Here is a 225,667-nt window from a genome sequence, read left to right on the forward strand (position 1 = left end):
GGGCGTGATGTTGAGCGACAGAAGCACTGCCAGCAGCACCGCCGTCGTCCCCGAGCCCGGCACGCCGAGCGCCAGCATCGGCACAAGCGCACCGCCGGCTGCCGCGTTGTTGCCCGCCTCGGGGGCCGCGACACCGCGCGGGTCGCCCGTGCCGAAGGTGTTCTTGCGGTCCACCAGCTTCTTCTCCATCGAGTAGGAGATGAAGGAGCCCAGCGACGCCCCTGCCCCCGGCAGCACGCCCGCGACGAAGCCCAAGAGCGACGAGCGCAGCATGGTCGGCGTCGTCTCTTTCACCATCTTCCACGGGGGTGTGATGCGCCCGACCGAGACCTTGTGACCCGCGCCGGTGGCCGAACCGTGGCGGTGCTCGAGGAAGATGAACACTTCCGACAGCGCGAAAAGACCGACGATGGCGACGAGGAAATCGAGCCCGTCATAGAGGTGCACCTCGCCGAAGGTCAGACGCGGCACGCCGGTCTGGGTGTCCACCCCGATCACCGACAGGCCGAGGCCCAGCATCGCGGCGAAGGCCGATTTCGCCTGATTGGTCGAGGAGACGCCGCCCAGCGTGGCAAAGGCCAGCGCGAACAGCGCGAAATATTCCGCCGGACCGAACAGCAGCGCGAATTTCACCAGCTGCGGTGCCAGCAGGATCAGGCCCCAGGTGGCGATGAAAGCGCCGACGAAGCTTGCGATACCCGAGAGCGACAGCGCCTCGCCCGCAAGCCCCTTCTTGGCCATCGGGTAGCCGTCGAGACAGGTCATCATCGCGGGCTCGTCGCCCGGAATATTCAGCAGGATCGAACTGATCCGCCCGCCATACATCGCCCCGTAATAGACGCTCGTGAGCAAGATCAGCGAAGGCGTTGCCCCCAGTCCCAGAGTGAAGGCAAGCGGGATCAGGATCGCGACGCCGTTGGACGGGCCGAGGCCGGGCAGCGCGCCCATCATGGTGCCGAGGAACGTGCCCAAAAGCGCGAGCAGCAGGTTTTCGAAGGTCAGAGCGGTGTGAAAACCGTCTGCGAGTGACATCAGGGTGTCCATCATTTCACCTCAGAAACCGAAGGGGCCGCTGGCGAGCGACAGCCCCAGCACCAGCTTGAAGATTACGTAGATACCGATCGAGGTGGCGACGCCGACGACGACGGATTGCAGCGGCCGCGTGCCCAGCCGCCATGTCAGGTAGGCGCTGGCAAAAGCGGTCGCGATCAGGAAGCCCGCGATGGGCAGGAATTCCGCATAGAGGATCATCACCACGACGGCGGCGAGGATTTCAGCGAGCCGCGAGAGGCTCGGCCAGACCGGGTCGGGATCGGGCTTGAGCAGGATCGCGAGCGAAGCCAGCCCGAGGATCACCGCGATCACCAGCGGAAAGGTTTTCGGCCCCACCGCATCCGACAGGAAACTTTCTTGGATTTGCAGCGTCGCCCAGCCGTAGAACAGCGCGAGGCACAGGCCGACGGCGCCGAAGATGCGATCACTCATGATCCCCTCCCTTGAAATGAAGGCGCGGCGGCGCCCTTGGGCCCGCCGCGCGCATGGGTGTCTCGCTTACTTGATGATGCCGATCTGGCGCGAGATGTCCTGGATCTGCTGGACCGACTTCTCGACGAAGGCCTCGAATTCGGCGCCCTGCAGGTCGAGCGGGGCCAGACCGTTGGCCGCCATCACCTGCTTCCACTCGTCCGAAGCGTAGAGCTTGCCGACCTTGTCGACCCAAGCCTGATAGGCTTCGTCGGACATGCCGCCCGGTGCGTAGAAGCCGCGCCAGTTGGCGCCGATCGCATCGATGCCCTGCTCTTTCGCGGTCGGGAATTTCGAGAATTCACCGTCCAGACGCTCGGGTGCCAGCACCGCGATCACACGGATATCGCCGGAATCGACGAAGCCCTTGGCTTCCGACAGATCGCCGGTAAAGGCTTGGACCGAACCCGCGAGAAGCTGGGTCACCGCTTCGCCGCCGCCGTCGAAGGCGATGTACTTGACCTTGCGCACATCGTCGATGCCGTAAGCGTCAGCCGCGATCAGAACCTTGAGGTGGTCCCAGCCACCCACGGCCGAGCCGCCCGCGATGGAGACCGAGTTCGGGTCGGCCTTGATCTTGTCGAGCAGTTCCGGAAGCGTCTGGATGTCGCTGTCGGCAGCCACGGCGATCACGCCGTAATCCGCGCCGATCGATCCGACCCAGCGGACCTGATCCATCGAGTTGCCCGGATAGGCGCCCTGCGCCAGACGGGTCGCGGTGGCCGAGGAGGCCGCGACGATCAGGTTATCGTCGTCGTTGCGCTTATTCACCACTTCGGCGAAGGCCACGCCACCGCCGCCGCCGGCGAGGTTCACGACCTGCATGGTCGAGTCGATCAGACCCAGATCCTGCATGGTCTTGCCGACCTGACGGCAAGTGAAGTCCCAGCCGCCGCCGGGGTTCGCCGGTGCGATGCATTCCTGTGCCGACGCGCCGGTCGCGACGGTGAGCGCCGCGGCAGCAATCGCCGCGCGCATGAGTTTAAAAGCCATGGTATATCCTCCACTGTCCGCCCGTTGCCTCCCGCAGCGGGCTATGGGACGGGTTTTACCGCTTGAACCTGTCACGAACCTGTCACAGGTTCGGAGCCGAAACGGGGAGGATGGATGCGGCTTCTGCTAGTGGAGGATGCCGAGGAACTGGCCGAGGCCACGCAGCGTCGGCTTGCGCGGTCCGGCATGGCCTGCGATCTCGCCGCCACCGTAGAGGAGGCGCGCGATTTTCTGGCGGTGCAGGCCTATGACGCGGTGATCCTCGACATCAACCTCCCCGATGGCAGCGGCACCGACCTCTTGCGCGAGATGCGCGCGCAGGCCGCGATGATGCCGGTGCTGATGCTGACCGCGCAATTCTCGGTCGACGACAAGATCTCCGCCTTCCAGCTCGGGGCGGACGACTACCTCGTAAAACCCTTTGATCACCGTGAGTTGGAAGCAAGACTTCATGCGATCGGGCGACGTCAGGCGACCGACCGCTCCGCCGATCTCGAACTCGGACATCTGCGCTACAACGCAACGGCGGGCAGCGCCTCGGTCGGAGATCAGGCGCTGAAACTGACGGGCCGCGAATTCGCGCTGCTGGGAATTCTGATGCGCAATGCGGGGCAAGTGATGTCGAAGGACCGGCTGCACGAGGGGCTTTACGCCTTCGACGACGCCGTGCCGGGCGACAACGCGATCGAGCTTTATATAGCTCGGCTGCGCAAGAAGCTTACCGGCAGCGGGGTCGAGATCGAGACCCTGCGCGGACGCGGCTACCGTCTGGCGGCGCGCGGCGGCGATGTCTGACGGCGCCCGCTCCCACGACACCGGCCTCGCCGCTACGCGATCCCTGACCGCGCGGCTGGTGACCGGACTGTCGGGGCTGATGATCGTCGGCGGGCTGATCCTCGCGCTCGCAGCCTTCGCCTATGGGCGCACGGCGGCCCGCGACGCCTTCGACCGGTTGCTGGTGGGGGCCGCCAATGACATCGCCGCTTCGATCTCGATCCGCGACGGCGCGCCGGTGGTCGATCTTCCGGTCTCTGCCTTCGAACTCTTGGCCCTCGCCCCCGACGACCGCATCGCCTATCAGGTCAGCGGGCCTAAAGGCGCGGTGCTCACAGGCTACAAGGACCTTCCCCGCCCGAACACGACGGCACAGGACTCGGAGCTTTACGATGCGCGCTTCAAGGGAGAGCCCGCGCGCTACATCCGGGTCACGCGCCGTTTCGCGGAACGCCAGTTCTCCGGCACGGTGGAGGTGATCGTGGGGCAAACCCTGCGGGCGCGCACCCAGCTTGCGCTCAGCATCACTCGCAACGCGCTTGGCGGGCTGGCGGTCGGCGGCATCGCCATGCTCGCTTTCGCGATCATCATCGTGCATAGCGCGCTGCGCCCGCTGGAGCGGCTGGCTCATGGCATCTCGGAACGCGATCCGCAGGACCTGACCCCGATCCGCGCCGCCGTCCCGCGCGAGGTCGATGTGCTGGTGCAGGCCACGAACGGGTTCATGGGGCGGCTCGACCGGCAGTTCGCCACGATGAAAAGCCTGATCTCGGACACCGCGCATCAGTTGCGGACACCCGTCGCCGCCCTGCGCGCGCAATCCGACCTCGCCGCCGAGGAAGACGACCCGGCGCGGCGCGACCAGATAGTCGCGAAGATGCATTCCGGAACGGTGCGGCTGAGCCGCCTGCTCGACCAGATGCTGTCGCGCGCGCTTGTGATCCACCGCGCCGACAGTGCGCGGCGCGAGCGGGTCGATCTGCGCGACATCGCCTTGGATATCTTCGAGGAAGGCGATCATGCGGCTCTCGCGCCGGGCAGCGACATCCGGCTGGAGATCGCCGAGGCGGAGGTGCCCGTGCTGGCCGATGAGCTCTCGCTGTCAGAGGCAGCCAAGAACCTGCTGGGTAACGCGCTGGCGCATGGCGAGGCCCCGGTCACCATCGGCGCGGAGCTGCGCGACGGGCGCGCCCGTCTCTGGGTGCGCGATGCGGGGCCCGGCCCCTCCCCCGAACTGCGCGCGCGCCTGGGCGAGCGTTTCGCGCCTGGGCGCACGGACACGCGGCGGCGCGGCGCGAGCAGCGGGCTGGGTCTCGCCATTGCGCAATCGGTGGCCGAGACCTATGGCGGCACGCTGGAGATGGAAAGCAATGCGGCAGGCTTCACCATCGCGATCACCCTGCCCCGAGCCGAGGAGGCACCATGATCCGCACGCTCCTGTCCCTGTCGCTCTGGCTGTGCCTGAGCGTCCCCCTTTTGGCCGCAGAGCCCGAGGCCGTCCGCACCTTCGGCCCAGATCAGCCCGCCCGCGAGATCACCCTGCGTACCACGACCGACGTCAATATCCTCGCCCCCGCGATCAAGGCGTTTCTCGACACCCAGCCCGGCCTCGCGATCCGGTTCGAGCAATGGGGCTCGAACGACCTCTACGATATCTCCGAGGCCGACTGCGCGAAGGGCAAGCCCGGCGCCGAACTGGTGATCAGCTCGGGCGTGCAACATGTGGTCAAGCTGGTGAACGACAATTGCGCCGCCACATGGATCTCGCCCGAGACTACGGCACTGCCGAAGGATCTGCGCTGGCGCGATCAGGTCTGGGGCATCTCGCGCGAACCCGCGGTGATGATCTACAACCGCGCGCTGGTTCCGCCCGAGGACGTGCCGCGCACGCGTTTCGATCTGGTCGACCTGCTGCGGCCCGCGCAATCGCCCTATACCGGCAAGATCGCGACCTATGACATAGCGGATTCCGGGCTGGGGTTCCTCTTCGCTTTTCTCGACAGTCAGGAGGCCAGCACCTTCGGCGGCCTGATGGAAGCCTTTGCGCGCTCCGGCGCGGTCGCGACCTGCTGCTCGGCCGAGATCATCGACGGTGTCGCGGGCGGCCGCTACCTGATCGCCTACAACATCCTCGGCTCCTACGCGGCGCAGGCGGCGCGCGACAATCCCGATCTGGGGATCATCGCGCCCGCCGATTACACGCTGGTGCTCTCGCGCGCGGCCTACCTCCCGGGGCCCGAGCCCGATCCGACCGCCGCCAAACTGCTGGATTTCCTGCTCTCACCCGCGGGCCAACGGGCGCTGGCGCAGACCAAGCTGATCGACCCGATCGCGAATGACGGGGGCGGCAGCGACAGCGACGAGACGCTGACCTTGCAACGCCTCATCGCACTGGGCCCGCCGCTGCTGGTCGCGACCGACACGATGAAAGCCGCGCGGTTTCTGGAGCGCTGGCGCGATACCTTTGCGCAATGAGTGGCGGAGGGGCGGCTCAAGCGGAGACGCGCTCCATCTGAAAAGGGTGTGCGCCGGTCCGTGGGATGGCGCACGCGACCCTGGGGCTGGGCGGTCAATCCCCGCCCCGCCCCTCCATTCGCCGAGCGGCGCGCGAATGGCAGATGCGCCAGCCCGCCGGGACGGACTGGCGCACGCCCTGCGCCTTCGGCACGTAGCGGGCGCAGTCTCGGTTACACCGCCTCCAGCGCCACGGCGATGCCCTGACCCACGCCGATGCACATCGTGGCCAGCGCCCGTTGGCCCTTGCGGCGCACCAGTTCCAGCGCCGCGGTGCCGGTGATCCGCGCGCCCGACATGCCCAGAGGATGCCCCAGAGCGATCGCGCCGCCATTGGGGTTCACGCGCGCATCGTCATCCGCAATGCCGAGATCGCGCAGCGTGGCCAGACCTTGGCTGGCAAAGGCTTCGTTCAGCTCGATAACATCGAAGGCGTCCTGAGCGAGTCCCAGCCGCGCCATCAGCTTCTTGCTGGCAGGCGCAGGCCCGAAGCCCATGATCCGGGGCGGCACGCCAGCCGCGGCCCCGCCCGAGATCTTCACCAGCGGCGTCAGCCCATGTTTGCGCACGGCCTCCTCGGAGGCGATGATCAGCGCCGCCGCGCCATCGTTCACGCCGGACGCATTGCCCGCCGTGACCGTGCCGTCGGGGCGCACGATGGGCCGCAGCTTGGCCAGCGCCTCAAGCGTCGTGCCGGGGCGCGGGTGCTCGTCAGTGTCGACCACGACCGGATCGCCCTTGCGCTGCGGGATCGTGACCGGGGTGATCTCCTCGGCCAGACGGCCCGCCTCCATCGCCTTGGCCGCAGCCTCCTGCGAGCGGACCGCGAAGGCGTCCTGATCTTCGCGGCTCACGCCGAAATCGTCGGCCACGTTCTCCGCCGTCTCGGGCATCGAGTCGACACCATGGGCTTCTTTCATCAGCTTGTTCACGAAGCGCCAGCCGATGGTCGTGTCATAGACCGCATTGGCGCGGCTAAAGGCGGCCTCGGCTTTCGGCATCACGAAGGGCGCGCGCGACATGCTCTCGACACCGCCCGCGATCATCAGATCGGCCTCGCCCGCCTTGATCGCGCGGGCGGCTGTGATGACCGCATCCATCCCCGAGCCGCAAAGCCGGTTGATCGTGGTCCCCGGCACGTTCACCGGCAGACCCGCGAGCAGCGCCGACATCCGCGCCACGTTGCGGTTGTCTTCGCCCGCCTGATTGGCGCAGCCGAAGATCACGTCTTCGACCGCTTCCCAATCGACGCCCGTGTTGCGCGCCATCAGAGTTTTCAGCGGGATCGCCCCCAGATCGTCGGCGCGGACAGGTGCCAGAGCGCCGCCGAAACGGCCGATCGGGGTTCGGATATAGTCGCAGATATAAGCGTCACGCATCGGCCAACTCCTCGGGACAGATCAGGTCACCCACTTCGCCCTCGACATGGAGGGTGGCGCCGGTGACGGATTGCAGCTCCTCCATCGAAATCGCGGGGAGCTTTTCGCGCAGGACGAAGCGGCCATCCACGACGTCCACCACGGCCAGCGAGGTGTAGACACGGGTCACACAGCCCACGCCGGTCAGCGGGAAGGTGCAGGCCTCCACCAGCTTCGGCTGGCCCTTCTTGGTGACGTGATCGGTGATGACAGCCACGCGTTTCGCGCCATGCACGAGGTCCATTGCCCCACCCACGGCCGGCACGCCTTTCGGCCCGGTCGACCAGTTCGCCAGATCGCCCGTTTCGGCCACCTGGTAAGCGCCGAGGATCGCCACGTCGAGATGCCCGCCCCGCACCATTGCGAAGCTGTCGGCATGGTGGAAAAACGCGGTGCCGGGCTTCAGCGTGATCGCCTTTTTCCCGGCATTGATGAGGTCCCAGTCTTCCTGACCGGGCTCGGGCGCGCGACCGAAGCCCAGCACGCCGTTTTCGGTATGAAAGATCGCCTCGCGGCCCTCAGGCTGGAAGCGCGCGACCATCTCGGGAAAGCCGATCCCGAGGTTCACATAGGCGCCGTCCTCGATGTCCTGCGCGGCGCGCCAGGCGATCTGTGCATTGCTCAGTTTCTGGGTCATGGGTGATGGGCTCCGGCGCGGTTCAACTCTTCTTCCTGGGCGGGATTGGCGACCTCGACGATCGCATCCACGAAGATGCCCGGGGTGACGATGACTTCCGGGTCGATCTCGCCCGGCTCGACCGCCTTGCTCACCTGCACGATGACCTTTGCCGCCGCCGTCGCCATCAGCGGCGAGAAGTTGCGCGCGGCCATCCGGTAGGTCAGGTTGCCAAGCGCGTCGCCCTGCTCGGCCTTGATCAGCGCGTGATCGGCCTTGAGCCAGCGCTCCATCACGTAGTCGCGGCCGTCGAATTGCTGCACCGGCTTGCCCTCGGCCAGATCGGTGCCCACGGAGGTCGGCGTGAAGAAGGCCGGAATGCCCGCGCCGCCTGCGCGGATACGTTCGGCGAGCGTGCCCTGGGGCACCAGTTCCAGCTCGATCTCGCCCGCCAGATAGCGTTCGGTAAACACCGTCGGATCGGCCGAGCGCGGGAAAGAGCAGATCATCTTCTTGACCATACCCTGCTCGATCATCGCGGCGATGCCGACATGGCCGTTGCCTGCGTTGTTGTTGATCACGGTCAGCCCCTTGGGCGATCCGGTCTCCAGATAGCGGTCGATCAGGGCGTGGATCAGTTCGATCGGCGCCCCCGAGCCGCCGAAACCGCCGACCATCACCGTGGCGCCGTCTTGAATATCGGCCACGGCCTCGGTCAGCGAGGAAAGTCTCTTGTCCATTTGCGGTCCTCCTGAGGGCTTGGATTTAGACCTGCGTGGGACGGCTTTCCACGGATTTCGTGCGCATCTTGACATTTGTTCGCATCGCGCGAAAACCTGTTCGCATGTTGAACAAACCGACCGATTTCATCGCCTCTTTCGCCAAGGGGCTACGCGTCATCGAATGTTTCGGGGCCGAGACGCCGCGGCTGTCGATTGCCGAGGTGGCGCAGGCGACGGGCTTCGACCGGGCCACGGCGCGGCGCTGCCTGCTGACGCTGAATACGGAGGGCTACGCGGACTACGACGGCAAGTTCTTCACGCTGACGCCGAAGGTTCTGCGGCTCGGCATGGGGGCGCTGGCCTCGCTGCCGCTGCCGCAGATCGTGCAGCCCTGGCTCGATCAGCTGACCGATCGGATCGGGCAGAGCTGTTCGGTCTCGATCCTCGACGGGACGGAGATCGTCTATCTCGCGCGGGCGGCGCAGAGGCGGGTGATGTCGATCGGGTTGATGCCGGGCTCGCGCCTTCCGGCGCATTGCACCTCGATGGGGCGCGTGCTGCTGGCCGCCCTGCCCCCGGAGGACGCCCGCGCAGCCGTGGAGGCCTCGGACCTGACGCCGCGCACGGCCTATAGCCTCACCGATCCGGGCGAAATCCTCGCGCGCATCGATCAGGTGCGCCGTGACGGCTATGCGGTGATCGATCAGGAGGTGGAGATTGGGCTGCGCTCCATCGCGGTGCCGCTTCACGACATCCATGGGCGGGTCGTGGCCGCGCTCAATACCGGGATGGCGGCGAGCGCCGATCCGGCGGAAACGCTGATCGAGACCTATCTGCCGGAACTCACGCGGGTGCAGACGGGGCTGCGGCGCGTGCTGCGCTGAGCCTCACCCCGCCACGGTGATCTCGGTGTCCCATTGCGCGCAAAGCGCCATGAGCGCATCCGGCAAGGGCTTGTCGATGAAAACCCGGTCGATGTCGGAGAGCGAGGCGAGCCGCACCGGCGCGGACCGTTCCAGCTTCGACGCGTCGGTCACCAGAAAGCTCTGCCGCGCCTGCCGCAAGATCCGGCGGCTGACGCGCACTTCGGCGAGATCGTAATCGAGCATGTCGCCGTCGGAATCGAGCGCGGAGGTCCCGATCACCGCGAAATCGGCTTTGAATTCGCCCATGAAATCCGCCGTCAGGTCACCCACCAGCCCGCCATCCGAGCGGCGCAGATTGCCGCCCGCGACGAGGATATCGCAGCTCTCATTGGCCAGCAGGATATTGGCGACATTGATGTTATTCGTGACCACGGTGATGTTGCGGTGATGCAGAAGCTCTCGCGCCACCGCCTCGGTCGTGGTGCCCAGCGTCAGCACGATAGAGCTGTTGTCGGGGATCGCCTGCGCACAGGCCCGCCCGATCGCCGCCTTCGCCGCCTCGTTCATCCGGCGGCGCTCTTCATAGGCGAAATTCACCACGCCGGTGCGGATCACCGCCCCGCCATGCACGCGTTCCAGATGCCCCGCTTCGGAGAGCTCCGTCAGGTCGCGCCGGATCGTCTGGACCGAGACATTGAAGCGTTCGGCCAAGGCTTCGACCACCACACGGCCCTCATCGCGCGCGATCTCGAGAATTTCGGACTGTCGGAAATTGAGCGCCATCCTGCCCCCCTTTTGGGTCTTGCTGCCACAGGTTACCGACAAAGTCATGTCTTGGCAGTGTTTTTGTGTGAAATCACCGGAGGCCGTGTGGCGCGGTCAGTTCAGCTTCAGCCCCGAGATCCGGGCACGGATCGCGCTGTCAGTGTCGTCGCTGTCCCCTGACAGCGCCAGCCCCACGAGCTGCGTCGGCTGGCCCCCGAAGGCGCGCTGGTAGTCGCGCGCCAGATCGACGCTCTCGGAATGCGCTCCGGTGCCCGCCGGGCGCAGCACCACCGTTTTGCCGCGCGCCCCCAGATAGGGCGACGGCAAGAGCGCCCCGCGCCCATGCGCGCCACCCCAGACATACATCAGCACCCGCGCTTCCTTCACCGCCAGAAGCTTGCGGATGCCCGCCCCCTGATTGGCCCGGGCGACCGCCTCTGGCATGAAGACGAAATAGAGCGAGAGGTCGCGATCGTCGCCGCCCTTTCGGTCGAGCTTCGTCGGCGGGACGCTTTGGCTGACCGACCATTGCCACGCGGCCTTGCGCGCGCCCCAATCTGCCTGAGGCAGCGCACGCCAGATCAACGACACCGCCCCGTCCGAGCGCATCTCCACGCCGTTTGGCGATTGTTCCCAGTCATTCGAGGAAAACAGCGAGAACCGCTGCTCGGTCCAGCCACCGAAGATGGAGGCCGGGGCTAGGCCCGGCATCAGCCCCACGCAGAAGCTTGATGCGAGAAAGGCGATCGACAGGCGGCGCATGACACTCTCCTCTTGCTTGGCTGACAGGGCTACGCAGGCAATCGGCGCGCCGGATCACTTGGCCCGGATGATGCCCGCAGGTCGCAGACCGTCAAGACAGGGCGCGCGCGATGCGCTGCAGTTTCGCGACCTGTTCGGCTTGGAGAAAAACTCACCCAACTCGCGAAATGAAAAACCCGGCCACCGGGGCCGGGTTCTTTCAAATCGCTTCTGGCGCGCTCAGCTCAGGCCGAGCTTCTTCAGCCGGTTCTCGCGCAGCCGCGCAAAGTCGTCGCCCGCGTGATAGCTCGAGCGGGTCAGCGGCGTCGCGGATACCATCAGGAAGCCCTTGCCGTAGGCCGCTTTCTCATAGTCGCGGAACTCTTCCGGCGTGACAAAACGCATCACCGCGTGGTGCTTCGGCGTCGGCTGCAGATACTGCCCGATGGTCAGGAAATCGACATCGGCCGAGCGCATGTCATCCATCACCTGACGGACCTGCGGCGCCTCTTCACCCAGACCCACCATGATGCCCGATTTGGTGAACATCGACGGGTCCAGCTCTTTCACGCGCTGCAACAGGCGCAGCGAGTGGAAGTAGCGCGCGCCGGGGCGCACGCCGGGATAGAGGCCCGGCACGGTTTCGAGATTGTGGTTGAACACGTCGGGGCGCGCCTCGACAACCTTCTCCAGCGCGGCGGGCTCGCATTTGAGGAAGTCCGGCGTCAGGATCTCGATCGTGGTGTCAGGCGAGCGGTGACGGATCGCGCGGATCGTCTGGGCGAAATGCTCCGCCCCACCATCGTCCAGATCGTCGCGGTCGACCGAGGTGATCACGACGTGGTTCAGGCCCAGCGTCTCGACCGCGTGGGCGACGCGGCCCGGCTCGAACACGTCGAGCGCGTCGGGGCGACCGGTGGCCACGTTGCAGAAGGAACAGCCACGGGTACAGATTTCACCCATGATCATCATGGTGGCGTGGCCCTGGCTCCAGCATTCGCCGACATTCGGGCAGCCCGCCTCTTCGCAGACGGTGACCAGCTTGTTGGTCTTCAGAATGTCGCGCGTCTTCTTGTAGCCTTCCGAGACCGGCGCTTTCACGCGGATCCAGTCGGGTTTCTTGGGCTGAGCATTGTCGGCGCGATGCGCCTTTTCGGGGTGGCGTTCACCGGGCATCTTGAGATCGCGCATGATCCATCCTTTCGGAGTGCGGTTGATCGTCACATAAGCCGATTGCGTGCAGGATGCAAATGCGCAGGCCCAAAGGCAGTATTGCACACCGCGCGAGGCTGCGCGATCTGCCTGAGGCCGTGGCAAGCGGACAGAGCGGGGACGAACATTCGCAACGCCGAACTCCGCCAACGGCCCTTGTGAAGGTCGCGCGGCGAATGCTGCATCTGCAAAGTCAGCGATTGCGACCGAAAGCGACATCCGTTAGTCAGGCCTCTCTCCAAAACGCAACCTTCCCAACCGATCAAGGAGACCTCCCTATGCTTCCCGGTTCGAAACTGCCCGACGTCACCTTCCACACCCGCGTGCGCGACGAAAGCATCGAGGGGCCGAACCCGTTCCGCTGGCAGGACAAGACCACCGCGGATTTCTTCGCTGGCAAGCGCGTGGTGCTGTTTGCGCTGCCCGGCGCCTTCACGCCGACCTGCTCGACCTACCAGCTGCCCGGTTTCGAGAAGGGCTTCGACGATTTCGCCGAACAGGGCATCGACGCGATCTATTGCCTGTCGGTCAATGACAGCTTCGTCATGAACCAGTGGGCCAAGGCGCAGGGCCTCGAGAACGTGCAGGTGATCCCCGATGGTTCGGGCGAGTTCACCCGCCGTGTCGGCATGCTGGTGCGCAAGGACAATCTCGGCTTCGGTCTGCGGTCGTGGCGCTATGCGGCCGTCGTCAATGACGGCGTGATCGAAGCCTGGTTCGAGGAGCCCGGCCTCGAAGACAACCACGGCGAAGATCCCTATGGCGTGTCCTCGCCCGAGACCGTCTTGAACTGGCTGGTCGACGCCAACGCCGAAGCGGCGGCGTGACCAACTGCTGGCCCGGTTTCGGGCCGGCGCTCTAAGCCACGGGGCGCGCGGCGGGTATCAGAACCGTCTGCGCGCCTGCGCGACCAGCCCCTCGCCCGCCTTTCGCAATACGCGCACAAGCGGATCGAACCATGCCTCGGCATCGGAGACCTCGCGGGCCCGGACCAGCCGGACCATCCGCGCGGGCTCCTCGTCGAAACGGCTGAGCGCGAGCGTCGGGACGGCCCGCGTATCCTGCAGGCTCGCGATCTCGGGCACCAGCGTCAGCCCCATCGCCTGCCCCGCCAGCGCACAGAGCGTGCTCAGCGACGACGCACCAAGGTCGATGCGTTGCGCCGCCCGCGTCAGCCCGCACAGCGCGAGCGCCTGATCGGCAAGGCAGTGCCCCTCATCCAGAAGCAGCAACTGATCCGGGTCGATCGCCTGCGGGCTGAGGCCGCGCACCATCGTCAGCTGGTCCGGCGTGCCCGCCAGCAGGAAGCGATCCTCGAACAGCGGGACCTCGAACAGTTCCGGTGCCGGGGTGGCGATGATCGCAGCATCGAGGCGGCCCTCGGCTATCTCGGTCAGCAGCGTCTCGGTCGTGGCCTCGCGCAGCCGCAGCGCCCCTTGCGCGCGCAGCCCGGGCAAGGCGGCGGGCAGCAGATAGGGCGCGATGGTCGGGATCACGCCGAGATTGATCTGCCCCAGCCCGCGCCGCGCCTCGGACTGCAGATCGCGCAACTCGCCCGCGACCCGCTCGGCGGTCTCCAGCACCCGGCGACCCGCTCGCGTCAGCCGCACGTCGCGCGGGCGGCGCTCGACCAGCGGCTGACCGACCTGCTCCTCCAGCTCGCGGATTTGGACCGAGAGCGCGGGTTGGCTGACATGGACCAGTTCGGCGGCGCGCGAGAACGAGCGCGCCTGGGCGAGCGCACGCAGATAGGTGAGTTGGCGAAGCGTTATATTCATAGTCATTAATTATCGATACTTGGATATTTTTACAATTTCTCTTTATGCGAATGTTGATGGAGGACGCATGCGAAGAGGCCACTCTCCAATTAAAATTCTCGCAGCGAGGAAGACGTTGGCCCGCGAACATTGAAAACGGCGCAAAGGTTTTTCGCGCCTTTTCTTATATTGTTTAGGCACCTACGGGTCTTAATTGAAGTGATACCTTAACTTTAGCGACCCGTTAGGTTTGAGCATTGGGTGGCGCATTGCGCGTTCACGGCCTCACCGCTCATCCAATCATCGGACTGGCCCCGCCATAGGTCTCGTCGTAGTGCCGCTTGAGGCGTTGCAGGGCGATCCGCAGGACGATCTTGCCCGACCGCGCCGACCAGCCCAGCCGCTTCTCCGCCGTTTCCAGCCCTTCGAGGAAACAGCAGCAGCGCAGCGCCATGTCGCCCAGGCCCGGCCCCATCGCGCAGTGCCAGCGCCACCCGCTCCCGCGCGGTGTCGGAGCCGCCGCCCATCGCAAGTTCGGGGCGATACTGCCCGCGACCGCCACCGCCGGTCAGGAAGCGTTCCCAGTTCTGCCCGACCCGCGGACCCATCTGCGCCAATTCGAAATCCTCGCGGAGCCGCTCGCCTGCGGCGACCAGATCGGCGCTCAGGAACGGCCGTCCCTGCTTGTCGCGCCGCCGCGCCAGCACTGCGAGCGGGCTCTCGGCGAGATTGGCGCGCACACGGCGCTGGTGCCCGTCCGTGTCGGCGCGCGTCTCCTGGACGAACTCGCCATGTTGCGCAGCGAAGGGATTGGCGGCGGTCTCCCCGCGCGCGGCGGCCTCTTCTTCGAGCACACGCTTCAGCGCTGCGCGCGCCCCGCATGCGTGATCTTGTAGCTGGTGACGCCCCTCATGGGCCACCTCGATCCAGTCCTTCAGTGCGAAGGCCTGCGCCACCGCCCGCTCCAGCACCGCCGTGCGCACCGTGCCACGCAGCACCACGGCCTTGTCCATCTCGCGCCCCACGATCAACAGCGCGCCCGGCTCGGACAGGCGGCGCAGGATGCGGCGCGTCTCGCGGCGCAGTTGCTCTTCGTTGGCGGGAGTTTCACTAGGGCGGAAAGCTGCAGTCATGGGCGTGTCCTTCTGGAGCACGGTCGGTCCCGGAGCGATGGAGGGATTGGCAGCGCCCGATCCGGCCGCACGGCCGAGACGTTCCAGCGCCTCATCGACCAGCGGATCATCCCGCCGCGCCTCGATCCGGCGCACGCGGCGCAGGATTGTCGAGGCCGCACAGCCTTCGGCCCGTGCCAACTCCCTGATCGGAATGCCGTCTTCGACATGGCGCAGATAGAGTTGGGCATGTTTGGGCAGCCAGGCGGGAAGTTCCGCCGGGGCCGGTGCGATCGAATTCATACTGTCCCCCAGATTACGCCGGGCAAAGCTCGGCGAGTCCGTCCGGTAACAACCGTGAGTTGCTTTGGTTACCCGTTCGTTAACAAACGGGACGCCAGCAAGAATTCCTTAAACTTCCTAAACAAAGCTTTGCCGGGCGCGCGCTGACGCCGAAATTTGCGCAACACCGTGCGAAGCTGCGTCACGCTCGGGATCTCACCTCAAGGGAGTTTCCGATGACCGCCGCATTTCGCCAGAAAAACACGCCCGCTCTCCGCCCTTCCGCTCAACTGTATCTCGTCGACACCACGGCACCCGCTAGCGTCGCGTCCGAACCCGTCGCCGGGGTCGCGAGAATGCGTCGCCCGCGCCTGCTGATCCGCGCCGCGCGCTTCGGACTGAGCGATTACAGCCGCAAACGCGACCTCAGGCGGGTGATGCGGATGAGCGAGCTGCCGCGCCCCGGCGCGGCGCTGCGCGCATTGATGGCGGAGGAAATGGCGCTCGATCAGGCGCGGCGCGCGGGCGAGGCCACCTACTCGGTCGCCCGCCATCTTGAACTGCTGATCGCCCTGCTCGCCGAAGCCCGGCTGGCCCGAAAATCGATGTCAGCCTCAGCGTGACTTGAAGAGCGAGCCGAGAACCCCGCGCACGATCGTCTGGCCCGTCTTGGTGCCCAGCTGACGCGCGAGGCTCTTGCCAAAGGTCTCGAGTATCGTATCGGATCGGCTCGAGGATCTGCGCGTCGGCTTCGACTTCGCCGTCGGATCGTAGCGCCGCGCGTTGTTGAAATTCTCGAACCCCGCATCGAGCTCGGAGCGGCCCGCGGCGGTCTTGGCGGCCTTCTCGCGCGCTTCCGCCTCCGCCGCCTCGCGCGCGGCCAGTTCGGCGCGCTTGGCAAGGATTTCCTGCGCCGACTCGCGATCCACCGGCGTGTCATACTTGTCGCCCAAACCGCTTTCCGCAATTACCGCGGCGCGCTCGGTATCGCTAAGCGGGCCGAGGCGCGATTGCGGCGGGCGGATCAGCGTGCGCTCGACCATCCCCGGCACGCCCTTCTTTTCGAGGAAAGAGGTGACAGCCTCGCCGGTGCCGACCTCCTTTATCGCGATCTCGGTGTCGAAGCTCGGATTGGCGCGGTAGTTCTCGGCCGCGCGGTGCAGGTCGCGCTGATCCTTCGCGGTGAAGGCCCGCAGCGCATGCTGCACCCGGTTGCCGAGTTGGCTGAGAATGCCGTCGGGCACGTCACCGGGATTCTGGGTGATGAAGAACACGCCCACCCCCTTAGAGCGGATCAGCCGCGCCACTTGCTCTACCTTGTCGACCAGCGCCTTGGGCGCGTCGTCGAACAGCAGGTGCGCCTCGTCGAAGAAGAACACGAGCTTCGGCTTGTCCGGGTTGCCGACCTCGGGCAGTTCCTCGAACAGTTCCGAAAGCAGCCACAAAAGGAAGGTGGCGTAGAGCTGCGGATTTCCCATCAGCTTGTCGGCCGCAAGGATGTTGATCTGGCCCATCCCGTTCTCATCGGTCCGGATCAGGTCGGTCAGGTCAAGCGCCGGCTCGCCGAAGAATTGCCCGCCGCCCTGGTTCTCCAGCACCAGCAGGTCGCGCTGGATCGCCCCGATCGTCGCGGTGCCGACATTGCCGTATTCCAGCGCGATCTCGTCCGCGCGCTCGCCGATATGGCGTAGCATCGCGCGCAGATCATCGAGATCGAGCAACGCCAGCCCCTCCTTGTCGGCGATATGGAAGGCGATGTTAAGCGCGCCTTCCTGCGCCTCGGACAACCCCAGCAGCCGGCTCAGCAGCAGCGGCCCCATCTCGGAGACGGTCGTGCGCACCGGGTGGCCCTTCTCGCCGAACATGTCCCAGAAGACCGTCGGATAGGCGCGGTAGTCCAGATCGAAGCCGATCGTCTGCGCGCGCTCCATGAAGGCGTCATGCAGCTTGGCCTCGGTCGAGCCGGAGGCCGCGATACCCGAAAGATCGCCCTTCACATCGGCCATGAAGACCGGCACGCCCGCCTGCGAAAATCCCTCGGCGAGGATCTGCAGCGTCACCGTCTTTCCGGTGCCCGTCGCGCCCGCCACGAGCCCGTGACGGTTGCCGTATTGGAGCTTCAATTCCTGCGGGGTCGCGTAGCCTTCGCCGCCGCCACCAACGAACACGCCCTCTTCGGTCAGAACACCTGTCATTTCGCCCTCGCCAAACAAATCCCGGCTCAGACAATACTATCTTAACCCCTTTGCGCCAGTGTGATCCTGCCCTCGGGTTACGCTTTTGCGCAGACGGGGGCACTTCCTCCCTGTCAGACTGGCCGCGCCCTCCTCGGCGCGGTCTTTTTCTTGCATGCCAAGGGATTGCGCCGCGCGCCTCATCCCCTCACCGCGCGTAACACTTCCTCAACTTTGCCTGTTGACCTGTGAAAAATTACAGCCTAGCGTGGCGTCAATGACGAAGTCGGCCAGTCCGACAGGGGGAAAAGGAAGGGGTCCTGAACGGGCCCCTTTCGCTTGGAAAGCCCCGCTATCGTGGCCCCGAAACGCCCCGTCACACCCGCGCCCGTCGCGGATGAATCGCCCCTCTGAGCCTCTCGGCATTTCCCGCTCACAGCCAGCCCGACGCGCGCGTCCCGGCACCTCACGAAACTGTGGCAGCATGCCGCCTATCCGTGAGCGCGGCTGCCGAATTCATCACTGACAGCGCCGCGGACCCGTGTTAAGCCTTCGCCCAATACGTTTCAGGAGAAGAGTAATATGTCTCAACTGACGAAACCGCTCGCCCTCGCTCTGGCCCTCGGCCTTGCAAGCGGGGCTTGGGCACAAGACACCACGTCGAGCGACACCTCCACGACCCCGTCGGCGGATGTGACCGCAGGCGCAAGCGCCGATGGCACGACGGCCCCGGCCGCGGATGCGACCAACACCGATCAGGCGACCGACGGCCAGACCGCGCCCGATGCGGCTGCGGACGCCCCGACCATGCCCGGCGCCGACCAGCAGGCCCAGAAGCCGCAGGAGCCGCAGACCTACGTCAAGGCGACCTACGAAGACTGGGAGCTGCAATGCGCCAAGTCGCCCGACGGCAAGGATCCCTGCCAGATGTACCAGGTGATCAAGGACCAGAATGGCGGCAACGTGGCCGACATCTCGGTGATCGGCCTGCCCGATGGCAGCCAGGCCGCAGCCGGCCTCACCATCATGGTGCCGATCCAGACGCTCCTGTCGCAGAACCTCGTGATGCAGGTCGATGGCGGCAAGCCGATGGTCTACCCCTATTCCTTCTGCGACCCGCGGATGATGGGCTGCTTCGCCCGTTTCGGTGTCAGCAAGGCCGAACTGGACTCGCTCAAGAAAGGCAGCAAGGCGACGATCACGATCACGCCGCTGTCCAACCCGCAGCAGAAGGTGAAAGCGGATATCTCGCTCAAGGGCTTCACCAAGGCCTTCGAGGAAACCGTGAAAACCAACAAGGAAAATGGCATTCAGCAGTAAGCTGGAGGGATGAGCTTTGGCTCATAACCATTTGAGTTCAAAGACGCCGCGCCCGATCCGGGCGCGGCGTTTTCATATCGCACGCAGCGCGAGAACCGCGTTGAGCCCACCGAAGGCGAAAGCATTGGACAGCGCCGCGCCGACCTGTGCCTTGCGGGCGGTATTGGGCACGTAATCGAGATCGCAGTCGGGATCGGGTGTGGTGTAATTCGCCGTGGGCGCGATCACCCCGTCGCCAAGCGCCATCAGGCAGGCGATCAGCTCCACCGCCCCCGTGCCGCCGATGCAGTGGCCGTGCAGCGCCTTGGTCGAGGAAACCGCAACCTGATCGGCCGTCGGGCCTAGCGCCGCGCGGATCGCGGCTGTCTCGATCCGGTCATTGGCCGCCGTGCCGGTACCGTGGGCGTTGATATAGCCGACCTCTTCAGGCGCCATAGCCGCATCGCGCAGCGCGCCTGAGATCGCCGCGCTCGCCCCCTCGCGCGAGGGCATTACGACGTCACGCGCATCGGAATTCATCGCGAAGCCCGCGATCTCGGCCAAGGGCCGCGCGCCGCGCGCCTCGGCGCTTTCCAGCGTTTCGATCACGAAAACGCCCGCGCCCTCGCCCTGCACCATGCCGTTGCGATCCGCCGAAAACGGGCGGCAGCCATCGGGCGACATCACCCGCAGCCCTTCCCACGCTTTCAGCCCACCGAAATTGAGCATCGCTTCCGAGCCGCCCGCGAGCATCCCCTCGGCCATGCCGGAACGCACCATCTGGAAGGCGAGGCCGATCGCGTGGTTCGAACTGGCGCAGGCGGTGGCGACGGCGAAGCTCGGCCCCTGCAGCCCGTAGCGGATCGAGAGATGCGAAGGCGCGGAATTGCCCATCAGCTTGGGCACCGTCAGCGGGTGAACGCGGTTCTTTTGGTCGGCAAAAACAGCGCGATAGGCGTTGTTCGCGGTGGTGTGTCCCCCGCCCGCCGTGCCGATGATGCAGCCCCAGGACGCGGGATCGGGGGCGCGCTCCAGCCCGGCTTGAGCCATCGCCTCCGCCCCCGCGACCAGCGCGTATTGGGTGAAAGGATCGTATTGCGCGAGCTGCGCCGAGGTGAAGCGGCTGGTGGCATCGAAGCCGTGGATCTGGCCGCCGATGCGAATGCTCAACCGCTCCACATCAGCGAAGGAGAGCGGCCCGATACCGCTGCGCCCCTCCGCCATGGCCGTCTTGGTTGCCGCAACGCCCTCTCCAAGCGCGTTGATCGTGCCCGCGCCCGTGATGACGACGCGCCGCATCAGGCGACGGCGGTCGAGGGTTTGCCACCCGAGACGAGACGCTCCACCGCGCCGACGATCGCCCCGATCGAGGACATGTCGAATTGCGAGGCGGCGGGCTCGTTGGCGTTGAAAGGCACCGAAACGTCGAACGTCTCTTCGATGGCGAAGATCACCTCCACCAGACCGAGACTGTCGAGCCCCAATTCCTCGAGGGTCATTTCGGGCGAAAGCTCGGAGGGCTCACGAAGGGCTTCGCGGGCGATGATCGAGAAAACCTGGTCTTGCACGTCTGGCCTCATATCTGGCGTTACTCCGTGCCGCCTTTTTGCGTGAGTTTCGTAACAGTTTCTCGAAGCTCGGCCATTTGCGCAAACAATCTCGGCAGTCTGCGCAGAGATTTGTTGATCTCGAGCTGCGTTTCCATCTTCACCGCCGGGCTGCCCCAGATCGTGCGGCCCTTCGGCACGTTGGTGTAGATATTGGTCCCGCCCGCCGCGATCACGTCGTCGCCCACGGTAATATTGTCCGACACGCCGCATTGGCCTGCGAGCACCACGCGGTGCCCGATCCGGGTGGAGCCCGCGACACCGACCTGCCCGCAGAGCAGACAATCCTCGCCGACCTGCACGTTGTGACCGATATGGACGAGGTTATCGAGCTTGCTGCCCGAGCCGATGGCCGTCGCGCGCACGGTGCCACGGTCGATGCAGGTATTGGCGCCGATCTCGACATCGTCGCCGATCTCGACCGTTCCCAGAGAATGGATGCGGGTCCATTTCTGCTCGGTGATCTCTTCGCGCTGCTCGAGCGTTTGGCGGATTTCCTCGACGCCGGAGGGATCGGGCGTGACGAAGGAAAACCCGTCCGAGCCGATCACCGCGCCGGGCTGGCAGACGAACCGGTCGCCGATCACCACCTGCGCGCCGATGCGCACGCCGGCATGGATCAGCGCCTCGGCCCCGATCCGGGCGCCCTCACCGATCGTGACCTGCCCGACGATGCGCGCGCCCGGGCCGATCCGCACGTCCGGCCCGACGATGGTGAACGGACCGATGGCCGCGTCCGCGCCGATCACGGCGGTCGGGTCGATCACGCAGGAGGGGTGAACGCCGGAGGCGATCGAGGGGCCCGGGTCGAAGGCTTTCGACAGCCCCGCCATCGCGAGCCGGGGCCGGGTCACGAAAACCGCGGCCTCCAGCCCGTAGGCGCGCCAATCCGCGCCTTCCCATACCAGCGCGGCGCGGGCCTTCCCGGCTTGCAGACCTTCGGCGTATTTCTCGCTCATCGCCAGCGCGATCTGGTCGGGCCCCGCAGCGGCGGGCTCGGAAGCTCCCGTCACCTCGATCGTCAGGTCGCCTTCGGCGCGGGCCTCCAGCGCCTTCGCGATTTGCTCGATTGTCTGGGACATTGCCGATCCTCTCATGGTCGCTTGGGGGCGGGAGTACCGCCCCCGTTGCCAGAGATTTAGCTGTCCTGCGTACCCAATTCCACCCCGGCCTTTTGCAGCGCGTCGAAGAGGATCGCGTCACGCCCGTAGACGTCGCGGCGATACTCGACATGGCCGGTCGCGGTCGGCCAGGCGGTGAAGTAGGTCAGGTGCACGGGAACGTGCTTTTCCAGCGGTACCACAGTTTCGCGCCCCGAATTGAGGATGCGCTTGAACTCCGCCTCGGGATTGTCGCTTTGCGCGCTCAGAAGGGTATACGCCAGATCGAAGGGGTCGCCGACGCGCACGCAGCCGTGGCTGAACGCCCGCGTCTCTTTCTGGAAGAGCGATTTCGACGGCGTGTCGTGCAGGTAGATATTCCAGCGGTTCGGGAACAGGAATTTCACCAGCCCGAGCGCGTTGCGGCTCGATGGCGGCTCTTTCATCGCGAAGGGGAAGTTGCTCGCATTATAAGCCGCGAAATTCACCGCCGAGCGTGGCACGACCCGGCCTTGGCTGTCGATCAATTGAAGCTGGCTCGCCGCGTTCGGATTGCGCTGCATCTTCGGCAGATATTCCTTGGTCACGATCGAGCGCGGCACATGCCATGCCGGGTTGATGACCATCCGCTCCATTTCGTCGGAGAACTCCGGCGTGCGGCGATCCGAGCTATTCTGCCCGACCACCGTGACCGAGCGGAAAATGGTCTTTCCATGATCGACCACGCGAACCGAAAAATCGGTGATGTTGACCCAGACGTAGCGTTGCGAGAAATCGATGCCGTTCATCCAGCGCAGACGCTCCATCGCGACGAGGATGGATTTCATCCGCGCTTCCGGGCTCTTGTTCAACTCGCCCAGCGTGCTCGGCCCGGCGATGCCGTCGGTCGCGAGCCCCTGATCGGCCTGGTAGGCCTGCACCGCCTTCTGCATATCGGCGTCGTAACTCGCGCTGGCGGTGCGGCCCAGATAGCCCATCTTCTGCAGCCGGTTCCGAAGCGCGATCACGTCCGGCCCGCTGTCGCCGGGCTCGAGCTTGGAGCCGGGCACCGTCGGCCCCCAGCCACCCGCTTCTATCTGATGCTCCAGATCGAGACGCGCTTTCACGAGCTGCGCATATTGCGGCATCTGCGGAGCGAGTTCGCGCAGGAACAGCGCGGGGTTCGTCGAGGCCGCGAAGGCAGTGATCCGGGCCTCGGGATCGGCGCGCTTGGGTTCGCGCTTGATATCGGAAATCACGCTGTGCGGATCGAGCACGCCATGCGACAGGTCATGCGCGTAATCGAGGAAGATCTGGCTCATCTTCACTTCGAGCAGACCGCGCTGGCGCTCGGACTGGACGGCGGCGAAGGCGACACGCAGACCCGCGGGATCGTAATGCGCGGTCGGAAGTCCCTGCAGGCTCGACAGGTCGAGCGCACGCATGAAGGCCGCGCGGCGATCGGCATCCCCGGCGGCGGTCCAGATCGGTCGGTAATCGCGCGCGGCGTAGAAGGCGGCGAGGGCGGGAGTCTTGGCGGCGGCTTCGGCGACAGCTTGGGTGAATCCCGAGAGTTCGACCCCTGCCAATGGCGACATGGCCCCTTGGGCGGCGATCTGGGCAGTGCCTTGCGCCTGGGCGCCGGCGGCGAGCGTAGCCAGCGCGAAGGCCAGCCCTATCTTACGGAAATTGCGCGTCATGGCGTCTAAACCCCTGCCCGGACCCTTCGTTCCAGATGTTCCAAACTTACCCGCAACTGTCCAGCGAAGCGTTGCCTGCGCGCAACGAATTGAGCCGAGGCCCGAGGAAAGATGCAGGCGCGCAACAGCGCCTTTCCTCCACCCGGGGCCGCGGCCTCGCGCCGCTCCCACATGGCTGGGAGGAGAATTTTACTACCGGCAGGCGAATTTTTGCCGACCCGCCTCGTTATGGCAAAGATGCATCAGTTCCGTTCTTTATCGATTAATCGGTCTATGCCATAAGAAGTGAGAAGTTTGGGTCTACCATCCCTCAACCGCCCGAAACAGGGCGGGTAAATCGAGAGACAGGCGAACACAGGAACTTGCTATGACGACGATTTCCCGGCGCGGCCTTCTGGGCGCATTTGCTGCGACCATGGTGACGGCAGCCCCCACCATGAGTAACGCTTTCGGTCTACTCAAGGGCGCTGGGGATATCCGACGGATCAAGATGTATAACGGTCGTACCGGCGAGACGCTCGACACCGTTTACTGGATCGAAGGCGAGTATATCCCGGACGCGCTGAAGGAAATCACCTACTTCGCCCGCGACTGGCGCACCAACCAGCTGAAAAACATCGACGCGCGCACCGTGGACATCGCGGCGGCCGCACACAACCTGATGGAATCGAACGAACCTTACATGCTGCTCTCGGGCTACCGCTCGCCCAAGACCAACGCGATGCTGCGCGCCCGCTCGAAAGGCGTCGCGAAGAACTCGCTGCACATGAAGGGGCTGGCGATGGACCTGCGGCTGAAGTCGCGCTCGGTCAGCCAGATGTACAAGGCAGCGACCGCCTGCCATGCCGGCGGCGTGGGCAAGTACTCGCGCTCGAACTTCGTGCATATGGATTGCGGTCCGGTGCGGCACTGGGGCTCCTGAGCCCCGCCTCCACCGTCTAGGCCACCCTGAACGCCGCTTATTCGAGCGGCGTTTTTCTTTGCGTTCTCGCGCCCGAACCTGCGCTCACAAAAACTGGATCGCGCGTGAGAAATCGTAGAGGAACGTGCGCCCCCGTCTCCGGATTGTCCCTGAGCTGCGATTTCGCAGCCCGAAGGCACCTGCAATCCGAGGAGTTTCCCGATGCGCTATCCCGCCCGCCTCGTCATCCCCTATTTCGCCGCGATCGCGCTTGGCAGCACCATGGCCTATGCCGCCTCGGACGATCCCGGAACCGGCTCCGGTCAGACCGAATGGATCAACCCGGTCGTGAAGGATTACGGCAAGATGCATCCCGTGCCCGATGGCGCGCTGACCCCTGACCCGAAAAAGGACTGGAAGATCGTCTTCGACGTCGGCGGCGACAAGACGATGGAAGACGGCGTGAACGCGGCGCTCTGGCATGTCGCGCGCGCGGTCAACGTCTACGGCAATGCGGGCGTCGACAAGGAGCATCGCAAGTTCGCGGTGGTGCTGCACGGCGCGGCGACCAAGCTCGCCCTCTCGCCGGAAGCGTATAAGAAGAAATTCGGTAACGATGATCCAGACACGAAGCTCAAGAAGGAGCTCGCGGAGGCAGGCGTCACGCTCTACGTCTGCGGGCAGGCGCTGGCCGATCACGGCTTCAGCGAGGATCAGGTCGGGCCGAATGTGGATGTGGCGCTCTCCGCGCTGGCGGCGGTTCCGGTGCTCGAGAGCCAAGGCTACCAGCTTTTCCCGATGTAACCGCGCAGCAAAGGCGGACATGAAAAAACGCGGGCAGTTTTCGCTGCCCGCGTCTCTTTTTGTCTTGGCGGCGCGGGACCGAAGGCCCCGGCCCCTCGGCTCACATGCTGCCGGCGCCCATACCCATCCGGCTTGCCAGATCGGCCAGCACCCAGACGGTGCCCGCGGCCATAAGGATGATGAGCAGGAAGGTGAACAGCACCAGATACAGGTCCGGCCGCGCCTCTTTCGAGAAATCGAGGTGCATGAAGGCCCAGAACTGGATCACCAGCTGCGCGATGCCGAGCAGCCCCACGAGGGACCATGCGACACCGACCGAGAACATGCCGCCCGCGACGATCACGACGCCTGCGAGCGTCAGGACCACCGAGAGGGCGAAGCCCCAGACATAGCGCGCCATGTCGTGCTTGTACTCAGCCGAGTCCATGCCGACGTCGGAGTTGATATAGTCCATCACAGCACCCCCATCAGGTAGACTTTCGTGAACAGCGCGATCCAGACGATGTCCAGCATGTGCCAGAACAGGCCCAGACGCACGAGACGCGACTTGATCAGGTCGTTCATCCCGAAGGTCTTCATCTGAACCATCAGCAGGATGCCCCAGATGATACCCGAGGTGACGTGCAGACCGTGCAGCCCCACCAGCGAGTAATAGGCGGTCAGGAAGCCCGACACTTGCGGCGTGTTGCCCTCGGTCCAGAACTCGTGGAATTCGTAGAGTTCGATCCCGAGGAAGATCGCGCCGAGTGCCAGCGTCAGGACGAGCCAACCCACGGTGCGCTTCATCGACGCGCCGTATTTCATCCCCAGCGTGCAGATGCCGAAGGTGAAGGTCGAGATCAGCAGCGCCATCGTCTCGATCGTGGGCAGGCCGAGGCTGAACAGCTCATGCGGGCTCGGCCCGTTCGCGATGCCGTGCCATTCGGCATCGGCGTAGTTGGCGATCATCAGCGAGAAGGCGATGAGATCCGACATCAGGAAGATCCAGAAGCCGAAGATCACCGTGCCCGTCTTGTCGTGATGGCCGTGATCGTGGGAGGCAGCGTGCGCTGCCCCCGTGTTGCTCATAGTTGCACTCATACCTGCGTCTCCATGATCAGGCCGCGGTTCTTGGTGGTGAACTCATCGTCGAGCCGGATTTGCGGCGTGGTTTCGACGAGGCGCTTATGGGCTTCATAGCCCTCGCGCAGTTCTTCCGCAGTGATGGTTTCTTCCCAATCGGTGTCGTAGGAGCGGATCAGCACCAGCACCCACATGGCCACGAAGCCCACTGCCGCGATCAGCCACATCTGGAAGATCATGGCGAACGCGAAGAGCGTCGCGACCAGGCCCACGAGGAAGGGCATACCGGTCGGCTTCGGCAGATGGATGTCGACGAACTCGGTCGGATCCATGATCCGCTTGCCCGCTTCCTTCGCATCGACCCACGGCTCGCGCGAGGTCATCGCGGGAATGGTGGTGAAGTCGTATTCCGGCACCGGGCAGCCCAGCGACCATTCGATACCACGACCGTCCCACGGATCGCCCGCCGGCACCATCAGGCTCTCACGGTTCTTGACCGAGACCCAGATCTGGATGACCTGCGCGGTCAGCCCGGCCAGCACGCAGAGCGCGCCGAGCATCGCGATCACCAGCCACGGGAAGTAGGCCGGCTCGGTGAAGAAGGCCATGCGGCGCGGCGCGCCCATCAGGCCGATCGCGTAGAGCGGCATGAAGGCCCCGTAGAAGCCGATCATCCACAGCCAGAAGCTGCGACGGCCCCATTTCTCGTCCAGGCGGAAGCCGAAGCAGAGCGGGAACCAGAAGTTCACGGCCGCGAACATACCGAACAGCAGGCCCGGGATGAGCATGTTGTGGAAGTGCGCCACCAGGAACAGCGAGTTGTGGGTTGCGAAGTCGATCGTCGGGTTGGCGAGCATGACGCCCGTGATCCCGCCGATCACGAAGGTGAAGATGAAGCCGGTGGAGAACAGCATCGCGGTCGAGAACCGCAGCTTGCCGCGCCACATCGTCAGCATCCAGTTGAAGACCTTCACGCCCGTCGGCACGCCGATCGTCATCGTGGCGATCCCGAAGATCGCGTTCAGGTTGGCCGTCTGGCCCATGGTGAAGAAGTGGTGCACCCAGACGGTGAAGGACAGCACTGCGATGGCAATGGTGGCCCAGACCAGCGAGGTGTAGCCGTAGATCTTCTTGCCCGAGAAGGTCGGGATGACTTCCGAAAACACGCCGAAGGCCGGCAGGATCAGGATGTAGACTTCCGGGTGACCGAACAGCCAGAACATGTTGGCGAAGTTCATCATGTTCCCGCCTTGGGTGGCGGTGAAGAAGTGGAAGCCCGCCTGACGGTCAAGCGCCAGCATCAGCGAGGCCACCGTCAGCGGCATCATCGCGAAGATCATCAGGATCGCAGTGCACAGCGTCGCCCAGGCGAAGATCGACATGTCGAACAGTTTCATGCCGGGGGCACGCTGCTTGTAGATCGTCACGAGGAAGTTGATGCCGGAAAGCGTCGAGCCCACAGATGTCAGGCCCAGCGACCAGATCCAGTAATCCACGCCCTCGTTCGGCGACAGCTTGATGCCCGTGTAGGGCGGGTAAGCGGTCCAACCGCCGGTCTCGAAGTGACCGACGACGAGCGAGGCCATCACGAGCGCCGCACCGCCGATCGACAGCCAGAGCGAAACCGCGTTCATGAAGGGGAACTCCATGTCGCGCGCACCGATCTGGAGCGGCATGACGACGTTGATGACGCCGGTCAGGAAGGGCATCGCCACGAAGAAGATCATGATCGTGCCGTGGGTCGAGAACAGCTCTGCATGGTGTTCGACCGACAGGAAGCCCGGTGCGGGCGAGACCTGCTGGGCGCGCATCACGACCGCCTCAAGCACGCCGCGGATCAGCATGATCAGGGCAAGAACGATGTAGATGACGCCGATCTTCTTGTGATCGAGCGTAGTGATCCAGTTGGACCAGAGCGGTTTCCACCAGCCTTTGACGGTCAGCAGAACCATGACCGCGAGCGCGCCGAGCACGACGACGCCGCCGGCGCCGGCCGCGATCCCGGTGGACAGAGACGGCTCCGTAAAGAAGGGAACGATGAAGATATCGTTCCAGTCGAGACTACCAAGAATACTCATTGCGCGTCCCCTTGAGGTTGAATTTGCGAGACATGCAGCTCGTCGCGGATCGCGTCATCGATCTGTTTCTGCTCGGGCGCGTTGTCGGGAAGGATGGCGGCGCCACCATCGGTCAGCATGTCGGGGTTCATAGCCACCTTGTCCCAGAAACCGGTCTCCGGCGGCTCGAAGAGTTCAGGCCCCGACCAGGTCGCGGTTTTCTTGAACTGCTTCTCGAGCTGGGCGAAGGGGTGCTTGGGCTCTTGCAGGAAGGCGTTGAACTGATCCTGGCTCACCACGTCCACTTCGAACTTGTTGAGCGGGAAAGCCGCGCCGTTGAACTGGCTGTTGAAGCCATAGGTCTGCGACGGGTTCTCCGAGGTGGTCAGGTTCATCTTCGTCTTCATGCCGGGCATCGCGTAGATCTGGCCCGCGAGACGCGGAATCCAGAAGCTCTGCATCGCGCCGGTCGCGGTCAGGTCGAACTCGACCGGGGTGTTCTCGGGAAGAACCAGCCGGTTCACGGCGGCGACCTTGCCGGGATAGATGAACATCCATTTCCACTCGGAACCGATGACCTTCACATGCATCGGGTCCTTACCCGTCGGCTTGTAGGGGTCTTCGCCCTGCACGTGGCCCCAGGTGAGCCAGCCGACGATGAGGAAGGTGAGCGTGGCACCGCCCCAGATCACGACTTCGGCCCCAACCGAGTGTGCCCAGTTCGGGTCGTACTTGCCCTTGCCGCCATGGCGGCGATAGCGCATCGCGATCCACGGCGTACCGATCAGGATCGGCAACGTGATGGGCAGCATCCAGAGAAAGAAGCTGATCAAGTGCGCGCGTTCTCCGGCCGCGACCGGCCCGAGCGGGGTCATCACCCCGTTCTCCGCGCAACCTGACAGCCATGCAGCCGCGACGGTCAACAGGACCGGGGCAGCGAGGCGGCTGGGCCGCTTGTAGATTTTTTCAAACAACACGGAAATACCTTTCCTATTCCCTCTTCTTGGCGCGGGGGCATAGGGGTCTCTCGGGGGAGGCCGCGAGGGCTCCCATCCCGCGCGTTGCCTTCCACTCTAGGGCAGCGCCCTTGAGGTCAATCGGTCTTGACAAATTGTCGCAGGAACAGCCGCAAACATATGAAATATATGCACAATTTCCATCACAGTCCTGCGACACACGAAAAAATTCCCAATAAATAAAGGGGGTTGGGCTTGAACGCGCGCATCGAAACACAGGGGCAAACGGGCCAATCTCTCGCGCTTGTGATGCAGCGGTGAGCGATCCGTGAGCAAAATGAGCAACTTAGCCGATCACGCGCGCTTGAGGTCACGCCGGATGTGAGGGGCGTCGCCGGATGCGGGACTCGCTTTGGAGGCCTGATCTGGCCCTCCTGGGCGCTGTGTCGGACCGGCGCCAAACAAGGTCGCAGCGCGTCGTTTGGGCGACAGGGAAGAGCTTAGAGAGCGGCCGCCCGACGCAGCGCCGGAAGCGAGGAAATCCGTACGCGCCCGCCGGAGATGCGGAAGAGACCCTGATCGCGCAGACGGCGGATCGTCTTGTTGGTATGCACCAGCGAGAGCCCGAGCGAGTCTGCCACGACCTGCTGGGCAAAGGGGAACGGGGCGCTGTCCTTCTCGATCAGACCGACCGCCTCGGCGCGCTCCCATGCGTGCATCACGAACCAGGCGATGCCCTCGTTGGCGTTGCGCTGCCCGACGGAGGCCAGCCAGCCCGAAAGCCGCGTCAGTTCGCGCGTCATCAGCCAAAGAAGCGCAGTGTCGCGATCTGGGCCGTTGATCGCGGGTTGGCGCAGATCGGCCGGATCGAAGCTCGACAGTATCACCGGCGTGAGCGCCTCGTAGTAACTCGCCCCGGGGCCGTGCAGCACGCTCGTGAGGCCGCAGAGATCGCCGGGATAAACCAGCGCCTCGACCTGCCGACGCCCGTCTTCGATCAGAGTATAGCGCATGGCGATGCCGCGCTCGATCCGCGCGATCAGCGGCGTGGACTCGGGCAGAAGCGCCGCGCCCACGGGCACCGCGCGTTGCGAATGGGAAACGTCCGCCAGATTGGCGAAGTCAGATTTTCGAGACAGGTCTTCCAAGCTTGCTCGGTTCCGTTTTGTTAACTTATTCGAGGAAAGCCAGCATCTGCCGCGAAACCGATGAACGCGCTACGTCATAGGACATCGCTGCAGGTCTTTTCCGGTATTCCTCTGCGTCACCCTGCGAAAAATCGCTTTTCGCCTATGTGAAAAGCTTCGAGAATCGGTGTGCGGCTGCGGTCGGGCTGGGGAATTACGCCACTACAAATAGTAGCGTGGCTTCCCGGATCCGAGCTCGACGACTCCTATGTCGGCGAGCTTTTCCAGATCTGGCAGTTGGAGAATCCCCTGCGCCCACTGAACCAACCCTTCGCTGCGCAGGCGGGCGAGGGTCTTGTTGGTGTGAACCAGTGACAGCCCAAGCGCATCCGCAAGATCCTGCTGGCGGACGGGGAACGGCATCTTTCCATCGCGCACCAGCCCGGTCTGCATGCCGCGCTCGTAGAGCGTCACGAAGGCCCAAGCGAGCGCCTCGCGCGCCGAGCGCTGGCCAACCGTCACCAGCGCGTCGCCGAGGAAATGCTCCTCGCGCGCGACCTGCCATGTCAGCATCATCGCGCGCTGCGGCATTTTCGAGAACAGTTCCCAGACCTGTCTGCGGTCGAATACGCTGAGCTTCACCGGCGTCAGCGCCTCGGTCGTATGCGAGGCCACGCCCATCATGATCGCGTCGAGACCGATCAGATCGCCGGGAAAGAGGAAATTGAGCACCTGCCGCCGTCCGTCTTCCAGCATCCGGTAGCGCATCGCCTGACCCTCGAGCAGAGTGAAAAAGCGCTGCGGCTCGTTCCCTTCCATCACCACGGCCTGGCCCGAGGGCATCCGCAGCTCGCCCGCCCGGGCGGCTTCAGTGATCGCTTCTTCACACGGATCCGGCGCCATGAAGGCGGGATTATCGACGAAGGGGCAATTTCTACAGTTACTTGTCATGCCTTGGCTCACTTTTGCGTCATAAGGCAACGCGGATGGCCTTGGCGGGTTCCTTTCGATCTTCGGGAGGAAGCGAGTGTTTCCCGTTATTTGCCTCACGTTTCCGCCGACAGGCGTTCACGATGCTTTGTAGAGCCGGAAACAAGCGGCTAGACGAATTGCGAAGGTATGTCATAGTTAAATGACCCCGAAGATTATGACGTGCATTAAGGTTCACGAGGCCTCTCAGCGCACCGTCGACCGGGACTGACGCCTAAATTTCAGATGCGACGCCGGATCAACTACGATCCCTTCCCCCTTCGAACGCAGTTATCTGCAAGGACAGGATGCTGATGCCCCGGAATATCCAGCACGAACGAAGCGAGAATAGCGCAAGCGATGCCCGCCGCGCGGCTAGGCGGTCCTCGTGACTCTTTGTGCGCCACCTCGGATCGACGGCACCGCGCTGGTTCTCGAAGACGCAATGATCGTGGCCTATGACGCGGCCGCGATGCTAAGCGAATTCGGTGCGCGCGACGTGGTCATCTTCGGCACCGTCGATGAAGCGTTGCAGCACATCGCTGGCGGCAACGATATCTCGATGGCGCTGCTCGACATCAATCTCGGCGACGAAACCTCGCTGGAAGCTGCCAAGGCGCTGCGCGAACGCGCGGTGCCAATCCTCTATTCGACCGGCTATGATGAAAAATCCATGATGATGGATGGTTTCCCTGAAGGCAAAATACTGATCAAGCCCTTCACCGACGACGATTTCGCCCAAGCCCTGATTTCGATGGGGTTTGTCGAAGCCTGATCTCAACGCTCCCGGCGCCGCAAACTCTACGCCATGCGCCCAGCGACATCAGTCATGCGTCCATCGCATACCGGCCAAACATGGACATCCCGCGCAACCTCGCGTTCCTCGTCAGCGGAACACGAGGTCGCGCGGCGATGCGAGGCAGAGAGGAGCCCCGCTCCGCGCCATCGCGACCGAACCATCGCGAAGGAGGCGCTTGCTCATGAACCACACGATCCGCAAAGCCCATGCAGGGCTCGCCGCCAAGGTGATGTCCGCCGAAGACGCCGCCGCCCTGATCGACAATGGCGCGACGATCGGCATGTCGGGCTTCACCGGCTCGGGCTATCCCAAGGCGGTGCCGATGGCGCTCGCTTCCCGGATCGAGGCCGAGCACGCGGCGGGCCGCCCGTTCAAAGTGAAGATCTGGTCGGGCGCTTCGACGGGCCCCGAGCTGGACGGCGCTCTGGCCAAGGCCGACGGAATCGAATTCCGCCTACCCTACAATTCCGACCCGATCGCGCGCGAGCGGATCAATGCGGGTCAGATGAAATATTTCGACATGCACCTGAGCCAGGTCGCCCCGATGGCGTGGATGGGGTTCATGGGCAAGCTCGACACGGCGGTGATCGAGATTTCCGGCTTCACCGAGGATGGCAAGCTGATCCCGTCGAGCTCGGTCGGCAATAACAAGACGTGGCTCGACTGCGCTGACAAGATCATCCTCGAAGTGAACCGCTGGCAGTCACCGATGCTGGAGGGGATGCATGACATCTATTACGGCACCGCCCTGCCCCCGAACCGCGTGCCGATCCAGCTGGTGAAGCCTGACGACCGCATCGGCCAGACCTATTTCGAGGTCGATCCCGAGAAAGTCGTGGCCGTGGTCGAGACCGACGCGCCCGACCGCAACGCGCCCTTCAGCCCGCCCGATGCGGTGGCCGAGGCGATTGCGGGCCATATCCTCGACTTTCTCGGCAACGAGGTGAAACAGGGCCGCCTGCCCCGCGGGCTGCTGCCGCTGCAATCCGGCGTGGGCAACGTGCCGAACGCGGTGATGGCCGGGCTGATCGAGGCCCCCTTCGACCAGATGACCGCCTTCACCGAGGTCATTCAAGACGGGATGCTCGACATGATCGAGGCGGGCAAGCTGCGCATGGCCTCGGCTACCGCCTTTTCGCTCTCGCCCGAGAAGGCGCAGTATTTCAACTACAACGCCGCCTATTTCCGCGACAAGCTGATCCTGCGCCCGCAGGAAATCTCGAACCATCCAGAGCTGGTGCGCCGATTGGGCTGCATCGCGATGAACGGGCTGATCGAAGCGGATATCTATGGCAACGTGAACTCGACACATGTGATGGGCTCAAAGATCCAGAACGGCATCGGCGGTTCGGGCGATTTCGCGCGCAACGGCTATGTCTCGATCTTCATGACTCCGTCGGTCGCCAAAGGTGGTAAGATTTCGGCGATCGTGCCGATGGCCGCCCATGTCGATCACATCGCGCAGGACGTGCAGGTAATTGTGACCGAGCAGGGTCTGGCCGATCTGCGCGGGCTGTCTCCGAAGCAGCGTGCCGAGACGATCATCGAGACCTGCGCCCATCCCGCCTATCGCCCGATGCTGCGGGACTATTTCGAGCGCGCCAAGAAGGGCAGCTTCGCCAATCATGCCCCGAACCTGCTGGGCGAGGCGCTGAGATGGCACCAGCGCTTCGTGGAAACGGGGACGATGGAAGAGTGAGGCAATGAGTGGCGGGCCTGAGCCTCGGGTGGGCGCTTCGATCGGCGGGTGGCTTGGCGGTTTATCTCGCAAGCCCGAATGACGTTCGAGCCCGCGCTGACATCGCCAATGCGCCCTCCCGGGGGGAGGGTCGGGCGCGGCCCCGGGCTGGTCGCCCCGCGCCGGAGCAAAATGCTCCCGCTTCGCGATTGCGCCCGAACTGGGCGACCAAATCAGAAAAAGGGGCGCCCGACCGGACGCCCCTTCCCTATCTCAAATCTCGAAAAGCTCAGACCTTGAGCGACGGGATGATCTGCTTCTTGCGGCTCATCACGCCGGGCAGCACCACCGTGTCGCCCTCGACCGTGGCGTCGAAGCTCTTCTCGGCCACGCCCTTCACCAGATCGTTCGGCACCAGCAGCGTCGCCTCTTCCTTCAGGATGTCGATCACGAACAGGAGCACCTGATCGACGCCGTCTTCCTTCGCGACCTCTTCCATCGAGGTCATCAGCGAGGCCTTCCGGTCCAGCACCATCTTCGGCGCGGTGGTCTCCAGCACGGAAACGCGGAAGGTCGTGCCGTCGACCGGGTATTCCTTGGAATCCATCCGCAGCAGTTCTGCATCGGTGAAGGCGGAGACGTCCGATTTCGCTTCGAACATCTTCTCGGCCAGCTCGTGCATGTCGATGCCCAGATCGCTCGCCAGCGCGTCGCAGACGGCGCGGTCGTGATCGGTCGTGGTGGGCGAGCGGAATTCCAGCGTATCCGACAGGATGCAGCTGAGCATCGCGCCCTTGATGCCGCGCGGCGCTTTCGCCACGTCGTCGCCCATCAGATCGTAGAGGATGGTCGCGGTGCAGGCGAGCGGGCGCATCGTGATGTCGATCGGTCCCTTGGTCTCGATCCCGCCGGTCAGCTTGTGGTGATCGATGATCTGGATGACGTTGGCAGCGTTGATACCGCTCGGCAGCTCGGCGGGGTTGTTGGTGTCGACGACGACCACGTCCTCGCCTTCTTCCACGTCAGAGATGATCTCGGGCTTGTCGAGGCCCCAATGCTCGATGACGAAAGCCGCCTCGGTATTGGGCTCGCCCAGCAGGCAGGGCTTGGCCGGGGTGCCTTTGACTTCGTTGAGATACCACGCCCAGGCAATGGGCGAGCCGGTCGAGTCGGTGTCGGGGGCCTTGTGGCCGAAAACCTTAATCGTCATGGGGAGATCCTCTCGGATAATCAACTGTCGGCGCAGGTTATAGGCGCTGTGTCTGGGCTTGTCACCTAGGGGTCTGGCGATGCGGAAAGAGCCGCAAGCGAGCAACCGGACAGGCGCGGACCGGGGCGGGTCACCCCGGGGCAAACTGCATTTCGACGTCTCAGCTATCGAGCCGCTCGATGCTCCAGCCGTCCTTCTCGAGCAACCGCAACAACCCCTCTTTACCCGAAAGGTGCAGCGCGCCCACCGCGACCACGACCGGCCCCTGCTTCGCCGCGGCTTCGATCTTGGGCAGCCAGTTGCGGTTGCGGGCGACCATCAGCAGATCCTCGGAGAGCTTCATCTGGCGCTCGACCTCATCGGCATTCATGCCTGCCGTGACGGCCTGTTCGCGCGCCAGTTCCCAGATCAGGCGCGGTTCGCCCCGGAAATAGAGATCGCCCATCGTCACGCCCATATCGTCAGCCAAGGGCGCGCCGATCACTGCCGCGCGGAGCATTTCCAGCGCCTCGGTCTCGGTGATGCCGTTGAACAGCTTGAAGACAGTGTCCCACGGCTCCAGCGCCTCGACCGGCACGCCGTCGGCCTCGGCCTGCGTCATTACCTGCAGGTCCAGACCGCCCTCTCCCTTGGCGAGCTCGGCCGTGGCACAGGGCGGCAGCGACAGCGTCATCGCGACGAAAGCGGGGCGCATCTTGGCGGCGAGGAAAGCGGGCATCCCATGGGCCGCGAGCGCCGCCTTGGTCATGTTCCAGTCCTGCTCGGACATTATCTGTGGCAGGGTCTTGCCGGTCGAGAACATCAGCGTCGGGTCGGTCTGGATCGCGTGCTCCAGCCGCGCCTGCTCGTCCGGGCCCGCCTCCACCAGCAGCCGCGACGCTTTCTCGAGTGCCTTCGAGAGCGCCCCGACCAGCTTGTCATGACGCGGATCGGGCAGATGGTAGGTGCCGGCCAGCGTGATCTTTTCCGTGCCCTTGGTTGCAGAGAACAGCAACCCGCGAGAGAAGGGCGCGGAATCGGCGGCGGCTGTCAGCGCCTCCTGTTCGGCCTTGGGCAGCGCGTCAAAGATATTCGTGCCGCGGCACTCCGCCCATGCGGGCAGTGCGAGGCAGAGAGAAAGCGCGGGGGCCAGCAAAGGCCGAAGGAGCTTGGCGAATTTCATGAGGGCGAGAGTGCCACGCGATATGCGTTCCGCATAGAGGCGAAATCGCCGCGCCCCGATCGTTCGAATTGACGCAAAAAATTCGCTTTTCGGTTATTGACAGCCGCCCGCCTCAGTGACTAACTCCGCCATCGTTAGCACTCACCAATAACGAGTGCTAAAAGTTTTCGAACCTGGAACCTTTAGGGAGTGACCCAGATGGCATTCAAACCGCTTCATGACCGTGTGCTGGTCAAGCGCGTGGAGAGCGAAGAAAAAACCAAGGGTGGCCTGATCATCCCCGACAGCGCGAAAGAAAAGCCCGCAGAGGGTGAAGTCGTCGCAGTGGGTGACGGCGCACGCAAGGAATCGGGCGAGCTGATCGCACCGGGCGTCAAAGCTGGCGACCGCGTTCTCTTCGGCAAGTGGTCGGGCACGGAAGTGACCCTCGACGGCGAAGAGCTGCTCATCATGAAAGAAAGCGACATCATGGGCATCATCTCGTAAGGCGCCCTGCCCTTACCGAGATCCCCTGATATCCCAAGAACAACTCAGTCAAGGAGCCAACAAACATGGCAGCCAAGGACGTGAAATTCTCCACCGACGCCCGCGATCGTATGCTCGACGGCGTCAACATCCTCGCCGACGCGGTGAAGGTCACGCTGGGCCCGAAAGGCCGCAACGTCGTCATCGAAAAGTCGTTCGGTTCGCCGCGCATCACCAAAGACGGTGTGTCGGTCGCCAAAGAGATCGAACTTTCGGACAAGTTCGAGAACATGGGCGCGCAAATGGTGAAAGAAGTCGCCTCGCGCACCAATGACGAGGCTGGCGACGGCACCACCACCGCCACTGTGCTCGCTCAGGCGATCGTCAAGGACGGCCTGAAAGCCGTGGCCGCTGGCATGAACCCGATGGACCTCAAGCGCGGCATCGATCTCGCGACCTCGAAAGTCGTCGACGCGATCAAGAGCGCGGCCCGCCCGGTCAAGGACTCGGACGAAGTCGCTCAGGTCGGCACCATCTCGGCGAACGGCGAAGAAGCCATCGGCAAGATGATCGCCAACGCGATGCAGAAAGTCGGCAATGACGGCGTCATCACGGTGGAAGAAGCCCGCGGCATGGAGACCGAAGTCGAAGTCGTCGAAGGCATGCAGTTCGACCGCGGCTACCTGTCGCCCTACTTCGTGACCAACCCCGACAAGATGGTCGCGGAACTCGAAGACTGCTACATCCTGCTCCACGAGAAGAAGCTCTCGTCGCTGCAGCCGATGGTCCCGCTGCTCGAGCAGGTCATCCAGTCGCAAAAGCCGCTCCTCATCATCGCTGAAGACGTCGAAGGCGAAGCGCTCGCGACCCTCGTGGTCAACAAGCTGCGCGGCGGCCTTAAGATCGCAGCCGTGAAAGCACCGGGCTTCGGCGACCGCCGCAAGGCCATGCTGCAGGACATCGCGATCCTGACCGGCGGCCAGGTGATCTCGGAAGACCTCGGCATGAAGCTCGAGAACGTCGGCATGGACATGCTGGGCACCGCCAAGAAGGTGAGCATCACCAAGGACGACACCACCATCGTCGAAGGCGCTGGTGACAAGGCCGAGATCGAAGCGCGCGTCAGCCAGATCCGCACCCAGATCGAGGAAACCACCTCGGACTACGACCGCGAGAAGCTGCAAGAGCGCGTCGCGAAACTGGCCGGTGGCGTGGCTGTCATCCGCGTCGGCGGCATGACCGAAGTCGAAGTGAAAGAGCGCAAGGACCGTGTGGACGACGCTCTGAACGCGACCCGTGCGGCCGTTCAGGAAGGCATCGTTGTCGGCGGTGGCGTCAGCCTCGTTCAGGGCGCGAAAGTGCTCGCCGGTCTCTCCGGTGCGAACTCCGACCAGGAAGCCGGTATCGCGATCGTCAAGCGCGCCCTCGAAGCGCCGCTGCGTCAGATCGCAGAAAACGCCGGTGTGGACGGTGCTGTCGTGGCCGGCAAGGTCCGCGAGAGCGACGACCTGAACTTCGGCTTCAACGCGCAGACCGAAGAGTACGGCAACATGTTCGAGTTCGGCGTGATCGACCCGGCGAAAGTGACCCGCACCGCGCTCGAAGACGCGGCCTCGGTTGCTGGCCTGCTGATCACCACCGAAGCGATGATCGCCGAGAAGCCGGAGCCGAAAGGCGCTGGCGGTGCCCCCGACATGGGCGGCATGGGCGGCATGGGCGGCATGATGTAATCAGCCGTTCCCGCTTCAGGGATCTATGGGAAGGGGCGCTCCGGAAGGGGCGCCCCTTTTCACATGCGCAAATCGCAGGTTTTTATGCCCGTATTGAGCTATGTCACGTGGCCGTGAACGATTGGTGTTACACTTCCCCATCGTCAATTTCGCTGGAAGGCCCCGGTTATGTCGCGCAATTTCCTCGTCAAATCCCTCGCCTGCCTCGCTGTCGCTCTGGCCGCCTCGGTCGCGGCGGCCGAGGAAACTCAAGACTGGCGCTTCGGCGGCGACGCCTATCTCGCGGGCCGCACCGTGAGTGCCACGGGTGAGAACATCCACGATCTTTTCGCCGCTGGTCAGCACGTCACTATGGGTAGCCCGATCACGGGCGCGGCGCATCTCGCGGGCCAGAATATCGTGATCGGCGCACGGGTGGGCGGCGACCTTTATGCGGCGGGTCAGGATATCGACCTCGCGGCCCCGGTCGCGGGTGCGGCGACGCTCGCGGGTCAGGCGCTTACCGTCAAGGGGACGATCTCGGGCAACCTGCGCGCGATGGGGCAGCAGGTTCGGCTCGAGGCTCCTGTCGCGGGCAGCGCGGTCATCGGCGCCGACGAGGCGCTGATCGACGCCGAAATTTCGGGCGATCTCGTGCTGGGAACAAAGACCGTCACCTGGGGCGATGGCGCGACGGTCACAGGCAAGGTTCAGGTCTATACCGACACGCCCGGTGAGGTGACCGTCCCCTCCAGCGTCGCCCCGACCGAACGGGTAAGCATTCATCAGGCGAAGGAATTCGAAGAGGCGAAGGCACGCCCTGCCCCGGCGCGCAATTACCTGATCGAGATCCGCGACTGGCTGGGCGGCGTGCTCGTGGTCGGGATCGTGGCCACGCTTCTCGCGGTCTTCGCGCCGAGCTTGATGGACCGCATGCGCCGGCGCAGCCTCGCCCATCCCTTGCGCGCGGGCCTTGCGGGGTTCGTCGGGCTCTCGGCGCTCGTGGGGTCGATCTTGCTGCTTGCGATGACCGTGATCGGGCTGGTGCTGGTGCCGTTCTCGCTGCTCGGAGTGCTGGTGCTGGGCTTCGGCGGCTATATCGTGGGGATCTGGGTCATCGGCGCGTGGTTGCATGATCTGATCGGGCGCGGCCAGCCGGTCACGCCGGGCGAATGCGCCCTCGCGGCGTTCGGTGGCGCGGCGATCGGCGCGCTGATCTGGATCATCCCGTGGGTCGGTTGGCTCGGCGTGATGGCGATCTTCCTGTTCGGCGCGGGCGCGATCGTGCTTCGGGTGACCGGGATCGGTGCGCAGGAGGCCATGGTCTGACAGACCGTTCCCGCCTCTGGCCATCCCCGGTTTCGCACGCTATCGCTGCGCGAATGACAGGGGGGGAGGAACCATGACCGATCTGGTGATTTTCGACTGCGACGGGGTGCTGATCGATTCCGAGATCATTTCGGCGCAGATGCTGATCGACGAGCTGGCCACGCTGCAGGTGAATATCGACCTCGATTACGTCGCGCGCCATTTCCTCGGCCGGTCCTATCCCACGGTGATGAAGCAGATCCGCTCCGAGTTCGGGCTTGATCTTCCGGAGGAGTTCGAGGCGCAGTATCGCGCGCGTCTGCTCGACGCGTTCGAACGGGACCTGCGAGTGACTCAGGGCGTGGCCGATGTGCTGGAGGCACTCGACGTGCCATGGTGCGTGGCCACGTCGTCGAGCCTGCCGCGCGCCGAACGCTCGCTGGAAATCGCAGGCCTGCGCGACCGGGTGGGCGATCGGCTGTTCACCGCGAGCGAGGTCGCCCATGGAAAGCCCGCACCCGACCTGTTCCTGCACGCGGCGGAGAAGATGGGCGCGGCCCCTGCCCGCACGCTGGTGATCGAGGACAGCCTCAACGGCATTCGCGCAGGGCTTGCGGCGGGGATGGAAGTCTGGCGTTTCACCGGCGGCAGCCATCTGGCCGGGCGCGACCTGACGCCGCCCGAGGATGCCCGTCCGCATCGCGAATTTGCGCATTTCACCGAGTTCTTCCAGAATGGACTCATCAGGGAGAAAGAGTCGTGAGCCGTATGAATGAGGCCGAAACTTCGCGCGATGACGAGGCGGCACGGGCCGGATGGCTCTATTACGTCGGCGGCATGACGCAGGACCAGATCGCCGCCGAGCTTGGCGTGTCGCGCCAGCGCGCGCAGCGGCTGGTGAGCCGCGCGGTTTCAGAAGGACTGGTGCGGGTGCGGATCGAGCACAAGATCGGCGCCTGTCTGGAACTGGAAGCGGCGCTGATGCGTCGCTTTGGGCTGCAGACGGTGCGCGTCGCGCCGTCGCTGGGTGAACGCGGCGACCCGGCCACGGCCACCGCCGCTTTCGCCGCCACGCTTCTCGAACGGATCCTCGCACGGTCCGAGCCGCAGGTGATCGCCTTCGGGACGGGCCGCTCGCTCTCTGCGATGGTGAACGAGGTGATGCAGCGCCCCGCGACCGAGCACAAGATCGTCTCGCTGATCGGCAACATCGCCCCGGACGGTTCTGCCTCGTTCTATGACGTCATCATGCGGATGGCCGACAAGCTGCGCCTGCCGCATTATCCGATGCTGGTTCCGGTGATCTCGGAAACGGTGGAGGAACGTGCGATGTTCGACCGGCTCAAGCCGGTGCAGGCCGTAAAGCGGCTCGCGGCGGAGGCGGATGCGACCTTCGTCGGCGTCGGCCAGCTGGGCGAGGACGCGCCGGTGCACAAGGACGGCTTCGTCACCCTCGCCGAACTCGAGGAGCTGCGCGCGGCTGGCGGCGTGGGCGAGCTCGTGGGCTCGTTCTACGATGCGCAGGGCAACTACATCACCACTCCCACCACGACGCGTTTCGGCTCGTTCCGGATCGAACCCAAGCGTGACGCCCCGGTGATCGGCATCGCCGCTGGCAGCTCGAAACTGGTCGCGATTCGTGCCGCTCTGGCAGGCGGGCTTCTCAACGGGCTCGTGACCGACGAGCCGACGGCTCAGGCCCTGTTGGAAGACTGACGCCGAAACAAGGCGTTAGAGACGGCGTTCATAATAAATCAAGACATCGCAGTAATTCTTGATTGACAGCTTGGGTTCTGTTTGTGAATATTTTCTCACAGTTTGGGCATATGCTCAGACCGCAAGGGAGGAAATCTATGACTTATACGATCCGGGCGCTCATGGGCGCCTGTGCTCTCGGCGCGCTTGCGACTGCTGCGGCAGCCGAGACCACCATCACCGTCGCAACCGTGAACAACGGCGATATGGTCCGCATGCAGGGCCTGATGGACGACTTCTATGCCGAGCATCCCGACATCAAGGTGGAATGGGTCACGCTGGAAGAGAACGTCCTGCGCCAGAAGGTCACCACCGACATCGCCACCAAGGGCGGCCAGTTCGACGTGCTGACCATCGGCACCTACGAGGTTCCGATCTGGGGCAAGCAGGGCTGGCTTGTGCCGCTCGACGGCATGCCCGACAGCTATGACGTGAACGACCTGCTGCCGCAGATCCGCAAAGGCCTCACCGTGGATGGCAAGCTCTATGCAGCGCCCTTCTACGGCGAAAGCTCCTTCGTGATGTATCGCAAGGACCTGATGGAAAAGGCCGGGATGGAAATGCCCGAGAAGCCGACCTGGTCCGACATCGAAAAAGCCGCTGCCGCGATGACCGACAAGGACAATGAAGTCTACGGCATCTGTCTGCGCGGCAAGGCCGGTTGGGGCGAGAACGCCGCCTTCCTGACCACGATGGACAACTCGATGGGCGGACGTTGGTTCGACGAGAACTGGCAGCCGCAATTCAACACGGCCCCGTGGAAAGAGACCATGTCGCGTTACCTCGACATGATGAACAAATATGGCCCGCCCGGCGCGTCGGCCAACGGCTTCAACGAGAACCTCGCACTGTTCCAGCAGGGCAAATGCGGCATGTGGATCGACGCCACGGTGGCTGCGTCCTTCGTGACCAACCCCAAGGACTCGACCGTGGCCGACAAGGTCGGCTTCGCGCTCGCGCCGAACAAGGAAGGCGTCGACAAGCGCGCGAACTGGCTCTGGGCCTGGTCGCTGGCGATCCCGGCGGGCACCCAGAAGGAAGACGCCGCGAAGACCTTCATCGAATGGGCGACCTCGAAGCACTATACCGAGCTCGTGGCCGAGAAAGAGGGCTGGGCGAACGTGCCCCCGGGCACCCGCACCTCGCTCTACGAGAACCCGAAATATCTCGAAGCGGCCCCCTTCGCGAAGCTGACGCTGGACTCGATCAACGCGGCTGATCCGACCAATCCGACGGTCGATCCGGTTCCCTATACCGGCGTCCAGTTCGTCGCGATCCCCGAGTTCCAGGCGATCGGCACCGCCGTCGGCCAGCAGTTCTCGGCTGCGCTCGCAGGGCAAATCTCCGGCGATCAGGCACTGCAAAACGCACAGAGCCTGACCGAGCGCGAGATGAAGAAGGCCGGTTACATCAAGTAACCAGGCCCCTCCCCGGCCGGGGCGGTCATTTTTGGGTCTGACCGCCCCGTGCCTCTTTTTTCAACTTCCGATAACCGGAGCCGGACCGATGTCCACGCAAGCCTCGCGCTCTGCCGCGCGTCTCATGATTTCGCCATCCGTCATCCTGCTGTTCATGTGGATGGCCGTGCCGCTGGGCATGACGATCTGGTTCTCGTTCCAGCGCTACAACCTGCTGATGCCCGGTCAGGGCGGCTTCGTGGGCTGGGACAATTACTATTACTTCCTCACCGATCCCGCCTTCTTCACTGCGCTCAAGAACACTTTGGTGCTGGTGGGGGGCGTGCTGCTGATCACCGTGATCGGGGGCATCCTGCTGGCGCTGCTCCTCGATCAGCCGATCTTCGGCCAGGGCATCGTGCGGGTTCTCGTGATCGCGCCCTTCTTCGTCATGCCGACCGTGTCCGCACTGGTCTGGAAGAACATGCTCTACAATCCGGTGAACGGCATTTTCGCCTATATCGCCAAGGCGATAGGGCTACAGCCATATGACTTTCTCGCCCATGCGCCGATGCTTTCGATCACCATAATCGTGGCATGGCAGTGGCTGCCCTTCGCGACGCTGATCCTGTTGACCGCGCTGCAATCGCTGGATTCCGAGCAGCTGGAAGCCGCCGAGATGGACGGCGCGGGCGCGCTGTCGCGGTTCTTCTACATCATGCTGCCGCACCTCGCGCGGGCCGCGACCGTGGTGATCCTCATCCAGACGATCTTCCTGCTCTCGACCTTCGCGGAAATCCTCGTGACCACGAATGGCGGGCCGGGCAACGCGTCCACCACGCTCACCTACCTCGTCTATGTCCAGTCGCTGTTGCAATTCGACGTGGGCGGAGGCGCCGCGGGCGGTGTGATCGCCGTGATCCTCGCAAATATCGTCGCGATCTTCCTGATGCGGATGATCGGCAAGAACCTGGAGGCGTAATCCAATGGCGCGCAAAATCTCCAACCGCCGCCGCACGATCATGTCCGTGATCGCATGGGCGCTGGCCTTCGTGATCTTCTTCCCGATCCTCTGGACGATCATCCTGTCGTTCAAGACCGAGGGCGACGCGATCAAGGCGCCGTGGGACGTGCTGACCTCGGCCTGGACCGTCGATAGCTACCATCTCGTTCAGGAGCGCTCGAACTACTTCCGCCACTTCATGAATTCGGTGGTGATCTCGTTCGGCTCCACCCTGCTGGCGTTAATCGTCGCGATCCCCTCGGCCTGGGCCATGGCTTTCGTGCCGGGCAAGCGCACCAAGGACGTGCTGATGTGGATGCTGTCCACCAAGATGATGCCCGCCGTGGGGGTGCTCGTCCCGATCTACCTGATGTTCCGCGACTGGGGCCTGCTGGATACCCGGACCGGTCTGGTCATCGTGCTGTGCCTGATGAACCTGCCGATCGTGATCTGGATGCTCTTCACCTATTTCAAGGAAATTCCGAAGGACATCCTCGAGGCCGCCCGTATGGATGGCGCGACCTTGAGCGGCGAGATCCTCTACGTGCTGACCCCGATGGCCGTGCCCGGCATCGCCTCGACGCTTCTGCTGAACGTGATCCTCGCCTGGAACGAAGCCTTCTGGACGCTGAACCTGACGGCGGCGAATGCCGCCCCCCTCACCGCTTTCATTGCCGCCTATTCCAGCCCCGAAGGGCTGTTCTACGCGAAACTCTCTGCCGCCTCGACGCTGGCTATCGCACCGATCCTGATCCTCGGCTGGTTCAGCCAGAAACAGCTGGTGCGTGGCCTGACCTTCGGCGCCGTGAAATAAGGAGCTAAACCCATGGGACAGATTACCCTCAAGGGCGTCCGCAAGGCCTTCGGCGATGTCGAGGTCATCCCGCCGCTCGATCTGGAAATCAACGAAGGCGAGTTCGTCGTCTTCGTCGGCCCCTCGGGCTGCGGCAAATCCACCCTTCTGCGCCTGATCGCGGGTCTGGAAGACGTCTCGGGCGGCGAAATCGAGATCAACGGTCAACCTTCGAGCGACCTGCCCCCCGCCAAGCGCGGTCTGGCGATGGTGTTCCAGAGCTACGCGCTCTACCCGCATATGTCGGTGCGCAAGAACATCGCCTTCCCGCTGAAGATGGCAAAGCTGGACGCGGCGGCGGCCAAGGAGAAGGTCGACAATGCCGCGCGCATCCTCAACCTGACCGACTATCTCGACCGTCGCCCCGGCCAGCTTTCGGGCGGTCAGCGCCAGCGCGTCGCGATCGGTCGGGCCATCGTGCGCGAACCGGCGGCGTTCCTTTTCGACGAACCGCTGTCGAACCTCGATGCGGCGCTGCGGGTGAACATGCGGCTGGAGATCTCGGAACTGCACCAGAAGCTCAAGACCACGATGATCTACGTCACCCACGATCAGGTCGAGGCGATGACCATGGCCGACAAGATCGTCGTGCTGCACGCCGGCCGGATCGAACAGGTTGGCTCGCCGCTGGAACTGTATCGCTCACCGCGCAACAAGTTCGTCGCGGGCTTCATCGGCTCGCCGAAGATGAACTTCATCGAGGGCGACGAAGCTGCGAAATACGGCGCCGACAGCATCGGCATCCGCCCGGAGCATATCGAGGTCTCGACGACCGAAGGCGCGTGGGAGGGCACGGTCGGCGTGTCCGAGCACTTGGGCTCCGACACGTTCCTGCATGTCGAAACGAAGCATGGCGTGATCAACGTGCGCGGCGGCGGCGAGATCGGGCTGCATTCGGGCGACAAGGTCTACCTGACCCCCGACCTCAATCAACTCCACAAATTCGACGCGCAAGGACAGGCAATCTGATGCGACTGAATGGCAAACGCGCCCTGATCACCGGGGCAGCCCGTGGGATCGGCCGCGCTTTCGCGGAGAAATACATCGCGGAAGGCGCGGAGGTCGTGATCGGCGATATCGACATCGCGCGGGCCGAGGACACCGCGGCCGAGATCGGCGCGGTCGCGCTCAAGCTCGACGTGACCGACGCGGCGAGCATCGACGCCGCGATGGAGAAGATGCGCGCCTCGGGCGGGATCGACATCCTGATCAACAACGCCGCGATCTTCACCGCCGCGCCGCTCGTGGAAATCACCCGCGAGGATTACGCCCGCGTCTTCAAGATCAACGTCGAAGGCACGCTCTTCATGATGCAGGCGGCGGCGAAGGAGATGATCGCGCAGGCCCGTGGCGGCAAGATCATCAACATGGCGTCTCAGGCCGGACGTCGGGGCGAGGCATTGGTCGCGGTATATTGCGCCTCCAAGGCCGCCGTCATCAGCCTTACGCAATCCGCGGGGCTGAACCTGATCGAACATGGCATCAACGTGAACGCGATCGCGCCCGGCGTAGTCGATGGCGAGCATTGGGACGGCGTCGATGCCTTCTTCGCGAAATACGAGAACAAACCCCTGGGCCAGAAGAAAAAAGAGGTCGGCGAGTCCGTCCCCTATGGCCGCATGGGGACCGCCGCCGACCTGACCGGCATGGCCGTTTTCCTCGCCTCGGACGAGGCCGAATACATCGTCGCCCAGACCTACAATGTCGACGGCGGAAACTGGATGAGCTGACATGACACTTTCCAACGACACCCTCTCCGAGCTTCCCGCAGACGTGGCGCGCCCCGGTTACGACCGCGCAGCGCTCACCCCCGGCATCGTTCACATCGGCTGCGGCAATTTCCACCGGGCGCATCAGGCGGTCTATCTCGACGATCTGTTCAATTTGGGCGAAGGCCATGACTGGGCGCTCATGGGCGCGGGCGTTCGACCGGGCGATGCGAAGATGCGCGATGCGGTTCTAGCACAGGACGGGCTCTATAGCGTGATCGAGCTGGACCCGGCGGCGAAATCGGCCCGCGTGATAGGCTCGATGGTTGGTTTTGCCGGAGTGGCCTCCGGAAATGCGCCGCTGATCGCCGCCATGTCGCAGCCCAGCGTTCGGATCGTGTCGCTTACCGTGACCGAGGGCGGCTATTACATCGACCCGAAGACCGGCACGTTCAGCCCGACCCATCCCGACATTCAGGCCGATGCGGCCAATCCGGACCATCCCGAGACCGCGTTCGGCGCGATCATCGCCGCGCTGAAGGCGCGCCGAGCCTCGGGCGTGCCGCCCTTCACCGTGATGTGTTGCGATAACGTCCCCCATAACGGCCATGTCACACGTGACGCGGTTTGCGGACTGGCGGAACTGTCGGACCCGGAACTGGCCGCCTGGATCAAGACCAATGTCGCCTTTCCGAACTCGATGGTGGACCGTATCACCCCCGCCACCGGCCCGCGCGAGCGCGCGCTGGCCCAAAGCTTCGGGATCGAGGACGCCGCCCCCGTCACCTGCGAGCCCTTCCGGCAATGGGTGATGGAGGACAATTTCCCGGCAGGCCGCCCCGCGCTGGAGAAAGTCGGCGTGACCTTCACCGATGCGGTCGACCGGTTCGAGACGATGAAGATCCGTATCCTCAATGGCGGGCACGCGATCATCGCCTATGCCGCAGGCCTGCGGGACATCGAATACGCGCATGAGGCGATGGCCGACGATCAGATCCGCGCCTATCTCGACAAGATCGAGACGACCGAGATCCTGCCCATCGTGCCGCCGGTGCCCGACACCGACCTGAACGATTACAAGCAGCTGATCTTGAGCCGCTTCTCGAACCCGGAAGTGGCCGACACGATCCGCCGCCTGTGCCATGACGGCTCGAACCGGCAACCGAAGTTCATCATCACCTCGATCAGCGATTGCCTCGCTCAGGGCCGGGATTGCACCGGGCTGATCCTCGAGAGCGCGCTCTGGTGCCGCTATTGCTACGGCACCAGCGAGACCGGCGCCGAGATCGCGCCGAACGATCCGAATTGGGATCGCCTCGTCGCGCAGTCGAAGCTGGCGAAGGAGCGTCCCGCCGCGTGGCTGGAGATGTCCGAGATCTACGGCGATCTGGCCGAGAATGCCGAGGTCGTGGCGAAATTCACCGCGCTTCTCAATGACGTCTGGGCGCGCGGGTCGCACTCGGTGATCGCGGATTATTTGACGGGCTGACGGCACGCTTGCACTTGCACAAGCTCCCCCTTGCAAAACTCTCGCAAGGATTCGAAATTAAACGGGTGTTCAATTCATCCGGTTGAGGTCGAGCCTTTACCGAAAGTGAGCTCGGGGAGGAGTTTCATGGATTACGCGCTCAGCGAGGAACAGCAGGCCATTTTCGACATGGCTTATGCCTTCGGGCAGGACGAGATCGCCCCCCATGCGGACGCGTGGGAAGAGGCTGGCACGATCCCGAAAGAGCTCTGGCCGAAAGTGGCCGAGCTGGGTCTGGGCGGCATCTACGTCTCCGAAGACTATGGCGGATCGGGCCTGTCGCGCCTCGATGCCACGCTCGTCTTCGAGGCGCTCGCGATGTCCTGCCCCGCCGTGGGCTCGTTCCTGTCGATCCACAACATGTGCGGCGGCATGATCGACAAGTTCGGCTCGGACGAGGACAAGGCGCGCTGGCTGCCCGATCTGGTCAGCATGAAAAAGGTCTTCTCCTACTGCCTGACCGAGCCGGGTTCAGGCTCGGACGCAGCGGCGCTGCGGACCAAGGCCGAGCGCTCGAACGAAGGCTGGGTCCTGAACGGTACCAAGGCGTTCATCTCGGGCGGCGGCTATTCGGATGCCTATGTGACGATGGTACGCACCGGCGATCCGGGGCCCAAGGGCATCTCCACCGTGGTCGTCGAGGACGGCGCGAAGGGGCTCAGCTTCGGCGGGCTGGAGCGCAAGATGGGCTGGAAGGCTCAGCCGACCGCGCAGGTGCAATTCGACGATTGCCACATTCCGGCGGAGAACTTGCTGGGCGAAGAGGGCAAAGGCTTTACTTACGCGATGGCGGGTCTCGATGGCGGGCGTCTGAATATCGCGGCCTCCGCCCTGGGCGGCGCGCAGGCCGCGCTCAACAAGACGCTGGCCTATATGGGCGAGCGCAAGGCCTTCGGTAAATCGCTCGACCAGTTCCAGGCGCTGCAATTCCGCCTCGCCGATATGGAGGTGAAGCTGGAATCCGCGCGCACCTTCCTGCGTCAGGCGGCATGGAAGCTCGACAACAAGACCCATGATGCGACGAAGTTCTGCGCCATGGCTAAACTCTATGTGACGGATGCCTCATTCGATGTGGCAAACCAATGCCTGCAATTGCATGGTGGTTACGGCTATCTTGCCGATTACGGGATCGAGAAGATCGTGCGCGACCTGCGCGTGCACCAGATCCTTGAAGGCACGAATGAAATCATGCGGCTGATCGTCAGCCGCGCGATGCTGGCGGAGCGTGGATGACCGAAGAAACGATGATCGCGAGAAAGGAAGGCCACGCCGGACGGCTGACCTTCAATCGACCCAAGGCGCTCAACGCGCTCGATCACGAGATGGCCATGGCGATCGAGGCGGCGCTCGACGCATGGCGCGACGACCCGGAGGTCGATCTTGTCGTGATCGACGCAGCGGGTGATCGCGCCTTCTGCTCGGGCGGCGACATCGCCGCCGTCTACCGGGCCGGGATCGCTGGCGATTATGCACCGGGACGCGACTTCTGGCGCGACGAATACCGGATGAACGCAAAGATCGCGGAATATCCCAAGCCCATCGTCGCCTTCATGCAGGGCTTTGTCATGGGCGGCGGTGTCGGCGTCGGCGGCCATGCCAGCCACCGGATCGTGGGCGAAAGCACGCAGGTCGCGATGCCGGAAAGCGGGATCGGGCTGATCCCGGACGTGGGCGGCACGCTCTTGCTGGCGCGCGCGCCGGGCCACGTGGGCGAATATCTCGGCCTCACGGGGGCGCGAATGAACGCAACCGACGCGCTCTATGCCGGGTTCGCCGATATGTTCGTGCCCGAGGCCGATTGGGAGGAGTTGAAGACCCGGCTCATCGAGACCGGCAATATCGACACCCTGCCCCATCCGCGCACCCCGCCCGAACCCGGCAAGCTCGAGGGCCTGCGCCCCGAGATCGACCGCATCTTCTGGGCCGAGAACCTCAGCGCGATCGTCGCCAAGCTCGAGACTTCGGGCAGCGAGTTCGCCGAGAAGACCTACAAGACGGTGCTGCGCAACTCCGCGCTGTCGATGGAGGCGACGCTGCGCCTGATCCGCATGACCCGCGCCGAGAACACGATCCGCGCCGCCCTCACCCATGAGTTCCGCTTTACCTGGCGTGCGGCGGAGCTAGGTGATTTTCTTGAGGGCGTGCGGGCGCAGATCATCGACAAGGATCGCAATCCGCAATGGAAATATGCTCTGGATGCGCTGCCGGAAGAGGCGGTCGCGCAGATGCTGGAGCCGCTCGGCCCCGAATGGGCCATCTGGGAGGAGACGACATGAAAATCGCATTCATCGGGCTTGGAAACATGGGTGGGCCGATGGCGGCCAATCTGGTCGCCGCGGGTCACAAAGTGATCGGCTTCGACCTCACCGCCCCGCCGCCCGAGGGCGTGGGTCGGGCGACGACCGCAGCGGCGGCGGCGCAGGAGGCCGAGGTCGTCATCACCATGCTCCCCAACGGCCAGATCCTGCGCGACGTCGCGAAGGAAGTGATCCCGGCGATGCAGGAAGATGCGGTGCTGTGCGATTGCTCGACCGTCGATGTCGACAGCGCGAAAGCGGTCGCGGCGATGGCGGCAGAGCGCGGCCGCGGTTCGCTCGACGCGCCTGTCTCCGGTGGCGTGGGCGGCGCGACCAACGGCACGCTGACCTTCATGGTGGGTGGTGACGCGAAAAGCTTCGAGATCGTGAAGCCCCTCTTCGACGTGATGGGCCAGAAGGCCGTGCATTGTGGCGAAGCGGGCGCGGGTCAGGCGGCCAAGATCTGCAACAACATGATCCTCGGCGTGACGATGATCGCGACGTGCGAAGCCTTCGCGTTGGCCGACAAGCTGGGCCTCGACCGCGAGAAGATGTTCGACGTGGTCTCGACCTCCTCGGGTCAGAGTTGGTCGATGAACACCTATTGCCCGGCGCCGGGCGTCGGCCCGCAATCGCCCGCCGACAACGATTACAAGCCGGGCTTCGCCGCCGAGCTGATGCTCAAGGACCTGCGGCTGAGCCAGCAGGCCGCCGAGAGCGCCGATGCCGACACGCCGATGGGCAAGCTGGCCGCCGCGCTCTATTCGGCCTTCGTGGAAACCGAAGGCGGCAAGGGCCGCGACTTCTCGGCCATGCTGCCGCGTTTCGAAAAGCGCAGCCGCACCTGAATTCCGAGCGGAGGCGCGTCACCGCGCCTCCCGCAGTTAATCCTTGCCGCCTGAGTTCGCGTAACAGTATCAAGTTGCAAGGAAGCTGCGCCACGGAAAGGGCTTTGAATGTTCAAGAACAATGTCGGCGGCATCGACCGCACTCTGCGCATCGTGGTCGGGCTGGCCCTGATCATCGCCTTCTTCATGACCCCGCCCGGCCCCTATCGCTGGCTTTTCTGGGTGGGGCTGATTCCGCTCGGGACCGGGTTGCTGGGCACCTGCCCGCTCTACTCGATGCTCGGCGTCAATACCTGTAAGAAGTAACCCCAGAAGCCTGATTTCGCCCCGCGGGCGAGCCGGACCCCGCCGAATGACCGCGCGTCTTCGGCGGGGTCTTGCTTGTGAGAGGGTTGCGCGTGGATAAAGCCCGATTTCGCGATGGAACGGCTGGCCAGCTACGTTCATTTATATCCCAACACGCGCATGAGCGCGTCAGGAAAGGAGAGGTCACATGAAACACCTGACCCAGCTTACCCTCGCCGCTGCCCTCGGGGCGAGCCTTCTGCCCGGGGCCGCCCTTGCTGACGGCCATGGCCACGGCAAATGGAAGAACGACCGCGGCCACGCAGAGCGCGATTACAGGGGCTGCCCGCCCGGACTGGCCAAGAAGAACAATGGCTGCCGTCCGCCCGGTCTCGCCAAGAAAAGCTATCGCCACGACGACGAGCGCGACGACGAATGGCGGGACGCGGAGCGCCGTTGGCGCCGCGGTGACCGGATCACCGGCGACTACGTCCTGATCCGCGACCCGAACCGCTACGGCCTGAACGACAATCGCACCTATTGGCGCTCCAACGGCTACGTCTATCAGGTCGATCGCCAGACCGGCGAAGTGCTCGCTCTGATCGGACTCGCGCGTTCGATCCTCGGCTATTGACTTCGCAGACGCAGCGTCAACCGCGACATAGCGCCGCATCTGAACACGAGGCCTTCACGTAAAGTGGAGGCCTTTGTGATTTGACACGGAAATATCGTAATTTTTTATTAAGCAATAACAGCAACTTACAGCGCGCAACAGCTTTCGCTTCTACGCATGGCGGCAATGCGGAATCTGCAATGGACCTTTTCGCCGCAATGCGGCATTTGGTCCCTCAAGACGAAAGGAAAACGCGCATGACTTATCTCCCCCGTGTCGCGCTGATCGCGGTGATCGGCGCAGCTTTTACCCCGATGGCAGCTCTCGCAGATGGTCCGATGAGCGCCGCAGGTTCGAAAATGGCAGCAAGCGTCTCGGTCGCGAACCAGTCGCATGACCAGAAGCCCTCGGTTCGCAACGACCTGCTGTGGCAAGTTGGCCAGCAGATCACCGAGAACCACGTTCGCCTCCGCCAGCCCGCCGCGTTCGGCCTGAAGGCTGACGCGACCTACTGGCGCTCGTTCGGCTACATCTACGAAGTCAGCCCCGAGAGCGGCGAAGTGCTCGCCCAGGTCGGCAAGGCCACGGACATTGTCGGCTTCTGAGCCACAGTCCAGACGGAAATTGAAAAACGGGCGGAACCACTCCGCCCGTTTTTTATTGTCCTCGAAAGGTTGGAGGACAGAAAGATGTATCGATTCTCAATTTCGTTGCCCGATGACACGCGCGTGGATAGGCTTTCAAGATGAGGATCGTGATGCGCCCACTCGCCCTAATTGCGCTGACCTGCGCCCTGCCCGCCCTCGCCTCTGCCGAAGGATCGGCGCAAGGGGTTCAGGTAATGCGCGGTGGAAAGATCGACATGGGTAGCCCCGCAGCGCAGGAAGCCAAAGCTTCCGCAAAGGCCGCGCCGGAGTGCAAGACGCTCACGACGGGCGACACGTTCTGCAAGGTCGCCACGACGAATGGCACGTCACGCTGGGTACTGCAGGGTCAGATGGAGCCCGAGTTCAGCGTCGGCGATGTGTTTCCGGTCTATCAGCACTCGATGATCCTGAACCTGCGCCGCTACGATCTGCCGATCGTGACCGGCGCCTGGCGCTACTACAACGTGCGCGGCGTGATCTACAAAGTCGGCGCGGAAGACCACAAGGTCATGGAAGTCATCGGCCGCACCGCGCGGCGCTGAGCCCGCGCGCCCGCGCCCAGAGCGCGGCGGATCACTCCGCCGCGACCTTCACTCCCAGCATCTGCGCAAGGTAATGGCCGGTATGGCTGCGCGGGTTGGTGGCCACTTCTTCCGGCGTGCCGACCGCCACGATCTCGCCGCCGCCATCGCCGCCCTCGGGGCCGATATCGATGATATGATCGGCCGTCTTGATGACGTCGAGATTGTGCTCGATCACCACGACGGTGTTGCCCTGCTCCACGAGGCTGTGCAGCACCTCCAGCAGTTTTCGAACATCTTCGAAGTGCAGACCGGTCGTCGGCTCGTCGAGAATGTACAAAGTGCGACCTGTGGCGCGTTTCGACAGTTCCTTGGACAGCTTCACCCGCTGCGCTTCGCCGCCTGACAGCGTCGTTGCCTGCTGGCCGACCTTGATATAGCCAAGGCCCACCTCCATCAACGCGTCCATCTTCTCGCGGATCGAGGGCACTGCCTTGAAGAACTCCTGCGCGTCCTCGACCGTCATATCGAGCACATCCGCGATGGACTTGCCCTTATACTGGATTTCAAGCGTCTCGCGGTTGTAGCGCTTGCCCTTGCAGGTCTCGCATTCGACATAGACGTCGGGCAGGAAGTGCATCTCGATCTTGATCACGCCGTCGCCCTGGCAGGCCTCGCAGCGCCCGCCCTTCACGTTGAAGGAGAACCGCCCCGGCTTGTAGCCGCGCGCCTTCGCCTCCGGCAGACCGGCGAACCAGTCGCGGATCGGGGTGAAGGCGCCGGTATAGGTCGCCGGGTTCGAGCGCGGCGTGCGCCCGATCGGGCGCTGGTCGATGTCGATGACCTTGTCGAGATGCTCCAACCCCTTGATCGTATCGCAGGGCGCGGGCGTCTGACGCGCACCATTGAGCCGCATCGAGGCGGTCTTGAACAGGGTCTCGATGGTGAGCGTGGACTTGCCCCCGCCCGAAACGCCGGTGACGCAGACGAACTTGCCGAGCGGGAACTCGGCCGTGACGTTCTTGAGGTTGTTGCCGGTCGCACCCACGACCTTGAGCTTCTTCTTGTTGCCCTTGCGCCGCTCGGTCGGGACCGCGATCTCGCGCGTGCCGGACAGGTATTGCCCGGTCAACGACGCCGGATCGGCGGCAATCTCTTCGGGCGTGCCGCGCGAAACGACCTGACCGCCATGCACGCCGGCGCCCGGGCCGATATCGAAGACGTAATCGGCATGGCGGATCGCATCCTCGTCATGCTCCACCACGATCACCGTATTGCCCTGATCGCGCAGGTTTTTCAGCGTCTGGAGGAGGCGGTCGTTGTCGCGCTGGTGCAGGCCGATCGACGGCTCGTCGAGCACGTAGAGCACGCCCGTCAGGCCCGAACCGATCTGCGAGGCCAGCCGGATCCGCTGGCTCTCGCCGCCCGACAGAGTGCCCGCCGCGCGGCTCATGGTCAGGTAATCGAGACCCACATTCACGAGGAAGCCGAGGCGTTCGCGGATTTCCTTGAGGATCGCCGTCGCGATTTCGTTCTTCTGGTGCGAGAGGCTGCCCGGCACGGTGACGACCCACTCATGGGCCTCCTTGATCGACATCTCGACCACGTGGCCCACATGCTTGCCGCCGATCTTCACGGCGAGCGCTTCGGGCCGCAGGCGGTAGCCGCCGCAGGCGTGGCAGGGACGGTTGTTCTGATAGCGCTCCATCTCCTCGCGCGACCAGGCAGAGTCGGTCTCGCGGTAGCGGCGCTCCATGTTCGGGATGATCCCCTCGAAGGTGCGGCTGACCTCGTAGACGCGGCCGCCCTCGTCGAAGCGGAACTTGATCTCTTCATCGCCCGAGCCGCGCAGGAACAGCTCCTGCACGTTTTCCGGCAGATCCTTCCACGGCTTTTTCGGATCGAAGCCGTAATGTTTCGACAGCGCCTCGATCGTCTGGGTGTAATAGGGCGATTTCGTCCGCGCCCAGGGGGCCAGCGCCCCGCCCTGCACCGAGAGCGTCACGTCGGGCACCATCAGGCGCTCGTCGAAGAACAGTTCGACGCCGAGGCCGTCACAGACCGGACAGGCCCCGAACGGCGCGTTGAACGAGAACAGGCGCGGTTCGATCTCGGGGATCGTGAAGCCCGACACCGGACAGGCGAAGTTTTCCGAGAAGGTCGTGCGTTCGGGCTCCCCCTCGCCTTCGCGCGGCGCGCTCTCGAAGATCGCGATGCCGTCGGCGAGGTCGAGCGCGGTGCGGAAACTGTCGGCCAGCCGCGTCTCCATCCCCTCGCGCACGACGACGCGATCCACGACCACGTCGATGTTGTGGCGGAATTTCTTGTCGAGCGTCGGCGGTTCTTCCAGCTCGTAGAACTCGCCATTCACCTTCACGCGCTGAAAACCTTGCTTGCGCAGCTCGATGAATTCCTTGCGATATTCGCCTTTGCGGTCGCGCACGATCGGGGCGAGCAGATAGCCGCGCGTGCCCTCCTCCATCTGCATCACGATATCGACCATATCCTGCACCTGCTGCGCCTCGATCGGCTCGCCGGTGGCGGGCGAATAGGGCGTGCCCGCGCGGGCGTAGAGCAGACGCAGGTAGTCGTAGATTTCGGTCACGGTGCCGACGGTGGAGCGCGGGTTCTTCGATGTCGTCTTCTGCTCGATCGAGATCGCAGGCGACAGACCCGAGATGTGATCGACGTCGGGTTTGCCCATCATGTCGAGGAACTGGCGCGCATAGGCGCTCAGACTTTCGACATAGCGGCGCTGCCCTTCGGCATAGATCGTGTCGAAGGCCAGCGAGGATTTCCCGGAGCCCGACAGCCCCGTGATCACCACGAACTGGTCGCGCGGAATATCGACATCCACGCCCTTGAGATTGTGCTCGCGCGCGCCGCGCACTTCGATGAACTTCAGTTCAGCCATCCACGCCCCCTTTATCACCAGCCCTAGATAGGTGTTTCCCCGCGAGTCTCCAATCCAAATCTGCGAACGAAATGTGAACTTTCTGCATGGCGGCAATGTCGCGCGTATCCGTCGCGCCGCTTGCACGCCTCGCAGCCCGATCAAAATTGCGGCAATTAGGCATTAAATTCCATTTCTTGAATGTATTTTCAACGGGTTTCGCGCTATCACTCTTGAAAGCGGTCCGGTATTTGCCACATGAACCGGGAAACGGGCCTGCGGGTCACGCGAATACAAGAGGTAACGACATGCTGAATTTTCTTCGCCCTTCCGGTGGCAACCGGGTCGAGCGCATTGCCCCGCAGGACGCCGTCGCCAAGGCGAAAGCCGGTGAGCTGACCGTGGTCGACGTGCGTGAGGGCATGGAAGTGAAAAGCTCGGGCAAGGCCAAGGGCGCGCTTCATATCCCGCTCGCGACGATCCGCATGAAGGCCGACCCGTCGAGCCCGGAGAAGCATCCCGACCTCGACCCCGCGAAGCCGGTCGCGCTCTATTGCGCCTCGGGCGGGCGCTCGGCAGGTGCGGCGCAGATGCTCGTCCAGATGGGCTACGCCGAAGTCTACAATATCGGCGGTCTGGGCGACTGGCACGCAGGTGGCGGCGAGATCGAGCGCTGATCGCGCACTGTGTCGCATGATTTTGAAGGGGTCCCGCCGGGGCCCCTTTTGTTTTGCGCAGCCGATGGAATTGCGTGGGCGTGGCGCGTGCCTATATCGGATGCGTAACGATCAAAGGGTGAGACCGACAATGGGTTATGCCAAGACTGCGATGCTGATGGCGGCGATGACGGCGCTGTTCATGGGGCTGGGCTACCTGATGGGTGGTGCGACCGGCATGGTGATCGCGCTGATCTTCGCCGCCGGGATGAATGTCTATTCCTGGTGGAATTCGGATAAAATGGTGCTGCGGATGCATAACGCGCATCTGGTGGCGCCGGGCGACCGCGCGGGGCTGAACGCGCTGGTCGGGCAACTGGCCAAGAATGCCGACCTGCCGATGCCCGCCGTCTACCTGATCGACACGCCGCAGCCCAATGCCTTCGCCACTGGCCGCAACCCCGAGAACGCCGCCGTGGCGGTAACCGCCGGGCTGATGCAGAGCCTGTCGCGCGAGGAGTTGTCTGGCGTGATCGCTCACGAGTTGGCCCATATCAAACACCGCGACACCGCGATCATGACCGTGACGGCGAGCTTCGCCGGTGCGATTTCGATGCTGGCAAATTTCGCCCTGTTCTTCGGCGGCTCGCGCGAGCGGATGGGGATCATGGGCACGCTGGCGATGATGTTCCTCGCCCCGATGGCGGCGGCGCTGGTCCAGATGGCGATCTCGCGCACACGCGAATATGCGGCCGACAAGGAAGGGGCTGCGATCTGCGGCAACCCTCTCTGGCTGGCCTCGGCGCTGCAGCGGATCGAGGCTGGCGCGCGTCGGGTCGAGAATGTCGCCGCCGAGCGCAATCCTGCGACCGCGCATATGTTCATCATCAACCCGCTGAGCGGGCACGGCGCGGATAACCTGTTCGCCACCCACCCCTCTACCGAGAACCGCGTTGCAGCGCTGCGCCAGCTTGCGGGCGGTACGGGTGCGCGTCGTGAGCGCGCGGCCCCCGCGCCGGCTACGGGCGATTGGAGCGGCGCGCGCTCGATGCCGAAAGTGCGGCGGAAGGGCAAAGACGGACCTTGGTCATGACCAGCACGGGGCGACCAGCCCCGAGCCGCGCCCGACCCTCCCCCCGGGAGGGCGCATTGACGATGTCAGCGCAGGCGCATCCGACTTGCGGACTTGCAGGATAAACCGCCCGGCCACGGGCGACGCGCAGCGCCCACCCGAGGCTCGGGCGCGCCCCTTATCACCAAAACAAAAAGGCCGGGGTTCCCCCCGGCCTTTCGCACTTCCCGGCACATCCGATCAGAAGTGGATCGCGCGCCCGTAAGCGTCGAGCACCGACTCGTGCATCATCTCCGACAGGGTCGGGTGAGGGAAGACGGTGTTCATCAGGTCTTCCTCGGTGGTCTCCAGCTGGCGCCCCACGACATAACCCTGGATCAGTTCGGTCACTTCCGCGCCGACCATGTGCGCGCCCAGCAATTCGCCGGTCTTCGCGTCAAACACGGTCTTCACCAGCCCCTCGCTCTCACCCAAGGCGATCGCCTTGCCGTTGCCGATGAAGGGGAAGCGGCCAACCTTGATGTCGTAGCCCGCCTCTTTCGCCTTCGCTTCCGTCATGCCGACCGAGGCGACCTGAGGCTGGCAATAGGTGCAGCCCGCGATCGAGCCCGGCTTGACCGGATGGGCGTGCTTGCCCGCGATCAGCTCGGCCACCATCACGCCCTCATGGCTCGCCTTGTGCGCGAGCCACGGTGCGCCCGCGATATCGCCGATGGCATAGAGCCCGTCGACGCCGGTGCGGCAGTATTCATCGGTCACGACATGGGTGCGGTCGATCTTCACGCCCGCCTCTTCAAGGCCCAGATCCTCGACATTGCCGACGATACCGACCGCGGAGATCACGGTGTCGACTTCCAGCGTCTCGGTCTTGCCGCCCTTGTCGAGCGTTGCGATCACCTTGTCGGCCTTGCGGTCGAGCTTGGTTACCGTGGTCTTCTCGCGGATCGTCATGCCCTGTTTTTCGAACTGCTTCTTGGCGAATTTCGAGATTTCCTCGTCCTCGACGGGCAGCACGCGATCCATCACCTCGACGACCGTCGTCTCGGCGCCGAGCGTATTGAAGAAGCTGGCGAATTCGATACCGATCGCGCCCGAGCCGATGACCAGCAGTTTCTTCGGCTCATGCGGCGGATTGAGCGCGTGCTTGTAGGACCAGACGCGTTTGCCGTCGGCCTCGAGCCCCGGCAGGTTGCGCGCCCGCGCGCCGGTGGCCAGCACGATATTCTTGGCGGTCAACTCTTCGCTACCCTTGTCGGTTTTCACCGAAACCTTGCCCTTGCCGGCAAGTTTCGCGGTGCCCATCACGACATCGACCTTGTTCTTCTTGAGCAAGTGGCCGACGCCCGAAGCGAGCTGCTTGGCCACCCCGCGCGAGCGTTTCACCACCGCGTCGAGATCGTAGCCGAACTTCTCGGCGCTGAGGCCGAAATCCTTCGCGCGCTCCATCAGGTGGAACACCTCGGCCGAGCGCAGAAGCGCCTTCGTGGGAATACAGCCCCAGTTCAGGCAGATGCCGCCCAGATGCTCGCGCTCCACGATCGCGACCTTGAGGCCCAGCTGTGCGCCCCGGATGGCGCTGACATAGCCCCCCGGCCCTGCCCCGATCACGATCATGTCGTAGGTTTTCGATGCCATGTCTTCCCTCCGGTCAGAAACTGGTTTGGCATTAAACTATTTTGCGGACAGCTTCAACTCATCCGCATCCGCAAGCGCCTTGCGGTAGCCGCCCTGCTCCATGAATGCCTGTTCCTCGGGCGTTGTCTCGCGATCTAGCGCGGAATTGCGCCAAGGGAAGCGCCCGAACCGTTCGATCACTGAACGATGTGCGAGCGCGTGGCGCAGGTTATCTTCCGAGCGCCAGCGTTCGGAGAACAGGGTCACCGCCCGGTCCTGATCGGCAAGCTCTTCGGAATGCATGAAAGGAAGGTAGAAGAATTGCTGCAGCGGCGGCCCGATCTGCAGGTCGAACCCTTCGGCGATGGCGCGATCGGCATGGCGCCGTGCCATCGGGTCGGTCTGGAAGGCGCGCGGATCGTCTCGGAACATGTTGCGCGGGAACTGGTCGAGTAGCAGCAGAAGCGCCAGCGCGCCCTGCGCGTTGCGCTCCCATTCGGTCAGCGCGCCTTGCGCGCCTACCTGCCAGAGCGGCGCGTATCGACGCCGGATCGCGGCGTCGATCTGCTCGCTCGACTGGTACCAGTATTTCTCGCCGACCTCGATACGCCAGAAGCGTATAATCTCGTTGATGCGATCCATGGTGACGGCCCTCCCCTGCCGTGCCTGCCCCGCTGTCATCAGATCATGGTAGGGCAAGCGCAGAGGCAGGCAAAGGGCCTTGCATCAGGCGGCGGCATCCTCGTTCTTCGCAGCCTCGGTCTCGGCTTCCTCTTCGCTGGCCGCTTCGGCCTCCTCCTGCGCGACTTCCAGACGCGCCTCGACCGCCACCGCGGTCGCCGTCGGCGAGAGCAGCGTGTAGGAGCCGGTCTCGTCCACCGAAGGCGCTTCGCGGCGCGTCATCCGCCACACTGCATAGCCAGCGATCGCGGCGCAGAGCACACCGATATAGAGGAAGAACCCGCCCGGACCCATGACGCTCATCAGCCAGCCCGTCACCAGCGGCCCCGCCACCGCGCCAAGCCCGTTTACGAACATCAGCCCCGCAGATGCGGCCGCCATGTCAGAGGAATCGAGATAGTCGTTGGTATAGGCGATCAAGAGCGAATAGAGCGGATTGGCCACACCGCCGATCAGCGTTGCACCGATCAGCAGCACCCAGAAGGGTGGGTTGAGCGCGAAGATCGTGAACGTCACCACCGCGCCCGCGAGTGCCGCCCCCATGATCACGCGGCGCCGGTCCATTCGATCCGAAGCCCAGCCGATCGGATATTGCAGCACGAGGCCGCCAACGTAGATCGCCGCCACGAAGGCCGAAATCTGCTTCACGTCGAGCCCTTCGGCGGTACCCCAGACCGAGGCCATGCCGAACATCGCCGAGATGATTCCACCCAGCAGGAAGAGCCCCACCATGCCCAGCGGCGAGGCTTCCCAGAGCCGCTTGAAGGTCATGCGCTGGATCGTCTCGAAGCTGGGCGCGGGCGAGGCGGCGAGCAGAATCGGCGTGAAGGACAGCGACACCAGAACCGAGGGGATCACGAAGAGGAGATACCCCGCCGGGTCGCCCACGTTCAGCAGCGCCTGCGCCGTGACGATGCCGAACATCTGCATGATCATGTAGAGCGACAGCGCCTGGCCGCGCGTCTCGTTGGTCGAGCCCGCGTTCAGCCAGCTTTCCGCCGTGATATACACGCCCGAGAAGGAGAAGCCGATCAGCACGCGCATAGCGACCCAGGCAGGCCAGTTCGGGAAAGCCGCGTAGAGGATCAGTACCGCCGAGATCAGCGAGCCGAGCGCCGCGAAGACGCGGACGTGACCGACGCGCGCGATCATCTCGGGCACCATGCGCGACCCGAACAGGAAGCCCGCGAAATAGGCCGACATCACGAGCGACATGTAGAAGGTGTTGATGCCCTCGATCTTGCCGCGGATACCGAGCAGCGTGCCCTGCATCCCGTTGCCGACCATCAAGAGCATGATGCCCAGCAAAAGCGGCCATGTCTGGCGCAGCACTAACAGCATATCGGTCTCCCGGGGGCCTGAATTGGATTGCGTCGTCCCGCGGCATCTAGTCCGCGGCGACAACATTTCCAAGCCCTGAAAGCGACTCTAGGGAATTAGAAGCGACGCATCGCCGTAAGAGAAAAAACGGTAGCCCGTCTTAACCGCATGATCGTAAATTTTGCGTATGCGATCTTGCCCCATCAAGGCCGAGACGAGCATCAGCAGCGTCGATTTCGGCAGGTGGAAATTCGTCATCAGCGCGTCGGTGATGCGAAACTCGAAGCCGGGATAGATGAAGATGTCTGTGGCATCGCGGAAGGGCACGATATGGCCTTTCGCGCCGCCCTCGGCGCGTGCGGCGCTCTCGATCAGGCGCAGCGCGGTGGTGCCGACGGGAATGACGCGGCCGCCTGCGGCCTTGGTCGCGTTGATCTCGGCCGCTGCCTGCTCGCTCACTTCGCCCCATTCGGAATGCATCTTGTGCGTGGTGACGTCCTCGACCTTCACCGGCAGGAAGGTGCCCGCGCCGACATGCAGCGTCACTTCGGTGAACTCCACGCCCTTGGCGGCCAGCGCCTCCAGCAACTCGCGGGTGAAATGGAGGCTGGCCGTGGGCGCCGCGACCGCGCCGGAATGGCGGGCGAAGACGGTCTGATAGTCGCGCTTGTCCTCGTCATCGGGGGCGCGCAGCGCCGCGATATAGGGCGGCAGCGGCATCGCTCCGGCCTCGGCCAGAGCCGCGTCGAAATCCTCGCCCGTGAGGTTGAAGCTGAGCCGCAGCTGGCCGTCCTCGATCGCCTCGACCTTGGCCGAAAGCGCGTCGGAGAAGACGATCTCCTCGCCCTCCTTCACCTTGCGCAAAGGCTTCGCCAGCGCGGACCATTCGCCGCCCGGTGCGGGCTCCAGAAGCGTCACCTCGACCTTCGCGACCACCTCGCCCTGTGCGCTCTGCCGGGTCCGTGTGCCCGCCAGCCGCGCCGGGATCACCTTGGTATTGTTGAGCACCAGCCGGTCGCCGGGGCGGAAGATGTCGACCAGATCACGCACGTGGCGATCATGAATTGTATCACCTTCGGCTAACAACAATCGTGCCGCATCGCGCGGGCGCGCAGGTCGCGTCGCAATCAGCCCCTCGGGGAGCTCGAAATCAAAATCGTCTAGCTTCATCTTCAGCCTTATTCGCTCAGCACCTTGGGCGGCGCCGCCCGGAACAGCTCACGCAATCCGCCGGGCGCCAGAACCGACAGCGGGTTGATCGAGACCTTCGGCGCGTCGGCGCTTCCGCGCAGAGAGTAGTTGAAGCCGAAGAGCCCTTCCCCCGCCTTCGAGATGACCTGACCGATCCCGTTCACGAGATAGAAAGGCGAGATCACGCCCTTCATGTTCAGCGTCTTCGATTGCGGGTAGTAGTTGCCCGTCATCGTCACCCCCATGGAGGCCCCTACGGCGGCGCCCCGTGTGACACTCACCCCGTTGGGCGTCAAGCGGAAGGCGCCATCGACGGAACTGAACAGGATGCCCTCGCCGCTCAGCTGTTCCAGCAGCCCCACGCCCGAGGCCGCCGACAGCAGTGAGGCCAGAACCGGCGCGTCCTTCACCCGCAGGTTCGCGACGGTGAGCTTGCCGTCATAGCTTTTCTGCCCAACCGGCGTCAGCACCAGCGTGCCCTGCCCGCCGCGCGCCTTGGTGAATATTCCGGTTGCCGCCAGCGCCTGTCCCGCATCTTGCGTTTGCGCCCGGACTGCGACGCGCCCGCCCGCGGCGGGGATCACCGTGCCGTCGATCGGCGCGCTGCCGTTCAACTGTCCCTGGAACCGGCCCGACAGACCGCCCCGCGTACTGAAATCGCCGCGAAACCCGGTGAGCGCGATGCCGTCCGTTATCTGCACCCGGTCGAGGGCTGCATTAATCGACGTGCTGCCCCCACCGCCTGCGCCGGCCCCGCCGCTGCCGCCCAGATCCGCCTGTGCGAGGTTCAGATCGCCGGAGGTGACATTCACCTTCGGCGGGCGCGCCTTGCCCTGGCCTATCAGATCGACGCTACCGTCGAACCAGTTGCCGACGCTGAGGCGCGAGAACCGCGCCCGGTTCAGCCCGCCGCCCTTGTTCAGCGTGATCCCGCCCTGTGCCTTCAGCCCCGCCGCGCTCAGCGACAAGCTGTCGATATTGGGTGGCGCGCCGAGCGTGCCGGAAATCTTCAGATCGCCCGCGCTGCCCGCAGGTTTGCTCCACCCGATTTCCGGGATCGACAACCGCACCCCCTGCAGCGCACTGGTGAAGGTGAAGGCGGTCGGCTGATCCTTGCGCAGATCGAGCGCGATACGGCCTTTGCCCGCGCCACCCACCATACCGTTCGGCAAGGCAATCCCAAGACGATCCAGCCCGTCGGCGCTTACATCGACCGTGCCCGCAACCTCCGAGCGGCCCTTGTGCTCCGGCCCGAATTTCTGCGTCCAGGCTGCATCGAACCCGACACCGGACAGTGTCCCCTTGCCGGAAATCGTCATCCCCTTGGGATCGGCGTTCAGCGTCAGCAAATCGGCCCGCAGCGTCCGGTTGGGCACCAGCGTGTCGGTCTTCACCTCGGTCAGCCGGGCGGTGACATCGAAACCGATCTCGTCCTGCGGCACCTTGGGTTTAAGCGGTAGCCGGATTACCGAACGCGCCTCGGCCCAACCCTGCGCGATATCGGTGCTCATGCCTGCCTTGCTGAGAAACTCGAAAGGCGGCTGATCGAGCAGCGACAGCGCCGCCGGGATCGGCGAGCGGGTCATCAGCGTGACCTCCGCCGGGGCTGGTTTGATGCGGATATCGGGCACGATGAGCGACGAGCCCGTCACCTCGATCCGGCCGCCCGACGGCGCGGTCACATGCCCCTCCTCGACCTTGAGCGCCTGACGCGTGTCGATGATCGTGGCAAAGCCACGGCCCTGCTGAACGGGCGGCAAGGTGTTGATGATCCGCACATCCGCGCCGCGGAACTCGTAGCCAAGCGCCAGTTTCGGCTGCGCCCCCGGCACCAGCCGCAGCGCGACGCGGGCATTGCGCAGTTGGCCGGTGGTCACGTTCTTCTCGAGCCATTCGCGGGTCTTCGGCACCACCGCCGGCGGCCAGAGCGCGAGCAGCTTGGTCTGGTCGATCTGGTCGATCCCGGCATCGAGCGCGACTTTCCAACCGTCCTTCTCGGCGCTGACCTTGCCGCGCGCCGAAATCGTTGTGTCGCCCTGATCGTTCAGCTCCAGCTGCCCGATATCGACGCGGAACGGATCAAGGTTGAGCCGGAAGTCGACCGCGCCTTGCGCGAATTGCACAGGGCTCTCGAACAGACCCGCTGGGTCGAGCTGCAGATCGGAAATCGCGATCTGGCCGAGGATCTCCTTCGGCACGCCGCCCTCGAGATCGCGCAGATAGGTGTGGCCTGCCGCCCGCAGCCGCAATGCCCTGCTGTTGAGCGAAAGCGTCGAGACCTCGACGCGCTGCCGCTTCGGATCATAGCTGAGATAGAGCTTGCCGTTCTCGATCGGGATCGGCTTCACGCCCTCGTTGGGCCGGATCGCGCCGCGCCCGATCTCGAGCATCGCGTTCATCCCGGTCAGTTCGCCCTTGTCGTTCAGCCCGGAGCGCAGCGCCCCCGAGATCGGCGCATCGAGCACGCCGAGCGCCGCGAGCGCCGGCGCCTGCACCGCGAGATCGCGCGCCGGAAGCGCGGTCACGGCAGCCCCGAAACTCGCTTCGCGGCTGGCCTTCTGCGTGGTCATCGACAGCGCGACCTGCGCCGGCTTCGCCCGACCACTACCCAGATCGAAGCCAAGCGCAACAGAGATTTCGCTATCGCTCTGCGTCAGTTTGAACCTGCCGTCGCTGACCTTCCAGAGCCGGTCGAGACGTTCGTCCATCAGCCGGAGTTGCAGGTCTTCGGCGCTGATCTGCTGCAGCTTGGACAGCGCTGGAACCTCGAGCGTTTTTTCAAAGGTCTCAATGAGATCGGAGGCATTGTTCAGGTCGATATTGGCGAAGCGATTGCCGCCGCCGAAATCGAGATCGAGCTTGCCATCGGGCAGGCGATGCAGCGAAAGGCTCGCCCCGCGCAGCCGGAACGAACGCGGCTCCACCCGCCCGCGCAGCAGCGGCTCCGCCCAGAGCGTCATGCGCAGCTCGGGCAACACCGCGATCGGCAGGCCCGAAGGCCGCTCGAGCCGCACCGTGTTCAGCCGGATTCGCGGCCGGATCCCGTCATCGATATAGAGATCGATCCCGCCGGATAGCCGAACCCGCATCTGCCCCTGCAACGCGTCATTGGCGCGTGTCTCGATGCGGGAAACAACCCATTGCGGTACGGCGACCGCGCGATGCGTGATGACGAGAAAGGCCCCGGCGGCCACGATTCCGAGAAACAGGAAGCTGAGAACCAGCAAGAGCCCGGTGCGCGCCCTGCGGCCGCGACCTGCCGACGTTTCCGCCCCGGTGGCGACCGTCTCGGCATCGCCCGTCGACGCTTTGCCCGCCCTATCGGGCGTGCCAGACGTTTCGCGGCTATCGGGACGCTCTCTCTCCATACCGTTCGTCTTGCGCCCGTTGGCTCGGGGCCGTTTCTCCCTCGGAAGCGGCGCGTGCCGACCCCGTCTCATCTGCCGGGCCCACCGCGCGCGGTCTTGCCCGGGTCTCCTGCCTCGTGGTTAAGTCTCGCGCAAGCGGGCGTGGAAAGTAAGCCCCGAACTTGCAAGGAGGTTCCCCAATGATCGAGACAGGCGAAAAAGCGCCGGACTTCACTCTGCCCGCCACGGGTGGCAAAAGCTTCGAAACACTCGGAAATCCGATCACGGAGGAGGGCAACCTGACGCTGTCGGCCTTCGCCGGCCGTCCGGTCGCGCTGTATTTCTACCCCAAGGACAACACGCCCGGCTGCACCACCGAGGCGCTCGATTTCACCCGGCTCGCCCCGGATTTCGCCGCCGCAGGCGCGGTCGTTGTCGGCATTTCCAAGGACAGCCTGAAGAAGCACGAGAATTTCTGCGCCAAGCATGACCTGGGGATATATCTGGCCTCCGACGATGATGCGGAAACCTGCGAAGCTTACGGTGTCTGGGCCGAAAAATCGATGTATGGCAAGACCTTCTGGGGCATTGTTCGCGCGACCTTCCTGATCGACGCAGACGGCAAGGTGGCGAAGGTCTGGCCGAAGGTGAAGGTCAAAGGCCACGCAGAAGAGGTGCTCGGCGCCGTCCGAGACCTCTGCTGAGCGAAACCCCGAAAAGGCGCTTTCCCGGGCGTCCGCCCTCGCGACGCGGCGCCCGTCGCACGGCGACCGCCAGCGGCAAGCGCGGATCACACCAACGTGACGCCCGCATGACCGGCAGGACCTAAACCGCCGGGAAGTCCCGTCGTTTGGGCAAGAAACCGCTCATACCGCGCGCGCGAGGGAACCGTGACCGAATGTGCCCGGGAAAGAGGTTGCCCGGACCTGCCCCCCTTGGTAATCCCTTTGGCCAAGGGCGGAGGACTTATCCACAAGCAGGACGGGTGCACCGCCGCGAGCGACGCGCGGCCCCTTCGTGGTCGCCCTTGATCCGAAACAAACACAGGACCGACCGGCTTGCCTAGACGCATTCTCGACCGCCTGAACACCCGTCTCGAGCGCATCCTGCCCGAACAGCGGCTGTTTCTGAAATCAGACAGCGCCACGCGGTTCGTCCGACTGCGCCCCCTCACGCAGGCGAGCGTCTTGGCGATTGGCGCTGGCGTATTCGTGTGGTCGATGGTCGCGACCTCGATGCTCTTCATCGACGGGATTTCCTCTGGCGGGGCCGCGCAGAACGACAAGGTTGCGAAAATCGCTTTCGAGCGACGCCTCGACGCGCTCTCGCAAGAGCGCGACGCCCGCGCGGCCGAGGCTCTCGCCGCTCAAGACCGCTTCCAGACCGCCCTCGAGCAGGTCTCGAAGATGCAATCCACGCTGCTCGCCTCGGAAGAGCGCAAGCGCGAGCTGGAAACCGGGATCGGTGTGATTCAGGCGACCCTGCGCCGTACCATGGAGGAGCGCGACAACGCCCGCCTCGCACTCGCCAAGGCCGAGGGCAAAGGCCCCGATGCCGGCCCCACCCCGGCAGCCCGCGCGGAGGACATGGCGAAAACGGTCGACATGCTGACCAGCGCACTCGGAGAGACAGCCAAGGAACGCGACACAGCGAATGCCGACGCCAAGACCGCGCAGCTGCAGATGGACAAGATCGCGCTGCAGAAGCGGCTTCTCGAACAGCGCAACGACGAGATCTTCACCACGCTCGAAGGCGCCGTGAAAATCTCGATGGAGCCGCTCGACAAGGTGTTCAAGCAGGCCGGCATGGACCCCGATCACGTCCTCAAGGAGATCAAGCGCGGCTATTCGGGCACCGGCGGGCCGCTCTCGCCGATCTCGCTCTCGACCAAGGGCACAGCCGATCTCGACGGCGATACCGCCCGCGCCGAGAACATCCTGCGCAAGCTCGACGAGATGAACATGTATCGCATCGCCGTCGACAAGCTGCCGCTCTCGATGCCCGTGAAGGCGCATTTCCGGTTCTCCTCGCCCTTCGGTTGGCGCTGGGGCCGGATGCATGAGGGCGTCGATATGGCGGCTCCGATCGGCACCAAGGTCTACGCGCCCGCCGATGGCGTCGTGATCGCAGCCGAGCACGAGCGCGGCTACGGCAACATCATCAAGATCCGCCACGACTTCGGCATCACCACCCGCTACGGTCACCTGAACAAATTCCACGTGAAAGTCGGGCAAAAGGTGTCGCAAGGCGAGTGGATTGCTGATATGGGCAATACCGGACACTCCACGGGACCGCATCTGCACTACGAGGTCCGGCTCGGAGGCAAGCCAATTAACCCGATGACCTTCATCAAGGCTGGTAAGAATGTTTTCTAAATCGAAAATCCATGAACCGGGCCCCAAGGCCGACGGCGACAAGCCCAAATCCGCTGAAAGCGCGACCGCTCCGAGCCGCCCCACGTCCAGCTCGAGCGACTACACGCCGAGCTCCGCGCCGCGCTCCAAGCCCGCGCCCTCGGTTCTCTCCTCGGACCTGACCATCACCGGCAACGTCAAGACGACCGGCGACATCCAGATCGAAGGCACCGTCGAAGGCGACATCCGCGCCCACCTGCTGACCGTCGGCGAAAGCGCCACGATCAAGGGTGAGATCATGGCAGACGACGTCGTGGTCAATGGCCGCGTCGTGGGCCGTGTGCGCGGCCTGAAGGTGCGCCTGACCTCGACCGCACGCGTCGAAGGCGACATCATTCACAAAACCATCGCGATCGAGAGCGGTGCGCATTTCGAAGGCTCGGTGCAGCGTCAGGACGACCCGCTGCAGACCGGTCAGGGCACGCCGAAGCTCGCGCCGCCGGCCTCCGAGGCTGCTGCGGCCGCTGCGGCTCCGACGGGTTCGGAACAGAAATAAAATCAGGCGATAGCCAGAGCAGGAGGGGCGGCCGATCGGGTCGCCCTTTTATTTTGCGCCGGTGCCATTTCCGAGCGGGCAGCAGGGGCGCTGCCCCTCTTCGCATTCGCGAATTCACGCCGGGATATTTGCGCCAAGCCGAAAGAATATCCAGTTTTCTCGCCCTAGCGGAAATATCCCGGGGCGCGCGCGCAGCGCGGGGCGGAGCACCCTAGACCGACCCCACAGAAAAGCGCGCCGCGTGGGGATGCCACGGGCGCGCCTAGTTGGAATGGCGGGACATCGGGCCGGAAGCAGCCCCTGCCCCGCTCGGGTTATTTCACGACCGTCTCCGGTCCCATCGCCATCGTCGGCAGCCATGTCGACAGGAACGGCACGTAGGTGACCAGGATCAGGAAGACGAAGAGCACGGCGAGGAAGGGCGCGGCCGCCTTCACGACCCGCATGATCGGCATTCCTGCCACGCCTGAGGTTACGAAAAGGTTCAGACCCACCGGCGGCGTGATCATCCCGATCTCCATGTTCACAACCATGATGATGCCGAGATGGATCGGATCGACGCCCAGCTCCATCGCGATCGGGAAGACCAGCGGGGCGACGATCAGGATGAGGCCAGAGGGCTCCATGAACTGACCGCCGATCAGCAGGATGACGTTGACGATCACGAGGAACATGATCTTGCCGAGACCTGCGCCGAGGAGCGCCTCGGTGATCTTCTGCGGAATTTGCTCGTCGGTCAGGACGTGCTTGAGGATCAACGCGTTGGCGATGATGAACATCAGCGTGATCGTCAGCTTGCCCGCCTCGAACAGCGTATCGCGCGTGCCCTTGTGCCAAATGGCGGTGATCAGTGCCTGCGGCTTCTTCAGAAGTGAGGTTTTTCGCTCGCCCTCGTCGAGCGGGCCCATGTCGCGATAGATGAAGTTCGCGACGAACCACGCATAGACGGCGGCGACGGCAGCGGCCTCGGTCGGGGTAAAGATACCACCCGTGATGCCGGGGATACCGTAGAGGCCCACCATGATGATCGCGATCAGCATCAGGCCCCAGAACGCGTCGACGAAGCTTGCAGCGACTTCGCCCCAGCCCTGCCACTCGCCTTTCGGCAGGTTGCGCTTGATCGCGAAGAACAGGATCGTGGCCATCAGCATCACGCCCGCAAGAAGGCCCGGAATGACGCCCGCAAGGAACATCCGCCCCACCGACACGTCGGTCGCCGAAGCATAGACGACCATCACGATCGACGGCGGGATCAGGATGCCGAGCGTGCCGGCGTTACAGATAACGCCAGCGGCGAAATCCTTGGAGTAGCCCACCTGACGCATCGCCGCGATGACGATGGAGCCGATGGCGACCACGGTTGCGGGCGACGAGCCCGAGAGCGCCGCGAACAGCATACAGGCGAATACGCCCGCGATGGCCAGTCCGCCCGGCAGGTGCCCTACCACGGCGATGGCGAAGCGGATGATCCGTTGCGCCACCCCCCCGGTCGACATGAAGCTTGAGGCGAGGATGAAGAACGGGATCGCCAGCAGCGTCGCGTGGTTGTCCATCGCGTCGTAGAGCGACTGCGCGATGGAGGCGAGCGAGGCGTCCGAAAAGATCAGCAGGAACAGCGTCGAGGCCAGGCCAAGAGAGACCGCGATCGGCACGCCGATCAGCATGAAGCCGATCACCATCACGAAAAGGAACAGGATATCCATGCCTCAGTCACCCTTGTTGAAATGGGCCACGTCGGCCACTTGGTCTTCGGCTTCGTGGCTCACGATCAGCGCCGCACGCGTGCCCGTGGCGACCCCGATCGCCGCCTGCACGAAGCGGATCAGCAAAAGCGTCACGCCGATCGGCAGGATCAGATAGGGGATGAAACGCGGCAACTTGTCATAGGCCTCGCCCATGTTGAACCGGTCGCCGAGCCAGACGGCGAGCCAATCCGCGATCGGTACCTGGTCGGTCTCGTAGAAGGCGCGGTCGCGCGTCTCCTGGAAGCCGGTCGGGAACCAGCGCCCCGAGGTCTGCTCGAACCCGGCGAACGGCGCCCAGTAATCCCAAGCCCCTTTCAGCAGCAGGACCGCGTAGAGAATGCACAGGCCCGCCGCGACGAGGCTCATGGCCTTGCGCGGTCCGGGGCGCAGCATGTTGATAATTGCATCGACGCCCAGATGCGCGGTCACTTTCACCGCGTAGCTCATGCCCAGAAGTACCAGCCAGGCAAACAGGATCAGCGTCGTCTCCAGCCCCCAGATCAGCGAGGAGTTGAAGACGTAGCGCAGTACGACATTGACGAAGGTGATCACCGTCATGACGCCGAGGATCAACGCGATCAGCGTCTCCTCGAGGTTGTGGATCGCCCGCGAAAACCCGTTACGCGGCTCATAGCGCTGGCTCATGGCTCACTCCGGTCTGAGGTCGAGAGGTGAAAGTGGCGCGCGCGGGTGATGTGGGGGCCGCGCGCGCCGTGAGATCGGGCGACGGGTGGGGTCCGTCGCCCGTCCGTTCCGGATCAGTGCTTGGCGTTGATCGCCTGCGCTGCGTCGATGTTTTCCTGACCGACGTCATCCTTGAACTGGTCCCAGACCGGTTTCATCGCATCGACCCATTGCTGGCGCTGCTCGGGCGTCAGTTCGCGGATCGTCGCACCGGCATCGAGGATCGCCTGACGGTTCTCTTCGTTGACCTGGTTCACGGCGGCGTTGCGCTCCTGCGTGACCTCGTCGAGGATCGACTTGATCTGGTCACGCATCGCCGGATCGAGGCTGTCCCACCAGTCGACCGAGGTCACGACCATGTAGTCGAGCAGGCCGTGGTTGGTTTCGGTGATGCCGTCCTGCACTTCGTAGAACTTCTGCCCGTAGATGTTCGACCAGGTGTTCTCCTGCCCGTCAACCACGCCGGTCTGCAGCGCGCCATAGACTTCCGAGAAGGCCATCGGCTGCGGCGACGCCCCCAGCGCTTCCATCTGCGCGATCAGCACGTCGGAGGGCTGCACGCGGAACTTCAGACCCTTGGCGTCGCCCGGCACCAGCAGCGGCTTGTTGGCCGAGAACTGCTTGAGGCCGTTATGCCAGAAATCGAGGCCCAGCAGACCGCGACGCACCATCGCCTCTTTCATCGACTGGCCGACTTCGGAATTCTGGAATTCGTCCACGGCTTCCATGTTCTTGAACATGAAGGGCAGATCGAAGATGCGGTATTTCTTTGTGAAGGTCTCGAATTTCGACAGCGAGGGCGCAGCCATCTGCACGTCGCCCTGCAGCATCGCTTCCAGCACCTGATCATCGTTGTAGAGGGTGGAGTTCGGGTAGACTTCGACGCAGGCCTTGCCGTCCATCTCTTCGTTCACGCGCTTGGCGAACAGCGCCGCCGCGATCCCTTTCGGGTGCTTGTCGGTATTGGTGACGTGGCTGAACTTGATGACCATTTCGCCTTCGTCGCAGCCCGTCGGATCGGCCATTGCGACCGAGGCCGAAGCCATGAGGGCGAGCGCCGAAACGGCGGCGGTAAATTTCTTCATAATGTCCTCCCGGTATTCATGTCACGCCGGTCCTCCCCGGCATCGGGGCAAGCAGAAAGGCGCCGAGAGATCCGATCAACTGTTTCGTGAAGCTCTTGTGACAAGTCCGATTAACCTATTTATATCCATGCCTTACGAGAAATCCCCAACCCCGCGTCGACGAGAGGTGTGCGAAATCCCGCACAGATACAGGCGGCTCCGTGCGAATCCTCGCCCGCCCCTAGTCGCGGTAATCGTCGGGCCGCAGCCCATGGCGTGCGAGCTTGTCGTAGAAGGTCTTGCGCGGCAGCTTCAGCGCGGCCGCCGCCTCGGTCGCGTTGCCGCCCGCGCGGGTCAGCGCCTCGGCCAGCAGCGACTTCTCGACCGCCGCCATCCGCTCGGACAGGCCCAGCTCCGCCGGCGGCTCGCCCGCCTCCAGCCCCATCGCGAAGCGCATCGCCTCCGACATAAGCGCGCGGGCATTGCCGGGCCAGTCGCGGGCCATCAGCTGTGCGGTCATCTCGGCCGGGATTTCGGGCGCGCGCAGGTTGGCCTGTTCGCAGGCGGTGGCGACATAGTGGCGAAACAGCGCGGGAATGTCCTCGGGGCGTTCCGAGAGCGAGGGGATACGCACCTTCAACGCCTCCAGCCGCCAGTAGAGATCGGGGTGGAAGCGCCCTGCCCGCGCCTCGCCTGGCAGGTCGCGATAGGTGCCCGCGATAAGGCGCGTGGCAGGCCGGGTCTCCAAGAGCTCGATCAGCGCGAATTGCGCCGGGCGCGGCAGGTCGGCCACCTCGTCTAGGTAAAGCGTGCCGCCCTCGGCCTGCGCGAAACCGGCCTCCAGCGCCTCCACGTCGAGGCCCGCCGCGGCGAGTTTAACGAAGGGACGGCGCGCATTGGTCGAGAGTAGATGGATCACCTCGGCGAGCTTGGAATTGCCCGCACCCGGCGCGCCGGTGATCAGCACCTCGGCGCCCGAGCGCGCCGCGCGACGGGCCGCTTCGCGCAGGCCCTCCGCCACCGGAGAGTCGCCAACCAGCATCCGTGCCGCGGCATCGCCACGCTTGCCGGCGGCCCGCGAGAACCGCGCTTCCATCACGCGCGCGCGCGTCTCCAGCGCCTTCTCGACAACGGCCAGCAAGTCCTTCCCTGCGCAAGGCTTTTCCAGAAAGTCGAACGCGCCCGCTGCCATCGCGCGCACTGCCATCGGCACATCGGCCTCGCCGGTCAGCAGGACGACGGGCAGCTCCGCATCGGCCTTCTGCACGAGGTCCAGCAGCGCGAACCCGTCCTTCCCGGGCATCCGGATATCGGTGACCACGATTCCCTCGAACTCGGTCGAGATATGGTCCTTCGCTTCGATATAGCTGCCTGCGAGCGTCGGCTTCAGCCCAGCCAGTTCCAGCGTCTGGCCTAGCGCCTCGCGCACCGCGCGGTCGTCATCGACAAAGAGAACCCGGCGCATCATGTCTCCACCTCGGTTGGTCTGGGTTGGCTCGCAGCTTCGCGCAGATCGATGGTGAAACGCGCGCCGCCGCCGGGCACATTCTCGCCGCGCAGGTTGCCGCCGAACCCTTGCACAAGCCCGTAAGAGATCGAAAGGCCGAGGCCAAGCCCCTCTGCCGATCCGGCTTCCTTGGTCGAGTAGAACGGATCGAAGATACGCTCGGGGTCGCGGATGCCCGGTCCGGTGTCGCGCAGGCTGAGGCGGATCATGCCATCCGTGCGCGCCATGCGGATCGTCAGGCGGCGCTCGGGCTGGCCCTCCATCGCCTCGATCGCGTTCGAGATCAGGTTGATGACGACCTGACTGAGCCGCACCTCGCCGCCCATAACGATGGCGGGGAAGTCGGGGCGCTGCCAGTCGACGGTGACGCCCGCGCGCTTCAGCCGTTCGTCGAGCATCTCGAGCGCGCTTTCCACCACCGCCGCGAGACCGACGCGGGTCGCGGGTTCGCTTTCTTGCCGCGCAAAGGCGCGCAGGTTGCGGATGATGCGCGCCATACGGTGCGCCATCGCGCCGATCTTACCCAGCGTTTCGCCCGCCTCTTCTGTCCGACCGCGATCGAGCAGCAATTCGGCATTCTCTGCATAAGACGAGATCGCCATCAGCGGCTGGTTCAGTTCGTGACTGATCCCCGCCGACATCTGCCCCAGCGCCGAAAGCTTGCCCGCCTGCACCAACTCGGCCTGCGTGCGGCGCAATTCCTCGTTCGCGGTCGACAGCTCCGCCGTGCGCTCCGCCACGCGAACCTCAAGCGCGGCATTTGCCTCTGCCAACGCGCGCCTGCGCTCCCACAATGCGAAGATCACCGCCCCCACGGCCAGAAACCCGGCCGCCGTCGAGAGCGCGGCAAGCCGCGCCGCGCGCAGCACCGGATCGGCGGCGGCGAGCGCGTGACCCTCCATCTGGATCACCGGCAATTCGCGCGACACATCCAGCGCGGGACCGGCGAGCGAGCCATCCCCCGACACCAGACGATGGCCCGCCAGATTGCGTTCGCGCAAGTGAAGCACCCCGGCGAGCGAGCCCGCCGGATAGGTCGCGGGATCGGGGCGTGCGCCCGGTTCGGACAACAGCACCAGATCGGTCCGATTGGTCAGGAAGCTCACCCCGTCGGCATCGGTAAACCAGACGGGCACCGGGTTGCCGCGCCCCTCGGCCTCGACATCCTCGGCATTCAGCCGCAGCAGCACGATCCCCGAGACGCGGCCGCCAGAGGCGAAGACAGGTGCGGCGAAGACGAACAGCCGGTCGCCGGTATCGGGATCGACGAAATGTTCTGACCCAGTCGCGCCTTGCGCGGCGCGGGCCAGCGCCCGGTTCATCGTGACCCGATCGGGACTGTCCGCAGGGCCCGCGAGCACCGTGCCTCCCGGCGCGATCAGCCAGATGTCGCGCGCGCCCGCGTGATCGGCCAAGCGCTGCAAGGTCAGGCTCACCGCGTCATCGCGCCACGTGCCGACCGCCTTGCCTCCTTCGGCAAAACGCCCCGCCAGCGCGACCACGTCGGGATGATCGGCGGCCAGAACGGCCACTTCGCGAAACTGCAGAAGGGCCGCCACCAGACGATCCGAGGCCAGCCGCAGGTCGGACTGTCCCTGCGCCTCGATCCGCGCCAGACCCTCGCGCGCCGAGACCCGCCACACCCCGATCGAGGCGGCGAGCGTCAGCGCGATCCAGATGAGCAATATGGCGACACGGCCCAGCATCAGCACTCTCCCGCCCTTTCCTTGCGACCAACCGCGCGGCAATGCAAGGCGGCGTGTTCGCTTGGTCTTGCATCCCGCGGCGCCTTCTGCCCAATCTGGCCTCCGACCAAACGGAGCGCCGATGCAGACCCTTTCCCAATCCCCGCTCGACCCAGATTTCGTGCAGAACCCTTACCCGTTCTATGACCGCGTGCGTCAAGGCGCGCCTCTCGTTCAATGGCCCGAATACGGGTTTCACGTGACTGCGCGCGCCGCGATCGTCGGCGCGGCGCTGCGGGACCGGCGGTTGGGGCGCGAAGCCCCGCCAGAACACGCGGTGGAGGTTCCGAAGCATCTCGAGCCCTTCTATGCGATCGAACGTCATTCGATGCTGGAGTTGGAGGCGCCGACCCACACCCGCCTGCGCAAGCTGGTGACGAAGGCCTTCACCCCGCGCCGGATCGCAGGCATGGAGGACGAGATCGCGACACTCTGCCACCGGCTGGTCGACGAACTGCCCGAGGGCGGCTGCGACCTGCTGGAGCATTTCGCGAAACCCCTTCCGGTGATCGTGATTGCGCGGCTTCTGGGCGTGCCGGAGAAGGATGCCGACAAGCTTCTCGCGTGGTCGAACGCGATGGTGCAGATGTATCAGGCCCGCCGCGACATCAGCCTCGAAGAAGACGCGGCGCGGGCCTCAGCGGAATTCGCGGAGTATCTCGGGGACCTGATCGAGACCCGCCGCAAAACGCCCGACGACGATCTGATCTCGGAACTGATCGCGGTCGAGGAGGAAGGCGTTCACCTGAGCCGCGACGAGCTGATTTCCACCGTGATCCTGCTCCTGAACGCGGGTCACGAGGCGACCGTCCACCAGATCGGCAACAGCGTGAAGACCCTCGTCGAGCAGACCGTCGCGCCGCATTGGCTGGAGCCAGAGCGGATCGACGGCACGGTAGAGGAACTTCTGCGCTTCGATCCGCCGCTGCACTTGTTCACGCGATGGCTCTACGAGGACATGGAGTTTCAGGGGCAAATGCTGCGGAAAGGCGAACGGATCGGGCTGCTACTCGCCGGTGCGAACCGCGACCCGTCGGCTTGGGACGATCCGAGCGCCTTCGACCCGTCCCGCCCGGTGCGCATCAATTTCAGTTTCGGCGCAGGGGCGCATTTCTGCATCGGCGCGCCGCTGGCCCGGCTGGAGTTGAAACTCGCCCTGCCGATTCTGATGGAGCGGCTACAGGGGCTCGATCTGCCGCGCCGCCCCTATTACGCCGATCTCTACCATTTCCACGGGCTGGAGAAGCTGGAGACCACCTACACCAAGCGCTGATCGCTCACAGCGGCAGTGCGGTGGTGGATTTCAGCTCTTCCATCGACAGAAGCGCCGTGACGTTGTGAATTTTCACTTCCGAGATCAGCGCCTGATAGAAGCGGTCATAGGCGCGCGCATTCTCGACCCGCACTTTCAGGATGTAGTCGATATCGCCGGCAAGGCGGTGCGCTTCCATCACCTCGGGGCGCGCGCGCAGGGTGGCGAGGAACTTGTCCTGCCATTCGGCCTCGTGCTCGGACGTTCGGATCAGCACGAAGAAACAGGCATCGAACCCAAGCGCCTCGGGATCGAGGATCGCGGTCTGCTTTCCGATCACCCCCGCCGTGCGCAATTTGCGAATCCGGTTCCAGACCGGGGTCTTGGAAGAGCCTGTTTTCCGCGCGATTTCGTCGAGCGACTGGCTCGCATCGTCCTGTAGCTCCGCGAGGATTTTCCGATCCAGCTCGTCGATCTGCACCGCCATTCCGATTTCCCTCCGATAGAAAGGAGATTGTTACTCCCACCAAACCCATAATGAACGCACGTCCTTATTGGCAAGGGCGTATAGCCAAAAACGAGAACATTTTCCTATATTAGCGCTCAAGACGCAGACGAGGAGCGTGACATGGAAACTCTCGAAACTCAGACCCAGGTGACCCTTGCCGGCGCAGGTCCGGGCGACCCGGACCTGCTGACCGTGGCGGTGCTGCGCGAGATGACGTGCGCCGATGTCATCCTGCACGACACGCTGGTGAGCGCCGAGGTGCTCGCACTTGCAGGTCCGCAGGCGAAGTTGATCGAGACCGGCAAGACCGGTTTCGGCCCCTCGATGAAGCAAAGCGACATCTCGGACCTGATCGTCCGCCTCGCGCGCGAGGGGCAGCGGGTGCTCCGCCTGAAATCCGGCGATCCAGGTGTGTTCGGGCGGCTGGGCGAAGAGTTGGACGCGCTCGACGCGGCCGGGATCGCCTATCGCGTGCTGCCGGGCATCACCGCTGCTTCCGCCGCCGCCGCATCGCTCGGCCAGAGCCTGACCGAACGCGGCCGCAATCGCGAGCTGCGCCTGCTCACCGGCCATGACGCCGACGGGCTCGCCGAACAGGATTGGACGGCGCTCGCTCGTCCCGGCGCGGTCGCGGCGATCTACATGGGCAAGCGCGCGGCCCGCTACGTGCAAGGGCGCCTGATGATGCATGGCGCCTCCCCCGCGACCCCGGCCTGCGTGGTCGAGAACGCCTCGCGCGCCGATCAGGTGATCCGCCCCGCGACGCTCGCCACCCTTCCCACCGTTACCGCCGAGGCCAAGGGCCCCGCCGTGATCCTGCTGGGCCTCGCCCCGCGCGACGCCCGCATCGCCCTGAAGGAGGTCGCGCTATGAGCAAGAAATTCATCCCCGGCGTGATCAGCGCCAACGATCTGCGCGAAGGCCATGTCGTCTACATGAACGACGCGGGCCAATGGGTTCTGCGCCTGAGCGACGCCGCTTTCCTCGACGATCCGGTGATTGCCGAGATGTGGCTCGATCTGGCCAATGCGCAGCCCGACAAAGTCGTCGGCGCCTATCTCGCGCCCGCCACGCTTGGCCCGAATGGCCCCGAGCCCGCGCATTTCCGCGAGGCCTTCCGCGCCTCCGGCCCTTCCATCGAGCTACCCGGGAGCTGATCCATGTTCCAACCCAGCGATTTCGACCGCGCCGCCGTCCGCGCGCGCGCCGAGCAGTTTCGCCATCAGGTCGCGCGCCGCCTCGACGGCAGCCTGACCGAAGACGAGTTCAAGCCGCTGCGCCTGATGAACGGGCTCTATCTGCAGCTGCACGCCTACATGCTGCGGGTGGCGATCCCCTATGGCACGATCAACGCGCGGCAAATGCGCCAGCTCGCCAAGATCGCAGATGTCTGGGATCGCGGCTATGGGCATTTCACGACGCGCCAGAACATCCAGTTCAACTGGCCGAAGCTGGTCGATGTGCCGGACATGATCGACGCGCTGGCCGATGTCGGCATGCACGCGATCCAGACCTCGGGCAACGCGATCCGCAACACGACGACGGACGCCTTCGCGGGCGCCGCCGCCGACGAGATCGCCGATCCGCGCCCCTATGCGGAGTTGATCCGTCAATGGTCCACCGACCATCCGGAATTCCAGTTCCTGCCGCGCAAGTTCAAGATCGCGATCAATGGCGCGCGCGCCGACCGCGCCGCGATCCGCGGCCACGATGTCGGCCTGCAACTGGTCGAGCGCGATGGCGAGATCGGTTTCCAGGTCTTCGTGGGCGGCGGTCTGGGCCGCACCCCGATGATCGCGAAGGAACTGCGCAGCTTCCTGCCAGTGGCCGATCTGCTGCCCTATCTGGAGTCGATCGTAGCGGCCTGGAACCTCGCAGGCCGGCGCGACAACAAATACAAGGCACGCATCAAGATCACCGTGCACGAGCTTGGAATCGAGACGTTTTCCGAGATGGTCGAGGCCGAATTCCCGGCCCGCCGCGCGGCCTTCAAAGGTGCCGATCAGGCGATCCTCGCCGATCTCAAGGCGCAATTCGCCCCGCCCGCGCTGCCTGCGCGGGAGAGCGAAAGCTATGACACCGCGCTCAATGTCGATGCGCTGCTGCGCGACTGGGCCGCGCGCTCGGTCTCGCCCCATCACAACCCCGATTACGGGGTCGTCACGGTCAGCCTGAAGGATCACGGCGCGCCTCCGGGCGATGCCACCTCGGACCAGATGCGCCTGTTGGCGGAGCTTGCCGAACGCTACGGCCAGTCGGAGCTGCGCATCAGCCACGAGCAGAACGTGATCCTGCCGCATATCGCGAAGGCCGATCTGCCCGCGCTGTTCGAGGCCCTGCGCAAGGGCGGCCTCGCGACTGCGAATATCGGCCTGACCTCGGATATCATCGCCTGCCCCGGCATGGATTACTGCGCGCTGGCCACGGCCCGCTCGATCCCGCTGGCACAGCAGATCGCGACCCATTTCCGCGACCTCGGGCTGGAGCAGGAGATCGGTGCGCTCAAGATCAAGATTTCGGGCTGCATCAACGCCTGCGGCCACCACCATCTGGGCCATATCGGCATCCTCGGTCTCGACCGCGCGGGCGTGGAGAACTACCAGATCACGCTCGGCGGCGATGCGACCGAGACGATGGCGCTTGGCGAACGCGCTGGCCCCGGCTTTGCCTATACGGAGGTGATCCCCGCGCTGGAGCGTCTGCTGCGTGCCTATCTCGAACTGCGCGAAAACGCGACCGAGAGCTTCCTCGAAGCGCTGCGTCGCCTTGGCCCGGCCCCGTTCAAAGAGGCGCTCTATGCAGAGGCTCAACGCCATGCCGCTCAGTGATGGAACGGATATCGCCCCCCGCGTCGCCGGGCTGAACGAACGCTACCGCCACCACGCCGCAACCGCGGTGATGGAGCGGGCGTTGCGGGACCCCGATGTGGGCAATGTCGCGCTGGTTTCGTCCTTCGGGGCGGAGTCGGTGGTGCTCTTGCATATGGTCTCGGTGATCGCGCCCGGCACGCCGGTGCTGTTCATCGACACGCAAATGCTGTTTCCTGAGACGCTCGCCTATCAGCGCGACGTCGCGCACAAGCTGGGCCTGACGAATGTCCAGGTGATCCAGGCCGATCGGGCCGCGATCGCCCGCGACGATCCGGATGGCACTTTGCACCAGTACAGCACCGATGCCTGCTGCACCCTGCGCAAGACGGTGCCGCTGGAAAATGCGCTGTCGGGCTATGATGCGTGGATCACCGGGCGCAAACGCTTTCAGGGCGGGCAGCGCGCGGCGCTCGACTTCTTTGAGGTCGAGACCGAGGCGCGGATGAAGATCAACCCGCTCGCCCATTGGGACAAGCAGGATGTGCAGGATTACATGGTCGAGAACCGCCTGCCGCGCCACCCGCTCGTGGCGCAAGGCTATCCCTCGATCGGCTGCGCGCCCTGCACCTCGCCTGTGAAACCGGGCGAGGACGAACGCGCGGGCCGCTGGCGCGGCGCCGCCAAGACCGAATGCGGCATCCACTTCATCGGCGGCAAGGCCGTACGTGTGAACAGTGAGGGCCAAGTGATTGAGAACAAGGAGAATGTGGCATGAGCGTGATCGTTCGCGACGACGGCTTCCACGAGGATGACTTCACCGGGGCGAGCCTCGATATCGCGCCGGAGACCGATGCGGGATATCTGCCCGCGCTGATCGACGGCGCCGAGATGATCCGCGTCCTGTTCCCGACCTTCTCGGACGGGCGTGGCTTCTCGCTGGCGCGCCGCATCCGTGCGCTCGGCTATTCCGGCCGGCTGCGCGCGGCGGGCCCGCTGATCGCGGATCAATACGCGATGGCGCGGCGCGTCGGCTTTGACGAGGTCGAAATCCCACCGGAGCTGGCCGAGCGCCAACCGCAGGCGCAATGGCTCTTCCGCGCCGACTGGGCCGCGCATGACTACCGCGCGCGGCTTGCCGGCTGAGGCTTTCGCCTGCAGCCGATATCCGATAAACCCCACCCGTGACCGGCAATTGAGCCAGATCAAGGGCCAGCGCTGACGCAAGCTGTATCCGATCTGCATATTTGCCAGACCGAGGCGCCTGCCCCGGCCCGAGAGAGATATGACAATGAACGAGAGCGCCGTGACCGAGATCCCCAAGGTGAAAACCCTGCCCGACGCGCAGACTGTGACCGAAGTGACCCACTGGACGGACCGGCTGTTTTCCTTCCGCGTGACGCGGCCGCAATCCCTGCGCTTCCGCTCGGGTGAATTCGTGATGATCGGACTGATGGGCGACAATGGCAAACCGCTGCTGCGCGCCTATTCCATCGCCTCGCCGAACTGGGACGAGGAGCTGGAATTCTACTCGATCAAGGTGCCCGATGGCCCGCTGACCTCGAAGCTGCAGCATATCAATGTGGGCGACCAGATCATCCTGCGTCCGAAGCCCGTGGGCACGCTGGTCCATGACGCGCTGCTGCCCGGCAAGCGCGTTTGGTTCCTCGCCACCGGCACCGGCATCGCGCCCTTCGCCTCGCTGATGCGCGACCCCGAGACCTACGAGAAGTTCGACGAGGTCATCATGATGCATACCTGCCGGACCGTCGCCGAACTGGAATATGGCCGGCAGCTGGTCGAGAACCTGATCAACGATCCGCTGATCGGCGAGATGGTCGAGGGCAAGCTGAAATATTACCCGACCACGACCCGCGAGGAATCCCCCCATATGGGCCGGATCACCGACAATCTCGAGAACGGCAAGGTGTTCAAGGATCTCGGCCTCGAGCCGATGAACCCCGAGACCGACCGCGCGATGGTCTGCGGCTCGCTCGCCTTCAACAAGGACGTGATGGCGGTGCTCGAAGGATTCGGCCTGCGCGAAGGCGCGAATTCCGAGCCCCGCGAATATGTGGTAGAGAAGGCCTTCGTCGGCGACGGCATCTGAGCATATCTGGGGGCGCTGCCCTCGCCGGCGCCGGACCGCGGCAAACGTCAGAGAATGAGGGGGCTCTGCCCCCTCGGGCTTCGCCCTCACCCCCGGGATATTTGAACAAGCCCGATGGGAACACCCGACGCGCGGCCGAACCGGTCGCGCCGGGTGCCGTCGGTCTTGACGGTCATCGGCGTCCCCGCCTGTACCGTGCTTCGTTTATCGCCGCGAATTAGTTGAATTCTCGTTAATGCCTTCGGGTTTGCGCATATATCCTCATGGGGGGCACGCCAGCGCGCGGGCGCAGCGCCCCTTCGTGACCCAGCGTTTTTTCCGTCACGGCTTGGGAGATCGCCTCATCGTTGCTATCTTGAAAGGATGACCGAGGGGATCACCACGATGACGCGCCACCAATTGAGCCACAGCTTTCGCGAACATGTCGCCGATGGCGTCGTCCATGTGCTGGGCGTCGTTTTCGCCGTGGCAGGCGTCAGCGCGCTGATCGTCTGGGCCTCGCTCGCAGCACCTGCGGGGCGCGTCTGGCCGCTTGCGGTCTATTCGGTGGGGCTGATCGCCTCTTTCTCGCTCTCGGCCGCCTATAACCTGACGCTGCATGCACCGACGCGTGCGGTGTTGCGGCGCTTCGACCACGCGGCGATTTATCTACTGATTGCAGGCACTTACACGCCGATGGCGCTGATCGGCCTCGGCGGGGTCGCCGGCTGGGCGCTGACCGCGACGGTCTGGGCGCTCGCGACCTTCGGCATCGTGATGAAGCTCGGCTTCTTCCACCGCGCGGAGCGCACGGGGTTCTGGCTCTATCTGGCGATGGGCTGGCTCGGGATGATCGCGATGTGGCCGTTGATCGTGGCCCTGCCCTTGCCCGCGCTGATCCTGCTGGTCGTGGGCGGGCTGACCTATACGGTCGGGGTGATCTTCTACCAGACCGACCGCATCCCCTTCTCGCGCGCGATCTGGCACGGCCATGTGCTGGCCGCCGCCGCGACGCATTACGCCGCGGTGATCGTGATCTCGCACTGAGCGGGGTTCAGAGCGGCTCGATATCGCCCATCGCGCGGGTCTCGTGGAATTCCGAGACGAAGCGCGCCAGCGCCCCCTCGTCGATCGCCGCGCGCAGGCCTGCCATCAGTTCCTGATAGTAATGCAGGTTGTGCCAAGTGAGCAGCATCCCCGAGATCATCTCGCCGGAGCGGAAGACGTGGTGCAGATAGGCGCGCGAATAGTTCGAGCAGGCGGGGCATGTGCAAGCCTCGTCCAAGGGGCGCGGGTCGTCGGCATGGCGGGCGTTCTTGATGTTCACCTGACCGCGGCGGGTCCAGGCCTGACCCGTGCGCCCCGAGCGCGACGGCAGCACGCAATCCATCATGTCGATGCCGCGCTCGACCGCGCCCACGATATCATCGGGTTTGCCGACGCCCATCAGGTAGCGGGGTTTGTCTTGCGGCAGCATGCCGGGCGCATAGTCGAGCACGCCGAACATCGCCTCCTGCCCCTCGCCCACGGCGAGGCCGCCGACCGCGTAGCCCTCGAAGCCGATCTCCTTGAGTTTCTCGGCACTTTCCTCGCGAAGCTCACGCGTCACGCCGCCCTGCTGGATGCCGAACAGCGCATGACCCGGACGGTCACCGAAGGCGTCACGTGAGCGCTGCGCCCACCGCATCGAGAGGCGCATGGATTTGGCCACTTCTTCCTCGGTCGCAGGCAGCGCAGGACACTCGTCGAAGCACATCACGATGTCCGAGCCCAAGAGCTTCTGAATCTCCATCGAGCGTTCGGGCGAGAGCATATGTTTCGAGCCATCGACATGGGAGGCAAAGGTCACGCCTTCCTCGGTCAGCTTGCGCAAGCTCGCGAGGCTCATCACTTGGAACCCGCCGGAGTCGGTCAGGATCGGCTTGTCCCAGTTCATGAACTTATGCAGCCCGCCCAGACGCGCCACGCGCTCTGCACCGGGGCGCAGCATCAGATGGTAGGTATTGCCCAGCAGAATATCCGCGCCGGTCGCGGCCACGCTTTCGGGCATCATCGCCTTCACGGTGGCGGCGGTACCCACGGGCATGAAAGCCGGCGTACGGATCTCGCCGCGCGGCGTCGAAATCGTCCCGGTGCGCGCCGCGCCGTCGGTGGCCTTGAGGGTGAAGCTGAACTTGGTCATCTGGGGCTCTCCTTCGGCCCCGGCTGATAGACCCAAAGCGGCGCAAAGGGAAGGCCGCGCGCGGCAGCAGAGCGAAGAGCGATCAGAAGGGCAGCAGGCTCTTTTTCGGGCGGAACTTCACCCCGCAGCTTTCGAAAAAGGCGCGCACCTCCGGAGTGAGCATGCCGCGACCATTGGAATATTGCGGAAGATCGAACCCGCCGCCTGCGTTGATCTCTACCACAACGGGGCCATCCGCAGTGATGGCGATATCGGTGGATTGATACCGGACGGGGGCGAAGCTGCGCGCGGCCCGCTCGTTGATTTCGAGGAGTTCTTTCCAGAAAGGCAGTTCCATCCCCATCAGGCCAGGCCGGTCGTCGTAAAGCCCGAAGCGCACATATTCGACGAGGTTGATCCGCGTCTCCGACCTCGCAAGTTGGCGATAGTCGCGCAGCACCTGCAACACCGAACGGCCCGACTTCTTGGCCGCGTAAACCAGAAGATTCTGGAAGGAACTGTCGCGCGCGCTCTGATAAGCGGTTTGGTCGAGTGTGGCGAGGGACATGGCGGCTCCAAGTGAAACAATCATCGATCTTTCGTTGAATTTGATCCTATGGAGAAACGCTGCAAAACTTGGGCAAAGCGACGATCTTTTCGCGGTCAGCCCTTTGAAATCGTCGGGGGGCGCACGGCATCTTACGTAGGGGCATAGACCGGAATCAGCTTTTCGCTTTACGCTAAGGCAAAAGGAGGCTTGCCATGTTCCGCGCCCTACTTCTCGCCCTCTTCACCACGCTTGCGCCGGTCGTCGCGGCCGCGCAGAACCAGCGGATCAGCCACTGCATCGCGATCGCCGATGCAGCGCCCGGGATCGAATATCTGCACAAGGCCAGTTGGTCCGACCCGGTGCCGGAGCAATCGGTTCGGCTGCATTACATCGACCATTCGATGGTGCTGTTGCAGACCGAGGGCGGGCTGTCGGTCATTACCGATTTCAACGGCTGGACCGGCGGGGCCCGGTTTGCGCCCGATTACGTCACGATGAACCATGCCCATTCGAGCCATATGACCGATATGATCCCGGACGGGACGGTGGCGCTGAAGGGCTGGTCGGATCAGTTCGGCATCGCTGCCGAGCATCATCTCGATCTGGGCGAGATGCTGATTCGCAATGTGCCCACTGATATCCGCAGTTGGGGCGGGGTCGAGGAGAACGGCAACTCGATCTTCGTTTTCGAGGTGGCGGGGCTGTGTATCGGCCATCTGGGACATCTGCATCACGAGCCCGATCCCGCGCAATATGCGGCGCTCGGGCGGCTCGACGTCGTGATGGCAGCGGTGGACGGGTCCTACACGGTCGATCAGCCGACGATGATCCGCATCCTGAACCGGTTGCGCTCACGCATCGTGATCCCGGTCCATTGGTTCGGCGAGCCGACCCTGCAGAGCTTTCTCGACGGGATGAAGGGTGTCTTCGCGGTGGAGCGGCCCGGCGTGAGCGAGGTGATCGTCTCGCTCAGAACCTTGCCGCGCGAGCCGACCGTGATGGTGCTGGAGCCCGACCGGCTGCGGTAGCGCTCACCAGATCTCAGGTCTCTGGAAGGCTGCCACGCAATGCGGCCCCCCCGCGAAGGTGCCGAGCGGCGTCGGCGTCAGGGATTGGCCGAGCCAGCCCTGCGGGATCGTCAGCGGATAGGGCGCAGCAATGGCGACCTCGGCAATCGGAGCAAATCCCACCCGCCCGTAATAGGCCGGATCGCCATAGGTCAGCACGGCCTCGACACCCACCGATGAAAGCTTCGCGAGGGCACGACGGATCAGCCTCTGCCCGACGCCCTTGCGTTGCTGCGTCGGGGCGACTGCCATCGGCGAAAGCAGAAAGACGCGGCGTGGATCTTCGACATAGCGCAGGCGGGTGAAGCAGACTGCGCCGATGAGGGTCTCTCCGTCGCGCGCGACGAAACAGTACAGATCGCCGGGGTCGGTTCGAGCGAGGATGTCGCGCACGAGCGACCCGATCAGCGTACCTTCGTCGGGGCCTTCAGAGACTGCGAAGCTATCCGCGAAGAGACCGGCGAAGCGCTCCGCATCTCCGGCATATCCTGCGCTGATCTCCACCCGGCTCAACTCTCCGCCTTTTTCTCCCAGCGGCCGCCCTCTTCCGACCAGTAGATCGCTTTCGCGCCCGCGCCGGTGAGTGTCTTCCACTGGCCGCGCGCATGTTGCACCGCCTGCGGGTCGTTGCCGTCGAACAGGATCCAGACGCGTTTATGGGCGTCGGTCTCCTCCGCCGCGACCTCGGCACCGTCCACGGCCATCATCGCCTCGCGCCCGTCGCCTGCGGGCGCGGTGCCCAGCAAGATCGGCTGCAAAGCGTCATGTGGCCCGCCTGCGAGCCCGTGCGGCAGAAAGCTCGCCTCGCTTCCCATCAGCCAGAGTCTCTGGTCGAGCCAGTCGAGGCGCGCGGAATCGGTACCGCGCAACTCCACCTTCCAACCCTGCTCCACCGCCCGGGAGGCGAGGTTCAGCACCACCTCCTCGAGACTGGAGCGGGTCAGATGGTAGAAATTGACCTGCCCCATCTCAGGCTTCGAACTTGTCGCGGATAAGCCGGTCGAGCATGCGCACGCCCCAGCCGGTCGGCCCTTTCGGGGCCAGCGTGGTCTCGTTCGGCGGAAGCGCGACGCCCGCGATGTCGATATGGCACCACGGCACCTCGTCCTTGACGAAGCGCTTCAGGAAAGCGGCCGCGGTGATCGCGCCGCCCCAGCGGTTTCCGACATTGCGCATATCCGCGAGCCGCGATTTCAGCGCCTTGTCATAGGCGGGCTGCAGCGGCATGTGCCACGCGCCCTCGCCCTCGGTCTTCGCCGCTTTAAGAATGTCGGCTACAAACTTGTCATCATTGGCGAAAAGGCCCGCATTCTCGTGACCGAGCGCGACGATCACCGCGCCGGTCAGCGTGGCGAGATTGACCATCGCCTTGGGCTTGAACCGGTCCTGCGCATACCAGAGCACATCGGCCAGAACGAGGCGGCCTTCGGCATCGGTGTTGATGACTTCGATCGTGTCGCCCTTCATCGAGGTCACGATATCGCCGGGGCGTTGCGCGCGCCCGTCAGGCATGTTCTCGACGAGACCCACGAGGCCCACGACATTCGCCTTGGCCTTGCGCAGCGCCAGCGTGCGCATCACGCCCGAGACGACGCCTGCGCCTCCCATATCCATCGTCATCTCTTCCATGCCCGCGCCGGGCTTGAGCGAGATGCCGCCCGCATCGAAGACGACGCCCTTGCCGACGAGCGCGAAGGGCGCCTCACCTTCCTCGCCGCCCTTCCACTGCATGACGACGAGTTTGGAGGGCATTTCCGAGCCCATGCCGACACCCAGAAGCGCGCCCATGCCGAGCTTCTTCATGTCCTCTTCGTCGAGGATTTCGACATCGAGGCCCAGCTCCTGCATCGCGGCGAGGCGTGCGGCGAAATCGTCGGTGGTGAGGATGTTTGCGGGCTCGTTTACCAGATCGCGGGTGAAGAACACCCCCTCGGCGAGTGCTGCATGCGGGGCGGCGGCAGCGGCGACTTCTTCGGGCTTGTCGACCATGATCGTCACCGGGCCGAAACCCTTTTTGCCCTCGCCGGTGTGATAGTCGAAGCGATAGGCGCGCAGCGCTAGCCCCAGCGACAGATCAGCCGCGCGCGGATGGCCTTGCGCCACCACGAGAACCCCGGCTTCGCCGAGCTTGGCCCCGATCGCGGCCCCCGCCTTGCGGGCCTCGTCGGCACTGGATTTCCGGTCGAGCCGCACCAGCTGCACCGCTTCGGCGGCGATCGCGGCGGGCCAGCTCAGATCCATCGCCTCGCCCGCGCCCAAACCCGCGAAGGCTTCCGAATCCACCGCGCGCTTGATCGCGCCCTTCATCGCGCGGTCCAGCTTGCGCCCGGCCTGGCCCAGCTTGCCGTCCCCACCCACGATCAGAGCGATCCGCCCGCTTTGGGTGGCGAAACCCTCCGGATCGGTTTCCTTGAAGGCGATGGCGACGGGTTGGGTCATGTGGGGCTCTCCGCAGATGGGACCGTCGCGCGGATCGGCGGCGCGCGGTCGCGATTGGCATCATTTCGCGCGAGAGCCTAGCCCTGCCTCCGGAAAATGAAAAGCACCCCCGCTGCGCCCTTCCCTCACTTCGCCCGACAGGCTAGAGAAAGGGAAATATTCGGGGGTATTGAAGGGTCGTGACGCGACTGGACAGATATGTTTTGTCCAAATTGATGGCGCTGTTCGGGTTTTTCGCGCTCGTGCTGGTCTCCGTCTATTGGGTCAACCGGGCTGTGATCATGTTCGACAGCCTGATTTCGGATGGCCAGACCGCAACGGTGGTGCTGGAATTCACCGCACTGACCTTGCCTTACGTCATCCGCATCGTGCTGCCGGTCGCGGCCTTCGCCGCCACGATCTACGCGTTCAACCGGCTCGATCAGGACAGCGAACTGGTGGTGATGCGCGCCACCGGAACCTCGAACTGGCGGCTGGCGCGTCCGGTACTGGTCTTCGGGCTGATCGCCTCGGTGATGATGGCGTTGCTGGTGAACTTCCTCGTCCCCGCCGCGAAGGCCCGTCTGGCCGAGCGCCAGCAGGAGGTCGCGCAGAACCTGACCGCGAAATTCCTCACCGAAGGCACGTTCCAGCATCCCGCGCCGGGCATCTCGATCTATATACGGCGCATTTCTGATCTGGGGGAGTTGCAGGATATCTTCGTCTCCGACAGCCGCTCGGCACAGACGAGCACGATTTATACCGCCGACAAGGGGGTGATCGTGAAGACCGAGACGGGGCCGAAACTGATCATGTTCTCGGGTATGGCCCAGACCCTGCGCAAACCCTCCGATCACCTGTCTGTCACCCGCTTTGCCAATTTCACCTACGACATCGGCTCCTTCCTCAAGTCCGGGAAAGCGCGGGCGCTGAAGATCGACGAGATGATGACCCCGCGCCTCGCCGCGATGATGGCGGGGAGCGGACTCGACGCGACTCCGGGCGCCGACAGCGCCAAGGCCGCCCGCGACGCGCTACGACTGGAGCTTGCTCGGCGGATCACGCAACCGCTATTGGCCCCGATCGCGGCGCTGATCGGATTCTCGGCGCTGATGATGGGCACCTTCTCGCGCTTCGGCATGTGGCGGCAGATGACGCTCGCGATCGGCGGGCTGATCGTGATGCAGGTACTTCAGAACGCCGCCGAAACCAGTTCCGGGCGCGACCCCTCGCTCTGGCCGAGCCTGATTGCGCCGACGCTGGGCGGGGTCGTGATGGTGCTGTTCATGCTGTGGTGGTCCGGTCGTCCGCGCCGCATCCGGCCCAAGCGGGAGGCTGCCGCGTGACACTTGCTCTCTATCTTGCGAAACGGTTTCTCCGCAGCTTCCTGATCGTCGCAGCAAGCTTCTGGAGCATCCTGTTTCTGATCGACGTGGTCGAGGAAATCCGCCGCTTCTCCGATCAGGGGCTGAGCCTTTTGCAGGTCTCGTTGCTCTCCGCGCTAAACATCCCGGAGACGCTTTACACGATCCTGCCGCTGATCGTGATGCTGTCCTCGGTGGCGCTGTTCATCTCTCTCGCGCGCAGTTCGGAACTGGTCGTGATCCGGGCCGCGGGCCGGTCTGCACTGCGTATGCTGGCCGCACCGATCGCGGCGGCGCTGGTGCTCGGGCTGCTGACGCTGCTGGTGGGCAACCCGCTCGTCTCGGCCACGTCGAAGCGCTATGAGACCCTCCTGGATCACTACACCTCCAATGGGGGCTCGACCGTGTCGATCGGGCGCGAAGGCGTCTGGATGCGACAAAGCGCTGGGCTTTCCTCGGACGGCAAAACGCTCGCGCAGGCGGTGATTCATGCCGATCGCGCGAATGGCGATGCAACGACGCTGCATGGAGTGACCTTCCTGATTTTCGACCCTCAACGCGGCCCGGTGCGCCGGATCGACGCGAAAACCGCGACGCTGGTGCCGGGCGCGTGGCAGTTGCAGGACGTGAAAGACTGGCCGTTGGGCGACTCCACCAACCCCGAGCGCGACGCTACGATCGAAGACAGCCTCTCGCTGCCCTCCGACCTGACGGTGGCGAGCATCCGCGACAGTTTCGGCAAGCCCTCCGCAGTGCCGATCTGGCAATTGCCGGGCTTCATCGCCTCGCTGGAGGCCGCAGGCTTCTCCGCGCGCCGCCATATCGTGTGGCTGCAGATGGAGCTCGCGCTGCCGGTGCTCTTCGTTGCGATGGTCCTGATTGCGGCGAGCTTCACGATGGACCATGTGCGCTTCGGCGGCATCGGCGCGAAGGTTCTTTTCGCCTTGGCCGCCGGTCTGGGCTTGTTCTTCCTGCGCAATATCGCGCAAGTTCTGGGCGATAACGGACAGATTCCCGTTCTACTCGCGGCCTGGGCGCCGCCGGTGATCGGGTTGATGCTGCCGCTGGCGCGGCTTCTGCACCGGGAGGATGGGTGATGCGGCGGCAATTCGGCGCTTTGGCAGGACGGGCAAGCGCTCTGGCGCTGATCGTCGCGCTTGGCGTGGCAGGGCCGCAGCCCGGGCGCGCGCAAGACCAAACAGCGACCGATACGGCCCCCGCAACGCAGGGTGCGGCGATCCCCTCCTCGGACGAATTGGCGACGCTGCTGGCCGATCGGGTCGCGATCCGCAACCAGAACGAGTTGGTCGCGGAAGGGAATGTCGAGGTCTTCTACAAGTCGAACCGACTGTCTGCAAAACGCGTGGTCTATGACCAGAAGGCCGACAAGCTTTACCTCGAAGGTCCGATCCGGCTGGTTCAGCCCGGCCAGTCGCAGGCGGTGATCCTCGCCTCGCAGGCAGAACTGTCCTCCGACCTGCAAAACGGCATCCTGCTGAGCGCGCGCATGGTGATGGCGCGCGAATTGCAGCTCGCCGCCGCCCGGATCGAGCGGCGCGAGGGCGCGATCACCATCATGGACAAGGTCGTGGCGTCGTCTTGCGAGGTATGCCGGACCAATCCGACGCCGCTTTGGGAAATCCGTGCGAGCCGCGTCGTGCATAACGCGACGACGCGCCAGATCGTATTCGAGGACGCCCAGTTCCGCGCGGCGGGCGTGCCGATCGCCTACCTGCCTCGGCTGCGGCTGCCCGCGCCAGGCGTGAAGCGGATGACGGGCTTCCTCGCTCCGCGTTTCCGCACCACGAGCGGTCTCGGCCCGGGGCTTCTGGTACCCTATTTCATCGCGCTCGGACCCAGCCGAGATCTGACGGTGACGCCCTATTTCGCCACTTCGCGCACCGAGACGCTGAACCTGCGCTATCGGCAGGCCTTCAACTGGGGCAAGATGGAATGGTCCGGCGCGCTGAGCAATGACGACATTCGCAGCGGCACGCGCGGCTATCTCTTCGGCGATCTCGAGGCGCAGCTTCCGCGCGAGTTTCGCCTGACCGCGCAGCTTCGGCTGGTCAGCGACGACAGCTACCTGCTCAATTACGGGCTCAGCGACGATGACCGCCTGTGGTCGGGCGTCACGCTCGAACGGGTACGCAGCGACGAATTGATATGGGCCCGCGTCGGCAATGTCCACTCGCTGCGCGCGGGTGAGAGCAACGCCACCGAGCCAATGCTGAGCGGCACCGGAGAATGGCTCCGCACCTTCCGCCCCGCCGGGATCGGCGGACAGGCCAGCGTGCGGTTTTCCACCCTCGCCACGCGGCGCGCTTCGAATGCGACGGTCGATCTGAACGGCGACGGTCGCCCCGACGGGCGCGACATGGTGCGTGGCTCGCTCACCGCCGATTGGCGGCGCAACTGGCTGTTCGGGCCGGGCATGCTTGGGTCGATCGAGACCCAATTCGCGGGCGACATCATCGAGACCAACCAGGACCCCGCCTTCAGCGAAACGATCCTGCGTGGCCAGCCAACCGTCGCCGCGGAGATCCGCTGGCCCTGGGTCAAGACGAGCGGTCGCGCGGCCTATGTGATCGAGCCGGTTGCGCAGGTCGTCTGGGCGCCGGATCACCTGAAGGACGCTCCCAACGAGGACAGCCAGCTGCCTGAATTCGACGGCGGCAACCTGTTCTCGCTGACCCGATTTCCGGGCGAGGATGCCCGCGAGACGGGTTTGCGCGCCAATGTCGGGCTCGGCTGGACGCGTTATGACAGCTCCGGCTGGTCGCTTGGCGTCGCGGCGGGCCGTGTGTTCCGCCAGCGCGACCTGAACCAGTTCTCGCAGGGCACCGGGCTGTCGGGCACGAAATCCGACTGGCTTCTCGCGACCCATCTCGCAACCGCGAACGGGCTGACGCTGTCGAACCGCGCGCTGTTCGACGATAACTTCTCCGTGTCGCGCGACGAGGTGCGGCTATCGCGGGTCGGAACTGACTTCGACATCTCGGCGGGCTATCTCTGGCTCGAGAAGAACCCCGCCGAAGGACGCGACGACAACATGTCCGAGCTGATGCTGGACACGGCGTGGCGCTGGGGCGCCGGCTGGTCGGGCACGATGAGCACACGTTACGATTTCACCGCCGAGCGCGCTGCGCGCGCCAAGCTCGGCCTGCGCTACCAGACCGAATGCATCGCGGTTGATCTTTCCCTCTCGCGCCGCTTCACGTCATCCACTAGTGTAGCCCCTGAGACCGATTTCGGCCTATCCGTCCAACTCGTCGGCTTCGGCGCGAGCGACGGTGCGCCCGCGCGGCGAATGTGCGGAAGTTGAGGCCGGGGATCGCAAAGCGGCCCAGCGGGCCCAGAGGATCAACGAGGCCCCAAGGGCCAGGACTGAACGAGACGAAACGGACAGGCACGCTCATGACGATGATGACCCGACTGCTCACCCTTCTGGCGCTGATGCTCGCCCTGCCCTTCGCCGCAGGAACGGCGCAGGCGCAATCGGGCGGTAGCTTCGCGCCCGTCGTCACCGTCAACGGCATGGGCGTGACCGACTACGAAATCAACCAGCGGCAGCGCTTCATGCAGCTGCTGAACGCCGGCGCGAACACGCGCGAGGACGCCGAGAAGGCGCTGATCGAGGACCGTCTGCGGATCTGGGCCGGCAAGCGCATCGGCATCAAGCTCGACGAAGCCGCGATCCAGAAGGGCATGGATGAATTCGCTGGCCGCGCGAACATGACCGGCGACGAATTCGTGCAGGCACTGCAGAAGGAAGGCGTCGATCCGAACACGTTCCGCAACTTCACCGAAGCCGGCCTTGTCTGGCGCCAGGTGATCCGCGCACGCTTCGGGCCGCAGGTGAACATCACGAAATCCGACGTCGACCGCGCGATGATGCCCGAGAGCCAGACCGGCAAGGGCGTGAAGGTGCTGATATCGGAGGCGATCATCCCCGCACCGCAGGGCCGCGCCCGGGCCGCGATGGGGCAAGCGCGTCAGCTGTCGGCCGCGCAGGGCGAAGGCGCTTTCGCCGCGCTCGCGCGTCAATATTCGGCCGCGCCGTCGCGTGCACGCGGTGGGCGTCTGGACTGGATGCCGATCGACAAGCTGCCGCCGCAACTGCGCGGCGTGGTGCTCAAGCTCAAGCCCGGCACCGCGACCCAGCCGATCGAGCTGCAGGGCGCGGTCGCGGTCTTCATGCTGCGCGCGATCGGCGACGGCGATGCGCCGTCGGGCCCGCAGACGCTCAGCTACATGACCTTCGCGATCGGCCCGACCGGCTCGCAGCAATCGGCCAAGATCCAGAGCCAGGTGGCCGCGGCGCGCGAATGCAACCAGCTCTACACGATCGGCAAGGGCTTCCCGCCGAGCGCGCTCACCAAGCATGAGGACGTGGCGCAGGCGCAGGTTCCGACCAATATCGGTCTCGCGCTGGCGCATCTCGATGTGGGCGAGACCGAAGTGATCCCGCAAGGCGCCAACGACGTGCTCGTGATGCTCTGCGATCGCAAGGTTGCGCCCCAAGGTGACCAATCGGCTCCCGACCGCGATCAGGTCCGCGCGGATCTGGAGAACAAGGCGCTGGAATCCTACGCCAATGGCTACATGGCCGATCTGGAAGCCGAAGCGGTCATCGTGCGCAAATGAGCGCCCAGCCGACCGATCGCACCGCGGCCCGTGCGCCCGACCGCCCCGTGATCCTCAGCTGCGGCGACCCCTCGGGGATTGGCCCCGAGATCGCCGCCCGCGCCTGGGAACATTGCGGCGCGAAACTGCCCTTCGTCTGGATCGGTGACCCCGCGCATCTGCCGCGCGGCACAAAGATCCGTGAGATCGACCGACCCGCCGACGCGCTGCGCCACGCCAGCGCCGGGCTGCCGGTGCTGCCCCATGAATTTCCCGCCGCCGCCCTTCCGGGCGAGCCCGATCCCGCAAATGCGAAAGCCGTGATCGACGTGATCGCGCGCGGCGTCGATCTGGTGATGCGCGGCGAAGGAGCTGCGCTCACCACCGCGCCGATCAACAAGAAAGCGCTGAGAGACGGGGCAAAGTTCACCTTCCCCGGCCATACCGAATATCTGGCCCATCTCGCGGGCGTCGAGCGGGTGGTGATGATGCTCGCCTCGTCGCGTGTCGACCCGCCGCTGCGCGTAGTGCCCGCCACGATCCATGTCGCGCTCTCCGAAGTACCGAAACTTCTGACCCCGCAGCTTCTGCGCGAGACGGTGCGGATCACCTATGAAGGGTTGCGGCGCGATTTCGGCTTCTCGGCCCCACGGATCGCGGTCGCGGGGCTGAACCCGCATGCAGGCGAAGGCGGGGCGATCGGCATCGAGGAAGGCGACTGGATCGCCGACACGCTCGACGGTCTGCGCGAAGAGGGCTACGCGGTTGCGGGCCCGATGCCCGCCGACACGATGTTCCACGCGCGCGCCCGGCAGAATTACGACGCGGCGATCTGCGCCTATCACGATCAGGCGCTGATCCCGATCAAGACGCTCGATTTCGACGGCGGGGTGAATATCACGCTCGGCCTGCCCTTCGTGCGCACCTCACCCGATCATGGCACCGCCTATGACATCGCGGGTCAGGGCCGCGCCAACCCCGCCTCGTTGATCGCGGCGCTGGAGATGGCGGCCCGGATGGGAGCGGCCCGGCATGACTGAGGCTGCGTGATGGCCACGATCGACGGGCTGCCCCCGCTGCGCGAGGTTCTGCAGACGCATGACCTGGTGGCAAAGAAGAGCCTCGGGCAGAACTTCCTGCTGGACCTGAACCTGACCGCGAAGATCGCGCGCTCGGCGGGCGATCTGACGGGTGCCGACGTGCTGGAGGTCGGTCCCGGCCCCGGCGGCCTCACGCGCGGACTGCTGGCCGAGGGCGCGCGCAAGGTGCTCGCGATCGAGAAGGACACACGCTGTCTGCCCGCCTTGGCCGAGATCGCCGAGGCCTATCCGGGCCGTCTCGAAGTGATCAATGGCGATGCGCTGCAGGTCGATCCGCTCGCGCATCTCACGCCCCCGATCAAGATCGCCGCGAACCTGCCCTATAACGTGGGCACCGAGTTGCTGGTGCGCTGGCTGACGCCGAAAGACTGGCCGCCCTTCTGGGAAAGCCTGACGCTGATGTTCCAGCGCGAGGTGGCTGAGCGGATCGTGGCGAAGCCGGGCTCTAAGCATTACAGCCGCCTCGCGATCCTCGCGCAATGGCGCGCCGAGGCGAAGATCGTAATGAGCCTGCCGCCCGAGGCATTCACGCCCGCACCCAAGGTGCATTCGGCGGTGGTGCATCTGCGCGCCCTGCCCGAGCCACGCTATCCGGCCGATGCGGCAACGCTCAGCCGGGTCGTGGCTGCGGGCTTCAACCAGCGCCGCAAGATGCTGCGGGCTTCGCTCAAGGGTGTCGCCCCTGATATCGAGGCGAAGCTGGAGCAGGCTGGGATCGCGCCCACCGAACGCGCCGAACGGGTCACGCTGGAGCAGTTCTGCCGCCTCGCGCGCATCGTCGCGGGACAGGAATGAACTGCGCCGCGCGCGAGGACGACTTGCCTCGCGGTGCCGAGATCGTCTTCGCTTCCCTCATTTCCGGGATTGGCCAGTTGCCCACGTCGATGCTGACCGGTCACACCGCTGAACTGCCGCGATAGAGAGAGCTGCGCGGTTCGCGCGTGTCGGCTTGCACGTGGCACATCTGATGGATGGCAGCTGCGGCCGGGTGTATCCGCACGCTAACCAGACGGGCGAAGCGTCCGCCCCGCTCCCAAGATGCAAAAAGGCCCGCCAACTTGGCGGGCCTCGCGCTATCTCTTGGGAGGCTTTACTCGCCTGAAGCCTTCGGCAGCTCGGCACTCGCCTCGGCTTTTTCGGCCTTTTCGGCTTTCGGAGCGCGCGGCTTGCGCGGGGCGCGCGGACGCTTGGGCTTCTCGGCCTTTTCAGCTTTCTCGGCCTTCTCCGGCTTTTCGGAGGGCTCTTCCGCCTTCGGCGCGTCGTCGCCGCGGCTACGGCTTTCGGGCGTATCGACGAGGGTGGAATCGTCATCGGAGTCCAGCTGCGGCATCGGCGGCATCATCTCGGAGCTTTCGCTCCGCTTACGCCCGGACGACTTGCCCTCAGGGCGCTCGTCGCGGCGCTCGGACGCATTGTCCTGAGCCTCCCCTTTCGAGCCGGTCTCGTTTTGACCGTCATTCTGCTGACCGTCGTTCTGACCGCTGTTCTGGCCGCCGCTTTGCCCGTGGCCGCCGTGGCTCTGACCACCATTATTCTGGCCACCATTGTTCTGGTTGCCGTTATTCTGGTTGTTCTGCTGGCGCTGCTGGTTGCGGGCTTCCTGCTCGCGGGCCTGTTCTTTCTGCGCCTCGCCCAGCATTCGCGTGTAATGCTCTGCGTGCTGCAGGAAGTTCTGTTCGGCCACGCGGTCGTTGCCGAGCTGCGCGTCGCGCGCGAGCTGCAGATATTTGTCGATGATCTGTTGCGGCGTACCGCGCACCTTGCCTTCGGGGCCGGAGCTGTCGAAGACGCGGTTGACGATATTGCCCATCGACCGTTGACGGTTCGACTTGTTACGCGAACGGGATTTCGAAGATCTCATGGCTTTCGTTTTCTTGGCCCGTTGTCACGGGCTTTTCGGAAATGGCCGCTAATGCAGGGCCTGCGGGCTGAACTGTCACGCTGGGCATACCTGCCCGGTTTCGTTCCAAACACCCGCGCTGTGAAGCTGAGCCGTGCGGGGGATCAATATCCGGCCTGCACAGGCTTGACTAAACATGCGAGGGGCGACCTTTCAAGTCAGAAAATCGGTCAAATCCGCGATTTCGATGGATTCGCGGGGTTTTCCCCAAGTTTTTGCGCGATTTCGTGCTCAGGACGTGCCGCAATCCGCCGGATCACCGGGTTTATGCGCCAAAATGACGCGGTCGCGGCCGTCGAGATCACGGCGGGTCTCGATGTTCTCAAGGCCCTGCGCTGCGAAGAGATCGCTCACCGCCTGCGCCTGCGTCGGACCGATCTCGACGGCGAGGCGTCCGCCCGCCATCAGCCGCGCCCCTGCGCCGCGGGCAATGGCGCGATAGGCGTCGAGCCCGTCCCCGCCCGGCGTCAGCGCCGAGAGCGGCTCCCAGTCACGCACGTCCTGAGAGAGCCCCGCCATCTCGTCTTCCGCAATATAAGGAGGATTCGAGACGATGAGGTCATAACGCCCCGGCACATTGGCAAACCAGTCTGAAATCAGGAACTTGGCGCGTTTGGCCACACCGAGCGCCTCGGCATTGGATTTCGCGACCTCCAGCGCGGCCTCCGACAGATCGGTCCCCGTCCCCGCCGCGAAGGGCATGGATTTCAGCAGCGAAATCAGGATGCAGCCGGTGCCCGTGCCAAGGTCGAGCGCGTGGACGAAGGGTCGCTCCAGCGCCACCTCGACCAGCAATTCCGTCTCCGGGCGTGGGTCGAGCGTGTCGCGGGTGACGCGGAATTCGTGCCCCCAGAAGAGGCGCTTGCCCGTGATCTGGGCGACGGGCTGGCGTGCCTCGCGGGCAGTCAGCGCAGCCTCGAACCGGTCGGCCGCTTCGTCTGGCAGCGGGTCTTGCAAGGCGAGCGTCAGCCGGTCGGGTGCGATCTGCAGCGCATGGGCCAGCAGCCTGCGCGCGTCGGTCTGCGCGCCCTCGATCCCGGCCTCGCGCAGACGCCGCGTCGCGGCGACCAACGCATCCTGCGCCCTCACGCCTCCATCTCCGCCAGTTTCGCCGCCTGATCGTCGGCGATCAGCGCGTCGACCACCTCGTCGATCTCGCCTTCCATAACCTTATCAAGGGAATAGAGCGTGACGTTGATGCGGTGATCGGTCAGCCGCCCTTGCGGGAAATTATAGGTGCGGATGCGCTCCGAGCGGTCGCCGGAACCCACCTGGGATTTCCGCGTCTCGGCACGTTCCGAAGCCGCGCGGTCGCGTTCGGCCTCGAACAGCCGCGCGCGCAGAACGGCCATCGCATTGGCGCGGTTCTGGTGCTGGGATTTCTCAGACGAGGTCACGACGATCCCGGTCGGGATATGGGTGATGCGCACCGCGGAATCCGTCGTGTTGACGTGCTGGCCGCCTGCCCCGGAGGCCCGCATCGTGTCGATCCGGATATCATTGGCGGGGATATCGATATCGACCGCCTCGACCTCGGGCAGAACGGCCACGGTCGCGGCAGACGTGTGGATGCGTCCGCCGGCCTCGGTTTCCGGCACGCGCTGCACGCGGTGAACGCCGGATTCGTATTTCAGCCGGGCGAAGACGCCCTCACCTTCGATGCGCGCCACCGCTTCCTTGACGCCGCCCAGCTCGGTCTCGGTCAACTCCATCATCTCGAAACGCCAGCCATGTTTCTCGGCGTATTTCTGATACATACGCAACAGGTTACCCGCGAACAGCGCCGCTTCCTCGCCGCCCGTGCCGGGGCGGATCTCCAGGATCGCGGGGCGCGCGTCGGCGGCATCCTTGGGCAGAAGCGCCACGCGCAAGGCCTGCTCCATCTCGGGGATACGGGCTTTGAGACGCGGCAATTCCTCTTCGGCCAGATCGCGCATTTCCGGATCGGCCATCCAGCCTTCCGCCTCGGCCAGATCGGCGCGGGCCTGACGCCATGCCTCGATCTGGGTGACGACCGGCTTCAATTCGGAATATTCGCGGCTGATCTCGGCGATCTTGGCGGGTTCCGCGCCAGCGTTGAGCAGCGCCTCGAGGTACTCGAAGCGCGCGAGGATCTGGTCGAGTTTCTCTTCGGGCAACATGGGATCGGTTTGGCGCGAAGCGTGCGGGGCGTCAAGCGGCGAGCGTTGTGAAGAGAGCGCCGCTTCCTCCCGTTGGTCCGGGGCGACCAGCCCCGGGCCGCGCCCAACCTTCCCCGGATTCAGCGCCCGGCCCCACACAAAGCCACGCGCCTACCCGAGGCTCGGACGCGTCCCTTACAAACAACGTTCCGTCATTGCCGCTTCGCAGCGCTGCGACATCACATATCAGCAGACTGCCCACAGCTCCCTTTACGGCTCGGGTCCTATCACCTAGATAAACAGTCGAGTAATTCGATAGGCGCCCTGCCGGCGCCCCTGCCGATGGAAGAAGCCGCCATGACCGCCACGCCCGAAGAGCCGCTTGAAGGCACGCCGCTGATCAAGCCCTCGACGACCGACCATCCGCTCTACGAAAATGTCGTGGAAGCGTGCCGCACCGTCTATGACCCGGAAATTCCGGTGAACATCTATGATCTCGGCCTCGTCTACACGATCGAGATCAGCCCTGAGAATGACGCGAAGGTGATCATGACGCTCACCGCTCCGGGCTGCCCCGTCGCGGGCGAGATGCCGGGTTGGGTTCACGATGCCGTGGCCTGCGTCGGTGGTCTGCGCGATGTCGATGTCGAGATGACCTTCGACCCGCAATGGGGCATGGACATGATGTCCGACGAGGCGCGGCTGGAACTAGGCTTCATGTGAGGCTTGGAGGGGCTCTGCCCCGCACCCTGCGGGTGCTTCCGGGATATTTCCGACCAAGAGGAAGGGAGCCGCGCGGCTCCCTTTTTGTTTCCTTGCATTTGCGCACACAACCTTCGCACTGCGATGGACTTGCCGCCCGCCCGCGCAGCCCCATGTCATCTGGCCGAACGTCAAACCCGATGAGAGGACTGACATGGCTGATACGCTATTCTCCCCCACGAAGCTCGGCGCGATCGAGATCGCCAACCGCTTCGTGATGGCGCCACTGACCCGCAACCGTGCCCCCGATCTGCACCCGACCGATATGACGGTCGAGTATTATCGCCAGCGTGCAGCCGCCGGGCTGATCGTCACCGAAGGCACGCAGATTTCGCCGATGGGTCAGGGCTACGCCTGGACGCCAGGCATCTACAGCGAGGAGCAGGTCGCGGGCTGGAAGAAAGTCACCGACGCGGTGCATGAGGCTGGCGGCAAGATCGTCGCGCAAATCTGGCATGTCGGCCGGATCTCGGTGCCGCAGCTGCTGAACGGGCGTGACCCGGTCGGGCCGTCTGCGATCTCGGCCGAGGCCAAGACCTTCGACGGCGAAGGCTTCGTGGCGACTACCACACCGCATGCGCTGACGGTCGAGGAAATCGCAGCGACGGTCGAAGATTACCGCAAAGCCGCGCGCAATGCGCAGGCCGCGGGCTTCGATGGCGTCGAGATTCACGCCGCGAATGGCTATCTGATCGATCAGTTCCTGCGCGACACCTCGAACAAACGAGAAGACGAGTACGGCGGCTCGATCGAGAACCGCACCCGCTTCCTGCGCGAAGTGGTCGATGCGGTCACCGAGGTGCTGGGCGCCGAGCGTGTGGGCATCCGTCTCTCGCCGTGGTCGAACGCGAATAACGTGGGCATCGACAGCAACACGGCCGAGCTGTTCGGCGCGGTGGTCGATTTCCTCAACACCAAGCCTATGGCCTATGTCCACTTCGTGGAAGGTCAGACCGGCGGTCCGCGCGAGTGGCCCGAGGACGGGATAGAGACGCTGCGCGCGAAGTCGAAAGCGCCCTATATTGCGAATAACGGCTACGACAAGGCGATGGCCGAAGCGGCGCTAAAAGAGGGTGCGGCGGCGGTGGCCTTCGGCAAGCTCTTCATCGCGAATCCGGACCTGCCCAAGCGTTTCGCGAAGGACGCTCCGCTGAACGAGCCGAACTCGGAAACGTTCTACGGCGGCGGTGCTCAGGGCTACACGGATTATCCGTTCCTCGACGAGTGACGCGAGCGCTAGAAAACGACCATGGAAGGGCTTAATAGCCCTTCCATGAAGGATCTTATTGTTTTCACCGGCGATATCGTCGGCTCAAGCCGACTAACGGCGTCGGAGCTGAGCGCGGCGCTCAATGCGATCGAGGGGGCGGCGGCAGTACTGCGGCCCGCACTGGGCGAAACGGCTTTCGCCCGCAATCGCGGGGATGGCTGGCAGATCGCGATCACCGAGCCGCGTCTTCAGGCCCGGCTTGCGCTGCTGATCCGGTCCAAGTTGCGCGCTCTGGGCGAGGCGTTCTCGACCCGGATCGCGATGGCCGAGGGCGACGGCACGCTGCCTGCCGATGGCAACCTGAACGGGGCATCGGGGGCGGTCTTCACCGCCTCGGGCCAACTTCTCGACAGTCTCGAGGGTCCGCGCATCGCCCATGCGGCGCGCGGACCGCTTGGCGCGGCTCTGCGACTTTTCGATCATCTCTCGGAGGGCTGGACCCCGCCGCAGGCACGCGCGATCATGCCGATGCTGCGCCCTGATCCTCCAACCCAGACCGCCGCCGCCAGTGAAATCGGGATTACCCGACAATCGCTTGCACAAGCCTTGGCAAGTGCGGCCTATCCCGCCATCGTGGAAGCGCTGAGATTAATCGAGAACACCAGATGATCGAAACTTTCACCGCTTTGCTTTTTACACATACATTGACCGATTTCGCATTCCAAAGCGACCGGATGGCTCACCGCAAGGCCAAGCGAGAAATAACAGCATTCGCATCGCATCTTGCGATCCTTCTCGGTCTCAGCGCAGTTGCGCTCTTACAATTTTCGACCGGCTTTCTGATCGCACTCGCGCTCGTCTTCGCGAGTCATCTCTTGATCGACTTCGCGAAGAGCTTTGCCCCGCCGACCTTGAAATCATTCGTTTTCGACCAAGCTGCGCATCTGATCGCATATGCCTTTATTGCAGCTTGGTTTTCTGACCTCTGGGCTCAAGCGCTATGGTCAGACCATAAGTGGATTCCAGGAGTATACGCCTTGATCGCTGGCTCATTTATTACCGTGCGAGCCGGTGGCTTTGCTATCGAAAGGCTATTGACGAACTCAGGTTTTGGCCAAGAAAGCGCAAGCGCCCCAGCGGGTGGAGAGCTGATCGGCCTCCTTGAGCGAAGCTTAATATTCATTTTGATACTGGCAAACCAACCTAGCGCGATTGGATTTCTAATAGTCGCGAAGGTTTGGCGCTTCGATGCTCTTTCGAAGAGCGACACGCAGCTTAAATCCGAATATGTGATCATCGGCACGCTGGCCTCCTTCGGCTGGGCGCTCGCCGCCTCTTACGCCACGCTCGCGCTTTTGGGACATTTGCCGCCCCTTGGAATCCTGCCCGTGCCCGACTAAATTACTCGGTGAAGGAGAGCCCCCATGTTCAACGTTCCCGGACAAGACCCCGTAACCCTGACCGACGCCGCCGTCGCGCAGATCGCCAAGCTGATGTCGCGCGAAGACGCGGCTGGCTTCCGCATCGGCGTGAAGAAAGGGGGCTGCGCGGGCATGGAATACACGATGGAGGTCGCGGCCGAGGCCGGACCGATGGATATCGTCGTGGAAAAGGGCCCCGCCCGGGTTCTGATCGCACCGATGGCGCAGATGTTCATGCTGGGCACCGAGATCGACTACGAGACCGGTCTTCTCGAAAGCGGCTTCAAGTTCCGCAATCCGAACGTCGTCGATGAATGCGGCTGCGGCGAGTCGATCAAATTCGCCGATATGGAAGCCTCCCAGACCAACGGCTGAGCCCCGCTCCCGCGCCAATTTGCCCTTTGCGAGTGCGATCCCCCTGCCCTAATGTCGGCCCGAATGACATAAGGGAGACAGGCATGCGCAAGAAGCTGGCCGCCGGCAATTGGAAGATGAACGGGCTCAAGAGCAACCTGAGCGAGGTGAAATCCCTTGTCGAGGCGCACCCCTCGCCCGCCTGTGACGTGCTCCTGTGCCCGCCCGCGACTCTGATCGGCGCGATGACCGAAGCGGCGGGTGGCAAGCTCGCGGTCGGCGGGCAGGATTGCCACATGAACGAGAGCGGCGCACATACGGGCGACATCTCGGCACAGATGATCGCGGATGCGGGTGGCTCTCACGTCATCGTCGGCCATTCCGAACGCCGTGCCGATCATCATGAAAGCGATCTGATCGTGCGCGCCAAGGCCGAGGCTGCGATCGCCGCAGGCCTGATCGCGGTGATCTGCGTGGGCGAGACGGAAGCGCAGCGCGACGGCGAACAGACGCTCGACGTGATCGGCGAACAGCTCGCCGGCTCCGTTCCCGACGGTGCGACGGCCGCCAATTGCGTAATCGCCTACGAGCCCGTCTGGGCGATCGGCACGGGTCGCACGCCGACGCTGGATCAGATCGCGGAGGTCCATGACTTCATGCGCAACACGCTGATCGCGCGCTTCGCCGACGCAGGCAACGGCATGCGGCTCCTCTATGGCGGCTCGGTCAAACCCGGCAATGCCGAGGAGATCTTCGCGACCTCCAACGTCGACGGCGCGTTGGTGGGCGGGGCCTCGCTCAAAGCCAGCGATTTCGGCGCGATCATCGCTGCGCTGGAGGCAAGCTGAGCCGCATCCCGCTCGGCATCCGGGGGCCTCGAACACAAGGGCCGCGCGGCTTTCCAACGCCGCGCGGCCCACGCAATTTCCCCCGCCCCGCCTTGCGGGCGCCGCGCCGATCTCGTATCACGCGGACCAAGCTTTCAAGAGGATGACAGATGCGCGCCGAGACGCAGAATACCGTCGAACAGATCCGCAAGTCCCTGACCTTGCTCGGCCAGCGGATGGACCTCGAGACCGCGCCGCACCGGATCGAGGAATTCAACGCGATGATCGAAGACCCCACCCTGTGGGACGATCAGGCGCGCGCGCAGAAACTGATGCGCCACCGGCAGCAACTGATGGACAAGTTCGAAACCTATAACCGGATCAAGCAGGATCTGGAGGACAATGTCGAACTGATCGAACTTGGCGAGATGGAAGACGACGAGGAAGTCGTCTCCGAGGCAGAAGCGTCGCTCGCCGCGCTGAAGGAAACCGCCGCGTCGAAAGAGCTGGAAGCCCTTCTCGACGGCGAGGCCGACGGCAACGACACCTTCCTCGAGATCAATGCGGGCGCAGGTGGCACGGAGGCCTGCGACTGGGCCTCGATGCTGCAGCGGATGTATGTCCGCTGGGCCGAAAAGCGCGGCTACGAGGTCGAACTGCAATCCGAAGAACCGGGTGCCGAGGCCGGGATCAAGTCCTGCGCCTACAAGATTTCCGGTCCCAATGCCTATGGCTGGCTGAAATCGGAATCGGGTGTGCACCGCCTCGTGCGGATTTCGCCCTTCGGCAAGGGCACGCGCGAGACCTCTTTCGCCTCGGTCTGGGTCTACCCGGTCGTTGACGACAATATCGAGATCGAGGTGAACCCCGCCGATATCCGCATCGACACGTTCCGCTCCTCGGGGGCTGGCGGTCAGCACGTCAACACGACCGACTCGGCGGTGCGGATCACCCACCACCCGACCGGCATCGTTGTCACCTCGTCCGAGAAATCGCAGCACCAGAACCGCGACATCGCGATGAAAGCGCTGAAATCGCGGCTCTATCAGATGGAGCTGGAAAAGCGCACCGCGGCGATCAACGAAGCCCACGAGAACAAGGGCTCGGCCGGCTGGGGCAACCAGATCCGCTCCTACGTGCTGCAGCCCTACCAGATGGTGAAAGACCTGCGCACCCAATACGAGACTTCGGACACGCAGGGCGTGCTCGACGGCGATCTCGACGGGTTCATGGCAGCGACGCTGGCGCTCGGCCTCGAAGGCAAATCCCGCGCCGACGCGCAGGCGGATAGCTGATCGCGAATGACGGCGCGGGTTCACATCACCGGCGCCGCAGGATCGGGCACATCATCTTTGGGGGAACGCCTGGCTGACCGCTTGGGCGTCACCCATCTCGATACCGACGAATTCTATTGGGCCGAGAGCGACCCGCCCTACACCGTCAAACGCCGCCCCGCAGAGCGGCTCGCCTTGATGGAGGCGGCGAAAAAGCCCGAAGGCTGGGTGATCTCCGGCTCGCTCGACGGTTGGGGGGAACCCGCGATCGCGGGCGCCGACCTTATCGTTTTTCTCACCGCTCCGACGCCGATCCGCCTCGCGCGTCTGCGCAAGCGCGAGGCGATGCGCTTCGGCGCGCGTATCCGCAAGGGCGGCGACATGGAGGGCAATCACGGCTCCTTCCTGACCTGGGCTGCGGGCTATGACGATCCGTATTTCTCGGGTCGCTCGCTAAGCCGCCATCACGAATGGCTGGCGGGCCGGTCTGAACCGATACTGGACCTCTCGGGCACACGGCCGCTGGATGAACTGCTGGCGGAGTGCCTCGAGGCCCTCGGAATGAAACCCTGATCCGGTTTGGCGCGTATCCTCACCACTAGCGAAAGGATGACCGCCGTGGAGTTCAAGGACAAACGCATCTGGATCATGGGCGCGAGCTCGGGCATCGGGCAGGCGCTGGCGCGCGAACTGGCCGCCCGCGGGGCGCGGCTGGTGCTGTCTGCGCGCTCGGTCGAGCCGCTGGACGCATTGAAGGCAGAACTGGGTCAGGGCGAGGTGGTGCCCTGCGACGTCGCCGATCCCGAAAGCCTCGACGATGCGCGCGGCGAAATCCTGAGCCACGGGCCGCTGGATGCGATGATCATCACCGCCGCGCTTTACGATCCGGGCCGCGTGGAGCAGATCGAACGGGAGGCTGCGCGCAAGCTGGTGGAGGTGAACCTGCTCGGCACGCTATGGTTCGCGCAGGCCGCTCCCGGCTTGCTACGCGAAGGTGGGCAGTTGGTGATCTTCGGCTCCGTCGCGGGCATCTTCGGCCTACCGAAAGGGCAGCTCTACTCCGCCTCGAAAGCCGGCGTGATCAACCTAGTGGAAAGCCTGCGGGTCGAATATGCGCCCAAGATCGACGTGCGGCTGATCTCTCCCGGCTTCGTGAAGACTCGCCTGACCGAGAAGAACGACTTCGCCATGCCCTTCATGATCGAAGCCGACGAGGCCGCCCGCCGCATCGCCGACGGGCTGGCCAAGGACCGGTTCGAAACCCACTTCCCCCGCCGCCTGACATGGCAGCTCAAGCTGTTGAAACGCCTGCCCTATGCGCTCTCCCTGCGGCTGACGAAACGGATGGGCGGCTGAGCCTCGCGGCGACGCAGCGAGCAATTCTCTGGACAGATCACGCCCGCGTGACGCAACGTGAAGTTGCGGGCCTTTGGGAGAGGCCCTCAGTCAGGGAGAAAAGCAATGCAAACGATCGTGTCGCCGCCCTCCGAGGTGCCGCCTATCCGCGACCTTCAGGCCTCGGACATACCAGACATCCTGAAGGCGGGATGGAACGATTTCAAACGCGCCCCGGCCTTCGGTCTGATGTTCTCGGGCTTTTACGTGCTCGGGGGCATCGTGCTCTGGATGGTGTTCGCAGCGCAGGGCGAGGAATGGTGGCTGATCCCCTTCGCGCTCGGCTTTCCGCTGCTCGCCCCCTTCGCGGCGATCGGGCTTTATACCGTCTCGCGCAAGCTGGAGGCGCAGGAGCCTCTGATCTGGCGCGAGGTGATCGCCAGCTGCGTCTCGGAGAAGGATCGCCAGACGCCGTCCATGGCGATGCTGATCCTGATGATGTTCATGTTCTGGGTCTTCGTCGCCCATACCACCTTCGCGCTGTTCATGGGGCTGTCGGCCTTCACCAACATCTCCAGCTCGCCTGATATCCTTCTGACCGGGAACGGGCTGATGATGCTGAGCATCGGCACCCTGATCGGGGCGGGTTTCGCAGCGATGCTGTTCTCCTTCACCGTGGTCGGCCTGCCGCTGATCATGGATCGCGAGATCGACATCATCACCGCCATCCTCACCTCGATGCGGGCAGTCGCGGCCAACCCGGTCTCGATGGCGATCTGGGCGCTGGTGATCGCGGCGAGCCTGTTCGTTGGGATGCTGCCGATGTTCCTTGGCCTCTTCATCGTGCTGCCGGTTCTGGGTCATGCCAGCTGGCACATGTATCGCCGCCTCACTTCCTGAGGTCCGGGCGCCGTTTTCCGAGGGGCGCGAGATTTCGCGCCCTTTGTCATGGAATTATTGAAAGGCAGATAGCGTGAACATATAGTGAACACATAGCAAGGATGACTCTCGATCAGAAACTGGCGATCCTCTCGGATGCGGCGAAATACGATGCCTCCTGCGCGTCGAGCGGCGGGCAGCGGCGCGACTCGAAGGATGGCAAAGGGATCGGCTCGGTCACCGGCTCTGGCATCTGTCACGCCTACACGCCGGACGGGCGCTGCATCAGCCTGCTGAAGATCCTGATGACGAATTTCTGCATCTATGACTGCGCCTATTGCGTGAACCGGGTGAGTTCCAACGTCACCCGCGCGCGGTTCTCTCCCGAGGAGGTCGTGACCCTCACGCTGGAATTCTACCGCCGCAACTATATCGAGGGGCTGTTCCTCTCCTCCGGCATTATCCGCTCGCCCGATGACACGATGGCCGACATGGTGCGGATCGCGAAGCTCTTGCGGGTCGAGCATAATTTCCGCGGCTATATCCATCTGAAGACCATCCCCGACGCAGCCCCCGAGCTGATCGAGGAGGCCGGCCTTTACGCCGATCGCCTCTCGATCAATGTCGAGCTGCCGACCGACCGCGCGGTGCAGGACTATGCGCCGGAAAAGGATCCCGCCCAAATCCGCCGCGCGATGGGCGACGTGCGGGTGCTGCGCGAGGCGCGGAAAGAACGCAGCTTCACCGGCAAGCGCCCTCCGAAATTCGCGCCCGCCGGGCAATCGACGCAGATGATCGTCGGCGCGGACGGGGCGAATGACACGACGATCTTGAAGACCTCGACGCGGCTCTATTCGAGCTACGCGCTCAAGCGTGTCTATTACTCCGCTTTCTCGCCGATCCCGGACAGCTCCGCCGCCCTGCCCCTGATCAAGCCACCGCTGATGCGCGAGCATCGGCTCTATCAGGCGGATTGGCTGCTGCGCTTCTACGGCTTCGACGTGGACGAGATTTCGCAAGGCACCACCGACGGCAATCTCGATCTGACGGTCGATCCCAAGCTCGCCTGGGCGCTGGCGAACCGGCATCTCTTTCCGCTCGACGTGAACAGGGCAGAGCGCGAGATGCTGCTGCGCGTGCCGGGGCTGGGGGTGAAGACGGTGAACCGGTTGCTGGCGACGCGCCGCTACCGGACGCTGCGCTACGAGGACCTGCGGCGCATGGGGGCGAATCTGAAGCAAGCGAAACCCTTCATCACGCTGCTGGACTGGCACCCGCGCGCACTGACCGATGCGGCAGACCTGCGCGCCCGTTTCGCCCCACCGCCGCAGCAGTTGCGGCTGTTGTGATGCGGACGATCACCCTGCCCGAGATCGGCACGTTCGAGGCTTGGCGAGACGAGGCCCGCGCAGCTTTGGGCGCTGGCATCCCGCCCGAGGAGCTTCTCTGGCATCGCGGGGCGGGTGAGGCCGATCTCTTCGCGCAGGACGCCCCTACCCCCACGGGCAGCGCTGTGAGCGTGCCAAAGGGCTTTGTCGACCTCGCCCGGCTCGTGGTCTGTCATCGCGACCCGGAACGCTTCGCGCGGGCTTACGCGGTGCTCTGGGCGCTGCGATCCGACAAGCGCCTGCTGGAAGACCGCGCCGATCCGCGCATCGACCGACTGAACCGCATGGCCAAGGAGGTCTCGCGCGACCGCCACAAGATGACGGCCTTCGTGCGCTTCCGCGAAATCGGGGCGCCCGACGCCCCACGTCGCCGCTTTGCCGCGTGGTTCGAACCCACGCATTACATCTGCGAGCTGACCGCGCCGTTCTTCGTCAGACGGTTCGGCGATATGGACTGGTCGATCTTCACACCCGACCTGACCGCGCATTTCGAAGCGGGCAAACTGCGCTTCAGCGAGGGGCAGCCGCGCCCCGACCTGCCCGAGGATGCCGCCGAAGACCTCTGGCGCACCTATTTCCGCAACATCTTCAACCCGGCGCGGCTGAAGGTCGGCGCGATGCAATCCGAAATGCCGCGCAAATATTGGCATAACCTGCCCGAAGCCAGCCTCATCCCCGAGATGATCGCCACCGCACAGGCCCGCGCCGAGGAGATGGCATTAAGTGCCCCCACGCTGGCCCCGGCCCGTGCAGGCAAGATCACCGAGCGGCTGGCAAGCGACCGCGCCACCCCGCCGCCTGTCGGCGACCGCGCGGAGCTGCTCGCCGGGCTGAACGGCTGTCGCCGCTGCCCACTTTGGGAGAACGCCACGCAGCCAGTGCCGGGCGAAGGGCCGCTGGATGCGCCGCTGATGATCGTGGGCGAGCAGCCGGGCGATTTCGAGGATCTCGAGGGCCGCCCCTTCGTCGGCCCTGCAGGCCAGCTTTTCGACGAGGTGGCTGCGCGTGCGGGTCTGTGCCGCGATCGCGCCTTCATCACCAATGCGGTGAAGCATTTCAAATTCACCCCGCGCGGCAAACGGCGCATCCACCAGTCGCCCGACCGGCAGGAAATTCATCACTGCCGCTGGTGGCTCGACCGGGAACGCGCTCTGGTGAAGCCGAAGGCGATCCTTGCGATGGGCGCGACGGCGCTGGAGAGCCTCACCGGGGATCGGCGCGACCTTCTCAAGCGGCGCGGCACGGTGGAGATGCTCGACGATGGCACGCCGATGCTCATCACCATGCACCCGTCCTACCTGCTGCGCCTGCCCGACATGGAAAAGCCCGCTATGCTGCGGGCTTTCGAGGCGGATCTGGTCCGCGCGGTGCAGATGGTGGCGTGAGGCGTCAGCCCAGCACTGCAAGGCTCGGGAAGGTCTCCAGCAGCCAGAAACTGATCGCCGAGAACGCATTGGTCAGCAGCAGAATCCCGACGACGACCAGCAGCGCGCCCATCGTCTTCTCGATGATGCCCATATAGGCCTTGAGCCGGTTCATTACCCCGATCGCGCGCTGGATGAACAGCGCGGCCAGCAGGAACGGAATGCCCAGACCCAGCGCATAGACCGCCAGCAGCGCGGTGCCGCGCGCCTGATCGCCGCCTTGGGCGGCCAGCGACAGGATCGCACCCAGCTGCGGGCCGATGCAGGGCGTCCAGCCGAAGGCGAAGGCGAGCCCCAGCACATAGGCACCCAAACTTGAGCCGCCCCGGTCGCCCGCATCCAGCCGCGCCTCGCGGTCGAGGATCGGGATGCGGAAGACGCCGAGGAAATGCAGGCCGAGGATCACGATCACCCCGCCCGCGATCCGTCCGAACAGCACCTGATTGGTCAGGAAGAACCGCCCGAAGGTCGAGGCGGCGAACCCCATGAACAGGAACACCGTCGACAGGCCAAGAACGAAGAACAGCGCAGGCACCGCCGCCGAGCGTTTGCCCTCGCGCAGGTCGCCCATGCTGACCCCGCCCATATAGGCGAGATAGGGCGGCACGATCGGCAGCACGCACGGGCTGAGGAATGACAGCAGACCCGCAAAGAGCGCCACGAAAGCGGCGGGCAGGAAAGCGGCAGAGACGAGATCGATTCCAAACATGTTCTTCCTCTACCCCATTCCTCGCGCGCGGTCACCGGGTCGTGAGATAACAACAGCGTGGACAAATCAGCGCGGGCGCGCGAGAACCTCCGGCATGAAACCCGATGTCGAAATCGATGCAAAGGGGTTGTTGTGCCCCCTGCCCGTCTTGCGCCTGCGCAAAGCGTTGGAGGCGGCGGCGCCCGGCACGCTGGTCCAGCTGGTCGCGACCGACGGGGCGAGCTGGATCGACGTGCCCCATTTCTGCGCGCAATGCGGACACGAACTGGTCGAGGCAGAGGATTGGGAAGGCGTGAAGGTCTATCTCGTACGCAAGGGCTGATGGCCCTCGCGTTGCGCACCTGCCCGGCGTCGGCCCGCCGCTGATGATCAGTCTCCCGATGCTGGTAAGGCTGGCCGAGGAACTGAACCCCTTGCCGAGGACACAAGCGCGTGCCAATCTCCGGCCATTCTCAGGGCGGGGCGAAATTCCCCACCGGCGGTATGCGGCGAAATCCGCGAGCCCGCGAGCGCCTCGCCGTCGTGCGAGGGTCAGCAGATCAGGTGCGAGGCCTGAGCCGACGGTTACAGTCCGGATGGAAGAGAATATGCAGCCGATCCCGGGCCTTCTCGCGCGGGCACGGCCTGTATGTGATCGCCTTGGGTGACGTGTCGCTAGCAAGGAGATCACGATGACACACACCCGTTACGCTTTTATCAAGGCCAATTGGCACGCTGATATCATCGACCGCGCGCTCGAGGGGTTTCTCGAAGAGATCCCGGCGGCGCAGGTCGATGTCTTCGACGTGCCCGGCGCGTTCGAGCTGCCGCTGAGGGCGCAGGAACTGGCCCGAACGGGCCGCTACGCGGCGATCGCGGGCGCGGCTCTGGTCGTCGATGGCGGAATCTACCGGCATGATTTCGTGGCGCAGGCCGTGGTGAATGGCCTGATGCAGGTGGGGCTGGAGACGGGCGTGCCCGTGCTGTCGGTCTCGCTGACACCGCATCAGTTCCAGGAGACCGATCACCACCGGGCGATCTTTGGCAGCCATTTCGTCGAGAAGGGCCGCGAGGCGGCGCGGGCGGCGCTGCAACTGACCCGCCATGCACAGGAACTGGCCGCCTGAGCGCGGATAAGCAGATATGAAAACGAAAAAGGCCGGGCGCTCTGCCCGGCCTTTCTCAAATCTGAGGCTGCCTCAGCGGCTCCACCAGCCCCGTTTCTTGGGCTTGGGCGCCTCCTCGGTCATGGTTTCGCCCTCGGCTTCGGTCTCCGCGAAGGCCGGACCACCGGGCAGTTCGACCGGAGCATCAGGCTGCGGCGTTTCCGGAGGCTGCTCGAACGGGGTTTCCGGCTCGGGCGCGGGCGGCGTTTCCTGCGGCACGTCGGCAGGGGTTTCCTGCGGCGTAGGCTCGGGCGTCTCGACGGGCGCGTCGGGCTGCGGCGTCTCCTGCGGCTCGGTCGGCGCGTCGGGCTGCGGGGTTTCCGGCGGCTCAGGGCTCTCGGGCGTCTCCGCTACGGGCTCCTCGACCTTCTTGCGCGCACGGGAGCGGCGCTTGGGTTTGGGCGCCTCTTCCTCCGCCGCTGCGGCCTCGACCTTGGCGCCGGCGGCGCTGCCTTCGACGGCGGCTTGCGCATCCGCCTCGGGATCCACCTTCTTGCGCGACCGCGTGCGGCGCTTCGGCTTGGGTGCTTCTTCCTCGGCCTTGGCCTCGGTGCCCTCAACCGCAGCTTCCGCGGTCTCGGCGTCCGCTTTCGGTTCTTCGACCTTCTTGCGGGCGCGCGAGCGGCGCTTCGGCTTCGGCGCTTCTTCCTCCGGCTGAGCCTCGGTCTTGACGTCGGTCTGCGCCTCGGTCTTGGCCTCGTCCGCCGGAGCCTCTGCCGCTTGCGCGGGTTCGGCCTTGGCGGGCGCGTCCTGACCTCCGGTCGGTTCAGACTTCTGATCGTCCGACTTGTGGTCGCCCGACGACTGATCGCCGTTCTCCGAAGAGTCGTTATTCTCCCCGTTCTCGCCATTCGACTTCTTGCGACGGCGACGGCGGCGGCGCTTCTTCTTAGGCTGCTCCTCGGCCTCGGTCTCGACCTCCGGGGTCTGCGCCTCGGTCTCGTCCTCCGCCTCGTCGATTTCGGCCATCAGGCTTGCCGACGCGGACACCACGGGGCTGTCCACTTCCGCAACATTGCGGGTCGCGGTCTTGAACTTCTCGATGGTGAAATCGGGCGAGACTAGCTCGGGCGCGGCCTCGATGCGCACGGACATACCGTAGCGGGCCTCGATCACTGCCACATGTTCGCGCTTAGCGTTCATCAGGTAGTTGGCGACCGCGACGGGCGCACGCACCAGAACCTCGCGGGTCCGTTTGCGGGTCCCCTCTTCCTCGATCGCGCGCAGAACGCTCAGCGCGAGGCTGTCATCGGAGCGGATCAGGCCGGTGCCGTGGCAATGGGCGCAGGGCTGCGTCGTGGATTCGATCATGCCCGGACGCAGGCGCTGGCGGCTCATCTCGAGCAGGCCGAAGCCGGAGATGCGTCCGACCTGAATGCGCGCGCGGTCGGTCTTGAGGCGCTCTTTCATGCGCTTTTCGACGGCCGAGTTGTTCTTGCGCTCGTCCATGTCGATGAAGTCGATCACGATCAGCCCGGCGAGGTCGCGCAGGCGCAGCTGGCGGGCCACTTCGTCGGCGGCTTCAAGGTTGGTCTTGAGCGCGGTTTCCTCGATCGAGCCTTCCTTGGTGGCCCGGCCCGAGTTCACGTCGATCGCGACGAGCGCTTCGGTCACGCCGATCACGATATAGCCGCCGGACTTGAGCTGAACGGTCGGGTTGAACATCGAGGCGAGGTAGCTCTCCACCTGATGGCGCGCGAAGAGCGGCAGCGATTCCGAGTAGTGCTTCACGTTCTTGGCGTGGCTCGGCATGATCATCTTCATGAAGGCCTTGGCCGCGCGGTAGCCGCGCTCGCCCTCGACAAGAACCTCGTCGATATCCTTGTTGTAGAGATCACGGATCGAGCGCTTGATCAGATCGCCTTCTTCGTAGATCGGCGCCGGTGCGACGGATTTCATCGTCAGATCGCGGATCTGCTCCCACAGGCGCATCAGGTATTCGTAATCGCGCTTGATCTCGGTCTTGGTGCGCTGCGCGCCCGCCGTACGCACGATCAGGCCGGCACCTTTCGGCACGTCCAGCTCGCCCGCGATTTCCTTGAGCTTCTTGCGGTCGGCGGCGTTGGTGATCTTGCGCGAGATGCCACCACCGCGCGCGGTGTTGGGCATGAGCACGCAGTAGCGGCCTGCCAGCGAGAGATAGGTGGTCAGAGCGGCGCCCTTGTTGCCGCGCTCCTCCTTGACGACCTGCACCAGCATGATCTGGCGGACCTTGATCACTTCCTGGATCTTGTAGCGGCGCGGACGCGGCTTGCGGGCCGGACGGATCTCCTCCTCGACATCCTCGTCGGCGACGGATTCGATGCCGCTATCGGCCTCGGCCGCGTCGTCGTCATCCTCGTCCGAGTCGTCGCTGTCATCCTCGTCGGATTGCGCAGCTTCCACAGCCGCGGTTTGCTCAGCAGCTTCCGAAGCGGGCGCTTCCTCGGCCGGAGCTTCGGAGGTTTCCGTCTGCGCGTCCGCTTCCGCCTCTTCGCTGGCGGCATCGGCGTTCTCGTCTTCCGCCTCGGGATCGACGACGCCCATGCCCGGGATCTCGTCCGAGCTGACGACCGCGTCGTCCTGCTTGGCCTTTTCCGCCTTGTTCGAGGACCGGCGCGAGCGGCGGCGGCGTGATTTCGGCTTTTCCTCTTCCTCGGCAGCGGCCTCGGCAAGCTGTCGCTCTTCTTCGAGGAGCGCTTCGCGGTCGGCGACAGGGATCTGGTAGTAATCGGGGTGGATTTCCGCGAAGGCGAGGAACCCGTGCCGGTTTCCTCCGTAGTCGACGAATGCCGCCTGCAGCGACGGTTCGACGCGCGTTACTTTCGCGAGATAGATATTGCCGGCGAGCTGCCGTTTGTTGATGGTCTCAAAGTCGAATTCCTCGACCTTGTTGCCGTCCACCACCACGACGCGGGTCTCTTCCGCGTGGGTGGCATCTATAAGCATCTTCTTTGCCATGTAATTCCAATAGGTCAGCCCTTTGCGACCGGCCCGGGGGCGCGGCGCTGTCTTGGGCTGAAACTGTCCTTGAGGCGAGGCTGCGGACATGCGCGCAGACGGCGGTGGCGTCGAGCCTGCCCGTCTTCATCTGCGAAATCCCGTCACGCATCATCGCGGTTCTTTCCAAGGCGCGGTCGGCCTTAGCCGCTTGGCGCCCAATTAACGGCCTCCATCCCGGCATATGCGGCAGAGGGAGACAAACTTGCGGCCTTTCGGCCAATCGGTTGAGCCGGGGCCCCTTGCGCATCATCTGCGCCGGATCGGCCAAGGCATCAGCGAATTTCGGAGGGTTCACACGTTTGGCGTGAAACCGACTAGTTTCGACCATAGCGGCACAGCCACCGGGAACACAATCGAATTTTCGTAACGGAAGGGTTAATCGCGCCCCGATTCCGGGCAAAGATCAACGATTGGGCAGGCCCGTCCCGGGGATTTTTCGCCCTGAGCCTGAAAATGCCGCGGCGCGGTGCCATCCGGGCCCGCGCCGCTCACGTCGTCTTGTTCGAAAGCTGCCTGCACGCGCCCGCATCGAGGGGAGCCTGCGCGGGCGCAGGCCTCACAAGTAATCGGCGCGCGCGAGGCCGTATTTCGCCATCTTTTCGTTCAGCGTCCGACGCGGCAGGCACAGTTCTTCCATCACCGCCGAGATCGACCCCTTGTGGCGCCGCATCGTGTTGTCGATCAGCATCTTCTCGAAGCTCTCGACATATTCCTTGAGCGGCTTGCCCTCTGTGGTGATCGCAGCCGGGCCCGCCTCTTCGTCGTCGGTCATCAAGAGCGACGCGATGGAGCCCGACCCCCGGCGCGATTGCAGCACCGCGCGTTCGGCCACGTTGATCAGCTGGCGCACATTGCCCGGCCACGGAGCCTGCAGCAGTTGTGCCGCTTCCTGCGCGGTCACTTCGGGCACGTCGCAGCCGTATTCGTCCGCGAATTGCTCGGACATGCGGTTGAACAGCGTCAGGATATCCTCGCCGCGCGCACGCAGCGGCGGCAGGGTGATCTTCAGAGCGGCCAGACGATAATACAGATCGGGGCGCAGCGCGTCCTCGACCGTCTTTCCCTCGCCATGGGTGTTGCAGATCGCGACGATCCGGGTCTCCGCCGGCGCGCCCTGATCGTTGATGAACTGCAAAAGCCGCGCCTGCAGCGACTGGCTGAGCGCCTCGACATCCTCGAGACAGAGCGTGCCGCCGCGGGCCTCTTCCATCAGCGGCAGACCGCCCTCCTCGACCGGGCCGAACAGCTTGGCAGAGAGGGCTTCCTCGGTCAGCGCGGCGCAGCTGACCATGACGAATTTCTTTCCCGCGCGGGGACCCGTCGCGTGCAATGCATGGGCCACGAGCGTCTTGCCGGTGCCGGTCTCGCCATCGATCAGAACGTGGCCATCAGCCTGAGACAGATCGAGAATATCCTCGCGCAGGCGTTCCATCGGTTCGGAGGTGCCGATCAGCTTGCCCATAACCTTCTCGCCCTCGGCCAGATCGCGGCGCAGCGCGCGATTATCCAGCGTGGTGCGCCGCGCCTGCGTGGCGCGTTTGGCCAGTTCGGTCATCCGATCCGGCGAAAACGGCTTTTCCATGAAGTCCATCGCGCCAAGGCGCATCGCCTCGACCGCCATCGGGACATCGCCGTGGCCGGTGATCATGATGACCGGCAGACCGCTATCGATGCCCATCAGCCGCTTGAGGAAGGCCATCCCGTCCATGCCGGGCATCCGGATATCGGTGATCACCACGCCCGGCCAGTCGGGGCCGATCACTTTCAGCGCATCTTCGGCGCTGGCATAGGTCTCGGCGTCGAAGCCCGACAGCGCCAGCCATTGGCTGACCGACTGCCGCATGTCTTCCTCGTCATCGACGATCGCTACCTTCATTAATCTTGCCATGTCTTACTCCGCGGCCTTTATGGCCCTGTTCTTGTCCGCCAGAAGGGGCAGCTGCACTTCGAACACCGCGCCCCCGCTTTCGGAATTATGGGCGGTCAGACGCCCCCCGAAATCACTGATGATGGAGGACGAGATCGCGAGGCCCAGCCCCGTCCCCTCCCCCGGTTTCTTCGTGGTCCAGAACGGCTCGAACAGCTTGTCGAGATCCGAGATTCCGGGACCATTGTCACGCACGCTCAGAACGGCCGTTTCCCCCGAGGTAAGCAACAACTCCACCTGCGGTTCCTCAACGGACTTGGTAGCGTCGAGTGCATTGCGCAACAGGTTGATGATCACCTGCTCCAGCCGGATGCGGTCCGCCATAACCATAACAGGACTCCGCGGCATGGTGCGGGAAATGTGCAATTTGCGAATTTTCAGCTGCGGCTCCATCATCGAGAGCGCCTCCGACAGCGCCACCCGCAGGTCCACCGGCTCGAACGCCTCGCCGCCCTTGCGGGCATAGGATTTAAGCTGCCGCGTGATCGCGCCCATGCGACCGATCAGGTCGTCGATGCGCTGGAAGGAGGACAAGGCTTCCTCCACCCGGGCGCGCTGCAACAGCAGTTTCGCGCCAGCCAGATAGGTCTTCATCGCGGCCAGCGGCTGGTTCAACTCGTGGCTGACGGCAGCCGACATCTCGCCCAGAGCGGCGAGCTTCGAGCTTTGCGCGATCGTCTGCTCGGCCACTGCCAGATCCTGCTGCGCCTTCTCACGCTCGGCGATCTCGCGGCTCAGACGCGCGTTCAACTGGCGCAGCTCCGCCGATTCCGCCCGCAATTCCTGGCTTTGCCGCCGCGCCCGGCGTGATAGCGCGTAAAAGACCAGCGCCAGCAGGATCGCGAAGCCCATGATCTCGAGCGCGAGCACGGCGTTCACCCGTTCGCGCACGGAATCGTAGCTGGTAAAGGCGATCATCTTCCAGCCGCGGAACGGAATGCGCGCCTCGGTCCGCATCACCGCCCGGCCCTTCAGATAGGCGTCGGGCGCATCATTCGCCCAGTCCGCGGTCGCCTGCAGCGCGCGCTCAATCGCGGAGGGGGCCGAGCGTGCGGCCAGCGCCTCCGACATCGTCACGCCGCGCCAGCGCGGCTCGGTCGTCAGGATAATCTTGCCCTCGCTGTCGACCACGGCCAGCGCATCGGAAATCCCCGCCCAAGCGCGCTCGAATTTCGACAGGTCCGCTTCGACGACGATCACGCCGACGGGCTTGTTGTTCTGGATCACCGCCCGCGAGTAGTCGAACTCGGTGCCGCCTGCCTCGGGCTCGTTGACCGAGAAGATCGTCCCGCGCGAACGGGTCGCATCGACGAAGAAGGGCGCGTTCGGAAATGGCGTGCCGATCTGCGTGCGATTGGTCGAGGCCACAACGCGGCCCTGCATGTCCAAAAGTCGGATCGAGGCGACAGCGACCTCTTTCTTGGCCGTGATCAGCTGCGCGGAGGCAGTGGAATAATCAGTCGTATCAAGAGCTTGCGTCAGTTGCGGATCGCGCGCCAGCAACAGCGGCACCACGGAAGTCCGCTGCAATTCCGACATGATGTTGCCGGTGTAGAGCGCGAGGCGCAGCTCGGTGCGCACGCGCGTCGTCTCGGTGAAACGCTGGGTGAGCCACTGGTTGGTGATCCACATTACCGTCCCGGCCAGCGCGAGGATCAGCACCACCGCGATGCGCAGCAGCCAGCGGGCCCGCGGCGAGCGCGCCATAACGCCGAGCCCGCCCTCACCTTCGGGCGGCTCATCCGGTAAAATCGTCGAACGTGTCTGCACGTGCGTCATGCGCGAAGTCTAAGCCAAGGCCCAGAGCGCAACAAGCGCGCGAGATCAGGCGGTTGCCAGCATCCCGCTCAACGCGCGGAAAAGCGCCGCCCCGTCGGCGCCGCCCTGCGCAGCCTCGATCGCGCGTTCGGGGTGGGGCATCATGCCCAGCACCCGGCGGTTCTCGCTTAGCACGCCCGCGATATCGTCGACAGACCCGTTGGGGTTCTCGACATAGCGGAACGCCACGCGGTCCTCGCCCTCGATACGCGCGAGGCCCTCGGGGTCGATCTGATAGTTGCCGTCATGGTGTGCGACCGGGATCATGATCTCCTGCCCAAGCTCATAGCCCGAGGTATAGGCGCTGTCGGTCGTCGCCACGCGCAGCGCCAGCGGTTTCGATACGAATTTCAGCCCCGCATTGCGCATCAGCGCGCCCGGCAGAAGCCGCATCTCGGTCAGCACCTGGAAGCCGTTGCAGATCCCCATGACATAGCCGCCCTTGCCCGCGAAATCCGCCACGGCCTGCCCGATGGGCGAGCGCGAGGCGATGGCGCCGCAGCGCAGGTAGTCACCATAGGAGAACCCGCCCGGCACACCGATGATGTCGATGCCTTCGGGCAATGCGGTTTCCTTGTGCCAGACCTTGACGACATCCGCCCCGGCTGCCGCGAAGGCCATGCTCAGGTCACGGTCGCAATTCGATCCGGGGAAGGTGATGACGGCGGCTTTCATGGGCGCAAACTCCTGGCCTTGAGGGTCGAACCTGTCGAGTAAGGCCAGTACGGCCTTCGTCTTGGTACAAATATCGCGCGGGGGGGGGGGGGGAATTGGCCGGCAGGCCAAGGGGGCAGCGCCCCCACCCTGCCCGGATCAGGCGATCTCGATGGTGTATTTCTCGATCACGGTGTTGGCGAGGAGCTTCTCGCACATCTCCTTCACCTCGGCCTCGGCGGAGGCGGCGTCGGTCGCGGTCAGGTCCAGCTCGATCACCTTCCCCTGGCGCACGCCTGCGACGCCGTCGAAGCCCATATGGCCCAATGCGTGGCGCACTGCCTCGCCCTGCGGGTCGAGCACCCCATCCTTCAGCATGACATGAACGCGGGCTTTCATCACGAGCGGTCCTTTCAGTTGATCAGCGTCGGTTTGATCGGCTGGGTATTCGTCGGTAGCACGCCAAGGCGCTTGGCGACTTCGGTGTAGGCATCGGTCAGGTTGCCCAGATCGCGGCGGAACACGTCCTTGTCGAGCTTCTGGCCCGTCTTGACGTCCCACAGGCGGCAGCTGTCGGGGCTGATCTCGTCGGCCACGATCAGACGCATGAAATCGCCGTCCCAGACCCGGCCAATCTCGATCTTGAAATCGACCAGCTTAATACCGACGCCATAGAACACGCCGGTCAGGAAGTCGTTCACGCGCAGCGCCAGCGCCACGATGTCATCAAGATCCTGCTGGCTCGCCCAGCCAAATGCGATGATGTATTCCTCGGGCACGAGCGGATCGCCCAGCTCGTCGTTCTTGTAGCTGTATTCGACGATCGGACGCGGCAGCGGCGTGCCCTCTTCCAGCCCCAGACGCTTCGCGATCGAACCGGCGGCAAAGTTGCGCACGATCACCTCGAGCGGCACGATCTCCACCTGGCGGATCAGTTGCTCGCGCATGTTGAGACGTTTGATGAAGTGGTTCGGCACGCCGATATTGGTCAGGCCGGTCATGAAGTATTCGGACAGGCGATTGTTGAGCACGCCCTTGCCCTCGATCACATCGCGCTTCTGCGCGTTGAAGGCGGTCGCGTCGTCCTTGAAATACTGGACCAGCGTTCCGGGCTCGGGGCCTTCATACAGAACCTTCGCCTTGCCTTCGTAGATCTTCTTGCGCCGGGGTGCCATCGCGTCTCCGTTCTCGCTTGGCGCGGACGTCGTGGGAGCCTGCGCCACATCCCGAACGGAATACCGCGCCGCCCCTGCGCGCCGTCCGCGAAAGGGTGTCGCCCGCCCTATAGGACAAGCCCGCGAGTCTCGCAAGGTAAAGCGCACAGCCGTTCACGCGGATGCACAGCCCCGTCAAACCGGCCAAATCGCGGCCCTTTCCTCTTGCGGCGCGCCCTGTGCATGTGCATATCGATGGTAACGGAGACTTTACCGGGAGGGACGAGGGCCATGACCACCTTCGACGATCGCGAAAACGCTTATGAGAACAAGTTCGCGCATGATGCCGAACTGCAGTTCAAGGCCGATGCGCGCTGCAACAAGATGCTGGGCCAATGGGCCGCGGGCCTTCTGGGCAAGACCGGCCCCGAGGCCGATGCCTATGTCCGCGAGGTCGTGACCTCCGATTTCGAGGAAGCGGGCCACGAAGACGTGTATCGCAAGCTCTCGGGCGATCTAGGCGACAAAGCCGATGAACAAACGATCCGCGCGAAGATGGCCGAATGCATGGCCGAGGCGCGTCGTCAGGTGGTCGACGAGGCCGAGTGAGCCCTCGCCCATGACACGGATTGAAAGGCCGGATGCCCTGCGCGTCCGGCCTTTTGCATATCGAGCCGAGATCGCAGCCCCTTCATCAAGAACATGAAGGAAACGAATTTGCCAAATCCCGCCTGTCATGGCAGGACAAAGCCAACCGCCGCGCCAGACGCGGCCCTTTTGCATTTGACGAGGCCCTTATGACCGCCCCGAAAACCGACGCGCTGAGCCGCCTTCTGGAAACCCGCGATTGGCTGATGACCGATGGCGCGACCGGCACCAACCTGTTCAACATGGGGCTGGCCTCGGGCGAAGCGCCGGAACTGTGGAATGCCGACGAGCCCGCGAAGATCGCGAAGCTCTATTCGCTCGCCGTCGATGCGGGCTCGGACCTGTTTCTGACAAACAGCTTCGGCGGCAATGCCTCGCGACTGAAACTGCACAACGCCCAGAACCGCGTGCGCGAGTTGAACCGCCTCGCCGCCGAGATCGGCCGCGAGGTCGCCGACAAGCAGTCGCGCCCGGTGGTCGTTGCGGGTTCGATGGGCCCGACGGGTGAGATTTTCGCGCCGATGGGTACGCTGACCCACGAACTCGCGGTCGAGATGTTCCACGAACAGGCCGAGGGTCTGAAAGAAGGCGGCGCGGATATCCTCTGGGTCGAGACGATCTCGGCGCAGGAAGAATACAAGGCCGCCGCCGAAGCCTGCCATCTGGCGGGGATGCCGTGGTGCGGCACGATGAGCTTCGACACCGCAGGGCGCACGATGATGGGCCTGACCTCGCAGGCGATGGTCTCGATGGTCGACAAGCTGGCCCACCCGCCGCTGGCCTTCGGCGCGAATTGCGGGGTCGGCGCATCGGACCTTCTGCGCACCGTTCTTGGCTTTGCCGCAACCGGGACCGAGCGCCCGATCATCGCCAAGGGCAATGCGGGCATCCCGAAATACGTCGACGGCCATATCCATTACGACGGCACGCCCGAGCTGATGGCGGAATATGCGGTGATGGCGCGCGATTGCGGCGCCACAATCATCGGCGGCTGCTGCGGCACGATGGCCGAGCATCTGGTCGCGATGCGCGAGGCGCTGGAGACGCGTCCGCGCGGCGAACGCCCGACGCTCGATCAGATCTCCTCGGTTCTGGGTGGGTTCTCGTCGGAGGATGACGGCCTGAGCGGCGATGCGCCCAAGCGCGAACGTCGGGGACGTCGGCGCAGCTAAGCGCGGATTGAGGGGCGCTGCCCCTCGGCCTTGCGGCCTCACCCCGGGATATTTGAACCAATACGAAGGAAGGGCCGGGATTTTTCTCGGCGGATGGAGCATGCACGCGCCTCAGACGAGATCAGAACAGTTCGAGCTGATCGCCCGGCCGGGGCGGCACGCGGAACTGCGTCACGTCGAGATCGGGCAGATGACGCGCGAAGCCCAGCCGCTTGCAGCTCAGCTTGAACCGCTGCTGCAACAGCTCGGCCATTTCGCCCTCGCCCTTCATCCGCTCTCCGAAGCGCGGGTCGTTGAGCTTGCCGCCGCGCATGTCGCGGATCCGGCCCAGCACCTTCTCGACCTTGCCGGGGTGATGCCGCACCATCCAGTCGGCGAAAAGCGGCGCCACCTCGTGCGGCAGCCGCACCGGCATCATCGAGGCGGCCCTGGCCCCTGCCCTGCGCGCCTCGGTCAGGATCGCTTCGAGCTCGTGATCGGTGAGTCCCGGGATCATCGGAGCGGCCATGACGCGCACCGGGATGCCCGCGCGCGACAGTTCGCGGATCATGCGGATCCGGGTCGGCGGGCTCGGGGCGCGGGGCTCCAGATCGCGGGCGAGTTTGGCGTCGAGCGTCGTGACCGACACGCCGACCTGCGCCAATCCCGCCTCGGCCATCGGCGCGAGGATGTCGAGATCGCGCAGGATGGTCGAGCCGCGGGTGACGATGGAGACCGGATGGCGATAGGCCTGCAGCACCTCCAGAACGGCGCGCATGATCTCCATCTTGCGCTCGAGCGGCTGATAGGGATCGGTATTCGTGCCGATGGCGAGCACGTTCGGACGATAGCTTTTCTTGCGCAGCTCTTCTTCGAGCACCTGCGGCGCCTCGGGACGCGCAATCAACCGGGTCTCGAAATCCAAGCCAGCCGAGAGGCCGAGATAGCCGTGACTGGGGCGCGCGAAGCAGTAGATGCAGCCATGCTCGCAGCCGCGATAGGGGTTGAGCGAGCGCTCGAAGGGCACATCTGGCGACTGGTTTCGGGTGATGACGGAGCGCGGTCGCTCTACCGAGACTTCGGTTCGGGTCAGGCGCTCCTCTTCGGGAATGTCCCAGCCGTCATGTTCGGGCGCGCGGGAGAAGGGCTCGAACCGGCCCACGGGGCGCGCCGCGGCGCCGCGCGCGCGCAGACGCTCGGACGGGTTCGCGGGGGGAAGGTCGAATGGCAGACTCATGCCCGGAATTTAGAACGAAATGAGAACATTTGCCAAGTAGAGTCCGGGCATCCGCCCGGCAACACCATGCGAGGTCGGACAAAACACCGCGCATGTCGCAATTCGCCAAGACTTGACGGGGCCACGGCCCCACCACAGGGTAACACCGGCTAGCAGGAGACTATTGGACATGGCCGAAGACGACGACGATATCATCCTCTCGGAACTCGACGATGACGAGCTTACCGCGCAGATGATGGATGACCTCTATGACGGTCTCAAGGAAGAGATCGAAGAGGCCACCCGCATCCTGCTCGACCGCGGCTGGACGCCGTATGACATTCTGACCAAGGCCCTCGTCGCGGGCATGACCATCGTGGGCAACGACTTCCGCGACGGTATCCTGTTCGTGCCGGAAGTTCTGCTGGCGGCGAACGCGATGAAGGGCGGCATGGCCATTCTCAAGCCGCTGCTGGTCGAGACCGGCGCGCCGCGCATGGGCAAGATGGTGATCGGCACGGTGAAGGGCGATATCCACGATATCGGCAAGAACCTCGTTGCGATGATGATGGAAGGCGCAGGCTTCGAGATCGTCGATCTGGGCATCAACAACCCGGTCGAGAACTATCTCGAGGCGATCGCCCGCGAAGAGGCCGATATCCTCGGCATGTCCGCGCTGCTGACCACCACGATGCCCTATATGAAGGTCGTGATCGACACGATGAAGGAACAGGGCATCCGCGACGATTACATCGTTCTGGTTGGCGGTGCGCCGCTCAACGAGGAATTCGGAAGGGCGATCGGTGCCGATGCCTATTGCCGCGACGCCGCCGTGGCGGTCGAGACGGCGAAGGATTTCATCGCTCGCAAGCACAACCAGATGAGCGCCTGATCGCCGATCGCGGCCGCATCACGCCTGACATACATGGAGAAGGCCCCGATTTTTTCATCGGGGCCTTTTCATGTGCCCTTCCCCGCCCCATACTTGAAAGGAAGGGGGAAACGCGAAATGCCGCTGCCACATTTTCTGCTGCTGATCCTGTTCGTGATCGTTCTGGCCGGCCTGACGATCTGGGCCTTCGCCGCATCGGGGTTCCCGATGGCGATGCTCGGGCTGATGGTTCTCGTCGCAGCAGGCGTTGCCCGGATGATGGCCCGGGTGGAATGACCGCCCGGACAGGTGCCTCGCTTCCCGGCGACACGACCTTAACGAAAGATGGCTTAGCTCCCGAGGGGTCGGGACGGCTTCTGCTGATCGCCTGCGGGGCGCTCGCGCGGGAGATTCTCGCGCTCAAGCGGATCAATGGCTGGGATCATATCGACCTGACCTGCCTGCCCGCCAATCTGCACCTCTACCCCGAGAAGATCACCGCCGCCGTCGAAGAGGCGGTGCTGCATTATCGCGACCAATACGACGATATCTTCGTGGTCTATGCCGATTGCGGCACGGGCGGGCAATTGTCGGAAAAATGCAAGTCCCTGGGCGTCGAGATGGTCGAAGGCCCGCATTGTTATTCGTTTTTCGAAGGCAATGCCGCCTTCGCCAAAACGGCGGAAGAGGAGATCACGGCCTTCTACCTCACTGATTTCCTGACGCGGCAGTTCGACGCTTTCGTCTGGAAGCCGATGGGCTTCGACCGTCATCCGGAGCTGATCCCGATGATGTTCGGCAATTACGACCGGCTGATCTATCAGGCCCAGACCGACGATCCGGCGCTAGATGCGAAGGCGCGCGAGGCGGCGGAGCGGCTCGGACTGCGCTATGAGCGGCGTTTTACCGGCTATGGCGATCTGGCCACCAGTCTCGCGAAATTTGCCGCGAAATCGGGCAATCCGGCCTGATCTTCTTTGAATTTTTCTTAAAACCCGGCCTACGGGGCTTGGCATCGCGACGTCAGCCGGGTATTGGCTGCGCCAAATCTCACATCCTCCGGCCCGCCCCTCCCCGGTCGCGGGCCTTTCTAATTGCAGGACGATCTTATGACCCTGTCGCAATGGCGCAGCCAGTGGACTGGCAACTTCCGCGCTGACATCCTTTCCGGTCTCGTGGTGGCGTTGGCGCTGATCCCCGAGGCCATCGCTTTCTCGATCATCGCGGGCGTCGACCCGAAAGTGGGCCTCTACGCCTCCTTCATGATCGCAACGATCACCGCCTTCTTCGGCGGCCGCCCCGGCATGATCTCGGCCGCGACCGCCGCGACCGCGGTGCTGATGGGCACGCTCGTGCGCAGCTACGGGTTGGATTACCTCCTGGCCGCGACGGTGCTGGCGGGCGTGATCCAGGTGATCGCGGGGGCGCTCAACCTCGGGACGGTGATGCGCTTCGTATCGAAATCGGTGATGACCGGCTTCGTGAACGCACTCGCCATCCTGATCTTCATGGCACAATGGCCTGAGCTGAACCCGGCCAACGTGCCGGTGGTGGCGACCTATGCGCTCGTCACGCTTGGCCTTGCGATCATCTATCTGCTGCCGCGCTTCTTCCGCGCCATCCCCTCGCCGCTGATCGCGATCCTCGTTCTCAGCGCGGTCTCGATGGGGCTTGGGCTCGACGACGTGCACACGGTGTCCGACATGGGGGCCCTGCCCGATCAGCTCCCCTCGCTCCTGATTCCGAACGTGCCGTTCAATTTCGAGACGCTGCAGATCATCCTGCCCTATTCGGTGGGCGTGGCGGTCGTGGGGCTCCTGGAAAGCCTGATGACCCAGAACATCGTCGACGAGATGACCGACACTCGCTCGGACCGTCGTCAGGAATGCTTCGGTCAGGGCATCGCCAACTTCTGCACCGGCTTCATCGGCGGCATGGCGGGCTGCGCGATGATTGGCCAGTCGGTGATCAACGTCACCTCGGGCGGGCGCACGCGCCTGTCGACCCTGACCGCGGGGATCGCGCTGCTGATCTTCTGTGTGGTTCTGGGCGAATGGGTGGGCCGCATTCCGATGCCCGCGCTGGTGGCGATCATGATCATGGTCTCGATCGGCACGTTCAGCTGGGCCTCGCTGGGTCAGCTGCGCACCATGCCGATGTCGTCCAACGTGGTGATGCTGGCCACCGTCGCCTTCGTCGTCGCCACCCATAACCTCGCGATCGGCGTGCTGGTGGGCGTGCTGCTCTCGGGCATCTTCTTCGCGGGCAAGATCGCGCGGATGACCGAGATCACCTCGCGCTACAACGAGGCGCATCACCTGCGGACCTATTACATCAAGGGCCAGATCTTCTTCGCGACCGTCGAAGAGTTCAATCGCGCCTTCGACTTCCAGGAGAAGCTCGACCGCGTGGTGATCGACCTGACCCACGCGCATATCTGGGACATTTCCTCGGTGTCGGCGCTCGACCGAGCGGTGGGTAAGTTCCGGATGTCCGGAACGGATGTGAAGGTCGTGGGGATGAACCAGGCGACCGAGACGATCATCGACAAGCTGTCGAATGGCGGTCAGGTCGCAGTAGGGCACTAAGCGTCTCAGAGGGGGCTCTGCCCCCGCTTGCTGCGCAAGCCCCCCGAGATATTTCCCCCAATACGAAGGGCGTGTCGGATAAGGCGCGCCCTTTTTCTCAGGCTTCCAGCTCGGTGTCCCAGTAGAGGAAGTCCATCCAGCTTTCATGCAGATAGCCCGGCGGGAAGCGCCGCCCGATGCGGAGCATGTCTTCGGGCTGGGGCTGGCGCGCGGGCTTGAGAAGCTGCATCCCCGAGCGTTCCAGCGGCTTGTTGGCCTTGCGCAGATTGCACGGCGCGCAGGCGGCCACGACATTCTCCCAGCTGGTGATTCCACCGCGCGAGCGCGGAATCACGTGGTCGAAGGTCAGATCGCCCTTCTTGCCGCAATACTGGCACTTGAATTCGTCCCTCAGAAAAAGATTGAAGCGCGTGAAAGCCACGCGCTTCTGAGGTCGGACATATTCCTTGAGGACGACGACGGAGGGGATCTTGAAGGCCTGCCTCTGGCTGCGCACCACCTCTTCGTATTCGGCGAGGATCGTCACCCTGTCGAGGAAGACCGCCTTTATCGCCTCCTGCCAAGGCCATAGCGAGAGCGGGTAATAGGAGAGCGGCCGGAAATCAGCGTTTAGCACCAGTGCCGGATGCTGTCTCAGCGCCGCCGGTTCACGGGTGAATTGCGTTCGAAAATCGGTCCTGTCGCATTCGTCCAGCATGGGTGACTCCGTCCTCGCCCTGTCGCCTGCCTCGGCTCAGGGGCGGGGTCCGCCCCTGCCTTATCCATGACTATATATGGCGTTCGCGATCTGGCAAGCCTCTTGATCTCGCGATTGCTGCCATGCGGCATGGGTAGCAAACTGCCATGACAGGGAAATGACGGCCCAAGACGGAGAATGGAGCCCGGCGTCGCGGCGCTGCGGCATGCCCAGCCGATCAGCCGGGCAGCTTGTCCTGCAGGAAGGACAGCGCCACCGAGAGTCCGTCCGGTGCGATTCCGTGCCCGGTGCCCTTCATTACATGGGCATAAGTGTCGAAACCCGCCGAGACCAGCGCATCGCCAGCCTTGCCCATATCGGCAAAGGGCACGACCGGATCCTGATCGCCATGGATCAGCAGCACCGGCGGCTTCGAGATCGCCTCATTGCCCAGGGCTTCCGGGCGCAGCAGACGCCCCGAGAAAGCCACCAGTCCCGCGACCGGTTCGGCGCGGCGCGGCAGCACTTCGAGCGCGGTCATCGTGCCTTGCGAGAAGCCGATCACGGCGAGCTGCGCGGGCGTCAGCCCCTGCTCTTCCAGCACGGAGTCGAGGAACGCATCCACGTCGGCTGCAGCATCCTTGAGACCTTGAGCGGATTCCGCTTCGCTGGAATTGTCGATCCACGGAATCGGGAACCATTGACGACCGTAAGGGGCCGCGCGGCAGGGCTCGGGCGCGTCGGGCGCGAGAAACAGCGTGTCGGGCAAATGCTGGCCCAGCGGATCGGCGAGGCCCAGAAGGTCCGCCCCGTCCGCACCGTAGCCATGCAGAAACACCACGGCGGATTTCACCGTACCGGATTGCGGCTCTCTGCGTCCGGCGTCCAGCTTGCGGGTCATGGGGCAACTCCTTCACGATCTTTACACGCCGCGTAATAGGCCCAGAGGCCACGCGCCGCAACCGCGCGCCACGGCGACCAGGCCGCCGATAGCTCATTGAATTGCTTGCGCTTGGGCCGCTCGGGTAGATCGAATAGCAGCCGCGCCCCTTCGGCGAGCGCCAGATCGTCGACCGCGAAAACATCGGCGCGGCCCAGAGCGAAGATCAGGTACATCTCCACGGTCCAACGCCCGATGCCGGGGATCGGCAGGAGCTGCGCGACCACCTCCTCGTCGGGCATCGCGCGCAGCCCCTCGAAATCGACACCGGAATTGGAGAGCGCCTGCAGGTAGCGCACCTTCTGGCGCGAAAGGCCACAGGCGCGCAGGTCCTCTTCCGAGGCGCCGGCGATCGAGACCGGATCGCCGAAGCCCGCGCCGATAACCTTGTTGCGGATCGAATTCGCGGCAGCGACCGAGACCTGCTGGCCGATGATCGCGTCGCGCAGCGCCTCAAACCCGTCCTCGCGGCGGCGTAAGGGCCAAGGCCCCGTCAGCGCACAGACCTCCGCAAAACGCGGCTCGGCGCGGCAGAGAAATTCGGTGCCTTCGGCAATGTCGTCTTCGCAGGTAATGATACGTCCAACCATGCGCGACACCCTGCCTCATGCCGCGCCCGCTTGCCAGCCCCCAATCGCCACGCTAGCAAGCTGTCATGAGTGACATTCCCGCCCCTCCCGCCACGCGCGAAATGCGCAACACGATCGTGCTGGTCCTGGCACAGGCGCTGCTTGGCGCGCAGATGCCGATGATCTTCACCGTGGGCGGGCTCGCGGGCCAGATGCTCTCGCCCAACCCCTGCTTCGCGACGCTGCCCCTGTCGCTGATCATTCTTGGCTCGGTCCTCTCGGCACAGCCGATGTCGGAATTCATGGCAGCAAAGGGTCGCCGCGCGGGTTTCATCCTCGCCAATGCGATGGGCGCGCTGGGGGCGGCGACCGCGGCCTATGCGCTGTTCCACGGCTCCTTCGCGCTCTTCATGCTGGGGTCGTTCTTCACCGGTACATACATGTCGGCGCAGGGCTTCTACCGCTTCGCGGCGACCGATACCGCCAGCGCGGAGTTTCAGCCCAAGGCGATATCATACGTGATGGCGGGCGGGTTGGTGGCTGCGATCATCGGGCCGCAGTTGGTGAAAGTCACGAGCGAGGCGATGGTCGTACCCTTCATGGCGACATATCTCGCGATCATCGCGATCAATGCGCTCGGGCCGATCCTGTTTTCCTTCCTCGACATCCCCGCCCCGGGACGGCGCAAGAAGCACGAACGTCACGAGGGCCGCAGCCGCCGCGAGTTGCTGAAAGATCCGGTCATCCTCGTCGCGATGATCTGCGCCATGGTCTCCTACGCGTTGATGAACCTCGTGATGACCTCGACGCCGCTCGCGGTCGTCGGCTGCGGGTTCGAGCAAGCGGACGCGGCCAATATCGTCTCGGCGCATGTGCTCGCCATGTATGTGCCGAGCTTTTTCACCGGCCACCTGATCGCCCGTTTCGGCAAAGAGGCGATCGTCGGCACAGGACTGGCCATCCTCGCCGCAGCGGGTGCGATGGCACTGAGCGGCGTCGATCTCGCACAGTTCTACGCCACGCTCATCCTCCTCGGGCTCGGCTGGAACTTCGGCTTCATCGGGGCGACCGCGATGCTCGCCTCAGCCCATAGCCCGGAAGAGCGCGGGCATGTGCAGGGGATGAACGATTTCGTGGTGTTCGGCGGCGTCTTCCTCGCCTCGCTCGCCTCGGGCGGGCTGATGAACTGCACCCAGAGCGGCAATGCCCAGGCGGGCTGGCAGGCAGTCAACCTCGCGATGATCCCGTTTCTGACGCTGGCCGGCGCCGCGCTGATCTGGCTGGTGCTGCGCCCGAAAGAGACGCGCTGAGGGGCGCCGCCCCGTCGCCGGACGGCGAAATATATCAAGAAACGCTTCGCCGGCCGGCGACATATATCAAAAAAGACGTGGGCTCTGCCCCCGGGGCCTACGGCCCCCTCGGGATATTTCTCAAGAGCGAAGCGGCCACGCGCCCCTTCGGCTTGGCGAAAATATCCCGGGGCGGGAATTCGCGACAGCGAAGGGAGGGGCAGCGCACCTCCGGCAACGGATGGGGTCAGGGCAAGGCTCAGGCCAGTTTGGCGATACGCTCTTCGAGCACGTCGAAGGGCACGCCCGGCTCGTCCTTGGCACAGCGGATTACCAGCGAGGTTTTCACGCTGGCGACGTTCTCGGCGGCGGTAAGTTGCCCGGTCAGGAAGCTCTGGAAGCTCGACAGGTCGGGCGCCACGCATTTCAGCACGAAATCGATCTCGCCGTTGAGCATGTGGCACTCGCGCACGAGCGGCCATTCCCGGCAGCGCGCCTCGAAATTCGACAGGTCCGCCTCGGCCTGGCTGTGCAGGCGCACCATCGCGAAGACCTGCACCTCGAATCCCAGTTCGCGCGGGTTTACATCGGCATGGTAGCCACGAATGTAACCCGCCTCTTCGAGCGTGCGCACGCGGCGCAGGCACGGCGGGGCCGAAATCCCCACGCGTTTCGCCAATTCGACATTCGTCATCCGCCCGTCCGCCTGCAGTTCAGCAAGGATTTTGCGGTCGATATCGTCGAGCCGAGAGGTGGCCATGTTGAAATAATCCTTCGTGCGTTGCGGCAGAACTTACCGCCGGAAGAGAGGAGGCGCAATAATATTTCGCGACACGCTCCGCAAGTGCTATTTGTCGCGGCATGCAGGGGCTTTTCGGCGCGCTTCGCTCCGACTATATCCGTCGGGCAGATTTCCAAGGAGGCGGGCATGTCCGAGACGAAGAAAACCAAGGTTCTGATCATCGGTTCCGGCCCTGCCGGCTACACGGCGGCGGTCTATGCGTCGCGTGCGATGCTCGAGCCGGTTCTGGTGCAGGGCATGCAGCCGGGCGGCCAGCTGACCATCACCACCGAGGTCGAGAACTGGCCCGGCGAGAGCGAGATCCAGGGCCCCGAGCTGATGGTGAAGATGGAAGAGCATGCCCGCGCGATGGGCACCGAGATCATCATGGATATGATCACCGAGCTCGACACGTCGAAGCGCCCCTTCGTTGCAAAAGGCGATTCGGGTACGACCTACGAGGCTTCGGCGGTGATCCTCGCCACCGGCGCGCAGGCGAAATGGCTTGGGCTCCCCTCGGAAGAGAAGTTCAAGGGCTTCGGCGTCTCGGCCTGCGCGACCTGTGACGGGTTCTTCTATCGCGGCAAGGAGGTCGTGGTGATCGGCGGCGGCAACACCGCGGTCGAAGAGGCGCTGTTCCTGACCAACTTCGCTTCCAAGGTGACGCTGATCCACCGCCGCGACACGCTGCGTTCGGAGAAGATCCTGCAGGAGCGGCTGTTCAAGAACCCCAAGGTCGAGATCGAGTGGAATCACACGGTCGAGGAAATCCTCGGCGACGAAAATCCGCTGGGCGTGACCGGCGTGCGCGTGAAATCCACCGCGGACGGCTCGGAGAAGGTGATCCCCTGCGACGGGTTCTTCGTGGCGATCGGCCACGCGCCTTCGTCGGAACTGGTCAAGGACAGCCTGAAGATGCAATCGGGCGGCTATGTCTGGGTGGAGCCGGGCTCGACCCGGACCTCGCAGCCGGGCATTTTCGCGGCAGGCGACCTGACCGATCACACTTATCGTCAGGCGGTCACCTCCGCCGGCATGGGCTGCATGGCCGCGCTCGACGCCGAGAAATTCCTCGCCGAGCAGGGCGAAGCCGAGTGATCTCTTTCCACGGCACGGTCTGGCGGATCCTCTCTGCCGATCGTGCCGAAGATGCTTGCGAACCGGCCCGCCATCCGGAGGGCCGGTTTCATCATTCCGGGCAGGTAGCCCTTTATGCCTCGCTGAGTGCCGAAGGCGCTGGCGTAGCCCTGCGGCGTTACGTGCGGGCGAGCGATCCGCCGCGGGTGATCGTTCCGTTGGAGATCACAGCGCAGGCGGTGGACGACCTGCGAGGCACGCCCGATCAGGCGGCGGCGTCGGCGGTCTGGCAGGATGAGAGGGCGAGCGGCGCGCCCTCGTCCACTTGGCACTTCTCGGATCGAGCGCGGAACAGCGGCGCGCAAGCGATGCTCTATGCGTCGCGCTCGCGCCCCGATCTGAGCCATCTCGTGCTGTTCGAGGTTACCCCCGCGACGGTCCGGCAGCTTGCCCCCGCGAAGGTCTGGCAGCCGCCCTACCCTATCCCGTCTGCGTGAAGCGTCATTGCATGGTCGCCTGCCTCGTCTAGTGTGAAGGCAACCGAAAGGAGGCCTCTCATGCGTTGGCGCGGGGTCAATCACGTCGAATTTTCGGTGCTCGACTATGAAAGGTCGATCGCCTTCTACGATGCGATGTTCGGATGGCTTGGATATAAGAGCTTCTGGACGCTCGATATCGTATATCGGTCGACCTATTACATGGCGCGCTTCCCGATGCCGCATTCCTATATCGGAATCCAGCCCGCGCATTCCGGCAAGAAGCTGGATCATGACGCGCGGGCGGTGGGCATACATCATATCGCGCTCTGGGCGAAGTCACGCGCCGAAGTGGATGCGTTTCACCGAGATTTCCTGATCCGGCGCGAGCTGTCGGTGACCGACGCCCCGCAGGAATATCCCGTCTATGCGCCGGGCTATTACGCGGTGTTCTTCGACGATCCGATCAACGGCATTCACTGGGAGCTCGCACATATCCCGCGCATTCCGGGCCTTGGTGCGATCCGCCGGTTCCGCGCGGCCCTGAGAGCCGCGCAGAAAGAGCATCCGGAATGGGATGGCCCGCCCGAGAAGATCGCCTTTCGCGAGCTGCCCGGGCGGCGCTGATCTTCGGCGCCGATTACGCCAGGTGGCTGAGGAAGGCGTCGATTTCCTCGGGCGTTGTGGCCCAGGAACAGACCAGACGCGCGGCCAGAAGCTCGTCTTCAGGGCCTTCCAGCGACTGATCGAAGGGCCAGAGATAGTAATAGGCCCCGGCCGCATTCGCGCGCTTATGCGCACCGCGCGGCAAGGCGGCGAAGACCGCATTGGCCTGCGTCGGGTGGATCAGCTTCGCGCCCTCGATCTGGCCGATGCCTTCCGAGAGTTTGCGTGCCATTTCATTTGCATGCCGCGCGGTCTTCAACCACAGATCATCGGCCAGATAGGCCTGCATCTGGGCCGCGAGGAAACGGTGTTTCGAGAAAAGATGGCCACCGCGCTTGCGGCGCAGCTCGAACTCCCAGGCGCGTTTGGGATCGAAGATCACCACCGCCTCAACCGCCATGCAGCCGTTCTTGGTGCCGCCGAAGCTGAGCACGTCGACGCCCGCCTTCCACGTCATCTCCGCAGGAGTGCAACCCGCAGCGACCAGCGCATTGGCAAAACGCGCGCCGTCCATATGCACCGGCAGATGGTAGCGGCGTGCGACATCGGTCAGCGCCTTCACGTCCTCGGGCGAATAGACGGCGCCTGCCTCGGTCGAGTTGGTGATCGAGACCATGCCGCGCTGCACGTTATGGATACCGCCGCGGCCCGTGTGCGCGATGGTGCGCGCCAGCGCGTCGGGGTCCATCTTCGCATCCGGCCCGTCGACCAGAACCAGTTTCGAGCCGTTGGTGTAGAATTCCGGCGCGCCGCACTCGTCTTCCTCGATATGGGCGTTGCGGTGGCAGAAGATCGCGCCCCAGGGATCGGTCAGCACCGCACAGGAGAGCGCATTGGCCGCCGTCCCGGTCGCGACCAGATAGACACGCGCTTCGGGTGCCTCGAAGATCTCGCGGATCTTCGCCTGAACGCCCTCGGTGATCGGATCGTCGCCATAGGAATGCAGATGACCCTCATTCGCGGCCGTGAGGCCCTCGAGAATGGCGGGATGGGCGCCGGACGTGTTGTCGGAGGCAAAATTCATGAGAGATCCTCGATCGTGTATTCGTCCCACTCGTCTTCGGGCACTTCGAACTCGGGCACGGTCCAGCCGCGCACGCTCTCCCCGGCCTCATGGACCGTCTCGCGCGAGCCCGAGATCAGGTAGTGCCAGTCGTGTAGAGGTTTGTCTTCGAAGCGCAGCCGGTAGGCGCAGGTCGCGGGCATCCAATAGGCGATCTTGTGGATCGTCTTGGGGCTCAGCGTCACGCATTCGGGGACGAACTGGTGGCGAATGTCATATTGCGTGCAGCTGCAGCTCTCACCATCGAGCAGCCGGCAGGCGACGCGGGTGAAGACGACCTCGCCCGTATCCTCGTATTCGAGCTTGTTCAGGCAACATTTGCCGCAGCCATCGCACAGCGCCTCCCATTCGGGGGCGGTGAGCTTCTTCAGCGGCAGTTTCCAGAACTCGGGGCGCAATTTGGTCATGGCGCGGAAAATGGGGCAGCGGCGGGGAAATGGAAAGGGCAGATCGGCGTATCGTGAGCGGATCTGCGATTTGGACATGGCGGGACGGGCAGACCGACGACTTTTGGCGCGGGGCGACCAGCCCCGGGCCGCGCCCGACCTCCCCCCGGGAGGGCGCATTGGCGAGGGAGTCGCGGTTCACGCGTCATTCGGGCTTGTGAGATAAAGCGCCCAGCCACTGGCGACATAAAGCGCCCACCCGAGGTCGGGCGCGGCCCTCAGCGCTCCGCCAGAATCTCCCGCGCGCGGACGCAATCGGCATCCATCTGCGCGACCAGCGCCTCGAGCCCGTCGAACTTCATCTCGGGACGCAGGAATTCGACCAGCGCGACCGAGACATGCTCGCTATAAAGGTCGCCTTTGAAATCGAAGACATAGGTTTCGAGGTTCGGGGTGTTCTCGCCGAACATCGGACGCACTCCGAGGCTCGCCGCCCCCAGATAGCTACCCTTGTAGGGACCGGTCAGCACGTCGAACTTCACCGCATAGACGCCAAGCTTGGGCAGATGCAGCCCGGCCATCGACATGTTCGCGGTCGGATAACCCAGATCGCGTCCGCGCTTGTCACCGTGGAGCACTTCGCCCTCGATCCGGTGCAGGTGACCCAGCATCGCGGCGGCATCCTCGGGACGGCCCTCGGCCAGCGCGGTGCGGATCGCGGTCGAGGACGCCTCGACCCCCTCGACATGCAGAAGCGGCGCGACGGTGACCTCGAAGCCGTATTTCGCGCCCAGCTCCGTCAGCATCGCCACGTCGCCCTCGCGCCCCTTGCCGAAGCGGAAATCGCCGCCAACCGCGACATGGGTCACGCCCAGCCCTTCGGCCAGCACTTCGCGGGCGAACATGTCGGCGCTCATATCGGCCAGTTCGTCGTTGAAGGGCAGCTCATAGAGGCGATCGACGCCGAGCTTGGCGAGCCGGTTGGCGCGCGCCTCGGGGTTCATCAGCCGGAACGGCGGCAGGGTCTTGCCGGCGCGCGCTGCGAAGAATTCGCGCGGATGGGGTTCGAAGGTGATGACGCCCAGCGGCGCATCTTTCCCGCGCGCCTGATCGATCACCGATTGATGGCCGAGATGGATGCCGTCGAAATTGCCCATCGCGACGGAGGCCCCGCGCGAGGATTTCTCCAGCGATTTCCAAGTGGTCAAGCGTTTCATCCACCCCGCCCTCCGGCGAGGTCGCCGGGTCAGTCGAACTTGCGCGAGGGCGCCAGAACCAGCGCCTCGCCTTTCACGACCACCGTATCGCCCACCGCGCAGTGGGTTTCAAGCGTGACACGGCGACGCGAATGGTCGATCGCCGTGACCTTGACCTCGGCATAGACCACATCGCCCGGGCGCACGGGGGCCATGAATTTGAGCGACTGGCCCAGATAGACCGTGCCGTGACCAGGAAGCTGCTCCCCGATCACCGCCGAGATCAGCCCCGCGGTCAGCATGCCATGCGCGATTCGACCCTCGAAAATGGTGTCTTGCGCATAGGCGTCGTCCAGATGGACCGGGTTATGGTCGGTGGAAACCTCCGCGAACATCTCGATGTCGCGGTCGGTGACCTCCTTGCGGAGGTAGCGCACCATGCCGATTTCCAGATCTTCGATGCAGATCGTGCCACGGGGCAGGTTGTCGAGCATATCCATAGGTCCCAGCCGGAAGTTCATGTTGCACTGCGGCATAGCACATGCGGCAGAGCACAGGCAAGGCGCCTGCGCAACTTTTTTACCCTACCGAGACAAAAGTCGCAACAAAGTTACGTAGAGAATTTGATGCTCCGCTCAGGTCAGTTGCCCCATGCTGTAGAGTGGATCGCGCTGACGCGCCTCCAGCCAGGTGCGCAGCAGCTCCGGATTGGGGTTCTGCGGATCGGCGCCGAACTGGTCATGCGCCAGACCGCCGGTGATGAAGAGGCAATCCATCCCCTCCCCCGCGGCGCCGGCCACGTCGGTATTGATCCCGTCGCCGATGGCGAGGATGCGCGCATCCTCCGCGCCGCCCAGACGGCTCAACTTGCGCCGCGCGAGATCGTAGATCGGCGGATGGGGCTTTCCGAAATACATCGCCTCGCCGCCCATTTCCTCGTAGAGCGCGGCCAAAGCGCCTGCGCAATAGATGCGCTTGTCGCCCAGATCCACGACGATATCGGGGTTCGCGCAGAGCATCGGCAACTCGCGCATCTTCGCCAGCAGGAATTTCGGGCGGTAATCCTCGGGAACTTCGTTCACCTCGTCGAAGGGACCGGTGCAGACGATACCCTCTGCATCGTCGAAATCGACGCGGGTGATCTCGGCTTGCCCCTGCCATTCTTCCGGCACCTCGGTGAAGAAGCCGTCATCCTTGGACGGCCCCAGATGCCAGACCTTCTTGCCAACGGCGCCCGCGAACATCGCATCCTGCGCGGCATCGCCGGAAGAGACGACGAGGTCATAGGCGTCGCGCGGACAGCCCAGCTTGTCGAGTGACTCCATCACGAACTTCGACGGACGCGGCGCGTTGGTCAGAAGGACGACCTTGCCGCCCTTCGCGCGAAACGCCTGCAGCGCCGCGACAGCCCCGGGGAAAGCCTCGACCCCGTTATGCAGGCAACCCCACAGATCGCAGAACAGCGCGTCATACGAGTCGGAAACCTCGGAGAGAGAAGAGATGATGCGGGTCATATCGGCCTTTCGTCAGCAGGGTTTGGCGCGGTCCGAAGCCTCGGCCTGCGGGACCTCGCTCGCTTACCGAGGCTATATGGCACGGGCGTGACGGAAGGCAAAGCGGCGCACCGCTCAGTTCGCGTCCGAAACGACCCCGTAACCGTAGCCATAGGCATAGCCGTATTCGGGGGCCGCGAAGCGGAATTTATTGACCACCACGCCCATCACATTGGTGCGCTCGGCCAGCTCGCGCTCGCAGATGTCGATTTCCCGGATCGTGGTCTCTTCGGTCGCGGCGATGATCAGCACGCAATCGACATGGGCGGCGAGCGAGAGCGTATCGTCGCTGACAAGCACGGGCGCGGTGTCGAAGATCATAAGGTCGGGGGCGTAGATAGCCTCGATCCGCTCCAGCGCCTCGGTCGCGCGGCGCGACTGGATCAGCTCGGCCGGGGTCGCGACCGGTTTGCTGTTTGCTCCGATCGCAAGGTTGGCGCCCAGACGCAGCGCGTGATCGGCGAACTCGCCTTCCCCTGCGAAAACGTCGGAAACTTGCGGGCCGCGCGGCGCGTCGAGCAGTTTAAGAAGCGAGGGCTTGCGGAAATCGGCCTCGATGAGCAGGGTGCGCCGCTCTTCTTGCCGTGCGAGGCTCAGCGCGAGATTGAGTGCGACGGTGGATTTCCCGCAGCCTGCCGAGGGCGAGGTGATCGCCAGCCGCCGCCAGCCATTGGCCCGCATCTGCTGCACGATCTTCGTGCGCATCAGGTCGATCGGGGCGCTCTCGGCGCTGCTGTCGGGACTGACGATGCGCTTGCCGCGCAGTCGCCCGAGGTTCGGGGCAATCGGCGTCAGCGCCTGCCACGCGTCCGCGGTGAGACTGTCACTGCCCTGATACGCTGGCGCGCGCGCGGCAGGCTCGAACGCCGTACGCCCGGTGCGGGCGGCCCGGGCCTTGGCAATCGCATCTCGAAGTCTTTCGGCCATCTCGCTCTCCTTGCCTCAGAACAGCCGGTCGAGCGGCATGTAGAACGCGCTGAACAGCACCACGACCGCGATGAACGCCCCGCCGACCATCGAGCCGGAGACCACTATATTGCGGCGACGGGCCCGTAAGTCTTCGGGCGTGCTCAGGTAGGGCAGCGTCGCGAAAGCCGCGATGCCCAAATGGCGCTGCAGGTCTTCGGGGCGACGGATACCGGTGCTGAGCAATTCCTTCAGCGCAATCGCGACGAGGCCGAGCAGCAGCCCCACTCCGACCCCGGCCAGCGCCAGCGTCTTGCGGTTGGGTTTCACCGGCTCGCCCGGTGCCACCGCCTGATCGATCACGGTCAGCTTCTCGCCCTTGGCCAGCGACTCGATCGTGTCGCCCGTCTCGGCCACCGCGCGCGCCTGCACGGCGCTGTCGTACTGATCGGCGAGATTGTCGTGATCGCGACGCAGCGCTTCGAGCGCCGATGCATTGGCGGGCACTTTCGCCATGGCTTCGCGAAGCTGCGTCATCTTCAAGTCAGCGGCCTCGCCCGCAGCCTGCGCCACGAAAAGCGCATCGGTCAACTCGCGCAGACGGCTCTCGAAGGCCGACTTCGCTTTCGGCAGCGGTAGCTGTGCCTGCTGCGACAACTCCTGAATTTGCGCCCCCAGCGCCGCGAGGCGCGCGTCATCAGCGGGCAGAAGAGGTTTGAGCGCGTCGCGCTGCGCTTCCAGCCGGGACAGTTCGCGGGCTGCGGGCGGGTAGATCGCGTCGCGGTCGACCTTGCGCCCTGCCGCCTCGCGCAGGCGCACCAGCCGGTCGATCTCCGTTTCGGTCTCGTTCACATGCGCGAGCCGGGTCTCCGCGTCCGCCTGCACCGCGGCGAGACGGTCGCGAAGCAGCGGCAGCTCCTCGGGCAGCGCGTCGCCGTTCTCCTGCTTGAACTGCAAGATCGCAGCGGAGGATTTCGACAGCTCCGCCTCCAGCCGATCCACCTCGCGCGAGAAAAAATCGAGCGTATCGCGCGCGGCCTTGGTGCGAATATCGGCGTCTTCCTTCAGAATGCGCGTCACCAGCTCGTTCGCGACCCGCGCGGCGCGAGCCGGAGCGCCGGCGCGAAAAGACACCGTCATGAAAGTCGCGTCCTTGGGGGCGGAGCGCGATCTGCTCTGCTCGGAAATTTCGATCGCGACCGAATTCTTCAGCGCCTCGAACACTGCGTCGGCATCGCGCGCGCCGGTCTCGGTGCGCAGGTCCGGAAACAGCGCCATCCGACGCGCCATGTCGAGAAGGCTCTCACGCGAGAGCACGCGCTTGCGGATCACCTGCAGCTTGGCGTTGGTATCGGTGTGCGCGGTCGAGGCGGCGAGACGGTCGGGGATGCGATCGCCTTCGACAACCAGAAGCGCCCTGGCCTCGTAGATCGGTGTGATCATCCGTCCGGCCGCCAGCCCGACAAGCGCCCCCAGCAGCACCGCCAGCAAGAGCCAGTGGATCCGCCGGGCGAACAGGGCCGCGTAGAAGCGGAGCTCCCGCATCAGCGCCCTCCCCTGTGGAGAAAGGCGGGCGCGGGCTCCGGCTGTGAGGGACCGGGCGCAAGGTCGGCATGCCCAGCGCTTGCAGCAGAGGTCGGCGCGGGTGCGATCACGCGCGGCTTGGCGCGCTGCGTCTCGACCGGGAGATAGAAGACATTGTCCTCGATCACCCTGTCGATGATCTCGCCGGTGACGACCTCCGAACGCGCCGAATAGGCATAGACCATGCCCAGATCGGCCAGCTGGTTCATCAGCCGCGGAAGGCCGCCGCAATGGGCGTGCAGTTTCTGTGCGGCCTCGGGGGTGAATATCTTCCGCGTCGCACCGGCGACCTGCAGGCGGTGGGTGACATAGGGCTGCGCGCAATCGGCGGGCATCGGCCCGAGATGGAAGCCGGAAGACACACGCTGCGCGAACTGGCGCAGCTCTGGCCGCGCGATCAGGTCGCGCAGTTCCGGCTGCCCCATCAGGATCAGCTGCACCAGCTCGTCTTTGTCGGCGTTGATATTGGTGATCATGCGCAGCTCTTCGAGCACGCCCGCATCGAGGTTCTGCGCCTCGTCGATCACCACCACCACGCGCCGCCCGGCAGCATATTCCTGGATCAGAAGCTGCTGGAACCGATCGTAGATCAGGACGTAATCCTCGCCCGCCTCCACCCGCTGGCCGAGCGAGAGCATGATCCAGCGGATCACGTCATCGCGCGAGCCCCGCGCGTTGGAGACCAGAGCGATCGTTACATCCTCGGAGATGGTCGCCATCAGGTGACGCAGCAACGTCGTCTTGCCCGCCCCCACCTCTCCCGTGATGAGCGTGATCGGCGCGCGCGAGAAAAGCCCGTATTCGAGCATCGTCGCCGCGTGCTTGTGCTCTGGCGACCAGAACAGGAAGTCGGGATCGGGCAGCAGCGAAAAAGGTCGCTCCGCCAGTCCGAAGAATTCGGTGTAGATTTCGTTCATGCCTGTACCGGGCCTTTGGCCTCTTGGATTTGCGCCAGTAAGCGGCATCCCCCCGCACTTCGCAAGAATTCGTGAGGAGATCGTGAGAAGTTACAGCCAAACTGTCGCAAAAACGCGTCTATCCCTCGAAAAACTGGCCTTTTAGACAGGGGTAGGATGTTCAAATCTCTTTATAGTTGACGTCGCAGCAGCTAGCCTTCTTGCCAAGCGCCGATCAGAGCGCAGCAGCAGACAGGCAAGACAGATGCCCCGATACCAGTATGCGCGCGCGAGCTGTCTCGCGCTTTGCGCAGCGCTCGCATTGAGCGGTTGCAAGAGTGACGAAGACAAGGCCGAGGCCCATTACCAATCGGCCCAGACGCTTCTGGCCGAAGGCGATCCGGTCCGCGCGATGGTCGAGCTGCGCAATGTCTTCGAATATGACGGCACGCATAAGGCCGCGCGGCGCGCCTATGCCGATCTGCTGCTGGCGCAGGGACGGCTGCAGGAAGCCTTCAGCCAGTATCTGCGCCTTCTCGAACAATATCCAGAGACCGTCGATGTCCATCGCATCCTTGCGGAGCTGTCGCTGCGCACAGGCAACCTGCCCCGCGCGCAGGAAGAGGTGGACGCGGTCAAGGAACTCGCGCCCGACGATCCCGGCGCGCAGGCGGTGCAGCTTGCGCTCGACCTGCGGGACGCCAGCCTGTCGCGCGATACCGCGCGCCGCTCCGAGATCGCAGCGACGGCCGAAGCACTGACCGAAGCGCATCCGGAGATCCTGACCGGCTGGCACGTACTGATCGACGCGCGAAACGCGGAAGGCGATGACACGGCGACGCTTACAGCCCTTGATGCCGCGCTGACCCGCGACCCGGCGCAATACCGTTTGCAGGTCCTTAAGCTGGAGCTGATCTCGAAACACGGCTCAAGCGCCGAGATCGGCGCGCAGCTCGAAGCGATGCAGAGGCTTTTCCCTGAGGACACGAAGACCCGCACCGCGCTGATCGCATGGTATGTGCTGCGCGACGATCAGGCGGGGGCCGCGCGTTTCCTGCACAAGCTCGCGACCGATCGCGACCGGCAGACCAGCGGCTATCTGGAACTGGTGCGCTTTCTGGCCCGCGCAAAAGGGGCCGACGCTGCGCGGGCGGAACTCGACTCTTTGATCGCGCAGTCGCAGGGCGAGCCGAACGAGGCGATCTTCACCGCGATGCGCGCCGATCTGGATTTTCAGGCGGGTGACCGGGCAGCGGCGCTTGCGCGGATGCAGGCACTTATCACCCGCCATCCCGACAGCGAGGAGATGCGTCAGGTCCGCACCGCTTACGCCCGGATGCTCGACCACGACGGGCAACGCGAAAAGGCGAAGGCCGAGATTGCGGCTATCCTGAAGACCGACCCGACAAACGTCCCTGCCCTGCAACAGCGCGCGACTTGGCGGATCGAGGAGGATCGCACCGATCTCGCGATCACCGATCTGCGCAGCGCCTTGCAACAGTCCCCCGACAACCCGCAGACCCTCACCCTGCTGGGCGAGACCTATCTGCGCGACGGTGCCCCCGATCTTGCGCTGGGGCAGTTCAGCCAAGCCTATGACGCGGCGGGCCGCGCCGCGCCGGAGGCGATCCGCTATGTCGATTTCCTCTTCGCGCACGACCGCGCCAGTGCCGCGCGGACGGTTCTGGCCGAGGCCGTGGAGGTCACTCCGAACAGCCCGGGCCTGCTCAAGCGACAGGCCGATCTGGCGCTGGCCGGTCACGACTGGGCACTCGCCCATCGCAGTGCCGACCGGCTCGCCGCGCTTGCCGCGCCGGGCACCGAGGGGTTGGCGCAGTCGATCCGTGCCGCGATCCTCCTCGGGCGCGGGCGAAGCGAGAGCGCGATAGAGACGTTGAAAACTCTGGTGCAGGCGTCCGGCCCCGGCGACGAGGGCGTCACCACGGCCACGGCAGTCTCCGCAGCGGCGGTCTCGGCGGTGGTGCAGGCGCAACTGGCCTCCGGACGTGGGGCCGAGGCCCGCGCCTATCTCGACGCTCAACTGGAGCAACAGCCCGGTAATCGCGGCTTGCGCCTGCTGGCGGCCAATCTCTCCGCGATCCGGGGCGACACCGATCAGGCGGAGGCGGCGCTGCGCACACTGATGCATGAAGCCCCCGCCGATCCGCGTCCCGCGCGCCAGCTCTATCGCCTGCTTGCGTCCCAAGGGCGCGAAGGCGACGCGCTTGCGGTGATCCAGACCGCTCTGGAGAAGGCTCCGCAGGCCGATCCGGTGCTACTGCTCTACCGGGCGCGGTCGGAAGAGAAATCGGGCCGGTTCGACGCGGCGATCGCGACCTATGACGATCTCTACACGCGCGACAGCAGCGACCTGATTGTCGCCAATAACCTTGCGAGCTTGCTGAGCAGCCATCGCGACGACCGGCCCAGCCTCGAGCGCGCGGCCCGGATCGCGAAACGCTTCCGCGAGCGACCTGAACCTGCCTTCAAGGACACCTATGGCTGGACAGAATACCGGCTGGGAAATTACGGCGCCGCCCGCCCCCTTCTTGCCGCTGCCGCGGCCGGGCTGCCAGAGAACGCGCTGGCGCAATATCACTACGCTGCCGTGCTGATAGCGCTGGAAGAGACCGACCTCGCCGAGGCCGCCTTGCGCGATGCGCTGCGCTTGGCCGGCGCGCCACTGCCGCCCGCCATGCAAGGCGCGCAGAAGCAGCTTGCAGCGTTGACCGGGACCGCGCGGGCGGGCTCGTCGGGCAACACCCCGCGCCGGGCCCCGGACCAGCGCTGATTTTGTCTTTGGATCAAAGCTCTCGCAGGGTAAGCTCATGTGAAAGCGCCGCGTCAGACGGCCTATGAGCGAGCAGTCGAGATGATCACCACGAGCCCCCCTCTGCGCGAGGTGCGTGCCCTGCCATGGGGCACGCTCGGCCTGCTTTCGCTGGCCGTCCTTTCCTATCCGTTCTTCGCACTGGGGCTGGCCAGCCTCGGGGCCGCGTGGTCCACGCCGGAATACAGCCACGGGCCGCTGATCCCGCTGATTTCGCTCTATCTTTTCGCGCGCGAATTGCACCACGCGCCGCTGCAACTGGACGCCCGCCCGCAGCGCTGGCAAGGCGTCACGGTGATCGCAGTGGCGCTCTCCCTCGCTGTCTTCGGCGCGCGCGCGCAGATCGCCGACCTCGTGACCTATGCGCTGATTATCTGGACGATGGGCGTGGTGCTGCTGAGCATGGGCTGGCAGGCGGGCAAGCGCCATTGGAAGCCGGTGCTGCATCTGATCTTCATGCTGCCGCTGCCGCAGATTCTCTACTGGAAACTCACCATCGCCCTACAGCTCGTCTCGTCGGAGCTGGGCGTGATGCTGGTGCGCGCCGCTGACATTCCAGTGCATCTGAGCGGCAACGTCATCGACCTCGGCGTCTACAAGCTGCAGGTGGCCGATGCCTGTTCGGGGCTGCGCTATCTCTTCCCGATCCTCAGCTTTTCCTACCTGTTCGGAATTCTCTATCGCGGGCCGTTCTGGCATAAGGCGGTGCTCTTCGCGATGGCCGCGCCGCTGACGGTGCTTCTGAATTCGCTGCGCGTCGGTATGGTCGCGATCCTCGTCGACGCTTACGGCATCGAGCAGGCCGAGGGCTTTCTGCATGTCTTCGAGGGTTGGGTGATCTTCGGCGCGGCGATCGCCATCCTCAGCCTCACCGCGATCGGGCTGCAGCGGCTGGTGGCGGAGCCGAAACCGCTCTCCGAGGCGCTCGATCTGGACTATCGGCGCTTTACGCCTGAGGCACGCCGCTTGCGCAACCTCGCGCCGTCGCGCGATCTGGGGCTGGCGGTCGTCCTTACGGGTGTGGCGCTGGCGCTCTGGTCTGGTCTGCCGCAGATGACGACGCTTCCGCCGGAGCGCGCGCCCCTGTCGTCCTTCCCGACGCAGATCGATGGCTGGCAGGGCACGCGCCGTCCGCTGGAGCCGGCGACGGAAACGGTGCTCGCGGCGAGCGATTACCTCAACGCGGTCTATGCCGATCCCGCGCAGGACGCGCCGGTGAACCTGTTCGTCGCCTGGTATGCCGATCAGAGCCAAGGCGACGGCATCCATTCGCCCGAGGTGTGCCTGCCCGTCGGTGGCTGGGAGGTCAGCGCCTTCCGCCCGCATCGCATCGCCCTGCCCCACCGCGCCCCCTTCGAGGTCAACCGCGCGATCATCGCCAAGGGGCTCAACAGGCAACTGGTGTATTACTGGTTCGACGGACGTAGCCGCGCGATGACGAGTGACTGGCGCGCGAAGCTGTCGGTGATCGCGGATGGTCTCACGCGCGGACGAACCGATGGCGCGCTGGTACGCTATGTCACGCCGATCCGCCGCGACGAGGATATCCGCGCGGCCGACCGGCGCCTTACACGTTTCATCGGGCAGTCCCTGCCCAGGCTGAGCGCCTCTATTCCGGAGTGACGGGCCTACGAGCCCAGCGCGACGGTCCCGCCCCAGCAGCCCGGGATCGGGTTACGGGTGTCGAAGACGAGCGGACATGTTTCCACGGCTTTGATCGCGCGGTCCACGCGCGCATCTGCCATCGCAGGCGTCAGCCCGATCGCGAGCGCATGGGCCACCGGATCGTAAAGCGAGCGGCCCGTCTGACCGGGCATCGAAGTCGGAGCGGTTTCGCGCAGATCACCCGCGAAAGAAGAGCTGGCCACACCGGTCACAACCAGTGCAGCAAACGCCACCGCCGATGTCCTCCAATGCGCCATACAGGTTCCAAGCCGAATGCCGAATGAAACAGCGCGAACCGCAACGCTGCTCGCCCCTTGAGTTTGTGGCGCAATTGGGGCCGCGCGCAACTGGAATCTTGGCGAAAATCAAGCGAAAGTAACGATTTAGGAGAAACAGTTTAGCCTGATCTCAGGCTTTATTTCTCCATCTTGGAGAATATCCGGTCATAGGCCGAAAGGAGCTGTCGCGCCGAGAAATCCCAGGACAGCGCATCGAGCACCCGCGCACGGCCCAGTCGCCCCATCGAACGCGCGCGTTCGGGCGCCTCGATCAGCGCCGCGATCCGGGCAGCGAAGTCCTTCGGATCATTGGCACGTGCATAAAGCGCGGCCTCCCCCGCAGAGGCCCGCCCTTCGGTCAGGTCGAACTGCACCAAAGGCTTCTCGAGCGTCATGTATTCCATGACCTTGTTCATGGTGGAGATGTCGTTCATCGCGTTTTTCGGATCGGGCGCGACGCCGATATCGATCGCATTCATCGCCGCGAGCATCTCTTCGCCGTAAAGCGGGCCGGTGAAGGTGAAATAATCGCTCAGACCCCGCGCCGCGACGTCGGCCTCCACGTTAGGCAGTTCGGGGCCGAAGCCCACGATCACCACATGTAGATCGGTATGGCCGAGTTTGCGCACCAGATGCTCCACCGCCTGAACCAGAAGGTCCATCCCCTCCTGCTGCCCGATCACGCCGATATAGCCAAGCACGGTCTTCGCGCCCCTGCGGTAGGCGGGATCGCCGGGCCCGGGCAGGAAGGTCTCGACGCGCGGGGCGGAGCGGACGACGAAGACGTCCTCGGGGGCCATGCCACCGCGGGTGATCGCGATCTTGCGGAAGCTCTCATTGGTGGCCATCGACACCGAGGCGCTGGCGAAGGTGATCCGCTCCCAGATGCGCATCACGGCCCACAGGAGCCCCTTCTTGCCAAACTTGGCCTCGAACAGCTCAGGGCAGACGTCGTGATGGTCGAACATGTAGCGCACGCCCGAGAGGCGATAGCGCCAGGCCAGAAGCCAGATCAGATCAGGGGGGTTGCAGCCTTGGATCACGTCGAAGCCGCGCTCGCGTTTCACCTGTTTCGCCAGCCGGAACCACGCCTTGATCGCGTGCCAGTATTCCCGCGCATAGGCGACCGCGCCGGAATGGGCTTCGGGTGGTGCGGGATGGCGGTAGATATGGATGCCCTCGATCTCTTCATAAGCCGCGTCCCAGCCGCGCCCCATCGGACAGATCACCGAGACCTCGTAGCCCGCGGCGCGCAATGTCGTGGCCTCCAGCCAGACCCTGCGGTCCAGCGGCACCGGCAGGTTCTCCACCACGATCAGAATGCGTCTCGCCATGCCGCTTAAGACCCGCCCTTGCCACGGGGGCGGTTTGCCGCCCATTTTTATGTGAGCCCCTTTCGCTCACGTCTTGCGACGGTTATGTCCCAGCCACGCGTTGGTTTCCACCCCGCATAACTCCGGATTTCCCCATATGTTGCGCTCTCTACTCTCCCGTCTCAAACCAGAGACCGCTCCCTCCTCGGCACCCAATGGCCTGCCCCGTCCGGAGGCGCCGATCTGCGTGATCGGGGACCTTCACGGCCGCGCCGATCTCTTGGGCAAGATGTTCGAGCGGATCGGGCAGGAACCGGAAGGCGCAAAGGCCCGGATCATCACGCTCGGCGACATGATCGACCGCGGCCCGAATTCGGCGCGGGTGCTGGCGACACTCCATGCGGCGCAGCTTGCCAACCCCTCGCGGATGATCTGCCTGATGGGCAATCACGAGCGGATGATGCTCGATTTCCTGCTCGCGCCCGACGCACGCACGGCCGGTTGGCTGCGCGTCGGCGGGGCGCAGACGCTGCAAAGCTATGGCATCGCGCCGCCCGATCCCAACGAGACCGACCTCGAGGTGCTCGACGCGGTGCGGATGGATCTCGCGCGTGCGCTGGGGCCCGATCTGCTGGCCTGGCTCGATGCGCGGCCCGCGATGTGGCGCGAGGGGCGGTTCGCCGCGACCCATGCGGGGGCCGATCCCTATCACCCGATGGAACGCCAAAGCCGCGATGCGCTGCTCTGGGGCCATCCCCGTTTCGGACAGATGACCCGGCGCGACGGGGTCTGGATCGCATTCGGCCATTGGGTCGTCGATCAACCCATGGCCGATCAGGGCCGCATTGCAGTTGATACCGGCGCCTATGAAACCGGGCTCCTGAGCGCGGCATGGCTCGACAAGGGCGGGCTGCGCTTCCTGCAAGTCGCGAATTGAACCAAGACGGGCGCCCCGATGGGAGCGCCCATTGGCAGGTTACAAGCCGTCTCTCTCTCGCAACCGGTGTCGGAATTATTTGCCCGTCTGGCGCAATACCACGGCGACGGTCATCAGGCAGAGCCACAGATCGGTCAGCAGCGACAGTTTCGCGTAGTAGCGTTCGTCGAAGCGCACACGGTCCACGAAGGCGGTGGTCGAACGCCCCGCGACCTGCCACAGCCCGGTGATGCCGGGGCGCATCTTGTAATAGGCCCGGCCCATCGCGCTTTTGTAGCTGGCCTCCTGATCGAGCATGAAGGGGCGCGGCCCCACGAGGCTCATCGAACCGAAGAGCACGTTGAAGAACTGCGGCAGCTCGTCGAGGCTGGTGCGGCGCAGGAAGCGGCCGATACGCGTTATCCGCGGATCGTCGTCGAGCTTCTGGTTCACCGACCATTCCAGCGCGAGCGCCGGGCTTTCGTTGCACATACGCACGAGCTGCGCCTCGGCATCGACATGCATGGTGCGCAGCTTGTAGCAGCGGAACCGCTTGCCGCCCTGCCCGACGCGTATCTGCGAATAGAAGGCGGGACCGCCATCGGCGCGCACCGCGAGCGCCAGAAGCGCGATCAGCGGCAGCAGAACCGGAAGGATCGCGACCACGGCGAGAATGTCGAACAGGCGCTTTCCCATGCCTTCGTAGCGCAGAATACGCGCTCCTGTCCGGGTCGCGCCCGTCGCATTTGCCAGTTCGAAATTGGTCGAGAGATCCGACATTTTCTTCCCTATTGACTGCCTCAAAGTGCGAACCTTCGAGCCCGCTTTTCTTTAACCCGGTTTTTACCTTTGATTCGTCCATAATTGTGACGAAAGCCGCCAATTGTTGCGGCTCCGGCCCATAAACGGATCTCGATAAAAAATCACAAGTCGTTGATCGCCGTTTTTTATCTTTTTGTTTTATATGTTACATTTCTTCCTGACTGCGGTAATCCGCAGCCTCTCTGCACTCGCGCATAGGGCGATTAGCGCAAAATTGACCCTAGGTAATCTTTGGTTAAATCGGCATGAAACCGGACAGCATCGCACGCTCTCGATATGGTGGATTTTCGCCCCCTCCTGATCGCGCCCCTCTTGATCGCGCGGCGCAACTGCCCATATCGGGTGGGAAGATGTTATGGAGATTAACATGACCCGAGACGATGCCCGCGCGCTCTATATCGAGCAGCGCGTCGCGAATGAGAAGAAGTCGGCCCTGCTAGGCTATGTGCTGTGGTTCATGCTGCCCATGCTTGGCGTGCACCGGATGTATATGGGGCGCGTCTTCTCCGGCGTGGTGATGCTGGCGCTGACCGGGATCGGCACGCTTCTGTCGCCCATCCTGATCGGCTTCATCCCGCTCGGCCTTGCAGGCCTGTGGTGGCTGATCGACGCGCTGCTGATCCCCGGCATGGTCTCGCAGGATATGGCGGAGACGCGCTGGCGGCTGATGCAGGAAGCTTAATCTGCTTGCCGGATCGGGTGTTCGGCCAACGCCTGCGCCTGATCCGGGCTCAGGCTTTCCGGTCGCACGACCTGCGTGTGGATCGAGAAGACCACGGCATTCGTGCGCGGCAGCCGGAACAGGCATTGCCGCTCCACCCTAATATAAGGGGCGTCGGCGGGCGCGTGGGCGAATTCGTATTCCGAGCGTGGATCATGCAGATGTGCCGCCGAGCGCGAGGCGGTCCCGCGCATCAGCCCCCTGTCCTCACGCACGCCATCCAGCAAGCGCTGCACCCGCTTGCCGAGATCGTCGGTGTAGAGCTCGATCGGTTCGTGAATGCGCATCATCGGGCGCATGAATTTCTCGCGCAGCGTCCAGCCCGACGGGAAACACAGCACACCGCCGGTCAGCACATGCTCGGTATGGCCGAACGCGTCGGGGTCGGCTTCCATCAGGCATAGATCGCATTGCAGCAGCCGCCCGAGCGTGGCGAGCGGGTCCGTGCGATCCAGCGCGACCACCGCCCCATCGGGCCGCGTGACCGCCTCCGCGTCGCTGGCAAACCCCAGCGCCGGAAGCATCGGCAGGATCAGATCGTAGAGTTCTTCCGCCGCAGGACGTCCGTGCTCCGACAGGCCCAGCACCAGATCGCGCCCCTTCCCGATCAGCCGGTCGCGCAGGCCCATCTGGGCGGCGTAGGCATCATCGACCTCCAGCCAGTCCTCATATGTCACCGGGATCACACCTGGCAGCCGCCGCGTGCGCGGATCGGCCCAAGGCGCGAAGCTCAGGCGGTTTTGCAGGATCGGTGTGGCGACAAGGTCTTTCATCCCCGCAGATTGCCGCGCGCCGCGGCCCTCGACAAGAGGCCCTCGTCAGGGCTGCCCCGCGCTGCGCACATAATCCGAGATCATCTGGTAATCCTTGCGCGGCCCCTGCACCCGCCAGATCGCCCGCCATGCGGGCCACGCCTCGAAATCGTAGCTGACGCGGTAGTCATCGGGATCGCACCAATGGCTTGCGGTGGGCTTCAGCGGATCGAAGCTGTGGAAAGGCCGCCCATCCTCGAACGCGACCGCGATCTGCCCCGCCTCCAGCCGCCAGAAATAGCTGCGCTCGGCATGAAAGCTCTGGCCGCCCGGCATCATCAACTCGCCGCTCTCGCGATAATGCAACCCGACCCCTTCGGGCGTGAAACTGGCGCGGCCCTCGAACCGGGCCTCGGTGCCATCCGCATGCAGAATACGGCGCATCAGCACCCAGTCCCCCTCGAAATCCGACAGCTGCGGCATTGGCTCTCCCTTGCCCCAAAGGCAGGTGCAGTCTAACAAGCGCGCAACCACACGCAATCAAGAGGCCGCCGATGATCCCGCGTTATGCCCGCAAAGAGATGGTCGACATCTGGGAACCCGCCACCAAGTTCAAGATCTGGTACGAGATCGAGGCGCATGCCTGCGACGCTCAGGCCGAGCTGGGCGTGATCCCGAAAGAGAATGCCGAGGCCGTCTGGAAGGCCAAGGATGTCGAATTCGACGTCGACCGCATCGACGAGATCGAAGCCGTCACCAAGCATGACGTGATCGCTTTCCTCACCCATCTGGCCGAGCACGTGGGCAGCGACGAAGCGCGCTTCGTCCACCAGGGCATGACCTCGTCGGATGTGCTCGACACCTGCCTCAACGTGCAACTGGTACGCGCCGCCGATATCCTGCTGGCCGATCTCGACAAGGTTCTGGCGGCGCTGAAGAAGCGCGCCTACGAGCACAAGGACACGGTGCGCGTGGGCCGCTCGCACGGCATCCATGCGGAGCCCACCACGATGGGCCTGACCTTCGCGCGCTTCTACGCAGAGATGGACCGCAACAAGGCGCGCCTCGCGGCCGCCCGCGAAGAAGTCGCCACCGGCGCGATCTCGGGCGCTGTCGGCACCTTCGCCAATATCGACCCGCGCGTCGAAGAACATGTCTGCAAGATGCTGGGTCTGCGCCCCGAGCCGATCTCGACGCAGGTGATCCCGCGCGACCGTCACGCGATGTTCTTCGCGACGCTGGGCGTCATCGCCTCGTCGATCGAGAACGTCGCGATCGAAATCCGCCACATGCAGCGCACCGAAGTGCTCGAAGGCGCGGAATTCTTCTCGATGGGCCAGAAGGGCTCTTCGGCGATGCCGCACAAAAAGAACCCGGTCCTGACCGAGAACCTCACCGGCCTCGCCCGCCTCGTGCGGATGACCGTGATCCCGGCGATGGAGAACGTGGCGCTTTGGCACGAGCGTGACATCTCGCACAGCTCGGTCGAGCGCGGGATCGCCCCCGACGCCACCGTGACGTTGGACTTCGCGCTGAACCGTCTCGCCGGTGTCGTCGACAAGATGATTATCTACCCCGAGAACATGCTGGAGAACATGAACAAGTTCCCCGGCCTCGTGATGAGCCAGCGCGTCCTGCTGGCGCTGACCCAGGCTGGCGTATCGCGCGAAGACGCCTATGCGATGGTGCAGCGCAATGCGCTGAAGGTCTGGGAAGACCGCGTCGATTTCCGCGAGCAGCTGCTGGCCGACAAGGACGTCGTGGCCGCGCTCGGCGTGGACGGCATCAACGAAAAATTCGACATGGGCTACCATACCAAGCATGTCGACACGATTTTTGCCCGCGTTTTCGGCGAATAATCGAGACCCAAGCCCGTTTCGCGCCGCCTATGTCGACAGACTATAGGCGGCGCGCGTGATTCGGGCTTACCCTAGGGCATCTGGCAAAGGGAGATTGCAGATGATCCGAACCATCCTTGCAGCCACCGTGCTGATCTTCGCCCCGCTCGTGGCATCCGCCGAATGCTACGGCGATCATCAGGCCTCCATGTCCTGCCCGCAGGGCAAGGTCTGGGATAAGGACGCGAATGCCTGCGTCCTGCAATCCAGCTGACCGCTGAGACGGTAAGTCCGTCTTAACGTCCTCCGTGCAAAGCTGACCGCGAAACCGCATTGGCCGCCCGCGCGGCCGATGCCCAGGACGGAGGTTCTCGCGGTGAATGTGATCGCGCCCATGGCGCTCGGCCATATGCCCGGGTCCGACTCGGCTGGCGACAAAGCTGCCCGCCCCGGGCCGCTGTCGCGGCGCCAGAAAGCTGCGATCATCGTGCGGCTGCTCGCCTCCGAAGGGCTGAAACTTCCGCTGACGGAGTTGAGCGACGATCAACAGACCGAATTGACCGAGACCGTGGCGCAGTTGCGCCTCGTCGATCGCGACACCGTCGTCAGCGTGGTCGAGGAGTTCTGCGAAGAACTGGAGGCGGTCGGCCTCGCCTTCCCCGGTGGGCTGGAAGGGGCGCTGTCGCTGCTCGATGGGCAGCTTTCGCCCTCAGCCTCGAACCGACTGCGCCGACTGGCCCTCGGCTCCTCCCGGGGCGACCCGTGGCAGCGGATCGCGGGCCTCTCGGCAGAGGTACTTCTACCCGTGCTGGAAGGCGAAAGCGTCGAGGTGGGCGCCGTGATGCTGTCGAAGCTCTCGGTCGCGAAATCGGCGGAGCTGCTTGGTCTCCTGCCGGGAGAGAAGGCGCGCCGGATCGCCTATGCCGTCTCGCTGACCGGGAATGTCGCGCCGGAAACGGTGCTGCGGATCGGGCAGGCGCTTGCGGCGCAACTCGATGCCGCCCCACCGAAAGCCTTCGATTCCGGTCCCGTGGAAAGGGTCGGCGCGATCCTCAACTACTCCGCATCTGCGACCCGCGACGCGGTGCTCAAGGGGCTCGAGGAGGAGGACAAGACATTCGCCGACGAGGTGAAGAAGGCAATCTTCACCTTTGCCAACATCCCCGCCCGCATCGACGCGCGCGATATCCCGAAAGTGCTCCGAGTCGTCGATCAGGCGCAGCTGACCGTCGCACTTGCCGGGGCGACCGGGTCGCTTAAACCCTCGGCAGAGTTCATTCTCACGAACATGTCCCAACGCATGGCGCAATCGCTGCGCGACGAAATGGCGAATCTCGGCAAGGTGAAGGAGAAAGACGCCGAAGAGGCGATGAGCGCGGTCGTCGCCGCCATTCGGGAGATGGAAGCGGCGGGCGAGATATTCCTCGTCGCGGAGGATGAGGATTGAACGAAAGATTCTGTCGCAGAGTCCCGTCTGGCGAAGCCCTTCACCTCAAAGTCCCGCCCTGCCCCGCAATGTTATCGCAAACACCGCGTGTTTACGCTAACATACTGTTTCAAAACCTTTTCTCACTCTGCATGCAATGGTATCCAGCGCCGAAATCACGCGCTTCGGAGAGATCATCATGACCGTCACCATCGGCATCAACGGCTTCGGCCGCATCGGGCGCTGCACGCTCGCGCATATCGCGGAAGCCGCACGCAACGACGTGCAGGTCGTCAAGATCAACGCCACCGGCCCGATCGAGACCAACGCGCATCTCCTGAAATACGACTCCGTCCACGGCCGGTTCGGCGGACAGGTGAAAGTCGCGGGCAACACGCTCGACCTCGGGCGCGGCCCGATCGACGTGATGTCGACCTATGATCCGGAAGAACTCGACTGGGACGGCGTCGATGTCGTCCTCGAATGTACCGGCAAGTTCAACGCCCGCGACAAGGCCGCAGTCCACCTGGGTCGCGGCGCGAAGCGGGTGCTGGTCTCCGCGCCCGCGACCGATGCCGACAAGACCGTCGTCTACGGCGTCAACCATCGCGAACTGACTCAGGCGCATCACGTCGTTTCGAACGGGTCGTGCACCACGAACTGCCTCGCCCCGCTCGCCAAGGTGCTCAACGACGCGATCGGCATCGAATCGGGCGTGATGACGACGATCCACTCCTATACCGGCGATCAACCCACGCTCGACCGCCGCCACAAGGATCTCTACCGCGCTCGCGCCGCCGCGATGGCGATGATCCCGACCTCGACCGGCGCTGCCAAAGCCTTGGGAGAAGTGCTGCCCGAGCTGAAGGGCCGACTCGACGGCACCGCGCTGCGCGTTCCGACCCCCAATGTTTCCGCAGTTGATTTGACCTTCGAGGCCCGCAAGTCCGTGACCCGCGACGAGGTGAACGAGATCGTCCGCGAAGCCGCCGCCGGCTACATGGGCATGGTGCTGGGCTACGACCCCGAGCCGAAAGTCTCGATCGACTTCAACCACACCCAGCAATCCTCTATCTTCGCGCCGGACCAGACCAAGGTCGTGGGCAAGCTTGTCCGCGTCCTTGCCTGGTACGATAACGAGTGGGGGTTCTCCTGCCGGATGGCCGATGTGGCCGGGGCGATGGGGCGACTTGTGCATTGACGCGCCGGGCAAGGGCGCGCGAAGGGAATAGATGACCAATCGGATCGCGCTCTGGCTTGGGGGCCTCCTCATATTTCTCATTCTGGCGGATGTATTGGCCGATGACGGCCGGATCCTGCTCTTTCTGGCGAAAAAAATCGTCGATCTCGTTCAATATGTCGCGTTCTGGCGCTAGCTTCAGGGTGTTACCCCGTTGACCTTTGGCGCTGAACGCGCTTGTTAGCGTTAACGGAAGACCTGCCCGTGCAACTCCCTGCCGGGCAGCCAGCCAGAGGAGACGGATATGACGGTTAAAGTTGCCATCAACGGGTTCGGTCGCATCGGCCGCAACGTGCTGCGCGGGATCATCGAGTCGGGTCGCACCGATATCGAGGTGATCGCGATCAACGATCTCGGCCCGGTCGAGACGAACGCGCATCTGCTGCAATTCGACTCCGTGCACGGCAAATTCCCGCAGGAAGTCACGACCGGCGAAGACTGGATCGATGCCGGCCGCGGCAAGATCAAGGTCACCGCGATCCGCGACCCGAAAGAACTGCCCTGGGGCGATGTCGATGTCGCGCTGGAATGCACCGGTATCTTCACCGCGCGCGAAAAGGCAGCCTTCCACCTCGAGAACGGCTCGAAGCGGGTTCTGGTCTCGGCCCCGGCCAGCGGCGCTGACAAGACGATCGTGTTCGGTGTCAACGACGGCGCACTGACCGCGGACGACCTCGTGGTCTCGAACGCGTCCTGCACCACGAACTGCCTCTCGCCGGTCGCGAAAGTCCTGAACGATGCGATCGGGATCGAGAAGGGCTTCATGACCACGATCCACAGCTACACCGGCGACCAACCCACGCTGGACACGATGCACAAGGATCTCTACCGCGCCCGCGCCGCGGCACTGTCGATGATCCCGACCTCGACCGGCGCTGCGAAAGCCGTGGGTCTGGTGCTGCCGGAACTCAATGGCAAGCTCGACGGCGTCGCGATCCGCGTGCCGACCCCGAATGTCTCGGTCGTCGATCTGGTCTTCGAGGCCGCAAAAGACACCAGCGTCGAAGAGATCAATGCCGCGATCAAGGCAGCAGCGGACGGCCCGCTGAAAGGCATCCTCGGCTATACCGACAAGCCCAACGTCTCCAGCGACTTCAACCACGACCCGCATTCGTCGATCTTCCACATGGATCAGACCAAGGTGATGGAGGGGCGCATGGTCCGCATCCTGAGCTGGTACGACAACGAATGGGGCTTCTCCAACCGCATGGCGGATACCGCCGTCGCGATGGGCAAGCTGATCTGACGTGATCGGGGCGCTGCCCCGGCAAGGCGAAGATGACGAAGGGCGGTCCAAGTTGGGCCGCCCTTTTCGCGTTCACCTCTCACACACGGCTCACAGAGGGCGCACGGCCCCTCTCGGGCGCGCCGTGAGCCTTGATGCGTGGTGATAGAACCCTTTGAAATCGGGGACGTTTCAGGGTCATGGAGCGCGCCGCCCGGCGGCTCCGCCTTAGCTGAACCCCATCACGAAAGGGAATATCCCATGGAACGCAGCAAGAAATTCCTCGCCCTCGCCCTCTCCTCCGCGCTGATCGCGGGTCCCGCAGGCTTCGAGATGGCCTCCGCGGCCACGACGAATTCCAACAGCAATTCCGGGGGGAGCGCGATCAAGAGCAGCCAGAGCCAAAGTAATGACGCGGTCTCGCAGACCACGGCAAGTTCCACCGACAAGGAGTTGTTGACCACGGTCGACGACGCCTACACCGCGATGCGCGAAGTACGCGCCGCGCGGCTGGCGATCTTCGACGGCAATACCGACATGGCGACGAAGATGACCAAGGACGCCACTGCGAAAATGCAGGCCGCCGAGAAAGCCGAGAGCCAATGGGGCGTGCCCTCGAAGGCTGGCACGAAAGGCGTGACCTACCTGCCCTTCGACAGCTCCATCGCGCTTGGCGAGAGCTTCACCGTGACGCCGGAGAACCAGAAGGCAGTCGGCAAGGCCAATCAGCAGATGGCGAAAGGCAATGCGAAGGCGGCGGCCAAGACGCTGAAGGATAACGATATCGATGTGTCGATCTCGGCGGCGTTGGTGCCCGCGAAGTCTTCGCTCACCCATCTGCAGGATGCGTCCAAGCTGATCAAATCGGGCAATTACTACGAGGCGAACCTCGCGCTGAAAGGCGTCGAGGATTCCGTAGTGATCGATCAATGGGGGCTCGACAACCTGCCGCAGCAGGCGGGCAACGCCGCCAAAGCCTCGGCGAATGCGAGCGGCAGCACCCAGATGCAGCAGAAATCGCAGCAATCCGGCAAGTCAGCCTCGAAAGGCTGATCAGCGGTTGGCGTAAGCCTTGATCAAGGCATCGCGCACGGCGGGGGTGACGAATTTCGAAACATCCCCGTCGAGCCGCGCAATTTCCTTCACCAGTTTCGAAGCAATCGCCTGCCGCCGCGCATCGGCCATCAGGAACACCGTCTCGACCGAGGAATCGAGCGCGCGGTTCATTCCGACCATCTGGAACTCGTATTCGAAATCGGCCACCGCACGCAGCCCGCGCACGATCACGGTCGCACCGACATCCTTGGCGCAATCGATCAGCAGGTTTTCGAAAGGATGCACGACGATCTCGCCGCCGCGGCGATCGGTGATCTTGGCGCATTCTTCCTGAAGCATGGCGACGCGTTCCTCGAGCGGGAACAGCGGCCCCTTGTCACGGTTGATCGCGACCCCGATCACGAGCCGATCCACCAGAGCCATCGCGCGCTCGATAATATCGAGGTGCCCCAGCGTGACCGGATCGAAAGTTCCGGGGTAAAGACCGATCCGCATGGCATCCTCCCTCGTCGCCCGCCAAAAAGCTCAGCGCACGCAACTATATTGCGCGATCAAATGCAAGCGGGAAGGTGCTGCAATGCGGCATCAGTTGCCCATGATCATGCCCTGAAGCGACTCTTTCTCCATGTGAAGCTCGTTCAGGCGCGCCTTGACCACGTCGCCGATCGAGATCACACCGACCATCTTGCCATTTTCGCGCACCGGCATGTGGCGGAAACGGCCCTCGGTCATCAGGCTCATCACCTCTTCAGTGCTGTCCATCGGGGCGCAGTGCTTGACGTCACGGGTCATGACATCCGCGGCCGTCATCACCAGACACTCCGCACCGCGCTTGGCGATCTCGCGCACGACATCGCGCTCCGAGACGATCCCGTCCACGGTTTCGCCATCCTGCGAGACGATCACCGCACCGATGCGTTTCGAGGCCAGCTTGGCGATTACCTCGCTCAGCTTCATGTCCGGGGCGACGGTAAAAATTTCCATCTCGCCCTTGTTCTTGAGAATCTGCATCACCTGCATCGACGTCTCCCTGAAAAGGTCGTGTAGACTCGAGCGTCCCACTGCTTTCATAGATTTGTCAACGGCTTTGCGGTTCACGGGGCCAACAGTTATATTTCAACCGCAGCGTGTTCGAGCCGTGCGACCTCGTCGCGAAGCCCCTGTCCCAGCGCCTCCGCGAAGCGCGTCAATCGCTCGGAACGGCGATCGTCCGCGTGGCGGATCAACCAAAAGGCGCGGTTGAGCCGGATCTCGCCACCCAGCACCCGCTGCACCCCGGGGGCGAAGGGAAGCGCGAAATCATGCACGATCCCCACACCCGCACCTGCCTCGATCATCCGCGTCTGCACCGCCGCCGAGTTCGAGGCGAGCCCCATCACCTCTGCCTCGGTCTCGGCGAAGTAGTCCAGTTCCTTGTCGAAGATCATGTCGGGGATGTAGCCGATCATCCGGTGATGACGGAGATCCTCCTTGCAGGTAATTGGCGGCGCTTTCGCGAGATAGTCGCGATGGGCGGCGAGGCTGAGATGATAATCGCTCAATTTTTGCACGGTCAGACGGCCCGCCGTCGGGCGCGACACCGCGATCGCCATATCCGCCTCACGCTTCGAGAGGTTGAAGACGCGCGGCAGGGCGACGACCTGAATCTCCAGCCCCGGATTTTCTTCGGCGATCTTCGCGCAGACCTGCGGCAGAAGGTAATTCGCGCAGCCATCGGGCGCGCCGATCCTCAGCTGGCCGGTCAACTGGCCCGCGATCCCGGACATTTCCTCGTCCGCGCCCGCAAAGACCTGCTCCGCCGCTTCGGCATGCGGCAGGAGCCGATCCCCGGACTCGGAAAGCGCATAGCCCTGCGGCGACTTCACGAAAAGCTTCGCGCCCATCCCCTCTTCGAGCCGCGCGATCCGACGCCCCACGGTAGCCGCGTCCAACTTCAATCGCCGCCCCGCACCCGACAGGCTCTCGGCCCGCGCGACGGCAAGGAAAATCCGCAGATCGTCCCAATCCATACCACGCCCCTCTTTGCAAAAACGCAAAACGCTTTTGAGCTACTTCCTCTTTTATGCTCATTTTCGCAAGGCTAGAGTGCGCTCAAGCCAAGATTATCTGTAGGAGGAGCGTCTCATGGAAGAAATCGGTCACTGGATCAACGGCAAGCGCGTTGCGGGCACTTCGGGCCGCTTCGGCGAAGTCTTCAACCCCGCTACCGGCGAGCAGATCGCCAAGGTCGCACTGGCCACCCCGGCCGAGCTCGACGCAGCGATCGCGGACGCCGCGAAAGCGCAGCTGGAGTGGCAGAAGGTCAACCCGCAGCGCCGCGCCCGCGTGATGATGAAATTCGGTCAGCTGATCGAGCGCGACATGGACAAGCTCGCCGAGGCTCTGTCGAAAGAGCACGGCAAGACCATCCCCGACGCGAAGGGCGACGTGCAGCGTGGCCTCGAAGTGATCGAGGTCTGCATGGGCGCGCCGGCGATGCTCAAGGGCGAATACACGGGCGACGCAGGCCCCGGTATCGACCTCTACTCGATGCGTCAGCCGCTGGGCGTCGTGGCCGGTATCACGCCGTTCAACTTCCCCGCCATGATCCCGCTCTGGAAGATGGGCCCGGCGCTGTCGGCCGGTAACGCGATGATCCTAAAGCCGTCCGAGCGCGTGCCGACCACCGCGATCATGCTCGCTGAACTGGCGCAGGAAGCCGGTCTTCCCGATGGCGTGCTGCAGGTCGTCAACGGCGACAAGGAAGCTGTGGACACGATCCTCGATCACGAGACGATCCAAGGCGTTGGCTTCGTGGGCTCGACCCCGATCGCACAATACATCTACGGTCGCGCCGCCACCAACGGCAAGCGCGCGCAGTGCTTCGGCGGTGCGAAGAACCACATGATCATCATGCCCGATGCGGACATGGACAAGGCCGCCGACGCGCTGATCGGCGCGGGCTACGGCGCCGCTGGCGAGCGCTGCATGGCGATCTCGGTCGCGGTTCCGGTGGGTGACGGCACGGCGGATGCGCTGGTCGAGCGTCTCGTGCCGAAAATCGAGAAGCTGAAAGTCGGCCCCTATACCGGCGGCGACGACGTGGACTACGGTCCGGTCATCACCAAGCAGGCGCAGGAGCGGATCAAGTCGCTCATCAATTCGGGTGTCGAGCAGGGTGCGAACCTCGTGGTCGATGGCCGCGACTTCTCGCTGCAGGGTTATGAGGACGGCTTCTTCGTCGGCCCGTCGCTCTTTGACAACGTCACCCCCGACATGGACATCTACAAAGAGGAAATCTTTGGCCCGGTCCTTTCAATGGTGCGCACGAAGTCCTATGACGAGGCGCTCGATCTGGTGGTCGACAACCCCTATGGCAACGGCACCGCGATCTACACCGCCGATGGCGACGTGGCTCGCGACTTCGCGGCGAACGTCAATGTCGGCATGGTCGGCATCAACTTCCCGATCCCGGTTCCGCTGAGCTACTACACCTTCGGCGGCTGGAAGAAGTCGGCCTTCGGCGACCTTAACCAGTACGGCCCGGACGCCTTCCGCTTCTACACCAAGACCAAGACCGTCACGGCGCGCTGGTTCTCGGGCATCAAGGACGAAGGCGCAGCGCTCAACTTCAAGGCGCTCGACTGATCGTCAGGCGGGGCGGTTTGCGAACCGCCCTCCCCCACACATAGGAAAACGCCCCGCCGATCGGCGGGGCGTTTTTCATCGGCCTTATCGACGCGGCTCAGTCGATATCCCAATCATCTTCATGCGAGACCCCGCCCAACGCCAGCCAGTCGGCACGCACACGTGCCACGCGGCTGTCCCCCCAGGTGCGAAAGACGATCACGAAGCCCTCGGGCGTGACGCCGTCGCTCGAGATATCCATCCGCGAATTGTGCTTGCTGTCCACGTCCCACATCGACAGGGAGACCTGCACCATCGGGGTCGCGCGGAACGGCTGGGGAAAGGCGACCTTCTTGCGCAACTCGCGCGGGCCCTCGCCCGTCCACATGGCGCCGCCATCCTGAAAATCGGAGAACAGCACGAGCGAGCCGCGTTGCATTCCCAGACGGTGGCTTTCGATCGTGATCATCGCGAGAGGGCCTTTCCCTTTCAACCTGAGGCAGAGCTTACCCGAACTGCAGGCAATAAAAAGCCCCGGAAAAACCGGGGCTTCCTAAATCTTATCGCGAAAGCTCTCAGCCCAGCATATGCGAGCCGAGGGCCTCCATGTCGGCCAGAAGCTTCGCGGTCATGTCGGCCACCGAAGGATGCGCCTCGTCATGGACGCGACGGGCTTCCTCGATGAGGCGCTCGTGCACTTCCTTGGTGAACTCTTCCGCAGGCAGCGAACGTTCGGCCAGAACCGTGATCCCCTCGGGGGTGATCTCGGCGAAGCCACCCGTCACCGCGTAGCTCTGGGTTGCCGACCGCGTCACCATGGTCAGCTTTCCCGGACGCAGCGTGGTCAGCATCGGGGCGTGGCCCGGCATGACCGTGAGGTCACCATCCGCGCCGGGCACCATGACCTCGACCGCCGCCTCTTCCGAGGCCAGCTTGCGCTCGGGCGCAACGAGATCGAATTGCATCGTGTCGGCCATAATGCCTCCTTACGCCGCAGCGGCGAGTTTCTCGGCTTTCGCTTTCACGTCCTCGATGCCGCCAACCATGTAGAAGGCCGCTTCGGGCAGGTGATCGTATTCGCCTGCAACAACCGCCTTGAACGACGCGATGGTGTCTTCGAGCGGAACCTGAACGCCGTCCGAACCGGTGAACACTTTCGCAACGTCGAAGGGCTGCGAGAGGAAACGCTGGATCTTACGGGCACGTGCCACGGTCAGCTTATCCTCTTCGGACAGTTCGTCCATGCCGAGGATGGCGATGATGTCCTGCAGAGCCTTGTAGCGCTGAAGGATCTCCTGCACCTGACGCGCGACCTTGTAGTGCTCTTCGCCGACGATGCCCGGATCGAGGATACGCGAGGACGAGTCCAGCGGGTCCACGGCCGGGTAGATGCCGAGTTCCGAGATCGCACGCGACAGAACGGTCGTGGCGTCAAGGTGGGCGAAGGTGGTCGCCGGGGCCGGGTCGGTAAGGTCGTCAGCCGGAACATAGACGGCCTGGATCGAGGTGATCGAGCCGGCTTTGGTCGAGGTGATGCGTTCCTGCATCGCGCCCATGTCGGTGGCCAGCGTCGGCTGGTAGCCCACTGCCGAGGGGATGCGGCCCAGAAGTGCCGACACCTCGGAACCCGCCTGCGTGAAGCGGAAGATGTTGTCCACGAAGAACAGAACGTCGGTACCCGACTGGTCGCGGAACTGCTCTGCCAGGGTCAGACCGGTCAGAGCGACGCGCGCACGCGCACCCGGAGGCTCGTTCATCTGGCCGTAGACCAGTGCCACCTGCGAGCTCGACAGATCGTCGGGCTTGATGACGTTGGATTCGATCATCTCGTGATAGAGGTCGTTCCCTTCACGGGTCCGCTCGCCCACACCAGCGAACACGGAGTAACCCGAGTGCACCTTCGCGATGTTGTTGATCAGCTCCATGATCAGAACGGTCTTGCCGACGCCAGCGCCGCCGAACAGGCCGATCTTACCGCCCTTGGAGTAAGGCGCGAGCAGGTCGATGACCTTGATGCCGGTCACGAGGATTTCCGAGGACGTCGCCTGAGCTTCGAAGTTCGGCGCGGGCTGGTGGATGGCACGGGTTTCTTCCGCTTCCACGGGCCCCTTCTCGTCCACGGGCTCACCGATCACGTTCAGGATGCGACCGAGCGTGGCATTGCCGACCGGCACCGAGATCGGCTTGCCGGTGTTCTTCACTTCGGCGCCGCGCACGAGGCCTTCGGTCGCGTCCATCGCGATGGTGCGCACCGAGTTTTCGCCGAGGTGCTGAGCCACTTCGAGAACGAGGCGCTTGCCGTTGTTCTCGGTTTCCAGCGCGTTGAGGATCGCAGGCAGCTCGCCGTCGAACTGCACGTCGACGACGGCGCCGATGACCTGGGTCACTTTACCATTGCTTGCCATGTCTGTTTTTCTCCGGTTCCGTCAGAGCGCCTCGGCGCCCGAAATGATTTCGATGAGTTCCTTGGTGATCGCGGCCTGGCGCGTGCGGTTGTATTCGATCGTCAGCTTGTCGATCATTTCGCCCGCATTGCGCGTCGCAGCGTCCATCGCGGACATCCGCGCACCTTGTTCCGAGGCACCGTTCTCCAGCAGAGCCGTGAAGATCTGCGTCGCGACCCCACGCGGCAGCAGGTCGGTGAGGATCTGCGTCTCGCTGGGTTCGTAGTCGTAATTCACGCTCGGCGTTTCTTCGCCCTCTTCCGGTTCGTAGGAAGCGGGGATGATCTGCTTCGCGGTCGGGCGTTGCGCGATCACGCTCTCGAAGAGCGAGAAGAAGATCGTCGCAACGTCGAACTCGCCCTTGTCGAAGCGGCCGATCAGGTCGCGGGCGATCTTCTGCGCGTCGTCATAGCTCAGGCGCTTGACGTCGCTCAGATCGACATGGCCGATGAAGTACTGACCGTATTCACGGCGCAGCGCATCGCGGCCTTTCTTGCCGACGGTGATGATCTTCACCTCTTTGCCCTCGGCCAGCAGCTTGTCAGCCGTCTGGCGCGCGAGCTTCGCAATATTGGCGTTGAAGCCACCGCACAGGCCGCGTTCGGCGGTCATGACCACCAGAAGCTGCACCCGGTCCGAACCGGTCCCCGAGAGCAGGCGCGGCGCATTGTCCGATCCCTGCACCGAGGCCGCGAGCCCGGCCATCACGGAGTGCATCCGCTCGGCATAGGGGCGCGCAGCCTCCGCCGCCTCTTGGGCGCGGCGGAGTTTCGCGGCGGCGACCATTTGCATCGCCTTGGTGATCTTCCGCGTGTTCTTGACGCTTCCGATCCGGTTTTTGAGGTCCTTAAGGCTGGGCATGTCCCTGTCCTTTCAGGCCAATCACGCGTAGGTCTTGGCGAATTCGTCGATAGCGGCTTTCAGCTTGTCGGCCGCGTCACCCTTGATCTTCGGATCCTCGTTCGTCAGCCAGTCGAGGATGTCCTTGCGCGAGTTGCGCAGGTAATCCAGCAGACCCTGTTCGAACTTGCCAACCTCGGACACCGGGATGTTATCGAGATAGCCGTTGGTCCCGGCGAAGATGACCGCAACGATTTCCGCGTTGGTGAGCGGCGAATACTGCGGCTGCTTCATCAGCTCGGTAAGGCGCGCACCACGGTTCAGCAGCTTCTGGGTTGCGGCGTCGAGATCCGAGCCGAACTGAGCGAAGGCCGCCATTTCGCGATACTGTGCGAGTTCCAGCTTAACCGGGCCTGCAACGGTCTTCATCGAGTTCGTCTGAGCCGACGAGCCGACGCGCGACACCGACAGACCGGTGTTCACTGCGGGACGGATACCTTGGTAGAACAGTTCCGTCTCGAGGAAGATCTGACCGTCGGTGATCGAGATCACGTTGGTCGGGATGAAGGCCGACACGTCGCCGCCCTGGGTTTCGATGACCGGCAGAGCGGTCAGCGAACCGGCGCCGAAGTCTTCGTTCAGCTTCGCCGAACGCTCCAGCAGGCGGGAGTGCAGGTAGAACACGTCGCCCGGGTAAGCTTCGCGGCCCGGCGGACGACGCAGCAGCAGCGACATCTGACGATAAGCGACAGCCTGCTTCGAGAGGTCATCATAGATGATCAGCGCGTGCATGCCGTTGTCGCGGAAATATTCCGCCATCGCAGTCGCGGTGTAGGGCGCGAGGTACTGCATCGGCGCGGGGTCCGACGCGGTCGCGGCGATCACGGTGGTGTATTCGATCGCACCGGTCTCTTCGAGCTTCTTCACCAGCTGCGCCACGGTCGAGCGCTTCTGGCCGATCGCGACGTAGAAGCAGTGCAGCTTGTTGCTGGGATCGGCGTCGTTATACGACTTCTGGTTCAGAATGGTGTCGAGCGCGATTGCGGTCTTGCCGGTCTGACGGTCGCCGATGATCAGCTCGCGCTGGCCACGGCCGATCGGGATCATAGCGTCAACCGACTTGAGGCCGGTCGCCATCGGCTCGTGAACCGATTTACGCGGGATGATGCCCGGGGCTTTCACGTCGGCGACGCGACGCTCTTTCGCTTCGATGGCGCCTTTGCCGTCGAGCGCGTTGCCGAGACCGTCGACCACGCGGCCGAGCAGCGCTTCACCGACCGGCACGTCCACGATGGAGTTCGTGCGCTTGACGGTGTCGCCTTCTTTGATGTCCTGGTCCGAACCGAAGATCACGACGCCGACGTTGTCGGTTTCGAGGTTCAGTGCCATCCCGCGGATACCACCGGGGAATTCAACCATCTCGCCGGCCTGGACGTTGTCGAGCCCGTAGACGCGCGCGATACCGTCGCCAACCGACAGCACGCGACCGACTTCGGCCACTTGGGCGTCCTGCCCGAAATTCTTGATCTGCTCCTTGAGGATCGCAGAAATCTCAGCTGCTTGGATGCCCATTTATCCGACCTCTTTCATGGCGTTCTTGAGAGAAGCGAGCTTCGAACGGATCGACGTGTCGACCATCCGCGAGCCCAGCTTTACGATCATGCCACCGATGAGGCTTTCATCGACGGCGGTGTTCAGTTTGACGGTCTTGCCCGTCTGGTTCTTCAGCACTTCGGCGAGTTTCTTGGCCTGCGCGGCGCTGAGCTCGTTGGCCGAGGTGACATCGGCGGTCACTTCGCCCTTCTCGTCCGCGATCAGGTCCGACAGCGCCTTGAGAAGCTGCGGCAGCACGAAGAGGCGACGCTTGGCACCCATCAGCTGCAGGCCATTAGACATCGGGTCCGACAGACCCATTTTCCCCGCCAGAGCGCCAATCGCGGCTGCCTGCTGGTCGCGCGTGTAGACCGGCGATGCGATCACCTCACGCAGCTCGGCAGAGCCCGCCAGCGCCTCCGACAGCGCGGAGACATCAGCTTCGAGCGCGGCGAGGGCATTTTCTTCGCGCGAGAGTTCAAAAATGGCCAGCGCATAGCGGCCGGCGATGCTTGCGGAAATCGAAGCTGGTTCGGACACGTCCACCCTTCCGATGCTTTTTTGCCCCGACCCGGAACAGGCCTTGGGGCGCTCCCCCGGCGCGCTTGAGACATGCCCTCCGCGCCGCTTATCGGGGAGGTCACTAGCAGAGCAATCCCCCCCTCGCAACCGTCTTGAGCACGAGAATGTGAGCAGAAGCCCCCCAATATGCCCTTCGTCGCGGGAAGGTGACAGGAAGAGGAGGATTTTGTGGGCGCTAACAGGAATTTGGAGCGCTCGGTCACGGATCGCTGTGCGGAAGTGATTCACCTCAATGCGCGTTGGTTGTCGGATAATTATTCCGCATCTGCGTCGGGGGACCGAGAGTTGCGCCCCGGGGCGGTACTCGAACCTGAGTGTTGCGCGGCGACGTTCTGCCGCGCGCGAGGCGTTAACTCTGGCTCAAACCGGGTCCGTCGCCGGCTTCACCGCCCCTTCGAGAATCGAAAGCGGCTTGCGCACGCGCGCGCCCAGACCTGAATCGCGGCGCGCATGGACTTGCTTGGAGACCTCGAGCATCACCACCCCGGCGGCCAGCACGCCGGCGGCCTTGGTACCCACGCGTTCCCACATAGCGGCCGAGCGCAGCCAGAAGCGGCGATGGCTCGGCGGGATATAGAGCGCACCGGTATGACGTTCGGGCACGAAGCCGGAACGGCGCGCGAGCTGGTCGAGCTGCCCCAGAGTGTAGGGCTTGCCGAAGCCGAAGGGCGTGGCTTCGCGCGGCGCCCAGAGCCCGGCCCGGTTCGGAACGATGAACATCGCCCTGCCCCCCGGGCCCAGCACCCGCCAGCATTCCTGCATCAGGGCCTCGGAATTGTCCGAGGTCTCCAGCCCATGCATCACGATCAGCCGATCCACCCGGCCCGTCTCCAGCGGCCAGCGCGCCTCGTCGCACAGGACAGAGACATTGGGCATGCCCGCTGGCCACGGCATCACGCCCTGCTCTGCCGGCATCAAGCCGATCACCCGGCGCGCGGGCTCCAGGTAAGGACGCAGCAGCGGCACCGCGAAGCCGTAGCCCGCCACCGTGAGCCCCGCCATCTGCGGCCCCGTCGCGGGCCACATCGAAACAACCCGGTCCCGGATTGCCCGCTGCGCCGCGCGGCCTAGCTGCGTCCGGTAGTAGAAATTCCGCAGGTCGAGTACGTCGAGATGCATTGCGCCTTTCGCTTCCTTCGGCTTAGCTATGTTCCAAGATAATCAAAGCGGTAGAAAACACCATGGCCGTTGAGCTTCTCATCATTCCCTGCCTCTCCGACAACTATGCCTATGTCGTGCATGAGGCGGCGACGGACACAACCACCGTGATCGACGTTCCAGAAGCGCCTCCGATCCTGAAGGCGCTGAACGAACGGGGCTGGAAAGCGAATCTCATCCTGCTGACACATCACCACGCCGATCACATCGACGGCGTTCAGGCGTTGTCGGCGGCGACGGGGGCGAAAATCGTCGGTGCCAAGGCGGATGCGCATCGCCTGCCCAAGCTCGATCAGGAGGTCTCGCCGGGCGAGAAACTCGCGATCGGGATGGAGCATGTCGAAATTCTTGCCGCTGACGGCCACACGGTCGGCCATATCGCATATTACTTCCCCGAAGGCGGCCTGCTGTTCTCCGGCGACAGCCTGATGAGCTGGGGCTGCGGAAGGCTCTTCGAAGGCTCGGCGCAACAGATGTTCGACACGCTGAGCCGGTTCTGCGAACTGCCCGACGATACACTGGTCTGTTCGGGGCACGAATATACCGAGGCGAACGGTCGCTTTGCGCTCTCGATCGAGCCGGAGAATCCGAACCTTCTTGCGCGGATGGAAGATGTTCGCGCCACCCGCGCCCAGTCCCGGCCCACGGTTCCGGTCGAACTGGCACTCGAGAAGACCACCAACCCGTTCCTGCGCGGCACCGATCCGCAACTGCGCGACGCGCTCGGCCTGCCCGAGAGCGCGTCACCCGTCGAGGTTTTCACCGAAGCCCGCGCCCGCAAGGACCGGTTCTGAACCTCACCGCCGCGCATCGCGCAACACGCTCAGCGCCAACGCGGCGAGCACCGTCCCCATCGCCCAGCATTGCACCCGCATCCAGAGCGGGCGCGTCGCGAGGAACCGGGCCATTGCGCCTGCGCCGATCACGATGGCGACATTCACGCTCACCGAGATCACGATCTGCACCGCGCCAAGCGCCAGAGATTGCGCCAGCACCGATCCGGCTGCGGGGTCGATGAATTGCGGCAGCAGCGACAGATACATCACCGCGATCTTGGAATTGAGCAGGTTGGTGACGAACCCCATCAAGAACAGCTTGCGCGGCCCGTCGACCGGCAACTCGCGCGTCTCGAAGGCAGAGCGCCCGCCCGGTCGCACGGCCTGCCATGCCAGCCAGAACAGATAGAGCGCCCCGGCAATCCGCAGCGCGTCATAGGCATAAGGCACGGCAAGAACGACTGCGGTGATCCCGAAGGCCGCACAAAGCATGTAGAAGACGAACCCCAATGCCACCCCGCCCAGCGAGATGAGCCCCGCGCGCCGCCCTTGGCAGATCGTGCGTGAGACGAGATAGATCATGTTCGGGCCGGGGCTCAGAACCATCGCAAGCGCCACGGCACCGAAAGCGAGCATATGTGAGAGTTCGGGCATGGCGGGACTTTCCTATGGGTGCGGTCAGCTTAGCGAGCCTTCCTCACGCCACAAGCCCGCGCTTAGTCTAGCTTCGCGAAAGCGGCCTCCAGATAGGGCGCATATTTCTCCCATGCCTGCGAACTGCCCTTGTAGATGGGCTTGCGCACCTGCGTGTCCGATGTCGTCGCGACCGTGCGGGCGTTGTCCTGCGGGCGCAGGCAGGCGTCTTCCCAGCGCAGCCCGAGCGCATCGATCAGCGCGCGGCTGCGCGCCTCGGGGGCTTCCGTCAGCGCCTCGTAGTCGCAATCGACGACCGCCCCGGGCTGCACCGCCCAATGCGCCATCAGATCGCGATAGAGCCCGTGATAGGCCACGAGATCGTCCAGATCATGTGCGTAGCCATTGCCCCTGCTGGAAAAGAAGTTGCGATAGATCGACCAGAGCGTCGCGCGCGGATCGCGATGGACATGCACGATTAATGCGCGCGGAAACAGCGCCCGGATCGCTCCGATCCAGCGGAAATTGAGCGGCATCTTGTCGGTCACGAACGGCTTGCCATCGGCCAGTCTGGTGAGCGTCTCGTAATAGGCGGAACGTATCCGCCCCGCCTCCCGGCTAAGCGCCTCCGGGTCGCTCCAGTCGAGCGCACTCATCTCGCGATCGAGCGTGGCGATCTCATCTCCGGGCGCGACCTGACTGTGCTGGGTGACGATCTGCTCGACCAGCGTCGTGCCCGAGCGCGGAAGGCCCAGCAGGAAGATCGGCACCGGTGCGGCCTTGTCGGTCTCTGTCTCAGGGATTGGCGGATGGGGCGCGGCAAAACGCTTGCGCAGCTGCGCAAAGAGCTTGAGATCCTGCGCGATGTCATAGCCCAGTTCAGCCTTGCGCCGCGCATTGGCCGACTGCCAGAGCGCGAAGGCCCGCTCCGTCCCGCCCACGTCGTGCATCGCCTTGGCGAGCGCGAATTCGAGCAGCATCAGGTCATGCTCGGAATGCGCCTCCGCCGCGACCTGCGCCTCGAGTTGCGAAAGCAGTGGATCGTCCGGCGCGAAGCGATGCAGGCGAGAGAGATTCCACCACGCCTCGGCATAGCTCGGATCGGCCCCGAGCGCCGCCTCGAACCGCGTCCGTGCCCCGGCGATGTCGCCTTCGGCGAGTAGAATGTTGCCAAAGTTGTTCAACGCGAAGACATGGCGCGGGTCGGGCGACCGCGCTTGTGCGGCCCCAGACATCGCATCGCCAGTGAGCTTATCGTCCGCTACGGCCTCCAGCGCCGCCTCGAACCGTTTGCGCGCCTCGGTCTCGCGGCCAAGCGCGAGGAAGGCATTGCCCTGATTGTTCAGCGCCACGGGGTCACCCGGGCGCAGCGCCAATACGCGGTCGAACGACGCGATCGCGTCTTCATGGCGCCCCAGCTCCATCAGTTCATTGCCCAGGTTGCCGTGGGTGTCGGCGTGATCGGGCCGCAGGGAGATCAGGCGGCGATAGGTCTCGGCTGCAGCGTCGTGATCGCCCAGCCCCCCCTCCCCCGCAGCTTTTAATTCGAGCAAGAGGATGGCCTCCGGATACTCTGTCAGCGCCCGTTTCGTCTGCTGGACGAGCTCGCGGTTGCGCCCCGTCTGCATCAACCCCATCAACTGCTGCAGCAGCGCGCGCGGCGGCCCCGCGGCCGGTTTCCCCTTGCTGACCTGCGCGAGCGCTTCTAGCCCCGCCTTGGCGCGCTTGTTGCCCGGAAAACGGCCGAGCACGTCACGGTAAAGCGCCTCGGCCTGCCGGTATTCCCCGCGCTTGGCATGGCCACGTGCGGCGAGCAGCATCTTGTCAACGGACCCGGCCATCGGCTCTCCTTCGCGAAATCGACCCGACCATAGCGAGCCGCCGCGCGATGACAAGCACGGCAGCAGCGCCACCGGGAGGGGCGCCGACAAGCGGGAACGAAGACCGTCCGAGAACGGAACGCTAAGCGAAATGCGCCCGGAGAGGAGCGGGCGCAGTTAGGCCGAAGACCGAACATCAGTCGAGCTTCGCGAATGCCGCCTCCAGATACGGGGCGTATTTCTCCCACGCCTGAGAACTGCCCTTGTAGATCGGTTTGACCACCTGATCGCGCGATGCGGTGCGGGCGATGCGCTTGTTGTCCTGCGGGCGAAGGCAAGCCTCGTCGAAGGGCAATTCGAGATAGTCGAGCAGCGCGCGAATTTCGGTCTCCGGATTTTCCACCAGACGCTCGTAGTTCAGGTCATAAATCGTCTCGGCGAAGAGCGATTTCCAATGCGCCATCAGGTCCTGATGCAACGCCCGATAAGCCACCAGATCGTCGAGGCTATGCGCGTAGGCGTTGCCATCGGAGCCGAAATTCAACCGATAGATCGACCAGATCACCGCGCGCGGGTCGCGCTGAAGATGGATGATCTTTGCCTTGGGGAACAGCGCCCGGATCGCCCCGACCCAGCGGAAGTTGAGCGGCATCTTGTCGGTCACGAAAGGCGCGCCTTTGGCGTGCGCGCGCAGAACCTCGCGATATTCGGCGCGGATCTCCTCTGCCTTCGCGCGGAAGTCCTCTGGATTCGACCAGTCGATTTGGGACAATGGGCTGCCGAGTTCGATCAACTCGCCGCCCGGCGCGACCATCGGATGGGCGCTCACGATCTGTTCGCTCAGTGTCGTGCCGGAGCGCGGCAGGCCGACGATGAAGATCGGCTCCGGGCCATCTTGCGCGGCGTCGGGAATGGCTGCAGGCACGGCCGGGAAGGCCTGCTCGATCTGCGCGAACAGAGTCTCGTCCTGTTCGATCGTGTAGCCCAGCAGCTCTTTGCGACGCGCATTGCCGCGTGCATAGAAAGCGAAGGATTTGTCGGTGTCGCCGATATCCTCATAGGCTTTGCCCAGGGCGAATTCGTATCGGACCCGTTCCCTCTCCGAATGATGCGGTGCCTCAAGCAGACCTTCGAGACGTGCGACGAGAGGATCGCCTTCGGAAATACGCGTCGCCATAATCAGCGACGCCAGCGCTTCGACATGGTCTGGATTGATTGCGAGCGCACGCTTGTAATAGTCGATCGCACCCGGCTTGTCGCCGAGTTCGCGTCGCACGTCGCCCATCGTCGTCAAGGCGCGGAAATTGTCGGGCAACTTCGCAAGAACTGCCAACAGATGAGGCTCGGCCTCTTGCGCTTTATGGCTCAGGACGAGCGCGTTGGCGAGGTTCAGCTGTGCCTCGACAAAATCGGGCGCAGCCTCATGGGCGGCGCGATACATCTCGAGCGCCTCGCTTTGCTCGCCCGCGCGGCGCTTGGCGTTACCGATATTGTTGAGCGCAACCGGGTCGCCTGGGCGCAATTCCAGAACGCGCTCGAATTCGACCACCGCTTCGTCGTCGCGATTCAGCGCCATCAACTCGTTGCCGTAGCTGCCGTGGGCATCGGGGGCGTCGGGAAACATACCTACCAGTTCGCGATAGAGCGCCGCGGCCCCCTCGTGATCGCCCAGGGTCGAGAGCGCCGCGGCCCGCACTTCCATCGCGGCGGGGGCGCGCGGGAATTGCTTGAGGACACGGGCGGCGACTTCGGCGGCCTCGCGATCGCGGCCCGCTTTCTTCAAGCCGAAGAGCTGGTCGATCACCGGGCGCGGCGGGTTCACCGGGCGGCTCGCGCGCGATTGCGCGATCTCGGCCAGCCCGGCCTGCGCGCGCTTGTTGCCGGGAAATCGCGCGAGAACCTCGCGATAGAGCGCCTCGGCCTCCGCGAAAGCTCCGCTTTTTGCATGGGTCTTCGCCGCGCGCAGCGTCTTGTCTATCGGTCCGGCCATCGCGCTCTCCCCGTTTTTCGTCCTGCCTGAGAATTCGCGCCCGACCATAGACGCGCCGCGCCTGATGGCAAGATGCCAGACGGGCTTCGGGGAGCGTTTAGCCCTGAGATGGCGTTCCCACCGCCCGGCCTCTCGCCGCCCCCGCGCTTGCATCCGCGCGTGGCAGGCGCGATACCTGTCGCGAATTCAACCCCAGCGAACCGATGCCGATCTCACGCCTGCCCAAGAATGTCCGCCGCCAGCTGCGCCGCTTCGGCCCCTCCATGGGGCGTAGGCCTGCGGTCGACATCCTGCGCGGCGCGGTGGGCGCAGGAGTGGCGATCCTCGTCGTGACCTTCATCGTGGCCACCCTGCCCCATTCACGACAGGCCGGGATCTATCTCGTGTCCAGCTTCGCCTCGATGGCGGTTCTCCTGTTCGTTCTGCCGAACTCGCCGCTGGCGCAGCCGTGGTCCGCGATGATGGGGATGATGATCTCCGCCGTGGTGCCGGTCGCGGTGCTGATGGTGACCCCTCCACCCTATGCGGACGGGCTCGCAGTGGGCGGGTCGATCGCGGCGATGATGGCCGCGCGCGCGCTGCATCCGCCAGCCGCCGGGATCGCGCTGCTCGTGATCTTGGAACACGAGGCGGGGCGGCGTCTCGGCTTCGATTTCGCGATCTTCCCGATCGCGGTGATGACGGTGCTGATGATCGGGTTCGCAATGGTCTGGAACCGGCTCTTCGGCATTTCCTACCCGACGCGCCCTCTCGCCTATTCCCCGGCCCATGTCGGACGTGCGCGCGGCCCGGCCCGCTCGCTCAGTCAGCGCGACCTGTCGAACCTGCTGGTCGAGTTCAACCAGTCGGCCAACATGGACCCCGCCGATCTGGCGCGGCTCATGGCGGTGGCCGAACACCGCGCCGCCGAGTCGCTTCTGGCCGACACGCATGTGCGCGATCTGATGACGCAGAACCCGGTGACCGTCAGCCCCGAAGCGCCGCTGTCCGAGATCGTGCGCAAGATGACCGCGCTCAACGTCCATACCCTGCCGGTGGTCGACAATTCGGGATACTATCTGGGCGTGGTCGACCAGCATGACGCGCTCGAAGAGCTGTTCAAGGAATTCGACATCCTGCGCCGCCCCCTGCGGTTCCGCGCCGCCCCGCCCGAGGCCGAGGTGCGCGCGATCTTCCATACCGATATCGAGACGGTCGAGGGCGACACGCCGGTGGGCCAATTGCTCGAACGGCTGGCCCGACGCGAGGCGCGGGTCGTGCCCGTGACCGAAAGCGGGCGGCTCGTCGGCATCCTGACCCGGACCGACATCATAGCGCTGCTGCTGGAACATTCGCCAGCCGCCCATTCCGAGGCGGAGCTCGAGGAGGAAGGCGACGAGGACGAGGAGGACGCGCCCCAAAAGAGAGAGGATGCTTCCCCGGGAACCAGAGCCACCAAGCGCCCCGGCGAGGCGCCCGCATCCAAGGGCAAAACCGACCCCGAAGACGCCGAACTGGCGGCGGAACTGCACCAAAGTGCGGCGCACCGCCCGCCAGTCCACGAGGACACGCAGCACGACACCGCGCAAAGCCGCGCCGAGTCGCCCAAGTAACCGTCAGGGCGCTTGAACCCGCGAAAACCCTCCCCATATGGGAGAGGTCAAACGCAACTCCCCTAGATATTGCGCGCCTCATCGGTATCCCTGCACCGTCGCGCCCGCTAAATGATCGTTTTTTCCGTACGAATCGGAGTCCGATCGGTTTTTGGGCATGAAAAGACTTGAAGCGCGACGAATTCCACCGAACTTTAATCTTATAGGGCAACACTAGGCTGGGTATCCTCCCGCGCCGCCCGTCGAGGAAAGGAGCAGATAATGCCGTCGTTTTCCAATACGCTCGAACAGGCAATCCACGGGGCGCTGGCGCTCGCCAATGCCCGAAAGCATGAACTCGCGACGCTAGAACACCTGCTCCTCGCCTTGATCGACGAGCCGGACGCCGCGCGGGTGATGAAGGCCTGCGCCGTCGATACCGACGAATTGCGCCAGACCTTGGTGGAGTTCATCGATGATGAACTGTCCACCCTCGTGACCGAAATCGAAGGCTCGGAAGCCGTGCCGACCGCCGCCTTCCAGCGCGTGATCCAGCGCGCGGCCATCCATGTCCAAAGCTCGGGCCGCTCGGAAGTGACCGGGGCGAATGTGCTCGTCGCGATCTTCGCCGAGCGCGAAAGCAACGCCGCCTACTTCCTGCAAGAGCAGGACATGACCCGCTACGACGCGGTGAACTTCATCGCGCATGGCGTGGCGAAGGATCCGGAGTTTGGCGAAACGCGCCCGGTGTCGGGTGCCGAGGAAGAGGCCAAGGCCGAAGGGGCGACCCAGGCCGAAGCCAAGGATTCCGCGCTCGAGAAATACTGCGTGAACCTCAACGCAAAATCCGAGAAGGGCGATGTCGACCCGCTGATCGGGCGCGAGCATGAGGTCGAGCGCTGCATTCAGGTCCTCTGCCGCCGCCGCAAGAACAACCCGCTTCTGGTGGGCGATCCCGGCGTGGGCAAGACCGCGATCGCGGAAGGCCTCGCGCTGAAGATCACCCGCGGGGAGACTCCGGAAATTCTCGCCAATTCGACGATCTACTCGCTGGATATGGGCGCACTGCTCGCCGGCACCCGCTATCGCGGTGACTTCGAAGAGCGCCTGAAGGCCGTGGTGAAGGAGCTTGAAGAGCATCCCGACGCGATCCTCTTCATCGATGAGATCCACACCGTGATCGGTGCGGGCGCGACCTCGGGTGGTGCCATGGATGCCTCGAACCTCCTGAAGCCCGCGCTTCAGGGCGGCAAGCTGCGCACCATGGGCTCTACCACCTACAAGGAGTTCCGCCAGCACTTCGAAAAGGACCGCGCGCTGAGCCGCCGGTTCCAGAAGATCGACGTGAACGAGCCCTCGGTGCCGGATTCCATCAAGATCCTGATGGGTCTGAAGCCCTATTTCGAGAAGCACCACGACATCCGCTACACCAACGACGCCATCAAGACGGCGGTGGAACTGTCGGCGCGCTATGTTCATGACCGCAAGCTGCCCGACAAGGCGATCGACGTGATCGACGAGGCGGGCGCGGCCCAACATCTCGTGGCCGAAAGCAAGCGGCGCAAGACTATCGGCCCGAAAGAGATCGAGGCGGTCGTCGCCAAGATCGCGCGGATCCCGCCGAAATCGGTCTCGAAGGACGATGCCGAGGTGCTCAAGGATCTCGAGAAGTCCCTCAAGCGCGTCGTGTTCGGCCAGGACAAGGCGATCGAGACGCTGTCCTCCGCGATCAAGTTGGCCCGTGCGGGTCTGCGCGAGCCGGAGAAGCCGATCGGCAACTACCTCTTCGCGGGTCCGACCGGTGTCGGCAAGACCGAGGTCGCCAAGCAGCTCGCCGATACGCTCGGCGTGGAACTGATGCGCTTCGACATGTCGGAATACATGGAGAAGCACGCGGTCTCGCGCCTGATCGGTGCGCCTCCGGGCTATGTCGGCTTCGATCAGGGGGGCATGCTGACCGACAGCGTCGACCAGCACCCGCATTGCGTGCTGCTGCTCGACGAGATCGAAAAGGCCCACCCGGATGTCTACAACATCCTGCTGCAGGTGATGGATCACGGGAAGCTCACCGACCATAACGGCCGGACCGTCGACTTCCGCAACGTGATCCTGATCATGACCTCGAATGCGGGCGCCGCCGAACAGGCGAAGACCGCAATCGGCTTTGGGCGCGATCGGCGCGAAGGCGAGGATATGGCCGCGATCGAGCGGACCTTCACGCCCGAGTTCCGCAACCGTCTGGACGCGGTGGTCAGCTTCGCGCCGCTGCCGCGCGAGGTGATCTTGCAGGTGGTCGACAAGTTCGTGCTGCAACTCGAAGCGCAGCTCATCGACCGCAACGTCCATATCGAGCTCACCCCGGCCGCCGCCAATTGGCTCGCCGAGAAGGGCTACGACGACAAGATGGGCGCGCGTCCGCTGGGCCGGGTCATTCAGGAGCATATCAAGAAGCCGCTCGCCGAAGAGCTGCTCTTCGGCAAGCTCACGAAGGGCGGTGTCGCCAAGGTCTCGATCAAGGACGACAAGATCGTCATCAAGGTCGAGGAACCGGGCAAGAAGCGGATCTCCGGCTCCAAGCCGCGCCTGCTGACCGCCGAATGATCTAGGCCGTGCTCCGCGCGGTAGTGATAAGCCTTCTCGTCCCGGCCGTGCCCTGCATGGCCGGGACTTTTCTATTTGACGCGCCGACGCTGCAAATGCCGGTCGACTGCACCCTTGGCCAGGATTGCTACATCCAGAATTACGTCGACCGCGACCCCGGTCCCGGCGCGCGCGATGCGGGTTGCGGCGGGCTGACCTATGACGGCCACAAGGGCACCGATTTCGCGCTCCTGACCGAAGCGCAGATGCAGGAGGGCGTGAAGGTGATCGCCGCCGCGCCGGGCCGGGTCGTCGCCACCCGCGATGGAGAGCCCGACGGGGCTTATGTCAGCGGACGAACGGTCGCGGGCAAGGAATGCGGCAACGGGATCGTCATCGATCTAGGACGCGGCTGGCAGACCCAGTATTGCCATCTGCGCGAAGGCTCGATTTCCGTTGCACGTGGCGCGCGGGTCGAGGCGGGCACCCCGCTCGGCCTCGTCGGCCAATCGGGTCAGGCGGAATTCCCGCATCTGCATCTGTCGCTGCGCCATGAGGGCACGGTCGTTGATCCCTTCGACCCTGAGATGCAGGACACCTGCGCGGCTGCCGCATCGCAGAGTCTCTGGTCCGATCCTTTCCCCTACACACCAAGCGGCTGGCTCGCGAACGGGTTCACCGCCGCACCGCCGCGCTTCAACGCGATCCTCGCCGGCGACCCCCTGCCGCCGCCCCGCGAAACCGGACCCGCCCTCATCTTCTGGGGCTACGGCTTCGGCCTGCGTGCGGGAGACACGATCAGTTTCGAGATCACCGGCCCGGATGGGATCAGCATCAGTACGACCAGCGAGGTCGACGCACCCAAGGCCCGGTTCTTCCGCTATGTCGGCAAAAAGACCCCGCCTGACGGCTGGCCCAAAGGTCCCTACGCGGGCCAGATCGCGCTGCGCCGCGACGGCGCGGTGATCGTCCGTCGATCAGCCACCGCCCGGATCGAATGAACCTCAAGGGATCCGCGCGGCGGGGCCCGGCTGGCCCGAGGGTTTCTCCCCAGCCTTGGCCTTCTGCGCGGTCTCTTCCTCGAAGGCCTCGGGCGGCAGCAGCGAAATGATCCGCCCGCCCGGCTCGACCTTCATTTCGGCCGGGTCGATCACGAAGCGAAGGTCACCGCTCTTCGCCACGACCATCACGGGCTTCGCCTTGGGTCGCTTCTCGCGCCACTGGGCCAGCGTGTATTCCTCGGTGATCCGGGTCACGCGGAAGCGCCAGCCCTCGGCGAGCAGTGTCTCCCACCCCTCGAGCGTGCGCCCCTCACCAAAGCGGCGCCCACCGAGCTGCGTCGGCAGCGCGTGGCGTTCGCGATCGTCCTTCTGACGCGGCACCTGCCAGACCTTGTCGCGGCCCAGCTCGGGCGCGAGATCGGTCGCGACGAGCGTGTTATAGGCGTCGTTGTCGGTCGCGGCGAGCAGGGTCGAATAAGCCATCAGCTCGACCTTGTCCTCCGCCGCCTCGCCCAGAATGTCGCCGTAGAAAGTCTTGAGCCCATTGGCGCGGGGCCGGATCAGGTGCGCATGGTTCGGATCGGTGATAAGCACAGGCACCTCGGCCTTGTTCAGCGTCTCGGCCAGCGCCGACGTGAAGCGCGAGCCGCCCACGATCAGCAGCCCCGGCTTGTCGGCATTGGCCAGTCCCAGCTTCCGCGCCAGCGGCGCCAAGGTGAAGCCGTGCACGATCACAGTCACCAGCACCAGTACGAAGGCCAGCGGCCCGATGCGCAGCCCGTCGGCCACCCCGATCTCGGCCAGACGCTGTCCGAAAAGGCCCGCAACCGCCACGAGCACCACCCCGCGCGGGCCGGTGAAGGCGATCAGCAGGCGCTCGTTGCGCGGCAGGCCCGTCCCTATCAGCGAAATCAGCACCGTCATCGGGCGGGCCACCAGCACCACCAGGACGACGAACAACAGCGCGTGCCAGTCGAGGGCGGCCAGCTGGTCGATCTCGATATTCGCGGCGAGCAGGATGAACACGCCCGAGACCAGAAGCACCGTCGCATGCTCCTTGAACCGGCGCAGCTCCTCGTAGGAGGGCAAATCGGCATTTCCGATCACCAGCCCCATCACCGTCACTGCGAGCAGCCCGCTTTCATGCAGCACGTAATCGGTCACCGCGAAGGTCGCCAAAAGGGTCGCGAACAGCACCGGGACTTTCATGAATTCCGGCACCCATCCGCGCGAGAAGCTGCGCGCGATGCCCCAGCCGACCGCGCCGCCGATCGCCGCGGCAAAGCCGATCCCGAGCGCGAGATGCCAGACCGCCTCGCCCATCGGCAGGTTGGAGCGAAGCGTGAACACCACCTCGAAGGCCAGAACCGCCGCCAGCGCGCCGATCGGGTCGTTCACGATGGCTTCCCATTGCAGCAACCGTGCGGGGCGGCGGGCAAGTTTCGCCGTGCGCAGAAGCGGCGCGATCACCGTCGGGCCGGTAACGACCATGATGCCGCCGAAGACCGCCGCGCTTTCCCAACTCAGCCCCGCGCCCCAGACGAGCGCGAGTGCCGAGAGAAACCAGCCAAGCGGCGCGCCGATGAAGACAAGCCGCCTGACCCCGGTTTTCGCATCGCCCAGACGGTGGAAATCCAGCGAGAACCCGCCCTCGAACAGGATCACCGCCACCGCGAGCGCGATCAACGGGCTCAGCAGCTCACCGAAGTCGCGGCTCGGGTTCAAAAGCCCGGTCGCTGGACCCGCAATAAGCCCTGCGACCAGCATGATCACGATGGCCGGAAGGCGCATCCGCCATGCCAGCCATTGCGCGCCGACACCGCAAACACCTACCAGCGCAAAGGCCAATACCGAGCCGAGACCCGCCGATTCCGCGACTGCCATATCTGTCCCTCGTCACACTTCGGGATCAAACCCCGTTCAGAAGGTCAGGTTCCGTGCCCCTTTGCAAGAGCCCCTTGCCATAGGAGCGTCCCGCCCGCCGGTTAGCGGCCCTGCCCTGAAAAGATTGACCTTTGCGTCGCAATCCGGTACGCCGCAGCCAAGCTCCGTAATCCGGCGGGGCTCTTCCTGGGCGCCCGGTTCCTCAAGCGCCCGATAGCGGCCCCGCCCGATGCGGGTCGCGACAGGACGCGATTAAAGGTAAACCAAGGATACCCATGACGAAATTCACCGATCTGAAGCTGGACCCGAAGGTCCTTTCCGCCGTTGTCGACGCTGGCTACGAAGAGCCGACGCCCATTCAGGCTGGCGCCATTCCGCCCGCACTCGAGGGCAAGGACGTGCTCGGCATCGCGCAGACCGGCACCGGCAAGACCGCCAGCTTCACCCTGCCGATGCTGACGCTGCTGCGTCGGGGCCGCGCCCGCGCCCGGATGCCGCGCTCGCTCGTGCTGTGCCCGACGCGCGAATTGGCAGCGCAGGTCGCCGAGAACTTCGACCTCTACGCCAAGAACACCAAGCTCACCCGCGCGCTGCTGATCGGCGGCGTATCGTTCGGAGAGCAGGACAAACTGATCGACAAGGGCGTCGACGTGCTGATCGCGACGCCGGGCCGCCTGCTCGACCATTTCGAGCGCGGCAAGCTGATCCTGACCGACGTGAAGGTCATGGTCGTGGACGAGGCCGACCGGATGCTCGACATGGGGTTCATCCCCGATATCGAACGCATCTTCCAGCTGACGCCCTTCACGCGCCAAACTCTGTTCTTCTCGGCCACGATGGCGCCCGAGATCGAGCGGATCACCAACACCTTCCTCCATGCGCCGGTGCGCATCGAGGTGGCGCGTCAGGCGACGACGGGCGCGAATATCACCCAGAAGCTGATCGAGATCGAACCGGCGCGCCGCGACCAGACCGCGAAAGCCAAACGCGAATTGCTGCGCGCGGTGATCGAGGCCGAAGGCGAGGCCTGCACCAATGCGATCGTCTTCTGCAACCGCAAGGTCGACGTGGATATCGTTGCGAAAAGCCTGCAGAAATACGGCTTCGACGCGGCCCCGATCCATGGCGATCTCGACCAGAGCCAGCGCACCCGCACGCTCGAGAGTTTCCGCGATGGCAAGCTGAAGCTGCTGATTGCCTCTGACGTCGCCGCGCGAGGCCTCGACGTGCCGTCGGTGAGCCACGTGTTCAACTACGACCTGCCGATGCATGCCGAGGACTATGTCCACCGGATCGGCCGCACCGGTCGCGCGGGCCGCAAGGGCACGGCGATCTCGATCGCGGTCCCCTCGGACGAGAAATTCCTCGGCCAGATCGAAAGCCTCGTCGAGCAGGAAATCCCGCGCGCCGAGCCGCCGGAAGGGTTCGAGCTGTCCGAAGGTGCGAAGCAGCCCGCGCGCAAGCGCGAGGACTCCAAGGGCGGTCGCTCGCGTGGCGGGCGCAGCCGCGATCGCGGCGGGCGTGGCTCGAAACGCGAGCGCAGCGAAGAGACGCAGCAACCGCAGATCGCCGCGCCGCAAGAGCAAAAAGAAGCTCCCAAGGCCGAGGCTCAACCCGAAGAGGCTCGCAGCGAGCCCCAGGAGACCGCGAGCGCGCCGAAATCGCAGCCCCGCGATCAGGGTAGTGACGAAGGCAACGCACGCCGCTCCCGCGGGGGCCGCAACCGTCGCGAGCGTGAGAACGAAGTGGTGGGCATGGGCGACCACGTCCCGGACTTCCTCACCGTTTCCTTCCGCCCCGGCGCGATCGAAGAGACCGCCGAGGACAGCGCGGACAGCTGACGCTTTCGTATTGGTAAAAGTATCCCCGCCGGAGGCGTCCTCCGGCGGGGCTTTTCTTTGTCTCTGTGGATAGAGCGATGCCCTAACCCTTCGCCATCCGCGCCACTGACGGCGCGGACTCGCGCTCACTCGGTCAGACGGCTCGTGACGACGATCACTTCGGGCTTCTTGCCAATCTCTTCCATCGCGACCTGACGGGCGATGCGGCGCAGGCCCTCGTCCAGCTTGTCGTCATTGCTCAGGATCTTGACCGGCGCGCGCTCAAGATATTCGGTCATCTCGTCCTCGATCGTCTCGGCCAGCGGCGCGCCGGAGCGGCCCAGTTTCGGCAAGCCGTTCAGCTCGACCCAGGGCTCGCCCAGCGGTTGGTCCTGCTCGTCGAGGATCACCGTCACGAGGCACAAGCCGTTCAGCGCCATGCGCATCCGGTCGCGCACCACGCCGTCCATCGCGCCGATCTGCACCAAACCGTCGAGATAGGTGCGGCCCGCTTCGATATATTCGACGACTTTCGGCACCTCGCCGGTCAGGTCGATCATCGTGCCGTTCGTCGCGACTTCCGACGCGATGCCCTTGTCCGCGGCCAGCTTCGCATGTTCGCGCAGGTGGCGATGCTCGCCATGCATCGGGATCAGCATCTTCGGCGCGATCAGTTCGTGCACCGCTTCGAGATCGGGGCGGTTGGCGTGGCCCGAGACATGATAGAGCCCGCCGTGATCGTCCACCACGTCGACTCCCATCTCGGAGAAGGCGTTCATGATCCGGATCACGCCGCGCTCGTTGCCCGGGATCGTCTTCGAGGAGAACAGGAACGTGTCCCCCTCCTTCATCTCGAGCCCCAGGTACTTGCCGCGGCTCAGCTGGGCCGAGGCAGCGCGTCGCTCGCCCTGGGAGCCGGTCACGATCAGCATCAGGTTCTGGCGCGGCACTTCCGTTGCCTCTTCCGCCGAGATCGTGCCGGGCATGCCTTTCAGCACGCCGGTTTCCTCGGCGACCGAGACCATGCGCTTCATCGCGCGCCCCAGCAGACAGACAGACCGACCCGCGGCTTTGCCCGCTTCGGCAAGCGTCTTCAGGCGCGCCACGTTCGAGGCGAAGGTGGTCGCGACGACCATGCCGGTCTGCGCGCGGATGAGTTCCGAGATCGGCTCGGCCAAAGTGGCCTCCGAGCGGCCCGGCAGCGGGGAGAAGACGTTTGTGGAATCGCTCACCAGAACCTTCACGCCTTCGCCTTCCTTGGCAATGGCATGCCACATTTCGGGGTCGAAGGGCTCGCCGACGATCGGGTTGCCGTCGAGCTTGAAGTCGCCCGTATGCACGACGCGGCCCGCAGGTGTGTCGATGATGAGGCCGGAGCTTTCGGGGATCGAATGCGAGATCGGCACGAATTGCACCTTGAACGGGCCGGCCTCGATCACCTTCGGGCGCGGCTCGACGATCTGGATCGTCTCGGGCGGGATGCCCGCCTCTTCCAGCTTCAGCTGGCCAATCCGACCGGTGAAAGCGCGCGCGTAGACCGGCTTGCGCAGCTTGTTCCAGACATGCGGCAGCGCGCCGACGTGGTCCTCATGCGCGTGGGTGATGAAGATCGCGTCGATGCGGTCGGCATTCGCTTCCAGCCATTCGAGATCGGCGAAGATCAGGTCGACGCCGGGCGTGCCGTCCATATCCGGGAAAGTCACGCCCAGATCGACAACGATCAGCCGCTCTTTCCCCTCTGGGCCGTAGCCGTAGACATAGGCGTTCATGCCGATTTCGCCGGCACCGCCGAGGGGGAGGTAGATCAGTCTGTCACTCACGCGGGAAAGTCCTTGTTATAGTCGTTGAGGAGGCGAAGGCCGTGCATGGTAAGGTCGTATTCCACACTGTCAAACAGGTCGAACCCCTGACTGAACAGCTCTGCCAGACCGCCGGTCGCGATGACTTTCATCGGTCGGTCCCGCTCGAGCCGGATTTGGCGCACGACGCCTTCGACGAGGCCGATATAGCCCCAGAAAACGCCCGATTGGATACAGGCGACGGTGTTGGTGCCGATCGCCTTCTCGGGCATCGTCACATCGACATGAGGTAGGGCGGCCGCGGAGGCGTGCAACGCCTCGAGCGACAGGTTGACGCCGGGTGCGATCACCCCGCCGATATAGGCCCCGTCGGAGGCGACCACGTCGAAAGTGGTCGCAGTACCGAAATCGACGACGACGATATCGCCGCCATGCCGGTCATAGCCCGCAACCGTGTTCACGAGGCGATCCGGCCCGACGGTCGTGCCCGGATCGACGCGGGGCTCCACCGGTAGGCGGCATTCGGGCTTGCCGACGACCAACGGGCGGCAGTTGAAGTAACGGTTAGACAGAACCCGCAGGTTGAAGACCACCCGCGGCACGGTCGAGGAGATGATGACCTCGGTGATCGCGCCTGCGATCTCCTGCACTCGCATCATGCCGGACAGCCAGAGGAAATATTCGTCCGCCGTTCGCTGGTGATTGGTTTCCATCCGCCAAGTGGCGATGAAATCCGTCCCGTTCCAGACCGAGAAGACGGTGTTGGTGTTGCCGCAGTCGATGCAGAGAAGCATGGCTCCCCCCTTCCGCTCAGAAAAAGATATCCGCCGCCGAGATGGCACGGCGGCCCTCGGGCGTCGTCAGGATCAGCGCGCCGGTCTGGTCAATCGTCTCGAAGGTGCCGCGATAGGTTTCGCCGCCGACGCGTGCGGTGATTTCTTCGCCCAGACGCGCCGCCCGCGCGAGCCACGCATTGCGGATCGCGTCGAAGCCGTAATCGCGGAACTGTCGATCATAATGATCGAAGGCCCGCGCCAGCATCGGCAGGAAGTCGACCGGAGCGATCTGCATCCCGGTCTCGCCCAGCAGGCTGACCGGCGCCATCGCCTCGGGCTCGATCTCGGACCGCTCGGGGGCCACTGCGAGGTTCACGCCGATGCCAATCGCGATTGTCTCTGCGCCCTGCAGGCTCTCGAGCAGGATGCCCGCGACTTTGCCGCCGTTCAGCAGCACGTCATTGGGCCATTTGATGGTCAGCCGCGCATGCGGTCCCGCGACATGCGCGAGCGCGGCCTCCAACGCGAGTGCCGCGACGAAGGAATAGAGCGCGGCATGAGCCAGCCCGCCTTCGGGCCGCATCACCAGAGTCCCCGATAAATTGCCGGATGGCGCGCGCCACGCCCGCCCGCGCCTGCCGCGCGCGGCAGTCTGCTCATGCGCGAAGATCCAGGCTGAACCGGAGAGGCCCGGCGCTAGCCGGGCCGCTTCATCCATGGTGCTATCGACCGAGGGCAGGACGTGTCGCGCCACGCCCTCGGGCCAGTCATCGCGCTCAGTTGACAAGAGCCGCCGCCGCAGCCTGGGCCGCGCCCTCGATGCCGAAGAGGTTGAAGATGCCGATCAGCATCGCCAGCGCCGAAACCACCAGAAGGCCCCACTGGATCGCGGGCATCCGATTGTCGAGCGGATCCGTCTCCTTGCCGAAATACATGTAAAACACGATCCGCAGGTAGTAGAAGGCCGCCACGACCGAGGCGATCACGCCGAGCAGCACGAGCCAGATATAGCCCGCATGCAGCGCCGCTTCGAGCACCGCGAACTTGGCGAAGAAGCCCAGCATCGGCGGCACACCGGCGAGCGAGAACAGCAGCACCAGCATCGCCAACGCCTTGACCGGGGCCTGACGGGCGTATTGATTGAGCGCCTTGAGTTCGGTCACCGGCTGGCCGTCACGCTCCATCGAAAGCATGAAGGCGAAGACGCCGACATTCATCGTCACGTAGATCGCCATGTAGGTCAGCATCGACTGCACACCCTCGACCGTGCCCGCCGAGAGGCCCAGCAACACGTAGCCCATATGGGTGATCGAGGAATAGGCCATCAGGCGCTTGATGTTCGACTGACCGATCGCCGCGACCGAGCCCCAGACCATCGACAGGCCCGCGAGCAGCGCGAGGATCTGGCCCCACTCCGCCGGCACCTGGCCGAAGGCGTCGAAGACGAGACGGGCGATCAGCGCCATCGCGGCGATCTTCGGCGCCGTTGCGAAGAAGGCGGTGACCGGCGTGGGCGAGCCCTCGTAGACGTCGGGCGTCCACATGTGGAACGGCACTGCCGAGACCTTGAAGGCGAGACCGGCGATCAGGAAGACCATGCCGAACAGTAGGCCGATCGGCAGGTGACCGGCTTGCACGACCCCGATTATGCCCGCGAATTGCGTGGTGCCCGCGAAGCCGTAGGTCAGCGAAGCGCCGTAGAGCAGGATGCCCGAGGACAGCGCGCCAAGGACGAAATACTTCAGACCCGCTTCCGAGCTCTTCTCGCTCTCGCGGCGCAGCGCGGCCACGATGTAGAGCGCGAGCGATTGCAGCTCAAGCCCCATGTAGAGCGACATGAGGTTGCCCGCCGAAACCATCATCATCATGCCGATGACGGCCAGCGTCGCGAGGATCGGGTATTCGAAGCGCAGCAGGCCGCGGCGCTGCATGTAATCGGTGCCCATCGCGAGCACCAGCGCGGCCGCGATCAGGATCATCACCTTGGTGAAGCGCGAGAACGCGTCGTCGATGAAGAGGCCGCCGAAGGCCTCATGCGAGCCCACCTCGGCCAGGCCGATCCAGGCCGCGATCACCAGCATGACGCCGGAGGTGATCCACAGCAGCGTCGGCGCAAGCTTGTCCTTGCCGAACCACACACCCGCGAGCAGGGCCACCATCGCGTAGACGGCGAGCAAAAACTCCGGAAGGACGATCGAGAAATCCGCAGAAGTCATCCCTCAGCTCCTCAGTGTTCGACCAGGTCGGACAGATACGTGTCCGGCAAGGCATCATGATAGTTCTGGACGAGTTGTGTCACCGACGGCCCGATGATGTTGGTCACCAGATCGGGGTAGACGCCAAGGATCAGGGTCATCGCCACCAGCGGCGCGAAGATCCACTTCTCGCGCGTGGTGAGATCGGTGATCGAGCGCAGGCTCTCCTTGATCAGGTCGCCGAAGACGACCCGGCGATAGAGCCAGAGCGCGTAGGCGGCCGAGAGGATCACGCCGGAGGTCGCGAACATCGCGGCCCAGGTGTTGACCTGGAACGTCCCGGCGAGCGTCAGGAATTCCCCGACGAAGTTACCGGTACCCGGCAGCCCCACATTGGCCATGGTGAAGAACATGAAGATCGTCGCATAGGCCGGCATCCGCTTGACGAGGCCGCCATAGGCGTCGATCTCGCGGGTGTGCATTCGTTCGTAGATGACGCCGACCAGAAGGAACAGCGCGCCCGAGACGAAGCCGTGCGAGACGACGAGGAAGATCCCGCCCTCGATGCCCTGCTGCGTCCCCGAGAAGATCCCGAGAAGCACATAGGCCATGTGCGCGACCGAGCTATACGCGATGACGCGTTTGATATCGGTCTGCACCAGCGCCACCAGCGAGGTCCAGATGATCGCGATCACCGCGAGCCACATCGCCCAGGGGCCCACGACGATGTTGCCCACCGGGAACATCGGCAGCGAGAAGCGCAGGAAGCCGTAATCAGCCAGTTTCAGCAGGATCGCGGCCAGCACGACCGAACCGGCCGTCGGGGCCTGAACGTGCGCTGCGGGAAGCCAGGTATGCACCGGCCAGAGCGGCATCTTGATCGCGAAGGAGATGAAGAAGCCGATCCACAGCAGCGTTTGCACCCCGCCGGGGATCGATATCCCCAGAACATCCACCGGTGTGTATGGGAACTCGTAGACGAGTAGCCCCGGCATGTCCGTCGTTCCGGTGTGGAAGTAGATGTAGATGATCGACACCAGCATGAAGACCGAGCCGAAGAAGGTATAGAGGAAGAACTTGAACGCGGCGTAGACGCGCTGCTTGCCCCCCCAGATGCCGATGATCAGGAACATCGGGATCAGGCCTGCTTCGAAGAACAGGTAGAACAGCACCAGATCGAGCGTGACGAAGGTGCCCACCATCAGCGTCTCGAGGACGAGGAAGGCGATCATGTATTCCTTCACGCGGTCGGTGACGTTCCAGCTGCCGATGATCACCAGCGGCATCATGAACGTGGTCAGCATCACGAAGAGGATCGACAGCCCGTCGACACCCACGCGATACTGAAAGCCCATGATCCAGGAGTATTTCTCCATGAACTGGAAGCCGGTGTTGGACGGGTCGAACCCGGCCAGCAGGAACAGCGAGATCAGGAAAGTGACCGAAGTCGCGGTCAGCGCCACCCATTTCGCGTTGCGGTCAGCCTCGGGCGAGCCGCCACGCAGAACCAGCGCGAGGATCAGCGCCGCCACGGCGGGCGTGAAGATGACGATGGAAAGAAGGTGTTGCATCAGTTCGCCCCCCCGTTGAGGACGACCCAGAGCATGAGACCGACGATCCCGATCACCATGGCGAAGGCGTAGTGGAACAGATAGCCCGATTGCATCCTGTTAAGGAACCTCGTGAATGTCGGGACGATGCCAACGGCCATACCGTCGATGACCCGGTCAATCGAGCCCTCGTCCCCTTTCTTCCAGAATTGATAGCCGAACCAGAGCGCCGGGCGCATGAAGATACGCTCGTACAGCTCGTCGAAATACCACTTGTTGAGCAGGAAGCTGTAGAGCCCGGGTTGGGCTTCAGCCATCCGCCGCGGCAGGCTCACATCCTTGATGTAGAACATCCAGGCGACAAGCAGCCCGGCCAGCATCGCCACAAAGGGCGAGACCTTGACCCAGGCCGGCGCGTGGTGCGCCTTGTCGATCACCTCGTTCTCCTGCCCCATGTAGATGGAGCCCTGAGGTGCGACACTCGGATACTCGATGACCGCGGTCGAGGCGCCGACGCTCGGCGAGGTCTTGGCCTCGTCCATCAGCTCGGCCTCGGCCTGCTGTTCGGACATGTTCGGATCCGGCACCGGCGGCGTTTCACCCTGCCCTGCGGCATGGCTTGCCTCGCCCGACTGCGCGGCTTCGCCACTCGTCGCGTGCCCGGCATCCGCCGTCTGCTCGGCATGCGCGGGAAGGCCGAAGAACTTCACCAGCTTCGCGTGATCGCCGAAGAAGACGTTGTACCAGATCATGCCGGCGAAGATCGCGCCGAAGGACAGTACGACCAGCGGCACCGTCATGACCCACGGGCTCTCCTTCGCGTGATCATGCGCATGATGATCGCCGCGCGGCTTGCCGAAGAAGGTCATGAAGATCAGGCGCCACGAATAGAAGGACGTGAAGGCCGCCGCGATGACCAGAAGCCAGAAGGCATAGCCAGCACCCGAGCCGCCCCAGACGCTCTCAATGATCGCGTCTTTCGACAGGAAGCCTGCGAAACCGATATGGGTGAAGGGAACGCCGACACCGGTGATCGCCAGCGTGCCGAAGATCATCGCCCAGAAGGTCAGCGGCACCTTTTTGCGAAGGCCACCGTAGTTGCGCATGTCCTGCTCGTGGTGCATCGCGGTGATCACCGAGCCCGCCGAAAGGAACAGCAGCGCCTTGAAGAAGGCGTGGGTCAGCAGGTGGAACATCGCCACCGAATAGACGCCGACGCCCGCGGCCGCGAACATGTAGCCCAGCTGCGAACAGGTCGAATAGGCGATAACGCGCTTGATGTCGTTCTGCACCAGACCCACGGTCGCTGCGAAGAAGGCGGTCGAGGCGCCGATGACGACGATGAAGGTCTGCGTATGCGGCGCGTATTCGTAGACCGGCGACATCCGGCAGACGAGGAACACACCCGCGGTCACCATGGTCGCGGCGTGGATCAGCGCCGACACCGGCGTCGGGCCTTCCATCGCGTCCGGCAACCATGTGTGCAGGAAGAGCTGCGCCGATTTGCCCATCGCACCGATGAACAGAAGGAAGGCACAGAGCTCGACCGCGTTCCAGTTCCCCCAGAGGAAGTCCAGGCTCGTTTCGGACAAGGCCGGGGCCGCAGAGAAGACGTCGTCCATCTTCAGCGAACCGGTCATGTAGAACAGACCGAACAGCCCGAGCAGGAAGCCGAAATCGCCGATACGGTTCATGATGAAGGCTTTCATCGCCGCCGCATTGGCCGAAGGCTTCTTGTAGTAGAAGCCGATCAGCAGATACGAGGCGAGACCCACGCCTTCCCAGCCGAAGAACATCTGCAGCAGGTTGTCCGAGGTCACCAGCATCAACATGGTGAAGGTGAAGAAGGACAGGTAGGCGAAGAAGCGCGCCTTGTAATTCTCGCCCTTCCCTTCGTCGAAATTCTCGTCATGGGCCATGTAGCCCCACGAGTAGAGATGCACGAGCGAGGAGACCGTCGTCACCACGATCAGCATGATCGCGGTCAGCCGGTCCATCCGGATCGCCCATGCGACGTCGAGGTCGCCCGAGGTGATCCAGTTCATGACATGGATGTGCTGCGTCTGATCGCCCAGCGTGAGAAAGACGATCCAGCTGAGCGCGGCGGCGAGGAACAGAAGGCCCGTGGTCAGGACCATCGCGCCCTTTTCGCCGATCACCCGCCAGCCGAAGCCACCAAGGATCGCACCGACCAGCGGCGCAAAGAGAATGATCGTTTCCATCGTCCCTTATCCCTTCATCACGTTGACGTCTTCGACCTCGATCGAGCCGCGGTTGCGGAAGAAGACCACGAGGATCGCAAGGCCGATCGCGGCCTCGGCTGCCGCAACGGTCAGCACGAAGAGAGTGAAGATCTGTCCGACGAGGTCATCCAGATAGGCCGCGAAGGCCACCAGGTTGATATTCACCGCCAACAGCATGAGTTCGATCGACATCATGATGACGATCACGTTCTTGCGGTTCACGAAGATCCCGAAAATGCCGATCACGAACAGCGCGGCAGCCACGCCAAGGTAATGTTCCAATCCGATCATGCGTTCACCCTCGTTTCCGAACTCGCGTTTTTCGCTTGCTTTTGTTCGCTCACAGCCCCTGCCCCGGTTTGACGTCCACCATTTCCATCGTCTTGGACGGATCGCGATGCATCTGCGCGATGACGTTCTGGCGCTTGACGTTGGTGCGATGGCGCAGCGTCAGCAGGATCGCCCCGATCATCGCGACCAGCAGGATCAGGCCCGCCGTCTGGAAGAGGTAGAGGTATTTGTCATAGACGAGCAGACCGATCGCCTGCGCGTTGGTCATGCCCTCGGGCACCGGATCGGCACGGAGGTTTTCCGCCATGCCGGAGGTCTGCCACGCCCCGAAGGCGATGCCCAGCTGCACCAGCATGATGACCGCGATCAGAAGACCCAGCGGCATGTAGCGCGCCAACTCTCCCTTGAGCGCGGCGAAATCGATGTCGAGCATCATCACCACGAAGAGGAAGAGCACCGCAACCGCGCCGACATAGACGATGATCAGCAGCATTGCGACGAATTCCGAGCCCAGAAGCACGAAAAGTCCCGCCGCCGACAGGAAGGTCAGGATCAGCCAGAGCACCGAGTGGACCGGGTTCTTGGAAATCACCACCATGAAGCCCGCGACCAACGCCGTAATGGCGAAAAGGTAGAAGGCGAAAGCAAACACCGTCATTCGTTCTCTCCCGAATTCTCGTCGAAGACCGATTGCGCGATCTCGAGCGCGCGGGTCATGGCGGGCACCCCGCCGAACATGCTCATCTGAAAGATCACCTCGGCGATCTCGCGTTGCGTGGCCCCGGCCTCGAGCGCGTGGCGGATCGTCAGGCGCAGCTGCGAGTCCGCCTGCGCGCCCAGCACCGTGAGCGCCGCAATCGTCACCAGAAGCCGGGTCCGGCTGTCGAGACCTTCACGGTTGAAGGTCTTGCCGAACCACATCTCCATCATGTCCTTGGACATGGTGGGGAAGAGCTTCTCCATCGCAGCCGGGTTGAAACTTTCCAGCGCCGGATTGAACAGCCGGGCCATCTCGGCCGACTGCTCCATCATCGTGCTGAAGAGTTTCGAAAAATCGTCGGTCATCTGTAAGGCGCATCCAGTTCGAGGTTGCGTGCGATCTCGGCTTCCCAACGGGCCCCGTTCTCGAGGAGCTTCTGCTTGTCGTAGAACAGCTCCTCGCGGGTCTCGGTCGAGAATTCGAAATTCGGACCTTCGACGATCGCATCGACCGGGCAGGCTTCCTGACAGAAGCCGCAATAGATGCATTTCGTCATGTCGATATCATAGCGCGTCGTGCGGCGCGAACCGTCGGCGCGGGGTTCCGCGTCGATCGTGATCGCCTGCGCCGGGCAGATCGCCTCGCACAGTTTGCACGCGATGCAGCGCTCTTCCCCGTTGGGGTAGCGGCGCAGGGCGTGCTCGCCGCGGAAGCGCGGCGAAAGCGGACCCTTCTCGTGGGGGTAGTTCAGCGTGGGTTTCGGCGCGAAGAAATAGCGCATCCCCAGACCGAAGCCTTTGATGAAGTCCACCAGCAGGAAATACTTGGCAGCGCGGTTATAGTCGAAAGCCATCTATCAGCTCCCCATCGCCCAGCGGGCCCAGAAGTGCCCGAAAATTTCGAATTTCGCGAGGAAGGCGATGATCACCACCCAGGCCAGCGACAGCGGCAGGAAGACTTTCCAGCCAATCCGCATAAGCTGGTCGTAGCGGTAGCGCGGCACGATCGCCTTCACCATCGCGAACATGAAGAAGAAGAACACCATCTTGGCGAACATCCACAGCACCCCGTCGGGCAGCCCCGGGATCGGGGACAGCCAGCCGCCGAAGAACAGGATCGACATCAGCGCGCACATCAGCCAGATCGCGATATATTCGCCGGCCATGAACAGCAGATACGGGGTCGAGCTGTATTCAACCATGAAGCCCGCGACGAGTTCGGATTCCGCTTCCGGAAGGTCGAAGGGCGGGCGATTGGTTTCGGCCAGCGCCGAAATGAAGAACAGCGCCACCATCGGCAGGTGCGGCAGCCAGTACCAGCCCAACAGGCCCCAGCCGGTATCCTGCGCGCGCACGATGTTCGACAGGTTGAGCGAGCCGGTCGAGATCACGACGCCGATGATGATCAGGCCGATCGAGACTTCGTAGGAGATCATCTGCGCCGCGGAACGCAGCGAACCGAGGAACGGGTATTTCGAGTTCGACGCCCAGCCGCCCATGATCACGCCATACACCTCGAGCGAGGAAGCCGCGAAGACGAACAGAAGTGCGACGTTGATATCGGCGAGCACCCAACCGTCGGCAAACGGGATCACCGTGAAGGTCAGCAGCGCCAGCACGAAGCTCAGGATCGGGGCGAGGAAATAGACGAACTTGTCGGCGCCCGCCGGCACGACGATTTCCTTGACCACGTATTTCAGCGCATCCGCGAAGGTCTGCATCAGGCCCCACGGCCCGACGACGTTCGGCCCGCGACGCATCTGCACGGCAGCCCAGATCTTGCGGTCGCCATAGACCAGCCAGATCATCGAAAGCATCACGAAGGCGATAACCGCCAAGCTCTGCAGCACGATCAGCAGGAAGATCCCGAAAGGTGTCGTGAAGAATTCAGCCATGATGTCCCACTCTCTTCATACGGTCGGAATGCCGCGATCCTTGCAATCGGCGACGGTCACTTCCGCGTCGATCGTCTTGAGTCCCTGCGGCAAGGCGGGCGAGATGGTGTAGACCGCATCTGCCCGCCAGATGCCACCCTCTTCAGTCACATTCGTGCGCACATGGCGCGCAAATCCATAGCCACGCACCAGCGCGTATTGCGCGGCTGCACATTGGGCATAATCGGTCGCCGCTTTCTCGCTGGCGCCCTCGCCCGAGACGCGCGCGCGGATCTCCACCAGATCGCTGTCGAGGAGCCGCGTTTCGGTGCCCCGATAGACCGGCTTGACCGCGCTATCCCCCTGCGCCCCGCCGGTCGGCGTGCACGCCGCCAGCCCGGCCAGAAGGCCGGGAGCGAGCGGTGCGATATTGGGCAGGGTCTGCATCATCCGTCTCAATCTCACTCGGCGGCCACCGGCGCTTCGGCCCGCGCTTTCGCGAGGCTGGCGCATTCGCCCATTACCACAGAGGCCCGTGCGATCGGATTGGTCAGGTAGAATTCGCGGATCGGGAGGCGGAAGGTGGCCTTGCCCATGTCGCGCGGCTCGATCGCCTGCACTTCGTTCTCCACGACCTGATCGACCTGCGCCAGATGCGGCACCGCCTCGACCATTGCGCGGCGCAGACCTGCAAGCGTGTCCCAGGGCTGCTTGGCGTCCAGCTCAGCCGAAAGCGCGCGCAGGATCGCCCAGTTCTCTTTCGCCTCGCCCGGCGGGAAGGCCGCGCGGAAGGCAAGCTGCGGACGGCCTTCGGTGTTCACGAAGAGGCCGTTTTCTTCCGTGTAGGCCGCGCCCGGCAGGATAACGTCGGCGCGGTTGGCCCCGCGGTCGCCGTGGCTGCCCTGATAGATCACGAAGGGACCGCCCTCGGCGCGCGGGGTGATCTCCACCTCGTCGGCGCCCATGTTGTAGATGACTTCTGCGCCGTCGATGGCCTTGAGCAGACCGCCCTCGGTCACTGCGCCCACATCCATCGCCCCGACACGGGCCGCAGCAGTATGCAGCACCATGAACTTGGCGTTGGAATTCTCGGCCAGCTTCATCGCATGGGCCAGAACCGCCTCGCCATCGGCTTCATTCAGAGCGCCCTGCCCGATGATGACGACCGTGTTCTTGGCCTTCGTCTCATCCGAGATCGTCTTGGAGGACAGCTCGGCCAGCGCGGCGCGGTCGGTGCCGACATGCTCATAGTCATAGGTCAGGTCGCAGGCTTCACCGACGAGACCGACGTTCGCGCCCTTGGCCCAGGCCTTGCGGATGCGGGCGTTCAGAACGGGTGCTTCCACGGCCGGGTTCGCGCCGATGATCTGCACCATCTCGGCGTTGTCGAGATCCGCGATTGTCGCGTTGCCCACATAGCCGTAGCGGTTGCCGATCGGCAGGCGCGCGCCATCGGTGCGGCATTCGACTTTGCCGCCCAGCCCCTCGATCAGCTGCTTGAGCGAGAAGGCTGCCTCGGTCGAGACGAGATCGCCGACGAGACCAGCGACTTTCTTGCCCTTCATCGCTTCGGCGGCGGCGCTCAGCGCCTCGCCCCAGCTTGCGGGCTTCAGCTTGCCGTCGACGCGGACGTAAGGCCGGTCGAGACGCTGGCGGCGCAGGCCGTCCCAGACGAAGCGGGTCTTGTCGGAGATCCACTCCTCGTTCACGTCGTCATTGTTGCGCGGCAGGATGCGCATCACTTCGCGTCCCTTGGTATCGACGCGGATGTTGGAGCCCACGGCGTCCATCACGTCGACGGTCTCGGTCTTGGTCAGTTCCCACGGACGCGCGGTGAAGGCGTAGGGCTTCGAGACCAGCGCGCCCACCGGGCACAGGTCGATGATGTTGCCCTGCATGTTGGAGTCGAGCGTCATGTTCAGGTAGTTCGCGATCTCCGCATCCTCGCCCCGGCCGGTCTGGCCCATCTGGGTGATGCCCGCGACTTCGGTGGTGAAGCGCACGCATCGGGTGCAGGAGATGCAGCGCGTCATGTGCGTCTCGACCAGCGGGCCGAGGTTCAGCTCGGTCGCGGCGCGCTTGGGCTCACGGTAACGGCTGAAGTCCACCCCGTAAGCCATTGCCTGGTCTTGCAAATCGCATTCGCCGCCCTGGTCGCAGATCGGGCAGTCGAGCGGGTGGTTGATGAGCAGGAACTCCATCACCCCCTCGCGGGCCTTCTTGACCATCGGCGAATTCGTCTTGATCACCGGCGGCGCGCCTTCCGGCCCCGGGCGCATGTCGCGCACCTGCATCGCGCAGGAGGCGGCGGGCTTCGGCGGGCCGCCCACGACTTCCACAAGGCACATCCGGCAGTTGCCTGCGATAGACAGACGCTCGTGGTAGCAGAACCGCGGGATCTCGATCCCCGCCTGTTCGCACGCCTGGATCAGCGTGAGGTTCGGATCGACCTCGACCTCGTTCCCGTCGATGATGATCTTTCTCAGGTCAGCCATGGCTATCCGTCTCGTCTCTTCGGGCGCGAGGTTGCCCCCGCGCGGGTTTATTTCACGCCGCGTTGCCGCAGCCCATCGGGAAGACCCAAGCGCCATCCCGGTAAGTATCATTGATCGACGAGGCCACAGCCCCGCCGCAGATGGCGTTCGCGGCCCGCTTGGCCTCGGCGCCCTCGTAGTTCGCAAAGGGCGCGGCCTGCCGCATCACGACCAGCGCGCCGCTCGCATCATAAGCCGCCGTGTAGCCCCCGAGTGCCGCCAGACGGTGCGGACCTTTGGGGGCCTCGTTACCGCCCGGAGTGCCCATGCAGCCGCCAAGCGCCAGCGCGCAGCCCGATATGATCGCAGCCCGCACCATGCCGCCCTGTGCCGTGGTAGGGTTCAGTTCCATCTGAGAACCTCCGCGACGGTGCTGCGCCGCAATCCGCCCTGATCCCACAAGATATGCGCGTGATCGTCCTGATTGATCTGGATCGCAACGAGCGAGGGATTACCCGGCGGAAGCAGCGCCCCGGTCGCGACCTCGAAAGAGCGGCCGTCCGGCTGGGCGCAGCGGAACACCACGTCTCCGGTATCGCCCTTGATCGTGTATTCGATCTCGCGCCCGGTCCGCAGCGAGACCTTGCCGGTGGTGTTGAACACCTGGCACGCCGTCCCCTTCGGGAAGAACCCGAAATCGACCGTCAGCTTCTCCGGCTCGGCGGCGGCACCGCCGGCGAGCGAAAGAAGGGTCAAACTGGCAAGGGACAGGCGTTTCACGATACTCACTCCGCAGCCATCGCGCCCATGCGGCCCGTCTTGCGGGCCTTGATGCGGTCTTCGATCTCTTCGCGGAAGTGACGGATCAGGCCCTGTATCGGCCAGGCGGCCGCGTCGCCGAGCGCGCAGATCGTGTGGCCTTCGACCTGTTTCGTCACATCGAACAGCATGTCGATCTCTTCGATTTCGGCCTCGCCGCGCACGAGGCGATCCATCACGCGCATCATCCAGCCGGTGCCTTCGCGGCAGGGCGTACACTGGCCGCAGCTCTCGTGCTTGAAGAACTTGGACAGGCGCCAGACCGCTTTGATCACGTCGGTGTTCTGATCCATGACGATCATGCAGGCGGTGCCGAAGCTGGATTTCAGCTCGCGCATGCCGTCATAGTCCATGATCGCGTCTTCGCATTGCTCGGCGGGCAGGATCGGACAGGACGCGCCGCCCGGGATCACCGCCTTGAGGTTCTTCCAGCCGCCACGGACGCCGCCGCCATGCTTCTCGATCAGTTCCTTCATCGAGATCGACATGGTCTCTTCGATGACGCAGGGCGTGTTGACGTGGCCCGACATTGCAAACAGCTTCACGCCGGTGTTGTTCGGACGACCGAAGGAGGCATACCACTCCGCGCCGCGACGCAGGATGGTCGGGACAACGGCGATGGATTCCACGTTGTTCACCGTGGTCGGGCAACCGTAGAGGCCCGCGCCTGCCGGGAAAGGCGGCTTCATCCGGGGCATACCCTTCTTGCCTTCGAGGCTCTCCAGCAGCGCCGTTTCCTCGCCGCAGATATAAGCGCCCGCGCCGTGCGACAGGTAGACGTCGTAATCATAGCCGGAGCCGCAGGCGTTCTTTCCGATGAGCCCGTCTTCATAGGCCTCGTCGATCGCGCGCTGCAGCGCCTCTTTCTCGCGGACATATTCGCCGCGGATGTAGATATAGGCCGCCGCGGCGCCCATCGCGAAACCGGCGATCAGCGCGCCTTCGACCAGCGTATGCGGATCGTGGCGCATGATTTCGCGGTCCTTGCAGGTCGCGGGCTCGGATTCGTCGGCATTGATCGCGAGGAAGGCGGGACGCCCATCGCTTTCCTTCGGCATGAAGGACCACTTGAGACCTGTCGGGAAGCCTGCCCCACCGCGCCCGCGCAGGCCGGAGGCCTTCACTTGCTCGATGATCCAATCCTTGCCTTTCGACAGGATCTCGCCAGTGCCGTCCCAATGCCCGCGCATCTTCGCGCCCTGCAGAGAGCGGTCATGCATCCCGTAGAGATTGGTGAAGATCCGGTCTTGATCCTTCAGCATATCGCTTCCCTCACTTGCCGGCTTTCCGGCGCCAGATGCGCCAGACGAGTGCCAGCGCGTAGATATAGGCGGCTATTGCCGCGAGATCGCCGATCAGCGCGACCTGCGCCGACCAGCCCTGTTGTTTTCCGATCCATTGCAGGAGGAGCCAGAGGATCGTGGCGACGGCGATGATAAGGGCGGCCCTACGCCCCAACGCCCTGTCGTGCTCGTCGATCTGGCTCATTCACCCCCGCTCAGTAATCGTTCGTCTTCGCCCGTTCGAGGAACGCATCCATGCCTTCCTCGACGATGATTTTCGCCTGGCTGACCCACTTGTCGCGGGTGCAGCGGCCCTTGAAACGCGGCACGTTCTGGTCCGCATAGGCAATCTCTTCGGGGCCCCATTTCGCGATCTGGTCGAAATGGTAAATGCCCCAGCCGTTCAGCGTCTCTTCAAGCTTCGGCCCGACGCCTTCGATCTTCTTGAGATCGTCGGCCCCAGCCTTGCGCGGCTGCTTGAGCCCGCGCGGCTTCTTGCCGGCGCCTTCGGCGGCCTCGGGTTGGCCCCCGGCACCGGCAGAGGACGTGTCCGCGACCTGCGCCGACATCGCGGAGAGCGGGGTCGCATCCTCGCTCTCGGGCTCCGGCGCGTCCGCTTTCGGCTCAGCTTCGGCCTCTGCCGCAGCCTCTTCCGCTGCAGGCTCAGCTTTCGGCTCTTCCGCCTCGGCTTCGTCCGTCGCGGGCTTGGTTGTCGGGCCGGGCTCGGGCTTGTCGGCCTCGGGCGTGGCCGCCTCGTCTTTCGGCGCGACCGCGTCGGCGCGCTCCACCTCGCGCTCGGCTACGGGCGTCGGAGACGCCGCCGCCGCCTGCGCCTGTGCGGCAACGCCTTCGGGAGACGACGCGTTGAAGCTCTCAACGGGGCTTTCGGGGATCTCGGAGCCCTCGTCCGAGGCCCCGGTGCCGTCCGCCTCGCCTTGAACCCCATGCTCGGAGCAGAACGCCCAGATCAGGAAGGCGCCGAACAGCAGGAAGGTCATCAGGCCAAGGAAGAGCGCCACGAAGAAGGGCTCATGCGCCACAACCATCAGGAAAACGGTGACCACGATCCCCGTAAAGCCTGCCCAGATACCTGCCTTGCCGCGGCACCCCTGTGTCTGATCACCCATTCCCGTCTCTCCATTCACGCCGCCTAACGGCGGTCTCTACCCTGTTGCGCTTACTCGTAAATGCCATCTTTCTTTGCGCGGGACGAGAATTCGGTCTCTGCCCCGCTGGCCAGTTTCTCTGCCTGACCTTTCCAGTCGTCGCGGCTCGCGCGACCCTTGAACCCTTCGAGATTTGCGTCAACCCATGCGAGTTCCGCATCGGACCAGGCCGCGATCTGGTCGAAGTGATAGATGCCCATCGAATGCAAGAGCGTCTCCAGCTTCGGCCCGACGCCCTTGATCATCTTCAGATCATCTGCCCCGCCGTCGCGCGGCGCATCGAGAAGCTTGGGCTGTTCACCCTTGGACACGGCGGTGTCGGCCTTCGCATCGGCTTCGGTGCCCACGGGCTCGCGCTTCGAGCGCGGAACGGACTTCGAGGTGGCGGGCGCCTCGGCCTCGGTCACGCCGGTCTTGTCCGCGGGCGTGCCCTTGGCAGGCTTGGCCTCGGTCTTCTTGGCCGCCTTGCGGGCCTCGTCCTGTTGCGCGGCGGAGCGCGGACGCTCCAGCCCCATCGTGCCGATCGGACCGCGCTGGCCGGAGCTTTGCCACGGCGCTTCCAGCGGCACCTCGGTGCCGTCGATGCGCTTGATGGTGTCGCCGATCGCGAGCGCACGGGCGACGGAATAGTTGTAGTCTTCCTTGTCACCCTTGGTCTCGGTGAGCGCGGTCAGACCCGACGCGGGCTCCGACGAGAAGCGACCGGTCTGCGAGCCGGGCTTCGGCACGGTGCCGTTGCCCATCTCGTCGATCAGCTTCGCGAGGCTCTCCTCGGTCAGATCTTCGTAGTAATCCTTGCCGACCTGCATCATCGGGGCGTTCGCGCAGGCGCCGAGGCATTCGACCTCTTCCCACGAGAACTTGCCGTCTTCCGAGAGCTGGAACGGCTCGGGGGCGATCTTCTCCTTGCAGACCTTCATCAGGTCTTCCGCTCCGCAGATCATGCACGACGTGGTGCCGCAGATCTGCAGGTGTGCGACCGAGCCGACCGGGGCCAGCTGGAACATGAAGTAGAAGGTCGCGACCTCGAGCGCCCGCATATAGGGCATGTCGAGCATCTCGGCCACGTATTCGATTGCCGGACGGCTCAGCCAGCCTTCCTGTTCCTGCGCGCGGAACAGCAGCGGGATGATCGCCGAGGCCTGACGGCCGACCGGGAACTTGGTCATCTGAGCCTTGGCCCATGCGAGGTTCTCGGGCGTGAACTCGAAACTATCGGGTTGTTCCGGGTAAAGACGGCGAAGCATTAGCGGTCAACCTCCCCGAACACGATATCCATCGTGCCGATGATTGCAGACACGTCGGCGAGCATGTGCCCCTTGGCGACGTGATCCATGGATTGCAGATGCAGGTAACCCGGAGCGCGGATCTTCGCGCGATACGGCTTGTTCGTGCCGTCGGCCACCAGATAGACGCCGAACTCGCCCTTCGGCGCTTCGACGGCGGCATAAACCTCGCCCGCGGGGACGTGGAAGCCTTCGGTATAAAGCTTGAAGTGGTGGATCAGCGCTTCCATCGAACGCTTCATCTCCGACCGCTTCGGGGGCGTCACCTTGCCGCGAGCAAGCACGTCGCCCTGATTTTCCGGCATCCGCAGTTTCTCGATCGCCTGCAGGACAATCTTGGTCGACTCGCGCATCTCGGCCATCCGGCAGAGGTAGCGGTCGTAGCAGTCGCCGTTCTTGCCGATCGGAATCTGGAAGTCGAACTCGTCATAGCATTCGTAGGGCTGCGCACGACGCAGATCCCATGCAAGGCCGGAGCCGCGCACCATCACGCCGGAATAGCCCCATTGCTGGATTTCTTCCTCGGAGATAACGCAGATATCGACGTTGCGCTGCTTGAAGATGCGGTTCTCGGTCAGCAGCCCCTCGATGTCGTCGAGCACTTTCGGGAAGTGATGCGCCCATTCCTCGATATCGTCGAGCAGCTTCGGCGGCAGATCCTGGTGCACGCCGCCGGGCCGGAAATAGGCCGAGTGCAGACGCGCGCCGCATGCCCGCTCGTAGAAGACCATCAGCTTCTCGCGCTCTTCGAAGCCCCAGAGCGGCGGCGTCAGCGCGCCGACATCCATCGCCTGCGTCGTCACGTTCAGCAGGTGGTTCAGGATGCGCCCGATTTCGGAATAGAGCACGCGGATCAGCGAGCCGCGACGCGGCACTTCCACGCCGGTCAGCTTCTCGATCGCCAAGCACCACGCATGTTCCTGGTTCATCGGCGCAACGTAGTCGAGCCGGTTGAAGTAAGGCAGGTTCTGCAGGTAGGTGCGGCTTTCCATCAGCTTCTCGGTGCCACGGTGCAGCAAGCCGATATGCGGGTCGGCGCGTTCCACCACCTCGCCGTCCAGCTCCAGCACCATGCGCAGCACACCGTGGGCGGCCGGGTGTTGGGGACCGAAGTTGATGTTGAAGTTGCGGATGCGTTGCTCGTCGGTCAGCGTGTCCTTCGAGCCGTCATCATAGACATTGTTGCGGATATCGCCGTCCATCATTTCGCCTCCTCGCCCTTCTCGTCACCGGGAAGGATGTATTTGGCCCCTTCCCATGGCGAGAGGAAATCGAACTGCCGGTATTCCTGCGTCAGTTTCACCGGCTCATAGACGACGCGCTTGAGCACTTCGTCGTAACGCACTTCGACATAGCCCGTCGTCGGGAAATCCTTGCGCAGCGGATGGCCGCGGAACCCGTAATCGGTCAGCAGACGGCGCAGGTCCGGGTGGCCCGAGAACAGGATGCCGAACATGTCGAAGATCTCGCGCTCGAACCAATCGGCACAGGGGTGCAGCTTGGTGATCGAGGGCACCATGTCCTCTTCGCGGATCGCGGTTTTCACACGGATGCGCTGGTTGCGATACATCGAAAGGTAATGCCAGACGACATCGAAACGCTGCGGACGCTCGGGCCAGTCGATAGCCGTGATGTCCACGAGGTTCGTGAAGCGGCAATTCGGATCGTCGCGCAGGAACTCGGTGAAGGCGGGAACCGATTGGGTGGTGATCGTAACCGTCAGCTCGTCGAAGGCGATCTCGGTCGAGACCACGTCATCGGGGCGCTTCAGCTCGATATGGCCGGCCAGTTCGCGAAGGGCAGTATCGTCCATCTCTCGCTCTCCTCAGCGCACCAGCGTGCCGGTGCGGCGGATTTTGCGTTGCAGCTGAAGGATGCCGTAAAGCAGCGCCTCCGCCGTGGGCGGGCAGCCCGGAACGTAGATATCGACCGGCACGACGCGATCGCAGCCGCGCACCACCGAATAGCTGTAGTGATAATACCCACCGCCATTCGCGCAGGAGCCCATCGAGATCACGTAGCGCGGCTCGGGCATCTGGTCGTAGACCTTGCGCAGAGCGGGCGCCATCTTGTTGGTCAGGGTGCCGGCGACAATCATCAGGTCGGACTGGCGCGGCGAGGCGCGCGGCGCGGTGCCGAACCGCTCGAGGTCGTAGCGCGGCATCGAGACCTGCATCATTTCGACGGCGCAGCAGGCAAGGCCGAAGGTCATCCAATGCAGCGAGCCGTTGCGCGCCCAGTTGATGATGTCTTCCGTTGAGGTCAGCAGGAAGCCTTTGTCCTGCAGCTCCTTGTTCAGCGTCTGCGTCGCAACTTCGCGATCCGCACCTGCGGTATTGGCAGAGGTCATCACGCCCATTCCAGCGCCCCTTTCTTCCACTCATATGCGAATCCTACGGTGAGAACCGCGAGGAAGACCATCATTGACCAGAAACCGACCATGGAAATCTGGCCGAAGGCCACCGCCCAGGGGAACAGGAAGGCCACTTCGAGGTCGAAGATGATGAAGAGGATGGAAACGAGGTAGAAACGAACGTCGAACTTCATCCGGGCATCGTCGAAGGCGTTGAAACCGCATTCATAGGCCGACACCTTCTCGGGGTCGGGATTGCGGACCGCCACCACCGCCGCTGCGAGCATGAGCACAAGGCCCAACACGATCGCCATGGCGAGAAAGATGAGGATGGGAAGATATTCGCGCAGCATGTCATGCATGGGCTTGGCTCCCTAACATCGCGACGACTTGTCGCGCAGGTTCTGGCTAGGCGAGCAATAGCCTTGCGCCCCATTGGGGTCAACCGAGAGCAGGCCGGAAAATCATGCAAATGCGGGCCGCGGGTGCTTTTTGCATACGAAGGTATGCGAAATCTGCGAGCTTGCAGAGCCGCTCAGAGCCTGCCCGCGTTGGACTGCGCCGCTTTTGTCGCGACGCAGTCTTTTGACAAACTTAATCAGAGTTTGAATTTTCGGAATATTTGCCTTGCGCGTGGTGGGGCGCTTCTTAAGGCCGCCTTAAGCTTTCCATGCCGGATCGCGCTTCTCGAAAAACGCGGTGATTCCTTCATCCGACTCGGCGGATTCCCAGCGAGTCACCAGCGCCTCGATCGTCATGTCGATCACGCTCTCGTCGATCCGCGGCCCCAGCGACCGGACGAGCGCCTTCGCCTCTGCCACCGCACCCGGTGCGCAGGCGAGATAGGGCTCGGCCTCGGCCATCACGGCCCGCTCCAGCATCTCGGGCAGGACAACCTTGGCCAGCAACCCCAGATCACGCGCCTCGGCGGCCTCGAAGAGTCGCGCGGACATGAAAACGCGGCGCGCCCGCGCCTCGCCCATGCGCGCGACCACGTAAGGAGAGATCGTCGCGGGCGTCAGACCCAACCGCGTCTCGGTCAGGCCGAATTTCGCACCCTCGACGCCGATGGCCACGTCACAGACCGACATCATGCCGATCCCGCCGCCGAACGCATTGCCCTGCACCGCGCCGATCACCGGTTTCGGGCACGTGTTGAGCGCCTGCAGCATCCCCGCGAGCTTGCGCGCTGCCGCCGCGCGCTCTTTCGCGCCCGCCGCGATCTGGCTCTGCATCCATTTCAGATCCCCGCCCGCGCAAAAGCTGCGGCCTTCGGCGGCGAGGATAACCACGCGCACGGCGTCATCGGTGCCAAGCCGGCCGATGGCCGCGGTGATCTCTTCCATCATCTGCTCGGAGAGCGCGTTATGCTTCTCCGAACGCGCCAGCGTGAGACGCGCGATGCCACGCGCATCGGTCTCGGTCTTGATCGTGTCAAACATCGCCCTGCCCTTTCATTTTCTTCGCCATCGCGGCGGCCTCAGCCAGAACGGCCGAATCCAGCCCGGTCTCGTAGCCTAAAGCCCCGAGTCGCGCCTGCACCGCCTCCGTCGCGACATTGCCCGCCGCGCCGGGCGCATAGGGGCATCCGCCCAAACCGCCGACGCAGGCATCGAACACCCGCAGGCCCATCTTCAGCGAGGCTTCGATATTCTCCAGCGCCCGCCCGGAAGTGTCGTGAAAATGCCCGGCGAGCTTTTCCGCCGAAACTTCGTTCAGCACCGCGCGCAGCATGGCCGTCACGCTCTCGGGTGTGCCCTGCCCGATCGTGTCGCCGAGGCTGATCTCGTAGCAGCCCATGTCGCGCAGCTGCGCTGCGACGCGGGCGACGCTCTCCGGCGGCGTCTTTCCGTCGAAGGGACAATCGGTGACGACGGAGATGTAGCCACGGACTTTCACATTATCGGCTTTTGCGGCCTCCATGATCGGCAAGAACCGCTCCAGACTTTCACTGATCGAACAATTGAGGTTCGCGCGCGAGAAGCCCTCGGAGGCAGAGGCGAAGATCGCCACCTCATCGGCCCTGGCCGCTTTCGCTGCCTCATAACCTTTCATGTTCGGCGTCAGCGCGGCGTAGGAAACGCCCGGTCGGCGCGCGATCCCGGCGAAGACCTCTGCCGAGTCGGCCATTTGCGGCACCCATTTCGGGCTGACGAAAGACCCTACTTCGATCCGACGGAACCCGGCCCGGCTCAGGCAATCGACCAGCGCGATCTTGTCGGAAAGCGCGATCTGGCGCTTTTCGTTCTGCAGCCCGTCACGCGGGGCCATCTCGAAGATTTCGACACTCTCAGCCATGGGTTTGCTCCATCGGGGGCAGCTCGTAGAAATCCTGCGCATACATGCTCGCACCGCCCTTCTCGACCGCGCGCTGATAGGCAGGCCGCGCCTCGATCCGGTCGCGATAGGCGGAGATGTTCGGGAAGCCCTCGCGCGGCACGAAGCGGAACATCGCGTCGATATTGAACCCCATCATGCAATCGGCCGCCGAGAACGTCCCGATCATCCAATCGCGCCCGACCAGATGCGCCTCCAGCGCCTTCATCGTGACGCCAAGCCGCTTCGTCTCGAGCGCCATCATCGCGGGCGAGCGCGCCTCGGGCGGGCGCAGGAAGATGTGTTGAATGTTAAGGCTTTGCAGGATGTTGCCCTGCGTCTCCGCGAAATGCACCCATTCGAGGAAATCCGCGCGAGTGGGTTCGCCCGTGACCGGCGCGAGCCCAGCCTCGGGCCGCGTCTCGGTAAGGTATTCGACGATCGCGCCGCTCTCGAAGATCGAGCGCCCGTCGACCTCCAGCGCCGGGATGCGCCCCGCAGGCGAGAGTTCGCGAAACTCGGGACTGCGCAGCGAACCATCCGTGAGCGACCATGTCTGAAGCTCGTAGTCGAGCCCCATCTCTTCCAGCAGCCACAGCACCCGCATCGAACGCGCGCCGGGGATGTGATGCAGTCGGATCATGCCTCGTCCTCCAGCCGGATCAGCGCAGCGCCCGCTTCGACCTGTGCGCCTTCGGCGACCAGAACCTCGGCCACGACACCGTCGCGGGCTGCGCGCATCGTGTGTTCCATCTTCATCGCTTCCATGATCGCGAGCCGGTCGCCCGCCGCCACGGTGTCGCCGGCAGAGACGAAGACCGCCTTCACCAGCCCCGGCATCGGCGCCAGCGTCAGATCGGAGGCGTCGGCATCCGCGCCGCGCGCCAGCGGATCAGGAATGTCGAAACGATGCGCACCATGCAGGAAGATCGTGATCGTCCCGTCCGACTGCGCCATACGCGCGCCGGTCTTCGCGCCGTTCACCCGCCAGCCATCCTCGGCCAGATCGCACGCATGGGCCTCCTCGCCCAGCTCGACCGTGACTTGGCCCGGCCCGTGCACTCGGATCGCGGCCTCTTCCTCGAAAGGCACGGCGCGGCGCGGCGACTGCCAGAGGCTGAAGCCGCTCGCCTCGCCGTCCCAAAGCCCGGCAGCGGCGATCACGGCCAGCGCCTTCGCGGCAACCGGCGTCTCGGTCGGGGCGGCGAGCGCGTCGATCTCGCGCCCGATCAGCCCGGTATCGACCTCGCCCCGAGCGAAACCTTCGTGCCGCGCGAGCCGCGCGAGGAAGGCGAGGTTCGTCACCGTGCCCGCGACTTCCGTCTCTTCCAGCGCTCGCGCGAGTTGCCCCAGCGCGGTCGCCCGCGTCGGCCCATGGGTGATGACCTTCGCGATCATCGGGTCGTACCACGGGCTGATCGTGTCGCCCATACGCACCCCGGTATCAGCGCGACATCCATCGGCGAAACGCAGATGCGATAGCGTCCCCGTCGCGGGCAGGAAACCTGCAGGCACGTCTTCGGCATAAAGACGCGCCTCGAACGCATGGCCGGTGATCGTCAGATCGCCTTGCGCGCAGGGCAGCGGCTCGCCCGAGGCCACGCGCAATTGCCATTCGACCAGATCGACGCCGGTGATCGCCTCGGTCACGGGATGCTCGACCTGCAGACGAGTGTTCATCTCCATGAACCAGAACCGATCCGGGCGCAGACCGTCCGAGCCGTCCACGATGAACTCCACCGTGCCCGCGCCCTTGTAGCCGATGGCCTCGGCGGCGCGGGTGGCCGCCTGCCCCATCGCCTCGCGCATCTCGGGCGTCATGCCTGGCGCGGGGGCTTCCTCGATCACCTTCTGGTGGCGGCGCTGGAGCGAGCAGTCGCGCTCGAACAGATGCACCGCTTTATCACCATCGCCGAATACCTGCACCTCGATATGGCGCGGCGAGCCGATGAATTTCTCGATCAGCACGGCGGGATTGCCGAAGGCGGTCTGCGCCTCTCCCTGCGCGGAAGCCAGTGCATCCGCGAAGTCGGACGGCGCCTCGACCAACCGCATCCCCTTGCCGCCGCCGCCCGCGACCGCCTTGATCAGCACCGGGTAGCCGATCGTGTCAGCCGCGCCCGCGAGATGCTCGGGGTCCTGATTGTCGCCGTGATAGCCCGGCACGACAGGCACGCCCGCCTTTTCCATCAGCGCCTTGGCCGCGTCCTTGAGCCCCATCGCGCGGATCGCCTTGGCCGAGGGGCCGATGAAAACCAGCCCCGCCGCCTCGACGGCGTCGACGAAATCTGGGTTCTCCGAGAGGAACCCGTAGCCCGGATGGATCGCCTGCGCGCCGGTCTGTTTGGCGGCCTCGATGATCGCATCACCGCGCAGATAGCTGTCTTTGGGCGCGGGGCCGCCAATGGCCACCGCCTCATCGGCCATCGCCACATGGCGCGCCTCGCTGTCGGCCTCGGAATAGACGGCTACGGTCGCCACGCCCAGTTTGCGTGCAGTCTCGATCACGCGACAGGCGATCTCCCCGCGATTGGCGATCAGGATCTTGGAAAACATGTCGGTCTCCCCTTTGAGAGCGTCGGAGGGGGCGCTGCCCCCGCTCCTGCGGAGCCCCCCGGGATATTTCGGCCAAGTCGAAGATTTGCACTTCCTCTTGGTCCAAATATCCCCGCCGGAGGCATGAAAGTTACATCCGGAACAGGCCGAAGCGGGTCGGCTCGATCGGGGCGTTCAGCGCGGCGGAGAGCGAGAGCGCCAGCACGTCGCGCGATTTGCGCGGGTCGATGATGCCGTCGTCCCAAAGCCGCGCCGAGGCGTAGAGCGGGTGCGACTGGCGCTCGAACATCTCGATGGTGGGGCGCTTGAACTCGGCCTCTTCTTCGGCCGACCACTGGCCACCCTTGCGCTCGATCCCGTCGCGTTTGACGGTGGCGAGCACGCCCGCCGCCTGTTCGCCGCCCATCACGGAGATTCGCGAGTTGGGCCAGGTCCAGAGGAAGCGCGGGGAATAGGCGCGCCCCGCCATACCGTAATTGCCCGCCCCGAAGGAGCCGCCGACCAGCATGGTGATTTTCGGCACCGAGGTGGTGGCGACGGCGGTGACCATCTTCGCTCCGTGACGCGCGATGCCTTCGTTTTCATATTTCCGCCCGACCATGAAGCCGGTGATGTTTTGCAGGAAGACCAGCGGGATCGAGCGTTGCGAGCAGAGTTCGATGAAATGCGCGGCCTTCTGGGCGGCTTCCGAGAACAGCACGCCGTTATTCGCGACGATGCCGACGGGGCAGCCTTTGACATGGGCGAAGCCGGTGACGATCGTCTCGCCGAAGCGCGGCTTGAACTCGTCGAAGCGCGAGCCGTCCACCAGACGCGCGATGACTTCGCGGATATCATAGGGGGTGCGCAGGTCTGCCGGGACCACGCCGAGGATTTCCTCGGGATCGTAGACAGGCTCCTCGGGCGATTGCCAATTCACCGTCGAAGGTTTCGTGTAGTTGAGATTGCCGACCGCGCGGCGCGCCAGCGCTAGCGCATGGGCGTCGTCTTCGGCGAGATAATCGGCCACGCCCGAGAGCCGCGTATGCACATCGCCGCCGCCGAGGTCTTCGGCGGTGACCACCTCCCCCGTCGCCGCTTTCACCAGAGGCGGCCCGGCGAGGAAGATCGTGCCCTGCTCCTTCACGATGATCGTCACATCAGACATCGCGGGCACATAGGCACCGCCTGCCGTGCAGGACCCCATCACCACGGCGATCTGAGCAATGCCCTTCGCGGACATCCGCGCCTGATTGTAGAAGATGCGCCCGAAATGGTCGCGATCGGGGAAGACCTCGTCCTGATTGGGCAGGTTCGCGCCGCCCGAGTCGACGAGGTAGATGCAGGGGAGATGGTTTTCCTCGGCGATCTCCTGTGCGCGCAGGTGCTTCTTCACCGTCAGCGGGTAATAGGTGCCGCCCTTCACGGTGGCGTCGTTGGCGACCACCATGACTTCCTGGCCCTGCACCCGGCCGATCCCGGCGATCACGCCCGCACAGGGAGCCGCGTTGCCATACATGTCATGCGCCGCCGTCGCGCCGATTTCCAGAAACGGCGAGCCGGGATCCAAGAGCCCCGCCACCCGTTCGCGCGGCGCCATCTTGCCGCGCGACAGGTGCCGCTCCAGCGCGGCGGGACCACCGCCTGCCGCCGCCTGTGCGGCAGCCTCTTCGATCTGCGACAGCGCGTCGAGATGCGCCTTGCGATTGGCCTGAAAGTCCTCCGACGAGGTCAGGGCCTGCGATACCAGTTTCATTCCATCCTCCCCAAATCGCGCAGTTCCAGCGCGCGTTGCGCCGTACGCTCGAGGTAGCATTGCGACGCCACGACCGTGCGGATCGTGCCGTCCTTCCAAATCTCGTAGAGCAGCCCGCAATCGGCGTCGCGATACTGCCCCCACGCGCTTTGCGCATCGAGCAGCATGTTGGCGAGATCGGTGCCCCCCTGCTCCAGCAGACGGGCGCGCGCCGCCTTGTATTGCGCCTTCGCGATATCGTCCCAGACCTGCGCCTCGCCCTGAAGACACGCCGAAATACCCAGAGTCGTATCGCCGCCCGGCTCATCCTGACAGGCTGCAGCCGCCTCGCCGATACAGCCGGGATGGGTGTCCTTCGCCCCGTCGAAACAGGCGCGCACCGCGTTCGGGTCAACGCTCGGTTCCTGCGCCAAGGCGGGGGACGCGAGCATCAGGCCGCCCAGCAACCATGCCAATTTCATCGCGCGTTTCCTTTTCTCAGAGCGCCCGTGAAGGCGGAGTGTCCGTGTCATGGGCGCGCCTCGCCAGCCAGCAGCCCGGCCCAACTCTGCAATTCGAGCGCATGTTCGGCCGTCTTGCGCATCAGGCAGCCCGCCTCCTCCGCCTCTGTGCCCTCACTCTGCAGCGCGGCCCCATAGGCGCAGGCGCCATCGCGGTAGCGCGCCCAGGCAGCTTCCGCCTCGCCCAGCTGCGCGCCTTGCAATCCGGACGGAGACTTGCCCGCCGCGATCTTCGCCGCGTCGCTGGCCGCTGCCGCCCGCCGCAAGCTGTCGAGGGCTGTCGCCGCCCGGTCGGACCAGAGGGCGCGCTCGGCGTCATAGCAGGCGCGGCGGTCCTGGACGCTCGCAGCGTCACCGATGCATTGCTCCGCCGCTTTGCCGATGCAGGACGCAGGGTCGTCAGCGCCCGAAAGGCAGCTCTCCAAAGCGGCCGGATCGAAATCCGCCCCTGCCCCTTGGGCCTGCGCCGCCAAAGGCGCCGCAAGCCCGATCAGGAGGAGAGCGCCGGCGCGCATCACGCGGCTCCCATGATCTCGCGACCGATGAGCATCCGGCGGATTTCCGAGGTGCCCGCGCCGATCTCCATCAACTTCGCGTCCCGGAACAGGCGCGAGACGTTGGAGTCGTTGAGGAACCCGGCGCCGCCAAGCGCTTGCACCGCCTGATGCGCCTGCACCATCGCCTGCTCGGAGGCGTAAAGCACGGTCGCCGCCGCATCCTGACGGGTCACGGCGCCCCGATCGCAGGCCTTCGCGACCTCGTAGGTGTAGGCGCGCGCGGTGTTCATAGCGACATACATATCGGCGATCTTGCCCTGCATGAGCTGGAAATTCCCGATCGGCTGGCCGAACTGCTCGCGCTCCTTGCAATAGGGCACGACCTCGTCGAGGCAGGCCATCATGATGCCGGTGCCGATGCCGGAAAGCACCACGCGCTCGTAATCGAGACCCGACATCAGAACGCGCACCCCACGCCCCTCTTCGCCCAGCACATTCTCGAAGGGCACTTCGCAATCCTCGAAGAACAGCTGTGCCGTGTTCGAGCCGCGCATGCCGAGCTTGTCAAAATGCTTGGAGGTGGAGAAGCCCTTGAAATCCTTCTCGACGATGAAGGCGGTGATGCCCTTGGAGCCAGCTTCCGGGTCGGTCTTGGCATAGACCACGAGCGTGTCGGCATCGGGCCCGTTGGTGATCCAGTATTTATGGCCATTCAGGACGTAATAGCCGTTGCGCTTCTCGGCCTTGAGCTTCATGCCCACCACGTCCGAGCCCGCGCCGGATTCCGACATCGCGAGCGCGCCGACCGACTGTCCCGAGATCAGTCCGGGCAGGTATTTCTTCTTCTGCTCGTCCGAACCGTTCAGCTTGATCTGGTTCACGCAGAGATTGGAATGCGCGCCATAGCTGAGCGCGATCGAGGCCGAGGCCCGCGCGATTTCCTCGGTGGCCACGACATGAGCGAGATAGCCCATCCCGGCCCCGCCGAATTCTTCAGACACGGTGATCCCGAGCAGGCCAAGCTCGCCCATCTCGGTCCAAAGCTCGTTCGGAAACTCATTGTCCAGATCGGTTTTGGCCGCGATCGGGGCCACGCGCTCGGACGCCCAACGGCGCACCATATCGCGCAGTGCGGCGATATCCTCGCCCAGATCGAACTCCATCGAACCTGCGAACATCGGATCTCCTCCCCCGGTTTATTGAACGCACGTTCATTTATGCCCAATTGCCGAGTCGGGTCAAGAGCCGTGGCCCCGGCCCCGGGCAAACGACGTAGCGGAACGAACCCGCGGCGCAGGGGCTGGTAAGGCGCGGCGATTGCCGCCACAAAGAGGCTTGGGACATGGAAACACGGGAGCGGAGATGGGGCAGCCACGTCATATCGTGATCGGAGCGGGCATCGTCGGCATGATGACCGCATGGGCTCTGGCGCGGCGCGGGCTGCCGGTGACGGTGATCGACCGCCTGCCCGGCCCCGCGGAGCTGTGTTCGCGCGCGAATGCCGGGATCGTCTCGATCGGCCATTCGAGCGCATGGGCGGGGCCGGATGCCTTGCCGCAGCTGCTGCGCGCGATGGCCGGGCGCAATCCCGGTGTGAAGCTGACCGCGCCGTTCGATCCGGCGCTATGGCGTTGGGGGACGCGCTTCCTGCTCAACTGCACCAGCGCCGCGCAGGCCCGGAACACCGCGCGGATGATGCGGCTGGCCGAGACCGCGCGCGCCGCCCTGCCCGAGATGGCGCAGGAGTTGGAGCTGGACGCACTTATCCGCTTCGAGGGCGGACTTTATCTTTATAATGCGACCAATGAGATCGACGCCCATGATGACGGGCGGTTGACGCGGATCGACCCGGACTGGCTGGCCGAGAACGATCCGCTGCTCGCCAGGGCGGGTTTTGCGGGCGGGTTCCTCTCGCCGATGGATGCCGCGGGCAATTGCCACGAGGTGACCCGCGCCGCCGCCAAAGCGCTTTCCGCCAAGCACGGTGTGCAGTTTCGCTACAACAGCGCGGTGACCGGGTTCAGCCATGCCCATGGCAAGATCACCGGGGTCAACCTCGCCGACGAGACGCTGCCTGCGGCGCAGGTGATCCTCGCCACCGGGGTAGAGACGCCCGATCTGGCCCGACCTCTGGGCTTTGCGCCGGATATCTACCCGGTGAAGGGGTATTCTGGGACATGGGAAGTGCGCGACCAGAGCCGCCTGCCCCGCCACCCCTATATCGACGAGGCCGCGATGCTGGCCGTGGCGTCTTATGACGGGGTGTTGCGGGTGACCGCGATCGCCGAATTCGCCGGGCGCGACCGGACGCTGCGCGAGGATCGCACCAAGGTGCTGACCGATTACGTCGCCGCACGTTTCGGCGATGCGGTGAGCGATGCGCCGCCCGTTCTCTGGACCGGGCTGCGGCCCTCGACCCCGCATGGCCCGCCCTTCCTTGGCCGGGTGAAGGCTTACGACAACCTGTGGGTCAATGCGGGCCACGGGCAGTTGGGCTGGACGCTTTCGGCGGGCTGCGGCGCGCTTCTGGCCGATGCGATCACCGGTGCCGCCAACGGCCCGCGCGAGGTGTCGGCCCCGGCGCGCTGGCTGGTTCCTCTGTGACGCCCGAGACAATGAAGGAGACGACATGAGCCCGAAGATCATCCCCTATGACATCGCGGAAAAGCTCGACTGGCCCGGCGCGATAGCTGCATTGCGCGCGGGCCATACGCGCCCGAAGGCGGAGTTGGGCGATACGTTTCTCGGACCCTCGGATGCGGTGCTGCTCAGCCGCGCGGCCTATATTCCGGGGCTGGGTTACGGGGTGAAATCCTTCACCGTGTGCGATGGCAACGCGAAGGCGGGGCTTCCCACGGTGCAAGGCGCGATGGTGGTGTTCGAGCCCGAGCATGGCCAGCCCACCGCGATCGTCGATTGCCCGCTGGTGACCGAGTTCAAGACGGCTGCCGATTCCGTTCTGGGCGCGCAACTTCTGGCCCGCCCGGACAGCCGCCGACTGCTGATCGTGGGCGGGGGCCGGGTCGCGCGCTCGCTGATCGCGGCCTATGCGGCGGGCTTTCCGGGGCTGACGGAGATCACGCTCTGGACGCGCCGCCCCGAGCAGGCGCAGGAGCTGGCGGCTGGGCCTGCCCCCGAGGGCGTCACGCTGCGTGCGGTGAGCGATCTGGCCGACGCTGTGGCCGAGGCCGATATCGTCAGCAGCGCCACGATGGCGCGCGCGCCGGTCCTGAAGGGCGAATGGGTAAAACCCGGCACCCATCTCGATCTGATCGGGGCCTACAAGGCCGATATGCGCGAGGCCGACGATGCGCTGATCTCGACGGCGAGTCTCTTTGTCGACAGTCGCGACACCACATTGGGCCATATTGGCGAGCTGCTGATCCCGATCCGCGAAGGGGTGATCACGCCCGAGGCGGTGAAGGCCGATCTCTACGACCTGATCGACGGCGCACGCGGGCGGGAAAGCGCCGAGGAGATCACGCTCTACAAGAACGGCGGTGGCGCGCATCTCGACCTGATGATCGCCGACTGGATCTCGCGCGCAGGCTGAGTGTCAGCGCTCCACCTCTTCAAACCTCGGCCTCTTCGCGCAGGATGCGCGCGATCTGGGCGGCATCGTCCGTCGAAAAAGTCAGCGGCAGGCGCAGGTCAAGCAGCGTCGCCAGCACCGCATCGGTGCGCGGCAGGTTCTGCGCTTCGGCGTAGCGCCAGCTGTCATGGCGCGAGGTGAACCCTACGGGCTCATCCGCGCCGAACCATTTCAGCTCAACACCGCGGGCCGCAGCCCGGGCGACGAAATCCAGCATCTCGGGGGCGGAGCGCCCCGGCAGGCGGAACTGGAAGGACGAGCCGACATAGCTCTCAGCCTCGGGGCGTTCGATCAGCGCCACACCCTCTGCCCCGGCAAGCCCGGCCTCGATTTCTCGGTACAGCGCATTCCAGCGCGCCACCCGATCCGCCAACGTCGGCAGCTGCGGGCGCAGGATCGCGGCGCGCAGATTGTCCATTCGGCCCGAGACATTGGGCGTGTCGTATTTCAGCCCCTCGAACACCTCCGGCCGCGGCGCGGCGCGGTGCCGCTCATAGAGCATGTAGCTGCCCGACAGCAGGATCATCCGCGCCGCCAGTTCCGCGTCGTCGGTTACGATCAGACCGCCCTCACCCGAATTCATGTGCTTGTAGGTCTGGGTCGAATAGCACCCGATCGCGCCATGCCGCCCCGAGGGGACACCGCCCCAAGCCGCCCCCATCGTATGGGCGCAATCCTCGATCACCGTCAGATCATGGGTGCGCGCGATCTCCATCAGCGCAGCCATGTCGCAGATATGGCCGCGCATATGGGAAAGCATCAGCACTCGGGCCTGCGGGGCTTTCGCCGCCAGATCGTCAAGATCGATGGTCAGCTGGTCGGTGACCTCGACCAGCACTGGCTTGCCGCCGACCGCCGCGATGGCGCCGGGCACGGGCGCAAGCGTGAAGGCATTGGTCAGCACCGGATCGCCCGGACCGACGCCCACGGCGCGCAGTGCACAGCCCAAGGCATAGCCGCCCGAGGCCACCGCGAGGCAATAGGGCGCACCAGTCAGCCCTGCGAATTCCTCCTCCAGCAACGCCACCTCGCCCGGTTCACCCGGCACCGTATTGTAGCGATGCAGACGTCCCGAGCGCATCACCTCGACGGCACGTTCGATCGCCTCCTCCGGGATCGGCTCCTGCTGGGTGAAATTGCCGTTGAATACCTCGGACATCACTCGACCTTTCTTGCACGCACGAACAGCGCCAACGCCGCCAGCAGGATCACGGAGGCCACGTAAAAGGCCATGTCCGGCGTGCGGACCGGGGCGTTCTCGGCGAGGAATATCCCGAACACTTGGGTGAAGAACAAGGTGCCCGCCAGCATCGCGAGGTTCATCAGCGCGGAAATGCCACCCTGCAGCGCGCCCTGCGCATCCTCGGGCACCGCGTTGGACATCAGCGAGGCGATCATCGGATGCACCAGCCCCTCGATCCCGGTGATCAGCAGGACGATTAAAACCATCGCCAGCGAGGTCGACAGCCCCAGCGCAATGGTCATGCCGATCCCGACGATGAGCCCGATCGCCGCCACCCGCGCCTCGCCCAGTCGGGACGCAAGTGGCCCAGCGAGCCCGCCCTGAAAGATCGCCGCGACGACGCCATAGCCTGCGAGTGTCAGCCCCACCATTCCCTCGGACCAGCCGAATTTCGCCATCCCCCAATAGGGCCAGATCGCGGGATAGACCGCCGAGGCGAACAGATAGACGCCAAGGGCAGTGCCCATAGGCAGCACGCCCGGATACCGCGCGAAGACTTTCAGCGTGCCCAGCGGATTGCAGGCGCGCCAGTTCACCGGACGGCGCAAGCCCTGCGGCAGACTTTCAGGCAGCACGATCAGGCCGTAGATCAGGTTCAGCCCCGAGAGCGCGGCGGCGACGAAGAAGGGAATGCGCGGGCCAAGCTCGCCCAGAAATCCGCCAAGCGCGGGCCCCGCGATGAAGCCGAAGCCGAAGGCCGCGCCGATCAGTCCGAAGGCGCGGGCACGCTCGGCCGGCGGGGTGATATCGGCGAGATAGGCGTTCGCGATGACGTAGGACGCGCCGCAGATGCCAGCGACGATCCGGCCCACGAAGAGCCAGAGCAGCGTCGGCGCGAAGGCGTGAAACAGGTAATCGACACCCAGTCCGCCAATCGCAAGCAAGAGGAGCGGACGCCGCCCGAAGCGATCCGAAAGGTTGCCCATCAGCGGCGCGAACAGGAATTGCGCGAGGCTGAAGGCCGCGAACATCCAGCCCCCGATCCGGCTCGCCTGCGCCAGATCGACGTGGCCCACATCCGCGATCAGCGAGGGCAGCACGGGAATGATCAGGCCGAACCCCACCATGTCGAGAAACACCGCGATCAGAACGAAGGCGGTGGCGTGAAAGCGCGAAGGACCGATGGGCGCTGCGGTCATGGCTGTTGAAGGGGCCATCCGGGGCGGCACAGCCCCGCCGCGCCCCTCATTCGAGCATCCGCGCCACGAGCGCGGGCAGATCGTCGAAATGGTCGAGCATCGCCTCGGGCGCGAGACGCTCGATGCCACGCCCCTCGGGCCCGAAGGTCACGAGAACGCAGGGCACACCGACGGCACGAGCGGTCTCGCGATCGGTATTGGTGTCGCCCACCAGCAGAGAGGTCTCGACCTTACCACCCGCACCCTCGACGGCGGCGAGATATGGGTCGGGTGAAGGTTTGCGCAGCGGCAGCGTATCGGCACCGATCAGCGCATCGAAGAGACCGGTGACGCCGAGCCGCTCGAGCAGAACACGTGCGAGACCTTCGGGCTTGTTGGTGCAGACAGCCGTGGCAAAACCCTGATCACGCAGCGTTTTCACGGCCGCTTCAGCCCCGGGATAAAGCTGCGTATGCCGGTCGATATTCTCACCGTAATGCGCGAGTAGCGGGTAATAATCGGCCTCGACCAAGGCTGCGATCTCGCTCTCCGCCAAGCCCAGTCGGCCATAGCCCGCCTTGAGCATCGCGCGGCCACCGTGGAAGGCGATCAGCGCGTCGCCCGCGGGATCGAGAAGCGGCGCGTGGCCGCGCGCCGTGAAGCAGGAGTTGGCCGCCGCGATCAGATCGGCGGAGGTGTCGGCCAAAGTCCCGTCGAGGTCGAAAACCACCGTGCGCATTGCCCATTGCTCCTTCCGTAACACCGCGAAAGGAAGCGTGAAGACGCACCACTTGCGGCAAGCAAGCCAATGGTTAAAACGGGGCCGAGCAGAAGAAAAGGTATCTCATGGCGATTGCATTGATCACCCTCGCGGCGGGCCAGGGCACCCGAATGAACTCCGACCTGCCGAAGGTGCTGCATCAGGTGGGCCGCGCGCCGCTTGTGGCCCATGCGCTGGCCGCCGGACGGGCACTCGAACCCGAGACCGTGATCGTCGTCGCAGGTCACGGTGCCGAGAAGGTGAAGAAAGCCGTCGCAAAGATTGATCCCGAGGCACAGATCGTGCTGCAGGAAGAGCAGCTCGGCACCGGCCATGCGGTGGCGCAGGCCCTGCCTGCGCTCGACGGGTTCGACGGCCGCGTAATCGTGCTTTACGGCGACACGCCCTTCATCCGCCCCGAGACGCTGGAGCGGCTCGCGGCGTCCGAGGCGGCGGTGACCGTGCTGGGCTTCGAGGCCGCCGATCCGGGCCGATACGGGCGCTTGGTGGCGCAAGGCGACATGCTGGACCGGATCGTGGAATTCAAGGATGCCACGGATGAAGAACGCGCCATATCCCTCTGCAACTCTGGCGTTATCGCCTGTGACGCGGTGCTTCTGACCGAGCTCGTCGCGGGGCTGTCGAACGAGAACGCTTCGGGGGAATACTACCTCACCGACATCGTCGAAGCCGCACGCAAGAAAGGTCTCTCGGCAAAGGTCGTGACCTGTGATGAAGCCGAGACGCTGGGCATCAACACCCGCGCCGAACTCGCCCGCGCCGAGGCCCTCTTCCAGGAACGGATGCGCGCCGAGGCGATGGAAAACGGCGTGACCATGGTGGAGCCCGCCAGCGTCTGGTTCGCGCTCGACACCTATATCAGCCGCGATGTCGTGCTGGGACCGAATGTCGTGTTCGGCCCCGATGTCACCATCGAATCGGGCGCGGTGATCGAGGCCTTCTGCCATCTCGAAGGCTGCCACATCTCGCGTGGCGCCACCGTCGGTCCCTTCGCCCGCCTGCGCCCCGGCGCGGAGCTCGCCGAGGACGTGCACATCGGCAACTTCGTCGAGGTGAAGAACGCGATCCTCGCCGAAGGTGTGAAAGTCGGCCATCTGACCTATCTGGGCGATGCCGATATCGGTGAACATACGAATATCGGCGCGGGCACGGTGACCTGCAATTACGACGGGGTGATGAAGCATCGCACGACTATCGGCGCGAACGCCTTCATCGGCTCCGACACGATGTTGGTGGCCCCGGTGACGGTGGGCGACGGCGCGCTGACGGGCTCGGGATCGGTAATCTCGAAGGACGTCCCGGCCGAGGCGATCGCGATCGAGCGCTCCGAGCAGGTGAACCGCCCGGGCCTCGCCACGAAACTCTTTGCGAAGCTGCGCGCGGAGAAAGCGCGCCGCATGAAGAAAGATTGATAAATGTGCGGAATTATTGGCGTTCTCGGGAAGCACGAGGTTTCCCCCTGGCTCGTTGAGAGCCTCAAGCGGTTGGAATATCGCGGCTATGACAGTGCCGGGATCGCGACGGTAAACGAGGGCAAGCTGGACCGCCGCCGGGCGGTAGGCAAGCTGTGGAACCTGTCCGATCTGCTGGTGCATGAACCGCTTCCGGGCAAGTCGGGCATCGGCCATACCCGCTGGGCGACCCATGGCGCTGCAACCCAGGGCAATGCGCATCCGCATCGCTCGGGGCCCGTCGCGGTCGTGCATAACGGCATTATCGAGAATTTCCGCGAGTTGCGGGCCGAGCTGGCCGAGGCCGGGATCACCCCGGAAACGCAGACGGATACCGAAACCGTCGCGCTGCTGACGCGGATGTTCATGGATCGCGGCATGGACGCGCGCGAGGCGGCAGTCGCGACGCTTGGCAAGCTCGAAGGGGCATTCGCCCTGCTGTGGCTGTTCGACGGCGAGGACGATCTGTTGATCGCGGCGCGCAAGGGCTCTCCGCTCGCGATCGGGCATGGCGACGGCGAGATGTTCGTGGGCTCGGACGCGATCGCGCTCGCGCCGATGACCGACCGGATCACCTATCTCGAAGAGGGCGATTACGCCTTCGTCACCCGCGCGGGTGCCGAGATTTTCGACGCCGAGGGCCGCCGCGCGAACCGCGACGAGAGCCGCATCGACCTAGGCCAGGCGCAGGTCGAGAAGGGTGGCTACAAGCATTTCATGGCGAAGGAAATCGCCGAGCAGCCCGTCGTGCTTGCTGACGCTTTGCGACATTATCTGCCCGAAACCGGGCTGAACCTGCCGGATGACTTGGACTTTTCCAACATCGACCGGATTGTCCTGATCGCCTGCGGCACGGCGCATTACGCCTGTGCGGTGGCGAAATACTGGTTCGAGGAATTCGCGCGTATCCCGGTCGAAATCGACGTGGCCTCGGAATTCCGCTACCGCGAACCGCCCTTGTCGAAGCGCAGCCTCGCCATCTTCGTCAGCCAGTCCGGGGAGACAGCCGATACGTTGGCCGCGCTGCGCTATTGCTCCGAGCGCGTCGCGAAGACCGTGGCCGTCGTGAACGTCCCCACTTCTTCCATCGCGCGCGAAGCCGACATCATGTTGCCGATCTTCGCCGGCGTTGAGGTCGGCGTGGCCTCGACCAAGGCCTTCACCGCGCAGCTTCTGGTTCTCGCAGTCATGGCGCTGAAGGCGGGTCGCGACCGCGGCGAAACGGACGCGGCGACGCTTGCCGCCCATGCCGAGACGCTACGCGCCCTGCCCGGCCTGCTCAATCAGGCGCTGGCGATTTCCGAGCCGATCTCGCATCTGGCCGAGCAACTTGCCGAGGCGCAGGACATTCTCTTCCTCGGACGCGGCGCAATGTATCCGCTGGCGCTGGAAGGCGCGCTGAAACTCAAGGAAATCAGCTACATCCATGCCGAAGGCTATGCCTCGGGCGAGCTGAAGCACGGGCCGATCGCGCTGATCGACCGCACCGTGCCGGTGATCGTGATGGCGCCACATGACAAGCTCTTCGACAAGACCGTGTCGAACATGCAGGAGGTGATGGCGCGCCACGGGATGGTGCTGTTGATCTCCGACAGCAAAGGCATCAGCGCGGCGCAGGACGGCACTTGGGGTACGCTGCAACTTCCTGATATCGCTGAACCTTTCGCGCCGATCCTTTACGCGGTCCCGGCGCAGCTGCTCGCCTATCACACGGCGGTCGCGAAGGGCACCGACGTCGATCAGCCGCGCAACCTCGCCAAGTCGGTGACGGTCGAATGAGCCGCAAGAGGGGCAAGAAGCGCGTCGCGCGGCCGAGCGCGGCGGATTACGCTCCGCTCGACCCGGCGGAGGACGCAAAGCTGCGCGCCGAGGCCGAAGCCTATGCGGCTTCGGATGCGGAATATGAGAGCTTCGCCGAGGAAGAAGACGCCGCCGAGCCGCTCGGCCCGCCGCCCACGCTGGAAGATGCGCTTTTCGCGCTGGAAAGCTGGGCGGATGCCGAGAAAGCCGCCGAAATGGCCGCCTATCACAAGGCGGAGCGGCGCTATTTGGGCGTGGCCGTGCCCGCGATCGAGGACATGGTCGCACTATGGCGTGGCCAGCTCGACGTGCCGGGGCGGGTCGAACTCGCCCGTGGACTTTGGGACAGCGACATTCACGAGGCGCGGATCGCGGCGGCCAAGCTGCTGACGCAAGCGCGGCTGCGCCCTGACGACGCCGCATGGGAGTTGATCGCAAGTTGGGTGCCGCAATTCGACGCTTGGGCGATTGCCGATCACGCGGCCAAAGCGGGCTCGAAACGGCTTCAGGCCGAGCCCGCGCGGCTTGACGAAGTGGCGGATTGGGTGCGTTCGGATCACATGTGGACGCGGCGCGCGGCCTTCGTCTTCACCCTGCCTTGGACCAAGCACCGCAATCCCAGGCCCGAGGACGAGGCGGTCCGCGACGAAGTTCTGGGCTGGGCCGCGCAACTGGCAGAGGATCGCGATTGGTTCATCCAGAAGGCCATCGCATGGTGGCTACGCGAGCTGAGCAAGAAAGACCCGGCGCGGGCACAGGCCTGGCTGGCCGAGCACGGCGAAAGGCTGAAGCCCTTCGCCCGCAAGGAAGCCCGTAAATACTTATGAGTACAGGAACTTGTCGTAGTCGCTGACCAGTAGGTGGCGGGGAGCTTCGTCTTCCTCGATCTCGGAGAACCGCCCGATATCTTCGCGGAAGATGTTGTCGGTGTTGTCGTCATTGACGGTCGAGACTTCGCCGATCAGAACGTCGCCGCCCTCACCCCAGAAGGCATGCCAGTCGCCGGGGCGCAGGGTCACGCTCTCGCCCGGACGCAGGATCAGAACTTCGCCGGGCTCGTAGCGGCGCGGGACACCGTCGCACATCACCTGCCCGCCCGCAGTGTCGTCAAATTTGCCATCTGCATCAGCGCCGTAGAGCTCGATCGCGAGGTTCGCACCGCCGCGGTTGATGATGTCCTCGGCCTTGATGATATGGGTATGCATCGGGCTGATCTGGTCCTTGCGCGAGATCAGCAGCTTTTCGGCGTACGCCATACCGTGGCCTGCCTGAAGGTCGCGCAGATCGCCGTTGCGGAGAGTGAAGAGGAACAGACCCAGCTTGTCGAAATCGCCCTGCCCGTAATCGGTGATGTCCCAGCCCATCGCAGCTTCCACGATGCGCTGTGCCTGCGGCAGGCGCGCCTTGAACTCGGCCGGGCTCCACCACGCGAAGGGCGGCAGGCGGAAGCCGAATTCCTGGATCATATCCTCGGCCGCGGCCATGATTTCGTTCACGCGCGAGCGTTTCATCTGTCTCTCCGTTTTGTCTTCGCGGCTCAGGCGACGCAGGCGGCGGGCCGTTCGCCGCGCGCCCAAGCGCGTACCGCATCGCCGAATGCCTCGAACAGAGGCCGCGAGACCGGATCTTCCGCCGCACGCCATTCGGGATGCCATTGCACCGATAGGGTAAACCCGGGGGCGTCCTTAACATAGATCGCTTCGGGAGTACCATCGGGGGCGCGCCCCTCGATCACGATCCGCGTACCAGCGGTGCAAACGCCCTGCCCGTGCAGCGTGTTGGTCTCGACCTCATCCGCGCCGAAGAGACGCGCAAACCTGCCGCCGGGTGTAAGCGTGACCATGTGACGGTTCGAGAACCCTTCCTCGAGCGTCCCCTCGGGGGGCATCCGGTGGTTCAATCGCCCGGGAAGCTCGCGGATCTCGGGGTGCAGCGTGCCGCCCATCGCGACGTTTACCTCCTGAAACCCCCGACAGATGCCAAGGAAGGGCTGCCCGTTTTCAACGCAGGCGCGCACCAGAGGCAGGGTGATCGCGTCGCGGGCACGGTCGAAGGTGCCGTGCTTTTCCGTCGGCTCTTCGCCATATTCATGCGGATGGACGTTCGGCCGCCCGCCGGTCAGCAGGAAGCCGTCGCAGACCTCCATCAACTCCTGAACGGACACATATTCGGGATCGGCGGGGATCAGCAGCGGGATGCAATCGGAGACCTTGCTCACCGCTTCCGAGTTGAGCTGCCCGCCTTCATGGACGGGGTAGCGGTCACCTACGAGGCCTCTATTGCCGATGATGCCGACGACGGGTCTGGTCATTGAATTCTCCTTTGTCCCGAAGCTAAGGCGGCGTTCGGGCGGAGAAAAGGCGCAAAATGCGCACGAAGCCGTGCATCTGACGCACAGCCCAAGCTTGCAGCGATCTCGCGCGGATTTGCCCGTTCACGCGGCCAGATCATGGCGCAGGATCGCGGCCTCGGAGGGCTTGAGCGCGCGACGGGCGAAGGCGCCGTAGCTAAGCGGATTTTCCTCGACCTCGGGCAGCAGCGCCTCGAGTCCGGCGCGCTGGTCGCGAGCGATCATCTCGAGCCGGGTCGAGGCGGGGTGGAAACTCTCCGTCTCGAGCCCGTTCGCGGTCAGCACCTGATGGCGCTCGAACATCAGGTGGATGTAGCTCAGGCCTTTTACCATGCCCTCGAAGCGGATCTCGCCGCCATTCACCAGATCGCATGCGCGCACCAGAACCTCGTCCTCGGCGAACAGCGCCTGTGCGGCGCGGCCCCGCACCAGCATCCGGTGCTGCGGCGACACGATCAGATCGCGGTCGGGCCGCGCGATGCCGAACGCTCCGGCCGAGATGCGCACCGGGCGCAGATGCGGCATCGCATGGAGCCGCGCGCCGGAGATGTCGCGCTTCCCGATCCAGCAGATCGGCTGCGCCCCGTCATCGCGGGTCATCACGCGGTCGCCCTCGCGCAAAGCTTCGACCGGGCGGCGGCCCCGGTCGGTTTCGATCAGCGTGCCGGGCGTGAAACAGATGACGCCCGCAGGTCCCTGCCGCGCCGCTTTCGGTCGCAGATCGAGGGCGCGATCAACCACCCACAGATCGCTGTCCACCGGCGGCATCCGACCGGCGAACATCAAGATGCGGGTGCCGCTTTCGGGCAGTTCGATCAGGGTGACGACATAGGCGTGATAGCCATCAGTCACGGTAAAGCTTTGATTGGGCGTCTCGATCTCGTCGGGCTCGTCGAGCGTGCGGGGGCTTCCCACCGCCTCGCCCAAAAGGCGGCGCACCGCGCGGGCGGCTTTCGTGCGCCGCTCCGCCTCGCCGCGCGCATTATGCAGGATGAGCCGATCGTTTGGCCCGTCGACGCAGATCGCCTGCCCCGTCCAGCGCCAGCACGCGCCAACGGTCACGACCTCCAGCGGCGGCACCGGCGTGCCGTCGACCTCTGTCTGCGCCCATGAAATGACGAAGGTGCCCTGATAGCCCGCCTTCATTGCTCTGATCCTGCCCGTATTTTTGCGAGGACTTATGTCTGCCCCCTGCTTATTGACTGTAACGGTATCATGATGAATTTCCGATGTGAATCCCCATCTTGACGCTTGGGGCAAGCCGCATTCACCGAAACTTGCGCGCGCCCGAGCTTGCCCCGCGCCCGCGCAACTGCATCTTCCGTCGGGAAGAGCAGCCTGAGGAGACTCACGATGAAAGCTATTGCCCTGATCGCAGCCCTCGCCTGCGCCGCGATGCCGTCGCTGGCCGCCGCGCAGCAGCAGCCGCTCAATGCGATTGAGATTCAGCGCGTTCACGCTCTGGTCGGAAATGTCGACCTGTCCAACCTCACCGACCGCCAGATCGTGCAGATCAAGGACGCGCTGGTTCAGAATGTCGATCGCACCGCGAAAGAGACGCTCATCCGCATGGCGCTGAAGAAGAAATGAGGAACCTGCTTATGACCATTCGACTTACCGCTTCCGCGCTTGGTTGCAGCCTGGCAGTCGCTCTTGGCCTCGGCACCGGCATTGCGCAAGCGGGCGCCGCGTCGCAACCGCCTGGCGGCCTCGGTCCGCAAGCTCCCAAACCGCAAAGCTCGAGCGGCCCCGACCCGGCCTATTTCATGCCCGCCAATCCGCATCTCAGCATGCTCGATCAGACGCGCGCCGCGAAATTCGCAAAAGGCAAGTCGCTCGAAGATATCGGCTTCACGCAAGTCGCGGCGATCGAGAACGCATTGCTGCATCCCTCGCTCGCGCAGAACCGCGAGGCGCTCATTACCAAGAGTCTCGATACCGGTCAGTGAGCAATACGGGAATTCGGGCTCTTTCCGCTCAGGCTGGGCACCGCCCGGCCTGAACGCGTTTTCGGGGAGGAGGATCGAAAATCCGCGTCGGCCGGGCGGCCCTTCACACGGCGCAAGATGCGCGGGTTGCCCAAGAGGGTCAGCCAAGCCCGACCCTTGCTTTCAGATTTCGCCTAGTTTCCGTTTTCGTCAAGCGGCACCCGCGTAGCGCGGTGCCCTGCTACCCCGACCGTTTCGAACTGCGCAGAACGGGGCGAAATTCCCTGCATCCGCACAAAAAATAAGCGCCCGACACACCAATCGGCGTGTCGGGCGCTATACTTTGTCAGGTTCCGCGGGCGATCAGGCCCATTCGCCCTTGCGGAAGACCGGCACGCGGGTGCCGTCGGGTTTGATCCCGTCGATATCAGTCTCGGGACCGCCGATCATCCAGTCGACATGGATCATCGAGCTGTTGCCGCCCTTCGCCGCGACCTCGTCCTCGCTCAGTTCGCCGCCATTGATGAAGCACTTCGAATAGCACTGCCCCATCGCGATATGGCAGGCCGCGTTCTCGTCATAGAGCGTGTTGAAGAACAACAGCCCCGAGGCCGAGATCGGCGAGCCGTTCGGCACCAGCGCGACCTCGCCCAGACGGCGCGCGCCCTCGTCGGTGTCGATCAGCTTTTGCAGCACCGCCTCGCCGCGGCTGGCCTTCGCCTCGACCACTTTGCCGCCCTCGAAACGCATCTCGATATTCTCGATCAGGCTGCCTTGATGCGACAGCGGTTTGGTCGCGCGAACGATCCCGTCGACGCGCTCGGCATGGGGCGTGGTGAAGACCTCTTCGGTCGGGATGTTCGGGTTGCAGACGACGCCGTTATTGGCCTCCGAAGCGCCGCCGCTCCACTCGTGATCGTCGGCGAGGCCCACGGTCAGATCGGTGCCACCACCGGTGAAGTGCAGCGCCGAGAAGCGCTGCTCGTTCAGCCAGTCGCGGCGCTTGCGCAGGGCGGCGTTATGCGCCTCCCAAGCGGCGACGGGATCAGGTTGATCGGCGCGCGAGGCGGCGAAGATTGCGTCGGCCAGTTTGCCCACGGCCTCCTCTTCGGGCAGGTCGGGGAAGACGCGCTTGGCCCAGGCCACGGTCGGGTAGCTCACGATCGACCAGTTGATCTCGAAATTCGAGATTTTCTCCAGCGCCGGCTTGTAGGCGATGGAGTTGGCCTTGCCCGCGCGCGAGACTTTTTCCGGGTCCTGTTCCGACAGCAGCATTGGGTCTTCGCCAACGATCGCCATGCGGGCCGCGCCGCCTTCGTAGGCTTTCGCCATGCCCTGATAGAGCCAGTCGGGCGCACGGTCGAAGCTGGCATCCTTGGCGTTCTCGAACCGGGCCAAGGTGATCTTGCCATCGCTGAGGATCGGGGTGAACGTGCCAGCGCCCGCGCGATAGGCTTCGGCGGCGATCCGGCGCACCAGCGGCAGCGCCTCGACGGGCGCGGTCAACACCAGATCCTGACCGTCTTGCAGGTTCAGCCCCACCTGCACGGCAACCTCGGCCAGCCGGTCGAGAAGTTGCGGATCGATTGCGTCGCTTGCCATGAGAGC

At 64.5% G+C, this 225,667-nt stretch carries 217 protein-coding genes, 1 pseudogene and 1 riboswitch (1 of these 219 cut by a window edge); of the genes and pseudogenes, 97 read left to right on the forward strand and 121 right to left on the reverse strand.

What is annotated here, in order from left to right; translation table 11 throughout:
• From B6V76_RS04195 to B6V76_RS04205, 3 genes are all read right to left on the reverse strand, one after another.
• Positions 1 to 1,044, reverse strand: the 5' portion of a protein-coding gene (locus B6V76_RS04195) for a tripartite tricarboxylate transporter permease (protein ID WP_088726908.1). It extends 495 nt beyond the left edge of the window; 1,044 of the gene's 1,539 nt are visible here — the first part of the coding sequence; its start codon is at positions 1,042 to 1,044; its stop codon lies off the left edge, out of view.
• A 9-nt stretch (positions 1,045 to 1,053) separates the two neighbouring features.
• The gene (locus B6V76_RS04200) at positions 1,054 to 1,485 is read right to left on the reverse strand and encodes a tripartite tricarboxylate transporter TctB family protein (RefSeq protein WP_075774638.1); all 432 of its coding nucleotides are present in this window, start codon (positions 1,483 to 1,485) and stop codon (positions 1,054 to 1,056) included.
• Between the two features lie 66 nt (positions 1,486 to 1,551).
• Entirely contained in the window at positions 1,552 to 2,517 is a 966-nt protein-coding gene (locus tag B6V76_RS04205) for a tripartite tricarboxylate transporter substrate-binding protein (RefSeq protein WP_206184177.1), read from the reverse strand.
• Between the two features lie 114 nt (positions 2,518 to 2,631).
• Here B6V76_RS04205 and B6V76_RS04210 point away from each other — a divergent pair, with 114 nt between their 5' ends.
• Genes B6V76_RS04210 through B6V76_RS04220 form a run of 3 tightly spaced genes read left to right on the forward strand, consistent with a single transcriptional unit; the run spans position 2,632 to position 5,766 of the window.
• Positions 2,632 to 3,312, forward strand: coding sequence for a response regulator transcription factor (locus B6V76_RS04210; protein WP_088726744.1), 681 nt, complete (start codon positions 2,632 to 2,634; stop codon positions 3,310 to 3,312).
• Positions 3,305 to 4,717 carry a sensor histidine kinase gene (locus tag B6V76_RS04215; protein WP_088726745.1) on the forward strand — a complete coding sequence of 471 codons (1,413 nt, stop codon included), beginning with the start codon at positions 3,305 to 3,307 and terminating at the stop codon, positions 4,715 to 4,717. Before B6V76_RS04210 ends, B6V76_RS04215 begins: the two co-directional genes overlap by 8 nt.
• A complete protein-coding gene (locus B6V76_RS04220; protein ID WP_088726746.1) occupies positions 4,714 to 5,766 on the forward strand; it encodes an ABC transporter substrate-binding protein in 1,053 nt (350 codons plus the stop codon). The genes B6V76_RS04215 and B6V76_RS04220 overlap by 4 nt, the downstream gene beginning before the upstream one ends.
• A gap of 212 nt (positions 5,767 to 5,978) precedes the next feature.
• On the opposite strand, the gene pcaF is transcribed toward B6V76_RS04220, so the two are convergent.
• From pcaF to B6V76_RS04235, 3 genes are read right to left on the reverse strand one after another with little or no spacing between them, the layout of a single operon-like run.
• Positions 5,979 to 7,184 (reverse strand): 3-oxoadipyl-CoA thiolase, encoded by a 1,206-nt coding sequence (gene pcaF / locus B6V76_RS04225; RefSeq protein WP_088718809.1) that lies wholly within the window; start codon positions 7,182 to 7,184, stop codon positions 5,979 to 5,981.
• Positions 7,177 to 7,860, reverse strand: a complete 684-nt coding sequence (locus B6V76_RS04230) for a CoA transferase subunit B (protein WP_078570381.1) — start codon at positions 7,858 to 7,860, stop codon at positions 7,177 to 7,179. Before B6V76_RS04230 ends, pcaF begins: the two co-directional genes overlap by 8 nt.
• Entirely contained in the window at positions 7,857 to 8,579 is a 723-nt protein-coding gene (locus B6V76_RS04235) for a 3-oxoacid CoA-transferase subunit A (RefSeq protein WP_088718811.1), read from the reverse strand. Before B6V76_RS04235 ends, B6V76_RS04230 begins: the two co-directional genes overlap by 4 nt.
• A gap of 104 nt (positions 8,580 to 8,683) precedes the next feature.
• Here B6V76_RS04235 and B6V76_RS04240 point away from each other — a divergent pair, with 104 nt between their 5' ends.
• Complete coding sequence (locus B6V76_RS04240) at positions 8,684 to 9,445, forward strand: IclR family transcriptional regulator C-terminal domain-containing protein (RefSeq protein ID WP_088726747.1); 762 nt, start codon at positions 8,684 to 8,686, stop codon at positions 9,443 to 9,445.
• Positions 9,446 to 9,448: 3 nt separating this feature from the next.
• Here the strand turns inward: B6V76_RS04240 and B6V76_RS04245 are convergent, their stop codons facing one another.
• The 3 genes from B6V76_RS04245 to lipA form a co-directional block, all read right to left on the reverse strand.
• Positions 9,449 to 10,210: a DeoR/GlpR family DNA-binding transcription regulator gene (locus B6V76_RS04245; RefSeq protein ID WP_075774630.1), complete on the reverse strand. Its 762-nt coding sequence runs from the start codon at positions 10,208 to 10,210 to the stop codon at positions 9,449 to 9,451.
• Between the two features lie 96 nt (positions 10,211 to 10,306).
• On the reverse strand, positions 10,307 to 10,954 hold the full coding sequence (locus B6V76_RS04250; RefSeq protein WP_088726748.1) for a DUF3047 domain-containing protein: 648 nt from the start codon (positions 10,952 to 10,954) through the stop codon (positions 10,307 to 10,309).
• Positions 10,955 to 11,173: 219 nt separating this feature from the next.
• Positions 11,174 to 12,124, reverse strand: a complete 951-nt coding sequence (gene lipA, locus B6V76_RS04255) for a lipoyl synthase (protein ID WP_075774628.1) — start codon at positions 12,122 to 12,124, stop codon at positions 11,174 to 11,176.
• Positions 12,125 to 12,423: 299 nt separating this feature from the next.
• Here lipA and B6V76_RS04260 point away from each other — a divergent pair, with 299 nt between their 5' ends.
• A complete protein-coding gene (locus B6V76_RS04260) occupies positions 12,424 to 12,972 on the forward strand; it encodes a peroxiredoxin (RefSeq protein ID WP_075774627.1) in 549 nt (182 codons plus the stop codon).
• Between the two features lie 57 nt (positions 12,973 to 13,029).
• On the opposite strand, the gene B6V76_RS04265 is transcribed toward B6V76_RS04260, so the two are convergent.
• Complete coding sequence (locus B6V76_RS04265) at positions 13,030 to 13,923, reverse strand: LysR substrate-binding domain-containing protein (RefSeq protein WP_088726910.1); 894 nt, start codon at positions 13,921 to 13,923, stop codon at positions 13,030 to 13,032.
• A gap of 271 nt (positions 13,924 to 14,194) precedes the next feature.
• Positions 14,195 to 15,317 (reverse strand): annotated as a pseudogene (locus tag B6V76_RS04270) (DUF6456 domain-containing protein).
• 215 nt (positions 15,318 to 15,532) lie between these two features.
• Here B6V76_RS04270 and B6V76_RS04275 point away from each other — a divergent pair.
• The gene (locus B6V76_RS04275; protein WP_240497797.1) at positions 15,533 to 15,919 is read left to right on the forward strand and encodes a DUF6477 family protein; all 387 of its coding nucleotides are present in this window, start codon (positions 15,533 to 15,535) and stop codon (positions 15,917 to 15,919) included.
• Here B6V76_RS04275 and B6V76_RS04280 read toward each other — a convergent pair.
• Positions 15,911 to 17,491 (reverse strand): helicase HerA-like domain-containing protein, encoded by a 1,581-nt coding sequence (locus B6V76_RS04280; RefSeq protein ID WP_199224665.1) that lies wholly within the window; start codon positions 17,489 to 17,491, stop codon positions 15,911 to 15,913. The genes B6V76_RS04275 and B6V76_RS04280 overlap by 9 nt on opposite strands.
• 561 nt (positions 17,492 to 18,052) lie before the next feature.
• Between B6V76_RS04280 and B6V76_RS04285 the strand changes: the two genes are divergently transcribed.
• Positions 18,053 to 18,790 carry an invasion associated locus B family protein gene (locus tag B6V76_RS04285; RefSeq protein ID WP_088726749.1) on the forward strand — a complete coding sequence of 246 codons (738 nt, stop codon included), beginning with the start codon at positions 18,053 to 18,055 and terminating at the stop codon, positions 18,788 to 18,790.
• A gap of 72 nt (positions 18,791 to 18,862) precedes the next feature.
• Here the strand turns inward: B6V76_RS04285 and B6V76_RS04290 are convergent, their stop codons facing one another.
• Genes B6V76_RS04290 through B6V76_RS04305 form a run of 4 tightly spaced genes read right to left on the reverse strand, consistent with a single transcriptional unit; the run spans position 18,863 to position 23,155 of the window.
• A complete protein-coding gene (locus tag B6V76_RS04290) occupies positions 18,863 to 20,068 on the reverse strand; it encodes a beta-ketoacyl-[acyl-carrier-protein] synthase family protein (protein WP_088726750.1) in 1,206 nt (401 codons plus the stop codon).
• Positions 20,068 to 20,349: an acyl carrier protein gene (locus B6V76_RS04295; protein ID WP_088726751.1), complete on the reverse strand. Its 282-nt coding sequence runs from the start codon at positions 20,347 to 20,349 to the stop codon at positions 20,068 to 20,070. The genes B6V76_RS04290 and B6V76_RS04295 overlap by 1 nt, the downstream gene beginning before the upstream one ends.
• Before the next feature lie 8 nt (positions 20,350 to 20,357).
• The gene (locus B6V76_RS04300) at positions 20,358 to 21,458 is read right to left on the reverse strand and encodes a UDP-3-O-(3-hydroxymyristoyl)glucosamine N-acyltransferase (RefSeq protein ID WP_075774622.1); all 1,101 of its coding nucleotides are present in this window, start codon (positions 21,456 to 21,458) and stop codon (positions 20,358 to 20,360) included.
• Positions 21,459 to 21,514: 56 nt separating this feature from the next.
• The gene (locus tag B6V76_RS04305; protein WP_088718819.1) at positions 21,515 to 23,155 is read right to left on the reverse strand and encodes a L,D-transpeptidase family protein; all 1,641 of its coding nucleotides are present in this window, start codon (positions 23,153 to 23,155) and stop codon (positions 21,515 to 21,517) included.
• A gap of 367 nt (positions 23,156 to 23,522) precedes the next feature.
• Between B6V76_RS04305 and B6V76_RS04310 the strand changes: the two genes are divergently transcribed.
• Together B6V76_RS04310 and B6V76_RS04315 are read left to right on the forward strand one after the other, a co-directional pair.
• Entirely contained in the window at positions 23,523 to 24,077 is a 555-nt protein-coding gene (locus B6V76_RS04310) for a DUF882 domain-containing protein (RefSeq protein ID WP_075774621.1), read from the forward strand.
• 201 nt (positions 24,078 to 24,278) lie between these two features.
• On the forward strand, positions 24,279 to 24,860 hold the full coding sequence (locus B6V76_RS04315; protein ID WP_088718820.1) for a DsrE family protein: 582 nt from the start codon (positions 24,279 to 24,281) through the stop codon (positions 24,858 to 24,860).
• Positions 24,861 to 24,960: 100 nt separating this feature from the next.
• Here the strand turns inward: B6V76_RS04315 and B6V76_RS04320 are convergent, their stop codons facing one another.
• From B6V76_RS04320 to B6V76_RS04345, 6 genes are all read right to left on the reverse strand, one after another.
• A complete protein-coding gene (locus B6V76_RS04320) occupies positions 24,961 to 25,314 on the reverse strand; it encodes a cytochrome C oxidase subunit IV family protein (protein WP_077701192.1) in 354 nt (117 codons plus the stop codon).
• Positions 25,314 to 25,928, reverse strand: a complete 615-nt coding sequence (locus B6V76_RS04325; RefSeq protein ID WP_199224666.1) for a cytochrome c oxidase subunit 3 — start codon at positions 25,926 to 25,928, stop codon at positions 25,314 to 25,316. Before B6V76_RS04325 ends, B6V76_RS04320 begins: the two co-directional genes overlap by 1 nt.
• A gap of 8 nt (positions 25,929 to 25,936) precedes the next feature.
• A complete protein-coding gene (locus B6V76_RS04330; RefSeq protein WP_088718822.1) occupies positions 25,937 to 28,000 on the reverse strand; it encodes a cbb3-type cytochrome c oxidase subunit I in 2,064 nt (687 codons plus the stop codon).
• Positions 27,997 to 28,956, reverse strand: coding sequence for a cytochrome ubiquinol oxidase subunit II (locus tag B6V76_RS04335; RefSeq protein WP_088721714.1), 960 nt, complete (start codon positions 28,954 to 28,956; stop codon positions 27,997 to 27,999). Before B6V76_RS04335 ends, B6V76_RS04330 begins: the two co-directional genes overlap by 4 nt.
• A gap of 479 nt (positions 28,957 to 29,435) precedes the next feature.
• A complete protein-coding gene (locus tag B6V76_RS04340) occupies positions 29,436 to 30,083 on the reverse strand; it encodes a Crp/Fnr family transcriptional regulator (RefSeq protein WP_075774617.1) in 648 nt (215 codons plus the stop codon).
• 201 nt (positions 30,084 to 30,284) lie between these two features.
• Complete coding sequence (locus B6V76_RS04345; RefSeq protein ID WP_088726752.1) at positions 30,285 to 30,965, reverse strand: Crp/Fnr family transcriptional regulator; 681 nt, start codon at positions 30,963 to 30,965, stop codon at positions 30,285 to 30,287.
• Between the two features lie 454 nt (positions 30,966 to 31,419).
• On the opposite strand from B6V76_RS04345, the gene B6V76_RS04350 reads away from it, so the two are divergent.
• Positions 31,420 to 31,806, forward strand: coding sequence for a response regulator (locus tag B6V76_RS04350; RefSeq protein WP_141104876.1), 387 nt, complete (start codon positions 31,420 to 31,422; stop codon positions 31,804 to 31,806).
• 205 nt (positions 31,807 to 32,011) lie between these two features.
• Positions 32,012 to 33,529 (forward strand): acetyl-CoA hydrolase/transferase family protein, encoded by a 1,518-nt coding sequence (locus B6V76_RS04355; RefSeq protein ID WP_088726754.1) that lies wholly within the window; start codon positions 32,012 to 32,014, stop codon positions 33,527 to 33,529.
• Positions 33,530 to 33,797: 268 nt separating this feature from the next.
• On the opposite strand, the gene B6V76_RS04360 is transcribed toward B6V76_RS04355, so the two are convergent.
• Positions 33,798 to 34,718: a manganese-dependent inorganic pyrophosphatase gene (locus B6V76_RS04360; protein ID WP_075774613.1), complete on the reverse strand. Its 921-nt coding sequence runs from the start codon at positions 34,716 to 34,718 to the stop codon at positions 33,798 to 33,800.
• 160 nt (positions 34,719 to 34,878) lie between these two features.
• Positions 34,879 to 35,880 (reverse strand): TraB/GumN family protein, encoded by a 1,002-nt coding sequence (locus tag B6V76_RS04365; RefSeq protein WP_088726755.1) that lies wholly within the window; start codon positions 35,878 to 35,880, stop codon positions 34,879 to 34,881.
• Between the two features lie 198 nt (positions 35,881 to 36,078).
• On the opposite strand from B6V76_RS04365, the gene groES reads away from it, so the two are divergent.
• From groES to B6V76_RS04455, 18 genes are all read left to right on the forward strand, one after another.
• On the forward strand, positions 36,079 to 36,366 hold the full coding sequence (gene groES / locus B6V76_RS04370) for a co-chaperone GroES (protein ID WP_075774612.1): 288 nt from the start codon (positions 36,079 to 36,081) through the stop codon (positions 36,364 to 36,366).
• Between the two features lie 65 nt (positions 36,367 to 36,431).
• Positions 36,432 to 38,075, forward strand: a complete 1,644-nt coding sequence (groL, locus tag B6V76_RS04375; RefSeq protein WP_075774611.1) for a chaperonin GroEL — start codon at positions 36,432 to 36,434, stop codon at positions 38,073 to 38,075.
• Positions 38,076 to 38,243: 168 nt separating this feature from the next.
• Positions 38,244 to 39,383 (forward strand): hypothetical protein, encoded by a 1,140-nt coding sequence (locus B6V76_RS04380; RefSeq protein WP_088726756.1) that lies wholly within the window; start codon positions 38,244 to 38,246, stop codon positions 39,381 to 39,383.
• Between the two features lie 73 nt (positions 39,384 to 39,456).
• Positions 39,457 to 40,125, forward strand: a complete 669-nt coding sequence (locus B6V76_RS04385; protein WP_075774609.1) for an HAD family hydrolase — start codon at positions 39,457 to 39,459, stop codon at positions 40,123 to 40,125.
• A gap of 5 nt (positions 40,126 to 40,130) precedes the next feature.
• Positions 40,131 to 41,078 (forward strand): sugar-binding transcriptional regulator, encoded by a 948-nt coding sequence (locus B6V76_RS04390; protein ID WP_077701190.1) that lies wholly within the window; start codon positions 40,131 to 40,133, stop codon positions 41,076 to 41,078.
• Between the two features lie 137 nt (positions 41,079 to 41,215).
• Entirely contained in the window at positions 41,216 to 42,535 is a 1,320-nt protein-coding gene (locus B6V76_RS04395) for a sugar ABC transporter substrate-binding protein (protein WP_075774607.1), read from the forward strand.
• An 88-nt stretch (positions 42,536 to 42,623) separates the two neighbouring features.
• Positions 42,624 to 43,496 carry a sugar ABC transporter permease gene (locus tag B6V76_RS04400; protein WP_075774606.1) on the forward strand — a complete coding sequence of 291 codons (873 nt, stop codon included), beginning with the start codon at positions 42,624 to 42,626 and terminating at the stop codon, positions 43,494 to 43,496.
• Positions 43,497 to 43,500: 4 nt separating this feature from the next.
• Entirely contained in the window at positions 43,501 to 44,331 is an 831-nt protein-coding gene (locus B6V76_RS04405; protein WP_075774605.1) for a carbohydrate ABC transporter permease, read from the forward strand.
• A gap of 12 nt (positions 44,332 to 44,343) precedes the next feature.
• Positions 44,344 to 45,339, forward strand: a complete 996-nt coding sequence (locus tag B6V76_RS04410; protein ID WP_088726757.1) for an ABC transporter ATP-binding protein — start codon at positions 44,344 to 44,346, stop codon at positions 45,337 to 45,339.
• Positions 45,336 to 46,100 carry an L-iditol 2-dehydrogenase gene (locus B6V76_RS04415; protein ID WP_075774603.1) on the forward strand — a complete coding sequence of 255 codons (765 nt, stop codon included), beginning with the start codon at positions 45,336 to 45,338 and terminating at the stop codon, positions 46,098 to 46,100. Before B6V76_RS04410 ends, B6V76_RS04415 begins: the two co-directional genes overlap by 4 nt.
• A 1-nt stretch (position 46,101) precedes the next feature.
• A complete protein-coding gene (locus B6V76_RS04420; protein ID WP_088726758.1) occupies positions 46,102 to 47,568 on the forward strand; it encodes a mannitol dehydrogenase family protein in 1,467 nt (488 codons plus the stop codon).
• A 126-nt stretch (positions 47,569 to 47,694) separates the two neighbouring features.
• Positions 47,695 to 48,840, forward strand: coding sequence for an acyl-CoA dehydrogenase family protein (locus B6V76_RS04425; RefSeq protein WP_075774601.1), 1,146 nt, complete (start codon positions 47,695 to 47,697; stop codon positions 48,838 to 48,840).
• The gene (locus tag B6V76_RS04430; protein WP_075774600.1) at positions 48,837 to 49,883 is read left to right on the forward strand and encodes an enoyl-CoA hydratase/isomerase family protein; all 1,047 of its coding nucleotides are present in this window, start codon (positions 48,837 to 48,839) and stop codon (positions 49,881 to 49,883) included. The genes B6V76_RS04425 and B6V76_RS04430 overlap by 4 nt, the downstream gene beginning before the upstream one ends.
• Positions 49,880 to 50,752 (forward strand): 3-hydroxyisobutyrate dehydrogenase, encoded by an 873-nt coding sequence (gene mmsB / locus B6V76_RS04435; RefSeq protein WP_088726759.1) that lies wholly within the window; start codon positions 49,880 to 49,882, stop codon positions 50,750 to 50,752. Before B6V76_RS04430 ends, mmsB begins: the two co-directional genes overlap by 4 nt.
• Before the next feature lie 108 nt (positions 50,753 to 50,860).
• Positions 50,861 to 51,058 carry a DUF2892 domain-containing protein gene (locus B6V76_RS04440; RefSeq protein ID WP_075774598.1) on the forward strand — a complete coding sequence of 66 codons (198 nt, stop codon included), beginning with the start codon at positions 50,861 to 50,863 and terminating at the stop codon, positions 51,056 to 51,058.
• Positions 51,059 to 51,245: 187 nt separating this feature from the next.
• Complete coding sequence (locus tag B6V76_RS04445; protein WP_075774597.1) at positions 51,246 to 51,671, forward strand: hypothetical protein; 426 nt, start codon at positions 51,246 to 51,248, stop codon at positions 51,669 to 51,671.
• 236 nt (positions 51,672 to 51,907) lie between these two features.
• Complete coding sequence (locus B6V76_RS04450; RefSeq protein ID WP_075774596.1) at positions 51,908 to 52,255, forward strand: hypothetical protein; 348 nt, start codon at positions 51,908 to 51,910, stop codon at positions 52,253 to 52,255.
• 152 nt (positions 52,256 to 52,407) lie between these two features.
• Positions 52,408 to 52,839 carry a hypothetical protein gene (locus B6V76_RS04455; protein ID WP_075774595.1) on the forward strand — a complete coding sequence of 144 codons (432 nt, stop codon included), beginning with the start codon at positions 52,408 to 52,410 and terminating at the stop codon, positions 52,837 to 52,839.
• Positions 52,840 to 52,870: 31 nt separating this feature from the next.
• On the opposite strand, the gene uvrA is transcribed toward B6V76_RS04455, so the two are convergent.
• Positions 52,871 to 55,732 (reverse strand): excinuclease ABC subunit UvrA, encoded by a 2,862-nt coding sequence (uvrA, locus tag B6V76_RS04460; protein ID WP_088726761.1) that lies wholly within the window; start codon positions 55,730 to 55,732, stop codon positions 52,871 to 52,873.
• A 287-nt stretch (positions 55,733 to 56,019) separates the two neighbouring features.
• Here uvrA and B6V76_RS04465 point away from each other — a divergent pair, with 287 nt between their 5' ends.
• Entirely contained in the window at positions 56,020 to 56,388 is a 369-nt protein-coding gene (locus B6V76_RS04465; RefSeq protein ID WP_075774593.1) for a rhodanese-like domain-containing protein, read from the forward strand.
• A 130-nt stretch (positions 56,389 to 56,518) separates the two neighbouring features.
• Positions 56,519 to 57,460, forward strand: coding sequence for a zinc metalloprotease HtpX (gene htpX, locus B6V76_RS04470; RefSeq protein WP_088726762.1), 942 nt, complete (start codon positions 56,519 to 56,521; stop codon positions 57,458 to 57,460).
• Positions 57,461 to 57,679: 219 nt separating this feature from the next.
• On the opposite strand, the gene lpdA is transcribed toward htpX, so the two are convergent.
• The 5 genes from lpdA to B6V76_RS04495 all read right to left on the reverse strand — a co-directional run bounded on the left by lpdA (position 57,680) and on the right by B6V76_RS04495 (position 65,613).
• A complete protein-coding gene (gene lpdA / locus B6V76_RS04475) occupies positions 57,680 to 59,074 on the reverse strand; it encodes a dihydrolipoyl dehydrogenase (RefSeq protein WP_075774591.1) in 1,395 nt (464 codons plus the stop codon).
• 36 nt (positions 59,075 to 59,110) lie between these two features.
• The gene (locus B6V76_RS04480; RefSeq protein WP_075774590.1) at positions 59,111 to 59,695 is read right to left on the reverse strand and encodes a DUF924 family protein; all 585 of its coding nucleotides are present in this window, start codon (positions 59,693 to 59,695) and stop codon (positions 59,111 to 59,113) included.
• Between the two features lie 84 nt (positions 59,696 to 59,779).
• A complete protein-coding gene (locus tag B6V76_RS04485) occupies positions 59,780 to 61,075 on the reverse strand; it encodes an MFS transporter (RefSeq protein WP_075774589.1) in 1,296 nt (431 codons plus the stop codon).
• Positions 61,076 to 61,162: 87 nt separating this feature from the next.
• Positions 61,163 to 62,224 (reverse strand): tRNA preQ1(34) S-adenosylmethionine ribosyltransferase-isomerase QueA, encoded by a 1,062-nt coding sequence (queA, locus tag B6V76_RS04490; RefSeq protein WP_075774588.1) that lies wholly within the window; start codon positions 62,222 to 62,224, stop codon positions 61,163 to 61,165.
• Between the two features lie 8 nt (positions 62,225 to 62,232).
• Positions 62,233 to 65,613 carry an AsmA-like C-terminal region-containing protein gene (locus B6V76_RS04495; protein ID WP_166504539.1) on the reverse strand — a complete coding sequence of 1,127 codons (3,381 nt, stop codon included), beginning with the start codon at positions 65,611 to 65,613 and terminating at the stop codon, positions 62,233 to 62,235.
• 179 nt (positions 65,614 to 65,792) lie between these two features.
• On the opposite strand from B6V76_RS04495, the gene B6V76_RS04500 reads away from it, so the two are divergent.
• The 3 genes from B6V76_RS04500 (at position 65,793) to B6V76_RS04510 (ending at position 68,502) form a co-directional block, all read left to right on the forward strand.
• Entirely contained in the window at positions 65,793 to 66,296 is a 504-nt protein-coding gene (locus B6V76_RS04500; RefSeq protein WP_088726764.1) for a peroxiredoxin, read from the forward strand.
• 354 nt (positions 66,297 to 66,650) lie between these two features.
• The gene (locus B6V76_RS04505) at positions 66,651 to 67,967 is read left to right on the forward strand and encodes a M23 family metallopeptidase (protein ID WP_088718836.1); all 1,317 of its coding nucleotides are present in this window, start codon (positions 66,651 to 66,653) and stop codon (positions 67,965 to 67,967) included.
• Positions 67,957 to 68,502, forward strand: coding sequence for a polymer-forming cytoskeletal protein (locus tag B6V76_RS04510; protein WP_075774585.1), 546 nt, complete (start codon positions 67,957 to 67,959; stop codon positions 68,500 to 68,502). Before B6V76_RS04505 ends, B6V76_RS04510 begins: the two co-directional genes overlap by 11 nt.
• A 314-nt stretch (positions 68,503 to 68,816) precedes the next feature.
• Here B6V76_RS04510 and B6V76_RS04515 read toward each other — a convergent pair whose 3' ends face one another.
• The 5 genes from B6V76_RS04515 to B6V76_RS04535 all read right to left on the reverse strand — a co-directional run bounded on the left by B6V76_RS04515 (position 68,817) and on the right by B6V76_RS04535 (position 75,208).
• The gene (locus B6V76_RS04515; RefSeq protein ID WP_075774584.1) at positions 68,817 to 70,205 is read right to left on the reverse strand and encodes a TRAP transporter large permease subunit; all 1,389 of its coding nucleotides are present in this window, start codon (positions 70,203 to 70,205) and stop codon (positions 68,817 to 68,819) included.
• Positions 70,206 to 70,208: 3 nt separating this feature from the next.
• Entirely contained in the window at positions 70,209 to 70,892 is a 684-nt protein-coding gene (locus tag B6V76_RS04520) for a TRAP transporter small permease (RefSeq protein WP_075774583.1), read from the reverse strand.
• Between the two features lie 113 nt (positions 70,893 to 71,005).
• On the reverse strand, positions 71,006 to 72,016 hold the full coding sequence (locus B6V76_RS04525) for a TRAP transporter substrate-binding protein (RefSeq protein WP_075774582.1): 1,011 nt from the start codon (positions 72,014 to 72,016) through the stop codon (positions 71,006 to 71,008).
• Positions 72,017 to 72,236: 220 nt separating this feature from the next.
• The gene (locus B6V76_RS04530; protein WP_075774581.1) at positions 72,237 to 73,463 is read right to left on the reverse strand and encodes a sigma-54 dependent transcriptional regulator; all 1,227 of its coding nucleotides are present in this window, start codon (positions 73,461 to 73,463) and stop codon (positions 72,237 to 72,239) included.
• Positions 73,460 to 75,208 (reverse strand): ATP-binding protein, encoded by a 1,749-nt coding sequence (locus tag B6V76_RS04535; protein ID WP_088721730.1) that lies wholly within the window; start codon positions 75,206 to 75,208, stop codon positions 73,460 to 73,462. Before B6V76_RS04535 ends, B6V76_RS04530 begins: the two co-directional genes overlap by 4 nt.
• A 121-nt stretch (positions 75,209 to 75,329) precedes the next feature.
• Between B6V76_RS04535 and B6V76_RS04540 the strand changes: the two genes are divergently transcribed.
• On the forward strand, positions 75,330 to 76,520 hold the full coding sequence (locus B6V76_RS04540; protein ID WP_088721731.1) for a cytochrome P450: 1,191 nt from the start codon (positions 75,330 to 75,332) through the stop codon (positions 76,518 to 76,520).
• Positions 76,521 to 76,524: 4 nt separating this feature from the next.
• Here the strand turns inward: B6V76_RS04540 and B6V76_RS04545 are convergent, their stop codons facing one another.
• The gene (locus tag B6V76_RS04545) at positions 76,525 to 76,986 is read right to left on the reverse strand and encodes an Lrp/AsnC family transcriptional regulator (RefSeq protein WP_075774578.1); all 462 of its coding nucleotides are present in this window, start codon (positions 76,984 to 76,986) and stop codon (positions 76,525 to 76,527) included.
• Positions 76,987 to 77,127: 141 nt separating this feature from the next.
• Between B6V76_RS04545 and cobA the strand changes: the two genes are divergently transcribed.
• From cobA to B6V76_RS04580, 7 genes are all read left to right on the forward strand, one after another.
• Entirely contained in the window at positions 77,128 to 77,880 is a 753-nt protein-coding gene (gene cobA, locus B6V76_RS04550) for a uroporphyrinogen-III C-methyltransferase (RefSeq protein ID WP_075774577.1), read from the forward strand.
• Positions 77,877 to 78,164 (forward strand): DUF2849 domain-containing protein, encoded by a 288-nt coding sequence (locus tag B6V76_RS04555; RefSeq protein WP_075774576.1) that lies wholly within the window; start codon positions 77,877 to 77,879, stop codon positions 78,162 to 78,164. The genes cobA and B6V76_RS04555 overlap by 4 nt, the downstream gene beginning before the upstream one ends.
• A 3-nt stretch (positions 78,165 to 78,167) precedes the next feature.
• Positions 78,168 to 79,835, forward strand: coding sequence for a nitrite/sulfite reductase (locus tag B6V76_RS04560; protein WP_088726765.1), 1,668 nt, complete (start codon positions 78,168 to 78,170; stop codon positions 79,833 to 79,835).
• Positions 79,822 to 80,592: a phosphoadenylyl-sulfate reductase gene (locus B6V76_RS04565; RefSeq protein ID WP_088726912.1), complete on the forward strand. Its 771-nt coding sequence runs from the start codon at positions 79,822 to 79,824 to the stop codon at positions 80,590 to 80,592. Before B6V76_RS04560 ends, B6V76_RS04565 begins: the two co-directional genes overlap by 14 nt.
• The gene (locus tag B6V76_RS04570; RefSeq protein WP_075774574.1) at positions 80,589 to 80,960 is read left to right on the forward strand and encodes a DUF934 domain-containing protein; all 372 of its coding nucleotides are present in this window, start codon (positions 80,589 to 80,591) and stop codon (positions 80,958 to 80,960) included. Before B6V76_RS04565 ends, B6V76_RS04570 begins: the two co-directional genes overlap by 4 nt.
• Before the next feature lie 145 nt (positions 80,961 to 81,105).
• Positions 81,106 to 81,924, forward strand: a complete 819-nt coding sequence (locus tag B6V76_RS04575) for a ferredoxin--NADP reductase (RefSeq protein WP_088726766.1) — start codon at positions 81,106 to 81,108, stop codon at positions 81,922 to 81,924.
• A gap of 384 nt (positions 81,925 to 82,308) precedes the next feature.
• On the forward strand, positions 82,309 to 82,950 hold the full coding sequence (locus B6V76_RS04580; protein ID WP_088726913.1) for a hemolysin III family protein: 642 nt from the start codon (positions 82,309 to 82,311) through the stop codon (positions 82,948 to 82,950).
• Positions 82,951 to 82,957: 7 nt separating this feature from the next.
• Here B6V76_RS04580 and tgt read toward each other — a convergent pair whose 3' ends face one another.
• Positions 82,958 to 84,085, reverse strand: coding sequence for a tRNA guanosine(34) transglycosylase Tgt (tgt, locus tag B6V76_RS04585; RefSeq protein ID WP_075774572.1), 1,128 nt, complete (start codon positions 84,083 to 84,085; stop codon positions 82,958 to 82,960).
• 82 nt (positions 84,086 to 84,167) lie between these two features.
• Positions 84,168 to 84,632, reverse strand: a complete 465-nt coding sequence (locus B6V76_RS04590; RefSeq protein ID WP_158275117.1) for a sugar-transfer associated ATP-grasp domain-containing protein — start codon at positions 84,630 to 84,632, stop codon at positions 84,168 to 84,170.
• 194 nt (positions 84,633 to 84,826) lie between these two features.
• On the opposite strand from B6V76_RS04590, the gene B6V76_RS04595 reads away from it, so the two are divergent.
• On the forward strand, positions 84,827 to 85,642 hold the full coding sequence (locus B6V76_RS04595) for an MBL fold metallo-hydrolase (protein WP_088726768.1): 816 nt from the start codon (positions 84,827 to 84,829) through the stop codon (positions 85,640 to 85,642).
• Between the two features lie 3 nt (positions 85,643 to 85,645).
• Here B6V76_RS04595 and B6V76_RS04600 read toward each other — a convergent pair whose 3' ends face one another.
• From B6V76_RS04600 to B6V76_RS04610, 3 genes are read right to left on the reverse strand one after another with little or no spacing between them, the layout of a single operon-like run.
• Positions 85,646 to 86,185 carry an N-acetyltransferase gene (locus B6V76_RS04600; RefSeq protein WP_240497798.1) on the reverse strand — a complete coding sequence of 180 codons (540 nt, stop codon included), beginning with the start codon at positions 86,183 to 86,185 and terminating at the stop codon, positions 85,646 to 85,648.
• A 5-nt stretch (positions 86,186 to 86,190) separates the two neighbouring features.
• Entirely contained in the window at positions 86,191 to 86,649 is a 459-nt protein-coding gene (locus B6V76_RS04605; protein WP_075774569.1) for a DNA polymerase III subunit chi, read from the reverse strand.
• A 1-nt stretch (position 86,650) separates the two neighbouring features.
• Positions 86,651 to 88,120 (reverse strand): leucyl aminopeptidase, encoded by a 1,470-nt coding sequence (locus tag B6V76_RS04610; protein WP_088726769.1) that lies wholly within the window; start codon positions 88,118 to 88,120, stop codon positions 86,651 to 86,653.
• Positions 88,121 to 88,299: 179 nt separating this feature from the next.
• Between B6V76_RS04610 and lptF the strand changes: the two genes are divergently transcribed.
• From lptF to rsmA, 6 genes are all read left to right on the forward strand, one after another.
• Positions 88,300 to 89,445, forward strand: coding sequence for an LPS export ABC transporter permease LptF (gene lptF / locus B6V76_RS04615; protein ID WP_088726770.1), 1,146 nt, complete (start codon positions 88,300 to 88,302; stop codon positions 89,443 to 89,445).
• Complete coding sequence (gene lptG, locus B6V76_RS04620; RefSeq protein ID WP_075774566.1) at positions 89,442 to 90,560, forward strand: LPS export ABC transporter permease LptG; 1,119 nt, start codon at positions 89,442 to 89,444, stop codon at positions 90,558 to 90,560. Before lptF ends, lptG begins: the two co-directional genes overlap by 4 nt.
• Entirely contained in the window at positions 90,560 to 92,788 is a 2,229-nt protein-coding gene (gene lptD, locus B6V76_RS04625) for an LPS assembly protein LptD (protein WP_088726771.1), read from the forward strand. Before lptG ends, lptD begins: the two co-directional genes overlap by 1 nt.
• Before the next feature lie 92 nt (positions 92,789 to 92,880).
• A complete protein-coding gene (locus tag B6V76_RS04630) occupies positions 92,881 to 94,110 on the forward strand; it encodes a peptidylprolyl isomerase (RefSeq protein WP_088726772.1) in 1,230 nt (409 codons plus the stop codon).
• Complete coding sequence (gene pdxA / locus B6V76_RS04635; protein ID WP_088726773.1) at positions 94,107 to 95,129, forward strand: 4-hydroxythreonine-4-phosphate dehydrogenase PdxA; 1,023 nt, start codon at positions 94,107 to 94,109, stop codon at positions 95,127 to 95,129. The genes B6V76_RS04630 and pdxA overlap by 4 nt, the downstream gene beginning before the upstream one ends.
• Before the next feature lie 9 nt (positions 95,130 to 95,138).
• Positions 95,139 to 95,984 (forward strand): 16S rRNA (adenine(1518)-N(6)/adenine(1519)-N(6))-dimethyltransferase RsmA, encoded by an 846-nt coding sequence (gene rsmA / locus B6V76_RS04640; RefSeq protein WP_088726774.1) that lies wholly within the window; start codon positions 95,139 to 95,141, stop codon positions 95,982 to 95,984.
• 295 nt (positions 95,985 to 96,279) lie between these two features.
• Here rsmA and B6V76_RS04645 read toward each other — a convergent pair whose 3' ends face one another.
• From B6V76_RS04645 to prfA, 3 genes are all read right to left on the reverse strand, one after another.
• Positions 96,280 to 97,050: a DUF4167 domain-containing protein gene (locus B6V76_RS04645; RefSeq protein ID WP_088726775.1), complete on the reverse strand. Its 771-nt coding sequence runs from the start codon at positions 97,048 to 97,050 to the stop codon at positions 96,280 to 96,282.
• A gap of 270 nt (positions 97,051 to 97,320) precedes the next feature.
• Complete coding sequence (gene prmC, locus B6V76_RS04650; RefSeq protein WP_088726776.1) at positions 97,321 to 98,178, reverse strand: peptide chain release factor N(5)-glutamine methyltransferase; 858 nt, start codon at positions 98,176 to 98,178, stop codon at positions 97,321 to 97,323.
• On the reverse strand, positions 98,175 to 99,230 hold the full coding sequence (prfA, locus tag B6V76_RS04655) for a peptide chain release factor 1 (RefSeq protein WP_088726915.1): 1,056 nt from the start codon (positions 99,228 to 99,230) through the stop codon (positions 98,175 to 98,177). The genes prmC and prfA overlap by 4 nt, the downstream gene beginning before the upstream one ends.
• Positions 99,231 to 99,566: 336 nt before the next feature.
• On the opposite strand from prfA, the gene B6V76_RS04660 reads away from it, so the two are divergent.
• The 12 genes from B6V76_RS04660 to B6V76_RS04715 all read left to right on the forward strand — a co-directional run bounded on the left by B6V76_RS04660 (position 99,567) and on the right by B6V76_RS04715 (position 110,044).
• A complete protein-coding gene (locus B6V76_RS04660) occupies positions 99,567 to 99,932 on the forward strand; it encodes a DUF59 domain-containing protein (protein WP_078519345.1) in 366 nt (121 codons plus the stop codon).
• A 193-nt stretch (positions 99,933 to 100,125) separates the two neighbouring features.
• Positions 100,126 to 101,199 (forward strand): alkene reductase, encoded by a 1,074-nt coding sequence (locus B6V76_RS04665; RefSeq protein ID WP_088726777.1) that lies wholly within the window; start codon positions 100,126 to 100,128, stop codon positions 101,197 to 101,199.
• Positions 101,200 to 101,244: 45 nt separating this feature from the next.
• Positions 101,245 to 101,850, forward strand: a complete 606-nt coding sequence (locus B6V76_RS04670; protein ID WP_088726778.1) for a hypothetical protein — start codon at positions 101,245 to 101,247, stop codon at positions 101,848 to 101,850.
• Positions 101,847 to 102,581: a DUF3307 domain-containing protein gene (locus B6V76_RS04675; RefSeq protein ID WP_075774556.1), complete on the forward strand. Its 735-nt coding sequence runs from the start codon at positions 101,847 to 101,849 to the stop codon at positions 102,579 to 102,581. Before B6V76_RS04670 ends, B6V76_RS04675 begins: the two co-directional genes overlap by 4 nt.
• A gap of 24 nt (positions 102,582 to 102,605) precedes the next feature.
• The gene (locus B6V76_RS04680) at positions 102,606 to 102,977 is read left to right on the forward strand and encodes an iron-sulfur cluster assembly accessory protein (RefSeq protein WP_088718855.1); all 372 of its coding nucleotides are present in this window, start codon (positions 102,606 to 102,608) and stop codon (positions 102,975 to 102,977) included.
• Between the two features lie 83 nt (positions 102,978 to 103,060).
• Positions 103,061 to 103,804, forward strand: coding sequence for a triose-phosphate isomerase (gene tpiA, locus B6V76_RS04685; RefSeq protein ID WP_088726779.1), 744 nt, complete (start codon positions 103,061 to 103,063; stop codon positions 103,802 to 103,804).
• Between the two features lie 149 nt (positions 103,805 to 103,953).
• Positions 103,954 to 105,078, forward strand: coding sequence for a peptide chain release factor 2 (gene prfB / locus B6V76_RS04690; protein WP_088726780.1), 1,125 nt, complete (start codon positions 103,954 to 103,956; stop codon positions 105,076 to 105,078).
• A gap of 6 nt (positions 105,079 to 105,084) precedes the next feature.
• Positions 105,085 to 105,630 (forward strand): AAA family ATPase, encoded by a 546-nt coding sequence (locus tag B6V76_RS04695; RefSeq protein ID WP_075774552.1) that lies wholly within the window; start codon positions 105,085 to 105,087, stop codon positions 105,628 to 105,630.
• Between the two features lie 45 nt (positions 105,631 to 105,675).
• A complete protein-coding gene (locus B6V76_RS04700; RefSeq protein ID WP_240497800.1) occupies positions 105,676 to 106,413 on the forward strand; it encodes an SDR family NAD(P)-dependent oxidoreductase in 738 nt (245 codons plus the stop codon).
• A gap of 105 nt (positions 106,414 to 106,518) precedes the next feature.
• Positions 106,519 to 107,292 (forward strand): DUF2189 domain-containing protein, encoded by a 774-nt coding sequence (locus tag B6V76_RS04705; RefSeq protein WP_088726781.1) that lies wholly within the window; start codon positions 106,519 to 106,521, stop codon positions 107,290 to 107,292.
• A gap of 92 nt (positions 107,293 to 107,384) precedes the next feature.
• Entirely contained in the window at positions 107,385 to 108,620 is a 1,236-nt protein-coding gene (locus tag B6V76_RS04710; protein ID WP_088726782.1) for a putative DNA modification/repair radical SAM protein, read from the forward strand.
• Entirely contained in the window at positions 108,620 to 110,044 is a 1,425-nt protein-coding gene (locus B6V76_RS04715; RefSeq protein ID WP_088726783.1) for a UdgX family uracil-DNA binding protein, read from the forward strand. Before B6V76_RS04710 ends, B6V76_RS04715 begins: the two co-directional genes overlap by 1 nt.
• A gap of 4 nt (positions 110,045 to 110,048) precedes the next feature.
• Here the strand turns inward: B6V76_RS04715 and B6V76_RS04720 are convergent, their stop codons facing one another.
• Positions 110,049 to 110,792 carry a cytochrome c biogenesis protein CcdA gene (locus B6V76_RS04720; protein ID WP_088718859.1) on the reverse strand — a complete coding sequence of 248 codons (744 nt, stop codon included), beginning with the start codon at positions 110,790 to 110,792 and terminating at the stop codon, positions 110,049 to 110,051.
• A gap of 94 nt (positions 110,793 to 110,886) precedes the next feature.
• Between B6V76_RS04720 and B6V76_RS04725 the strand changes: the two genes are divergently transcribed.
• Together B6V76_RS04725 and B6V76_RS04730 are read left to right on the forward strand one after the other, a co-directional pair.
• Positions 110,887 to 111,114, forward strand: a complete 228-nt coding sequence (locus B6V76_RS04725) for a sulfurtransferase TusA family protein (protein WP_075774546.1) — start codon at positions 110,887 to 110,889, stop codon at positions 111,112 to 111,114.
• A 122-nt stretch (positions 111,115 to 111,236) separates the two neighbouring features.
• Positions 111,237 to 111,383: riboswitch (FMN riboswitch) on the forward strand.
• A gap of 80 nt (positions 111,384 to 111,463) precedes the next feature.
• Entirely contained in the window at positions 111,464 to 111,898 is a 435-nt protein-coding gene (locus tag B6V76_RS04730; RefSeq protein WP_088721748.1) for a 6,7-dimethyl-8-ribityllumazine synthase, read from the forward strand.
• A 72-nt stretch (positions 111,899 to 111,970) separates the two neighbouring features.
• Here the strand turns inward: B6V76_RS04730 and B6V76_RS04735 are convergent, their stop codons facing one another.
• The 6 genes from B6V76_RS04735 to purC form a co-directional block, all read right to left on the reverse strand.
• Positions 111,971 to 114,877: an Rne/Rng family ribonuclease gene (locus B6V76_RS04735; RefSeq protein WP_088726784.1), complete on the reverse strand. Its 2,907-nt coding sequence runs from the start codon at positions 114,875 to 114,877 to the stop codon at positions 111,971 to 111,973.
• Between the two features lie 598 nt (positions 114,878 to 115,475).
• Positions 115,476 to 116,807, reverse strand: coding sequence for a sigma-54 dependent transcriptional regulator (locus tag B6V76_RS04740; RefSeq protein ID WP_075774544.1), 1,332 nt, complete (start codon positions 116,805 to 116,807; stop codon positions 115,476 to 115,478).
• A 3-nt stretch (positions 116,808 to 116,810) separates the two neighbouring features.
• Entirely contained in the window at positions 116,811 to 118,553 is a 1,743-nt protein-coding gene (locus B6V76_RS04745) for an ATP-binding protein (RefSeq protein WP_075774543.1), read from the reverse strand.
• Between the two features lie 117 nt (positions 118,554 to 118,670).
• Positions 118,671 to 119,339: a phosphoribosylformylglycinamidine synthase subunit PurQ gene (gene purQ / locus B6V76_RS04750; RefSeq protein WP_075774542.1), complete on the reverse strand. Its 669-nt coding sequence runs from the start codon at positions 119,337 to 119,339 to the stop codon at positions 118,671 to 118,673.
• 138 nt (positions 119,340 to 119,477) lie between these two features.
• Positions 119,478 to 119,717, reverse strand: a complete 240-nt coding sequence (gene purS, locus B6V76_RS04755; RefSeq protein WP_075774541.1) for a phosphoribosylformylglycinamidine synthase subunit PurS — start codon at positions 119,715 to 119,717, stop codon at positions 119,478 to 119,480.
• Positions 119,718 to 119,731: 14 nt separating this feature from the next.
• Complete coding sequence (gene purC, locus B6V76_RS04760; protein WP_075774540.1) at positions 119,732 to 120,493, reverse strand: phosphoribosylaminoimidazolesuccinocarboxamide synthase; 762 nt, start codon at positions 120,491 to 120,493, stop codon at positions 119,732 to 119,734.
• Positions 120,494 to 120,763: 270 nt separating this feature from the next.
• Here purC and B6V76_RS04765 point away from each other — a divergent pair, with 270 nt between their 5' ends.
• The gene (locus B6V76_RS04765) at positions 120,764 to 121,081 is read left to right on the forward strand and encodes a DUF1476 domain-containing protein (protein WP_075774539.1); all 318 of its coding nucleotides are present in this window, start codon (positions 120,764 to 120,766) and stop codon (positions 121,079 to 121,081) included.
• Positions 121,082 to 121,269: 188 nt separating this feature from the next.
• Positions 121,270 to 122,292 (forward strand): betaine--homocysteine S-methyltransferase, encoded by a 1,023-nt coding sequence (gene bmt / locus B6V76_RS04770; RefSeq protein WP_075774538.1) that lies wholly within the window; start codon positions 121,270 to 121,272, stop codon positions 122,290 to 122,292.
• Between the two features lie 121 nt (positions 122,293 to 122,413).
• Here bmt and B6V76_RS04775 read toward each other — a convergent pair whose 3' ends face one another.
• Positions 122,414 to 123,508 carry a PA0069 family radical SAM protein gene (locus B6V76_RS04775; RefSeq protein WP_088726785.1) on the reverse strand — a complete coding sequence of 365 codons (1,095 nt, stop codon included), beginning with the start codon at positions 123,506 to 123,508 and terminating at the stop codon, positions 122,414 to 122,416.
• 169 nt (positions 123,509 to 123,677) lie between these two features.
• On the opposite strand from B6V76_RS04775, the gene B6V76_RS04780 reads away from it, so the two are divergent.
• The 4 genes from B6V76_RS04780 (at position 123,678) to B6V76_RS04790 (ending at position 126,946) form a co-directional block, all read left to right on the forward strand.
• Positions 123,678 to 124,379 (forward strand): B12-binding domain-containing protein, encoded by a 702-nt coding sequence (locus B6V76_RS04780; protein ID WP_088718864.1) that lies wholly within the window; start codon positions 123,678 to 123,680, stop codon positions 124,377 to 124,379.
• A gap of 117 nt (positions 124,380 to 124,496) precedes the next feature.
• A complete protein-coding gene (locus B6V76_RS19840) occupies positions 124,497 to 124,655 on the forward strand; it encodes a hypothetical protein (RefSeq protein ID WP_166504540.1) in 159 nt (52 codons plus the stop codon).
• Complete coding sequence (locus B6V76_RS04785; RefSeq protein WP_088726786.1) at positions 124,652 to 125,329, forward strand: DUF1638 domain-containing protein; 678 nt, start codon at positions 124,652 to 124,654, stop codon at positions 125,327 to 125,329. The genes B6V76_RS19840 and B6V76_RS04785 overlap by 4 nt, the downstream gene beginning before the upstream one ends.
• Positions 125,330 to 125,467: 138 nt before the next feature.
• Positions 125,468 to 126,946 (forward strand): SulP family inorganic anion transporter, encoded by a 1,479-nt coding sequence (locus tag B6V76_RS04790; RefSeq protein ID WP_088726787.1) that lies wholly within the window; start codon positions 125,468 to 125,470, stop codon positions 126,944 to 126,946.
• Between the two features lie 97 nt (positions 126,947 to 127,043).
• On the opposite strand, the gene B6V76_RS04795 is transcribed toward B6V76_RS04790, so the two are convergent.
• The 3 genes from B6V76_RS04795 to B6V76_RS04805 all read right to left on the reverse strand — a co-directional run bounded on the left by B6V76_RS04795 (position 127,044) and on the right by B6V76_RS04805 (position 129,152).
• The gene (locus B6V76_RS04795; protein WP_075774533.1) at positions 127,044 to 127,643 is read right to left on the reverse strand and encodes an HNH endonuclease; all 600 of its coding nucleotides are present in this window, start codon (positions 127,641 to 127,643) and stop codon (positions 127,044 to 127,046) included.
• Positions 127,644 to 127,860: 217 nt separating this feature from the next.
• The gene (locus tag B6V76_RS04800) at positions 127,861 to 128,523 is read right to left on the reverse strand and encodes an alpha/beta fold hydrolase (RefSeq protein WP_088725057.1); all 663 of its coding nucleotides are present in this window, start codon (positions 128,521 to 128,523) and stop codon (positions 127,861 to 127,863) included.
• The gene (locus B6V76_RS04805) at positions 128,520 to 129,152 is read right to left on the reverse strand and encodes a DNA-3-methyladenine glycosylase (protein ID WP_075774531.1); all 633 of its coding nucleotides are present in this window, start codon (positions 129,150 to 129,152) and stop codon (positions 128,520 to 128,522) included. The genes B6V76_RS04800 and B6V76_RS04805 overlap by 4 nt, the downstream gene beginning before the upstream one ends.
• Before the next feature lie 65 nt (positions 129,153 to 129,217).
• Between B6V76_RS04805 and B6V76_RS04810 the strand changes: the two genes are divergently transcribed.
• Positions 129,218 to 130,441 carry an MFS transporter gene (locus B6V76_RS04810; RefSeq protein WP_075774530.1) on the forward strand — a complete coding sequence of 408 codons (1,224 nt, stop codon included), beginning with the start codon at positions 129,218 to 129,220 and terminating at the stop codon, positions 130,439 to 130,441.
• A 238-nt stretch (positions 130,442 to 130,679) separates the two neighbouring features.
• Here B6V76_RS04810 and B6V76_RS04815 read toward each other — a convergent pair whose 3' ends face one another.
• On the reverse strand, positions 130,680 to 131,180 hold the full coding sequence (locus B6V76_RS04815; protein ID WP_075774529.1) for an Lrp/AsnC family transcriptional regulator: 501 nt from the start codon (positions 131,178 to 131,180) through the stop codon (positions 130,680 to 130,682).
• Positions 131,181 to 131,348: 168 nt separating this feature from the next.
• Here B6V76_RS04815 and trxB point away from each other — a divergent pair, with 168 nt between their 5' ends.
• Genes trxB through B6V76_RS04830 form a run of 3 tightly spaced genes read left to right on the forward strand, consistent with a single transcriptional unit; the run spans position 131,349 to position 133,381 of the window.
• Positions 131,349 to 132,299 carry a thioredoxin-disulfide reductase gene (gene trxB, locus B6V76_RS04820; RefSeq protein WP_088718868.1) on the forward strand — a complete coding sequence of 317 codons (951 nt, stop codon included), beginning with the start codon at positions 131,349 to 131,351 and terminating at the stop codon, positions 132,297 to 132,299.
• On the forward strand, positions 132,296 to 132,775 hold the full coding sequence (locus tag B6V76_RS04825) for an RES family NAD+ phosphorylase (RefSeq protein WP_088726788.1): 480 nt from the start codon (positions 132,296 to 132,298) through the stop codon (positions 132,773 to 132,775). Before trxB ends, B6V76_RS04825 begins: the two co-directional genes overlap by 4 nt.
• A gap of 60 nt (positions 132,776 to 132,835) precedes the next feature.
• The gene (locus B6V76_RS04830; protein WP_088726789.1) at positions 132,836 to 133,381 is read left to right on the forward strand and encodes a VOC family protein; all 546 of its coding nucleotides are present in this window, start codon (positions 132,836 to 132,838) and stop codon (positions 133,379 to 133,381) included.
• A gap of 13 nt (positions 133,382 to 133,394) precedes the next feature.
• Here B6V76_RS04830 and B6V76_RS04835 read toward each other — a convergent pair whose 3' ends face one another.
• From B6V76_RS04835 to B6V76_RS04870, 8 genes are all read right to left on the reverse strand, one after another.
• Positions 133,395 to 134,444 carry a low specificity L-threonine aldolase gene (locus B6V76_RS04835; RefSeq protein ID WP_088718871.1) on the reverse strand — a complete coding sequence of 350 codons (1,050 nt, stop codon included), beginning with the start codon at positions 134,442 to 134,444 and terminating at the stop codon, positions 133,395 to 133,397.
• Positions 134,441 to 134,890, reverse strand: a complete 450-nt coding sequence (locus B6V76_RS04840) for a YcgN family cysteine cluster protein (RefSeq protein ID WP_075774736.1) — start codon at positions 134,888 to 134,890, stop codon at positions 134,441 to 134,443. Before B6V76_RS04840 ends, B6V76_RS04835 begins: the two co-directional genes overlap by 4 nt.
• A 257-nt stretch (positions 134,891 to 135,147) precedes the next feature.
• A complete protein-coding gene (locus tag B6V76_RS04845) occupies positions 135,148 to 136,086 on the reverse strand; it encodes a bifunctional riboflavin kinase/FAD synthetase (protein WP_088726790.1) in 939 nt (312 codons plus the stop codon).
• Between the two features lie 29 nt (positions 136,087 to 136,115).
• Complete coding sequence (locus B6V76_RS04850; protein ID WP_075774735.1) at positions 136,116 to 136,559, reverse strand: MaoC family dehydratase; 444 nt, start codon at positions 136,557 to 136,559, stop codon at positions 136,116 to 136,118.
• 141 nt (positions 136,560 to 136,700) lie between these two features.
• A complete protein-coding gene (locus B6V76_RS04855) occupies positions 136,701 to 137,579 on the reverse strand; it encodes a TIGR01459 family HAD-type hydrolase (RefSeq protein WP_088726791.1) in 879 nt (292 codons plus the stop codon).
• Positions 137,580 to 137,693: 114 nt separating this feature from the next.
• Positions 137,694 to 138,545 carry a CpsD/CapB family tyrosine-protein kinase gene (locus B6V76_RS04860; protein WP_088726792.1) on the reverse strand — a complete coding sequence of 284 codons (852 nt, stop codon included), beginning with the start codon at positions 138,543 to 138,545 and terminating at the stop codon, positions 137,694 to 137,696.
• A gap of 15 nt (positions 138,546 to 138,560) precedes the next feature.
• Positions 138,561 to 140,069 (reverse strand): hypothetical protein, encoded by a 1,509-nt coding sequence (locus B6V76_RS04865; RefSeq protein WP_088726793.1) that lies wholly within the window; start codon positions 140,067 to 140,069, stop codon positions 138,561 to 138,563.
• Positions 140,069 to 141,025 carry an AAA family ATPase gene (locus B6V76_RS04870; RefSeq protein WP_166504541.1) on the reverse strand — a complete coding sequence of 319 codons (957 nt, stop codon included), beginning with the start codon at positions 141,023 to 141,025 and terminating at the stop codon, positions 140,069 to 140,071. Before B6V76_RS04870 ends, B6V76_RS04865 begins: the two co-directional genes overlap by 1 nt.
• A gap of 244 nt (positions 141,026 to 141,269) precedes the next feature.
• Here B6V76_RS04870 and B6V76_RS04875 point away from each other — a divergent pair, with 244 nt between their 5' ends.
• Positions 141,270 to 143,795 carry a tetratricopeptide repeat protein gene (locus B6V76_RS04875; protein ID WP_088726795.1) on the forward strand — a complete coding sequence of 842 codons (2,526 nt, stop codon included), beginning with the start codon at positions 141,270 to 141,272 and terminating at the stop codon, positions 143,793 to 143,795.
• An 81-nt stretch (positions 143,796 to 143,876) separates the two neighbouring features.
• Entirely contained in the window at positions 143,877 to 145,457 is a 1,581-nt protein-coding gene (gene xrtD, locus B6V76_RS04880) for a VPLPA-CTERM-specific exosortase XrtD (RefSeq protein WP_088726796.1), read from the forward strand.
• Between the two features lie 5 nt (positions 145,458 to 145,462).
• Here xrtD and B6V76_RS04885 read toward each other — a convergent pair whose 3' ends face one another.
• Positions 145,463 to 145,732 (reverse strand): hypothetical protein, encoded by a 270-nt coding sequence (locus tag B6V76_RS04885; protein ID WP_088726797.1) that lies wholly within the window; start codon positions 145,730 to 145,732, stop codon positions 145,463 to 145,465.
• A gap of 182 nt (positions 145,733 to 145,914) precedes the next feature.
• Positions 145,915 to 147,111 (reverse strand): glycosyltransferase family 4 protein, encoded by a 1,197-nt coding sequence (locus B6V76_RS04890; protein ID WP_088726798.1) that lies wholly within the window; start codon positions 147,109 to 147,111, stop codon positions 145,915 to 145,917.
• 226 nt (positions 147,112 to 147,337) lie between these two features.
• Here B6V76_RS04890 and B6V76_RS04895 point away from each other — a divergent pair, with 226 nt between their 5' ends.
• Positions 147,338 to 148,027, forward strand: coding sequence for a metallophosphoesterase (locus B6V76_RS04895; protein WP_233243085.1), 690 nt, complete (start codon positions 147,338 to 147,340; stop codon positions 148,025 to 148,027).
• 75 nt (positions 148,028 to 148,102) lie between these two features.
• Here the strand turns inward: B6V76_RS04895 and B6V76_RS04900 are convergent, their stop codons facing one another.
• Positions 148,103 to 148,786, reverse strand: coding sequence for a sugar transferase (locus B6V76_RS04900; protein ID WP_088726800.1), 684 nt, complete (start codon positions 148,784 to 148,786; stop codon positions 148,103 to 148,105).
• A gap of 409 nt (positions 148,787 to 149,195) precedes the next feature.
• Here B6V76_RS04900 and B6V76_RS04905 point away from each other — a divergent pair, with 409 nt between their 5' ends.
• Complete coding sequence (locus B6V76_RS04905) at positions 149,196 to 149,510, forward strand: TM2 domain-containing protein (protein WP_075774515.1); 315 nt, start codon at positions 149,196 to 149,198, stop codon at positions 149,508 to 149,510.
• Here B6V76_RS04905 and B6V76_RS04910 read toward each other — a convergent pair.
• Entirely contained in the window at positions 149,507 to 150,322 is an 816-nt protein-coding gene (locus B6V76_RS04910) for a DUF3445 domain-containing protein (protein ID WP_088726801.1), read from the reverse strand. The genes B6V76_RS04905 and B6V76_RS04910 overlap by 4 nt on opposite strands.
• Positions 150,323 to 150,367: 45 nt before the next feature.
• A complete protein-coding gene (locus B6V76_RS04915) occupies positions 150,368 to 150,784 on the reverse strand; it encodes a DUF6314 family protein (protein WP_088726802.1) in 417 nt (138 codons plus the stop codon).
• A 71-nt stretch (positions 150,785 to 150,855) separates the two neighbouring features.
• On the opposite strand from B6V76_RS04915, the gene purB reads away from it, so the two are divergent.
• The 7 genes from purB (at position 150,856) to B6V76_RS04945 (ending at position 157,083) form a co-directional block, all read left to right on the forward strand.
• Entirely contained in the window at positions 150,856 to 152,160 is a 1,305-nt protein-coding gene (gene purB / locus B6V76_RS04920) for an adenylosuccinate lyase (RefSeq protein ID WP_075774513.1), read from the forward strand.
• Positions 152,161 to 152,260: 100 nt separating this feature from the next.
• Positions 152,261 to 152,413, forward strand: a complete 153-nt coding sequence (locus B6V76_RS19845) for a hypothetical protein (RefSeq protein ID WP_157771572.1) — start codon at positions 152,261 to 152,263, stop codon at positions 152,411 to 152,413.
• A gap of 135 nt (positions 152,414 to 152,548) precedes the next feature.
• On the forward strand, positions 152,549 to 153,586 hold the full coding sequence (locus B6V76_RS04925) for a FliG C-terminal domain-containing protein (RefSeq protein WP_240497809.1): 1,038 nt from the start codon (positions 152,549 to 152,551) through the stop codon (positions 153,584 to 153,586).
• Positions 153,587 to 153,764: 178 nt separating this feature from the next.
• Positions 153,765 to 154,766 (forward strand): type I glyceraldehyde-3-phosphate dehydrogenase, encoded by a 1,002-nt coding sequence (gap, locus tag B6V76_RS04930; protein WP_088726917.1) that lies wholly within the window; start codon positions 153,765 to 153,767, stop codon positions 154,764 to 154,766.
• A gap of 31 nt (positions 154,767 to 154,797) precedes the next feature.
• On the forward strand, positions 154,798 to 154,941 hold the full coding sequence (locus tag B6V76_RS19850) for a hypothetical protein (protein WP_088718884.1): 144 nt from the start codon (positions 154,798 to 154,800) through the stop codon (positions 154,939 to 154,941).
• Positions 154,942 to 155,049: 108 nt separating this feature from the next.
• Positions 155,050 to 156,051, forward strand: a complete 1,002-nt coding sequence (gap, locus tag B6V76_RS04940; protein WP_088726803.1) for a type I glyceraldehyde-3-phosphate dehydrogenase — start codon at positions 155,050 to 155,052, stop codon at positions 156,049 to 156,051.
• Between the two features lie 240 nt (positions 156,052 to 156,291).
• Positions 156,292 to 157,083 carry a YfdX family protein gene (locus tag B6V76_RS04945; RefSeq protein WP_088718886.1) on the forward strand — a complete coding sequence of 264 codons (792 nt, stop codon included), beginning with the start codon at positions 156,292 to 156,294 and terminating at the stop codon, positions 157,081 to 157,083.
• Here B6V76_RS04945 and coaD read toward each other — a convergent pair whose 3' ends face one another.
• The 3 genes from coaD to B6V76_RS04960 all read right to left on the reverse strand — a co-directional run bounded on the left by coaD (position 157,084) and on the right by B6V76_RS04960 (position 159,095).
• Positions 157,084 to 157,581, reverse strand: coding sequence for a pantetheine-phosphate adenylyltransferase (gene coaD, locus B6V76_RS04950; RefSeq protein ID WP_088721770.1), 498 nt, complete (start codon positions 157,579 to 157,581; stop codon positions 157,084 to 157,086).
• 90 nt (positions 157,582 to 157,671) lie between these two features.
• Positions 157,672 to 158,106 carry a CBS domain-containing protein gene (locus B6V76_RS04955; RefSeq protein ID WP_075774509.1) on the reverse strand — a complete coding sequence of 145 codons (435 nt, stop codon included), beginning with the start codon at positions 158,104 to 158,106 and terminating at the stop codon, positions 157,672 to 157,674.
• An 89-nt stretch (positions 158,107 to 158,195) separates the two neighbouring features.
• A complete protein-coding gene (locus B6V76_RS04960) occupies positions 158,196 to 159,095 on the reverse strand; it encodes a LysR family transcriptional regulator (RefSeq protein ID WP_075774508.1) in 900 nt (299 codons plus the stop codon).
• A 115-nt stretch (positions 159,096 to 159,210) separates the two neighbouring features.
• Between B6V76_RS04960 and B6V76_RS04965 the strand changes: the two genes are divergently transcribed.
• Positions 159,211 to 160,713 carry a CoA-acylating methylmalonate-semialdehyde dehydrogenase gene (locus B6V76_RS04965; protein WP_075774507.1) on the forward strand — a complete coding sequence of 501 codons (1,503 nt, stop codon included), beginning with the start codon at positions 159,211 to 159,213 and terminating at the stop codon, positions 160,711 to 160,713.
• 97 nt (positions 160,714 to 160,810) lie between these two features.
• Here the strand turns inward: B6V76_RS04965 and B6V76_RS04970 are convergent, their stop codons facing one another.
• From B6V76_RS04970 to B6V76_RS05000, 7 genes are all read right to left on the reverse strand, one after another.
• Positions 160,811 to 161,161 carry an H-type lectin domain-containing protein gene (locus B6V76_RS04970; protein WP_088718888.1) on the reverse strand — a complete coding sequence of 117 codons (351 nt, stop codon included), beginning with the start codon at positions 161,159 to 161,161 and terminating at the stop codon, positions 160,811 to 160,813.
• A gap of 106 nt (positions 161,162 to 161,267) precedes the next feature.
• Entirely contained in the window at positions 161,268 to 161,669 is a 402-nt protein-coding gene (locus B6V76_RS04975; protein WP_088718889.1) for a F0F1 ATP synthase subunit epsilon, read from the reverse strand.
• 9 nt (positions 161,670 to 161,678) lie between these two features.
• Positions 161,679 to 163,097 carry a F0F1 ATP synthase subunit beta gene (gene atpD / locus B6V76_RS04980; RefSeq protein ID WP_075774504.1) on the reverse strand — a complete coding sequence of 473 codons (1,419 nt, stop codon included), beginning with the start codon at positions 163,095 to 163,097 and terminating at the stop codon, positions 161,679 to 161,681.
• Positions 163,098 to 163,118: 21 nt separating this feature from the next.
• Positions 163,119 to 163,997 (reverse strand): F0F1 ATP synthase subunit gamma, encoded by an 879-nt coding sequence (locus B6V76_RS04985; protein WP_075774503.1) that lies wholly within the window; start codon positions 163,995 to 163,997, stop codon positions 163,119 to 163,121.
• 21 nt (positions 163,998 to 164,018) lie between these two features.
• On the reverse strand, positions 164,019 to 165,548 hold the full coding sequence (gene atpA / locus B6V76_RS04990; protein WP_075774502.1) for a F0F1 ATP synthase subunit alpha: 1,530 nt from the start codon (positions 165,546 to 165,548) through the stop codon (positions 164,019 to 164,021).
• The gene (locus B6V76_RS04995) at positions 165,549 to 166,109 is read right to left on the reverse strand and encodes a F0F1 ATP synthase subunit delta (RefSeq protein ID WP_075774730.1); all 561 of its coding nucleotides are present in this window, start codon (positions 166,107 to 166,109) and stop codon (positions 165,549 to 165,551) included. It lies immediately after the preceding gene.
• A 402-nt stretch (positions 166,110 to 166,511) separates the two neighbouring features.
• Positions 166,512 to 167,270 carry a methyltransferase domain-containing protein gene (locus tag B6V76_RS05000; RefSeq protein ID WP_075774501.1) on the reverse strand — a complete coding sequence of 253 codons (759 nt, stop codon included), beginning with the start codon at positions 167,268 to 167,270 and terminating at the stop codon, positions 166,512 to 166,514.
• 62 nt (positions 167,271 to 167,332) lie between these two features.
• Between B6V76_RS05000 and gloB the strand changes: the two genes are divergently transcribed.
• Positions 167,333 to 168,103, forward strand: a complete 771-nt coding sequence (gene gloB, locus B6V76_RS05005) for a hydroxyacylglutathione hydrolase (protein WP_075774500.1) — start codon at positions 167,333 to 167,335, stop codon at positions 168,101 to 168,103.
• A 3-nt stretch (positions 168,104 to 168,106) separates the two neighbouring features.
• Here gloB and B6V76_RS05010 read toward each other — a convergent pair whose 3' ends face one another.
• The 3 genes from B6V76_RS05010 to B6V76_RS05020 all read right to left on the reverse strand — a co-directional run bounded on the left by B6V76_RS05010 (position 168,107) and on the right by B6V76_RS05020 (position 172,528).
• Complete coding sequence (locus B6V76_RS05010) at positions 168,107 to 168,739, reverse strand: LysE family translocator (protein ID WP_088726804.1); 633 nt, start codon at positions 168,737 to 168,739, stop codon at positions 168,107 to 168,109.
• A 62-nt stretch (positions 168,740 to 168,801) separates the two neighbouring features.
• Positions 168,802 to 170,559 carry a tetratricopeptide repeat-containing sulfotransferase family protein gene (locus B6V76_RS05015; RefSeq protein WP_088726805.1) on the reverse strand — a complete coding sequence of 586 codons (1,758 nt, stop codon included), beginning with the start codon at positions 170,557 to 170,559 and terminating at the stop codon, positions 168,802 to 168,804.
• 175 nt (positions 170,560 to 170,734) lie between these two features.
• The gene (locus B6V76_RS05020; protein ID WP_166504542.1) at positions 170,735 to 172,528 is read right to left on the reverse strand and encodes a sulfotransferase; all 1,794 of its coding nucleotides are present in this window, start codon (positions 172,526 to 172,528) and stop codon (positions 170,735 to 170,737) included.
• Between the two features lie 203 nt (positions 172,529 to 172,731).
• On the opposite strand from B6V76_RS05020, the gene B6V76_RS05025 reads away from it, so the two are divergent.
• The 3 genes from B6V76_RS05025 (at position 172,732) to B6V76_RS05035 (ending at position 177,680) form a co-directional block, all read left to right on the forward strand.
• On the forward strand, positions 172,732 to 174,120 hold the full coding sequence (locus B6V76_RS05025) for an HPP family protein (RefSeq protein ID WP_088726807.1): 1,389 nt from the start codon (positions 172,732 to 172,734) through the stop codon (positions 174,118 to 174,120).
• 261 nt (positions 174,121 to 174,381) lie between these two features.
• On the forward strand, positions 174,382 to 176,700 hold the full coding sequence (gene clpA, locus B6V76_RS05030; protein WP_088718894.1) for an ATP-dependent Clp protease ATP-binding subunit ClpA: 2,319 nt from the start codon (positions 174,382 to 174,384) through the stop codon (positions 176,698 to 176,700).
• A gap of 56 nt (positions 176,701 to 176,756) precedes the next feature.
• Positions 176,757 to 177,680 carry a M23 family metallopeptidase gene (locus B6V76_RS05035; protein ID WP_088726808.1) on the forward strand — a complete coding sequence of 308 codons (924 nt, stop codon included), beginning with the start codon at positions 176,757 to 176,759 and terminating at the stop codon, positions 177,678 to 177,680.
• Positions 177,681 to 177,683: 3 nt separating this feature from the next.
• Here the strand turns inward: B6V76_RS05035 and B6V76_RS05040 are convergent, their stop codons facing one another.
• On the reverse strand, positions 177,684 to 179,564 hold the full coding sequence (locus B6V76_RS05040) for a cation:proton antiporter (protein WP_088726809.1): 1,881 nt from the start codon (positions 179,562 to 179,564) through the stop codon (positions 177,684 to 177,686).
• A gap of 275 nt (positions 179,565 to 179,839) precedes the next feature.
• Here B6V76_RS05040 and B6V76_RS05045 point away from each other — a divergent pair, with 275 nt between their 5' ends.
• Entirely contained in the window at positions 179,840 to 181,405 is a 1,566-nt protein-coding gene (locus tag B6V76_RS05045; protein ID WP_088726810.1) for a DEAD/DEAH box helicase, read from the forward strand.
• Positions 181,406 to 181,530: 125 nt separating this feature from the next.
• On the opposite strand, the gene B6V76_RS05050 is transcribed toward B6V76_RS05045, so the two are convergent.
• From B6V76_RS05050 to B6V76_RS05200, 31 genes are all read right to left on the reverse strand, one after another.
• Entirely contained in the window at positions 181,531 to 183,153 is a 1,623-nt protein-coding gene (locus B6V76_RS05050) for a ribonuclease J (RefSeq protein WP_088726918.1), read from the reverse strand.
• A gap of 47 nt (positions 183,154 to 183,200) precedes the next feature.
• Positions 183,201 to 183,977: a type III pantothenate kinase gene (locus tag B6V76_RS05055; RefSeq protein WP_088726811.1), complete on the reverse strand. Its 777-nt coding sequence runs from the start codon at positions 183,975 to 183,977 to the stop codon at positions 183,201 to 183,203.
• A 16-nt stretch (positions 183,978 to 183,993) separates the two neighbouring features.
• Complete coding sequence (locus B6V76_RS05060; RefSeq protein ID WP_276206129.1) at positions 183,994 to 184,746, reverse strand: biotin--[acetyl-CoA-carboxylase] ligase; 753 nt, start codon at positions 184,744 to 184,746, stop codon at positions 183,994 to 183,996.
• A complete protein-coding gene (gene nuoN / locus B6V76_RS05065; RefSeq protein ID WP_075774488.1) occupies positions 184,736 to 186,175 on the reverse strand; it encodes an NADH-quinone oxidoreductase subunit NuoN in 1,440 nt (479 codons plus the stop codon). Before nuoN ends, B6V76_RS05060 begins: the two co-directional genes overlap by 11 nt.
• Positions 186,176 to 186,186: 11 nt before the next feature.
• Positions 186,187 to 187,725, reverse strand: a complete 1,539-nt coding sequence (locus tag B6V76_RS05070) for an NADH-quinone oxidoreductase subunit M (protein WP_075774487.1) — start codon at positions 187,723 to 187,725, stop codon at positions 186,187 to 186,189.
• Positions 187,725 to 189,926, reverse strand: a complete 2,202-nt coding sequence (gene nuoL / locus B6V76_RS05075) for an NADH-quinone oxidoreductase subunit L (protein ID WP_088726813.1) — start codon at positions 189,924 to 189,926, stop codon at positions 187,725 to 187,727. Before nuoL ends, B6V76_RS05070 begins: the two co-directional genes overlap by 1 nt.
• Positions 189,927 to 189,932: 6 nt before the next feature.
• A complete protein-coding gene (gene nuoK / locus B6V76_RS05080) occupies positions 189,933 to 190,238 on the reverse strand; it encodes an NADH-quinone oxidoreductase subunit NuoK (protein WP_075774485.1) in 306 nt (101 codons plus the stop codon).
• Positions 190,239 to 190,287: 49 nt separating this feature from the next.
• Positions 190,288 to 190,896: an NADH-quinone oxidoreductase subunit J gene (locus B6V76_RS05085; protein ID WP_075774484.1), complete on the reverse strand. Its 609-nt coding sequence runs from the start codon at positions 190,894 to 190,896 to the stop codon at positions 190,288 to 190,290.
• Entirely contained in the window at positions 190,893 to 191,303 is a 411-nt protein-coding gene (locus B6V76_RS05090) for a carboxymuconolactone decarboxylase family protein (protein WP_075774483.1), read from the reverse strand. The genes B6V76_RS05085 and B6V76_RS05090 overlap by 4 nt, the downstream gene beginning before the upstream one ends.
• Positions 191,300 to 191,791: an NADH-quinone oxidoreductase subunit NuoI gene (nuoI, locus tag B6V76_RS05095; protein ID WP_075774482.1), complete on the reverse strand. Its 492-nt coding sequence runs from the start codon at positions 191,789 to 191,791 to the stop codon at positions 191,300 to 191,302. Before nuoI ends, B6V76_RS05090 begins: the two co-directional genes overlap by 4 nt.
• Positions 191,792 to 191,794: 3 nt before the next feature.
• On the reverse strand, positions 191,795 to 192,832 hold the full coding sequence (gene nuoH / locus B6V76_RS05100) for an NADH-quinone oxidoreductase subunit NuoH (RefSeq protein WP_075774481.1): 1,038 nt from the start codon (positions 192,830 to 192,832) through the stop codon (positions 191,795 to 191,797).
• A 15-nt stretch (positions 192,833 to 192,847) separates the two neighbouring features.
• Positions 192,848 to 193,258 carry a hypothetical protein gene (locus tag B6V76_RS05105; protein WP_075774729.1) on the reverse strand — a complete coding sequence of 137 codons (411 nt, stop codon included), beginning with the start codon at positions 193,256 to 193,258 and terminating at the stop codon, positions 192,848 to 192,850.
• Positions 193,259 to 193,272: 14 nt separating this feature from the next.
• Positions 193,273 to 195,306 carry an NADH-quinone oxidoreductase subunit NuoG gene (gene nuoG, locus B6V76_RS05110; RefSeq protein WP_088726814.1) on the reverse strand — a complete coding sequence of 678 codons (2,034 nt, stop codon included), beginning with the start codon at positions 195,304 to 195,306 and terminating at the stop codon, positions 193,273 to 193,275.
• A gap of 52 nt (positions 195,307 to 195,358) precedes the next feature.
• Positions 195,359 to 195,697: a hypothetical protein gene (locus tag B6V76_RS05115; RefSeq protein ID WP_088726815.1), complete on the reverse strand. Its 339-nt coding sequence runs from the start codon at positions 195,695 to 195,697 to the stop codon at positions 195,359 to 195,361.
• Positions 195,688 to 196,065, reverse strand: a complete 378-nt coding sequence (locus B6V76_RS05120; protein ID WP_141104878.1) for a hypothetical protein — start codon at positions 196,063 to 196,065, stop codon at positions 195,688 to 195,690. Before B6V76_RS05120 ends, B6V76_RS05115 begins: the two co-directional genes overlap by 10 nt.
• Positions 196,066 to 196,070: 5 nt before the next feature.
• Positions 196,071 to 197,366, reverse strand: coding sequence for an NADH-quinone oxidoreductase subunit NuoF (nuoF, locus tag B6V76_RS05125; protein ID WP_075774477.1), 1,296 nt, complete (start codon positions 197,364 to 197,366; stop codon positions 196,071 to 196,073).
• A gap of 10 nt (positions 197,367 to 197,376) precedes the next feature.
• Entirely contained in the window at positions 197,377 to 197,592 is a 216-nt protein-coding gene (locus B6V76_RS05130; protein WP_075774476.1) for a DUF5337 family protein, read from the reverse strand.
• A 10-nt stretch (positions 197,593 to 197,602) separates the two neighbouring features.
• On the reverse strand, positions 197,603 to 198,514 hold the full coding sequence (locus B6V76_RS05135; protein ID WP_088726817.1) for a hypothetical protein: 912 nt from the start codon (positions 198,512 to 198,514) through the stop codon (positions 197,603 to 197,605).
• A 50-nt stretch (positions 198,515 to 198,564) separates the two neighbouring features.
• A complete protein-coding gene (locus tag B6V76_RS05140) occupies positions 198,565 to 199,800 on the reverse strand; it encodes an NADH-quinone oxidoreductase subunit E (RefSeq protein WP_088726818.1) in 1,236 nt (411 codons plus the stop codon).
• Complete coding sequence (locus tag B6V76_RS05145) at positions 199,800 to 201,044, reverse strand: NADH-quinone oxidoreductase subunit D (RefSeq protein ID WP_075774473.1); 1,245 nt, start codon at positions 201,042 to 201,044, stop codon at positions 199,800 to 199,802. Before B6V76_RS05145 ends, B6V76_RS05140 begins: the two co-directional genes overlap by 1 nt.
• Complete coding sequence (locus B6V76_RS05150) at positions 201,041 to 201,652, reverse strand: NADH-quinone oxidoreductase subunit C (protein ID WP_088726819.1); 612 nt, start codon at positions 201,650 to 201,652, stop codon at positions 201,041 to 201,043. The genes B6V76_RS05145 and B6V76_RS05150 overlap by 4 nt, the downstream gene beginning before the upstream one ends.
• A gap of 12 nt (positions 201,653 to 201,664) precedes the next feature.
• On the reverse strand, positions 201,665 to 202,189 hold the full coding sequence (locus B6V76_RS05155; protein WP_075774728.1) for an NADH-quinone oxidoreductase subunit B: 525 nt from the start codon (positions 202,187 to 202,189) through the stop codon (positions 201,665 to 201,667).
• Positions 202,189 to 202,554 (reverse strand): NADH-quinone oxidoreductase subunit A, encoded by a 366-nt coding sequence (locus B6V76_RS05160; RefSeq protein WP_075774471.1) that lies wholly within the window; start codon positions 202,552 to 202,554, stop codon positions 202,189 to 202,191. The genes B6V76_RS05155 and B6V76_RS05160 overlap by 1 nt, the downstream gene beginning before the upstream one ends.
• Before the next feature lie 297 nt (positions 202,555 to 202,851).
• The gene (locus tag B6V76_RS05165) at positions 202,852 to 203,634 is read right to left on the reverse strand and encodes a crotonase/enoyl-CoA hydratase family protein (RefSeq protein ID WP_088726820.1); all 783 of its coding nucleotides are present in this window, start codon (positions 203,632 to 203,634) and stop codon (positions 202,852 to 202,854) included.
• A complete protein-coding gene (locus B6V76_RS05170) occupies positions 203,627 to 204,490 on the reverse strand; it encodes a hydroxymethylglutaryl-CoA lyase (RefSeq protein ID WP_088726821.1) in 864 nt (287 codons plus the stop codon). The genes B6V76_RS05165 and B6V76_RS05170 overlap by 8 nt, the downstream gene beginning before the upstream one ends.
• Positions 204,483 to 205,151, reverse strand: coding sequence for a glutathione S-transferase family protein (locus tag B6V76_RS05175; protein ID WP_088726822.1), 669 nt, complete (start codon positions 205,149 to 205,151; stop codon positions 204,483 to 204,485). Before B6V76_RS05175 ends, B6V76_RS05170 begins: the two co-directional genes overlap by 8 nt.
• Positions 205,148 to 207,064: an acetyl/propionyl/methylcrotonyl-CoA carboxylase subunit alpha gene (locus tag B6V76_RS05180; RefSeq protein ID WP_088726823.1), complete on the reverse strand. Its 1,917-nt coding sequence runs from the start codon at positions 207,062 to 207,064 to the stop codon at positions 205,148 to 205,150. Before B6V76_RS05180 ends, B6V76_RS05175 begins: the two co-directional genes overlap by 4 nt.
• Before the next feature lie 130 nt (positions 207,065 to 207,194).
• A complete protein-coding gene (locus tag B6V76_RS05185; protein ID WP_088718906.1) occupies positions 207,195 to 208,799 on the reverse strand; it encodes a carboxyl transferase domain-containing protein in 1,605 nt (534 codons plus the stop codon).
• Positions 208,796 to 209,260 (reverse strand): lysozyme inhibitor LprI family protein, encoded by a 465-nt coding sequence (locus tag B6V76_RS05190; protein ID WP_166504543.1) that lies wholly within the window; start codon positions 209,258 to 209,260, stop codon positions 208,796 to 208,798. Before B6V76_RS05190 ends, B6V76_RS05185 begins: the two co-directional genes overlap by 4 nt.
• 47 nt (positions 209,261 to 209,307) lie before the next feature.
• Positions 209,308 to 209,814, reverse strand: coding sequence for a lysozyme inhibitor LprI family protein (locus B6V76_RS05195; RefSeq protein ID WP_088726825.1), 507 nt, complete (start codon positions 209,812 to 209,814; stop codon positions 209,308 to 209,310).
• Complete coding sequence (locus B6V76_RS05200; RefSeq protein WP_088718909.1) at positions 209,814 to 210,974, reverse strand: isovaleryl-CoA dehydrogenase; 1,161 nt, start codon at positions 210,972 to 210,974, stop codon at positions 209,814 to 209,816. The genes B6V76_RS05195 and B6V76_RS05200 overlap by 1 nt, the downstream gene beginning before the upstream one ends.
• A gap of 184 nt (positions 210,975 to 211,158) precedes the next feature.
• Between B6V76_RS05200 and B6V76_RS05205 the strand changes: the two genes are divergently transcribed.
• Complete coding sequence (locus B6V76_RS05205) at positions 211,159 to 212,400, forward strand: FAD-dependent oxidoreductase (protein WP_088726826.1); 1,242 nt, start codon at positions 211,159 to 211,161, stop codon at positions 212,398 to 212,400.
• A 25-nt stretch (positions 212,401 to 212,425) separates the two neighbouring features.
• Positions 212,426 to 213,349: an ornithine cyclodeaminase gene (locus tag B6V76_RS05210; protein WP_088726827.1), complete on the forward strand. Its 924-nt coding sequence runs from the start codon at positions 212,426 to 212,428 to the stop codon at positions 213,347 to 213,349.
• Between the two features lie 19 nt (positions 213,350 to 213,368).
• On the opposite strand, the gene B6V76_RS05215 is transcribed toward B6V76_RS05210, so the two are convergent.
• From B6V76_RS05215 to B6V76_RS05225, 3 genes are read right to left on the reverse strand one after another with little or no spacing between them, the layout of a single operon-like run.
• Positions 213,369 to 214,547, reverse strand: coding sequence for an aminotransferase class I/II-fold pyridoxal phosphate-dependent enzyme (locus B6V76_RS05215; RefSeq protein WP_088726828.1), 1,179 nt, complete (start codon positions 214,545 to 214,547; stop codon positions 213,369 to 213,371).
• On the reverse strand, positions 214,547 to 215,770 hold the full coding sequence (locus B6V76_RS05220; protein WP_088726829.1) for a TCR/Tet family MFS transporter: 1,224 nt from the start codon (positions 215,768 to 215,770) through the stop codon (positions 214,547 to 214,549). Before B6V76_RS05220 ends, B6V76_RS05215 begins: the two co-directional genes overlap by 1 nt.
• A 46-nt stretch (positions 215,771 to 215,816) precedes the next feature.
• Positions 215,817 to 216,488, reverse strand: a complete 672-nt coding sequence (locus B6V76_RS05225; RefSeq protein WP_088726830.1) for an HAD-IA family hydrolase — start codon at positions 216,486 to 216,488, stop codon at positions 215,817 to 215,819.
• A 107-nt stretch (positions 216,489 to 216,595) separates the two neighbouring features.
• Between B6V76_RS05225 and glmU the strand changes: the two genes are divergently transcribed.
• Genes glmU through B6V76_RS05240 form a run of 3 tightly spaced genes read left to right on the forward strand, consistent with a single transcriptional unit; the run spans position 216,596 to position 220,608 of the window.
• Positions 216,596 to 217,942 carry a bifunctional UDP-N-acetylglucosamine diphosphorylase/glucosamine-1-phosphate N-acetyltransferase GlmU gene (gene glmU, locus B6V76_RS05230; RefSeq protein WP_088726831.1) on the forward strand — a complete coding sequence of 449 codons (1,347 nt, stop codon included), beginning with the start codon at positions 216,596 to 216,598 and terminating at the stop codon, positions 217,940 to 217,942.
• Between the two features lie 3 nt (positions 217,943 to 217,945).
• On the forward strand, positions 217,946 to 219,760 hold the full coding sequence (gene glmS, locus B6V76_RS05235; protein ID WP_088726832.1) for a glutamine--fructose-6-phosphate transaminase (isomerizing): 1,815 nt from the start codon (positions 217,946 to 217,948) through the stop codon (positions 219,758 to 219,760).
• Positions 219,757 to 220,608: a DNA alkylation repair protein gene (locus tag B6V76_RS05240; protein ID WP_088726833.1), complete on the forward strand. Its 852-nt coding sequence runs from the start codon at positions 219,757 to 219,759 to the stop codon at positions 220,606 to 220,608. Before glmS ends, B6V76_RS05240 begins: the two co-directional genes overlap by 4 nt.
• On the opposite strand, the gene B6V76_RS05245 is transcribed toward B6V76_RS05240, so the two are convergent.
• The 3 genes from B6V76_RS05245 to B6V76_RS05255 all read right to left on the reverse strand — a co-directional run bounded on the left by B6V76_RS05245 (position 220,603) and on the right by B6V76_RS05255 (position 223,277).
• Positions 220,603 to 221,292, reverse strand: coding sequence for a D-lyxose/D-mannose family sugar isomerase (locus B6V76_RS05245; RefSeq protein ID WP_088726834.1), 690 nt, complete (start codon positions 221,290 to 221,292; stop codon positions 220,603 to 220,605). The two genes, B6V76_RS05240 and B6V76_RS05245, sit on opposite strands and share 6 nt — an antisense overlap.
• Before the next feature lie 26 nt (positions 221,293 to 221,318).
• Positions 221,319 to 222,092, reverse strand: a complete 774-nt coding sequence (locus B6V76_RS05250) for a gamma-glutamyl-gamma-aminobutyrate hydrolase family protein (protein WP_075774454.1) — start codon at positions 222,090 to 222,092, stop codon at positions 221,319 to 221,321.
• Positions 222,093 to 222,215: 123 nt separating this feature from the next.
• Positions 222,216 to 223,277, reverse strand: coding sequence for a Hint domain-containing protein (locus B6V76_RS05255; RefSeq protein ID WP_088726835.1), 1,062 nt, complete (start codon positions 223,275 to 223,277; stop codon positions 222,216 to 222,218).
• Between the two features lie 207 nt (positions 223,278 to 223,484).
• Between B6V76_RS05255 and B6V76_RS05260 the strand changes: the two genes are divergently transcribed.
• Positions 223,485 to 223,721: a hypothetical protein gene (locus tag B6V76_RS05260; protein WP_088725103.1), complete on the forward strand. Its 237-nt coding sequence runs from the start codon at positions 223,485 to 223,487 to the stop codon at positions 223,719 to 223,721.
• 11 nt (positions 223,722 to 223,732) lie between these two features.
• Complete coding sequence (locus B6V76_RS05265; RefSeq protein WP_075774451.1) at positions 223,733 to 224,080, forward strand: hypothetical protein; 348 nt, start codon at positions 223,733 to 223,735, stop codon at positions 224,078 to 224,080.
• Between the two features lie 342 nt (positions 224,081 to 224,422).
• On the opposite strand, the gene B6V76_RS05270 is transcribed toward B6V76_RS05265, so the two are convergent.
• Entirely contained in the window at positions 224,423 to 225,661 is a 1,239-nt protein-coding gene (locus tag B6V76_RS05270) for an aminopeptidase (protein ID WP_088718921.1), read from the reverse strand.
• Positions 225,662 to 225,667: the final 6 nt, after the last annotated feature.

This window comes from Thioclava sp. IC9 (assembly GCF_002213225.1).
Lineage (GTDB): Bacteria > Pseudomonadota > Alphaproteobacteria > Rhodobacterales > Rhodobacteraceae > Thioclava > Thioclava nitratireducens.

Coding starts and splice junctions, on each gene's coding strand:
- B6V76_RS04200 (WP_075774638.1), bottom strand. CDS start 1,485: ATGAGTGATCGCATCTTCGGCGCCGTCGGCCTGTGCCTCGCGCTGTTC.
- B6V76_RS04205 (WP_206184177.1), bottom strand. CDS start 2,517: ATGGCTTTTAAACTCATGCGCGCGGCGATTGCTGCCGCGGCGCTCACC.
- B6V76_RS04210 (WP_088726744.1), top strand. CDS start 2,632: ATGCGGCTTCTGCTAGTGGAGGATGCCGAGGAACTGGCCGAGGCCACG.
- B6V76_RS04215 (WP_088726745.1), top strand. CDS start 3,305: ATGTCTGACGGCGCCCGCTCCCACGACACCGGCCTCGCCGCTACGCGA.
- B6V76_RS04220 (WP_088726746.1), top strand. CDS start 4,714: ATGATCCGCACGCTCCTGTCCCTGTCGCTCTGGCTGTGCCTGAGCGTC.
- pcaF (WP_088718809.1), bottom strand. CDS start 7,184: ATGCGTGACGCTTATATCTGCGACTATATCCGAACCCCGATCGGCCGT.
- B6V76_RS04230 (WP_078570381.1), bottom strand. CDS start 7,860: ATGACCCAGAAACTGAGCAATGCACAGATCGCCTGGCGCGCCGCGCAG.
- B6V76_RS04235 (WP_088718811.1), bottom strand. CDS start 8,579: ATGGACAAGAGACTTTCCTCGCTGACCGAGGCCGTGGCCGATATTCAA.
- B6V76_RS04240 (WP_088726747.1), top strand. CDS start 8,684: ATGTTGAACAAACCGACCGATTTCATCGCCTCTTTCGCCAAGGGGCTA.
- B6V76_RS04245 (WP_075774630.1), bottom strand. CDS start 10,210: ATGGCGCTCAATTTCCGACAGTCCGAAATTCTCGAGATCGCGCGCGAT.
- B6V76_RS04250 (WP_088726748.1), bottom strand. CDS start 10,954: ATGCGCCGCCTGTCGATCGCCTTTCTCGCATCAAGCTTCTGCGTGGGG.
- lipA (WP_075774628.1), bottom strand. CDS start 12,124: ATGCGCGATCTCAAGATGCCCGGTGAACGCCACCCCGAAAAGGCGCAT.
- B6V76_RS04260 (WP_075774627.1), top strand. CDS start 12,424: ATGCTTCCCGGTTCGAAACTGCCCGACGTCACCTTCCACACCCGCGTG.
- B6V76_RS04265 (WP_088726910.1), bottom strand. CDS start 13,923: ATGAATATAACGCTTCGCCAACTCACCTATCTGCGTGCGCTCGCCCAG.
- B6V76_RS04275 (WP_240497797.1), top strand. CDS start 15,533: ATGACCGCCGCATTTCGCCAGAAAAACACGCCCGCTCTCCGCCCTTCC.
- B6V76_RS04280 (WP_199224665.1), bottom strand. CDS start 17,491: ATGACAGGTGTTCTGACCGAAGAGGGCGTGTTCGTTGGTGGCGGCGGC.
- B6V76_RS04285 (WP_088726749.1), top strand. CDS start 18,053: ATGTCTCAACTGACGAAACCGCTCGCCCTCGCTCTGGCCCTCGGCCTT.
- B6V76_RS04290 (WP_088726750.1), bottom strand. CDS start 20,068: ATGCGGCGCGTCGTCATCACGGGCGCGGGCACGATCAACGCGCTTGGA.
- B6V76_RS04295 (WP_088726751.1), bottom strand. CDS start 20,349: ATGAGGCCAGACGTGCAAGACCAGGTTTTCTCGATCATCGCCCGCGAA.
- B6V76_RS04300 (WP_075774622.1), bottom strand. CDS start 21,458: ATGTCCCAGACAATCGAGCAAATCGCGAAGGCGCTGGAGGCCCGCGCC.
- B6V76_RS04305 (WP_088718819.1), bottom strand. CDS start 23,155: ATGACGCGCAATTTCCGTAAGATAGGGCTGGCCTTCGCGCTGGCTACG.
- B6V76_RS04310 (WP_075774621.1), top strand. CDS start 23,523: ATGACGACGATTTCCCGGCGCGGCCTTCTGGGCGCATTTGCTGCGACC.
- B6V76_RS04315 (WP_088718820.1), top strand. CDS start 24,279: ATGCGCTATCCCGCCCGCCTCGTCATCCCCTATTTCGCCGCGATCGCG.
- B6V76_RS04320 (WP_077701192.1), bottom strand. CDS start 25,314: ATGGACTATATCAACTCCGACGTCGGCATGGACTCGGCTGAGTACAAG.
- B6V76_RS04325 (WP_199224666.1), bottom strand. CDS start 25,928: ATGAGCAACACGGGGGCAGCGCACGCTGCCTCCCACGATCACGGCCAT.
- B6V76_RS04330 (WP_088718822.1), bottom strand. CDS start 28,000: ATGAGTATTCTTGGTAGTCTCGACTGGAACGATATCTTCATCGTTCCC.
- B6V76_RS04345 (WP_088726752.1), bottom strand. CDS start 30,965: ATGGCGCCGGATCCGTGTGAAGAAGCGATCACTGAAGCCGCCCGGGCG.
- B6V76_RS04355 (WP_088726754.1), top strand. CDS start 32,012: ATGAACCACACGATCCGCAAAGCCCATGCAGGGCTCGCCGCCAAGGTG.
- B6V76_RS04360 (WP_075774613.1), bottom strand. CDS start 34,718: ATGACGATTAAGGTTTTCGGCCACAAGGCCCCCGACACCGACTCGACC.
- B6V76_RS04365 (WP_088726755.1), bottom strand. CDS start 35,880: ATGAAATTCGCCAAGCTCCTTCGGCCTTTGCTGGCCCCCGCGCTTTCT.
- groES (WP_075774612.1), top strand. CDS start 36,079: ATGGCATTCAAACCGCTTCATGACCGTGTGCTGGTCAAGCGCGTGGAG.
- groL (WP_075774611.1), top strand. CDS start 36,432: ATGGCAGCCAAGGACGTGAAATTCTCCACCGACGCCCGCGATCGTATG.
- B6V76_RS04380 (WP_088726756.1), top strand. CDS start 38,244: ATGTCGCGCAATTTCCTCGTCAAATCCCTCGCCTGCCTCGCTGTCGCT.
- B6V76_RS04385 (WP_075774609.1), top strand. CDS start 39,457: ATGACCGATCTGGTGATTTTCGACTGCGACGGGGTGCTGATCGATTCC.
- B6V76_RS04390 (WP_077701190.1), top strand. CDS start 40,131: ATGAATGAGGCCGAAACTTCGCGCGATGACGAGGCGGCACGGGCCGGA.
- B6V76_RS04395 (WP_075774607.1), top strand. CDS start 41,216: ATGACTTATACGATCCGGGCGCTCATGGGCGCCTGTGCTCTCGGCGCG.
- B6V76_RS04400 (WP_075774606.1), top strand. CDS start 42,624: ATGTCCACGCAAGCCTCGCGCTCTGCCGCGCGTCTCATGATTTCGCCA.
- B6V76_RS04405 (WP_075774605.1), top strand. CDS start 43,501: ATGGCGCGCAAAATCTCCAACCGCCGCCGCACGATCATGTCCGTGATC.
- B6V76_RS04410 (WP_088726757.1), top strand. CDS start 44,344: ATGGGACAGATTACCCTCAAGGGCGTCCGCAAGGCCTTCGGCGATGTC.
- B6V76_RS04420 (WP_088726758.1), top strand. CDS start 46,102: ATGACACTTTCCAACGACACCCTCTCCGAGCTTCCCGCAGACGTGGCG.
- B6V76_RS04425 (WP_075774601.1), top strand. CDS start 47,695: ATGGATTACGCGCTCAGCGAGGAACAGCAGGCCATTTTCGACATGGCT.
- B6V76_RS04430 (WP_075774600.1), top strand. CDS start 48,837: ATGACCGAAGAAACGATGATCGCGAGAAAGGAAGGCCACGCCGGACGG.
- mmsB (WP_088726759.1), top strand. CDS start 49,880: ATGAAAATCGCATTCATCGGGCTTGGAAACATGGGTGGGCCGATGGCG.
- B6V76_RS04440 (WP_075774598.1), top strand. CDS start 50,861: ATGTTCAAGAACAATGTCGGCGGCATCGACCGCACTCTGCGCATCGTG.
- B6V76_RS04445 (WP_075774597.1), top strand. CDS start 51,246: ATGAAACACCTGACCCAGCTTACCCTCGCCGCTGCCCTCGGGGCGAGC.
- B6V76_RS04450 (WP_075774596.1), top strand. CDS start 51,908: ATGACTTATCTCCCCCGTGTCGCGCTGATCGCGGTGATCGGCGCAGCT.
- B6V76_RS04455 (WP_075774595.1), top strand. CDS start 52,408: ATGCGCCCACTCGCCCTAATTGCGCTGACCTGCGCCCTGCCCGCCCTC.
- uvrA (WP_088726761.1), bottom strand. CDS start 55,732: ATGGCTGAACTGAAGTTCATCGAAGTGCGCGGCGCGCGCGAGCACAAT.
- B6V76_RS04465 (WP_075774593.1), top strand. CDS start 56,020: ATGCTGAATTTTCTTCGCCCTTCCGGTGGCAACCGGGTCGAGCGCATT.
- htpX (WP_088726762.1), top strand. CDS start 56,519: ATGGGTTATGCCAAGACTGCGATGCTGATGGCGGCGATGACGGCGCTG.
- lpdA (WP_075774591.1), bottom strand. CDS start 59,074: ATGGCATCGAAAACCTACGACATGATCGTGATCGGGGCAGGGCCGGGG.
- B6V76_RS04480 (WP_075774590.1), bottom strand. CDS start 59,695: ATGGATCGCATCAACGAGATTATACGCTTCTGGCGTATCGAGGTCGGC.
- B6V76_RS04485 (WP_075774589.1), bottom strand. CDS start 61,075: ATGCTGTTAGTGCTGCGCCAGACATGGCCGCTTTTGCTGGGCATCATG.
- queA (WP_075774588.1), bottom strand. CDS start 62,224: ATGAAGCTAGACGATTTTGATTTCGAGCTCCCCGAGGGGCTGATTGCG.
- B6V76_RS04495 (WP_166504539.1), bottom strand. CDS start 65,613: ATGGAGAGAGAGCGTCCCGATAGCCGCGAAACGTCTGGCACGCCCGAT.
- B6V76_RS04500 (WP_088726764.1), top strand. CDS start 65,793: ATGATCGAGACAGGCGAAAAAGCGCCGGACTTCACTCTGCCCGCCACG.
- B6V76_RS04510 (WP_075774585.1), top strand. CDS start 67,957: ATGTTTTCTAAATCGAAAATCCATGAACCGGGCCCCAAGGCCGACGGC.
- B6V76_RS04515 (WP_075774584.1), bottom strand. CDS start 70,205: ATGGATATCCTGTTCCTTTTCGTGATGGTGATCGGCTTCATGCTGATC.
- B6V76_RS04520 (WP_075774583.1), bottom strand. CDS start 70,892: ATGAGCCAGCGCTATGAGCCGCGTAACGGGTTTTCGCGGGCGATCCAC.
- B6V76_RS04525 (WP_075774582.1), bottom strand. CDS start 72,016: ATGAAGAAATTTACCGCCGCCGTTTCGGCGCTCGCCCTCATGGCTTCG.
- B6V76_RS04530 (WP_075774581.1), bottom strand. CDS start 73,463: ATGATGCGCCGGGTTCTCTTTGTCGATGACGACCGCGCGGTGCGCGAG.
- B6V76_RS04535 (WP_088721730.1), bottom strand. CDS start 75,208: ATGCTGGGCCGTGTCGCCATATTGCTCATCTGGATCGCGCTGACGCTC.
- B6V76_RS04540 (WP_088721731.1), top strand. CDS start 75,330: ATGCAGACCCTTTCCCAATCCCCGCTCGACCCAGATTTCGTGCAGAAC.
- B6V76_RS04545 (WP_075774578.1), bottom strand. CDS start 76,986: ATGGCGGTGCAGATCGACGAGCTGGATCGGAAAATCCTCGCGGAGCTA.
- cobA (WP_075774577.1), top strand. CDS start 77,128: ATGGAAACTCTCGAAACTCAGACCCAGGTGACCCTTGCCGGCGCAGGT.
- B6V76_RS04555 (WP_075774576.1), top strand. CDS start 77,877: ATGAGCAAGAAATTCATCCCCGGCGTGATCAGCGCCAACGATCTGCGC.
- B6V76_RS04560 (WP_088726765.1), top strand. CDS start 78,168: ATGTTCCAACCCAGCGATTTCGACCGCGCCGCCGTCCGCGCGCGCGCC.
- B6V76_RS04565 (WP_088726912.1), top strand. CDS start 79,822: ATGCCGCTCAGTGATGGAACGGATATCGCCCCCCGCGTCGCCGGGCTG.
- B6V76_RS04570 (WP_075774574.1), top strand. CDS start 80,589: ATGAGCGTGATCGTTCGCGACGACGGCTTCCACGAGGATGACTTCACC.
- B6V76_RS04575 (WP_088726766.1), top strand. CDS start 81,106: ATGAACGAGAGCGCCGTGACCGAGATCCCCAAGGTGAAAACCCTGCCC.
- B6V76_RS04580 (WP_088726913.1), top strand. CDS start 82,309: ATGACGCGCCACCAATTGAGCCACAGCTTTCGCGAACATGTCGCCGAT.
- tgt (WP_075774572.1), bottom strand. CDS start 84,085: ATGACCAAGTTCAGCTTCACCCTCAAGGCCACCGACGGCGCGGCGCGC.
- B6V76_RS04590 (WP_158275117.1), bottom strand. CDS start 84,632: ATGTCCCTCGCCACACTCGACCAAACCGCTTATCAGAGCGCGCGCGAC.
- B6V76_RS04595 (WP_088726768.1), top strand. CDS start 84,827: ATGTTCCGCGCCCTACTTCTCGCCCTCTTCACCACGCTTGCGCCGGTC.
- B6V76_RS04605 (WP_075774569.1), bottom strand. CDS start 86,649: ATGGGGCAGGTCAATTTCTACCATCTGACCCGCTCCAGTCTCGAGGAG.
- B6V76_RS04610 (WP_088726769.1), bottom strand. CDS start 88,120: ATGACCCAACCCGTCGCCATCGCCTTCAAGGAAACCGATCCGGAGGGT.
- lptD (WP_088726771.1), top strand. CDS start 90,560: ATGCGGCGGCAATTCGGCGCTTTGGCAGGACGGGCAAGCGCTCTGGCG.
- B6V76_RS04630 (WP_088726772.1), top strand. CDS start 92,881: ATGACGATGATGACCCGACTGCTCACCCTTCTGGCGCTGATGCTCGCC.
- pdxA (WP_088726773.1), top strand. CDS start 94,107: ATGAGCGCCCAGCCGACCGATCGCACCGCGGCCCGTGCGCCCGACCGC.
- rsmA (WP_088726774.1), top strand. CDS start 95,139: ATGGCCACGATCGACGGGCTGCCCCCGCTGCGCGAGGTTCTGCAGACG.
- B6V76_RS04645 (WP_088726775.1), bottom strand. CDS start 97,050: ATGAGATCTTCGAAATCCCGTTCGCGTAACAAGTCGAACCGTCAACGG.
- prfA (WP_088726915.1), bottom strand. CDS start 99,230: ATGTTGCCCGAAGAGAAACTCGACCAGATCCTCGCGCGCTTCGAGTAC.
- B6V76_RS04660 (WP_078519345.1), top strand. CDS start 99,567: ATGACCGCCACGCCCGAAGAGCCGCTTGAAGGCACGCCGCTGATCAAG.
- B6V76_RS04665 (WP_088726777.1), top strand. CDS start 100,126: ATGGCTGATACGCTATTCTCCCCCACGAAGCTCGGCGCGATCGAGATC.
- B6V76_RS04670 (WP_088726778.1), top strand. CDS start 101,245: ATGAAGGATCTTATTGTTTTCACCGGCGATATCGTCGGCTCAAGCCGA.
- B6V76_RS04675 (WP_075774556.1), top strand. CDS start 101,847: ATGATCGAAACTTTCACCGCTTTGCTTTTTACACATACATTGACCGAT.
- B6V76_RS04680 (WP_088718855.1), top strand. CDS start 102,606: ATGTTCAACGTTCCCGGACAAGACCCCGTAACCCTGACCGACGCCGCC.
- tpiA (WP_088726779.1), top strand. CDS start 103,061: ATGCGCAAGAAGCTGGCCGCCGGCAATTGGAAGATGAACGGGCTCAAG.
- prfB (WP_088726780.1), top strand. CDS start 103,954: ATGCGCGCCGAGACGCAGAATACCGTCGAACAGATCCGCAAGTCCCTG.
- B6V76_RS04695 (WP_075774552.1), top strand. CDS start 105,085: ATGACGGCGCGGGTTCACATCACCGGCGCCGCAGGATCGGGCACATCA.
- B6V76_RS04705 (WP_088726781.1), top strand. CDS start 106,519: ATGCAAACGATCGTGTCGCCGCCCTCCGAGGTGCCGCCTATCCGCGAC.
- B6V76_RS04715 (WP_088726783.1), top strand. CDS start 108,620: ATGCGGACGATCACCCTGCCCGAGATCGGCACGTTCGAGGCTTGGCGA.
- B6V76_RS04720 (WP_088718859.1), bottom strand. CDS start 110,792: ATGTTTGGAATCGATCTCGTCTCTGCCGCTTTCCTGCCCGCCGCTTTC.
- B6V76_RS04725 (WP_075774546.1), top strand. CDS start 110,887: ATGAAACCCGATGTCGAAATCGATGCAAAGGGGTTGTTGTGCCCCCTG.
- B6V76_RS04730 (WP_088721748.1), top strand. CDS start 111,464: ATGACACACACCCGTTACGCTTTTATCAAGGCCAATTGGCACGCTGAT.
- B6V76_RS04735 (WP_088726784.1), bottom strand. CDS start 114,877: ATGGCAAAGAAGATGCTTATAGATGCCACCCACGCGGAAGAGACCCGC.
- B6V76_RS04740 (WP_075774544.1), bottom strand. CDS start 116,807: ATGGCAAGATTAATGAAGGTAGCGATCGTCGATGACGAGGAAGACATG.
- B6V76_RS04745 (WP_075774543.1), bottom strand. CDS start 118,553: ATGGCGCGCTCGCCGCGGGCCCGCTGGCTGCTGCGCATCGCGGTGGTG.
- purQ (WP_075774542.1), bottom strand. CDS start 119,339: ATGAAAGCCGCCGTCATCACCTTCCCCGGATCGAATTGCGACCGTGAC.
- purS (WP_075774541.1), bottom strand. CDS start 119,717: ATGAAAGCCCGCGTTCATGTCATGCTGAAGGATGGGGTGCTCGACCCG.
- purC (WP_075774540.1), bottom strand. CDS start 120,493: ATGGCACCCCGGCGCAAGAAGATCTACGAAGGCAAGGCGAAGGTTCTG.
- B6V76_RS04765 (WP_075774539.1), top strand. CDS start 120,764: ATGACCACCTTCGACGATCGCGAAAACGCTTATGAGAACAAGTTCGCG.
- bmt (WP_075774538.1), top strand. CDS start 121,270: ATGACCGCCCCGAAAACCGACGCGCTGAGCCGCCTTCTGGAAACCCGC.
- B6V76_RS04775 (WP_088726785.1), bottom strand. CDS start 123,508: ATGAGTCTGCCATTCGACCTTCCCCCCGCGAACCCGTCCGAGCGTCTG.
- B6V76_RS04780 (WP_088718864.1), top strand. CDS start 123,678: ATGGCCGAAGACGACGACGATATCATCCTCTCGGAACTCGACGATGAC.
- B6V76_RS19840 (WP_166504540.1), top strand. CDS start 124,497: ATGCCGCTGCCACATTTTCTGCTGCTGATCCTGTTCGTGATCGTTCTG.
- B6V76_RS04785 (WP_088726786.1), top strand. CDS start 124,652: ATGACCGCCCGGACAGGTGCCTCGCTTCCCGGCGACACGACCTTAACG.
- B6V76_RS04790 (WP_088726787.1), top strand. CDS start 125,468: ATGACCCTGTCGCAATGGCGCAGCCAGTGGACTGGCAACTTCCGCGCT.
- B6V76_RS04795 (WP_075774533.1), bottom strand. CDS start 127,643: ATGCTGGACGAATGCGACAGGACCGATTTTCGAACGCAATTCACCCGT.
- B6V76_RS04800 (WP_088725057.1), bottom strand. CDS start 128,523: ATGACCCGCAAGCTGGACGCCGGACGCAGAGAGCCGCAATCCGGTACG.
- B6V76_RS04805 (WP_075774531.1), bottom strand. CDS start 129,152: ATGGTTGGACGTATCATTACCTGCGAAGACGACATTGCCGAAGGCACC.
- B6V76_RS04810 (WP_075774530.1), top strand. CDS start 129,218: ATGAGTGACATTCCCGCCCCTCCCGCCACGCGCGAAATGCGCAACACG.
- B6V76_RS04815 (WP_075774529.1), bottom strand. CDS start 131,180: ATGGCCACCTCTCGGCTCGACGATATCGACCGCAAAATCCTTGCTGAA.
- trxB (WP_088718868.1), top strand. CDS start 131,349: ATGTCCGAGACGAAGAAAACCAAGGTTCTGATCATCGGTTCCGGCCCT.
- B6V76_RS04830 (WP_088726789.1), top strand. CDS start 132,836: ATGCGTTGGCGCGGGGTCAATCACGTCGAATTTTCGGTGCTCGACTAT.
- B6V76_RS04835 (WP_088718871.1), bottom strand. CDS start 134,444: ATGAATTTTGCCTCCGACAACACGTCCGGCGCCCATCCCGCCATTCTC.
- B6V76_RS04840 (WP_075774736.1), bottom strand. CDS start 134,890: ATGACCAAATTGCGCCCCGAGTTCTGGAAACTGCCGCTGAAGAAGCTC.
- B6V76_RS04845 (WP_088726790.1), bottom strand. CDS start 136,086: ATGAAACGCTTGACCACTTGGAAATCGCTGGAGAAATCCTCGCGCGGG.
- B6V76_RS04850 (WP_075774735.1), bottom strand. CDS start 136,559: ATGCTCGACAACCTGCCCCGTGGCACGATCTGCATCGAAGATCTGGAA.
- B6V76_RS04855 (WP_088726791.1), bottom strand. CDS start 137,579: ATGACCCGCATCATCTCTTCTCTCTCCGAGGTTTCCGACTCGTATGAC.
- B6V76_RS04860 (WP_088726792.1), bottom strand. CDS start 138,545: ATGGCCGAAAGACTTCGAGATGCGATTGCCAAGGCCCGGGCCGCCCGC.
- B6V76_RS04865 (WP_088726793.1), bottom strand. CDS start 140,069: ATGCGGGAGCTCCGCTTCTACGCGGCCCTGTTCGCCCGGCGGATCCAC.
- B6V76_RS04870 (WP_166504541.1), bottom strand. CDS start 141,025: ATGAACGAAATCTACACCGAATTCTTCGGACTGGCGGAGCGACCTTTT.
- B6V76_RS04875 (WP_088726795.1), top strand. CDS start 141,270: ATGCCCCGATACCAGTATGCGCGCGCGAGCTGTCTCGCGCTTTGCGCA.
- xrtD (WP_088726796.1), top strand. CDS start 143,877: ATGATCACCACGAGCCCCCCTCTGCGCGAGGTGCGTGCCCTGCCATGG.
- B6V76_RS04890 (WP_088726798.1), bottom strand. CDS start 147,111: ATGGCGAGACGCATTCTGATCGTGGTGGAGAACCTGCCGGTGCCGCTG.
- B6V76_RS04900 (WP_088726800.1), bottom strand. CDS start 148,786: ATGTCGGATCTCTCGACCAATTTCGAACTGGCAAATGCGACGGGCGCG.
- B6V76_RS04905 (WP_075774515.1), top strand. CDS start 149,196: ATGACCCGAGACGATGCCCGCGCGCTCTATATCGAGCAGCGCGTCGCG.
- B6V76_RS04910 (WP_088726801.1), bottom strand. CDS start 150,322: ATGAAAGACCTTGTCGCCACACCGATCCTGCAAAACCGCCTGAGCTTC.
- B6V76_RS04915 (WP_088726802.1), bottom strand. CDS start 150,784: ATGCCGCAGCTGTCGGATTTCGAGGGGGACTGGGTGCTGATGCGCCGT.
- purB (WP_075774513.1), top strand. CDS start 150,856: ATGATCCCGCGTTATGCCCGCAAAGAGATGGTCGACATCTGGGAACCC.
- B6V76_RS19845 (WP_157771572.1), top strand. CDS start 152,261: ATGATCCGAACCATCCTTGCAGCCACCGTGCTGATCTTCGCCCCGCTC.
- B6V76_RS04925 (WP_240497809.1), top strand. CDS start 152,549: ATGCCCGGGTCCGACTCGGCTGGCGACAAAGCTGCCCGCCCCGGGCCG.
- gap (WP_088726917.1), top strand. CDS start 153,765: ATGACCGTCACCATCGGCATCAACGGCTTCGGCCGCATCGGGCGCTGC.
- B6V76_RS19850 (WP_088718884.1), top strand. CDS start 154,798: ATGACCAATCGGATCGCGCTCTGGCTTGGGGGCCTCCTCATATTTCTC.
- gap (WP_088726803.1), top strand. CDS start 155,050: ATGACGGTTAAAGTTGCCATCAACGGGTTCGGTCGCATCGGCCGCAAC.
- B6V76_RS04945 (WP_088718886.1), top strand. CDS start 156,292: ATGGAACGCAGCAAGAAATTCCTCGCCCTCGCCCTCTCCTCCGCGCTG.
- coaD (WP_088721770.1), bottom strand. CDS start 157,581: ATGCGGATCGGTCTTTACCCCGGAACTTTCGATCCGGTCACGCTGGGG.
- B6V76_RS04955 (WP_075774509.1), bottom strand. CDS start 158,106: ATGCAGGTGATGCAGATTCTCAAGAACAAGGGCGAGATGGAAATTTTT.
- B6V76_RS04960 (WP_075774508.1), bottom strand. CDS start 159,095: ATGGATTGGGACGATCTGCGGATTTTCCTTGCCGTCGCGCGGGCCGAG.
- B6V76_RS04965 (WP_075774507.1), top strand. CDS start 159,211: ATGGAAGAAATCGGTCACTGGATCAACGGCAAGCGCGTTGCGGGCACT.
- B6V76_RS04970 (WP_088718888.1), bottom strand. CDS start 161,161: ATGATCACGATCGAAAGCCACCGTCTGGGAATGCAACGCGGCTCGCTC.
- B6V76_RS04975 (WP_088718889.1), bottom strand. CDS start 161,669: ATGGCCGACACGATGCAATTCGATCTCGTTGCGCCCGAGCGCAAGCTG.
- atpD (WP_075774504.1), bottom strand. CDS start 163,097: ATGGCAAGCAATGGTAAAGTGACCCAGGTCATCGGCGCCGTCGTCGAC.
- B6V76_RS04985 (WP_075774503.1), bottom strand. CDS start 163,997: ATGCCCAGCCTTAAGGACCTCAAAAACCGGATCGGAAGCGTCAAGAAC.
- atpA (WP_075774502.1), bottom strand. CDS start 165,548: ATGGGCATCCAAGCAGCTGAGATTTCTGCGATCCTCAAGGAGCAGATC.
- B6V76_RS05000 (WP_075774501.1), bottom strand. CDS start 167,270: ATGCATCTCGACGTACTCGACCTGCGGAATTTCTACTACCGGACGCAG.
- gloB (WP_075774500.1), top strand. CDS start 167,333: ATGGCCGTTGAGCTTCTCATCATTCCCTGCCTCTCCGACAACTATGCC.
- B6V76_RS05010 (WP_088726804.1), bottom strand. CDS start 168,739: ATGCCCGAACTCTCACATATGCTCGCTTTCGGTGCCGTGGCGCTTGCG.
- B6V76_RS05015 (WP_088726805.1), bottom strand. CDS start 170,559: ATGGCCGGGTCCGTTGACAAGATGCTGCTCGCCGCACGTGGCCATGCC.
- B6V76_RS05020 (WP_166504542.1), bottom strand. CDS start 172,528: ATGGCCGGACCGATAGACAAGACGCTGCGCGCGGCGAAGACCCATGCA.
- B6V76_RS05025 (WP_088726807.1), top strand. CDS start 172,732: ATGCCGATCTCACGCCTGCCCAAGAATGTCCGCCGCCAGCTGCGCCGC.
- clpA (WP_088718894.1), top strand. CDS start 174,382: ATGCCGTCGTTTTCCAATACGCTCGAACAGGCAATCCACGGGGCGCTG.
- B6V76_RS05035 (WP_088726808.1), top strand. CDS start 176,757: ATGGCCGGGACTTTTCTATTTGACGCGCCGACGCTGCAAATGCCGGTC.
- B6V76_RS05040 (WP_088726809.1), bottom strand. CDS start 179,564: ATGGCAGTCGCGGAATCGGCGGGTCTCGGCTCGGTATTGGCCTTTGCG.
- B6V76_RS05045 (WP_088726810.1), top strand. CDS start 179,840: ATGACGAAATTCACCGATCTGAAGCTGGACCCGAAGGTCCTTTCCGCC.
- B6V76_RS05050 (WP_088726918.1), bottom strand. CDS start 183,153: ATGAACGCCTATGTCTACGGCTACGGCCCAGAGGGGAAAGAGCGGCTG.
- B6V76_RS05055 (WP_088726811.1), bottom strand. CDS start 183,977: ATGCTTCTCTGCATCGACTGCGGCAACACCAACACCGTCTTCTCGGTC.
- nuoN (WP_075774488.1), bottom strand. CDS start 186,175: ATGACTTCTGCGGATTTCTCGATCGTCCTTCCGGAGTTTTTGCTCGCC.
- B6V76_RS05070 (WP_075774487.1), bottom strand. CDS start 187,725: ATGCAACACCTTCTTTCCATCGTCATCTTCACGCCCGCCGTGGCGGCG.
- nuoL (WP_088726813.1), bottom strand. CDS start 189,926: ATGGAAACGATCATTCTCTTTGCGCCGCTGGTCGGTGCGATCCTTGGT.
- nuoK (WP_075774485.1), bottom strand. CDS start 190,238: ATGATCGGATTGGAACATTACCTTGGCGTGGCTGCCGCGCTGTTCGTG.
- B6V76_RS05085 (WP_075774484.1), bottom strand. CDS start 190,896: ATGACGGTGTTTGCTTTCGCCTTCTACCTTTTCGCCATTACGGCGTTG.
- B6V76_RS05090 (WP_075774483.1), bottom strand. CDS start 191,303: ATGACCGACGATTTTTCGAAACTCTTCAGCACGATGATGGAGCAGTCG.
- nuoI (WP_075774482.1), bottom strand. CDS start 191,791: ATGGCTTTCGACTATAACCGCGCTGCCAAGTATTTCCTGCTGGTGGAC.
- nuoH (WP_075774481.1), bottom strand. CDS start 192,832: ATGGCTGAATTCTTCACGACACCTTTCGGGATCTTCCTGCTGATCGTG.
- B6V76_RS05105 (WP_075774729.1), bottom strand. CDS start 193,258: ATGCAGACCCTGCCCAATATCGCACCGCTCGCTCCCGGCCTTCTGGCC.
- nuoG (WP_088726814.1), bottom strand. CDS start 195,306: ATGGCTGACCTGAGAAAGATCATCATCGACGGGAACGAGGTCGAGGTC.
- B6V76_RS05115 (WP_088726815.1), bottom strand. CDS start 195,697: ATGGAACTGAACCCTACCACGGCACAGGGCGGCATGGTGCGGGCTGCG.
- nuoF (WP_075774477.1), bottom strand. CDS start 197,366: ATGCTGAAGGATCAAGACCGGATCTTCACCAATCTCTACGGGATGCAT.
- B6V76_RS05130 (WP_075774476.1), bottom strand. CDS start 197,592: ATGAGCCAGATCGACGAGCACGACAGGGCGTTGGGGCGTAGGGCCGCC.
- B6V76_RS05135 (WP_088726817.1), bottom strand. CDS start 198,514: ATGGGTGATCAGACACAGGGGTGCCGCGGCAAGGCAGGTATCTGGGCA.
- B6V76_RS05140 (WP_088726818.1), bottom strand. CDS start 199,800: ATGCTTCGCCGTCTTTACCCGGAACAACCCGATAGTTTCGAGTTCACG.
- B6V76_RS05145 (WP_075774473.1), bottom strand. CDS start 201,044: ATGATGGACGGCGATATCCGCAACAATGTCTATGATGACGGCTCGAAG.
- B6V76_RS05150 (WP_088726819.1), bottom strand. CDS start 201,652: ATGGACGATACTGCCCTTCGCGAACTGGCCGGCCATATCGAGCTGAAG.
- B6V76_RS05155 (WP_075774728.1), bottom strand. CDS start 202,189: ATGACCTCTGCCAATACCGCAGGTGCGGATCGCGAAGTTGCGACGCAG.
- B6V76_RS05160 (WP_075774471.1), bottom strand. CDS start 202,554: ATGCATGACATGCTGCGCGAATATCTTCCCATCCTCATCTTTCTCGCC.
- B6V76_RS05165 (WP_088726820.1), bottom strand. CDS start 203,634: ATGTTTGACACGATCAAGACCGAGACCGATGCGCGTGGCATCGCGCGT.
- B6V76_RS05170 (WP_088726821.1), bottom strand. CDS start 204,490: ATGGCTGAGAGTGTCGAAATCTTCGAGATGGCCCCGCGTGACGGGCTG.
- B6V76_RS05175 (WP_088726822.1), bottom strand. CDS start 205,151: ATGATCCGACTGCATCACATCCCCGGCGCGCGTTCGATGCGGGTGCTG.
- B6V76_RS05180 (WP_088726823.1), bottom strand. CDS start 207,064: ATGTTTTCCAAGATCCTGATCGCCAATCGCGGGGAGATCGCCTGTCGC.
- B6V76_RS05185 (WP_088718906.1), bottom strand. CDS start 208,799: ATGAAACTGGTATCGCAGGCCCTGACCTCGTCGGAGGACTTTCAGGCC.
- B6V76_RS05190 (WP_166504543.1), bottom strand. CDS start 209,260: ATGAAATTGGCATGGTTGCTGGGCGGCCTGATGCTCGCGTCCCCCGCC.
- B6V76_RS05195 (WP_088726825.1), bottom strand. CDS start 209,814: ATGCGCGCCGGCGCTCTCCTCCTGATCGGGCTTGCGGCGCCTTTGGCG.
- B6V76_RS05200 (WP_088718909.1), bottom strand. CDS start 210,974: ATGTTCGCAGGTTCGATGGAGTTCGATCTGGGCGAGGATATCGCCGCA.
- B6V76_RS05205 (WP_088726826.1), top strand. CDS start 211,159: ATGGGGCAGCCACGTCATATCGTGATCGGAGCGGGCATCGTCGGCATG.
- B6V76_RS05210 (WP_088726827.1), top strand. CDS start 212,426: ATGAGCCCGAAGATCATCCCCTATGACATCGCGGAAAAGCTCGACTGG.
- B6V76_RS05215 (WP_088726828.1), bottom strand. CDS start 214,547: ATGTCCGAGGTATTCAACGGCAATTTCACCCAGCAGGAGCCGATCCCG.
- B6V76_RS05220 (WP_088726829.1), bottom strand. CDS start 215,770: ATGACCGCAGCGCCCATCGGTCCTTCGCGCTTTCACGCCACCGCCTTC.
- B6V76_RS05225 (WP_088726830.1), bottom strand. CDS start 216,488: ATGCGCACGGTGGTTTTCGACCTCGACGGGACTTTGGCCGACACCTCC.
- glmU (WP_088726831.1), top strand. CDS start 216,596: ATGGCGATTGCATTGATCACCCTCGCGGCGGGCCAGGGCACCCGAATG.
- glmS (WP_088726832.1), top strand. CDS start 217,946: ATGTGCGGAATTATTGGCGTTCTCGGGAAGCACGAGGTTTCCCCCTGG.
- B6V76_RS05240 (WP_088726833.1), top strand. CDS start 219,757: ATGAGCCGCAAGAGGGGCAAGAAGCGCGTCGCGCGGCCGAGCGCGGCG.
- B6V76_RS05245 (WP_088726834.1), bottom strand. CDS start 221,292: ATGAAACGCTCGCGCGTGAACGAAATCATGGCCGCGGCCGAGGATATG.
- B6V76_RS05250 (WP_075774454.1), bottom strand. CDS start 222,092: ATGACCAGACCCGTCGTCGGCATCATCGGCAATAGAGGCCTCGTAGGT.
- B6V76_RS05255 (WP_088726835.1), bottom strand. CDS start 223,277: ATGAAGGCGGGCTATCAGGGCACCTTCGTCATTTCATGGGCGCAGACA.
- B6V76_RS05260 (WP_088725103.1), top strand. CDS start 223,485: ATGAAAGCTATTGCCCTGATCGCAGCCCTCGCCTGCGCCGCGATGCCG.
- B6V76_RS05265 (WP_075774451.1), top strand. CDS start 223,733: ATGACCATTCGACTTACCGCTTCCGCGCTTGGTTGCAGCCTGGCAGTC.
- B6V76_RS05270 (WP_088718921.1), bottom strand. CDS start 225,661: ATGGCAAGCGACGCAATCGATCCGCAACTTCTCGACCGGCTGGCCGAG.